Here is a 230,686-nt window from a genome sequence, read left to right as displayed (position 1 = left end):
TGAAATAGTGCGGGTCGATCAACGGCATTGCACGGGGATCTGCGCTTGCGAGCTTCACGGAGCCGACGCTCTTTGGTCGGCTCAGCGTGACGTGCAACGAATAGCCGTGACCGAGATGCTGCTTGCGCGCATGATCGTCGACGATGCCGACTACGAATTCCAGTTCGATATCCGGTGCATCCACTGCGGGATCGGTGCGCAGAAATGCACCGGACTCCGCTGCATTGCTGGTCAACATGCCCGTGCGGCGGTTGCGCCACTCGCCGATCGCAGAAACCGCCTTTGCGACGCCCTTCGCCGAAATACCGAAGGTCTCGTGATTGCGCGGCGAACGATAGATCAGCACCGCCGTGATGTGATCCTGCAAATTGGCGCCGACGCCAGGCATGTCGCGATGAACGGGAAGTCCCAGTTCCCGCAGATGCTCCGCGGGCCCGATGCCGGAGGTCATCAGGATCTGTGGCGAACCATACGCGCCGCCGGAGACGATCACCTCCCGGCGTGCCCTGACGCGACGGACGTCGCCACCGAGCCAGAACTCAACGCCGGTTACGCGTCCCGATTCGACGATCAGCCGCTTGCAGTGCGCCTGCGTGCGCACGTGCAGGTTCGGGCGATCAAGATTCGGGTGAATGAACGCCGCAGCGGCGCTGCAACGCTCGCCCGCCTTCTGGGTGACCTGCGCGGGCCAGCAACCGAAATGCTCTCGGCCGTTATAATCGAGGTTCAGCGGAATCCCGGTCGCCTGGCACGCGTCGAGGAAGACGTCGTTCATGCGGCTCGGGCTGCGCAGGTGCATGACGTTCAGCGGACCACCCTTGCCGTGATAGTGCGCGTCCACGAAGTTTTCGTTGTTCTCCGACTTCCTGAAATACGGAAGAACGTCCTCGTAGCTCCAGCCTTGATTGCCGCTGGCCGCCCAGCCGTCGAAGTCGCTGCGATGCCCGCGCGCGTAGACCATCGCGTTGATCGCGCTGCTGCCTCCAAGCGCCTTGCCACGCGGCTGAAAACCGCGCCGGCCGTTCAGACCCGGCTGCGGCACCGTCTGGTAGTGCCAGCTATGGATGCCGCGGGGAACGCCCGCTGCAAACCCGAGTGGCGCCCGGACCAGCGCCCCTTTCCCGGCGTCGCCCGCCTCGAGCAGGCACACATGAATGGACGGGTCTTCCGAAAGCCGGCTCGCCACTACACAGCCGGCGGAACCGCCGCCGACCACGACATAGTCGAACACTTCCACTTCTGTCTCCTCAGTCTGCGTTAGTCGCCTTTCCGGCGATCTGTCTTCACGGCGTCCGCACGCCGCTCTGCGAGGTCACGGATACCGTCCTGATTGCGATGATGTGTCGAGGAGACGAAAATAACTTATCATTTCCAGACAAGTTTTTTTTCGAGACAATGACATGCCGGAATTCGTCCGGGCAGACGGGCTACTCGAATTCGACGATCTCGTCGATCAGCTTGGCGGCAACGCGGACGCATTGTTGCGCGCGGCGGGATTGGACCCGCAGGAGACGCGCATGTCGGGCCGGTATCTTCCCCACAAGGCCTTTTCGCTCGCACTCGAAGAAGCCGCGCGAACACTTGGCATACCGGACTTCGGTATGCGCCTCGCGCGCAGGCAGACGATCCACGTCATCGGCCCGATGGCGCTCGCCCTCGAAAACGCTGAAACGCTCGACGAAATGCTGCTTCTGGCCGAGCGCTACATCCGCACCCATGATCAGGCGCTATCGCTCAGCCATCGCTTCGTGAGTCAGACCAACGAGTATCTGTGGACCTTCCGGTTGCGCGTGCGCGGAGCGAAGTCGCTGGCGCAGAATTGCGAACTCGTGGCTACGCTGGCATGCGACACGATGTCGAGTCTGACTGGCGGCGCGTGGCGGCCAACCGAAGTCTGGTTCGCGCATGCGCCGCCGGGCGAGCCCTCTTTGCACGCGCAATACTTTTCGTGTCCGGTGACGTTCAACCGCGACATCTGTGGGATCGTGATGCAAGCGGAAGGACTGCGTACGCCGATCAACGGCCGCAACGTCGCGATAGCCGGCCTCGCACGCAGCTATCTGCTCGGCCGTTTCGGCGATGGGAGACCCAGCCTCGCGCGTGAGGTGGAGTGCCTGATCCGGCCGCTCCTGAGCACGGGGCGCTGCAACCAGGAATACGTCGCGGGATTGTTCGCCGTGCACTCGCGCACGTTGCATCGACGCTTGCGACTGGAAGGCACATCGTTCGAAGCAATCGTGGACAATCAGCGCCGCATGTGGGCGGCCGAATTGCTGACCCAAGGCGTGACGATCGGTTATATCTCGGACCTACTCGGTTACGAGTACGCTTCCGCATTCTCGCGCAGTTGCACGCGGTGGTTCGGCCGATCTCCGCGCGCGTATGCGCGGACCAGGAAGATAGGTGAACAACATCCGTTGTCCGGAGTTCTGCAAATATAAACCGTTAACCGTGTCCGCAGACCCATTAATCAGACGACGGCGTCCAGTTCAACCGTTGCCTTCGGACATGTCCGCGGCGCCTCTGCGATGATCTAGGCCGCACCTGCGGGATCCGCAGCCTGCGTAGCGATGGGTGGAGCGCAGCCAGTTGGAGCGCTTCAATCCGGTCTGGCGTCCGTTCGCGGGCCCACTCTCGGATCGCAGCGACCACGCGGCGCGCGATTCCAGAAATCCCTGTGCGTGGCTGGCCGGCGAGCGCTCTCTGCACGTCGATCCGTTCGCTGGGTGCCTGCGATCGGGACGGGGGCCGCTCCATGGTCTGTTGCACTAGCGTCCCGCATTTATCGCAACAGAACCCTTTCGTCCGTCAACGTAGAAAGTGGTGGCGCGCGCATGGACAGGAAGCCGGCCTTCAGAAATCCCCGAGTTCGACGCGGTACTGGCGCCCGTTCCAGAGTGCCAGACGCCCGACGATTGGTCGACCGCGATTATTGCAATACCGCACGAAGACGAAGCGGCCAGCGCCCCGCTGGAGGCGCAGGTAAGGGTGCACGGGTAACGAGTGGGCATAGGCCTCGTCGAGCGCCGCGGCAAAGTCACGCCCGGCGGCGGTATCTGCCCGGTCGCGCCAGCGCGGCGCCTGGATGTCGTCGACCACGCTGTCGTCCACAAACAGGTCCGCGTGGAGCACTAGCACCAGCACACGTTCTCCTGTACCGGGGGCGCTCCCGATCGCGCCGCAGTGCCGCCGCTCGTGACCCCGAAAGGTCACTCCGTAGTGGCGGAACACCTCGTGATACCGGAATTGTTTCATATGCGTCTGCCTCCCCTTGAGCCTTCGTTCACGGCGGGAATGTCCGGCGGCTGAGCCAGCGCAAGCAGAGCAAGAACCCGTAGAATAGGGCACACGGCGGTCACGATGTTCGGCTACTGGCGTGGCACGTGCGGCGGCTCATCGTGTTGGTCCTTGTCTACAGGCTACAACCTCGTCCACATCGATCGGGGCCCGCAGGAAGTGTAGGCTGGGTGTAGCGTTGCTGTCTTCGACGGCACTTCCTCTCCGTTCTGGCTTTCGTCTATCCGGGCGCATCACGCAGATACCTGCATGGAGCGTTCGTAGGTGATCCGCTCGCCATCGTCCGGCAGTATCGCGCTACTCCCGTGGCACCTGTAACAGTTCACGCGCAGCGACGCGCCGCACGTTTTCTCCGGACCGACATCTAGCAAGAACCTCAGCACCTCCGGGCAGTATTACCTCGGCGGCCCCGATAGCGTGCGCGGCAACGAAGGGGGCGCGTAATCCGGCACGCACGGCTATCTGGCCACCATCGAATACTGGCAAGATGCCGCCTTCCAGAACACTCCGGGTCTCTGGCGGTTTTCCGCCTTTGCCTATGCAGTGCAGCAGTACAAGAACCTGCTCGTTCTCGGAACCGACACCGGGCAGTTGAGCAGCGCCGGCGTTGACGTGCAATGGGACGGCACCTCCCAGCTTCTGTCGAGCGTCGGCGTGGCTTTCCCGTTTGGCCGCATGGACGGAAATACTCAGCGCGAACGTCAACACTTCGATGCACTGCTGGTTGAAACTGCGCAAGTCATTCTGGGCCAGACCTTCAATGTGAACAGGCATTGGGCCACGGATAGGGAACGCGCCGCGCGAGGCGGCGCGTCGTCGCCAGGCTCGGCTCGCGCAGCGGCTGAAGGCAGGCAGCGGGCGAAAACATCGTTTTGAGCCGGTCGTTACGCTGCTGGTGACGGCGACGCACGTCAATACGGCGGATTGACCACGACGTACTGGGCCCCCTGCGGCTGATACCAGGTGCTGCCGCATTGCTGATACACCATGCCACCGTAGTTCACCGGCACGCAGTTGGCCGGCACCGAGTGGACGATCGAGCCGACCACCGCCGATGTCACCGCCACGGTGGCCGTGACGGCGGCGGCCGTGGCGATCGGGTGGTAATCGTCATCCCAGCCGCCGTGATGGTAATTGTTGTGCGCGTCCACATTGACATTGCGATTCACGTTGATGTTGCGATTCGCGTTGATGTTATTCACGCTCGTGTTGCGGACGTTGCGTGTGCGTGCGTCGGCGTTCACGTTGTTTAGGGGAGGGCGATTGGCGCGTGCACCGCCGCCGCCTGCGTGCATGCCTCTACCGCCGCCGCCCGGGTGCACGCCACCACCACCGCCTCTAAAGGCGTTCGCGGAGGGCGGCACCGTGAAGGCAATGCAGGCAGCTATCACGACAGGAAGAAGCCGGACCGGATTTCGCATGAGAGTGGTCTTCATGGGCCTACCCCTTGTTCTTGACCGGAACGATGTCGATCTTCTTCGCGCCAGCGGGCGGATGGAATGAGAACGTGGTGTCGTTGAAAGTGGCGTGCGTCGTCCAGTCGATGACCGAAGTGGACTGCGGGCGTGCGTCGTCGTCGCGGCGCGTGATCACGATCTTGCGCGGCAATGGACTTTCCCCGGCCTTGATCCAGATTTGCCAGTCAAGATCCTTCTGGCGGAATGCATAGTGATTGCAGAGGTCCGAGCCGATATAGTCCTGGCCCGCGAACATGGCGGACTCGAACTGGTCGGCAGGCGCATTGGACGTGCCCCAGATGAAAAGATCGGCCAGCGGGAACTCCACGCCATAGTTCTCGTTGAGCTTGTCGATCAATCCTGAGATCGTGCCGTCGAACGCGACGCTCGAGTAGTACTTCTCGCCCGGAGAAAATAGCGTGACCGTTTTACCGTCGAAGATGATCTCGCGCTTGCTGCGTGCGCTCGACATTAGCGCGCGTATGCGGTGCGGCCGGTCGACGTCCACGTCGGCCGTCGCCGTGTGCTGGAGTTTCTGACCGTCTTCCAGCACGCGTTCGCCAGTGAGGTCAGTCGAAACGCTAAAGCGTTTGAGTGACTGGAGGTAAGTCCCCATCTTCTTGAGCGCATCGACGGCCGCGGGGTCGACGGGATTGGCGACGCTGCTTGCCGCGACCGGTGCGGAAGCCTGGGCGAAAGCCAGTGGCGCAACGAGTGTCGCGGCCAACAGGGCCACGCATGTAACCCTTCTCTTCATCGTGTTCTCCCGGCATATGAGCGCGAAGCCGCAGAAACGTGAAAGCATCGTTTTTTGCAGGCGCTTTCACAGTATCGAGCCGCACGCTTGCAGTGCCTAATGTACTGGCCGCGATCGCGAAAGGGAAGGCTTCTGCCCGATATTGCCCAAAAGGGAAATGCGATTGCCCCAAGTCCCGATGTTGCAACTCGCGGAACCGCGCAATGCTTTACTGTAGGTCCGCGAGTCATGCATGCCCGGTGCATGAGGTAGCGATGCGTCCGCCTCGTCCTTCTCCTTCGTGGATCATGCATCGACGTGCCTGATTGCATAGGATTGCAATGTAATCGAACAATTCCAGCGACGCAGGCCCCGACTCCGTAGGGCGTTGCGCGCGCGCCTGTACAAGAATCGACGTGACGGTGAGGCGGGTGTCCGATGAAGGTGATGCGGCAGATGATCGTGATAGTGGAGGACGATGTCGGGTTGCGGCGCGCGCTTGAGCGGCTGCTGCGGTATTCGGGCTTTCGCACGCGATCGTTTCGCAGCGCCGAGGACGCCAATCTGTTCGAATTCGCCTCGATGGCGCGCTGCCTCGTCATCGACGTTCAGCTGCCGGGACTATCGGGGCCAGCGTTCTACGACACGCTGCACGCGCCGCGGCCGCCCGCGGTATTCATGACGGCTTATGACGGCGCACGCCCGCGCGGCGCCGTCGACAGCACCGGTGCGCACGCGTTGCTGACCAAGCCATTTCCTGGCGAAGCGCTGGTCGAGGCAATCTTCAAGGCCACCGCAACGGCGTGACGCATGCAGCCTGCGGCTGCGCTATGCCGATCGTCACCTTGATCCTTGAAGTTCCCAAGACGCGTCGGCCGCCTTGCAATATTGGGGTCCCAGCGTGAATGGCTCGCGCTGCCTTGCACAGTCACGACCCCGTATAAGCACGTTCTGTGGTGCTTGATCGAGGTGCCTTCCGGCGTGCGCGTCGCCCTGAATTCGGCTCGGGCCAGCCGCGTGACTGCTTCAGTGGCTCGTTTCGCCGTCGTCGCTGGTGTTCAGCACGACTCTGACCGCGCTGTTGAGCGCATCGATGTCCTGCTCATCGAGACGGCCGTCGGGTGCGCTCCCAAGAAAGCCGGCGCTCGCAGGCCAGGCGGTGTCGCCACGCACGCCACACCCAGCAGGCCGAGCGCTGCGACGATGCGCTTGCGTAAAATGATTCCGATGGAGTCATGACACAAGATGAACGTCTCCAATGATGCAATACACACCAATACCCGATGGGACGAGCGTGCGTTTGCCTGCCGATTCTCCCGGCGCTGTATCAGGGTTGCCATCGGGGATTTGGGGAAGCCTCATTGACCTTTCGGGCAGTCCATTTTGCCCCGTAAGGCTGCACATCGGGAGTTGTTGCGCCGCGTTGCTCCCGCGAGGCAAGCCACGGAATGTGGACGATGATAAACAGGATTGCAAATCGATCGAACCGTCACGCGGCGCGCTTTCGCGCGCCGCTCGTAGGCGCTGAATAAGTTCCAGCACTATCCGGTGATCGTACGGTTTTGATAGTGCGGGACCGTCTTCGCATAATCGGGCTGCTTTTTCGACGGATCCCGCAATGCTCGCAGCCAGGACCATCCGGGTGCCTGGAAACCGGTCGCGTATCCACGTCGCCAGGGCGAATCCGCTGCGTTCCTCGCTCCCCATGTCCGCAAGCACGATATCGATGGGTGATGCGTTGCCGGTGAGCAGGATTCCGGCCTCCTGGAGGTCCGTCGCCTCAAGAACGAGGTAACCCCATTCGCGCAGGTACGCGGCAAGAGGCGCACGAGCGAGTATGTCTGCGTCAACGATCAGGATATGAGGGGTAGTCACGAATGCGACTCCGGCGGTTGCAGGCCCAGCAGTAAACAGAATAATGTTATCGCGTGCGCCACGCTGTACGTCTTGGCGACAAACAGCGTCGCCAGTGCACTCACGTCAGGTAACGTCTCGCCGGAAGTGAGGATGACCGGAATTCCAGGGTGGTCTCTGGCAATCACTTCAGCGAGTTGCCGACCGTCAAGGGTGCCCGGCATCTGTATATCCGAAAATACGAGGTCAATTTTGCCTCCTTCGCGAACGTAGGTCAGCGCATCGTCGGCGCAATTCGCTTCGATCACGGAAAAACCCGCGGCACGCAATTCTTCGGCAACGCCCGCGCGCACAAGCGCATCATCTTCGGCGATCAGGATGTGAGCAACGCCCGGTTCCTGATGCGGTTGAGGCACCATCTGTTTCCCCCAAAAAGCTGTGCCCGTGGAGACACACAGCAATCGTTGCTCCCGAACGTTTGCGCTCCTGGGCGGCAAAGCCGTTGGAGATGGACGTCCTGGGAAGAAGGAGCATGTCTTTTCGCCGCAACGTTCCCTAGGGTGTGCACGCCTCGCTAGAAGCGGTAACCCAGACCACCCAGGATTACGTCGGTGTCGCGGCTATAGCGTGTGACCACACGGTTCCATGTCGCACGTACAGACCAATGCGGTGTGAAGCGATACGATGCAGAGACCGAGACGAGCCCGGAAAGAATGCCGTCGCCGGTGTCGCGATCCTCGCGGTGAGTTCCGTGGTGGATAGCAGCGTAAAGGCCCACGCCGAAGCCGAGCGTAAGGCTGTCGTCGAAGAACGCGCGGGTAAGCCAGAGTTGTGCGGTTCCGCCGTCGCGCCTTGCCGAAAGTCCGTTGCCTTCATGCAGGTAGCCGATGGTGCCATCAAGCCAGGGCGTGAAGCCGCGCCGGTATTCGACGGCCTCAGCGGCCGATGTCTGCGAGTCGAGACTGTTCAGAATGGTCTCCCCCGCCATCAGCGTGATTTCATTGTTGGTCATATTGTGCGTACGCGATAGCGCGAAATCACGTGGGCCAGGCGTGTCGGGTGCGTCCAGTTGATAGCCGACGCCGAGCATGAGCGCCGTCGTGGAGGGCCCGTGCGAAACCTGTACGCGGTTTAATTGCAGGTTCGCGGTCCAGCGGTACGCCGAATACCATGTCATACGTGCGCTATAGGCAACTCCCCAACCATGTGTGTTCGAGTAATCGAGCCCCTGGTTGGCGGCCTCGGTATCGAAGTAGCGATACGGTCCGACGCCGAGCGCGAATACAAAGCGCCTGCTCGCCAGTGGCAGGCGTGCCCATGCCTGCACACTCTGCCCGTCACGATGATGGCCCGGAATATGTCCTTCATTCAGCCATGAAACGCTGCCGGAAAAATATTCTCCGAAGCCTTCCATGTAATTCATCTCCCACGAGTACGAGTGATTGGAAGCGCCCACAAGCGGACCAGCGAAAATCGCCAACTCCTGCGCGACGGCGCAACTGGGGAATATGAAGAAAGCAGGAGTTGCAAAAAGCAGCCACCAATCTCTGTTCATTGCATTCTTTGACCGGCGAGGACAGGCTGTAAACGGCGTCACAGTTGCGCATCATTGTTGCTGCAAGGTATCTCTGAAAGCGATGAAGCCGGGTACTCAATCCGCGTGACGACGGAAGCACAGCGCAGACAGGACGGTAGCAATCTGCGCTACTGGCATAGCTCGCAGCCATGCCGGATCTTGAATGATGCTCGACGCCCGGTGGGGACGGAGACCGTAAAAACAGGATCCGTGCCCCTCCACACGCCTCGGAATCTGGATTAGATGGACCGTATTCACATCGCGACTGCTGCTCGCGGACGGCACGTCAAATTCGAGGTAACTGCCGAGGAAACCTTAACGGCATCGGGCCACAGGCCTTGAGTCCAATCGTCTCCCGGTTCCATATTGAAGCTACCGGTCTCTATGTCGATCGTGCAGTCGCGAGCGCGACTGCAACGGTACCTGTTGGTTTGATCAACTCGGTCTCGGCGCCCATACGGATCGCAACTGCCACGCCACGCGCCAGAGGATGGAAGACGCCGAAATGTACCTTGAGATTGCGGATGTACATGAGACATCAACAGAAGGCATAACAATGTTGAATCAAGATCCGTACGCGCCGAGTCACGACACGAACTCGTTGAGCTTCTCGCACCATCGATTTTTTGCTTGTCCGGCCATCACCAAGTTTGATGTGTCGGCATGCCAAAAACCTGGCATGCCTTGGCGACTGCGGGATCGTTGTCATTGGCATCCCTGATGCTGCCTTGCAACTCAGACCAAAAATAGTGCTTTTTCAGGTTTGGCGTTATCCAAAAAACGAAATTATCGTGTTGCCCCGCTGCTTTAGCCGTTCTTCACAGAACAATCGCTGACCGAACTGGAAAGGAGGGAGCCGTCCCGAGCCGCCAATGTGCTGACACAACAATTTCTCGAGCCTGTCCATGGACTCGTTGCCTCCCGGATGATCCAGAACGGTCCTTTGTTTATCGTGAAAAGTTTTAGCGATGCTGGGTGGCGAGGGGTATCGGCTCCTCAGTGCCTCATTCAGGCGCGCAGTGTCCGGGCGAGCGTGTCGCTTGGAAGTTCCCCAAAGGCGTTGCGGTACTGGGCGGAAAATCTGGACAGGTGCCGAAATCCCCACTTCGAGGCAATTGCCGAAACGGGGAGGGTCTGCCCAGGCATAATCAGATCTCGCAGTGCTCCGTTCAGCCGCATGTTGATGAACCACCTTCCGGGTGTCGTGCCCACGCAGCGTCTGAATATGAGTTCCAGCGAACGCAGGCTGTAACCACTGCGGCGAGCGATTTCTTCAAGTGGAATACTCGTGTCGCCCCCAATGACAAGGCGCTCGCAGCCCAGTATGAGGTGGTGGTGCCGTTGAGCCGTCGAAAGCCTGTGGGAGCTGTGCGCGGCGCTCGAGTTGGAAAGCGCAGCGACATAGCCGGTCAGCAGGGCTTGAGCGATTCCGGCGGCCAGCTCCGGCCCAGGTCCGCCACCGGGCGCAAGTGAAGCTGCCAGGCCCATTGCATCGTCGGCCAGACAGGTCAAGCTGGCTCGCGTACCCGGAAGAAGTCGTGCCCAGCCAACTGAGTCCACAGGCAAGTCAAGTGGACGCCCGCTGTACGTCTCAGCGGTGTGTTGCAGACGTTCCTCCGGTACCACGAAATTGATCCAGCGAGACGACGCTGAAGCGTGGTAGAGCAGGTCGATACCGGAAGGATAAATCTGGATCTCATCTTCCTCGACGAAGGTCGTGTTTACGCGGGTCGAGCTTCCACCCTGCGCCATCAATCCTATGCAGACTGCATTGCGAGGCATGGTGCCCATCGCGATCATCGGCACGTTATAGCAGCCAGTCTCAAGCCTCAGTTCGTCAAGCAACAGGCGCTGGTGCATCATCGTCGTGCGTTGCGACGATAGCAAACGATGCTCGAATGTTCCACCGTAGACGACATCGAACGCCAGCGCAGGCTCGAAGCCGGAATACACGTGTCGCTGAAAATTTGCGTGCAACGACATGGCAATCGTCCTCGATTTCGTTTTTTGGATAACGCCGGTTTCCCTGCTGCGCTATTTTAGTTTCAAACATGCGAACGAGGCTGATCCATGGTCGAGAGCTACCGGCAGGTAAGGGCACGGATCCGCCGACTCGAGGCCGAGGCTGAAGCGTTGCGTCACAGGGAACTGCGCAACGTTGTCATCGACATGCGTCAGAAGATCCGGGAGTACGGCATTTCTCCGGAGCAACTGTTCGGACCCGATTTATTCGATCTGGTTCAGTATCGCGACCCGGCAACGGGGCAAACATGGAATGGCAGGGGACGACCGCCGAACTGGATCAAGGGCAAGGATCGGGGGCTGTTTCGCGTGGATTGATGGATTATCTTGAGTGGCTTCGACCGGTTCCACGCCCAGAAATATGGAGTTGAGGCGGCATGTGAATCGGCCCATGTTGTGAATGATCAATAGGGGAACAGGATGAGACTTGAATCACGCATCGCCGGGCTTGCGAGGCCCGTCACTCGCGCACCCTTTGCACTTCTGGCTGCAGGCCTGCTGGCGGTAGCCGCCAACGGGCAGGCTCAAACGGATACCCAGCAACCCGCGCGTCCAAACATCGTGCTGATTGTGGCCGACGACGTGGGTTGGGGCGACATCGGCATATATGGTGGCGGCGAGGGACGGGGCATGCCCACGCCGAACCTCGATCGCATGGCCGACGAAGGCATCACGTTTTTCGACTTCTATGGACAGCCCAGTTGTACACCAGGTCGCGCGGCAATCCAGACAGGCCGTAACCCGAACCGCAGCGGCATGACGGCAGTCGCGTTCCAGGGCCAGGGCGGCGGACTACCGCATGGGGAATGGACACTCGCCTCGGTCCTGAAGCTTGCCCACTACAACACGTATTTCACGGGCAAGTGGCATTTGGGCGAAGCGGACTACGCGCTGCCGAACGCACAAGGCTACGATGACATGAAGTATGTCGGCCTCTATCACCTGAACGCCTACACGTACTCCGATCCGAAGTGGTTCCCGGACATGGATGCGCAAACGCGCGCGATGTTTGCAAAGGTTACAAAAGGTATGCTCTCCGGTAAGGCCGGCGAAAAAGCACACGAGGATTTCAAGGTCAACGGTGAGTATGTCGATACGCCACAGCAGGGTGTCGTCGGGATCCCGTTCCTCGACCGTTACATCGAAAAGGCATCCCTCGATGACATTGACGAGGCGGCCAGCAAGGGGCAGCCGTTTTTTCTCAACGTCAACTTCATGAAGATGCATCAACCCAATCTGCCCGATCCGGACTATATCGGCAAGTCGCTGTCGAAGACGAAGTATGGCGACTCGTTCGTTGAACTGGATGCGCGCGTGGGGCACATACTCGACAAGCTACGCGAGAAGGGCCTGGACAAGAACACGCTCGTTGTCTTCACGACCGACAACGGAGCATGGCAGGACGTTTATCCTGATGCGGGCTACACGCCGTTCCGAGGTACGAAGGGCACTGACCGCGAAGGGGGCGCGCGCGTGCCGTGCATCGCCTGGTGGCCCGGCACGATCAAGCCGCATCAGCGTAACTACGACATTCTCGGCGGCCTCGACCTTATGGCGACCTTTGCGAAGCTGGGCGGCGTCGATCTGCCGAAGAATGACCGCGATGGCAAGCCCATCATCTTCGACAGCTACGACATGACCCCAGTGTTATATGGAACGGGCAAGGCTGGTCGTAATACGTGGTTCTACTTCACGGAGGACGAACTCACGCCGGGTGCCGTACGTATCGGCCGCTTCAAGGCCGTGTTCAACCTGCGCGGTGACGCGGGCGAGCCGACCGGCGGTCTCGCGGTGGACTCGAATCTCGGATGGAAGGGCCCGGAAAGTTACGTGGCGACTGTTCCGCAGGTCTTCGACCTGTATCAGGATCCCCAGGAGCGCTACGATATCTTCATGAACAACTTCACGGAACATACGTGGACCATTCCGGCCTTCTCCAGTGCAGTCAAGGACCTGATGAAGACCTACGTCCAGTATCCGCCGCGCAAGGTGCAGAGCGAAGCGTACTCAGGGCCGATCACGCTCAGCCAGTACGAGCGATTCCAGTACGTCCGCGATTCGCTCCAGAAGAACGGCTTCAATATTCCGCTGCCTAGCGGCAACTGAGGATCCGGGTGTTGCCGGCAACCGGCGGCGCCGTCAACGTGGCGTGTGCCGGTTGCCGTATTGGCGTATATCCCCCGTCAAAAGAGGATCGAATCACGATGCGACCCGTCCAGCGCCTTTGCAGCGCGCACATCGTGCGACGGCGCGTAACCGCTCTCGCGGCTTGCGCGTGTCTCGCCCTGTCCGCCTGTGCGAGCCATGAACCGCCGCCGCTCACGACCCAGGCCGCTCAGACCGTCGCCGCCGGGGCGCCGGTAGCCGGGGCGCTGCCGTCCTGGCAGGACGGCGCGGCTCGCGCGGCCATCCTCAAGTTCATCGCCGACGTCACGCAGGATGGCGGCCCGCGGTATGTTCCGCCGGAGGCGCGCATCGCCGTCTTCGATAACGACGGCACGCTCTGGAGCGAGCAGCCAGTGCCGTTTCAGGTCGCGTTCATGATCGATCGACTCAAGGCTGCGGCGCCCCAGCACCCGGAATGGAAACGCAATCCTGCCTTCAAGGCGTTGATGGCGAACGATACGGCGACGCTCGCGAAAAACGAGAAGGCGCTCCTGCAATTGCTCGAAGTGGCCAATAGCGGCATGACCACCGATGAGTACGACGAGTCGATTCGAACGTGGCTCGCGAGCGCGAAACATCCCACGCTCAACCGGCCCTATACGGAACTTGTTTATCAGCCGCAACTGGAACTGCTCGACCTGTTGCGCGCCAATGGTTTTACAGTCTGGATCGTTTCGGGAGGCACGGCTGAATTCATGCGCGTCTGGGCTGGCAAGGTCTACGGTATCGCGCCTGAGCACGTCGTTGGCAGCGAAGAGAAGCTGAAGTATGAGATACGCGACGGCAAAGCCATGCTGGTTCGCGAGCCTGGATTCGACTTCTGGGACGATGGGGCCAACAAGCCTGTGGCGATTTTCCGTGCGATTGGGGAGCGCCCGATCCTTGCATTCGGAAACTCTGATGGCGACCGCCAGATGCTCGAATACGCAACAGGCGGCGCGGGACCGTCGCTCGGACTGCTCCTGCATCACGACGACGCGGCCCGCGAGTTCGACTACGACCGGCACGCGGGGTCGGCGAGTCTCGACAAGGCCTGGGACGAGGCGCGGCAACGCGGGTGGATCGTAGTCAGCATGAAACAGGACTGGAAAACCGTATATCCGGGGCCCGGTAGGCGCGCGCAATAGCGACCAGGGTGCCCTTAGGGATAGCGCTGGGAGCGAAACGGCCTGCTTTGGCACCTGCAACTGGAATCTGAGGATACGAGCGCGATGAGCGAGATCAGGGAAACGGCGGTTGAAGTACCGGTGACTTTCTTCCGCGAACGCCCAGCCGGTACCGAACCGGTTGTGCCGCAACACAAAGGGCGATTTCACGCAATGGCCAAGCCCATCGGCTCTACATGCAACATCGATTGCACGTATTGCTACTACCTCCACAAGGAACACCTGCTCGAGCAGCATCGCGGGCGCCGCATGGGGCCGACGATGCTGGAGCGCTATATTCGCCAGTACATCGAGGCGCAAAACGGCAACGAAGTCATCTTCTCGTGGCAAGGAGGCGAGCCAACCATGCTCGGCCTCGACTTCTTTCGCGATATCGTCGAGATTCAGAAGCGCTATGCGCGACCTGGCCTCCGCATTTCCAACGACCTTCAAACAAACGGCACGCTGCTCGACGACGCCTGGTGCGCCTTCCTCAAGGAAAACGGCTTCCTCGTCGGTCTCAGCATCGACGGCCCGCGTGAGCTGCACGATGCGATGCGCGTGGATCGCAAGGGGCGGCCCACGTTCGACAACGTCATGCGCGGCGTCGCGCTGCTGCGCAAGCACGGCGTGCAGTTCAATACCTTGACGGTCGTGAACCGGTTAAACGCTAAGCGCCCGCTCGACGTCTACCGCTTTCTGCGTAACGAACTGGGCTCGACGTATATCCAGTTCATTCCGTGTGTCGAGCCCAAGGACTTCCATACGGTTGCGCCACAACATTGGCCCGAGGACGCACAGCCGTTACTCGGCACTGCGGCCGCGAAGCCGGGCAACCCGGATTCCGTCGTGACCGACTGGTCGGTTGACCCTGACGACTGGGGATACTTTCTTTCGAGGACCTTCGACGAGTGGCTCAAAAAAGACGCGGGCCGGGTGCTCGTTAACCTGTTCGAGACAGCCGTCGTGCAGACGATGGGGCGACCCGCGCAAACCTGCGTGACAGCCGAATTTTGCGGCAAGGCGCTTGCGATCGAGCACGACGGCGAAGTGTATTCGTGCGATCACTACGTCTACCCGGATTACGCGTTGGGGAATATTCGCGATACGCATATAGGCGAGATGGCGTTCTCGGCGCGCCAGCAGTCGTTCGGTTACGCGAAGCGCGACACATTGCCGGTGTACTGCCGCCAATGCAAGCACCTGAAGGTGTGCTGGGGCGAGTGTCCGAAGAACCGGTTCATCCGCAGCCCGGATGGAGAGCCGGGCCTCAATTACCTGTGTTCCGGTATCCGTCGCTTTCACGATCACGCCGGACCGATGTTCAGGCAGTTGGCCGTACAGTCAGTTTAATCAGTATGTTCGAACATGCCTGATGTCCACTACGTCCCATCCTGTCAACCAGGGAGTATTCATGAGTAAGCCGGCTCGAACGACCGTTTATGTCATTGACGATGACGACGCGTGGCGTAGCGAGCTGAACCCATTCCTGCGCGACTCGGGATATTGCGTTTTCCACTTTGCCACGATGGAACAGGCGTGGCTACAGGCGTTTCATACCGGACGCGGTTGTATTTTTCTGAATGTCGGAGCCGATGAGTGCGTACTCGGACTCGAGTTTCGGCTGGCGCGAATACGGGCGCTCAATGGCCTGCCAGTCGTAGTAACGAGTTCGGGCGGTGACGTAGCGACCGTAGTAAAGGCAATGCGTGCAGGTGCAGTCGATTTCCTGCAGAAGCCCATCGACCCACACATAATGTTGCGCAGCCTGGACGCAGCGCTGAATTCGACCCGGCAAGCCAGTCCACGCGTTGCGCTGGCAAACCTGAATGAGCGTGAACGTATTGTCCTGACCGGAATACTCGCTGGTCAAAAGAACCGGGAGATCGCTCAGCAGCTCGATGTGTCGGAAAGAACAATCAAATACTGCCGAAGTGCGATCAGGTGCAAGCTCAAGGTCGCCTCCCTTGTGGAGCTGTTCCGGTTCGCTGGGAGAGCGGGGGACGTAGGCGAGATGGCGACGGTGATTCCGGTTGTTTCAGAGGTAAATTGCAATCCAAAGTAATTGGACCAGAGTATTACCTGGCAGTCCTGCTAGCGCAGCAGTGAGAGTTTCACGACGGGCCACGCTGCTTCGGGCCGGCAGCGGGCCAAACACTATGGTAAGGTCTGCTGACCATCAGATGGACGGATTGCCGCGCACCATTGCATGTTCGCCCGTTGACGAGGGGTGATGTCATGAATCACGTCTATCGCTTATGCTGGAATCATTCTCTCAGGCAGTGGGTTGTCGCATCGGAGCTCGCGCGCAGGCGTCCGGGCAGGGGCGCCGCTGGCCGGTGCGCCTGCCTGCGCACCGTCACGGCGTACGTGCTCGCATGGACGCCGTTGTTGTGGAGCAGTATCGCATTTGCCGCAGGAGCCCCGAGCGGCGGCCAGATCGTGTCTGGCATCGGCTCCATCAGCCAGGCGGGCGCCGTCACCACTATCCAGCAGGGTAGCCCCACGCTTCAGTTGAGCTGGCAGAGCTTCAATGTCGGCGCCGGCCAGACGGTGAATTTCGTGCAGCCGGGCGCCAGTGCGCTGGCGGTCAACCGTATTTTCGGCAGTACGCCGAGCGCCATCATGGGCCACCTGAACGCCAACGGCCAGGTATGGCTCATCAACCCCAACGGCGTGCTGTTCGGGCCGGCCGCGCGCGTGAATGTCGGCGGCATCGTGGCCTCTACGCTCGACGTGGATCCGAACACCCTCGGCAGCAGTACCCGGCGCTTTAGCGGGAACGGCACGGGCAGCGTTGTCAACCAGGGCACCATCACGGTAGCGGACGGCGGATATGCCGTGCTACTGGGCAACAAGGTGTCCAATCAGGGCGTGATCACCGCACGGCTCGGCACCATCGCGCTCGCGGGCGGCAGCGCCGCCACGCTCACGTTCGACAGCGCGCGGCTCGTCCACGTCCAGGTGGATGCGAGCACGCTCGGCAACCTGGCCGAGAACCACGAACTGCTGGTGGCCGACGGCGGCCAGGTGGTCATGACCGCGGGCGCGAGAGATGCGCTGCTCGCCAGCGCCGTGAACAACACGGGCAAGATTCGCGCGCAGACCGTCGAGGACCACGAGGGCAAGATCGTGCTGCTGGGTGGCATGACGGCCGGGCAGGTCAGCGTAGGCGGCACCCTGGACGCGAGCGCGCCGAACGGCGGAAACGGTGGCTCCATCGAGACCTCTGCAGCCCGGTTCAACCTTGCACCCAATGCGCATATCACGGCGGCCGCGCCGCTCGGGCGGGCCGGCACATGGCTCGTCGACCCGACCGACCTGACCATCGACGCCAACGCTGCCAGCACGATTTCGGGCACGCTGAACGGCGGCACGAACGTCGTCGAGCAGACTACTGCAACGGGCGCGACGGGCGCTGGCGTGCAGTCGCCCGGCGCGGGCGACATCACCGTCGCCTCGGCCATCAGCTGGACGAATGCAGCGGCGAGCCTGACGCTTGATGCGTACAACGCCATCAACGTGAACGCAGGCGTAAGCGGTGCGGGCGGCGTGACCATGCTGGCGCGCGGCGCGAACCTGACGATCGGTGCGGGCGCGTCGATCACGGGCGGCACGGGCGTGACGCTGGCCACAGGCGGCAACTTCGTGAACAACGCGGGCAGCTCGGCGGTCAGCACAGGCACCTCGGCCCCATGGCTGATCTATTCGACCAATCCGGCGAACGACACTGCCGGCGGTCTCACGCCTTCATACATTCAGTACAACGCACCATACGGGACAACGCCGGCGGCTTCCGGCAACGGCTTCCTCTACAGCCTCGCGCCGACGATCACGCTCACAGGCTTGACTGGCAGCGTGACCAAGGTCTACGACGGCACGACCGCCGCGAACCTGACCAGCGCGAATCTGCAGACGACGGGGCTCGTCAATGGCGACGTCATCGCCAGCGCGACCGGCACTTACGCGACCTCCAACGCAGGCACGGGCATCACGGTGAACTCGCCTACGACGTTCGCGGGCGTGGTGGTCACTACGGCGGGCGGCATTCCGGCCTACGGCTACCAGGCGAAGGGCCAGGCTTCGGCCAGCATCGGCACCATCACGCCCGCGCCGCTCACGGCCAGCATCGTCAACGACCCGACCAAGGTGTACGACGGAACCACGTCGGCGTCGCTCGCGGCCAGCAACTACAGCTTCACGGGTTTCGTGCAGGGGCAGGGCGCGAGCGTGAACCAGGCGAGTTCCGTTTCGTACGCGAGCCCCAACGCTGGCACGGGCATCGCCGTCAACGCGACCTTCACGTCGACCAATTTCGTCGCGAGCAGCGGCACGAACCTCGCGAACTACACGCTGCCGACCTCGGCGACCGGCACCGGCACCATCACGCCCGCGCCGTTGAACATCACTGGCCTCATCGCCAACAACAAGGTCTACGACGGCACGCGGGCCGCCGCGCTCAACACCAGCGGCGCGTCGCTGTTCGGCGTGATCAGCACGGACAGCGGGCAGGTCTCGCTGGACTCGAGCGGCGGAGCCGGCACGTTCGCCACGCCCAACGTGGGCAACGGCATTGCCGTGGCGGCAACGGGCTTTACGCTCACGGGCGCCAAGGCCGGCAACTACCAGATCTCGCCGCCGCTCTATCTGGCCGCCAACATCACGCCCAGGACCGTGACGATCACGGGCGTCACGGCCAGCGACAAGGTGTACGACGCCACCACGGCGGCGCCGCTGAATCTCTCCAACGCCACCATTACGGGTCTCGTACCCTCGGATGCCGGCAACGTTTCTCTCTCGACGAACGGGGCCGCCGGCACGTTCAGCCAGTCGAACGTGGGCAACAACCTGACCGTGTCGGTCAACGGCATGACGCTCTCCGGATCGGCGGCGGGCAATTACAACGTGACCGGCATCACCGGGCTCACCGCCAACATCACGCCCGCACCGCTCACGATCAGCTTCCTCGGCTCGCCGACCAAGGTCTACGACGGCAGCGCCAGTGTCCAGCTCAATCAGTCGAACTACACGATCACGGGCTTCGTGGGCGGGCAAAGCGCCACCATCGGCCAGGTGACTGGGGGCTATGCGACGCCCCATGCGGGCACCGACATCCCCGTCAACGCGACGCTCACGGCTTCCGATTTCGTGCCGGCGGCCGGCACGTCGATGTCGAACTACACGTTCCCGACCACCGTCTCCACCACGACGGGCGTCATCACGCCCGCGCCGGTTCAGGTCACCATCATCAACAACCCGACCAAGACCTATGACGGCAACGACACGGCTACGCTCGGGGCCAGCAATTACCAGGTGAGCGGTGCCATCCCCGGCGAGTCCATCACCCTGAATCCCTACCCGGCAACGGGCACCTATGCGTCGTCCAACGTCGGTTACTGGAACGTGAGTGCGAGCATTCCGGCTGGCGACTACCAGGCCGGCGCGAACACGCTGCTCTCCGACTACGCGTTGCCGACCCTCGCGACGGGCATGGGCACGATCGTAAAGCGGCAGATCGGGCCCGGCGAGTTGACGGCGTCGATCACGGACAACCCGACGAAGACCTACGACGGCAACACGACCGCCACCATTCCTGCGGACGGTTTCACATTTAGCGGCTTCGTCGCCGGCCAGGGCGCGACGGTCAACCACACCATCACCGGGCAGTACGCGACGAAGGACGCCGGGCCCCAGCCCGTGACGGCGAGCCTCGCGCAGTCCGACCTCACGCCGAACGCCGGAACCAACCTCAACAACTATTCGTTTCCGGTCGCGGCTTACGGCATGGGCACCATCAATCCGGCCCAGTTGATCGTCACCATCATCGGCAACCCCACCAAGGTCTACAACGGGTCCACGATCGCGCACGTCGACAGCAGCAACTTCCAGATCAACGGCTTCGTGAGCGGCGAGGGTGCCAGCATCGCGCCCACCGCGGAATTCGACTACGGCGAGGCGAACGCGGGCACGCGCATCATCGCCGGCTCGCTGGTGCCGGGCAACTACACGGCCAACAGCGGCACGCTGCTCAGCAACTACCTGCTGCCCACCCGGGCCACGGGCCCTGGCACGATCACGCCCGCGCCGCTGTATGTGCTCAACGCGTTCGCGACCAGCAAGGTCTACGACACGACGACTGCCGACACGCTCAATGTGAGCAACGCGACGCTCTCGGGTCTCGTGCCGTCCGACGCGGGCAACGTCACGCTCAATACGACGACCTCGGGAACGTTCGCGCAGTCCAATGTCGGTAACGGCATTACGGTGACGGCGAACGGCTTCAGCATCTCGGGCAGTGCGGCGGGCAACTACACGCTGCAGCCGGTTACCGGGCTCGCCGCGAACATCACGCCCGCGCCGCTCGTCATCAACGGGGCGGTGGCGAACAACAAGGTGTACGACGCCACCACCAACGCCACGATCAATACCAGCGGCGCGACGCTTTCGGGCGTGCTGGGTACCGACAACGTCACGCTTTCTTCGGGCGGCGCCACGGGCCAGTTCATCACGGCCAACGTGGGCAACAACCTGGCGGTCACGGCAAACGGCTTTACCGTGAGCGGTGCGCAGGCGGCCAATTACACCGTGTCGCAGCCCTCGGGCCTGTTCGCCAACATCACGCCGGCGCCGCTCACGGTCACGATCACCGGCAACCCCATCAAGCAGTACGACGGCACGACGTCGGTGGCGCTCGGCGCGTCCGACTTCTCCATCACGGGCTTTGTCGGCAACCAGAGCGCGACGGTCACGCAGACAGCGTCGAGCGGCTACCACTCGCCCAATGTGGGCACGAACGTCGGGATCAGCGCGACGCTCGAGCCGTCCGATTACACGGCGGCGCTGGGCACGAACCTGTCGAACTACTCCCTGCCGACTCAGGCTACCGGCACGCTCGGCGAGATCACGGCGAAGATCATCAATCTCACCGGTCAGCGTGTTTACGACGCCACGACGGGCGCTGACGCGAGCCTGTTCCTGACGAGCAACGGCGTGATCGACGGCGTCAATGGCGAGACGCTGAGCTTGAGCGGCGCCGGTGTATTGACCACCAAAAACGTGGGCAAGCAGCAGCCGTTCGCGAACTTCGGCACGCTGGCACTCGGCAACGGCAGCAACGGCGGCCTTGCGAGCAATTACACGCTCGTGGGCGGCGTGGACTGGGTGACAATCACGCCGGCAACGCTCACGGTTCTCAATACGGTGGCGGCAAACAAGGTTTATGACGGCAACACCAACGCCACGCTGTCCGGCTCGACCTTGAACGGCGTGCTGGGTGCTGACCAGGTGACGTTGGGCAGCGACACGGTTGGCCAGTTCAACGACAAGAATGTGGGAACGGGCAAGCCCGTCTCCACAAGCATGACCGTCTCGGGCACGGACGCGGGCAATTACACGCTCATTCAGCCCACGGGCATCAAGGCCGACATCACCCCGCTGGGCATCACGGTCACGGCCACGGGTATCGACAAATACTACGACGGCACCAGGAATGCCCAGGTCAATCTCACCAACTCGCCCTTGGTAGCGGGCGATAACCTGACTTTTGACTACTCGGCCAGTTTCTCCCAGGCCAACGTCGGGCAAAATCTGCCGGTGACGGTAACGGGCATTACCGCGACCGGCGCCAATGCCGGCAATTACACACTGCTCAATACGACGGCGGATACCACCGCCAACATCCTGGCCCGCATCATCAATCTGCAGGGCACGCGCGTCTACGATACGACCGCCAACGCGGACTCGAGCGTGTTCGCGCCAGGCGGTACGATCGCCGGCGTCAACGGCGAGACGCTGACCCTGACCGGCACCGGCACGCTGAACGACAAGAACGTGGGCAACCAGAAGGCGCTCGCCGGCTTCGGCACGCTCGCACTCGGCAACGACACCGGCCAGGCCGGCAACTACACGCTGACGGGCGGCACGGACTGGGTGACGGTCACGCCGGCCCAACTGACCGTTGCGGGCACGCTCGCGCATGACAAGCAATACGACGGCAACACCAATGCCGCGTTGACGGGCGCCACGCTGGTGGGCGTGCTCGGTTCGGACAACGTGGTATTGGGCAACGACACGATTGGCCAGTTCGACAACAAGAACGTGGGCACTGATAAGCCGGTGACCACGAGCATGACGGTTTCGGGTACGGATTTCTCGAACTACACGCTCGTGCAGCCGACCGGCCTTACGGCCAGCATTACCGCCTTGCCCATTGTCGTAGTGGATGCCGCGGGTCACGACAAGGTCTATGACGGCACGAGGGCGGCGACGGTCGACCTGAGCAGCCCCAATGTCGTGGCCGGCGACACCGTGACCATTAGCGACACCTCCGCGCTTTTCGCTACGCCCAACGTCGGCACTAACATCGGCATCGCGGTGACAGGCATCAACCTTAGCGGCGCCGACGCCGGAAACTACGTCCTGCAGAACACGACCGCGACCACGAGCGCCAACATCACGCCCTTCGTGATCAACCTGCAGGGCCAGCGTGTCTACGACGCGACGACCAACGCCAACGCGAGCCTGTTCGCACCTGGCGGCACAATTGCCGGCACCAACAACGAGACGCTGACCTTGACCGGCACAGGCGTGCTGAACGACAAGAACGTGGGCAGCCAGAAGCCATTCACGGTCGGCACGCTTGCGCTGGGCGACAGCACTGGCCAGGCCAGCAACTACACGCTCCTGGGTGGCCAGGACTGGGTGACGGTCACACAGGCGCCGCTCAGCGTCGTCGGCACCACGGTGGACACGAAGGTCTACGACGCCAACACGAACGCCACGCTAAGCGGCGCGGCGCTCTCCGGCGTGCTAGGGAGCGATTCCGTGACGCTCGATAATGGCACCACCGGCACGTTCGACAACAAGAACGTGGGCACCGGCAAGACGGTAACCGCGAACATGTCGATCTCGGGCACCGACGCGGCCAATTACGCGTTCACGGGACCCAGCGGCCTCACTGGCACGATCACGCCGCTGGCGATCACGGTGGACGCGACCGCGCAGAACAAGACGTATGACGGCAATGCGACCGCCACGGCGTCGGTCGCCAGCACGGGTGTGCTGTCCGGCGACACCGTGAATTTCGCCCTGGGCACGGCGAACTTCTCCGATCCGAACGTGGGCATCGGCAAGACGGTCATGGTGGACGGCATCACGAAGAGCGGCGCGGATGCAGGCAACTATACGATCAACACGACCGCATCGACCACGGCCGACATTCTGGCCGCCGTGCTGAATCTCACCGGCACGCGCGTGTACGACGGCACCACGGGCGCCGACGCCACACTGTTCGGCACGAACGGTACGCTCACGGGCGTGAATGGCGAAACGCTCACGCTCACGGGCAGTGGCGTGCTGAACAACAAGAACGTGGGCGACCAGAAGCCGTTCACGCCCGGCACGCTCACGCTCGGCAACGGCACCGGACTCGCAAGCAACTACACGTTCGTGGGCGGCACGGACTGGGTGACGGTCACGCCGCTCGGGATCACGGTGGGCGCAACCGCCGCGAACAAGACCTACGACGGCACGACCGCCGCCGCGGCCACGCTCACGCCCACGGGCGTGCTCGCGGGCGACACCGTGAACTTCAGCTCCACCGGCGCGACCTTCGCCCAGAAGGACGTGGGCAACAACATTGCGGTCACGGTGAACGGCATCGCGGCGGCCGGCGCGGATGCGGGCAATTACTCGTTCAACACCTCCGCGACGACCGCGGCGGACATCACGCCCTATACGCTGATCCTGCAAGGCGAGCGCGTGTACGACGGCACCACCGGCGCCGCCGCCACCCTGTTCGGCAACAACGGCGTGCTCACGGGCGTGAACGGCGAGACGCTCACGCTCTCCGGCACCGGCACGCTCGCAGGCAAGAATGTGAACGCCGCGCAGCCGTTCGCTGCGAACGGTTTAGCGGGCTTCTCGCTCACGGGCAACAACGGCGCTTCCCAGGGTAACTACACGCTGGGCACCGGCACAGGCGACTATGTCAACATCACGCCGAAGCTGCTGACGGCCTCGGCCGTGGGCGACAACAAGGTCTACGACGGCACGACGACCGCCACGATCAGCAATTTCACCGTGAACGGCCTCGTGGGGAACGACAACGCGCAGGTGTACTACCAGTCGCCTAATTTCACCCAGGCCAATGTCGGCCAGAACATCCCGATCACGGTGAGTCTCTACGCCACCGGCTCGGACATCAGCAACTACACGTTCGGTAGCAATGTGCTTGTCACGAACGCGAACATCACACCGCGCGTGCTGACTGTCACGGCCAGCGCGCAGAACAAGATCTATGACGCGACCACAGCGGCGACGCTCAACGGCCTGACCGTGAGCGGCCTCGTGGCGGGTGATACGGCCACCTTCACGGGCAGCGGTAACTTCGTGTCGCCTAACGTGGGCAACGGCATCCAGGTGAACGTCGCGGGCATCACGGGCACGGGCAGCGACCTCGGCAACTACACGTGGAACACCACAGCCACCGCGAGCGCGGATATTCTCCCGTACGTGCTCAACCTTACGGGCACCCGCGTCTACGACGGCACGAACCAGGCCGAAGCAAGCCTTTTCGGCAACGGCGGCCAGTTGACGGGCGTCGCCGGTCAGACGCTCACGCTTGCCGGCACGGGCACGCTCTCCACGAAGAACGTGGGACAGCAACAGCCGTTCGAGGCGAACGGCCTCGCAGGCTACACGCTCACGGGTAACAGCGGCGCGCTCGCCGGCAACTACACGCTCGCAGGCGGCGTGGACTGGGTCGCCATCACGCCGCTCGCGGTCAACGTGACCGCAACGGGCGCGAACAAGGTCTACGACGGCTCACGCACGGCTACGGTCGGTCTCGCGAGCAACGGAATCCTGAGCGGCGACAGCGTCAGCTTCAGCGACCAGTCGGCCAGCTTCGCCACACCCAACGCCGGCAACGGTATTCCGATCTCGGTGGCAGCCATCACGGCCAGCGGCGCGGACGCCGGCAACTACACGTTCAATACGACGGCGGGCACGTTCGCCGACATCACGCCGGCCGTCCTTAACCTCACGGGCAGCCGCACGTACGACGCGACCACCGGCGCGGCGGCGGGACTGTTCGGCACGAACGGCGTGCTCCAGGGCGTGAATGGCGAGACGCTGACGCTCTCGGGCACCGGCACGCTCGCCACCAAGAACGTCGGCAAGCAGAATGCGTTCGCAGCGGGCGGGCTCGGCGGCTACACGCTGGTCGGCAATGGCGCGGCGCTTGGCAGCAACTACACGCTGGCAGGTGGTGTGGACTGGGTGACGGTCACGCCCGCGCCGCTCATGGTGGTGGGCACGCGGACGACCAATCGCGCCTATGACGGCACCGTGCTCGATGCGCTCTCGAACGCGCGGCTCTCCGGCGTACTCGGCAGCGACACGGTGACGCTCGGCAACGACAGCGTGGGCTACTTCCACGATCCCGCCGTGGGCTTCAACAAGCCGGTGACCACGGCGATGACTGCGGGCGGCGCCGATGCGGGCAACTATGTGCTCGTGCAGCCGGCGGGCCTGACCGCCGACATCATCGCCCCCGTTTCTCCGGTGCCTGTAGGCACGCTCGCGAACGTCCAGGCGCCGCTCGGGCCCGACGACCCGACGACGCCGTACGGCACCGCCCCCGACACCGCACAGGGGAACTATGCCGGCAACCAGAAGCAGGCAGAGCATCCCAACGAGCGCAATGTGTCGCACGCGGACTTCCATCCCGGGCTGGCGCTCACGGTGCTCAACGGAGGGGTCCGCCTGCCCGCGAACTGAGGTGAACCGGGGTGAACCGAGGCCTCCACGTGAAGGAAAGGACAACGCAGAACAACGCGCGCGTGACAGCGCGACAAGATACCTACCATGATCGAGATTCGCTCGAACCGTTTGCGCAAAACACGAATTGGTCTCGCCATCACGCTTGCCACGGCGGCGCTGGCCGCGCACGGACAGGCGCGCGTGGCGACGCCGAACAGCGGCAGCGGCCAGTTGCTTCAGCAGATGCCGCAGCCTTCGACGCAGCCGCCTTCCTCGAACCTCGATCTGACGATCCAGCAGCCGAAGGAAGCGCCAGCGGACAACACGAAGACCTTCCCGGTCCGCAGGATCGAGATCACAGGCAACACCGAGTTGCCCACCGAACTGCTGCATCAGGTGGTCGCGTCGAGCGAGGGCAGGAACCTCACGCTCGCCGACCTGAACGCGCTCGCCGATACCATCAGCGATGTCTATCACGAGCATGGCTACCCGCTTGCCACTGCCTATGTGCCCGCGCAAACGGTGGAGAGCGGGGTCGTGCGCATCGACGTGGCGGAGGCGCGCTACGGCGCCGTCACGCTGAACAACCAGAGCCAGGTATCGGATCGCGTGCTCAACAACACGCTCGCGGCGCTGCAGTCCGGGCAACCGGTCAGCGAGTTCCAGCTCGAACGCACGTTGCTGCTGATGCAGGACATTCCCGGCGCAGAGGTGAGTTCAACGTTACGGCCCGGGCAGCAGGTGGGCACCTCCGACCTGCTAGTCGACGTGGCGTCCCAGCAGCGCGTCGTCGGAGACGCTGGCGTGGATAACTTCGGCGACCCCTATAGCGGCCGCGTGCGAGGCAGCGGCAACCTGACCATCAACGGGCCTTTCAACCAGGGCGATCTGCTGGATTTCAGCGCGCTTACCACGGGCCCCGGGATGACCTACGGGCGCATGGACTACCGGTATCTGCTCAACGGCCAGGGCACGACGCTCGGGGCTACGATGTCCGCGCTTAACTATCACCTGCGCAACGACCTCTCGGACCTCGATGCTCACGGTTCGGCATTCGTGGCGGGTGTTGTGCTGGCCCAGCCGCTGATCCGCAATACGCGCGGCAATCTGTTCGGCCAGATCGAGTATGACTTTCGCAGGCTCAACGACAACATCGACGTGATCGGCCTCCAGAACGACCGCCATACGAATGGCGTGACCACTACGCTCTCGGGAGACGAGCTGGATTCGAACGGCGTTCTGAATGGGCGCGTGGCGGTGACTTACGGCGTGAAATCCGCGAACAACCTGCAGACCGACATCATCGACCAGCTCGGTGCCAACACGGCGGGCCATTATGTCAAGCTCGCGCTGTCCTTCTCGCGGCTGCAACAGCTCACGAAAAGCGACGCACTTTACTTCGGTTTTTCCGGACAGAACGCGAGCAAGAACCTCGATACCTCCGAGCAGTTCTATCTGGGCGGCCCGGATAGCGTGCGGGGCTACGACGTGGGCGTGCTGTCCGGTTCGAGGGGCTACCTTGCGACGGTCGAATTCCGGCACGACTCGACCTTCCAGAATGTGTCGGGAATCTGGCAGTTCTCCGCGTTCGTGGATACCGGCTGGGTGCAGCAATACAAGAATACGTTCGTTCCCGGGCCCAACACGGGGCAGTTGAGCAGCGCAGGTTTTGGCGTGCAGTGGGACGGCCCCTACAAGCTGCTGGTGAGCGCAAGTGTGGCATTTCCGTTCGGCCGTACTCCGGAAATTCTCAGCGCGAATTCGAATACGTCGGTCCACTGCTGGGTTCAGCTGCGCAAATCTTTCTAGGCGCTTATTCGATAACGGATAAACTCAGCCTTTATTTTCTGACCGTTGTGGGGGCACCGGCTGAGCGGCCGGTGCAAGCGAACACCTGTCAAACCGGCTGGCGTGCCGGTAGACCCGTTCCCGCTCACGAGTCACGAGCAGCCGGCGCTTCATGAGCGATCGGTCTGTACTGCCGATTCCCATGAGAACGATGGATCGTGGCAGTGCGTCTTCGCGTTCTGCCATGCGTTGTCTGATCTCGTCGAGTCCAGCTACGCGCCCAGCGCGAAACGTAACGCCGAATTCATATAGCAGCCCACGTAGCTGATTTATCTGCAAATCGTCCGGAACTTGACGAGTAGCGAGCGCATACGATGAAGCCCTAGCTTCGCTTGCTGGTCTTCTGTCTTGAAGGCAACCGTGCGCATGCAACACAAACTTCAATTCTCTTGCTGCGGTAAAGCGAGCATGCATCGCGCCGCGTCCCAAGGGGCAGACTATGTAACCAGGTTCAGTAGGTGGGCGGCGTCACGGCACTAATGATCTCAGCATCGGAGTCGCCTGCATTGCGGAAACGGTGTGGCTCAGCGCTGTCAAAATAGTATCCGTCGCCACGGCGCAGAACTTTCGTCATATTGCCCACTGTCACCTCTACTTCTCCACTGAGAACGAAGCCGGTTTCCTGAGCACGATGCGAGAATGCTTCGCCAGTGTCAGCGCCGGGCTTGTAGGTTTCCTTGAGCATGAGAATTGCACGGTTCGGGTGATTCATGCCGAGCATCCGGTACGAAATTGAGTCGGTATCACCGATCTCCACCAGATCTGTCTCTGCATAGAACGGCGAGTAAGGCAGCGAGGTCTGGAGACCATCAAAAAATCCCACCAGCGTTGTGCCTAGCGCGTCCAGCATTGCCGAAAGCGTATCGACGGTCGGACTCGTTTTGTCCCGCTCGATCAGCGAGATCGTCGCGTGAGAAACGCCCGAGCGGGTTGCGAGTTCCCGCACCGTGAGCTTCCTGCGTTTGCGCAATTGTTTCAGGTGCGGACCCAGTTGGGGCATACCTACTCTCCTCGTATCAGTCGGTTATTCTACTTCACGTGCCTGTCACGACGAGCCGCTAAATCGGAAGGAGCGCCATTACATGGGCGCTCCTGTGTGGACGAGTGCTACAGCATGCCAGAGAAGCTTGCCATCATCACAACGCGTTGACCTGCTCTCCATTGACAACGTGGGACGTCTTGTCCCGCTTTTGGAGATAAAAACCTGTAACAACGAGAATCGCCGTCAGGAATGCAGTGGATGCAAGTTCGCCCCGGAATCCCGGGAATACGGCCATCGTCAAAAAGACACCAAGAATGAAGATGATCGTCAGAACGGTGAGATAGGGGAAGAACCACATTTTTACTTCGAGTGGCTTGCCGTGCGCGACCAGCTCACGGCGCATAAAGAGTTGTGTAACGGCGATCACAAGATACATCAGGAGCGCGATGGCGCCGCTCGTCGCAAGCAGAAACTCGAACAGCGCTTTGGGCAGCATATAGTTTGCTGCGAGTGCGGCCAGGGCAACGATCGCCGTGCAATAGATGGCGGAGCGAGGAACGCCCTGACTGCTGGTCTTCGACAGCCGAGCCGGCGCGTCGCCGCGCGTTGAGAGCGAATAGACCATACGTGACGCCGTGTAAATTGCCGAATTCAGGCAGCTCACGACGGCCACCAGAACCACGACGCTCATGATTTGAGGCGCGCCCGGGATGTTCATCGCAGTCAGGACAGCCTGGTAGGAACCTTTCGAAAGGCCGGGTGCGTTCCAGGGAACGAGGCAGATCACCACGAACATCGATCCGATATAAAAAAGCGCTAGACGCCAGATAACTGCGCGGATAGCTTTCTTGATATTGCGACGCGGCTCCGCCGATTCGGCTGCTGCGATCGTGACCACTTCCGTACCCTGAAAGCTGAACATCGCTGTTAACAGCGCGGCCACCACAGCAACATATCCCTTGGGAAAGAACCCACCATTTCCCATAAGATTGGACCAACCGTGGGTCGAAGAAAACGGCAGAAATCCCAGGATGGCGAGCGTCCCCAAGAAAATAAACAGAACGATAGACGCGACCTTGATAATCGAGAGGATATATTCCAGTTCGCCGAAATTATTGACGCTCATGCAGTTCGCGGCGATCAACGCGAGCGTGATGCCGAACGCGGTGACGCATCCTGACACGCCGAGCCACGAGCCGAGGATGTTGCCAGCAACGATGGCTTCGATGCTGACAACGAGCACATAGAACCACCAGTACAGCCAGCCTATCGAAAAACCCGCCCAGCGTCCCAGTGCCCGGTCAGCATACGAGGAAAATGAGCCGGTCTCGGGACTGGCGCAGGCCATTTCGCCGAGCATCTGCATGACGACGACCACAATGAGCGCAGCAGCGACGTACGCGATGATGACTGCCGGACCGGCAAGCGCGATTGCAGAAGACGAGCCGACGAACAGGCCAGCGCCGATGACGCCGCCGATTGAAATCATCGTCACCTGGCGGGATTTCAGGCCGCGCCCTAATTGTCCCGCGCCGCTGTGTGGGGTGGTTTTCATATCGTTCAATGATCTCATGTGCGTTGACTGCTCCGGAGTGTCTTACACCGTTTTCCAAGGCGAAACCCCATCGCTTGGTTAATGAAACTATTGTGACCACCGATTTTCTGTTGTGGAGGGCGGATAGGGGCGCCGTGCACCAGAATCGATCTGGTAGAAGGGGGTTGCCCCGCCGCTTGAACTCTCGCGGGTCCGATGCGGTATATCAATGCCTTTGGCATGCACCAAATGCGGGCAAATTAGGGGTCTTCCCTGCGTCGCCGTGGTGTTCAATAAACTATCCAGGCTTCCGCTCTGCTCTTGCGAGCGGTCATTGCGGTCGTTAGGCTCTGTGTGATTGCAATGTCACTCGTCTTCATCCGTGCGCATCGCGTACATAAATTGGGGGGTGAACATATGCTCGCTGCGATTTCCCGGCGGCGACTCGCATTTTCCTATGGAGTAGCTATGAAAAACCTTATTGGAGACGTCTCGAGCGCCGCACGTATCCTGCCCGACCTTAATGGAGAGGCGTTATTTGTCGCCCGAGGAAAGGGGGCATATCTCTGGGACACGAAAGGCAAACGCTACATCGACACGGCTCTGGGCTTCGGTGCAGTCTTGCTGGGGCATGCTCACGACGGGGTCGCTGCACGCGTCGTCGAAGCACTTAACGAAGCCCCGGCGCCTTCGTGGGCGCATGTGCGGGAGCATGCTGCGGCAAGCGAACTCGCGCGGCACACCGGCGATTTGACCAGGGTGATTTTCAACAACTCGGGCAGCGAAGCGGTCCATCTTGCATGTCGTGCTGCTCGCGCGTATACCGGACGCACGAAAATTGCAAAGATGGCTGCAGGCTTTGACGGTTGGTTCGACGAGATTACGCTCGGAAACGTAGCGGGTGCCGATGCCGATTTCGCGGATGGTGCGCGCCCGTCGAGCGAGCGCGTGACCCTGCTTCGTTTCAATGATTTTGAAGATGTCGGGCGACTCTTCGCAGAACACGATGACATCGCGGCGATCATCATGGAACCAATGCTGGCAAACGCCGGCTGCTTGATGGCGGCACCCGGCTACCTGAAGCATGTTGAGGCGGTCGCTCGCCAGCATGATGCATTGCTGATCGCAGATGAAGTATTGATGGGCTTCCGTCTGCATGCCGGCTTGACCAGTCAGCGCGAGGGGCTGCGCCCGGACCTGGCGACTGTCGGCAAGGCGATCGGCTCCGGAGTACCCGTTTCGGCCGTCGTTGGACGTCCGGACGTTCTTGAAGGTTTCGAGCAAGGGCGTGTACTGCGGGGCGGGACCTTCTCTGGCAATCCGATGGCGTGCGCCGCGCTGACCAGCACCCTCGAAGTACTCGATACCGCCGACTATGCGGCGCTAACGATGGCAGGTGAGTCCTTGCGGGCGCATATCGTGACGGCGTTTGCGGAACAGGGTATTGCTGTATCGACGAGTGGATATGGAACGGTCTTTACAATCTGGCCGTGTGCCACGGCACCCGAGACGTATCGCGAAGCACTTGGCGTTGCGTCGAAAGTGTTTTCGACTGAACTGCACCTCGTTCTTCGCGACCTCGGATTGCTTGTGATGCCGTCTCCGTTCGGCCGAATTTACGTATCGTTTGACCATACCGCCGAAGTGGTCGAAGAAATGAAGGTGATTTTCAGCAAAGCTGCCGCGCGAATGAGGTCTGCGAAGTATGCTGAGGCGCTCGCTGTCTAGAGGCTCACAAAGGGTTGCGCAGCAGATGGCCACCGTGAGTAGGTGGCCTACCACACTGCGCCCGACAGCTTCTCGCGAAAAAAGTCGAGAAATGCCTTGATTCGTGGGCTCGTGTGTTTTCTGTCTGCGTGGATAAGAAACACAGGCTCGCGTAACGGCAATTGAAATTCAGTGAGCAAAGGCACAAGTGAGCCGTCGGCGATATCATTACCGATGTGGAAATTGGCAAGCCGCACGATTCCTTCGTCGGCGAGTGCGATATCGCGCAACAGATCACCCTGAGTAAACGACGCCCGACATTTTACCGGTACGGCAACTATCTCATCGTTGTGGCGAAACGACCAGCTATTCCACGGACTGGCGAAGGCGAAATTGAAACAGCGGTGTTTCAGAAGGTCGGATGGTTCGCGCGGCGTGCCGTGGATTTCGAGGTATCGTGGTGATGCACAGACTATCCACTCAGCTTCACCGAGACGATAAGCCACGTGCGACGAGTCGGGCAACACGCCGCTGTGGATCGCTATATCGACGCCTTTTTCAAGTAGGTCTACGTACTGCGCGCCCACCTGAATTTCGACAGAAAGCTCGGGATACTGATCAAGAAAGGCGGGCAGGCGATGGAGGATCTGATGCTTTGCAAAGGTCGCCATGGTGTGAACGCGCAACACACCAGCAACCTGTTGTGGAAGTGACTCGCCGACAGTTTCTGCTGCGGCCATCGCGCGGATCACGTCGCGAGCGGTGTGCTCGTAAGATCGCCCCTCCTCGGTCAGCGTATGTGCGTGCGGGCCGCGATAAAAAAGTCTGACGTTGAGACGCTTTTCCAGGTGCGCGATCGCCTTACTGACGGTCGAGGGCGCAAGGTCGTGATCCCGGGCCGCGGCGGAAAAATTCCCGCTATCGACGGCCCAGACGAAAATCTGGATTTGTGTGTAGAGGTCCATAGTCGACACGCTACACGATCAGCGAAAAAAATTCGAGGTGGGGCAGAGGCCACCTTCAATTGTGCACTCTACATCTTAGCGGATGAACTGCTCGACGTAATTATCCGGCAAGCCCAAGTTCGTGTAGTGCTTGCGAGCCGCCTCAAGCTTAGTGAACACGTCTTCGTATCCGACAGCGACTCCTTGGGGATCGACGTACGTGTAGCCACCGGTCACGTGAAACCAGGTGATCATTTCTTCGACGCCTTCCGGAACGACCAACGTATGTGTCTCTCCAGCCGGCTCGTGAGCGTAGGAGCCTTCCTCCGCGATCCAGTCGTGTTCCAGGTATTGCCAGCGGCCTTTGAGAACGATGGCATGGACTGCGCCCGTGTGACGGTGGCGGGAGAGGACGCCGGCTTTGCGAACCCGGAGCAGATTGACGTAGTAGCCGCCGCTCGTCGAAAGCAGTAGAGGCTTGAAAGAGACGCTTTGCGTGACCGGCACCCAGAGGTCATCGTTTTCGAGCCATTTGTCCAGGACGTTGAGGTGCACGAGATCTGGCGACATATAAGGAACCTGTGGCAATGCATAGGGGATAGCGAGTTCGTCGGGCTTTGGGGTGGACATATTTGAATTCTCCGTGTGGGAACAACCTGCGATTGACGCGGACTGGCGCGCTGCTAGATTCAGGATGCTACGGATTGCGGCCCGGTTCGCCCAGCATCAAGGCGGCACAGGGGGTATTCTGAAATGGATCAGGGCAGTTCGGCCTCAAGCTCAGTAGATCGACAATCGGCCAATGTTCGACGGTCCGCTGTTGGGTGCGTAGGCGACATTTATTCGTCGGTACGGTTGCCCTGTGAATGTCTCTTTGAACCGCCCCGGATTTTGTGGCTCCAACTCTTGAGAGAATGGAGCCATGAACAAGAAGGCGACGAAGTTTTCCCCAGAAGTCCAGGAGCCTGCAGTGCGCCTCGTGCGCGAGCAGCGTAGCGAACGTCCGTCGATGTGGGCGGCGGTCGAATCGATTGCGCCGATGATCGGCTGCACACCGTAGACGCTTCACGAATGGGTCAAGCGCGACCAGGTCGACCACGGTGAGCGCGATGGCGTGACCACAGACGGGTGCGAACGCCTCAAGGCCTTGGAGCGCGAAGTTAAGGAGTTGCGTTGTGCCAACGAGATTCTCAAGGTCGCGAGCGCGTTTTTCCCCCAGGCGGAGCTCGACCGCCGTTTCAAGTCCTGAAGGCCTTCATTGATCAGCATCGCGACGCCTTCGGGGTTGAGCCGATCTGCAGGTCTTGCGGATTGCCCCGTCGGGCTACCGACGTCATGCCGCGCAGCTTCGTGATCCGTCGCGGCGCTCGGTTCGCGCAGGCACGTGGATAACGCGTCTTATCAATCGCCTCGCCCACAAAAATGCGGACAGGTTCATTCTCCCGAGCAGCCCTTCACGAACACGTCCTTGACGGGCGCGAGTTCTGTGATTTCTGCCTTCGCCGCGGGATAACCGCGCAATTGGTCGGTGTCGATTTTTAGAGGCACGGGATTCGATCACAGCACACGTTTGAGGAAGCGTTTGACTGCGGCCTTGTCCCGCGCTTCTGCAGAAGCACATCTAGATCGGTGCCACCGCATTCATCCACGGCCGGGCTCGCCGCGCAGCTTCCCGAACACTTCGTCCAGATGCCATATGCTGCCGCGTTTGCCTCGCACCGCAGACACTTGCGCATCTTCTCGACAAAGATCGACAATGTGCGCAGGAAACCGAATTGCTCATAGAGCCTAGCCCGGACACTGTTGCGCGTAAACATCACCATGTCGCGACCGGTTTTATGCAAAAACGACCATAGTTTGCGGCGACGGTGCAGTCCCGGCGTGCTCAGCGCCATTCACAATCCGATGCTCGATCAGGCACCCGGTGTTGTGCCCAAAAGTCCGCCAGGCAATGCGTTAACGTCTCTGCGCGAGCAGTGGCCGAAGCTAATCCGTTACGTCGAGAACGGGGACTGGCCGATATCAAATAACCATGTGTTATGGTGCTAGCTGCATGACACAGATTGTCGGCGGTAGGCAGGACGACCATCGCGATTGATCAAGGCATCGATTCCCGTTTTGTCTCATGCAATCCATCAACCAGTTCGAATAGCGCGACGGGCTTAACAAAGTGCCGCTCGAATCCAGCGGCATGGGCTCGCTTGATGTCCTCGGATTGACCGTATCCGGTGAGCGCAAAAAGCCGCAATGCGGCATTTTCGGATTGCGCACGCAACGCGAGTGCGAGTTCATAGCCGTCCATACCGGGCAGGCCAATATCAAGCACTCCGACGTGTGGCTTGAACTGCGCCGCGACCGTTAGCGCCTGGGCAGGATCCAGCGCGGTTCTTACTTCAAAGCCGAATTCCTGGAGGAATGCCTCCATCGAATAAAGACCGTCTGCGTTGTCGTCGACCAGCAGGACGCGAACGCCCGGCCGCTCCATCGGTGGGGCCGGGAACGCAGTCGGTGACGCCTGCCTGCTGTCGAGTTGCGCGCGGGTCGCAAGCGGGAGCGTCACCGTGAAAGTGGAGCCTTTGCCCGCACCTTCGCTTTCTGCACTGACGTTCCCGCCATGCAGTTCGACCATGTTCTTCACGAGCGCGAGACCGATGCCGAGACCGCCTCTCGACCTGTCGATGGTCGTCAGGCCCTGCTCGAAGATCCGGAACAGTCTGGGCATCAGTTCGGCGCTGATGCCTGCTCCGTTATCCGAGATCGCGACTGCCACATGTCCGGCTGTCGTATGCGCCCTGACGCGGATCTCGCCCCCCGTATCCGTATATTTCGACGCGTTATTCAGCAGGTTGCTGAACGCCTGGGTGAGCCGGGTGAGATCTCCGTAGATCTGTGCCCCGTCATCTGACAGTGCGACGGTCAGACGCTGGTTGCGCTGCTCAACGAGCGGGCTTGCTGCCTCGATCGCGCGCGTGACCACGGAGCTGATCCGCAGGCATTCCCGCTGCAGTTCGATCTTCCCGCGCGTGATGCGGCTCACGTCCAGCAGATCCTCCACCAGACGCGACAGGTGGGCCACCTGCCGCTCGATGATCTCCAGATAGCGGTCGCCGACATTACCGCGTTCCCGCCGCATCAGCGCCAGTGCGGTGGTGATCGGCGCGAGCGGGTTTCGCAGCTCGTGGCCGAGCATGGCGAGGAATTCGTCTTTCGCGCGGTTGGCTTCCTCGCGCTCGTGCGCCGCCCGGGCCGCCTGGATGCCGGTCGCGGCCTGAGAGGTTGCCGCTCGCAGGAACGCGATCTGGTTGAGTGTCGGGAATGATGGCGACGCAGATCCGAACCATACGCTTCCCTGACCTGAACTGAATCCCATGCTCAGCCGGATCAGCCACATCGAACCTGCGGGTGTCTCGCTCAGGCTGACGCCCGTCCCGATGGGCAACACTTGCCAGCTCTCGATGTTGCTTCGCCAGCTGCTCAGTTCATCGCGCTCGACCTCTCGCCCGCGCAGCCTCAACTGAATCAGTGGCGCCCTGGCGGGCAACAGGGGAACATCGACGTAACAGATATCAAGCGGCACGATCCGCTCAATGGCCTGCGTCATCAATGCGACAACTGCTTTGCCGTCCGCGCCGACCCAAAGTGCAGGGAGCGCCAGCAGGCCCATCAAGTCTCTCAGGGCGTGCTCGGCGCTTTCGCCATTCTCGCCATCGTATCGGTCTCTTTTCATCGGCATGATCGCCTGGGGTCACCGGCGCAGATCGAATGCTCAGATGTCCGCACGCTCTTTGCGCGCCTCAAGTTCCTTGATCATTCCCGACGGCGGAATGAAAAACGGGTTCTCCTGCACGATGCCGTTGATCAGCGTCAGCGGATGGGTGCGGAGCACGTCCATCAGCATGGCACCCGACAGCTTGGCCATGTCATAAACGCAAACCGCGTGTTGACGGTTGCGTTCGATGATCTCGTTGACTTCGGCTTCGTACATGATGAGTTCTGGCGCTCCCGGCGTATCACCGAAGGCCCAGTCCATATTTCCCATGATACGAAGCTGCGAAAACCCTTTCGCGCGCCCCGCGTCGGACAGGCCGTCCACCAGCGCGAGCATCCTGTCCTTGTCGAACCTGCCCTGCTCATCGAGATAGGCTTGCGGCCACGTAAGGACTTCAAGCTGTCCGCAGGCCTCGCACTGGTGCGTGTCGATGCCTGCCTTCTCCAGCCGGGCACGGTGATCGTCCAGATTAGCGGGATCGACGATGTGAAGATTCCTCTCGCCGTTGTCCACGCCCTGCCTGTAATACGGATTGAGCGCGTCGTATTCTTCGTCGCGGCTGTTGAAAAACGCGCATACATGGTAGGCACCGAGCGGCGTGCCGGCGATAGTAGTGGGACTAGTCATGTCATGTTCCTGAATAGAGGCGCTTCGATACAGCGGACTGGGCGCGTCATGCCCGTAGAAGTCGATCGCCTGCGTCTCATACGTGCTACCGGCGGTCATCCACGTTGCCACCTATGGCGGGCGAGGGCGATCGAATTATATCTCTGACGGAGACGTTGCCGCCCTACGGTATGGCGGAAGCCACGACGGTGGAACTCCGCAGCGGAACGGGCGGTAACGTGCCGACGCAGGGAAGCGCGAAAATTCGCCAATGAACCGTGTCTCGCGCTCATCGGATCTGACCAAAATCCTGCCCTCATAGGCGAGCGCGATGCAGCGACACATGTACCAGTCCAGGGCCCGCGCCTGGCGAATTCCTCGGCGTCCGGGAATTGGATCAAAAAGCGCCCGCAACACCCCATTCCACGGCCAGCGGGGCCGATCTCGTTGCGATGACCTGTCTGTATGAGATGAGTATTGCGTGCGCCCGGCCGGCAAACGAATCTGCCAGGTGGCAGGGCAGCGTCCTTGGCGCTGCGGTCGAACTGAGCGCGCCGCGTCCAAGGCTGGCTAGTTCGACCTGCATCGGCTTGGGGGGGTAATACCTCTCGTGCGGCAGCGTATCTGTGGCCCTTGGGAAAGCGTCTGACCGCGCTCCTGCAAGGGCTGAGTTGCGATGGGGAGAGGAGAGCGCACCCAAACGATCGCAAACGTGCCCGACCGCGCCGGCATCACGCCGACGCACACTTGTCGGTGAAGTAGCAGCGTCGTGCGAACCCTATGCTGATCCGCAGTCACCGTTGAGGTCCCGAAGGCGCATGATCTGTTTACCGACGCCGGAACGGTGTTCCCACCAAATTGGGATGTGCGTCCAGCGTCTTCCGCCACCGAGCATGGGAGATCCGGACATGAAGATATGCCGGGCTACCAAATCCACCCGCACACCACAGTTTTGGTCAATGCGGCATGCAACCGTCATCGCGACCCTGCGCCGTATGCAGTTCGGCCGCAAGTCGGAGAAGCTCGATCGCCAGATCGAGCAGCTTGAACTGCGGCTCGAAGACCTGCAGCCCGACGAGGGTGCTGCGTATGATGGGCCCGTCAATACGACGGCCCGTATGCAAAACTGGGTGCTCGCTTTCACCGCGCAGGGCCCCCGGAATTGCGCTCATCGACGTTTTTTCGCCTTCTCATGCGGGTCAGATTGCTCGCAACCGTCGTCAGCTTGAAATGCTGGGTCGACGCCCCGGATGCCAAGATAAACCGTCTGCCGGATCCTACCGACGGTTTTACCCCAGCCGAAATGTTCTTCGATTCGTTTGCGGATGATCTGGCTGATCCGGTAATCCGCGTGCCGCGAAGTGCGGCCGTCAATTGCGCTGCCGCCCCAACGCATATCGTTGCGCGCGACATGCGGTGTCACGTTGCGAGCGCGGCAATCGTTCACGAAGACGAAGTCGCGGGTATCGTACGCCTTGTCGGCACCCACTGTCTTCGCATGAGCGCCTGGCACGCGATCGAGCAACTGCAACGCGCTCGCGCGCTCGGCGAAACCATCTGCGTGACTAACCACGGCGCCGACCACCAGCCCCGAACGACTTTCCATCAGGATGTGCCCGTGGTAGCACAGGATGGCCGGGCTCTCGTGGCTCTTCTTGGACAATCGCGTCTCCGGATCAGTAGTCGACTCGTGCGTGGCATTGCTACGTCGCTCGCCTTTCCAGTCAGTGTCGCGTTGCGGCCGCCGCCGCCTGGCGGACCATCGTCCGGGCCGTCCTTGCGGCGGAAGCTCTTGTGACTAGCCCACGCCAGAATCAGCGTGCCGTCCACCGAGAAATGGTCTCTCGAGAGCAAGCCCCGCTTGTCCGCCAGGCTCATGACTTCCGTAAAGAACGCTTCCACGACTTCATGCTCCAGCAGCCGGTCGCGGTTCTTCGAGAACACCGAGTGGTCCCACACGGTGTCCTCAATCGCCAGCCCGACAAACCAGCGGAACAGCAGGTTGTAGCGCATCTGTTCCATCAGCATGCGCTCGCTGCGCACCGAGTAGAGCACCTGCAACAGCAGCGCACGCATCAGTTTCCGGGCGCAACCGAAGCCCGGCCGGTGTCCGCGTAGATGGCACTGAACAGCCCATTGAGCCGTTTCAACGCATCATTCATCAGCAACCGGATCGGTCTGCAGGGACGAAGTCCTCCAGCTTGACCGTCGTGAACAGGGGCTCCTGCATCTCATCCATTCCGCGTATCGCATCTGCCGCCAAAGATCATGAACACGATATCCATAACGCTCGCCCCGCAAACCCCGTTTACACGGGATCCAAATTCAACAGCCTGCTAGGGGCTGGCCACCAAACGCCCGGCTACCTCAACCGGCCCCAACGCATCCTGCCCGTGTTCGGCCCCGTCGGTCCACGGACGAAGGCCGCACTACGCCAACTACCCGATGTGCTCGCGGTGAACGATCAGTCGCCACGGCTAGTCCAATGTCCAACTGATCCGCCGGCCCGGTGCTCATTGTCGTTACTTGGCCCAGGGGGTGACGGTATCGAACGAGATCTGATGCTACAGCTTCGTCACGTCCTGGCAGGTGCGACAAGCAGCACGGGCGCCAAGAATTGGACGCAAATGGACTTGCAAACGTGCGGATGGATCTCGTTTTAGCTCTGAGGCCGCAGGATCTTGTCCTCCGCTTGGAGACCAGGGACGCAGGCTTATTTGCTGCGCCGGGACCGCTGGTGTGAGCGGTCGGTCGCCTCATCCACACGCGAATTGTCGGTGGCAGCCTTCACGCGCCTCTTAACCGTATTCGGCGCATTCTTGGTCGAGCGACGAGACTTTTTGAGCTTCCGTTCGACTTCAGCGAGGAGTTCGCTGGGCGAGCATTTCAAAGCAGCAGCCAGCGCAAACAGCATAGTCAGAGTTGGCTGGTGTTGGCCAAGTTCCAGCATGCTGACGTAATTGCGCCGTATATCCGCTTCAAAGGCGAACTGCTCTTGTGTTAGCTCGGCGCGGATACGGCGTTCGCGCAGGACCGCCCCAAAGACTTCGGCCAACTCCAAATTTTTCTCCCAGTGAAATGGGAGCACTCTCCAGTTGGGGCTATAATTTGTCTTCCCAGTACACTAGGAATTAAGTGTGAAGTATCTGGCTGAAACCTATGTGCAGTCTGGGTTTTGTGGTTTTTTGGTGGTGATCTGTTCGCGGGAGGATGCTTGATCCTCTTGGGGGAGATTGGCGCGGTATAGGGCGGCTAGTTGATAGAGAAAGCAAAGAGGTAGTTGGCTGTATGTTTGTGACGAGTGAAATTAACCGGGTGCCTCCGTTGAACGTGCCTTTCGGCGGGTTGCCGGGCAGGGGGGTATGGTCAGCGGTCCAGCAACTGCTCCCGCGGGACGTCCTGATTCTCAGGGTGTCGCGGGCGCGTTCGCGGGCCGTCCCGACAATCGTGATGCTCGACCTGCCCGAGACGGCTGCGACGCTTGAGCAGTTCATCGAAGGGGCGGTCGTCCTGCGCGACGCGGCCATACTGAGCACGAGGCTCGCGCGGGAGGTCGAACAGTGGACGCTCGAGCCGCTTTGTGAGATCAGGGTGGGGGTGACCGAGTACGAGCATCGCGGGACAGGCAAACAGTTGCTCACGGTAACCCGGTTCACAACGGCAGCGGGGCGCACGTTATCGGTGCCGTACGCCCTCGCGGCAAAGCCCGCGCGCGGCAGGCGGCTCTGGCGCGCGAAGGCGCCGCCCGCAGCCCGTTGCTGACTCTGACCTGCAGTGGAGGCGCATCCAGGCAGGCCGGGCATGACCATTGAGGAGCCGGACATGTGGCCGCAACGGCGGGGCGGCATCGTGCTGTACCTCGATTTCGACGGTGTGCTTCATCCGAAGGATGTCTGGCGACGGCCGGGTTATGGTCCCTATGTCGCCACCCCACCAGGACATGTGGTGTTCGAACACGCGGCGCTGCTCGCGCGCTGCCTCGAACCGTACCCTGAGCTGCGCATCGTGCTGTCCACGAGCTGGGTGCGGGTGTTCCGCAGTGTGCGCACGACGGCCCGGCGTCTGCCGCAGGACCTGCGCCAGCGCGTGATTGGCGCGACCTTCCACGGCCGGATGGATCCGGTGTGGTTCCGGTCCGTGCCGCGTGGCGTGCAGGTCTGGGGCGACGTGTGCCGGCGACGGCCTGCAGCGTGGCTCGCGCTCGACGACGATGATGTGGGCTGGCCGGCAGTGTGCCGGGGGCACCTGGTGCATACCGACCCCGTGCTCGGCATCAGCGATCCGGCGGTCCTCGCGCAACTGGAGGCGCGGCTTGCCGCGATGCATCGTCCTGAAGGGGGCTTCCCGTGATAATCCGCCGCTTATCGCGGGAAGCGCGCAGCCGTTACGGCCGGCGCGGCGTTGGGCGGGACTGGCTGAGCCGGTACAGACGACACGCGATGAAGAGCGTCAGGCGGCCACCGTGCGGCTTCCCGGGCACGTGAGCGTACTCGAGGACCGCTCCGGCGTCGGCCCGCGCGTCCACGGGGCGCCGGGCGGCAGCCAGCCAAACGCGCGGCACCCGATCCGGACCCGGACGACGACGGTGGGCGACGAAGAATCCAGCAGGCGGCGTGAATGGCCAGTCGCGCACGCGGCAACGTGCGGGTGGCCGAGGCCGTTTCAATCAGGCAGGAGCGAACCGATGCTGAATGTCGAACGGACCGGTCGCCGGGATGGAGCGGTGTGTCCCGGTAACGCGCGAAGGTGCGCACGTCCATGACCGATCCCCGCTTTCATGGTGCCCTGGTGCATCCGATCCCGACCGGGGCGGATGGCGGTCAGGACCGCCACTATTTCATCGACACCGAGTTCACCGATTTCCAGTGCTGCCAGCTGATCAGCGTCGCCGTCGTGGGCGAGAACGGTGACGAGTTCTACGGTGAACGGACCGACTTCGATCCGGCACTGTGCAGTGACTTCGTGCGCGCAGTGGTGCTGCCGCAACTGGGTCAGTTCGGGGGGCGCGCGATGCCGTTTGACCGGCTGCGCGACGAATTACGCCGCTGGCTCGCAGGCATACCGGGCGACGCCGGGCCGGTGCTCTGCTACGACTACGAGACGGACCTGAACCTGTTCCGGTTCCTGCTGGGCGGTGCGCTGCCGCGCGGCTGGCGGCTCAAGAACATCGCGGGCCGGCGCGACCGGGAGCGGCGCGCCGCCTACTACGCCCGCCATGGCGGCGAGCACCATGCGCTGCATGATGCGCGGGCCAACGCGTGCGCCTGCACCGGGTGAGTACGACGAGGCCGGAATATCCGTTCGCGGTGCTCCGACCATGCAGAGACTTCCTTTCGTAAAGAAAACAGACGACATGGATGAGATCGGGAGGACCGGGACGCGCGCATGGATTCCACGGTCCGATGCGCAGCGGCTCGCGCAGCGCCTGCGCGACCGCCGCAGGGCACTGGGATTGACGCAGGTCGAACTGGCGGCCTGGGTGGGTGTGGCGCACCCGACCTATGTGCACTGGGAGAACGGAAGGGTGCCCGACACCATTGACGCGGGCATCGTGGAAACGCTGGAGGCCGCGCTGCAGATACCGGAAGGCTGGCTCCTCAGTCAGGACGCGCCGCCGTTGCCCGATCCAGTCGTCATTGCCGGTGATGCGTCAGTGTGCACGGCGGCAGGAGCGGAAGCACTGCCCGTGCGAATTCCCGTCGTCCGCTGCGAGCAGATCGGGCCGCACGCTGCGCAACTCCGGAGGGCGCTCGGACTCCCGGTCGCGGAAGTGGCGCGGGTCTGCGGTGTGTCCCGGCCTACGCTGTTGCGGTGGGAGCGCGGAGCGTTCCCGAAGGCGCTCACCGGGCAACAGCTTCGCGCCTGGGAACGCGCGCTCCGTCTTGCGCCGGGACAACTGCTGGAATCACCAGAAGGAGCGGCGAATGCTTCGAATCACGGTTGAGCTGCTGCCCGGCGGGCGGGAAAGCGGAAAGGGTGTCATCGCGACGGCGGATATCGCGCGTGTGCGTAACGGTGCGCTCGCCGATTACGCAGTGGTCCTGGACGATGCGGTACTCGGTGAGGTCGGAGAGCGGACGATCGTGCGCGGTTATCCGAGGTGGCCGGGTAGCGTGTGGGATCTCGTTGCGCGCGGTCTTGCTGCCGTACTGAACCAGAGCCGCGAAGCGTTGCCGCCGCGGCCAGCACAGCCAAAGGTCACGTGCGCGTGAACGACGCGGGCTTCCGCTATGTGCGTCTGGACGAAATTCCCGAGCCGGCCAGAACATTCTTCGATCAGAAGCTCTCCGGGTCCGGCATCCCCGATCACGGCTGTGCTTACGCGCACGACCGGTACGACTTTCTTGGTGGTCAACGCTGATGGCAGGGAGCAGTGGATCTGAACGCTGTAATCATAAGCTCAAGTCGAATGCCGAAATATGCACGAGAGAGCGCCGTTTTTGTCACTGACGATGCCCGGCGAATCATGCGATGAGCGAAGCGCATGGTTCAGTGCAGCCTCGCGTTTCGCGGTGTGGCCTCTCGCCATGGAATTGAAGGGGTAGCTGCTTCTGAAATAGAGGGGGCGGAGAAAGAGAACGATGCGTGAAGAACTATCGAACATCCTGCGGGAAAGATATCCGCTCATCTTCGCCGTCGGTCCGGTAGCCACCGACACGGCAGACGGCATGCCAACGGTGTTCTCCCTATGGGGATTCGGGTGCGGGGACGGCTGGTTCGATCTGATCGATGTGTTGTGCGCGAGACTGCAACTCGCTACCAGGCACGGCGCACCGCAGGTCGTCGCATCGCAGGTCAAGGAAAAGTTCGGGACGTTGCGCTTCAGTGCCTCCGGCGCTGACGCGCGACAGCGAGCCATGATTGAACTGGCCGAAATGATGAGCGGCCGGCTGTGCGAACAATGCGGCAACCCCGGGCAGACGATCAGCGCGGGCTGGATGCGAACGCGATGCACAGACCACTCGACGAACAGCTGGCTGGGACCTTCAGCTTGTGAGGGTTCCGGTAAGAAAGTTCATCGCAGCATCGGTCGGACCGGCAACATTACGATCGATCCATCATCGGAGGCCGTCGCGGCGGTCATCAACGGAACGGAATGGTTGACGGCGGAAACTGTCGGCAGGCGACACGACCCGGAAGCGACCGATCTGTTGGCCGTGACGAACCAGTGGCAAAAGGAATCCAGGATTTTTGCCGTTGAACTGGCGGGTCAGCCCCTGTACCCCGCCTACCTCTTCGACGAAACCGGCAACCCGATCCCCGAAGTCGCAGAGATTCTGGGCGTTTTTGCAGGCTACAGCCCGTTCCGGATTGCAGCCTGGTTTGAGTCGACCTGCGGCATGCTGCATGGCAAGCGTCCTCGCGAGGTTCTGACTTCGGACGCCAAGGCGGCCGTGGCGGCTGCAAAAGATCATGTCGTGGGCCCGGTGCATGGATAGCGCCGCGTATGACGGCCTGCGTCGCCATTCGCGCGTCTGCTGAACCTGTCTTTCGACCTAATGCGAGGGGTGCGGCAGGTCGCAAACTGGAACGGTCATTCGTGCGGTGACTCGGCTGGCAAGTTGTCGGCCATTGCGGTCATTCGGCCGATCGCCGGCCAAAGGTCGCTATCGATTGCTCCGCGGGCGTTGGATGGACTGTTAGTTCCAGTGACAGCTTTACGCCCTGCCAAAGGACGGCACCCGAACCGCAACTGCCGGTCGCACTGTCTAGGGTTCAACGGCACTTAACTGAGTATAGCGGCCAGTCGCGGGCGAATCCCCGGCAAGGTCCTCGGCCTGCCCGGACGCCCGTTGGTCCGATTTAAGGCACCTGGCCATTGTTCCAGTCACTGCATCAAAGCCACCAACCCCCGTTGCAGAAGCGGGTTTCTTGCCGCTGCTTTTGAACTTCGCTGATGGAAATGCCCGCATACAGGCTAACTCGCATGCCACAGGCCGGAGGCGAGTTACAACAAGTGATTACTTGCTCACCGCAATGCCGGGGAAGGCAAGACCGAACTCCGCTCTCCGACGCAGCAGTGTGGCACAGCATTGCTCAATGCTTTCACGGACAATGGGGGTCCACTTTGTGCATGAGGTCTCGATTCTGCACCATGTTACCGATTTAGCTGTGATTGGCAGCGCGACTTTATAGTTACCGAGGCTGGCGATATTGAGTGGCGACCGGATTGGCTGAACCGTCTGTTGTCGATCAGCAGCCGATTCTTTGTGCTGAGTGCAATCGTTCAAAATCGGCTCCCATCAAGGCGTTCGGCTTAAGAACTCAATGGACTCTGGCGACAGCAACGCGGCGGTCGATGATGTCGAGTCCTCGCGGCGGCTCTGCACACTATCCGTATAGACTCGAGCTCGGCTCGTATGCAATATGCCTCGCAGCCGTTGTTCGGGACTGACCGACACGTATTCCGGGTCAACGACAAGGATCAGCGCTGCAGGCTTTTGCGAAACGCCGATCATCCAGCCAGTTTCCACGTTCAAGGGCGAAATGAGCACCTGATATGAGCGCTTCATCGACGGACGTACCGGTGCGAGGCCGTGGGAGGAGGGCGGGTGCCGCCCGATAGTGTGAAACTGACGGAAAAGAAACTGGCTGAAGCGCGTTCTGTTTCCGAAGCTAGTCGCCAGATCAATACTGGCGCAGTTGCTGCTCGAAGACATCATGGGTGGTTTTCCATGAGCAATCCGAACCAGATCGCACTGTCCCCGTCGCGTTATTCTGCGAAGATATTCGGCCGGTGGAATCTGTGCACGATGCCAGCTTGCGGCGTCGCGATAATTTCATTGAGGAGTTCGACTGCGGCCAGTCCGAACTGCCTCGGCCCGAGGTCCATCGCCAGAATCTTCGCGTTGCCCAGCTCTCCGACCGGATCACCGGCCAGCGATGCGAGATGAAAGCCTGGCTCGCCCCGATTGGCGACTGGTTGCCCTAGTTCCTGCAGCATCGGGAGCGCGCGTGCGGCGACGCCTTGCAGGCCGACCACGAGTGAGTCGATGTGGTTTTCCTGCACCAGATGTGCGATGGCCCGAAACAGGTCCCGGTCGTCGTGATCCGTCGCCAGCGTCGCCATATGCGGCTCAATGTCCTGGCGAGCGCACCTGGTCTCGAACGCGCAATGCGCGTCCATTGCCCAGCCAGGCCCGTGGCGCAAGTCCATACCAATGAATCCGGGACGTTTTGCCCCGCTGGCGAGAAGTCTGTCGAGCAGGAAATCAACGGTTTCCCGATGGTCGATTTCGATCATCGCGATCGGAAGGTTCGGGCTGAGCGCGCGGGAACTGCGACCGGCGAAGACGATCGGTAAGGATGCGTCCAGCATGTGCTGGACGACCGGGTCGTCATCCATCGCGTCGATGACTAGCGCGCCATCGACGCGAAAACGCCTGGCCTCACTCGCGTGCAACGTCAGGTCGCTTCCCGCGGCCGCCGCGCCGGCTACCGCGCCGAATGCGAAGTGCATGTAGAACGACAGCGCGCGCGCATAGGCTGGAATGTACAGGCCCAACGCGCCCATGCTGCGGCGGCGCAGCGAGCGAGCGGCATTGTTTGACACATAGCCCATCGAGTGAGCCGCGTCGGTCACGCGCTTGCGCGTCTCTTCCGACACGCGACCGGAACCGATCAACGCATCCGAAACGGTCGTTTTCGACAAACCGAGCGCACGGGCCAGATCGAGGATGGTTGTTGCTGCCATGGAAAACCCTACCTGAAATTCAACGGAAAATTACGTCCGATAGCTTGACATGCAATATCGGTGACTGCATGATTTCCACAGTGCCGGAACGTTCCGGCACGCGGTTTCTGAGAGATTTTAACCTGAAATTATTATTTAATTGACCTCGGAGTTCCCATGTATCCATCCTCGACTCGCTCGCCAGACAAGTGGCCGAGATTGGTCATCGCCATTCTTGTCGCGACCGATTTCATCGTGAGCTTGACGCCGCAACTGCATTGGGCGGCTGGCAACGGCACGCCCTCAGCCTCGATCGGTTACTTCCTCGGCACGTGCGTTTTCATCACGATGAGTCTGGGGGTGATGATGACCATTGATCCAGACAAGAGGGACAGCCAATGAATGCGGTGATAGGTTACGGCGGCATCGCCGTCTTCTTTCTGGTCGTAATCGGCATCCTCGAATTTACAAAGAAGCAGAGTTCGGGCTTCAGTGAATACGCGACGGCCGGGCGATCGTTCGGATCCTGGTTCAGCACGATGGCGTTCCTGAACACCTGGTTACCGGGAACCATGTTCATTTCGTTCGCGGGGTTCGCCGCGGAGTTTGGTGTGATCAGCTTCTATTCGGTGATCTACTCGCTGCTCGCCGTCGTGCTGATGTTCTTTCTGGCCCGGCCGGTCTACGAATGGGGCAAGCGGCACGATCTTCGTACCCAGGCCGATCTGCTCGGGCTGCGTTACAACTCGCGGGCGGTCCGCGTCATCGCGGCGATCATCGGTATCGGCGCGTCGTTTCCGTGGGTCATTCTCGGGATGCAGTCGCTTGCGCTTGTTTTCAAGTACCTGTCGTTTGGTCACTTCAGCGAAACCACTGCCGTGCTGGTCGGCATTGTCGTGATCGGGTTGCGCCAGATCTGGACAGCCCGCTTCGGGATGCGCGGCGTGATCATCAGCGACATGGTGCAGGGTATCGTCGCCTACATGGTCGGCACCGTCATTATTCTCGGGCTTCTCACGTGGCTGTTCACCAACGGCCACGGCTTCGACAGGCTGCCGGCCAGCCGCTTTTCGCTGCCTGGGCCCGGCAGCGCGCTCGGCCCGCTTTATGTGATGTCGCTGACGCTGACCGGCGTGCTGGGCGGGTGGTGCTGGCCGGACATCTTTGTTCGCCTTTTCACGGCAAACGGTACGGCAACGATCAAGCGTTCGGCCGTGATGGCGGCCCCGCTGCTGTTGATCTTCAGTTCCGCGCTGATGCTGCTGGGGGTCGTCGCGGCGTCCGTGCCGGGAGTCGAGAAGGCGCCGGACAATGTCTGGTTCATCACCGCAGGTATCGGTGGCGTCGGGCTGGTGACGCTCGCGGGCATCTGCGTCGTCGCGGCGACGATGGGTAACATCGGCGCGAACCTGCAGGCACTGGGCACGCAGACCGCAAACGACATCGTTGGCGCGGCGATGGACGTGCGAATCACCGACGCACGCATCGGGCGTATCGCGGTGGTCGTTTTGACGATATTGGCGACGGTTGGCGCGTTCGCGACGATGAGTCTCACGTCCGGTCTGATCACGCTGGCCTTCATCTCGTATCAGGCAATTTCCCAACTCGCTCCGACGCTCCTGCTCGGCATCTTCTGGAAGCGCGGCACCGCGGCGGCGGCCGTTGCCGGGATGGTGAGCGGTATCGCGAGCGCCACGGTCCTGCAGGTGTTCTATCCGATTTCGATTCCGTGGTTCGGCGGAGCGACTGCAGGCGTGGTCGGACTGCTGATTAATACGGCGGCATATTTCGTCGTGACGTACGCGTTGCCAATGAAGGCCGCCGAGCGACAGCGCGTGGAACGGTTGTTCAGCCATCGGGGCTCGCAGGAAGCGGGGGATTTGGTCGATTACCCGCACGAGATTGCCGCAAAGGTTTCACGTGGTAGCTAACTGAACAAGAAGGAAAGACTCATGAAACAGACTCTCTCACCAGGACATCGAAAAGTCTCCATCGCTGCCAGCCAGTTCTCATGCTCCTGGGACCTGGAAAGCAATCTCGAGGCGGCCGAACGTGTGGTGCGCGCGGCCGCAGAATCCGGCGCGCAGATCATTGTGCTGCAGGAATTGTTCGAAACGCCGTATTTTTGTCAAACCATAAATCAGGAGTACTTTACGCTTGCGACGCCAATAGAAGAGAATCCGGCAATCGCGCTGTGCCGCAAGCTGGCGAAGGAGCTCGATGTCGTGATTCCGGTCAGCACTTTCGAGCGCCGTCACCAGAAGTATTTCAACAGCATGACAATCATCGATGCCGGCGGCGAGCTGCTTGGTACCTACCGGAAAACGCACATTCCTGATGGGCCGGGTTACTCCGAGAAGTTCTATTTCAACCCGGGTGACACCGGCTTCAGGGCTTGGACGACCCGCTATGCGACGGTGGGTGTCGGCATCTGCTGGGATCAATGGTTTCCCGAGTCTGCACGGTCGATGGCACTGCAAGGGGCGGAGATCCTGCTGTTTCCGACCGCAATCGGCTCGAGTCCGACCGATTCGGCGGCCTCTTCCGCTATCGTGCCGGGCGATTTGCAGAACACCGAATTGCGGCATCGCCACTGGCGAAATGTGCAGTGCGGGCATGCGGCCGCCAACATGATGCCGCTAGTGGCCTCGAATCGAATCGGCGTTGAACGGCAGGGTACGAGCGGCATCGAGTTCTTCGGGCAGTCCTTCATCGCCAATCAGCGTGGTGAAGTCGTGCAGGAGCTGAGCGCCGATAGCGAAGGTTTCGCGGTGCAGGAATTCGATCTGGAAGTGCTCCGGATGCAACGGGCGTCGTGGGGCCTGTTCCGGGATCGTCGGCCAGGGAAGTACGACGAGCTGACTGCCTGACTGACTGAACAGATCGCGTCTTGGCATCTGCTCGTGATCATGGGGGGCAAAGCGATAGGGTGCGATCAATTTGATGCGTGGGGAAGCTGTTTCTTGCTTTGGCTAGCTGAGTTGGTATTGCTCGGCCGGGTGGTCGAGCAGTCCACCCTGGCCGCGATTAATCGGCTGGCGTTCGTCGGAGCTTGCGTCGAATTGCTCTGCCGGCTATCTGGAGTACTTAGTTCCAGAGGTGCGATGGGGGCGCAGAAAGAAAGCATGCCGCTTGGTTATTGCGGGGCGCTATTGCGCGACTCCTCCAAAGAGCACCATGTTCACGCGGATGTTGCGCTCGGACCATGAATCGAAATGTCGTAGCAGTAGAAATCCAATTTGAGAAATGGAGAAGTGGTATGAATCGAGTGGTTGCGGATCTTATTGAATATGGCGCTGGCGCGAAGACAGGACATGTCAAACCTGTATGCACTACGGACGAATATCGTGCACTGGATGCCGCGCATCACATCCATCCGTTCACGGATATGGAGTCGCTCAACTTTAAGGGCAGTCGCGTTATTACCAAGGCGAACGGTGTCTATCTCACGGATTCAGATGGCAACCGGATCATCGACGGAATGGCGGGGCTGTGGTGCGTAAACGTCGGATACGGTCGACAGGAACTGATCGAAGCCGCTTACCGGCAGCTGCAGGTGCTGCCGTACTACAACACGTTCTTCCAGTCGACGCATCCACCGGTGATAGAGCTGTCGGCGTTGCTGGCGGAACTGGTGCCGGGCGACTTTAGTCACTTCTTCTATTGCAACAGCGGTTCCGAAGGCAACGACACGGTGATGCGTATTGTCCAGCAGTATTGGATTGCGCTTGGCAAGCGAACAAAGAAGTATGTGATTTCTCGCAAGAATGCGTATCACGGCTCGACCATCGCAGGTGCGACGCTCGGCGGAATGACAGGAATGCACAGCCAGATGCTGTCGCGCGTCGAGTACGTCGAATATATTGGCCAGCCTTGTTATTTCGGCGAGGCGCAGAGGGGCACGACGCCGGAGGAGTTCGGGTTGTTGCGCGCCCGCGAGCTGGAGGCGAAGATCCTGGAACTGGGTGCGGAGAACGTCGGCGCGTTCATCGGCGAGCCTTTCCAGGGGGCAGGCGGCGTCATTGTGCCGCCGTCGACATATTGGCCGGAAATAGAGCGAATCTGCCGCAAATACGACGTGCTGCTGGTCGCCGACGAAGTGATCGGCGGCTTTGGCCGAACCGGGGAATGGTTCGCGCATGAGCATTTCGGCTTCGCGCCCGATCTGATCACGATGGCGAAGGGTCTCACGAGCGGCTACGTTCCCATGGGAGCGGTCGGTGTGCATTCGCGCGTCGCAAAGGTGCTCGCGAAGGGAGGCGACTTCGCACACGGTGTCACGTATTCGGGCCATCCGGTTGCGGCAGCGGTCGCTCTGGCGAACCTCAAGCTGCTGCGCGACGATCGGATCGTCGAGAATGTGAAAACTGACACGGGCCCCTACTTTCAGCGGAAGCTGCGGGACGCGTTCACGAATCATCCGCTCGTTGGCGAGGTTGCAGGCGTCGGTTTGGTCGCTGGCATTCAGATCGCGGATGCTGCGCACGGCAAGGCGCTCGACAACGGGACGGAGGTGGCGATCGCCTGCCGCGACTTCTCGTACCATCACAACCTTATCATGCGGCCGACCGGAGACCGAATGACGCTATCACCGCCGCTCGTAGTCACGCACGATGAGATCGACGAGATCGTCACGAAGGCGAAGACGGCCATCGATGACGCCGCGCGCCAGTTCGGATTTGCATGACCTGGGCGACAGGCCTGCCCGCCGCGTGGCGTGCGAGTACACGTTGCGTGGCGGAGTACCCATCCACATCCTTGTGTGAGGTTGCGACTCAACGGTTGTCGTAGGCGAACTGCGCCCTCGGTTGACCGCAATGACGCGGATTGACCTGCATGGCGCCGAAGCGGAAAGCGCATCCTCGCCACGAAAAATGCCTGCGCGGCGAATAGATACAGACCCTCGACCTGGCGGCCCTGCAATGCGGGCAGCGTCGCACAGGCAAAACGCGTTGATCGATTCGTGACACGGCGCTCCCACGATAGTGATGAGCTGTTTAACCGAACTGAAGCGGAAGAAAACCCTATGAACACTTCGATCCAAGCCGCCCATCTGCCTGCCATTTCCATCGACGGCGACAGGCTATGGCAGTCGCTTATGGAACTGGCGCGCATCGGAGCCACGCCAAAGGGCGGCAACTGCCGTTTGGCCCTCACCGCTCTGGACGGCGAGGGAAGGGACCTCGTCGTTGGCTGGATGAAGGACGCGGGCCTCGACGTCCGCGTCGACCAGCTTGGCAATATCTTCGGCCGGCGCGCCGGCCGCGATCCCGCGCGCGCAGCCGTCATCACCGGCAGCCATATTGATACGCAGCCCACCGGTGGCAAGTTCGACGGTTGCTACGGCGTCATGGCCGGTCTCGAGATCATGCGCACGCTCAACGAACATGGGGTGCAGACGGAGGCGCCCCTGGAGCTAGCGATATGGACCAACGAGGAAGGCTCGCGCTTCCTGCCTGTGATGATGGGCTCGGGCGTCTTTACTGGGCGCTTCACGCTGGAAGCCGCGCTTGATGCGCGTGACACTGCCGGCCTGAGCGTGCATGACGAACTCAAGGCGATCGGCTATGCCGGTGCCGAGCCGGTGGGCGGCCGGCCTGTCGACGCGTACTTCGAAGCGCACATTGAGCAGGGGCCGGTTCTGGAGTTCGAGAACCGGGTGGTGGGCGCGGTGACCGGCTCGCTCGGTGTCCGCTGGTATGACGTGACTGTGACGGGTATGGAAATGCACGCTGGCCCGACGCCAATGCCGGTGCGCAAAGACGCGTTGCAGGCCGCCGCCGAAGTGGTGCTGGGCGTGATCCGTATCGCGAACGCGAATGCTCCCTACGGCCGCGGCACGGTGGGCGTACTCAACGTGTACCCGGCCTCACGCAATGTTGTGCCGGGCCGGGTCGACTTCACCGTGGATCTGCGCCATATCGACGCGTCGACACTGGATGCGATGGATGGCCGCTTGCGGGAGTCCTGTGAGGACGTCGCGGTACGTCTGGGCGTGCAGATAGAACTGCGACTCGCCCAGTACAACAAGCCCACACCTTTTGATCCAGCGCTCGTCGAATTGGTCCGTCAGGGCGCCGCGCGGCGCGGCCTACCCGTCATGGATATCGTGACTGGCGCAGGCCACGACGCGGTCAACATGGCGATGGTCTACCCAACCGCGATGGTGTTCGTACCATGCAAGGACGGCGTCAGCCACAACGAGACAGAAGACGCCCTACCCGCACATCTTGAGGCCGGCTGCAACGTGCTGCTCGACGCGATGCTCGCGCGGGCAGGCGTGACATTCTGCCCTCGCTCATCCACAGACCCACGAGACCAACATGTCCCTGCACAACCTTGACTATTGGCGCAGCCGTGCCGCCGTGCTGCGCTTTGACGGCAACGCCTTCATCGACGGGGACTATGCCGCAGCGGCCGACGGCGCCACCTTTCCGAGCGTCAGTCCCATCGACGGCCGCAAGCTGGCCGATGTCGCCGCCTGCGGCGCGGCCGACGTCGATCGAGCAGTGGCGGCCGCACGCGATGCCTTTGACAGCCGCGTCTGGTCCGGCCTTGCACCACGCGAACGCAAGCAGCGTCTGCTGCGACTAGCCGCGCTGATTGAGCAGCACGCCGAGGAACTCGCGCTCATCGAGGCCCTGGACATGGGCAAACCGGTGCGCGATGCCCTGCACTTCGACGTGCCAGAAACCGCGCGCTGCTATGCGTGGTACGGCGAGGCGCTGGACAAACGCTACGACGAGATCGCGCCCACGGGTGACGGCGTGCTGGCGACAATCACGCGCGAACCGCTTGGTGTGGTGGCCGCCGTCGTCCCCTGGAATTTTCCGCTGATGATGGCCGCGTGGAAAGTCGCGCCAGCGCTCGCGGTGGGCAACAGCGTGGTGCTTAAGCCTGCCGAACAGTCCTCGCTCAGCTCACTGCGGCTCGCCGCGCTTGCGCACGAGGCGGGCATCCCACCAGGCGTGTTCAACGTGGTGCCTGGCCTCGGTGCGGTTACCGGACAGGCGCTCGGTCTGCATCCGAATGTGGACTGCATCGCCTTCACCGGCTCCACGGCGACCGGCAAGCGCTTCATGCGCTATTCGGCTGATTCCAACCTCAAGCGAGTTTGGCTCGAATGCGGCGGCAAGTCGCCCCACATAGTATTCGACGACTGCCCGGATCTGGACCGTGCTGCGCTCGTCGCCGCCCAGGCTATCTTCGTCAACCAAGGCGAAGTCTGCATCGCCGGCTCGCGCCTGTACGTGCAAGAGGGCATTTACGACGCCTTTATGGACAAGCTCGTTGAGCACGCGCGCGCAATGGCGCCCGGCGATCCGCTCGACCCTGACGCACCTATCGGCGCCATTGTCGACGAGCGCCAGATGGAATCGGTGCTACGGTGCGTCGAGACGGGGGTGAGAGAAGGCGCTACGCTGCGCACTGGCGGGCGCCGCGTCCGCATTGCGAGCGGCGGATACTACATCGAGCCCACCGTGTTCGACTGCGCTTCACAGGACCTGTCCATTGTGAGAGAGGAGATCTTCGGGCCGGTTCTCGCGGTACAGTGCTTTTCCACCGAGGACCAGGCGATCAGATTCGCCAACGACTCGATCTACGGCCTTGGCGCCGGCCTTTGGACTCGTAGCATCGGGCGAGCTCACCGCCTGGCGCGCAGGCTGCGTGCAGGGTTGGTCTGGGTAAACTGCTATGCCGACGGCGACATCACCGTGCCGTTTGGCGGGTTCAAGCAGTCTGGCTTCGGTCGCGACAAGTCACTGCATGCGCTCGACAAGTACAGCGATCTGAAAACCACGTGGACCGACCTGCGCGACTGAGTCGGCCGATGAAAGGCTTGAGTATCCGCCCTATGACCGCTGGTTCCCTGCGCACCACCTCTGCCGGCGGTGAGCAGGGGAGGCGCTATGAGGGAGCACAAGCCCATGGTCGGTGATGCGCCTCCAATTAATAGCAAAGTCTCGGTGGCTGTCGCCGGACTTCGCGGACGGTGGTCTCGTGGACCCCGCTGGACGTCTAGCGCCGGGCCGTGACTTTTTGCTTAGCGAGCCTCACGCGCGGCGAAAGGTAGGTGGCATCGTCCGGGCAGTGTGAGATTGGACGTCCGATCTGTAATGTCGAGATTCGTATGTCGAACATCTCGGTGAGTGCGCCGGCGCTGCGGTATCCGGCGCCAATGTCAATGTCCCTTATATGCGAATGGGTCATATCGACCCATCTCGGTCATAGATCTCGCATGGATAGCTCCGGCCGTTTGCGATGCGACAACGGCCCTTCACAGGGTTGAACTGCGCATTGCTTGTGAGGCCACGGGCCCAAGCGGATTTATCAGCGCTGCGCGGCTAGTTTCTTTTTAGCAAGACCTTCCTACAATTAGAGAAACCAGCGTTCACGCCGTACGCCAGGCGTTAAAACTGCTTCAGAAAATTCAGGTAGAAGCGCGGCGACCTCCCGCTATGCCCGTTCACAACCTCCGCCGCGACCGGGCGCGTAAGCGGAAACGCGATCTCCGGCGAGACATAGGTGCGCTTCGCAACGTTCAGGTGGACCCCGGCGCCCGCAGAAGCGAGGCTTTGCGAACGCACATAGTACGGCTGGATATTCCAGACCTTGCCGATATCCCAATAGGCGTAATACTGCGCCGGCACGGCACGATCGCCGATCTTGTGAACGCGGTTGTACTGCAGTTCGACCTTGCCTGCCACGCCGCTATCGCCTGCGATTTCCGAGGGATCGTAGCCGCGGCCGAAAAAATTGCCGCCCACACCGAACTGTTCGGGCGCAAGCAACGGCTTGCCGAACGATGTCTGGCCGGTGGCGGCCAGATAGAGACCGAGGCCAGGCGTGATCCAGCTCAGATCCTGCATTCGCTGGGCGTCCAGTTGCAGCTTCGTGAAGTCGGTGCGTCCGCCCTGCCGCGATGGGTTGATCGTGTTGCCGGTACTGGCGCCAAGGCCGTCCAGTCCCTGGCTTACTTCGCCTTTGATCAGGTTGCGCCCGCCGCGCGGGTCGGTGAAGTCATAGCTCGCGCCAACTCGAAGCGCGCGAATACGGTCGTTGGAAGACGGCGGCAGCGAAGGATCATCCAGATAGACCGAGCGCCCGTTGAACGCAGTGAGCGCGCCCGTGAACTTGACTGTCTGCTCGCGCGAGCGCACCGGCGCCCATGTAAGACGTGCCGCGAAATTGTCGCCCTGACTGTTCGCGTTCAGGTAAGACGGCAAGTCCGCATGTCCGTCACTGTGTTGGGCGAGCAGGCTGAGCGCGACCCCGTCACTCCCGAGCGGCACTTCATATTGCCCCTCGTAGAAGCTCATTTTCCGGCCGTCGAGCGACATCCCGCCACGCACGGAGAGCCGGTCGCCGAGACCGGTCGGATCGTTCAGTCCCACGCCCGCATACCATTGCCACGGACCGTAGTAACGACTCGAACGGTTGTCCAGGCCGAAGAAGCCGTCCCAGCGACGGAATTCGTTGTTGAGCACCGCATCCGTGCCCGCTTCGTTTTTGGACGGCACGAGCGTCGCGCGCACCTGGTTGCCCGGCAGATCGTTCATCAGCATCAGATTGCGCTCGAGCGTTTCGGCGCTCAGCGGCTGCTCCTGCATGAGTTTTTCTGCATAGCCGTGCATTGCACGGCTCTCATGACCCTGCACGTCGACACGGTTGAGCTTGCCTTCGACTACCTCGATGACGAGTTCGCCGTTTTCGAGCGACTGCGCGGGCACGAGCGTGCGCACGAGCAGATAGCCGTCGGCGCGATAGCGTGCCGTGATCTGCTGCGCAACGGCGTTCACGTCGGCGAGTGTCACCGGCCGGTTCTCGATAGTCTCTAGCAACGGGCGGAAGGTCCCGACGCCGTAGCGCGTCATGCCTGTCACCGTCACCCGGCGCACCGTGAAGGAGACAGCGCTGTCCTGCGACGCTTGCCTGTTTGCTTCGACTGGCGACACGACGGCTGGCTCGACCGTTTCCCCTTTCAGCGTGCCCTGTACCGCATTCTGCGGTTCGCGTACGCCGTCCGTACCGGGCAACTGGTCCCGGCCCGGGGCGAGCGTGGAGGGCGGCGGAACGTGTTGAGCCAGTTCGACAAGCGATGTGAAAGGCGCCGTCGTTTGTGCCGAAGTGCCCGCGGGGGTGAAGGCGGCGAGCGTGGCCGCGCAGATCAGCGTCATCGCAAGCGCCGGCACGCGTGCAGCATGGAGCGGCTTCATGGTTGTTCTCCTCGTGGTGAGCCAGCGTGGCCGGCGCCGAAGGGTTGGCCTGATTTGCCGGGATGGTTGTGCTCCCTTGTCTGTGGGTTGCGCTCGCGCGGAATCACGGTGCGGTCCCAGTCGCCAATCTGGTATTGGCTGCCGCGTACGAGTTGATTGCTCCAGGCGTCGGGGCTGCCCGAGCCCGTGACGGCAACCGGCGTCTTCGGATACGCGCGCGGTTTGCAGATGAGCTGCACGTAATACGTCCGCGCGACGGCCGGGCTCGCCGTGTAGTTCGTCCCGACCGACGAGGGCGACTCGAACGCATTGCAGATCCAGGTGTCGGGCCTTGACTGTTGAGGTGCCTCCCCGGTGAGCGGCATCGGCGTGCTTGCCTGTCCGTCGATCATGGGTGCGGGCGGCGCCGGCTGCGGCTCGGTGGGTGACTGTGCGGGCGGATCAGGAGGGGGCACAGCGGGAGGCGTGACCGGCGGCGCCGCAGGCTCGTCGGGCGGCATGACCGGCGGCACCGCACCCTCGTCGGGAGGCGTGACCGGTGGTGCCACAGGCTCGTCAGGAGGCGTAACCGGCGGGGGCTGCACGGGAGGCGGCTCGACAGGTGCGGCCGTCACGGTCAGCGTGCCGAGTGTGAGCGTGTTCCGGTAGCGGGCCGCCTGAAAGTCGCCAGTGCGCAGCGTCCCATCGATCGCGTACTGGCCGGGCGGCGCCTGCTCGCCCGGAACGGGCTGGTAGTCGACGCTCGTTTCGAACCGGTTCTGGTTCAGGAGGCTGTCGACGAACAGATCGACGGCATGGACGTCCGCGCTTTCGCCGCTGGCGCCTTCCTGCCTATGCGTGAATGCCGGGTTCGGCGTGCCTTCCGGGCGGGTCACGTCGTCGATCCTGTAGTCCAGGCTGGCGATCTTGCCGTTCAGCGTGACCGTACCTGAAGTCGAGTTGAACAGGTATGCGCTGCCGGACTCCCGCTGTCCCGAGCCGCCGCTCCACGCGGCGTCGTCGAAGAGGTAGCCGATCTCCGCCTGGACGCTGCTGGTCTTTTCTCCGAGGGACAAGAGGAGCTGCTGAGATGCGCCGGCGTTCTTGTCGAACTGGAGTTCGTCGGCGTTGGCCGCGCCGCCGATGCCGAATGAATCGACACCCCAGCCCGCGTCCGTATTGCTCAGAACCGGATTGCCCGCGCCATCGACCCCGACGATTTCCTTCGCGACGACCGCCTTGCCGTTGTACGCATCGACGCGAAAGTCGGCCGGCGCGCCCGCGGCTGCGCCGTTCTTCGTTGCACGCGCTAGCGTCGGCGAGTTCGAGTCAGCGATCAGTTTCCACGAGGTGCCGCCGTCGCTGGACTGGAACGTGAGGCTACGAACCACGTAGTCGGAACTGTCGTCCTCGCCATAGGCGCCAAGCGGTGCGCCATTGTTGTCGACATACGGGCCCGCTTCGAACAGGATGACGTCGAAGACTTCGCCGCCGCTCGACAATGTCACGTTGGAGTACTGATTCAGGCTTCTCGATGCGGCGGCGAAATGCGACGTGCCGACGTAGTCGAGATCGCGCGCGCTGACGCCCGAAAGCGTTTCCGTCGCGGACATCGGCGAGCGCACGGTGCCGAGGTTGACGGTGCCGGTCGCTGCGCTCTGAACATAGGCGAAGTCGCCGTTGGTCGCCTGGCCGGCGAGGGTGCCCGCATAGTTCAGCGGGCTTTCCATGCGCACGCTGCCGCCGCTCAGCGCAACCTTGTCGCCGATCACGGCAGTATTCGCGTCCTGCCAGAGCGTGGCGCTCAGCGACGCGTCTAGCCAGACCGTGCCCGTGCCGACGTCGATGATGGCGCGGTTCAACATCGCGTCGTTGCTGTTCTGACCGGGCTGGGCGTTGTCGATCAGATGGATGTCGCCGGTAGACTGCACATACAGATTGCCGTCCTTCAGGACGATGGGCGCGCGGATATAGACCGCGCCGCTCGTGTTGTGATGCTCTCCGCTGCTGCCGATTGCACTGAGATCCGAACCAGCGGGGAACACGTCGCCCATCGAAAGCAGTGCAAGCGTGTGCTTGTTGCCGTTCGCGTCGGTGCCGACATCTGTCGCAACGATCGCGCTGTTCACGTTGATTTCCTTCGTCGCGACGATGATCACGTCGCCGGTTTTCAGCGCATCGGCGATCGTGCTTGCGTCAACGTTCAGGACTCCCGCGATTTGTGCGAGCGCATTCGGGTCGTTCAGAATCGCTTCGACGCTCGGGTCTGCTCCTGAGCCGACGATATTGACCGTTTCCGGGTCAAGCAGCCACGTGCCCGCACGCGTACCGCCTTGCGTGTTCACGCGGGCGCCGCCTGTCACGGAGAGCTGCCTGCCCGAGGTTTCGACCGTGCCCCCGCGTTCGATGCCGATCGCCATGGCCTGGCCCGCGAAGATGGTGTGTCCGTCGGACCACACCACGATTACGCCGCCGTCGCGCGCGCCGTTGGCCGCGAGCTGCGCGCCTGCCGCAACGGTCGTCGCATGGGCCGCGGGCTCGGCGCCGGTGCCCTGGAAGCCGCCCCCTACCTGGACCTGGCCGCCGTTACCCTGGGTGCCGCTCGCGTCGAGCTTGGCCGTGCTGCCCAGCGTCACGCGGTCTCCGAACACCTTGATCGTGCCGCCTTCGGTTCCGGTCGCAGATAGCTCGCCGGTCACATTCGTTTGTGCCGCATTGCCGAGCACGATCACGCCGCCTTTCGACGTCACGGAATCGGCCGCAACCTTGCCGCCCAGATTGATGACGGAGTCCAGATGATCGGCCGCGCGCGTCGCACTCATCGCGACCACGCCGCCGCCCACATCGATGTACCCGGTATTCGTGACGCCGCCTTTCACTGCCGGGTCGAAGTCGCCGCCTGCACCTTGCCGCGGGCCGACGGCGATGTTGACGAGCCCGTCGCCCGTGAAATCGAGCGTCGCCTGCGGGCCTGTTGCGAGCAGCACGCTGCCTTCGCGCGCGCGCACGACGCCATGGTTCTCCGCCTCGGCGCCGAGCAGCGCGACGCTGCCGCGTCCGGCGGCGACAATCGTGCCGTCGTTGCGGACGATGCCTTGCTGGCGTGCGTTTAATGTTCCGGTGCCGGCGAACTGCCTGGCCTCCTCGTCGCTGATCCGGCCAGCGGAGGCGAGCAGGGCGTTGGTGCTGACATGCGCACCTGGCGCGAACCAGATGCCATTCGGGTTGAGCAGGACGACCTGTCCGTTGGAATTCAGGACGCCGAATATCTGTGAGGCGTCTGGGCCGGTCACGCGATTGAGCGTGACGGAATGGCTGCCGGGCTGGCTGATTGTCACGCTGTTGTCGGGACCGATGCTGAAGCGTTGCCAGTCGATCGCGGTGCGTGCGCCGCTGGTGTCGATCTGCATGGCATTGCCGGATTCATGAATCGCCGCGCTGCCGGAAACCACGCTCGGACCGGACGGCAGGGCATCCTGCGCAAGCGCACCGCCTTGCGCGCACAGTGACGCGAGCGCAACGGCAATGGCGGCGGCGAGCGTTCGAACGCGAGGGCTTGGGGTCTCGCTACGCTTGGTTGACGCGCGGGCGGGGGGGTACGGAATACGCCTGAGTGCGCTCGTGTGCGCTCTGCTGGGAGGGGCAATCATCATTCGTCTCTGGTATTAAAGCCTTGCGGGTCAACGCATTGCGGCGATGCAACCAGTATCGAATCGGGCCCCTGCGGCTGAAATCAGTGGACCACGAAACTGCTGTCAGTAAAGCCTGACATGAGCGACGAATGTTGTAGGATGCGATGACGAACCCGCGAAGGAGAAGTCCGTGCGTCGAGTCGTGATTGCGGAGGACCAGGCAATTGCCCGCGAGGCACTGCGCGTCGTGCTCGAACGCGAAGGCTACGACGTCGCGGGCGAAGCAGCAGAAGGGCTGGAGGCCATGCGGTTGCTTCGTACGCACCGGCCTGATCTGCTGGTACTGGGGTTGCGTCTGCGGAGGCTGAACGGTATCGAGGTGATCCGCCGGGCGCATCGCGCATTTCCGACACTGAGGATGCTTGTGCTCAGCGAAATCGATAACGCGATGAGCATATCGGAATGCGAGAAAGCGGGCGCCTCGGGCTTCGTGAGCAAGACGGGCGATTTTGCGGAGTTCGTTCTCGCGCTCAAGGCAATCGAGCGTGGCCGCCGCTGGTTTCCCGCCGATGAAACCCGCCACGTAGAGAGCGGCTGCGCCGACGCTCAGGACACGAGTCCGATTGGCGTGCTGTCACAACGCGAATTGAGCGTGCTTCGTTATCTCGCAGAGGGATTCCGGATTCGCGACATCGCGAGCGAAATGGCGCTCAATGAGCGCACCATCAGCACCTACAAGGCGCGCCTGCTGCGCAAGCTGAACGTGCATTCTGTGGTCGGACTCGTCGATATTGCACGGCGTTTCCGGCTCGCTTCCCAGGCGGAGCTGCCGCCTGGCGGCGTGTCCGACGCTACCGGAGACATCCCCGCGCCGAGCCCTTATCCCGAGATCCATGCGTTGCTCGACACGTTACCGTTTGGCGTCTCGGTGCGCACGCTCGATGGGCACGTCGTGTTCGCAAACCGGCATGTGCACTCAAGGCTGGGTCCTCAGCGGTTCGAAGCGTTTCGGCGAGTCGGCCTGCGCGAGCAGGCCCTGTTGTTCGGTGTCGACGAGCCGACGGCACGCCGCCTTGAAGCGGCCTTCGTGGACGCGACTGCGCGCGCTGTTGCATACCGACTCGACGCGGTCGCGGAGTCCGGTGGCGAGTTGTCGATTGGCGTCCATTGGGGTGCGCCGCTTGCCGACGCGAACGGCACAGTCACCCTGATGATCGGCGGCAACTTTAACGTGAACGGGGCGGAGCGGCTCATGATCGGGCTGCACGAAGCCATGGCGGAGGCGCTGTCGGCCAGCGAGGCGCGCGCCGCATTGCTCGATACCCGCGGCGGCGACGTAAGCGCGCCGTTGGACGAGGCCATTGCACTTCTGGGCGAAGCCTCTGCCCGGCGCGGGGCAGCAACGAACGACCCGATCGCGCAGGCCCATGCCCGGTTGCAGCTTGCGGCGCTGCGTTTCGATCACCTGCGTTTGCTTGCGACGGCGAATGAAACCGCCCACGCGTGGGAAGCGCACCGCTGCGATCTGCGCCAGGTGACGCGCCATGTCGTGAGGCGTTCGCAGGAAGGCATGGCGATGCTGAACGTGCGGTTTCTGACGAACTTCTCTGGGCGCGGCAGCGGCGCTGTTTGGCTCGACAGCGCACGGTACGCGCGACTGCTTGCAGCGTTGCTATATCGCGCGGCAGTCAAGGACAGCACAGGCGAAATTCCTGTCGCGCTTCAAGCGACGCTGCGTGGTGGCGGGCTCGTCGACATCGAACTGCGCATCGGTCCGGACAGGGCCCCACGCAAGGAAGCTCGTCGTCGGCAAACCGAAGGGGATGCGCGTGCCGAGCAGATCGAACTGGTGCTGTGCCGGAAGATGGCACAGGCGCTGCGTGGCGAACTGGAAACTGGCGGAGGGCGCGGTGCCGCTGCTGTCGTCCTGAAGCTGTCGCTGCCGCGCGGCAGCGAGATTGCCTGATCTCGGTCCTCACACCTGGGGACGAACTTGTAGTGATTCCCGTACAACCGGTTCAGGCACCCCTGATAGCGGCCTGAACGTTCGCGCGCCAACATGTAGTTATCGGCGCTCGCCTTGTTTTCCGCGCAAATCCGCGCCGCGAACGCTCACGCGGCGTGAAGCCGGCTAAACCGGTGTTCAGGCGCACGGCGACCAGGAACCCGGGTGGCACGTGCGGCGTTCTCATTGACCCCGGCATACACGGCGTACCGGGACAGTCCGGGACGTCTGCCCCCGCCTTTATTTTGTTAGGAGAACGATCATGAAAATCAGGCGCATCGTGGCAGTTGTCGCGCTGTCGGCTCTGGCGGTAGCTCCCGCGTTCGCGGGCCAAACACTGTCCGAGATGGCACAAGGCATCGTCGCGAACACGGAGCCCGTACGCGCGCGCGGCGTCGTCGCCAGCGTGGACTACGCGCAAAACCGGATGACGGTCATCGGGCCAGAGGGCAACGCACTCGTCGCACCGATTGCGGTCAACGGCCGCCTGTCGCATCTGCCTGTCGTGGGCGACACCGTGGCGGTGGCGTTCAGCGACGCGATGCTGGTGAGTGCCGAAGCTCCGAGGGCGAGCGGCGACGGTATTCGTACGCGTATCGACACCCAGGTGGCAGTGCCGACGCCGATGGGCTACAGCACGGCGTCCCAGGTAGAGCTCGTCGCGACGGTGCAGCACGTTGACCGCATCACCCGCGCGGTAACGCTGCGCGGTGCGCGCGAGACCATCACCGTCAAGGCGGGTCAGGGGGTGGACCTGGAACGACTCAAGGCCGGCGAGGAGATTCACGCGGTGCTGGTCGACGCCTTCGCGATTAGTCTCGCGTCCGAATAGCGTAGCCAACCGCCCACTGGCCAAAAGTGACGACGATGTGCTCGTATCGAGGCGAGCGTCGCCGCGCTCTAGAGGACACTGCCATGTATAAGGGAACCTTGGCTCTGCCGCAACGAAACGCGTTAGTCGCCGCCATAACGGCAGCAACAACGTTGACCGAACCGGCTTGCGAGCTGACTGCTGCGATCACGGCTATTACCAGCGCTGCGATTGGAGCCGTGCAGCAGTATGAGAATGACACAGCAGCGGAACGCCAGGCAGTCTTAAAGGAAGTCGCAGTTCACAGCGCCAGGGTGGCGCTCTACACGTGGTGTCTCGCCAGGGCGGTCGAATTGGACGGAAGGCGCGTCGCAGACCGTGACGTCTCTGCCGAACTGCTGGCCGTGGCATCGCTCTTTCATGACATAGGGAAGGTGGCTGTCCCGGCCAGCCTGCTCGCCAAGCCCGGCCGGCTCACGCCGGAAGAGCTTCTGCGCGTGCAGACCCATACGCTGCTCGGCGCAAGGATGATCGACGGCTTGGCGGGGAGCGTTGCCGATCCGCTGCGGCGCCTGATCGCGAAGGTCTGCGAGTGTCATCACGAAAGATGGGACGGCAGTGGCTATCCGTGCGCACGTTCGGGCCGCCGGATACCCTATGGCGCACGGCTGGTGGCGATATGCGACACGTACGACGCGATTGTCCACGATCGCGTGTACGCGAAATCCCGGTCTCACGCTACCGCTATGCGAATTCTTTCCGAAGGCCGGGCCGTATTGTTCGATCCGGACGTGGTCGACGTAATGCTGTCTATCGGGTCCGACTTTCTGGCTTTGGAGCGGCAAATTCGGTAAAACGACGCTCCACCGATGATGCTTGCGCATCGGGCAGCAGCCGACCCGATGATGGTCCGTTCCGCCTTCGCTGATACTGGGTGCACTGGCAGCGCGCTGCCAGTGCCGGCGGAACATGCACCCGCGGGCTACGAATAAGTCGACACAAACGCGTAGCGGCTGGCTTGAGCGAGCGGACAAGCCGCTCGTCTACCTGGTCAGATGCGCGACGTATCCGCCGCACTGGCGCAGCGGATATTCCCTGCTATTTGCACCCTTGAGCCTCGTAGGCTGCGGTCGTCGTATAGGTGATGGTCGGCAGGTAGGGGCCGATGACGGAGTTCTCGTCGCCAGGCGTCTTCGTGTTCTGGATCGCGTTGGCAAAATCCGTGGCCGGCAACATGTTCCGCATGAGCAGCAAGCCGTCGTCCGGATGACCCGCGCCGTCGCCCGCATCGGACCAGGTGAGGAAACCGCGGCCGCACGCGGCCGTTGCGTTCGACGGCCGGTCTGCCACACGGCTAACGACTATCGTGTAGTTTCCGTTCGAGTCCACCGGTACCTGTTCGTCGTAAAGGCAAGACGTTGCCTTCTGGGTGTAAAACTCGTTGGTACACATAGACCAGTAGCGCAACTGCCCACTTGCCATCCTTGCCGCGTTCTTGAAGGTCTTTGGCGTGACGGGCATGCGTCCCCGGATCACGACCACCGGGCCGAACGCTCTGCTGATTTGCGCGCCGACGTAGGCATTGTCCAGATTCGCGAAGAAGCCTACCTGTCGCGCCGGCGTGCCGCCGCAAATGCCAGTGAAGGTGCAGTTCAGTAGGTACTGTGTGTTATAGGAAGCTGCCCATACGGCCGGGTTCAATGCCGGGAACCCGACAGGCTTGCCAGACTGGTCACGCAGCGCTGCGTAGACCGCGGAACCCAACACGGGTGGCTGGATAGGTGCTGCCGAGGCGGACAGCTCCGTGCAGGCTTGCGAGCCGGTGAGCAACGAGCCATCTGCGCGCTGGACCTGCAGATCGGGCAGGCCGATTCCGCCAGTCACATCGGCGCCGCTATCAGGCGCATAAATGCGGAAAACCATGGAGATCGGCTGTCCATGGCTGCTATTTGCATAAAGCGTATTGGGTGCCGCCGTACCCGACGCTGCCGTCGGCACGATTTCCAGGGTGTAGTTTCGATTCTCCACGTAGCGGTTGGCACCCACTGCATAGGGGTTGGTGGATCCTGCGTCGGCCGCGATCTGTTCGTCGTGAATCGCTGTAGCCGGACTGTTGTCCGGAGCGTAGGTGTTGAAGGACATGTAGCGTGCGTAAGCGTACTGGCCTTTCAGGAAGACACGATCGCCCGTGGGCACCGTGAATACGGCTGACCAGTAAGTCGCACCTCCGTCAGGATATGCAACATTGATTTCGTGGGGGCCCGTGCCGAACGGGCCCTGCATCAGGCAGGTACTTAGCGGATGCGCGGCCGCGAAGCTGGCTGGAAGCCGCACCTCGGGGTCGTAGGAACCGCCGCATGCGGCAAGCATCACTGCCGATGCGGTCATGGAAAAAATTAGGAAAACTGATTGAAATGTTCTCAACACGAGGTCTCCGCTTTTGTGGATTGGTTTAGGGAACTATGCGTGTTTCAGACTACGTCTTCGGGTTTGACGTAAAGCGAATTCCGCCTTCGATGTAATCGAGCAGGTAGTGGTCGATCCGCTTGATGCTCTTTGTTTCCAGCGGCCAGTACGCTTCCAGTCCCATGTCTGCGACGACATTGATTGCGGTGTTGAAGGCGAAAAGGGTCTTGACGCCTGCTGCTTCCCGTCCGTTCTCCGGCAGAGCGCGGTACACGAGCTCATTGACGCGAAGCGCCACGCTGCGCCATTCACGGGCGACGACCTCTTTGCCTCTTGGCCCTGAACCTCCAATCATGCGCGCGATAAACTGCAGTCGCTCCATGCCGCTTTTCGATACCGCGATTCGCGTGATCGGTCGTACGATCGCTTGCACGACTTCAGACAGCGGCAACGGGTCGGCATCACTGGACTCAGCCCCGTCGAGCAGGCCCTCCACCCCCTCACGGATTTCGCTTAACGTCAAAGTCAGCGCCGCCTCCATCAACCCCCACATGTCACCGAAGTGTTGATACACCGCGTTCTGGCTCGAAACGCCCGCTTCCTTGTTGAGCATGCGGACAGAAACGCCCTCGACGCCGTGACGGGCGAACAGGGGGATGGCCGTGGCAATCAGGCGGTCCTTCGTTGCGGTGCCAGGCACGTGCTCCATGGTCGACACACTCCGTTTGAATCGGGGGCTAGTACAAATGTACTAAGTACGATCGTACTCGAGATCGGCGCGCCCCGGCTTTAGGTGTTTTCCCAGATTGGCAGCTCATGACTGGCCCAGTGATCCCGCGGCAAAGACATCCCGATCCCGGCGTTTGAAGTAGTCATTGGACGGGAGAACGGTCGAGCAAGGGGTTGCGACGCGTCGCGTCGTGATTGCGGGGGACCAGTCGTTCGCCCGCGAAGCTCTGCGGCTGGTGCTGGAGCGCGCAGGCTACGATGTCGTGGGCGAGGCAAGTGATGGCGTGGGAGCCATGCAATTGTTGCGCGAGCAACGTCCTGACCTGCTGGTTCTCGCGCCGCACCTGAGGATCCTCAAAGGCCTCGAGGTGATCCGCGGTTCGCGTCGCGCCTTCCCCTCGGTCAAGGCGCTCGTTCTGAGCGAGGTTGCGAACGCGTCAACGTGCCGGGCACACATAAAGACGGCATTGACCGAGCTATCGCGCGTGAAGTTGGCCGGTCGCCCGCGAGCGGGCGGAGAAGACCACCGCGTCGGGCATTAGCCTTATGTCTCTTGCCCTAATCAGAGAGGCCGTTTGAATGACCACGCTCCATGATGGCGAGTGGCAGAAACTGGCCGAAGCACGGCGTTCAGTCGGCAACCCATTTCGAATATCTGTCTCCAGTCGGCGGTACCCCAACGTGGCGCAGCACTTCCCGGCGATTTCTCTGGCAATTCATGCGGACGCCGCCTGCGACCGGCCATAGCGCCGGGGCGAACAGCCCATGACGCGCTTGAATGCGGTGTTGAAAGCATTCTCCGATTCGTAGCCCAACGATGTCGCAGTCTCGGCCATTGACGCTTGACCGAGCGTGAGCCTCTCAGCAGCAAGCACCATGCGCCAACGGGTCAGGTAGGCAATGGGCGTCATCCCCACCTTCTCACGAAACTGCTGTGCGAAAACGGACCGCGACATGCCGGCGAGGCGAGCTAGCGCTTCGAGGGTCCAGCGGCGCCCCGGTTCGCCGTGCATCGCACCCAGCGCCACGCTCAGGTGCGGATCGGCCAACGCGAAGAACCATCCCACGCCAGCAGGTTTTTGCGTCGACAGATAGATGCGCAGCGCCTGCAACAACATCAACTGGGCGAGGTGGTTCGCTGCCAGTGACGCGCCCGCCTGTTGGCCCCGAGCCTCCGCCATCATCCGTTCAATCAGCCAGCGCAGCACGGCCTGCTCGCCAGCGCCCTCGATGTAGATAAGCGTCGGAAGCGAGTCCAGTAACGCTCCCGCCCGGCGTGCATCGACATCGAATCGGCTGCCAGTGAGAAACACCTCGCCACCGCCCTGATGCACGACGATCCCGCCGTAGTGCGCGCCAGCGAATACGTCGCGCGCGGACAGCGCTGTGACATCGGGATCGCTGGCAAGCACAAAACCGTGGCCGCCCGGCAAGACAAAGCAATCGCCTGCGTGCAAACGTATCCGGTCAGCGACGCCATCTACCATCAGCCAGCATTCGCCTCGCATGAGCGCATAGCATTTGATCCGGCCAGCGTGGCCGGCAAAGCGCACTGACCACGTGCCCCCGGCGTCGAAGCCTGCGGTGATGAAGCTTTGGGGCCACAGCAGCGCCAGGACGCTGGACAGAGGATCCATAACACGATCCATACGATGGCGAAGAAAATAGCGACGCTCGAGTATAGATCATCCGATAACGACCACCCATACTGCGCCTCTCCACCTTTCGATGAAGGACCCGCGATGATCGTCGTGACCACTCCGACAGGCCAGATCGGCCAGGAAGTCGTACGCATTCTGCTCGACGCGAACCGGTCGGTCCGCGTGATTGCCCGGGATCCAGACATGCTGCCGAGGCCCATGCTCGATCGCGTGAACGTCATCCAGGGCTCGCACGGTGACAGCGCCATCGTCGAGCGGGCGCTGACGGACGCAGACACGCTGTTCTGGGTGGCCCCGCCCGACATGAAGCAAACTCCGGAGCAGGCCTACGTCGAATTCACCCGGCCGGCCGCCGACGTGATCCGGCGACTTGGCGGCAAGCGTGTCGTCAGTGTTACCGGCATTGGCCGCGGGACAGCCTGGGCGGACAGGGCGGGCCTCGTGACTGCATCGATGAAGATGGACGACCTGTTGGCATCGAGCGCGGCTGCGTTCCGCGCGCTCGCCATGCCGTCCTTCATGGAGAATTTCACGCGCCAGGCCGGTGTCGTGAAGGACCAGGGCGTCATGACGGGCACGATGGATCCGGATAGAAAGGTGCCGTGGACGTCGACGCGTGACCTCGCTGCGGTGGCAGCGCAGCTGCTTCGCGATGGCGCATGGACCGGCAACGACGAGCTTTCAGTGCTTGGCCCTGACGTGCTGTCATTGGCTGAGATCGCACTGCTCATGTCCGAGGCCGCCGGCCGCGACGTTCGCTATCAACAGATTCCCTTCGACACGCTCAAGGCCCAGTTCCTTAAGCGCGGCGCTAGCGAGTCGTTCGCGCAAGGCTACGTCGACATGTACCGGGCGAAGAACGAAGGGATGGACAACACTGCGGTAACGAGACGTGCCGAACACACGCCGACGGGATTTCGCGAATGGTGCAATCTGATTCTTCAACCCATGCTGCTCAACTGAATACGATGCCGCCGCATCGAGGCGGCGGAGTGAGGCCGGGCAATAGACGCGGCCCGGGTCGATGGATTCCCTGGATTGTCGGCTATTTACGAAGCCGCCGCTAAAGTCGGGAAATGGCCGATGGCGGAAAACCGATGCTCACCGATGATTGGGCGCCAGCCGAGCTGCCGCTCAACTTCCGCAGCCGACCCACAAGAGATGGCCGTCGCGCGACGAAGCGGCCATTCGAAATGGACAGCCATTAAGGCATCTGCTATGGAACTGTACGCGGAGTTTCGTCGGCGTGAGGTCGCGGAAGGTCGGGTTCAGCCGTGTTACGAGCAGCGTCGCCGTCGTTGTCCGCGTTCATCTAAACGGGCGGCGTTGCCTTGCCGCGACTGACGGTCTAATGTGACGCGATTCCTGATAGTTCACCAGCGTGCCCGTCTGTTGGGCGTCAGTGCGTCCGTGTGCTTTAGATCGTCATCAGAAACCTATAATAACCCTTGAGATTCGGGACGCCTACAGCCACAAGCCTACCAGGATTGCTCATGAATGATAAAGCAGCAAGCGCGACAGACCGTTTCCGGGCCGAGGTGCGCGCCCGGTTTGGCGTTCTGCCGAATTTCTTCTGCACTGCGGCGAGCTCCCCAGGGTTGATCGAGGAGTTATGGGGCTTCGCCAAATCGGCATACCTTAACAGCCCACTGCCGTCGCTTTTCAAAGAACGACTGTTTGTCCAACTGTCACGATTCTGTGAGATTCGCTATTGCATCATTCGTCACGTGGGTTTTCTGGTCGGCGAGGGACGCCCGGCCGGCGACGGCTCTGTGGGACCGCAGACCGTTGAGCAGGCGATTGCACTGCTGCGCAGACCCCTGCCCGACTCCACGCAGCTGAATCGGTCGCTTGCGCGACTGGAAAGCCTCAAATCTCCCGTGAGCCTTCCCGAGGGGGAGAACGAACTTGAGGCCGCGTTGTTTGATGCCCTCACAATACTTTTTATCGCCCCGCGTGGCGCGGATCGTGCCCGCTCAGCGGTGCTGCACGCCGTTGGGGAGCGAACTTTCGAACTCCTGGTCGCTTTCCTCGCCTTCATCCGCACGGCCCACTATTGGACTGAAACGCATCCTGCGCTGGAAATTGAGAGCGATATGAGGGCTTTGATGCAAAGTCATCCCGATCTCGCAGGCCTGTTGCTGAGCCCCCATGACTCTGACTGGGCCAATTCAACCAAGGCCCTGCGCCGCGCACTTGAGGAACTCCGGACCACCTCTGGAGCCCTTCAGGTGAGCGAGGAGCGTTACCGGATGCTCGTGACGACCACCCACGATATTTTGTATCGAATGAACCCGGACTGGAGTGGGATGTGGACGCTGGATGGACGAAATCAGCTCGCCGATACGACCGCATTCGATACAAACTGGGTTAGGCGGTATATCCCCGAGGATGAACGGGAGCGCGTGACTGCGGCTATACAGCAGGCGGTGGCGGGGGAACGTCCGTTCGAACTCGAACATCGGGTGCTGCGCGCCGATGGTTCACGGGGTTGGGTGCTTTCCCGTGCGATTCCAGTCATGGATGATCAGGGTGCTGTCATCGAATGGTTTGGCACCGCGATCGATCTCACGGCGAGAAAGACGGCCGAGGAAGCGCTGTCCATCGTGGACCGGCGCAAGGACGAGTTCCTGGCCACGCTCGCCCATGAGCTCCGGAATCCCTTGGCGCCACTACGAAATGGATTACAGATCGCGCGGCTTCATGGATCGCCCGGTGCACCCATCGTGAGAACGATCGACATGATGGAGCGTCAAGTCAACATGTTGGCGCACCTGGTCGATGACCTCCTTGATGTCAGCCGAATCACCTCGGGCAAGATTACGCTTCGGCGTGAAAACGTAAATTTGCGCACCGTACTAGCCGCAAGCGCTGAGGCCTCGCGCTCGATCATCGACGCCCATGGGCATTTGTTACTAATCTGCCCGTCCGATGAGGAAATGACGGTAAACGGCGATTTTGATCGGCTCACGCAAGTGTTTTCAAATCTTCTGTCGAACGCAGCCAAGTACACCAGGGACGGTGGAACGATCGACCTTCGCCAGCGCCGCGAAGGCGACGACGCGGTCGTCAGCGTTACAGATTCCGGCATTGGGATCCCTGCAGAATCGTTGTCCTCTATTTTTGATATGTTTTCCCAGGTTCGTTCGCACCAAAACCACGCTGCCGGTGGACTGGGGATTGGATTATCGCTGGTTCGGCAGCTCGTTGAGATGCATGGGGGGGCAGTGAGTGCTTCGAGCCCCGGACTCAATGCCGGAAGCACGTTTTCCGTTCGTTTGCCCTTGAGCATCTGCGCCGAGGAGCCAGCGACCGCTTCTGCTCAGGCATACGCGAAGCCCAATGGCAAACCTGCGCGGCGAATTCTGATCGTCGACGATAATCAGGACGCGGCAAGCTCGCTGACGGAGTTACTGGAGCAATGGGGGCACACGGTGGCGACCGCTTTCAATGGAGAGGATGGCTTACGGAAGGCCGCAAACTTCCGACCCGATGTCGCGTTACTGGATCTCGGCATGCCGGGGATGGATGGCTTTGAAGCCGCCTCCCGGCTTCGCGCGCTGCCCGGCGGCGCTCAGATGAAGCTGATCGCTGTCACGGGATGGGGCCAGGAACATGACCGCGAGCGTACGCGCGCGGCAGGATTCGATCGTCATCTTCTAAAACCTATCGATTTCGCGGCGCTGGAACTGCTGCTTGCGCAATGCTGAATGCTGCTCTCGCAGCGCGTGCGGCGCGACATGCTCGAGTTTCCTGAAGTGACGCGCTCGGCCACCGGTATCGCCAATGACTATCACGCGAATATCGCTCGTAACGTCCCCATCGTCGCGACACCGCCATCCATAGAAAAACGCGGTGTGGCAAACGGAAGTTGCACCAAGGCCATCGCCTGGCGCGTCGTTCGATTCGCTGTTGATCATTTCCTATCAACAGATGTATGCGATGTGTCGATTGTGGCGAATTAAAGGGCCGCCGTCGAACGCCCGCAACTGGCCGGGTAGTGCCCGATGCGTTTCGGCTCAGTGGGACCTGCGACGGACCTTCAGATTCCCACAGTCGAATGTCCGAAGCCGAAACTTGTGCGGGTTTTTGCCGTATACAACGTGTCGTCGTAGCATTTCGCTGTTCAAGTAGATTCCTCCTCGCTCATGCAGACGATTCTTATTGTGGATGACGATCCCGCGATCATCGTTGCATGGAAGCGCATATTGCGCCTGGAGAACTTCGAGGTCGCGAGCGCTGGAGACGCTGAAGCGGGGCTGGCAGCCGCGAACGTTCTACACCCGGGCCTGATTGTTACAGATTGGCATATGCCAGGAATGGACGGTATTGAATTTTGTCGTCAACTCAAACGTAATCCGAAGCTGGCTAAAATCCCGATCATCCTGGCCAGTGCAGGCGAGGAACCAGCCTTGAGCGAAGCTCTGTGGGATGCGTTTTGGCAGAAACCCGTATCCGCAGACGTCATGCTCATGACGGTAGAGCGGCTCGCACCGAAGCGCCGCTAGCGGAATTCGCCGCCCCGGAAACAGTCATCCCTGCTCAATCTTCCCGGCATGACCGGTGGCTGCGCCATCAGGGTTGAACCTCGACAGGGTTCGATTCAGTCCTGGTGGCGTCAATGACGGAAAGCAACAGCATCCGTGCAGGTTCAGTGGAGAGTGACGCTGAGCACCAGCAACACCGCCGGCCGACGGTAGTCGGGTCGCCGGGCGCGAGCAGCCCGGATGCTGGCTGCTGGCAGGACATCGCGCGCGGAGCGACTGCGCTGGATTTGAGTCCAGCAACAGCACGGCGTTATCAGAGCGTTTTCTCGGCGGGCGGTGCAGATGCGCTGACGGAACTGGGCGACGTGGGGCCCCGGCCGCGTCTTACCGCCGATGGGCTCGCGCGGCTGATCGAGGCAATCAGGCAGTCACCGCACAAGGTAGGCCTCGTGGCAGAGTGCTGGACGAATCTTCTGGTGCAGCGCTACATCGAGCGGGAACTCCAGATTTCCGTAAGCGCTCGATCTGTACCGTTGCCTCGTTCCGCATAGAGCATGCAATCATCAGCGGCATCGGGAACAAGCGACTGACAGCGTCGATCCAAAAAAGTACCGCGAAGAATCGGCACCGTGTCTCAGGCAGTGGAATTGCCAGTCAGGTTTGTCGACCAAACCGAGCCATAAAGGCTAAGCTCAACCGACGCGGAATACCCATTCCAGTGCGGCATTCTGCGCGTGCATTAAAAATTCCTTTGCGTCAATCACCCGGCATGCTGAATGTTCCATTGCTTCAGACGATACTTCCTTGCCTCGATGCACGGGGGGGCACGGTACAAACTCGACGCCTTCGGGCAACTCGTCGAGAATCTTCCTGGTGATCTGGTAATCAATCAGTTCAGCCGGATCTCCATTCTCGGGCCAGCAATCGGTGATGACGATGTTCGAACCTTCGACTGCCTTGATGTCCGAACTACAGGAGAAGCGAGGGACTGCTTCCGCACTTCGGTGATCGTGCCAGTTCGCGGGGTAAATCTGCACAACCTCGATCGGCAGCACTGCCGCCGCCTCAATCCACGATCCCAGAATATTCGACTTTGGCGATATTACCGCGACCTTGATGCCGTCAATGACTCGATTTTTGTGAAAGTAGAAAGCCAGATCCCCCAAGGTCTCACAGGGATGGTTCTGTCTCGTCCGGGCATTGATAACCGGACCGTCAAACACATCGGAAAGAGTCCGCAAGACTGACAATTCAGGTGCCCGGGTGATGATCGCGTCGAACCAATTTCCGAGGTAAGCGGCAAGATCGCGCAGATCCTCACGGGTATCCCAGCGCAAAGGCGGCTGCACGCTGATTCCGCCCATTGCCTGAATGCCGAGATCGAAGGCAGCAGTATTTCTCCATCCGGTGTCGTTGACTACGAGCGCGAGCCGTTTCCCCGACAAGCTCTGTGGCATGCGTCGCCCGCGCCAAAGCTGTGCCATCTCCGTCGCGCGTGCGAGGATCCACATTAAGTCATCCGCTCCAACGTCGGTCAACTCAACAATACTGCGGGAATTTGGGCTCATATATTCGATCGCTGCCGAGGAGATGCTCGATGATATATGAGACAGGGCACCGGTACTTCGTAATCTCTCGATCGGGTATCGTCGCGATGGATGTTGACGTACGTGAGGCTCGGCTGCTAGCGGATGGGATCGATGTGTCCGGAGGCCGGCAACAGAGGCGCAACATTCCAAGGTAACAGTTCATCGACCCGGTTCACCGGGTGATCGGCGATACGTTCGATGACGTAATGCAGGTAGGCTTCGGGATCAATTCCATTCAGGCGCGCCGAACCAATCAAACTGTACATCGCTGCTGCACGTTCGCCGCCTGAGTCTGCGCCGGCAAATAAAAAATTCCGTCTCCCAATTGCCGCGCCCCGCAACGCCCGCTCGGCGATCAGGTTGTCGATCTCCGCCCGACCATCGCTGCAGTAGTAGACCAGTGCAGGCCAGCGATTCAACGAGTACTGGATCGCTTTGGTGGTGTCCGATTTCGCGGATTGTGTGAGCAGCGTCGCCTCGAACCACCGCTTCATGTCATCAAGCAGCGGAACGGCTTGTGCCTGGCGGATGCGGCGTCGTTCTTCGGGCGGCTTGCCTCGAATCTGCTCTTCGATGCGATAGAGTGCGCCGATACGCCTCAATGCTTCGTCGGTGATCGGTGATGGCCGGACGGCGTGCAGATCATGCAGCTTTCGACGTGCATGCGCCATACATGCTGCCTCCCGAATCTGACCGCCCGCATAGAGGTCCGCATAGCCGGCGAACGCGTCTGCCTGTAGCACGCCCTTGAAGTTAGCAAGATGCCGCTGCGGATGTTCGCCGCGACGATCCGGTGTATACGCAAACCAGACCGCAGGAGCCTCGGTGGAGCCACTGGACCGGTCATCGCGTACATACACCCAGAGCCGGCCGGTCTTCGTCCTGCCATTGCCCGGCGCGAGTACCGGCAGCGGCGTGTCATCACCGTGAACCTTGGCGCCACCAAGCGCGTGGCGGCGCACCGCGTCGACCAGCGGGTTGAGCAACCATGTCATGCCGCCTAGCCAGTGGCCCATGGTGCCCGGTTCAATCTCGACGCCATCGCGCGCGTACATGACAGACTGTCGGTAGAACGGGATGTGGTACGCGAACTTCGATGTCGCGATATGTGCGAGCAGTGCCGGCCCTGGAAGGCCACGATCGATTGGCCGGCTCGGCGCTGCGGCCTGCACGATGCAGTCGCAGCACGAACAGGCGAACTTGGGACGACGATGATGGATGACACGGAAGTGTGCGCGCACGTATTCGAGCTGCTCGGATACGTCTTCGCCCAGTGGTTTGAGCGTGCCACCGCATCCTGGGCAGTGTTCATCAAGGGGCAGATGTACGCGCTCTTCCTGCTCAAGGTGACCGGGCAATGACTTGCGACAGGGACTCTCGCGACGTTGCTGCACCTTCTTAGCGTTAGCCTGGGCGGCCACACCTTCGTCGGTCTGCAGGTCCTCAAGCCGCAACTCAAGCTGCTCGATCTGACGCTCCAGCTTCTCGGACTTACGCCCGAATTGCATGCGGCGTAGCTTTGCGATCGTCAGCTTCAGATGTTCAATCTCGATCGCGCGAGAGCTGAGCTGATCCTGCAATTCTGCGACCCGCTGGGCGTTTGCATGGGCCGACGCAGCATGCGCGCGCACCAGCGCCTTCAGCGCATCAATGTCGTCGGGCAGGTCGGTGGCGATCAGGTCCATTGCTGCAGTTTACGACCATCTTCTGCACGCGGATCAGCGGGTAACAGACGTTTACAAAGCGCTGCGCGGGCGAGCCGCGTCGACCGGCTCGCGCCAGTCAAACCCTTCGAGCAGAAGGGCGAGTTGCGCCGTGGTCAGCGCCACAACGCCGGAGTCGGCACGAGGCCATGCAAAACGTCCCTTCTCAAGACGCTTCGCAAGGAGACATAGGCCGCCGTCGCTCCAGTACAACGCCTTCAGAAGATCACCGCGCCTGCCCCTGAAGATAAAAACGTGGCCCCCGAATGGGTCACGTTCCAGAACAGTCTGCACCTTCGCAGCAAGGCCGTTGAAGCCAGCGCGCATGTCGGTGACGCCGGCCGCGATCCAGATCCGCGTGTTTGTGGGCAGGCCTATCATCGGAGGATCCGCTCGAGGACCAGGCGCAATATTGTCGCGTCGGGCACGCCCTCTATCCGAAGTGACGTATTGCCATGCTGAAGCTGAATGCTGCCGTTTGCAGCCACGGCAGGTGCAGGCGTGTGCGGCGCATCCGGCGCCTGAGCTGTCTTCCGGTCGGACTGTACATCGACAACGACAGGCAACATGGTCTGCGTCTCCGCCTCTTCTACCAGCAAACCCTGAGCGTACAGTTTGCGCCACGCCCACACCTGGTTGGCGTTGATGTTGTTCTCGCGGGCGATTCGGGCGACTGCGGCACCGGGTTCAAAGGTCTGCTCGACGACCGATCGCTTCCAATCCAATGGATGTCGTCGGTTCTGACGCTTGGCAGGTAACTCGACTGTCTGAGACACCGTGTTCATTCCTCGCTGTTTGTGGACACTGTCAGTCATTCGTGTCCGTCCCAGCCGATGATTGCATCTTCTACGCAAGGCGGGGAACGGTACAGATCAGATGCTTACAGATTTCCTATTCCTACTCCCACATCAATCGTCTGATCCGCGATCATGGCCTTCAACACTGGATACGCCAGGCTTGAGTCCCAACGTAAGCCCGCCCCATGCAGTTGATGGTAGCCGTCCCTCTGCGGTCGCTCGGCCGGTTGAATCGGCGGATGTGCAGCCGTCAAGCGGTTCCCGCTCTCCACCGTCAGCCGAAACCGGATTGAGCGCGTAGCTCGTCGGTCGGGTTCTCAGACTATTACAGCCATTCCAACGACAGCATTCCGTGCCCTCCTAACGACCGATGGTGGCCGACCGGAGCCCGCCGACCGAGCGCGAGGATGATCTCCGGTGAGCGTGCGATGCCCAAAGGCGATGTTCGTTGTGCGCGATAGCGGTCATCCGAAATAGTGCATCATTGAGCCTTTCATTCAGCGATGAGCGACCGCGGTAAACCCATGAAATGTGATTGCCACGATCAGCCTGCGATACGCCGGATTGACGGCACTTTGCCTTCCCTGTTTCCCGGCTTCCAGCACGTGGATGCTGGTTCCTGGAGAGCGCTTCTTCGATGCCCAGTATGCGAACAGCTATGGGCTGCCGATGAGTGGGAAAAATACCAGATTCAGCTTGCGGTAAAGGTCGCAGATTCGGAAGGCTGGAGCGCTTCAGACGAGGCTCTGCGTAAGGAGTATCTTGCTCAGTCGCGTGGAGAAAATACAGCGGCGAAATGCATGTGGAGCGGCTGCAAGAAGAATCAGTTGAATGGTAGTGCGTACTGCGTCGACCATCTCTACGCCAGTGGCGCGAGAGCCTGACGGCTCATGCGCTAGCACTTCGCTGCCACCATCGCTCCGATCCGGGTGTCGATGTAATGCTCCAGCCAGTTTCTCGGGTCGTCGAGATAGGCGTATTCGAGGTCTGGATAATTGGTCACATATTTTCGGCTCAGAGGGTTCTTTAACCATACATTCACGTTTGGCATTGGCCAACCACTGCTGACCTCGACCATCACGTTACCGATAGAAAGCTCGGCGTCGAGTATCTCTCGAAGAGGGCCGCTGAGACGCGGCAAGATAACCGAAAGGTCATAGTCGTGGATCATAGGCGTCCGGAGGCCTGGGCGTTGAACCAGGGCATATTGTCGACGATCGATGCAGCTTCGTCGACTGACCGGTCATGGCCGCACTGCGTCGGACCGGAGCACCTACCGCGCGAGCGGTTTCGTTCGGCGTGGTACGCGGACCGAAACGCGGTCCCGCAAGATTATCTCCCGCCGAGCCTGGAACGTTCCGTTGGGCTGGTGGAAGACAATCGTCGCTACAACTCCACCATCGTCGCGAACAAACGCCACGCGGTAGCCTGGCAACTCGCGAATCGCGAAGACGCTTTCACGATAGGGATCGAGGCGATAGGTCGGCTGGCCAGTTGGCGAAAGCGTGAGTTCACCGTCAGCGTTGATCGCCACCACCAGCAGGTGGGCGCCTCCACGGTAAGTGCCCACACACGCCTGGCGGAACGCCGCATCGAGCGAATCACCCGACGCAACTCGGCAAAACACAATGTCTGCGACATTGGGCTCGAGTGGGACCAGGAGGCGATCGATGCGCCCCTCTCGGTCGTAGAGGAATGTCGCGACAAGGCCATCCGGCCACAGGGTTCCCGGCTGATCGTCGAATTCGAACGCATCGTAGTGACGATGGATCAAGGCGCCCGACATGCCGCGATAGCGAAGCGCCAACGCCTCGGCCACAGCCTCGATCGTCACGCGACCGTACGCCGGATGGGTGTAGTCGCCAACGTATTCACCTAAGGGCCGGCTCGGCGCATCGGTCCGCCGGGTCGCGCGCTGTGCTGCGACGTCGGCTGGCCGTTGCGCCACATAAGCACGGCGCGCCTCGCGGAAACGCTCAAACCACGGAATCGCATCCTTGCCGACCACGTGGTCGAGGATCGCGTTCGTGATGATATCGGCTGCCGGCGAGCCGCCTCGGTTCATCAGCACCGTGACGCCGAGGCCTCGCCCAGGCACGAGTGACATCAGCGTGCTCCAGCCGATCCAGCCTCCAGAATGGCTGATGATTCGCTCACCGCGATAGAGATGGGTCGCGAGGCCAAGCCCGTAATGGCTTTCTCCAATTTCTGAGAATTGCGACTTTCCAGTGTAGACGCGCGGTTTGTAGAGGTCCTCTAAGCGTGCCTCTGAGATGAGCGTTGCGCCATCGACTTTGCCGTCGGCGAGGTAGAGGCGCATGTAACGCGCCATATCAGACGCAGAAACATTGATGCCACCTGCTGGCGTGTTGGCGATCGGCCACAGCCGCGCTCGTTGACGCACAAATTCGCCTGGTCTCTCGTGATCATGCAGGATGTAGGGCCGCGCGCTGTCGGGGGTACTCGTCAGGTCCGCGTCCGAAAAGCCGACGTTGACCATTCCAAGCGGATTCATGATCCGTGTCCGCGTGAAGTCCTCCCACGGCTGGCCAGAGATCCGTTCGGTGACCATGCCGGCCGCGGCATAGCCGAGGTTGCAGTATTGCCAGGCCGCGCGAATGTCTTTGCTTGGCTCGAGGTACCGTAGCGCGGCGAGCATCTCGGCGCGCGAGATGTCGGCCGGCATCCAGATCCAGTCGTGTCGTGGCAGTCCGGTGTGGTGAGAGAGGAGATCGATGATCGTGACGCGCTCCGTCGCGACCGCATCGTGCAAACGAAACTCAGGCAGATAGTCGCGCACTGGCATGTTCCAGTCGAGCCGCCCCTCGTCAACCAGCATCGCCAGACCCAATGCCGTGAAGGACTTGGTGACCGAACAAAGGATGAACTGAGTATCTCCCGTAACGGGCAGTACGGTCTCCACATCCCGCGCGCCATAGGCCGCAACCCAGTCTTCTTCACCGTCCCGCGTGACTGTAATCGCCAGGCCGGGGATCTCCCATTCTTCCATTACTTTGCGGACGATGGTGTCGATATATTCGGGAACGGTGTTTGTCATGCGACTGATCCCCTTCCTTTCTGGCGATAGCGAAAGAATGCACTTAAGCGCGGCGCATTTACAGCGCACGAGGCGAGACTCAACTGACTTCTTCGATTGTCGACGATCCACGTACCCACGTCGAACGTCGCCTACTGGCCGATCGCGAGCGCTCGCCGACCTCGCCGTTGCTGTCGTTCAAACCATTCCCGGACGCCAGCGGCAGCTTACCCGCTCCTATGAGAAGAGCGGGAGTTGCTTGTTGCTTGTTTTCCGCGTCGGAGCCGCAGGCGTCATAGACCTTCGAGGCCAAGTCACCCGACGTTTCCTTCGGCGAATCAGAAGGTCCGCTGTACAGGCAAAGCCAACATAACTCCAGTTGATGATCGAGTGGCAGGAGCGGGACCGTGAAGACCCATTCGATGGCGGGGAGCTGGACCTCGCCGACGCCGGTTCGTGAATGTCGGCAATGGAGCGTGCAGCTACCCTATAGCCCCCGATCACCGATGGTCGGCTATGGCCGATTTGTGTGCATAGCTCCTTCGTTAAGTTGCGGAGTACTGCGGCCGGTGCAGCAGCCGGTTTCCCCGCTCGCGCATGGGCAGACTGTGGTCGACTCCTCGGCTACGAGGGCTTCAGACAACGGCGTTATCACGCAGGATGCCCGACGCCGAACGGGGCAGGGCGCCCGGTCGAGGTTGACGTGGCCCCTGTCGCAACCTCGAGGGGGCAAAGCGAGGCAGGTTTCCCGTGAGAAGGGGCGTTATCGTGGCTTCCCTCATTTCAAAGACCTTCCGTTGCCATTTCCGGCGCGGCCGCTGAAGCACTTCGCCATGTGCTTCTCCCATTTAGCGCGTTCGAACTCGATAAATTCGGCCAAGCTTGACATGGGGGAGTCGAAACGCTGCAGTAGCCCGTGCGCGCGGCGAGTCTTGCGATCAAACTGAAGCAGGATGATTCTCGTTTCTGGGGAACCGTGCGCTTTCGGAGGGCGAACGTTGGGTGGCAGCACCACTGTCATGGCATACGCAGCTGGAAACACCCGTGCAAGGAGTTCGGGCCACATTAGTACCCGGTAAGTGGGTGCAAGCCCGAGCCGCAGCCGCTCGACCGCACCGTCGCGATCCCTCATGGCTGCTTCAAGCAAGCGAAACCATGGATCCTCAAACTCGGCGAGAAAGGATTCGGGAGGTCGCTCTCCTGACCGAATGAGGCGCGCGGCCTTGATCCAGAAGCGTTTTCTGTACGCGCGAGCTTCCTCGGATTGCCCCGGCAAAACGAGTGTGATCTCGACATTCTCCATATCCCTAGCCGGCCTTATCGGCGAATCGCTTCTTAGCACGACGGAGGGTTCGAGTAAGGTGAGCATTGCCACGTAAGGCTCGAAGATATAGCGGAAAACCGGCTCGGCGTCGTAGAGCGGGCGATGCAATACCGCGATACGAGACGCAAGGACGGCGAGCTCCTCTTGAGTCCCATTCCGTAGCTGAGCCAGCCGGAATTCAGCCCATGCACGAACATATCTGTCCAGCGATCCGGCGTTCGCACCGGACGGCATCGCGTCGAGGGCATGCTGTATCTCATCCAGTGTCAATTGCGCTTCGACGAGTTCCCACAGAGGAAGATTCAGCCAGACTTTCGCGCCTTGGGCGCCGGGGTATCGGTCGACCTCATCGACGAGATCGTAGCCATATTTGCCGCGTGCGCCGGGGATCGGCGCACGTAAACCACGCAGATACTGATAGAAAATTTTGCTGCTGGGCGTTGCAGTGCACGGATTACCGTTCGCATACGTAGCCGGACGAAAGAAAATACTGGCCTTCGACGCCGTCATTCCTGTTCCCAACAACGCGGCGCACGCCCATGCCATGCCTCTGAGGCCGCTCATGCGACGCGCCAGCGGCACCTTGCATCGCTCCTGCACGTCGGCCCTAGGTGGCCAAAGTAGTCCGAGCCAGCGCCCATCGCCTAGGGAATCGTGTCCAAACGTACCAGCGTCTCGCTTCATGCTCCCGAATACACCAGTTTGTTTACCCAGAAAAATGGGCTCAATTTACGCTTTACCCAGCTTCTTCAGCAAGGATCCAACGTTCGGAGCCGCACGCTGGCAGGGCGGAAGCGCATGCTCGAGCGCCTAGCGCAACAGCCGGTCTTTGCCTTCGGGCAAACGGCAGGCTTCGGCAACCAGAAGCTGACGAATACCTGATGAGAAAATTTCAAAATCGAAAGGAAGCCCTTTCGTCAGAGGAGGAATTTATGAACGAGCCCTGAAGGAGACAGGCTGCAAAAAGGAAAAGGCCTCCCGGGCGGCAACCCGGCAGGCCTTTATTGAACCGCATCGAACTGAACTGATGTGTCGACGGGTTCATCCTACTCAGCCTATTCCCCCGTGTCAACCGAATGGCGACCTCGCTCCGCGGGGTCGAGGTTCGTGCACGTCCCGATACATTGCCTTCTCGCATGCGAGCGCAGCGAGGACGGAGTAGCCGCATTCGGACATGTAGACCAGCCGATTAAACGTCGGTGACAGACCTATACGTTTGGCGCTTCCGTTCGACCATGCTGATGTCAGCAGCGGGCTCCGGTGATGCTCGGCCGAAGTCAGCCGATTCCGTGTAAGGAAGAGACATGCTTTCAATCAACGAATTTGAAAAATACGCCGCAAAACGCGGCTTGTCCGGGCAAGCATTGACTTTCATCGAAGACATTCGCGGACGCCCCGCCGACATGTCCGTTGATGGGCGCCAGCGCGATAACTCAATTGTGTACGTGACATCCAAGAAAATGCAGGGGCGACAGATAAAGACGCGGAGCCGCTCCTTGCATGCGAGCGCTGTGAAGTGGCATGAGTTTAATCAGTCAGTGCTCGAGTACCACACGAACGTGCATACGTTCGATCTCGCTAGTTGCGACGAGAACGGTCGGGTTCGCAACCGGCAGTCACACACGGTCCAGTTGCTGGTACTCGGTGACGAGGCTGAGCTTGAAGACTGGCGGGAGGAACGCGATCTCGTTGAAGCGGAAAAGCGGGATGCAGAGCGCTTCGTCAAGATGACTCGCTATCACCTTGACGGAGGCGGCCGCTGGCACGATCGTGTGCTTGAGGAAAAGTGCGCAGAGCTGGGAATAGCTTACCGGCTGCGTACCAGTCGAGACATTCCCCGCGTCTTTATTGAAAACATGCGGATACTGGATGATTTTCACGACACACGGAATCCGTTGCTGTCGTCCGATACTGAAGAGCGTCTCCGTGAAATGGTGGACCGCGAACCTGTACGGTATGTCGATGTGCTTGACAAGGAAGGCCTTAGTGCCGACGTACTTCTCTCCGCGATCGCTACCGGGATAGTTTATGTCGACCTGTCCTGTATTCCGGTCCGGGATTTCGAACATCTGATGCTCTTCCGTGATGAGGGAATGAGCAAGGCATATACGTGCATGTCCGAGAGCCTCCTGCCTCAGGAGTCGTTGCCCCTGCCTGGGATCGGAAATCTGAAGCTGGGGATGATTGTGCACTTTAACGATCAGCAGTGGGAAATCATTCACGAACGTCTGGATGATCAGCCGGAGGTCCTGTTCCGGACGAAGGAAGGGCGTCAGATGGTAAAGCCGCGACACGAGGCTCTGCAGCTTGTTCTGGCGCAGGCAGACCAGAATGAGCGGCGCGACATTCTCGATGCCGAAAAACGGCGCTCATTGGGCAATCTGACTTCGGACGCTCTAAAGAAAGCCGCCGCCAAGTACTCAGCTATCAGGGATGGAACGGCGAAGCTTTCCAAATCGACGCTTTGGCGAGCCAAACAGGCAATCCAAAAGTCAGCCTCCATAACCGATGCAATCCTTGCGCTTGCACCACGAGATGCGGATAAGGGGTCGCGCATTCCCCGTCTTCCTCCTGCCGTGGAAGCTTTGGCGAAAGAATTTATCGAGAAGGAATATAACGCGCCAAATGCATCTAGCGCCCAGCAGATATTTAATAAGTATAGCTTAGCCTGTGCAGAGCGGGGATTGTGTCCGATGTCGTACGTCACATTTCTCGTTCGTGTCAAGGAACATCGCTCTATTCGCGACCGCCACGGAAAGCGTGTCGCGTATCGTGATTCCGACATTCCCTTGATACTCGATATAAGGGAACCCATCCATGGACTGTTTCCGCATGAAGTTGTCTATATTGATCATACGCAGCCCAATTTAATGACGGCAGGTACGCACGGTGAAGATTGGGGAAAGGTGTGGTTATCGGCGGCAGTGGATGCACACGTTCCTATCCCCCGGGCTTCCTATGTCAGCTATGACCCACCATCGGCATGGTCCGCCCTCATGGTGTTACGCGACTATGTTCGGCGATGGCACCGCCTACCACGTGTTGTCGTCGTCGACGGCGGGAAGGAGTTTCGTTCTCACGCTTTCCAGCTGTTTTGCAAGATATTTGGCATTGAAATACGTTACCGCGGACCTGGTCGACCGCGCGGCGGCGCGCTAGTCGAACGAATGTTCGGTGTTACAGAGCAGGAGTTCTTCACGGGACTTGAAGGAAGCTCGCTGCAACTGAAGGACGCCCGCATGACGACCAAGTCCGTTTCGCCGAATCAGTTCAGAAAGTGGACCTTTCCGGCCCTGTGCCGAGCGCTTGATCATTATTTGTTTCAAGTGCGCCCCTTGGACGTGCACCCTCGACTTGGCATATCGCCACGAGAATTTGAAGAGGCGAGAATTCAGCAGACGGGGTTGAGGAAGCACATGTCGATCGAGTTCGATGAAAACCTGCTGCTTCTGACATGCCCAGCCCCCCCACAGTCGCAACATCGTGTATATCCGCATCGAGGGATCTGGGAAAGTGGTCGGTACTACTGGCACAGCAGCTTCTCGACGCTCGGCAAGAGAAAACTTGAAGTCAGGATCGAGCCGTGGTTGGCGCAAATCATCTATGTATATACCGGCTCTCGTTGGGAGGTCGCGACGGCCCGGGACGTGGAGCCGCTTAGGGGGCGTACACGATATGAACTCAATCAGGCCATCCGGGAGAAGGAGCGATTTGCCCGGCTGCAGGCCGCAAGAGAGCGCCGCAAGCCTGAGCGTACCGCCCGTCTTGTTGAATCGCGTGAACCGCTCAACTTCGACGAGACGATCGCGGCAAAGCAACGGGTCATGAGCGACTACTATCGGTCGCTTGGTCTTTCAGTGGCGAAATATGAAGCAATGCCATTGTTGGATGCCCCTTACGACCAACGCCGGCCATCGACGGATCATTCATCTACAGAATCTCAGGAAAACATGGCTATCGAATCCGGCGCCGCGAATCGGGTAGCGCCGAAGGTCGCCTGCGAAACGCTTGACGTCCCACAGTACATCGGAGATATCGATGACGAAACCGCAATGCTCTAATCACGTTCGTCGACTATCAATCGAAGAACGCCTCTACTACGGACGCTTGTCGCGGGATCAGGCCGTGACACTTTCTCCCGAAGAGAAAAGACGGTACTTCTACTCGCTCCAGGTGAAGCACAAGAAACTCCTGAGACTGGAGAAGGAGATAACCCGTTATATCAGCGGCAACACCGATACAACAATTTTAACCCTGATCGGTCCACCTGGAGCAGGGAAGTCGTCGTTCATCGAGAATGTCCTCGCTAATCGTCTCAAAGGTACTGAGATTGGCCAGATCCCGTTTATCACCGTGCCGACGCCAGCGCACGGCAGCAACAAAATTCCATGGAGCGAGATGTACAGAAAGATACTGCTCGCCGGAGGTGAACCGCTAGTGAACAACAAGCGTGTGACCGAAGTGACAACCGATAAGGTAAGAGTGAGGAGCAACTCAATGGGTAGCCTGTCGGCTTTGCGAGATGCGGTAACGAGTATGTTGATTCATCGCAAGACGATGATTCTGGCGCTCGATGAGGTTCTGCATATGTTGCGGTTCGGTAATCACCCTGCGTTGATGGATACTTTCAAGAGTTTGGCCGATGAAACATCATGTCAGATACTACTGATCGGGTCCTATGATCTATTCGATCTTGCGACGACCTATGGCCAGGTAGCCCGCCGCGAAGAGATATTCTATCTCGGGCGGTACGGTAGCAACTTTGATGAAAAGGGAAAACCCGACAAAGAAGCGAACGAAATGGACGTCGGGGAATATAGGACTATCATCGGAAAATTGCAGGATAAGTGGCCGCTCGAAGATGTCCCGCAGTTCTCGGCGCTGGCGTCAGATCTTATGGACATGACCCTTGGAATCGTCGGTTTGCTTAAGGAATTTATGACGCAATGCCTTGTACTGCAGATCGAGAATGGTGGGAAATGGAACAATGATTTTGTTCGTCGCGCCATGAAGAAACCATACGTGCTGAAAAAAATACGAAAAGAGGTGGAGAACGGGGAAAAGAATATGCGAGACGAAGGTTTCTTCGATGATACGGCTCCGTCGTTCGCCGGAGCTATTCATTCGATCCGGCGTGCGGCATGAAGACACGTTCTTATCCAAGTTCAGCTTCTGAGGAATCCACGCAAGAAGGCCACACGATTCAGGGCGGCTCTTCGGAAACCGCGTTGTACTCGCTGGAGCCCGAGGCTATCGGGACGGCACAATGTGAGTCCGCGGTAAGCTACCTTTGTCGACTGGCGTATGCGCATCACGTCCCGGTCGACTTGCTTGTAAACCAGGTCCTTGCGAGATTTTTCGGCGATGATTTCTCTATCTGGCGCCACTTCTCGACGTGGAAAAAGAGCGCCGCAATAAACATATTTACACACCAAAGAACGCCACAACTGCTCTCCGCGTTGAGGGCCGCGACGGGCAGGGTGGAACTGGATCAACTGTCGTTGTCTACGCTCGGTGACGTCCTCGACCTACGTGGCTCGTCATCAGAGATTCCACATCACTGCCCGCTGTGTCACAGCAAGGATGTTGATGTGCAGCGAACTTATCGTCCGCTGCTTTGGGATCTGAAACTGGTTCGAGTCTGTCCCGATCACAAGGTGGCTTTGGTGCCTTCGGTGTGTGGAGCACCACAATCTCGTCGATTGTCGCTGTGGGGCCGCCCGCACGTGCCCGGTGCCTGTTCGACGTGCGGAAGCATCGGCTATGGTTGCACTGTGGCGCCGGATGTGCCTGTCAATGAGCCCGACGTTTGGGTTGCCCAGGAATTAGGGCTCGTCGTGGCCCATGTGACTGCGGGCGAGCGTTTTATGGCAAATGACGTGGTCAAGAGCGTCCTTCAGCTCGCATCCCTGATCGGGGATGGTCGTCCCTATCGGGCAGCGCCTGTTTGCGGAATCAGTAAGGCTCGGCTTTTTGACTGGATCAATGGCAGAAAGCTCGTGCGCCTTTCTCCTCTCGTCGCCTTGTGCGCAGCTGCAGGGGTAGGTCTGCTCGAGGCGCTGCGAGGCGAAATTGTGCAGAGTGAGCGTCGCGTTGACTACAAATATTCTCCCGTTCGCGGAGGGGCACATGCTGCCTCGCCTTCAAAGCGGAGTGAGGCAATGCGCAGAGCCGCTCGTGACGTCACATGTCCGTCTTTGACTCGTGTTGCAGATTCCCTCGGGTTGAGTACCAAGTACCTCTCCCAGTGTTTTCCAGTTGAGTCTCGGGAAGTCGTGCGCCGTTATCGCGACGCCAAACGTATCCAGACGGAACGACGGCAGTTGGAAGCTGACGAGTTGATCGCAAGACTGGCGACAGAACTGCAGACAGAGGGGCTGAGACTCACGAAGCGAAACGTCTGGCTACGTGCAAGAGTTATGGTGACGAGTCAGTCGCGATTTGAGAGGGCGTGGATAGAATTTCACGGAGCTGGCATTGCAGGCGGAGCCATCGAACAACATGAAGAAGAGCAATCGAGATGACAAAAAACAATAATGAACTATTGAATATGGCGTACGCGACAACGTCGTTATATTCTTTGACTCCGAAGGGCGTCGGCACACAGGATTGCGAAAGCATTCTCAGTTTCATGGCTAGATTGGCGGCAGCGCACAATGTATCGCTAAATTCCTTATGTGAATTTGTGCGTACGCAGACGCCGGACGCAGATTGGTTATCTTGGAGGAACCCGGTTGTTAATCTTTCCCTCCGGGTGCCGGACGCGTTCATCGAAACCGTCATTCGATTGACCGGAAATTCGTCACTCCAACTATGTTCGCTTGATAGGATTAGAGACCTTGTACACTTGCACAAGTCGAAGAATTTCCGGATCCAGCGGCATTGTCCGATATGCGTGCAGCAGGCGCCGTACCCTGGTGGCTGGAATCGCCTTCTTTGGACGATCGGCGTAGTAGAGGCTTGCCCCGAACATGGGGTTGCTCTTTCAGTTTCAAAATGCGGCGCTGACCGCAAGGAATGGGTTTATCAAGGTGATCGTTCTTACCTACCGGGCGTCTGTCGGAGTTGCCGCAAGAACGCCTTCGGTTGTATCCGCGCTGAAGGGAAGAAGGCTTCGGCCCAACAGATGTGGGTGGCTCGCCAAGTAGGAGAATTGATTGCGGCTGTTTCTGAAGGGAAAGAGTTCAGCGTAGAACATTTGCGCACTGGAATCAATCGAATTATTCAAAGTCGATGGCCAAATATCAACCAGGCAGCGAAATCACTTGGGCTGGCATTCACGACCCTTTCCCTAGCTGCGACAGGCAATGCGGCCGTGAGCTTAAGACTGCTTCTCTCGCTGTGCTCTGCGGTTGATATAAGACTGGTAGATCTTCTGCGAGGTAAGCGCACGAAACTTGGGAGTCAAAATGCGATCGTGTTCACGAGGTATTTCAGATCTCAGAAACAGCTGCGGGATGAAAAAGATTTGCGACGAGCAATCCGCCGCATAATGGATCGAGAGCCCGACATCCGGATAGGGCAACTTGCTGACCGCGTTGGCGTACAAACCAGCGTCTTTTACCGGAAGCTTCCTGATGTAGTTCAGCAAATACAAGCCCGTCGTCTGGAGCGGGTGGCGCGTGATCGCTGGAGAAGCCTTCTGAGCTTCGCGCGGAAGTTGCGCGCTGCCAAACGCCAGCTAGACGAAGCGGGGTGCCAATTTACCACTGTAAGCGTCTTTCGGTGTGTTAAGGTTGTGCCGCGATCAGACGCCGAAATCCGCTTGTTCCATTTTGTGCGAAGATCTTGCTGGCAGATGTGAGAGGATCATCAACAAGAGGATGAAATAAAGCTTTTCCTGAAAATCTAAAGCATTTTTTGAAGAAATTTTCGTTAAAGCGGAAGCTGGAATTTGCTTCCAGCTTCCGCTTTATTTGTTACGGGAAACCGCTGGTTATTGCTTAACCTGTCAATCTCGCACGCAGCGAAATCCCGCATAAACATACTGATAACGTGGCTGAAACCAGTTGCGGAACGTCGGCCGCAACATGCATTGCGCGGTGCGCGGCGAGCCGCCTTTCATTGCGTAGTGCTGACCATCGAAGAAGTTCGCCGAATAGCCTTCGTAGAACGGAAATGCCTTGAACCCCGGCAGCGGGCCGAAGAGCGTGGAAGTCCATTCCCAGCCGTTGCCGTACAGGCCTTCCACGCCCCAGGTGCTGGCGCTGTCCGGCGTGGCGTCGACGGCCACCGGGTTCCAGTCGCGGAAGTCGAAGTTGTCGGTGCGGCCCGGCAGCGCGCCGTGCGCGGCGCGCTGCCACTGCGCCTCGCTTGGCAGGGCCTTGCCGCGCCAGCGCGCAAACGCGCTGGCTTCGGCATGGCTCACGTACACGGGCCACGCAAGCGGCAAGGAGATGTCCTCGAACATCGTGCGTAATTGCCAGCCTTCGGGGCCGCGCGACCAGAACACAGGGTGTTCTACCTGCGCGGCTTCTTTCCAGGCCCAGTCCGCATCGTTCCAGAGTTCGCGCCTGCGGTAGCCGCCATCTTCGATGAATTCGAGAAACGCGCCGTTCGTCACCATATAGCGATCGATCTCGAATGCGGGTACATCGACCTGCTGCTCGCCGAACTCGTTGTCCCAGCCAAACAATCCACGCTCGGCGGTCATGCCGAGTTCCGTGCGGCCCTCGGGCACGTGCACCATGCCGCCCTCGACCGTATGACGCGGGTGGGCGCGCGCGAGCGCTGCGGTGGGCGCTTGCTTCTGCTCGAACGGCAACTGGTGGAGCATGTAAGCGAGCGTTTCGACATGCATGAGCCGATGTTCGATCGCGACGTTCAACAACTGCCCGGGCGTGTCGTGGTTCGACGCGTCGGGCGGCAGGTCGAGCTTCGAGAGCTGCGCGTCGATGCGGCTGCGGGCGTCGCGTCCGTACGCGAGGACTTCGCTCAGGCCGGGCCAGTCGGCGGCCGTATCGGTCGGCAGGCCGCCATCGACGGGATCGATGCCGAAAGCGAACAACTGATCCAGGCGCGCGTCGGCGGAGGGCACGTCGAACAGGCGCTTGTCGAAGAGGTTCCGGTCGAATGCTTCCAGATGACCGATATAGAACACGATGCGGTGGCGCTCGCGAATGGGCCGTTCGTACAGAAACTCGGGCTTGACGACGTCGAAGAGCGCGTCGCTCGCGGTGCGCGCCGCTTCAAGGCGCGCGGCGAGCGTGGGGGGATGCGGGAGATGCATTTCGGCGATTCTCCTTGCGAGGGCGTAGAACGAGACTCTAACCCTGCGCAGGAGTTGTGCCAACCGGGTGGCTGCGCCGTTGAGGCGCAGGGCGGGCAACCAGCTTAGGCCGCCCGCCCGGGCTTTGCCGCGAATTACAGGTGCCGCAGACCTTCGAGGTCGATGATACGGATCAGCTTGCCCTGCGCGTCGATCAGGCCGCGCTTTTGAAATCTCGACAGGGTGCGGCTCACCGTTTCGAGCGTCATGCCGAGATAGCTGCCCATGTCCTCGCGCGTCATGCGCAGGTTGAACTCCGCATGCGAATAGCCGCGCTGGCCGTTGCGTTCGGAAACGTCAAGCAAAAAGGCGGCCACGCGTTCGTCCGCGGAGAGCGAGCCGAGCACCATCATTTGCGACGATTCGCGGATGAGCTGCTCGCTCATCAGGCGGTGCAGCCGGTCTTGCATGGCGCCCGCTTCGCGGCACAAATGCTTGAGCGCCGAATAGGGAATGATGCAGACCGAGCTGTCTTCGAGCGCCACGGCGCTGCACGTGTGAAAGCTGGTGCTGATGCCGTCGAGACCAAGCGGGTCGCCCGCCAGGCGCAGCCCGGTGACCTGCTCGCGGCCGTCGCGGTGCGCCATGACCGTCTTGAGCGAGCCCGAGCGCGCGACATAGAGATTGTCGAACGGGTCGCCGGCGCGGTACACGGCTTCGCCGCGACGCACGCTGCGCGCGGAGCAGATCAATGCTTCGAGTTTCGGCAGGTCGTCGAGCGTGAGGCCCTGGGGCATGCACAGGTGCCGCATGGCGCACACCGAACAGCGCGTGGACGTGCGCGGCGCCGTCACGGGCGTGCGATTGCTGCGACGCACGGTGGTATGAGAAACGACGTTAGGGTTCAGCATCGACAATGCTCCTTTGATCTCTGTCCAGGCATTGTCTACCGGGGTCAAATCTCAAATTGGTGGCAAAGTGACGCGCTTTTGAGATGATTAGTGTTGAGCCTTGTCAGAAGGCGCTTGCGCTCTGTCTGACGGAGCGCAAGCAACTTTCCAATAACGTGTAAAGCAGTGTGTCTTTAATGAGATTACTGCCCGGCATTTCCGGCGGCTGACGGAATGAGGAGAACCGGCAGGGTGGACTGCCGCACGCAGCGTTCGGCCACGCTGCCAAGAATGAGACGCTGGAAGCCGCGGCGGCCGTGCGTGCCCATCACGATCAGATCGGCGCCCGAGGTTTTCGCGGCGTCGAGCACGAGCGTCGGGACGTCGTCAAGCGACGAGGCCTCGCCCGTGATCATGGCGCCTTGCACGCCTCGCTCGTTCATCGCCTTGTTCATTTCCTCGGCCAGCTCGTTGCCCTGCGCGATCATCTGGTTGCGCAGGATCGACGGGTCGTAGCCCGGCGCGTCGAAATACATGGGCGTGTTTTCGACCACGTAATACGGCTGCAGGGTCGAGCCCATTGCCTTCGCCAGGTCGAGCGCGGCTTCGAAGGCGCGGCGCGAGGTGGCGCTGCCGTCGACAGCGACAAGGATGCGTTTATACATAAGACCTCCTCTTGAGTGGGATCGGGAATCGCGCGGCCCGGGCGAGGCTGCGCCGGGGCGGGCGCGGCGTAACTGGCGAGAAGCTTAATGGATCGCCAGTAAAGATGCAGTCGGACTGTATGAAAGATGGAAGGAGCGGGACGGAAGATCAAGCGGGCTGCGGCTGAATACCGCGTGGCCGGCGGGGCTCGCCGGCAATTTCATTCTGTTGCGCGCGCACCGGCATACCGCTATCGTTGCCTCTTTTTCGCCTCGCGCCGTTTTCCCCTCCTGTGAAACCTTCCTCCGCCAACCTGCCGTTTCGCGACGCGCTGCTGGCCATGCTCGGCATCGGCCTCGTCAACATGCTGGTCGCACTCGATCAAACCGTCGTCAGCACCGCTTTGCCCTCGATCGTCGCCGAACTGCACGGCTTCGAGTTCTACGCGTGGATCGCGAGCGCTTACCTGCTGGCCTCGGTCGTTACGGTGCCCGTGTTCGGCCGGCTCGGCGATTACTTCGGCCGCAAGCGTTTCGTGATTGCCGCGGTGATCGTGTTCACGGTGGCCTCCGTGCTGTGCGGGCTGGCGACCGGCATGCGTTTTCTCGCCGTGGCGCGCGCGCTGCAGGGCGTGGGCGGCGGGATGATGGTGGGCACCGCGTTCGCCTCGATTCCCGATCTCTTTCCCGACCCGCGCGCGCGGGTGCGCTGGCAAGTCGTCATGGCGGCCGCTTATGGCATCGGCACGGCGGCGGGGCCTTCGCTGGGCGGCTGGCTCAGCGAGCATTTTGGCTGGCGCTCGACCTTTCTCGTCAATCTGCCGGTGGGCGCGCTTGCGCTGTATTTCATCTGGGCGCATCTGCCGCGCTACCAGCCCGCGCGTACCGGCGAAGTGCGCATCGACTGGACGGGGGCCGCGCTCGTCGCGCTGGTGCTGGGCGCTTTCCAGACCTTGATCGAGGCGGTGCCGAGGAGCGGCCTGACGACCGGCAACGCCGTGCTGGCGGCGGTGGTACTTGCCGGCGCGGCGCTGTTGCTCGCGTGCGAGCGCCGCGCAACGCATCCAATCATCCCGCTCGACCTGTTTCGCGACCCGCAGCTCGTCACGTTGTTTACGCTCTCGACGCTTTCGGGCTTCGTGATGTTCTCACTGATCTTTTTCGCGCCGCTGCTGCTGCAGGGCGGTTTCGGGCTGTCGCCCCAGGAGGCGGGCCTGCTTGCCACGCCGATCGCCGCGTGTATCGCGCTGGGCAGCCTGATCAATACACGCATCGTGATCCGGCTGCGCAAGCCCACGACGATCCTGACGGCCGGTTTCAGTTTGCTGGTCGCGGCCTCCGCCGGTCTCGCCTTCGCGTCCCGGAACACGGCGCACCTCTGGCTCGAACTGGCGATGTCGGCGGTGGGTGTTGGGCTGGGCTTCATTCTGAACAATCTGAATATATTCGGCCAGGAGATTGCCGGGCGGGAGCGTTTCGGCATCACGACCGCGTTGCTGCAATCCACGCGCATGGTGGGCGGCATGCTCGGTACCAGCGTCGTGGCGACCATCGTCAATCATCGCTATGCGGCCGGCGTGGGGGATGCGCTCGCGGTGATCGGCGCGCCGCTGCAGCAGCGCTGGCAACCGCAGCTTGCCGATCCGCGCGTGCTGATCGACCCGTCGCTGCGCGAGGGCCTCGTCTCGCAGATGAAGGCGGCGGGGCTCGACGGCCCCGCGCTGATCGATGCCGTGCGCCACGTGCTCGTGGACGCGATCCATCTGGGAATTGGCCTGACCGGCTGCGCCGCGCTCGCGGCGGCGCTGTGCGTCGGGCGGATCTCCCACATCCGCTTTAGCCGCAGCGCCTCGGCGGCTTCGAAAGCGGACGAGGCTGCAGACGACGAGGTGAAGGCCGGTCAAGGCTGATCGCGCCCGGCGCGAGGCAGTGGCGCGGGAATAGACCCGTTCACATCCTGGTTGTCAGACAAAAATGACTCGTTCGGCGCTCCCGTTCGCCTTACGCGGCATGAGCCATCTCCCCGAATAGCGCGCGGTGCGTCTGTTCACTCATCGCGATTTCGAGCGCGACCGCGTTCTCCACGCCGATACGCATCGGCGCGCCGAGCCGCTTCAGTTCGATGCCCGTGCGGCGCAGCAGGCGCTCCATCGGCGTCGTCGTGACCGTCACGTAACTGTTGATGCCCGCGCGGTCGGCGAACGAGACGACCGCGCGCATCGCGCTCATGGTCAAGTCGGCGAAACCGAATGCCTGATCGTTGCCCGATTCGATGGCGAAGCGGCTCAGTTCCCAGATGTTGCGGCCTGTAGGCGCGGCATTGCCTTGCAGCAGTTGCGGGAAGGTGTCGCGCAGCATGTTGGGGCCTTCGGTGGGCATCAGGCGCCAGCAGCCGCGCACGTGGCCCGCGCCGTCCTGAATCAGCATGTAATGGGGCCCGAGCGCGTCGTAGCCGTCGATTTCCATCCCCGCGATGGTGGGGATGTCCCAGCCCATGCGGTCGCGGAACACCCGCGCGCGCAGGCGGTACATCTCGTTGATGTCTTCGTTGTCGAAATCCTGCCTGAGTCCGATCCGTATTGCGGCTTGCATGACAACTCTCCAATTGGTGTGGATTTGTGTAGAAGCGCGGCAGTACGGTTGGAAAGCTATGCGTTATGAATATAAAAAAACACCTATCTAGATAGGTAGGTGCGCAGATAGGGCCTCTTAAGGAGAATCACTTCCGCGGCAGTCACTCATCAGGCATATCTGACAGCGAGAGTCATCATGGAACTTATGGGCAATCAATGGCACTCGGGTGCGACCACGATGTCGTCCCCCGGCGACCTGTCTTCGGTCGTCGACCGCGTCCTGATCATTGCGTATCGGAAGAAGAAGAAAGAAAGCCAGCGCCGCTTCTGGGCGCGTTTCGGCGTGACGCAGTCGCGCGGCAGCCGGTTCGAATCGGGCGCGGAAATTCCGCCGCCGGTGTCGATCCTGCTCGGGCTGTATTTCAACAAGACGATTTCGGACGGCGACCTCGGCCGTGCCGAGCGCGTGTTGCGCGGCGACGCACCGATGGTGCTCAGCCCGGGTCAATAAGACCCATCTGCGTCGCGATCACGGCTGCCGCTCGCCGTGAGTTCACGCCGAACTTCCCGCGAATGTTCTTCATGTGGAAGTTCACGACGGCTTCAGAGCAATTCAGGATGTGAGAAATTTCCCAGGTGGACTTGCCGAGCGCAGTCCACTTGAGGCATTCCTTTTCCCGCGGCGTAAGCTTGGGAATCAGCGACTGGACGTGATCGTTCAGGTGCCGCTGGCTGGTGTCCAGCACGAGATCGCGCAGCAGCACGAGATTCGGCAACGCGCGATTCACGTCTTCCCAGAAGTTGTCCGTCGGATTCGCATCGTTGACGAAGCACAGCATGCCGATTTCCTGGCGCGGGCCATGAATCGGCAGGGTGATGCCCGCGCGCAGTCCGTAGGAGCGGGCTTCTTCATACATCGATTGTTGCTGCTCGGTCGCGAAAAGCTCCGGCGACCAGATGAGCGGCGCCGAACGCGTCGTGCAGTGCGACACGGTGGGGTCGAAGTAGGCCATACCGTGGTCGTTGTACGTCTGCCGCCAGGCGGCCGAGTAGTTCGTGCGGATAAACGCGTCCTCGAGCCTCATGCCCGGGCGTGGCAGGATAGCCAGCATGAGCTGGCTGAATCCCCACGAACTGGCGAGCTTCGCCACCGCGTCGAACCACGCTGCCTCTTCGGGCGCGTCGAGCACCGGCGACATCTGCTCAATAAAATGTAGAGGCACGTTCAACACTCTCCATCAGCGCTGGGCGAGATCGCGGGGCAAGCCTCGCATACTCGCTCCTCGCTTCTTATGATGTAAGAATTTATCACTAAATTCCTGTCAGATCCGCCTTGGTCCGCAATCCTTGCGCGTTGCGGCGGCATTTCTGTCAGATTTCGGTGACAGCGGAGAGTATTTCTGCGTTTGCTGAGTAGCGGGTCGGAGGGCGGTGCGGACGTGCATTGCGGCAGGGCGGAAATAAAGTCGGGCGGAATTTCGGAAAGAGAAAAACAGGCAATTCGCCGGAATAATACCGGCGATTTACCATTTTCATTTATTTTCAGGCTTTCTTGTTTCCGCTTTTAACCGCGCTCGACTAAATGGCATCTGAATCCGCCAGGCCGGCGTGAGTGGCCGGATAGCGCGAAAGGTTCGCCGTGCCGCGGTGCCGTATACGGCGAACCTCCGGATCAAGACTTGCGCAGCAACTCGATAATGCGCGTGGGCCGCAGATGATTGAGCGCGAAGTGCAGGCGGCCCGGGCTGCGCCGGGCGCCAGGTTCGCGCGCGGCATTGCGCTGCCCGTCCACGTCGCCGGGCTCTTCGGGCTCGCTCATGCCGAGGTCGACGACTTCGTATCCGGATTCCAGCGCAATCGGCAGCCGGTGCACGTCCTTGCGGCTGTCGAAGCCCGCGAGGCCGTCACTCGCTTCCGGCACGCTGTTCACGAGCGTCGCGTTGCTGGTCGTCACTTCGTCGGGGCTGATGCAGCCTTCGCCCGCGAGGCGAGCGGCTTCGCGGTTCTTGCCGTCGGTGTCGACCGAGCTGTCGTGCGTGCGGTCGTTGTGGAGTTCGGCGCTGCGCGGCCGCGATGTCGACGCGCTCACGTCTTCCGCATTCGCTTTTTGCATGTCGTCGGGACGATTCATGATCCTTCCTCCTTCGAAGAGCGGGGTGCCTGCATTCATCAGGCCATGCCGCAAGCGCCGTACCGCAGCTACGCGCGCACCGGGAGACGGGCCGCGAGGGAGCCGAAAAGCGGGGCGAAAAGCAAGCCGTTCGCCAGGAGAACGCCTCCAGCGATGTTGCATTTTTTTCGTTGGTTTGGGCTTTTTCCCAGGAGTATGATCCTCTTTCAACGAGTTGGCGCGCTTTCGATTAATGGGCCGGGCGAGGGTCCATGCTGTGGCTTTGCCGCACGATCTTGAATGCACGCGCCAAATAAAATGGACGAGGCAGTGAGGGGCGGGTGACACACATGCACTTCGACGCTGCATTTACGCATCGTGGCTATTTGCTGAACTGCGCGCCGGCGCGCGCCGGCGACGGCACGTATCAGCCGTATGTGGTGATTTCGCGCTCGAGCGACGGCGAACTCGTTGCCAACCGATTTTTTCCCGCCGAATTGCGCTTTTCCGACGAGGCCGCCGCCATCGCCCATGCGCGCGACTGGGCCGTGCGCTGGATCGACGCGAGCACCGTCACCCTTTGAACGCGCGCGCCCCGCACATGTAGCCGGCCTGCTGGACGCTTCGGCGAACTCCTGCAAAAAGCGGTAATCTCTGGGGTCGATACACTCGCTCCCGCACGGATCTCGCGTCCGCTGCCGCATCAACATGTCCAAAGCTGCTTCCCCCGACTGGGGCCTTGAACAGATCGTCGCCGATCTGCGTGCGTCGCGTGAAGAACGGCATCGCACGCGCCATCCGCTCGGTATCCGCGAATTGCCGTCGCGCGAGGCGGTCGTCAATATCGTGGCCGGGCTGCGCGCCGCGCTCTTTCCCACGCATTACGGCGCGCCCGACCTGACCGACGAGAGCATCGATTACTACGTGGGCCATACGCTCGACAGCACCTTGCGGCTGCTGGCGGAGCAGATTCGCCGCGCGTTGCGCTTCCTGCCGGAAAGCTCGCAGGCGAGCGACGACGCGTTGCGCATGCGCGCATTCGAAGTCGCGCGCGAGTTCGGGCGGCAACTGCCCGATATTCGCGCGCTGCTCGTGAGCGACATTCAGGCGGCGTTCACGGGCGACCCGGCGGCACAGCACATCACCGAAATCCTGCTGTGCTATCCGGGCGTGTGGGCCATGACGCATCACCGGCTCGCGCATGCGTTGCACCGCCTCGGCGTGCCGCTGCTTGCTCGCTTCATCAACGAGATCGCGCATTCGGCAACGGGCATCGACATTCACCCGGGCGCGCAGATCGGTTCGAGCTTCTTCATCGATCACGGCACGGGCGTCGTGATCGGCGAGACGGCGATCATCGGCGAGCGCGTGCGCGTCTATCAGGCCGTCACGCTCGGTGCGAAGAGCTTCGCGGCCGACCTCGACGGGACGCTCGTGAAGGGCAATGCGCGCCATCCGATCGTCGAGGACGACGTGGTGATCTACGCGGGCGCGACGATTCTTGGCCGCGTGACGATCGGGCGCGGATCGGTGATCGGCGGGAACGTGTGGCTCACGCATAGCGTGCCGCCGGGCAGCAGCGTGCGCCAGGGCAAGATTCGCGAGATCGAGCGGGGCGACGAAAGCCCGCTGAAGTGAGGCGCGGAACGGGACACCCTGTCCCGTTCCTTGTTTGCGCGCGGTTTTTCAGGTATTCGCGACGCTCATCGAAACGGGATTGCCGACGATGGCGAGAAACTCGCGGCGCGTGGAAGGATCGGAGCGGAACGTGCCGAGCATGCGCGACGTGACCATTTCCACGCCCGCCTTGTGCACGCCGCGCGTGGACATGCACTGATGCGCCGCTTCGAGTATCACGCCCACGCCTTTGGGCTGCAGGATTTCATTGAGCGTGTCGGCGATCTGCGCGGTCATTTTCTCCTGAATCTGCAGACGCTTCGCGAATGCGTCGACGAGACGCGCGAGTTTCGAGATGCCCACCACGCGATGCTCGGGGAGATACGCCACGTGCGCGCGCCCGATGATGGGCACCATGTGATGCTCGCAGTAGCTCTCGAAGCGGATGTCCTTTAGCACGATCATTTCGTCGTAGCCGTCCACCTCGGAGAAGGTGCGCGACAGAATCTCGCGCGGATCGACCTGATAGCCCGCGAAGAATTCCTCATAGGCGCGCGTGACGCGCGCGGGCGTGTCGATCAGCCCTTCGCGAGCGGGATCGTCCCCGGCCCAGCGCAACAGCACGCGCACGGCGTCTTCGGCCTCGGCGCGTGACGGACGCCCGATGGTTGAGTTCGTTGCGCGCTGCGTCGCGCCTTCGGTCGCGCCTTCAGTCGCTTTCCCGGGCTTTTTTTCTTCGCTCATGCATGGACTCCTGTCATGTGAAAGCACGCCGCTTTGACGCACTCCACGAGCGCACATTGTTTCATGTTTTTTCGCGCCCGGCGCGGAGGGTCATTGGGGCCTCATTTGGGCCATTCGTCCATGGCGTCGTTGAACAGTTCCGCCACGACGCTTCGAAGCCACTCGCCGCGCGGCGCGTTGTGATACTTGCGATGCCAGTGCTGCTTGAGATCGAAGCGCGGCAAGGGCAGCGGCGGCTCGACGAGCGTGATCGACGCATGCTCGGAGACATAGGCGAAGCCGATGGCATGCGGCACGGTCGCGATGAGATCGGAGCGCGTGAGTATGAACGGCAGGCTCATGAAATGAGGCGTTTCGAGCACGGCGCGGCGGCGCATGCGCCTTTTCTCCAGATACTGTTCCAGCACTTCCTGGCTGCGTCCCTCGGCGCGCACGACGGCGTGGCCCATGGCGAGAAACTGCTGGATCGTCATGGCTTTGCCCGCGAGCGGATGGGCGCTGCGCATCATGCAGATGAACCGGTGCGTGAAGAGGCGCTGCTGAAAAAAGTTATTGCCGCCGAGATCGGGAAAATAGCCGACGGCGAGATCGATGTCGCCCGATTCGAGACCGCGCTCGACCTGGCCTGGCGGCAAAGACACCGAACGCAGGTTCGCGTTGGGCGCGCGCTCGGCGAACACCTGCAACAGGCGCGGCAAAAACACGATCTCGCCGACATCGGAAAGCGCGATGGAGAACGTGTGGGTGCTCGTGGCGGGATCGAAGTCCTGCGCCTGCAGCATGCCTTTCTCGATGCGCACGAGCGCGTCGCGCGCGGCGGGAATGAGTCCGAGCGCGCGCGGCGTGGGCTCCATGCCGCGCGAGGTGCGTACAAAGAGCGGATCGCCGAAATACTCGCGCAGCTTGCCGAGCGCCGTGCTCACGCGCGGCTGGCTTACGCCGAGGCGCTCGGCGGCGCGGCTCACGTTGCGCGTTTCCTCCATGGCCACGAGAAAAGGGATGAGATTCAGGTCGAGGTCGTGCATGAGGCGAGGGCGCGGCATTATGTCGAAACCGGATAAAGACTAGTCGATAAATCAGAATTGCGGATATTGGGGTATGTGCCCACGGCCGCGCCCGGCTTGAACGAGCGGCGCCATCGGCTAGGTCGCAAACATGAAATAAATTGCTGTACATCCACTCGCGGACCCACCCGTGGGCATACCCGCCTTGACAAGCGCTTGAATACACTCCGATAATGCGCTGGACGTTCGCTAAACGAATCAGTGTTCGTATATAGAACTTTTTGCGATCAAGTGACGTGGACCTTCCGCGATGCGCATCGCTTTCAGGAACAGGCATGATCAACAAGATTTTCGACTCGCTTCAAGCCGCCGTGGCCGATGTGAATGACGGCGCCACGGTCATGATCGGCGGCTTCGGCACGGCCGGTATGCCCGCCGAACTGATCGACGCGCTCATCGAGCAGGGCGCGCGCGACCTCACCATCGTCAACAACAACGCGGGCAACGGCGACACCGGCCTGGCCGCCCTGCTCAAGGCGAAGCGCGTGCGCAAGATCATCTGCTCGTTCCCGCGCCAGACCGACTCGTATGTGTTCGACGCGCTCTATCGCGCCGGCGAAATCGAACTCGAACTCGTGCCGCAGGGCAATCTGGCCGAGCGTATCCGCGCGGCGGGCGCCGGCATCGGAGGCTTTTTCACGCCCACGGGCTACGGCACGAAGCTGGCCGAAGGCAAGGAAACGCGTCTGATCGACGGCCGCCACTATGTGCTCGAAGCGCCGCTGCACGCCGACTTCGCGCTCGTCAAGGCGTACAAGGGCGATCGCTGGGGCAACCTCGTGTATCGCAAGACGGCGCGCAACTTCGGCCCGATCATGGCGAGCGCCGCGAAGGTCGCCATCGCGCAGGTTTCGGAAGTCGTCGAACTCGGTCAGCTCGATCCGGAAAACATCGTGACGCCCGGCATTTTCGTGCAACGCGTCGTGGAAGTGCCGCAAGCGGCCCATCAAGCCCATACGCAACAAAGCGGCCAGGCAGCCTGAAGGAACGGAGAGAGCCCATGAAACGACTGAATCGCGATGAAATGGCCAAGCGCGTGGCCGCGGACATTCCCGAAGGCGCGTATGTGAACCTCGGCATCGGCGTGCCGACGCTGGTGGCCAACCACCTCGATCCGAGCAAGGAAATCTTCCTGCACAGCGAGAACGGTCTGCTGGGCATGGGCCCGGCGCCCGCGCCCGGCGAGGAAGACGACGAACTCATCAACGCGGGCAAGCAGCACGTCACGCTGCTCACCGGCGGCGCCTTCTTCCACCACGCCGACTCGTTCGCCATGATGCGCGGCGGCCATCTCGACTACTGCGTGCTCGGCGCGTTCCAGGTGTCGGTCAACGGCGATCTCGCGAACTGGCACACGGGCGCGCCCGACGCGATCCCGGCCGTGGGCGGCGCGATGGACCTCGCACTCGGCGCGAAGCAGGTGTTCGTGATGATGGAACTGCTCACGAAGCAGGGCGAAAGCAAGCTCGTGAGCGAGTGCTCGTACCCGGTGACGGGCGTGGGCTGCGTCGGCCGCATCTATACGGACCTCGCCGCGTTCGACGTCACGCCCGAAGGCCTTGCCGTGCGCGAGATCTATTCGGACATCGATTTCGACGCGCTGCAAAAGCTCGCCGGCGTGCCGCTGATCGACGCGACGCAAAACCGTCGCGCGGCGTAAACTGTTTGCCGACGTGCGCATCGTTCGCACGATGCATGGCGCGGCAACCGTCGGCATTCGTCGACGGTTGCCGCGTCCGTTTCGTTTCATCTGTCCTGTCTGAACGCCTGCATTTTTCTACGCGCTGCCTTCCATGATTGAACGCCTCACGAGCCTGATCTGCGGGACCGAGCCGATGAATGCGGTCTGGTCTCCCGACGCCACGCTGCAACGCATGCTCGACGTCGAAGCGGCGCTTGCGCGAGCCTGCGCCGCGCACGGCGTGATTCCGCAGTCGGCGGTGGCGGCTATCGCCGGCGCCTGCGCGGCGGATCAGCTCGACGCGCAGGCGCTCGCACGCGACGCCGCGCTGGGCGGCAATCTGGCGATTCCGCTCGTCAAGCAGCTCACGGCGCGCGTGAAGTCCGCCGACCCGGAGGCCGCCAAGTACGTGCATTGGGGCGCGACGAGCCAGGACATCATCGATACGGCCACGGTGCTGCAGTTGCGCGATGCGCTCGCGCTCGTCGAACGGGGTATCGACGCGCTCTGCGCGACATTGGCGGACCTCGCGCGCACGCATCGCGCGACGCCCGCCGTGGGCCGCACGTGGCTCCAGCAAGCGCTGCCCATCACGCTCGGATTGAAGTTCGCGCAATGGCTCGACGCCATGCAGCGCCATCGCGAACGCCTCGCCGTGCTGCGCGAGCGCGCGCTCGTGCTGCAGTTCGGCGGCGCGGCGGGCACGCTCGCCAGCCTGCGCGACGCCGCGCCGAAGGTGAGCGCCGCGCTTGCACAGGAACTCGGTCTCGCGTCGCCTGCGTTGCCGTGGCACACGCAGCGCGACCGCATTGCCGAAGCCGCATCGTTCTTCGGCATGCTCATCGGCACGCTTGGCAAGATCGCGCGCGACATCTCCCTGCAGATGCAGACCGAAATCGGCGAGTTGGGCGAGCCGGCGGCGGCGGGCAAGGGCGGTTCCTCGACCATGCCGCACAAACGCAACCCCGTGGGTTGCGCAGCAGTCCTGACGGCTGCCGCGCGCGCGCCGGGCCTCGTCGCGACAGTGTTCGCCGGCATGGTTCAGGAACACGAGCGCGCGCTCGGCGGCTGGCAAGCAGAGTGGGATGCGCTGCCCGATCTCGCGCGCCTCGCCGGCGGCGCGCTCGCGCAGATCGAACAGATTACGGCTGGACTCGAAGTGCGGCCCGAGCGCCTCGCGGCGAATCTCGACATTACGCACGGCCTCATTCTCGGCGAAGCCGTGATGCTCGCGCTCGGCGACCGGATCGGACGTCTGGACGCGCATCATCTCGTTGAGCACGCATCGAAATCGGCGGTGCAAAGCGGCCGCACGCTGTACGAAGTCCTCGCGGCGGATTCCGCCGTGACCCAACACCTGGACGAAGCGCGCCTGAAGGCGCTGCTCGATCCCGCCAGTTACGTGGGACAGGCGCACGCTTTCGTCGACGCCGTGCTCGCGTCGTACGAAGCGAGTGCAAAACATCAACGCACGTCCCATTGATCGAAAAAGACACACGAGGAGTAACACGCATGCCTTACGCAGCCGTCAACGACACGCATCTGTTCTACCGCATCGACGGTGCGGAGAACCGCTCGGCGCCTTGGGTGGTTCTGTCCAATTCGCTCGGTAGCGACGTGTCGATGTGGACGCCGCAAATCGTCGAATTCACGAAGCACTTTCGCGTGCTGCGCTACGACACGCGCGGCCACGGCCACTCGGCGGCGCCGCAGGGTCCGTACACCATCGAGCAACTGACCGGCGACGTGATCGGCCTGATGGACCAGCTCAGCATTGAGCGCGCGCATTTCGTGGGCGTGTCGATGGGCGGCCTGACCGGCGTCGGCCTCGGTGCACGTTACGCCAACCGCATCGATCGCCTCGTGCTGTGCAATACGGCTGCGAAGATCGGCTCGCCGGAGGTGTGGGTGCCGCGCGCCGCGAAGGCTCGCGAAGAAGGTATGCGCGCGCTCGCCGAAGCGGTATTGCCGCGCTGGTATACGCCCGAATTCATCGCGCACAATGCACTGGTGATGTCGCAGGTGCGCGACGTGTTCGTGCATACCGACAAGGACGGCTATGCTTCGAACTGCGAAGCAATCAACGCCGCCGACCTGCGCGGCGACGCGCCCTCGATCAAGGCGCGCACGCTCGTGATCTCGGGTACGCACGATCTGGCCGCGACGCCCGCGCAAGGCCGCGAACTGGCCGAGGCGGTGCCGGGCGCGCGTTATGTCGAACTGAATGCCGCGCACATCTCGAACGTAGAGCGGGCGGACGAGTACAACAAGACCGTGGTCGATTTCCTGCTGGAGGCGTGATGAACGACGAAGATCGCTACGAAGCGGGCATGAAGGTGCGCCGCGCGGTGCTGGGCGACGCGCACGTCGATCGTTCGCTCGCCAATCGCACGGAAGTGACCGAGGAATTCCAGAACTTCATCTCGCGTTACGCGTGGGGCGAGATCTGGACGCGCGACGGCCTGCCGCGGCACACGCGCAGTCTGCTGACGATCGCAATGATGGTCGCGCTCAATCGCAGCGAGGAACTCGCGCTCCACCTGCGCGCCGCGCGCAACAACGGCGTGACGCGCGACGAAATCAAGGAAGTGCTGCTGCAAGCGGCGGTGTATTGCGGCGTGCCGGCGGCGAACTCGGCGTTCCATCTCGCCGACCGCGTCTTTCGCGAGCAGGACGGCGAGCAGGCCTGATCGCGCGCTCACGCAACGCGGGGCAAGCGTCCCCGCGTTCAGCCGAACACCGGCGCTTTGGCGCCGCGCATAGTCAAGAGTCCTATTCTTCCGGCTGCACGTCGGCCACGTAACGGCGCAGGCAGGCGAGCAGCGCGGCTTCCTCGGCGCGGCTGGCGGCGTCGCTGGCCGACCCCGCGTCGCGCTCCTCGCCGAACATGACGGCGGGCGCGGGAATCGTATCGACCGCGCGGCCGTCGCGGAACACACGGATCTGGTGCGTGGCTTCCATATATTCGGCGATCCAGTGGATGCCTTCGATATGCGTGCCGATGCGGACTGGCATCTTCATGAGATTCCCTCCTGGCGCCGCGCACGCAGACAGATGCGCGCTCGCCGCAATCACGTTTGCCATGGCGGATACGGCAACGATACGCCTATGGCGCATCTCGTGCTTGAACCCCGCGCTTGGTTGGGTCAACTCGTGGCTCAACGCGTGGCTGAATTTCGCGGCTGAAAAAAGAAAAGGCGGCCCGAACCCGGGCCGCCCGTGCGGCGCATGACCGAATGAAAGGAGGCGTGGGTAAGGGCGCGCGCCTTTACTGCACCGTGGCGAGCACGTCGCGCACCGTACCGAACAGGCGTGCGATTTCCTCCTCGGTCACGATGAGCGGCGGCGAGAACGCAAGAATGTCGCCCGTGAAGCGGATCAGCACGCCCGCCTCGAAGCACTTCACGAAAACTTCGTAGGCGCGCGCGCCCGGCGCGCCGTCGCGCGAATCGAGTTCGATGCCGGCAACGAGGCCGAGGTTGCGCACGTCCTTCACGTGTTTCTCGCCGCGCAGCGCGTGCGCCGCGGCCTCGAACTTCGGCGCAAGCGCTGCGGCGCGCTCGAACAGGCCCTCGCGGCGATACAGGTCCTGCGTCGCGATCGCGGCGGCGGCGGCGAGCGGGTGCGCCGAATACGTGTAGCCGTGGAACAGTTCGATGGCGCCCTGCGCGCCGGCGTTCACGATCGTGTCGTGAACCGTGCGGCTCGCGGCCACGCCGCCCATCGGCACGGCGGCGTTGTTGATCGCCTTGGCCATGGTGATGATGTCGGGCGTAACGCCGAAATATTCGCTGGCCGTGGCCTTGCCGAGCCGGCCGAAGCCCGTGATGACCTCGTCGAAAATCAGCAGGATGCCGTGCTTCGTGCAGATTTCGCGCAGACGCTGGAGATAGCCTTGCGGCGGAACCAGCACGCCGGTCGAGCCCGCCACGGGTTCGACGATCACGGCGGCGATGGTCGATGCGTCGTGCAGCGCGACGATGCGTTCGAGGTCGTCGGCGAGATGCGCGCCCCAGCCCGGCTGACCCTTCGAGAACGCGTTGTGTTCGAGGTCGTGCGTGTGCGGCAGATGATCGACGGCGGGCAGCAACTGGCCCGAAAACGTCTTGCGATTCGGCGCGATGCCGCCCACGGAGATGCCGCCGAAGCCCACGCCGTGATAGCCGCGCTCGCGCCCGATCAGTTTGGTGCGCTGGCCTTCGCCGCGTGCGCGATGGTAGGCGAGCGCGATCTTCAGCGCGGTATCGACCGATTCAGAGCCGGAATTCGTGAAGAACACGCGGTCGAGGCCCGCCGGCATGATCTCCGCGATTCTCCGGGCCGCTTCGAACGCGAGCGGGTGGCCCATCTGAAACGTGGGGGCGAAGTCGAGCGTGCCGGCTTGCTGGGCGATCGCCGCGACGATTTCCTCGCGCGCGTGGCCCGCGTTCACACACCAGAGGCCCGCGCAGCCGTCGAGCACTTCGCGGCCGTCGGTCGTGCGGTAGTACATGCCCTTGGCCGATTCGAGCAGGCGCGGCGCGGCCTTGAAATGGCGGTTGGCGGTGAAGGGCATCCAGAACGACGAGAGATCGTCGATGACGGGGCGCGAAGTCATGCGTGCTTCTCCTCAGGTGGGTTTGGCTCAACTGTAGCGCCGGGGCTTGGACGGCGGCATAGACAGTCTCTATACTGACCTGCAAACCGTGCTGGACAATTCTCGCCAACTGTATTGGTCAGCGCCCGAATCGTTCGGGTTTTCCCTCGCACTATACGCCTGCTTTTCCCATGATCGAACTCGAACTGGAGCGCGGCCGCGGCGCAGCGACTACGCTTGTCGAGCAGCTCGTACAGGGCTTCACGCGCGCCATCGAAGCGCAAACGCTACGCGCCGGCGCGCTGCTGCCCTCGGTGCGGCAGCTCGCTCAAACGCACGAACTCTCGACCTATACAGTGACCGAGGCGTACAACCGTCTCGTGTCGATGGGCTTCGTCGTCGCGCGGCGCGGTTCGGGCTACCGCGTGGCGCCCCGCAACGAGTCGGCGCGGGTGAGCGCAGCGGGCTGGCAGCCGCCCACGCTCACGGCCACGTGGCTGCTCTCGGACGTATTCGCCGATCATTCGGTGCCGATCAAGGCGGGCTGCGGCTGGGTGCCGGGCGAGTGGATCAACGAAAGCGGCCTGCAACACGCGCTGCGCGCCATGAGCCGGGTGCCGGCCGTGCGTCTTGGCGACTACGGGCACCCATACGGCTACGCGCCGCTGCGCGAGCGCATCGCGGCGCAACTGGACCGCCTGGGGCTGCCTGTCGAGGTGTCGAACGTGTTGCTCACGCAGGGCGCGACGCAGGGACTCGATCTCATCGTGCGTACGCTGCTGCGCCCGGGCGATAGCGTGCTCGTGGAAGATCCCGGTTACTGCAACCTGCTGCAGATCCTCAAGCTCGCGGGCCTCGTGGTGCATGGCGTGCCGCGCACGCCGGCCGGGCTCGACATCGAGGCGCTGGAGCGCCAGGTCGCCGCGCAACGGCCCAAGGCCATCTTCGTGAACACGACACTGCAGAATCCCACCGGCGCGACGTTTGCGATGTCCAACGCGTTCCGCTTGCTGCAGATCGCCGAGCGCCAGCGCATGTGGGTCGTCGAGGACGATGTGAGCCGCGAACTTGCGCCGCCCGGCGCGCCGCTGCTCGCCGCGATGGAGGGCTTGCAGCGCGTGCTGTACGTGAGCGGGTTTTCGAAGACGGTCACGCCTTCGCTGCGTTGCGGCTATGTGGTCGCCGAGCGCGACGTGCTGCGAGAACTGGCGCGCGCGAAGATGGCGGTGGGGCTCACCTCGTCGGCGACCATCGAGCGTATGGTCGATAAAGTGCTGCTCGAAGGACGCCACGCGCGCCATGTCGAGCTGGTGAACGAGCGCCTGAAGGCCGCGCATGCGTGCGTGGAGGAACGGCTGGACGCGCTGGGGCTGGAGATATTCCACCGGCCGCGCGCGGGTCTTTTCTTGTGGGCGCGTCTTGCGATCGAACCTGAACGGGCCGGCGCGATCGCTACGGCTGCGCTGCGCGACGGCATCTGGCTCGCACCCGGCTCGTATTTCCGGCCCGACGACGAACCGGGCGCATGGTTTCGATTCAACGCGCCGTATTCGATGGACGACGCGCTGTGGCGGTTCATCGAGCGGGCGCGCTAGGGCGTCGCGCCTAGAACAAGCTCTGCTGCCCCGACATCAACGTATCGAAATCCTCGCGCAGGAAAGGCAGAATCGCGTCCGCAACCGGCTGTAGCTGGCGGCTCACATAGAACGCGTAATCGAGCGGCGAACTCAGCGTTTCGAGCGGCTCGGGGCCAGCGGTCGTCATCACGTAGCTGATCCAGCCGCCGTTCTGATACTGGAGCGGGCGGCCTTTCGCGCGATTGAATTCGTCCGCGACGCGTGCGGCCCTTACGTGCGGCGGCACGTTGCGCTGATATTCGACGAGCGGTCGGCGCAAGCGCTTGCGGTAGACGAGTTGATCGTCCAGCTCGCCATTGAGCGTGCGGCGCACGTAGTCGCGTATGTAGTCGACATAGGGCTCGCGCTGGAAAATGCGCCGATACAACTCGCGCTGGAATTCCTGCGCGAGGGGCGTCCAGTCGGTGCGAACGGTTTCGAGGCCCTTGAACACGATTTCCTCGCGGCCGTCCTTTGCGAGCGATAGACCCGCGTAGCGCTTTTTGCTGCCTTCTTCCGCGCCGCGTACCGTAGGCATGAGAAAGCGCGAGTAATGGCGTTCGAACTGCAATTCCAGGGCGCTTCGGAGACCGAAACGTTCCTGCAGTTCGCGCTGCCACCATGCATTGACGTGCTCGACGAGTTGCTTGCCGGTTCGCGTGGCGTCGGCCTCGCTGTGCGCGTGCTTGAGCCAGACGAAAGTCGAATCGGTATCGCCGTAGATCACGTCGTAGCCTTGCGACTCGATGAGTTGACGCGTTCTGCGCATGATCTCGTGCCCGCGCACCGTGATCGAGGAGGCGAGGCGTGGGTCGAAGAAACGACAGCCGGTCGAACCGAGCACGCCGTAGAATGCGTTCATGATGATCTTGAGCGCCTGCGAAAGCGGCGCATTGTGCTGCCGCTTCGCATTCTCGCGGCCCTCCCACACCTGGCGCACGATTTCCGGCAGACAATGCTTCTCGCGCGAAAAGCGCGCACCCAGGAAGCCGGGCACGGAGGCTTCGTCGCCGGGGTCGCTCAAGCCTTCGATGAGCCCCACCGGATCGATCAGAAACGTACGGATGATCGAGGGGTAAAGGCTCTTGTAGTCGAGCACGAGCACCGAGTCGTAAATGCCGGGGCGCGAGTCCATGACGAAACCGCCGGGGCTGTTTTCGCCCACCACGTCGCCGAGATTCGGCGCGACGTAGCCGAGCCGGTGCATCTTCGGCAAATACAGATGTGTGAACGCCGCGACCGAGCCGCCGCTGCGATCCACGGGAAGCCCCGTTACGGACGCGCGTTCGAGCAGAAAGGCCATCAGTTCGGTCTTCTCGAACACGCGCGTAACCAGTTCGCAGTCCTTGAGGTTGTACTTCGCGAGTGCGGGCTTGTCCTCGTCGAAGCGGCGCTGGATTTCGTCCATGCGCTGATACGGATTGTCGATCGATTTACCCTCGCCGAGCAGCGTCTGCGCGACGTATTCGAGGCTGAACGACGGAAAGCTCCACGTAGCCGAGCGCAGCGCCTCAATGCCGTCGATGATGAGACGGCCCGCAGCGCCCGCGAAGAAATGATTCGCTCGCATACCGTGCTCGCGCCACTCCATGACCTCGCCGCCGCGCCCCAGCCGCAACGGCACGCCGGTTTGCCGGGCGTGCGCGTGCAACACGCGCAAATCGAACTGCACGAGATTCCAGCCGATGATCGCGTCGGGATCGTGCCTTGCCATCCATGCGTTGAGGCATTCGAGCATCTGCGCGCGGCTTTCGCAGTATTCGAAGTCGAAATCGACCTGGCTCGCGTCGCCGTTTGCGGGGCCGAGCATGTAGACCTGGCGTTGTCCGCAGCCTTCGAGCGCGATGGAATACAGTTCGCCCTGCGCGCTCGTTTCGATGTCGAGCGACACGAGTTTCAGGCGCGGGCGATAGCCGTTGGCGGGTTTCATCTCGCCGTCGAGCAACACGCCGCTTCCGTTCGAGCCAGCGGCATCGCCGCGAAACAGCACGGGCGCGGTGATGAACCGCTCCATCATGTAGCGCTCCGGCGGCTGGATATCGGCTTCGTAGACGTCCACACCAGCTTTGAGAAGGCGCTTCGCATGCCCCGCCAGGGCGCGATATTGCGGCGTATAGAGCCCAAGCACCGGGCGGCGCTGGAAATCCTGCAGCGCGAGCGCGCGCAGTTCGGTACGTGCGTCGCCCTTTAGCGCAGCGCGGGCCGCGGCCTCCTGGGCGGCCGGCACGAATGCGACAGAGGGCTGCGGACGCAGGCGCAACTGGCGCGGCCCCGCCTCGGTCGCGAGCCAGAAGTCGACCTCGGTGTGTTCGCCCGTATCGCGCCAATGGCGGGTGAGAATAAACCCCGCTTCAAACTCAGACAAAGTGTGACTCCGCCGCCCATGTTTCCCGGTTGCGATTGTAGCGGTTGAGCCGGCGTTTGAAGCGCAGACGCCTTAGCGCTGAAGCAGATGCGCGAACATCGGGTACAGCGAAACGATCAGCGAAAGCGCCATGGCGACGTTGAACAGGCGCAGCCGCCGCGGACTCGACAGAAAACGCCGCATGCTGGTGCCGAACGCGGCCCAGATGCAGATGCAGGGCAGGCCGATCACATAGAACAGCACGGCCATCGCCATCGTATTGGTGCCGAAGTTCGCGGAAAGGCGGATCGTGGTGGCGGCCGTGAGTACCATCATCCACGCCTTGGGATTGACCCACTGGAACGCGATGGCTTCATGAAAGCGCATGGGCCGGTGCTCGCCGCTTTTTACCTTCAAGTCGCCCGAGGTGCCGATTTTCCACGCGAGATACAGCAGATACGCAATGCTCGCGACTTCCAGCACGACGTAGAGCGACGGAATGTGCCGGAACAACTGACCCAGCCCGAAACCCACCGAAAGCATGAGCACGACCACGCCCGCGCTGATGCCGAGAATGTGCGGCACCGTGCGGCGAAAACCGAAGTTGACGCCAGAGGCGAGCAACATGGTGTTATTGGGGCCGGGCGTAATGGTCGTGACCACGACGAAGAGCATGCCGGCGGGCAGCGCGCTGAGCATTTCGGGCAGCATGATACGAGGGGCTCCGCAAAGAGAAAACAGATTCGACAGGAATCAGTTTATCGACAGCGCGCGGTACAGTACCGGTACAGTTATCGGGACGCTGAACGGTACGGATCGGGTGCGTTGGCGAAGCCCGCCCGGACGTCTTCGAATTTCGTCGCGAAAGAATCCGCTATGCTCATTTCGCGTCGGATAGTTCGACTACGGCATCCTTCGCGGCGTAACGTTAGCGAACGTGTACCTGCGCGTTCGGTCGATGGCGAGACAGCTGATTGCGAGGGCACGAATGAGCGGTCAGGATGCCTTTTCGAATGCAAATGGAAATGCGGGGGCGGCCATGCAGCGAGCCGCGCGCGGTAGTCGTTTCGCATGCGTCGTGCTTCTCGCCGCGGCCGTGCTGGCGGCGTGCGGAAAGCCCGCGCCCACCGAGCAGACGCGCGAACCGCGCATGGTCGAACTGGTTCGCGTGGGCACGAGCGCCGCGAGCGAATTGCGCGTGTTCTCGGGGCAGGTCGAAACGACCAACGTTTCCGCCATCGCTTTCGAAGTGCCGGGACGTGTCGTGCAGATCGCGGTGCTCGACGGCGCGCGCGTACGGCAAGGCCAACTGCTCGCCCGCGTGGACGACGAGCCTTACCGGCTCCAGGTGCAACGCGCCGACGCGCAATACAATCAACTGGCCGACGATCTCAAGCGCAAGTCCGCGCTGCGCGACGAAAACATTCTTTCCGGCGCGGCCTACGATCAGTTGAAAACCGGTGTTGAGATGGCGCGCGCGCAGCGCGATCTTGCGCGTCGCGATCTGCGCAATACGCAGCTTGTGGCGCCGTTCGACGGTCGCATCGCGCGCCGTACCATCGAAACGCAGCAGGTGGTGCAGGCAGGCGCGCCCGTCTTCACGCTCGAAGCGACTTCGCGCCTGGAAGTGGGCGTGGCGCTGCCGCAGAACGTCGCCGAATCGCTGCCGTTCGGCAGCGCGCTCAAGGCTCAGGCGTGGCCGCCCGATCGGCCCTCGACGATCTTTCCCCTCGTTTATCGCGAGCATTCCACGGTTTCTACGCCTGCGGGCAGCGTTTATCGATTGCTGTTTTCGCTGGCGCGGCCCGAACAACTCACGCTGCTGCCCGGCATGGCATTGCGCGTGAGCATCGACGTGCCGGCCGCGGCCGCCGCGCAGTCGTCGCTGACCGTGCCCGTGAACGCGTTGACGGTCGCCGCGGACGGCAGCCGCGCGGTCTGGAAATATGACGCGCAAACGCATCGCGTGCAGCGCACCGCCGTCGAACTGCATGCGATCCAGCAGAACGACGCCGTGGTGAGCGGCGCATTGCGCGAGGGCGATCAGGTGGTGGCCGCCGGATCGCAGTTCGTGTCCGAGGGCGAGGAAGTTCGCCCACTGGAAGCGAACCCATGAATCTGGCGCGAGCGTTAATCGAAAAGCCGCTGATTGCCTGGACCATTGCGCTGGTGTCGCTGATCGGCGGCATCATCGCGTACATCGACATCGGGCGGCTGGAAGATCCGAAGTTCACGATCAAGACCGCCGTGGTGGTGACGCTGTATCCGGGCGCGAGCGCGAGGCAGGTGGAAAGCGAAGTCACCGACCGCATAGAAAGCGCCGTTCAGCAACTGGAGCAGGTGGATTTCATTCGCTCGCGTTCGATGGCGGGTTACTCGGAAGTCCGCGTGCAGATTCGCGACCAGTACGCATCGAATGTGTTGCAGCAGATCTGGGAGCAGTTGCGCCGCCAGGTGAGCGACGTCACGCCGCGCCTGCCGCCGGGAGCAGGGCCGCCTATCGTGTTCGACCGTTTCGGCGACGTGTACGGCATGTTCTACGCCATCACGGGAAAGGGTTATTCGCAGTCCCAATTGTTCGACTACGCGCGCGACCTGCGCAAGGAATTGCTGACGATTCCGGACGTGGCCGATATCGTGATCGCCGGCAATCAGCAGCAGCAGGTCAGCGTCACGGCCGACCAGTCCTTGCTGGTCGCGAACAATCTCTCCTCGGACGACATCGCGCAGGCGCTAGGCGTGCAGAACGAAATCCGCAGCGCGGGGCGCGAGCGCGTGGGCGATCAACTCATGCGGCTCTCGCCCACGGGTACGCTCGACACGCTCGCAGCGGTTCGCGCATTGCCCATCGGCACAACGCCAGGCGAATTACTGCTGGGCGACGTGGCGCGCGTTCATTTCGGCTATGCGAGCATACCGACACAGGCCGTCCGGTATAACGGTCAGGATGCCTTGACGATCGGCATTAGCGCGCGCTCGGGTGTGAACGTCGTGAAGGTCGGCGAGGAAGTGAAGGCGAAGATGCAGGCGCTCGAACGTTCGAGGCCGCTCGGCATCGAACTTCATGTGCTTTACGATCAGCCGGACGCCGTCGATGCGGCGGTGCGCGGCTTCGTATTCGACGTCATGCTTTCCGTCGCCATCGTGACGGTTGCGCTCGGCATCGGGCTCGGATGGCGCGCCGGTGTCGTGCTCGGCATCGAACTGTTCCTCTCGATCCTCGGCACGCTGTTCGTGATGTACGCAGCGGGCATCGAGTTGCAACGCATTTCGTTAGGCGCGCTGATCATCGTCATGGGCATGCTTACCGACAATTCCATCGTCGTTTGCGAAGGCATGCTCGTGCGCGTGCAGAAAGGCCTTTCGCACGTCGAGGCCGCCGCGCAGGTGCTCAAGCAGGGGCAGTGGCTGCTGCTTGCTTCCACGGTGGTGGGCATACTCGCGTTTTCCGGCATCGGTATGTCGCCCGACGCGGTGGGCGAGTTCTGCCGGTCGCTCTTTGCGGTCGCGTCGATTTCGCTCCTGCTCAGTTGGGTCATCGCCATCGCGCTTACGCCCTTGCTTGGCTACTATTTTTTTCGCAAGGCGCAAGGCGAGCAAAAGGACCCGTTCGAAACGCCGCTCTATCGCCGCTACGGGCTGCTGCTCGGCTGGGTCGAGCGCCGGCGCGTTTGGGTGATCGCCTCGATGGTGGTGGTGTTCGCGGTGTGCGTGTGGGGCTTCCGGTTCGTCGAACAGAGTTTCTTTCCTGCGTCCACCAATCCGATTTTCTACGTGGATATGCGTTTGCCGCGCGGCGCCGATATTCGCACGGTCATGGAGCGCACGAGAGGTCCGGAAAAACTGTTGCTCGCGCAACCAGGCGTGGTGAATGTCGGCACCTATATTGGCGGCGGGGCGACGCGTTTCATTCTGGTCTACGACCCGGAGACCCAGGATCCCTCGTATGCGCAGTTCATCGTGACGGTGGACGACGCCTCGCGCATCGACGACATGATTCCGAAGCTCGATACCGACCTGCGCAAGCGTTTTCCCGACGTGAGCTGGTCGGTCACGCGGCCCAACTTCGGTCCTTCCAGCGGGCTGCCGATCCAGGCGCGCTTTCTCGGCCCCGATCCCGCCGTATTGCGCGCGTTGGGCGCAAAGGCGGAAGCCGTGCTTCACAAGGACGCCGGCCTGCAATCGATACGCAACGACTGGGAAAACCCCGTGAACGTAGTGCGGCCTGTGTTCGACGACACGCGCGCCCGCGCGCTCGGCGTGACACGCCGGCAACTCAACGACACGCTTGCGTACGCAACCGAAGGTCTGCGCGTAGGCATCTTCCGCGACAACGACCTGCTGCTGCCCATCGTGCTCAACGAGCCGCCCAGCGAGAGCGGCATGGAGCGCGTGGCCGGCATGCAGATTTTCAGCCTCGGCCAACGGCGCTACGTTCCCGTGGCCGACGTGCTGACGGGTATGACGTACGGCACCGAGGACGGGTTGATCTCGCGGCGCGACCGTATCCGCACGCTCACCGTATCTGCGGGCACGCTCTACGGCGAAAACAGCGTGGCGGCGTTCGATCGCATTCGCGCGCCGATCGAGGCGATCCCGTTGCCGCCCGGTTACCAGCTCGAATGGGGCGGCGAGTACGAGTCGTCGAACCAGGCGAAGGCCAGTCTTTTCCGGCAATTGCCGATTGGCTTCGCGGGCATGCTGCTGCTCGTTCTCTTCATGTTCGGGCGGCTCAAGCCCGCGTTGATCGTGCTGCTCGTCGTGCCGATGTCGATCTGCGGCGTGACGATCGGGCTGCTGCTCTTTCGCGGCGCGTTCGGCTTCATGTCGCTGCTCGGCCTGCTTAGTCTGATTGGCATGCTGATCAAGAACGGCGTGGTGCTCGTGGATGAAATCGATCTGCAGATCGCCTCGGGCGTTCCGCGCATGCGCGCCGTGATCGACGGTTCGAAGAGCCGCCTGCGGCCGGTCGCGCTCGCGGCGGGCACGACGATACTCGGCATGGTGCCGCTGCTGTGGGACCCGTTCTTCAAGGACATGGCGATCACGATGATGGCGGGCCTTGCGTTCGCGACCGTGCTGACCATGGCGGCGGTGCCCGCGCTGTACGTGCAGTTTTTCTCGATCCGCAGCGACGAGACCGAGAACGGCGCAACCGGAGCCCATCATGAAACGCGATGATGTTCCGTACCGGCGGGTGGCTTCGGATTGCCTGCGACGTATCGCACCCGTTGTGCTTGCGATGCTTGCGGGATGCACCGGCCCGCTGAAACTGGATCGTCCGCCCGACCTGCCGGCACAATATCAGCAGAACGAAGCAGTTGCTTCGAATGCGCAATCGCTGGATGACGCCCAGCTCGCACGCTGGTGGCTGCAGTACGACGACCCAGCGCTCAACACGCTGATTCAACGCGCGCTGGAGCACAACTACGATCTCGCGCTCGCGGCCACGCGTGTCGACGACGCGCGCTCGAATATCCTCGCGGCGCGCTCGGCGTTGCTGCCGACCGTAGGCGTAGGTGTCGAGGCCGCGAAATACCACGGCGGCGAAACGCAGCTCGAATTTGCGGAGTTCCTCGGCATCAGCGATCTCGATGCGCAGTTCTGGCGCGTAGGCCTGCAAACACAGTGGGAAATCGACGTATTCGGGCGCGGCCGCGCGAGACTCGCCGCCGCGCGCGCGCTGACGCTTGCCGCGGCGGGCGACGAGCAGGCCGCGCGGCTCGCCGTGGTCGCCACCGTGGCCGACGCATACATGACATACCGCGGACTGATCGAGCAGCGCCGCTTCATTGAGCAAAGCCGCGCGATTGCGGAGGACTTCGTCGTGATCGCGCAGCACAGCTTCGCTGCGGGTGTGGTGTTGAGCACCGATATCGACGCGGCGCGCGCGGCGCTGGCGCAGGTGCAGGCGCGCGAGCAGGAGGTCGACAGCGCGATCGTGGCGGCGCGTCTTTCCATCGAGCAGATCTGCGCGGCGAGACCCGGCGAACTAAGGGACGTGCTCGACGAAACCACAGGACTGCCCAATGCGCTGCCCGCCATCGCGCCGGGTCAGCCGGTCGATTTGCTCGAACGACGTCCGGACCTGATCGCCGCGCGCGATCGCCTGTTCGCGAGCATTCGCCAGGCGGACGTGGCGCGCCTGAACTACTGGCCGACATTCTCGCTGAGCGCCGTGCTCGCCCGCAACGGCTGGGAAATAGCGGGGAAGTCGCTCGGGCCGAGCACGTTATGGTTGTTCGGCGTCGCGGCGATGATGCCGCTCATCGACTTTGGCGCGCGCGAGTCGCGCGTGCAGGCAACGGACGCCCAGGCGCGCGCCGCGGAAATCGCTTATGAACGCGCGGCGAGCGGCGCGCTTTTCGACGTCGAGCAGGCGCTCACGCGGCTATCGCGCCAGGCGCAACTCCAGGCGGCGCGCAATGACGAAGTGGCGCAGCGCCGCACGCTGCTGGGCAAAGCGCAAACGCAGTTGCGCGTGGGCGAGTTGGGGCGCATGGACGTCGACCGCGCGCAACTCGCACTCGCGGACAGCGAGGCAGCGCTCGTGCGCGAGCGCGTTGGCGAATTGAGCGCGCAAATCGCGCTCTTCAGGGCAATGGGCGGCGGTTGGGAAAGAACGGGTGCGCCGCTGGAATTCTCGCCTTCGTTGAGCGCGCTGTGGTGAGGCGTGCGTCAACCCGGCTGGCGTCCGTCTTCCCAGCGCGGGTCCGCTGTGATCTGCACCGTGAGCCGGTTTTCGAGCGGATTCGTGCCGAGCGTTTCCCAGATGCGTTCGCGCAACCGGTCCTGCGAAGCGAGATCGCTTAACGCGGACGTTGCGCTCACCAGCACATTGATTTCGACAAAATTACGCCGGCCCGCCTGGATGACATGCGTGTGATGGCGCAGAATGCCAAGCTCGTGTTCGAGTTTCGAAAGCGCCTTCTCGATCTCCGAACGAGGATTGTTCTCTTCGGGGCTCATGTGCAGCAATTCCGCAAAGCTGGTGCGCACGATTTTCACGGGCACGGAGAGAAATATCAGCGAAAGCCCCGCGGTCATTGCACTGTCGATATAGCGCGCCCATAGATAGTGAAGGTGTTCGGGCAAGATCGAATACACGAAAAAGCCGAGCAGCGTGGCCAGGCTGAACGAGAGTTTCATGATCCATTTCCAGCCGTCGGTTTTGAGCAGCTTGGAATTGATCTGCGCGGCCGCGTGCTTCTTGTAGACCACCATGACAAAGCAGATCACGCAACTCGCGATGCTGATCAGCATGACGCCGTACGCATTGACAACGTGACCGCCCGAACGTATCCCTTCGATCCCGTTCACGAAGCCATACACGCAAACCAGCAGCATCATGAGTCCGTTGATGCCGTTCACGAGCGGCTCGAGAAACCAGTACCCATACTCGAAACGGTGAGTCGCGGGCCGGCTGACGGCCGTGGCCGCGAGCAATCCGAGCACGGAACTCACGAGGTTGAGCAGATAGAAAATAGCGGTCAGCAGCAGCGTGTCGGACTGCACGAAGAAGCCATAGCCGACGTTGGCCGCGAAACCGAGGCACACGACGTAAATGGAAACCTTCATCGTGCGCTGCTCGACGGCTGCTAGCTGTGCCTTGCGGAGCGCATAGCTGATAGGCATGGTTCCTCGCTAACAATGGATTCGCGCAGGCGCAATGGCGCACGGCTAACGCCAGGCCGACACGCTCAGCTCGAAAATCGCCACGAGTGCGCCGCCCACCACCACGATAAAGGCGCACCATTCGCGGCGGGAAAAAAACGCCTGGCCGCGCTCGCGCCGCGCCCACATGTAGAGCAGGCTGCCCGGTCCATACAGGAGCGCGGACATGACGAGCAGTTCCACCCCGCAAGCGTATAGCAGGAACAGGGTGTAAATCGTGGCGACGATCGCGGTGGCATAGCTTTGCGTGCGTTTTCGCGCGCTCATTGCCGATTGCGGGAGCGCGCGAACGGCCTTGAGCCCGAAGGTCGCCACGAAAAAGTACGGGATGAGCGCCATGGCGCTCGTGAGGCGCAGCATGAGCGAAAACGCGTCGGTGGACCAGTACGTGCTGATGACGAAGGCTTGCACCACGCTGCTCGTTAGCCAGATCGCGGCGGTGGGGAGTTGCCGCGCGTTGCGGCGCGCGAAGATGGCCGGCATGGCGTCCGCTTTCGCGCTTGCGTACAGTACTTCCGCGCAGATTAGCGACCACGCGAGATAGGCGCCGAGCACGGAGACGATGAGCGCGCCGCCAATGAACACGACGCCCGGCGAGCCGACCACGGCGCCCAGCACCGAGGCCATGGAGGGCTGCCGCATGGCCGCGATATCCGCGCGCATGAGATGCGCGTAAGGCAGTAATGTGACGAGCACGAGCAGCAAGAGCACGAACGCGAACCCGAGTATCGTGGCGGCGCCCACGTCCGAGCGCTTTTTCGCGTAGCGCGAATACACGCTCGCCCCTTCAATGCCGAGAAACACGAATACCGTGACGACCATGGTGCCTTTGACCTGCGTGGCAAGTCCCACGGTGCTTTCCGCGAGGTTGTTCGTGAATGGCTCCGCGCTCGCATAGACACTCAAAATACCGATAAAAACAAAAATGGGCAGAATCTTGACGACAGTGAGAATCGCATTGATGAGCGTGGCCTGCTGAATGCCGCGCAAAAGCATCCAGTGAAATGCCCATATACCGACTGAGGAAACCGCAATGGCAATTGGCGTATTGCCGTTTCCGAATGCCGGCACGAATGCACCGAGCGTGGATTTGATCAGCACCCAATAGGAGACATTCCCGAAACAACCGGCCATCCAGTAGCCGAACGCGGAGAGAAAGCCGGCGTAGTCGCCAAAGCCGTCGCGTGCGTACGCAAAGATGCCGGAGTCGAGGTCGGGGCGGATTTCCGCGAGAAGCTGGAATACACGGGCTAGCAAGTACATGCCGCCTCCCGCAATGCACCATGAAATGACGGCGGCAGCCGGTCCGGCTTCGAGAGCGAAGTTGCGCGGCAGCGAATAGATGCCCGCGCCGACCATGGAGCCCACGACCATGGCTGTGAGTACCGGCAGCGACAACTTCTGGTCATCCGTCGATTTCATGTTCGAGCCTTTTTTGATCGTTGACCGGTGGAAATTCGAACGCGGGAAATCGTGGATAAAAAATGCACGCAACATTGAATGACTGCACTATTCTCGAACGAATGCCACGTTGAATACATCATGTGCGAATCGTATTCCATAATGTTCGTCAGGTGTCCGGAGGATGGACGGCAAAAGGCTAATCGCCGGGCACGCCTGGGTTAAATGTTTGCTAATGACCGATGCACAATCGTTAGCAAACAGGCCGAATGTCCTGGCGAATCCGCAATGCACCACATCAGGGGGAATGTCATGCGTTATCTCGCTGCAACACTCGTTGGTTCCGTGGCCGCGTCGCTCGCGCTTTCCGGTTGCGAGGCGCCGACTTCGGGTTCCACCTTCACGCCCGCGCAGGCGCAGCAGGTGATGGTGGTCGAACTCGGCGCGGTCGAATCCGTGCGGCCCGTCACCATCCAGCCGGGGCCATCTGGCATTGGCGCAATAACGGGCGGCGCGCTTGGCGGCATCGCGGCAGGCAGCAATATCGGGCGCGGCACGGGCTCCGTTGCGGCCGGCATCGGCGGCGCCGTGCTGGGCGGCGCGGCAGGCAATGCCGTGGAGCAGCGCGTTACGCAGCGTGCGGGCCTTGAAATTGTCGTGCGTCTGGATTCGGGGCAACTGATGTCGGTGGTTCAGGACGCGGATCAGCAATTCGTTCCGGGCGACCGCGTGCGTGTGCTGCTCGGCAACAATTCGGTGCGTGTCACCCGATGAGGTATATGCAGGCGTGGTTGGTCTCTCGATAAAGCGAAGTTCCAGACAAAGCGAGGAAACCGATGGCCGATACCGAACAGAAAATGAGTCGCGTGCAGTTGACCGCGATGGTAGTCGGGGGCATGGTGGGCGCCGGGATCTTTTCTCTGCCGCGAACCTTCGCCAATGCAACGGGGCCGGTCGGCGCGGCCATTGCGTGGGTCGTGGCGGGCGTGGGCATGTACACGCTCGCACGCGTATTTCAGGCGCTCGCGGAGCGCAAGCCCAATCTCGACGCCGGTGTGTTCATGTACGCCAAGGAGGGATTCGGCGATTACCCCGGCTTTCTCTCCGCGTTCGGTTACTGGATCGGTAGTTGCATCGGCAACGTTTCGTACTGGGTGCTGATCAAGTCCACGCTGGGCGCGTTTTTTCCCGTATTCGGCGACGGCAATACGGTCACGGCCATCCTCGTCGCTTCGGTCGGCATCTGGCTGTTTCACTTTCTCATTCTTCGCGGCGTGAAGCAGGCCGCCTTCATCAATACCATTGTGACGTTCGCCAAGGTCATTCCGATTTTGGTGTTCATCGTCATCCTGCTGTTCGTTTTCAGGTACGGCACCTTCCACTTGAATATCCAGTCCGCGGCGCAGGAGGGCGGCCTTATCCAGCAGGTTCGCGCGACGATGCTCGTAACGGTGTTCGTGTTCATCGGCATCGAGGGCGCGAGCGTGTATTCGCGCTATGCGAAGGAGCGCGCGGACGTGGGGCGCGCAACGATCATCGGCTTCGCGGGCGTGACGGCGCTCATGGTGCTCGTATCGATGCTGCCTTTCGCCGTGCTGCCGCGAGGCGAGGTCGCGGGCATGCGCCAGCCTTCGATGGCGGCCGTGCTCGAAAGCGTGGTCGGTCCGTGGGGCGGCATTTTCGTGAGCGTCGGTCTGATCGTGTCGGTGCTCGGCGCGTATCTGGCATGGTCGCTGATCTGCGCCGAGGTGATGTTCGCGGCGGCGCGCAACCGGGACATGCCGGCGGTGTTCGCGCGCGAAAACGCCAACAACGTGCCGGCCAATGCGCTGTGGATCACCAACATCGTCGTGCAGCTTCTGGTGGCGAGCACGTATTTCTCGCGCGATGCGTTTTCGCTGATGCTCAATCTCACGAGTTCGATGTCGCTGATTCCGTATCTTTTCGTCGCGGCGTATGGGTTCATGGTTTCGAAGCGCGGCGAGAGCTACGAGGTGCGGCCCGAAGAGCGCCAGCGCGATCTCGTGCTGGCCGCGATCGCCGTGATCTATACGTTGTTCATGATTATTGCCGGTGGCGTCAAGTTCATCCTGCTATCGGCAATCCTTTACGCGCCCGGCACGCTGCTGTATTTCATTGCGCGGCGCGAGCGCAAGCTGAAGGTTTTCCAGCGCACGAGCGACTGGGTCATTTTCATCGTGGCGGCCGTAGCGGCGATTGCAGGCGTCGTTGCGCTGGTCACGGGCTCCATGGCGGTCTAACGGGAACGAGCGGAGATCGATATGTCCAAGGCGAAGGGCAGTGAGAAAAGTGAAAAGGGCGACAAGGCGGGGAAGGCAGAAAAGGCCGCGAAGGGCGGCAACGCCAGAGGAAAGGAAAGCGCGTTTGGCGTGTACTCGGAAGTCGGTCAACTGCGCAAGGTAATGGTGTGCGCGCCCGGCATGGCGCATTCGCGCCTCACGCCGAGCAATTGCGACGACCTGCTGTTCGACGACGTGCTTTGGGTCGACAACGCGAAGCGCGACCATTTCGATTTCGTGACCAAGATGCGCGACCGCGGCGTAGAGGTCGTGGAAATGCACAACCTGCTCGCCGAAACCGTTGCGGTGCCCGAAGGCAAGAAGTGGATTCTCGACAACCAGATCGTGCCCAACCAGGTGGGACTGGGCTTCATCGACGAACTGCGCAGCTATCTGGAAGGACTCGAAGATCGTAAGCTCGCCGAAACATTGCTGGGCGGCCTCTCGATCCACGACTTTCCCGAATCGCACGGCGGCGCGGCGCTCAAGGTGGTGCGCGAGGCGGCCGGGTCCACCGAATATCTGCTGCCGCCGCTGCCGAACACGCTGTACACGCGCGACACCACCTGCTGGATTTACGGCGGCGTGACGCTCAATCCGCTGTACTGGCCCGCGCGCCACGAGGAAACGATTCTTGCGGCGGCGATCTACCGCTTTCATCCGGACTTTGCGGGCAAGGTCAACGTGTGGTGGGGCGACCCCACGCAGGACCACGGCATGGCGACGCTCGAAGGCGGCGATGTCATGCCTATCGGGAACAAGACGGTGCTGATCGGCATGAGCGAGCGCACGTCGCGCCAGGCGATCAGCCAGCTTGCGGCCACGCTGTTCCAGAAAGGCGCGGCGGAGCAGGTGATCGTGGCCGCGATGCCGAAGATTCGCGCGGCGATGCATCTGGATACCGTATTCACGTTTGCGGATCGCGACTGCGTGCTGATCGCGCCGGATTTTCTCGCGCGCACGCGCACGTTCACGTATCGGCCCAGCGATCATCCGGCGGGTGTGGAACTGCATCAGGAGAAAAAGTCCTTCGTCGAGGTGGTGAGCGCGGCGCTTGGCATCAAGAAGATGCGCGTGGTCGAGGCGGGCGGCAACGATTACCAGCGCGAACGCACGCAGTGGGACAGCGGCGCGAATCTCGTTTGCGCTTCGCCGGGCGTGGTGTTCGCCTATGACCGCAACACCTATACGAATACGTTGCTGCGCAAGGCGGGAATCGAGGTCGTGAGCATCGTGGGCGCGGAACTGGGTCGCGGGCGCGGCGGCGGCCATTGCATGACGTGTCCGATCATTCGCGATGCGGTGGACTTCTAGCGTCGAGTGACGGGGAGATCGTTGCGGGCGCAAGTAATCGGGGCCGTGCGCACCGCAATAGTGCCGGATCAAGAGGGATGCGAGGGGATGCGATGCCGGGGCTTTCAAAGCTTACGGGCATGCGGACTGCTGCTTCGTACTGTGGGGTGCGCCATGCGTATCTCGCTCCCATCGCAACCACTTGATCCCCGATCATGGACGATTTCTTCAACCGCCTTTTTCATCTCCAACCCTCGTTGCTCGCCACGATGACGCACGACGTCATGAATGTGATCGTCGCCGTGCTCATAGTGGTTATCGGCTGGTGGGTTTCCAATCGCGTCGCGAAGGTGTTCGCGAGCATGCTGATGCGCTCGCACGCCGATCCGACACTCGCGCCGATGCTCGCGGGCATGGCGGCGTGGGCCGTGCGCGTGATCGCGCTCGTCGCCGCGCTGAGCGAAGTGGGCATCGCCACGGCTAGCGTGCTCGCCGCGCTCGGTGCCGCCGGCCTCGCTATCGGCCTTGCGCTGCAGGGCACGCTGCAAAACATCGCTGCCGGCATCATGCTGCTGATGTTGCGTCCGTTTCGCGCGGGCGATGTGATCGAAGGCAGCGGCGCGGCGGCCGGCATCGTGTGCGAAGTGGGCCTCTTCACGACGCGCATTGAACGCGGCGACGGCAATGTCGTATTCGTGCCGAACAGCCAGATCTGGAGCAATCCCGTCATCAACTACAGCAGCGGCGGCACGCAGCGCATCGACGTCACGGTCGATCTCGCGCGACGCGACCAGGTGGACGCCGCCATCGGCAAGCTCAAGGAAGTGGTGTCCGCCGAGCCGCGTGTGCAAAGCGGCTCGACGCTCGCGCCGACTGTCGCCGTAGAGAGCTACCCGTCGGGCGGCGGCGCGCGCTTGCGAGTGCGCGCATGGGTGCGCAAGGCCGATGCGCAATACGCCGTGGACGACATACGCGGGCACGCGCGCGAAGCGCTCGCGACAGCGGGGCTCGCGGTGGCGGGCAGTGCGCGCATGACGGGCGCCAACGCGGCGCTCACGCAGCCCTAACGCAGCACTAGCGCGCGTCGAACGTCAGCACAACTTAAAGCACGTTGAGCATGGCGAGCGCGCTTTCCTGCAGATGCGGCAAGACGCGCTGTAAAGCGGCTTCGGCACTTTCTTCGCCCATCGGCATGTTGGTGCTGAGCGCGGCGATTACTTCGCCGTTGCGATTCCTGAGCGGCACGGCAATACCGCGCACGCCCACCTGCAACTGTTGCTCGATGAGCGCGTAGCCATCCACGCGCGCCCGCACGATCTTCTCGCGCAGGCGCGCGCCGCTCGTGATGGTATGCGGCGTGAAGGGCGTTAGTTCGACCGTATCGAGCCACGCGGATACCGCGTGCTGGTCGGCCTCGTGCGCGAGCAGCACGACGCCTGGCGAGATGAGCGGCGCGGGCACGCGCGCGCCGAGCACGAAGCCCGTGGTCATCACGCGCGACACGCCATTGCGCGCGATCACGACGAGGTCCCGGCCGTCCAGTACGCTCACATACGCCGATTCGTTGAGCGTCGCGCTCAGTTGCTGCAGATACGGCTGCACGGTGCGCGGCAGGCGCGCCGAATCGAAGTAGGACCAGCCCACGCGCAGCACGCGCGGCGTGAGGCCGTAGAGACGGCCGTCCGTGTACACATAGCCCAGCGATTCGAGCGTGAGCAGGTAGCGGCGCGCGGCGGTGCGCGAGAGTCCCGTGCGCTCGGCCGCCTGGGTGGGCGTCATGCGCGCGTGCTCGCTGTCGAAGGCTTCGAGAATCGCGAGGCCTTTTTCGAGCCCGGCGATCCAGTCACGCCGGTCCAGTGGCGGCTTCTTCATCGGCTGGCTGCCAACGATCGGCGCGTGGTCACTCCGGCTTCATGCGTGCGGCCACGATCAGCGAGATCAGGCAGCCGATCGCCAGATACGCGGCGACGAGGTGCCACGAACCGCCTCCCACGCCCACCAGCGCCACGGCGATGAACGGCGTGAAGCCGCCGCCCACCACGCTCGCGAACTGGTAGCCCACGCCTGCGCCGCTGTAGCGGTACTCCGCGCCGAACAGCTCGGTGAAGAGCGGCTGCTGCACGCTCACGACCATGTCGTGGGCGATGTTCGCGAGCATCACGGAGAAGATCACGATCCAGACCGTGGCGCGCGCTTCGAGGGCGAGGAAAAACGGCACGGCGCTCACGAGGCCGATGAACGCGCCGATCAGGTAGATGCGGCGCAGCCCGAGACGGTCCGCGAGCCACGCGAAGCAGGGGATCGTGATGCAACTGAGCGCGCCCACGAAAAGGCCGATGCCGAGAAAGAGATCGCGCGAAAGACCGAGGTTGCTCGTCGAATAGCTCAGCGCGAAGGCGGTCACGATATACATCGTGAAGAGTTCGGCAAGGCGCAGCGCGACGATGTAGAGGAAGGCCTTCGGGTGGCGCGTGAGCGCTTCGAGCACGGGCATCTTGAGCTTGCGATGACCGTGCTCGACTTTCTCGACGAACTCGCGCGACTCGTCCATGCTCGAACGCACCCACAGGCCCACGAGCACGAGCACGATGCTGAAGAGAAACGGCAGGCGCCAGCCCCACGAACGGAACGCCGCTTCGCCGAGCAGGTGGCTCAGGAGCGCGACGAGCCCCGTGGCGAGCACGAGGCCCACGCCGTAGCCCACCTGCACGCCGCTGCTATAGAACGCCTTCTTGCCGCGCGGCGCGCTTTCCACGGCCATGAGCGCGGCGCCGCCCCATTCGCCGCCCACGGCGAAGCCTTGCAGCGCGCGCATCGTGACGAGCAGCACGGGCGCCCACCAGCCGATGGTCGCGAAGGTCGGCAGCAGGCCGATGGCCACGGTGGAGAGGCCCATCATCATGACGGTCAGGACGAGCATGCGCTTGCGGCCGAGCCGGTCGCCGAAGTGGCCGAACACGACGCCGCCCAGCGGCCGGAACAGAAAGCCCACGCCGAAGGTGGCGAACGCGGCGAGCGTGCCCATGGTCCTGCCGACCTGCGGGAAGAACGCCACATTGAACACGAGCGCGGCGACAATGCCGTAGAGCAGGAAGTCGTACCAGTCGACGACCGCGCCGACAAAGCTGCCGAGCGCCGCCTTGCGGGCCTGGCTGCGCGAGGGCGCGAGAGTGGGGGCGTCGGGCGAGCCAGTGGTGTCGAGGCTTGGGGTCATGAGTTGTCTCCAGACTTTTGCGCATGTGCCATGCTGCGGTAGTCGCGCTTTGCGTCAAACGTGAGTCGCAGCATAGGGCGGCCCACGCTATCCGGCAATGTGAGGCGAGGCCGTTTTGCGCGATTATCGCCCAAGCGCGTGCGATGATCGAACGCTTTGCGGGTTTGCACCGAGTTGGCGCGCGGACTGCGCGGGTGCGGCGGTCTTCGTCGAAATGAACGAACTGGTTAAAATCGGCTGAATTCTCGCGCTCTCGAAGTTTGCAGCGAAGTTTCCGTTTCAGTGCTTGCGTCAGGAGCCTATTGCATGTCCAGCCCGTCTAATCCTTCGCCGCAGGCGGACAATCCGCTCGGCATGGCCGGTCTCGAGTTCATAGAATTCGCTGCGCCCGCGCCGGCCGACCTTGGCCGCCGCTTCGAACAGTTCGGCTTCAAGGCAATCGCGCGCCACGTGAGCAAGGCGGTCACGCTTTATCGCCAGGGCGAGATGAATTTCCTGCTCAACGCCGAACCCGACTCGTTCGCCGCGCGCTACGCGCAGGAATACGGCATGGGCATTTGCGCGATCGGCGTGCGGGTCGGCAATGCGAAGCGTGCGTTCAAGCACGCCATTTCGCTGGGCGCGTGGGCGTTCGAAGGCGAGCGCCTGGGACCGGCGGAACTGCATATTCCCGCGATCCAGGGCATTGGCGATTCGCACCTCTATTTCATCGACCGTTGGCGCGGACGCGGCGGCCAGCGCGGCGGCGTGGGCGACATTTCGATCTTCGACATCGACTTCCGGCCCATCGACATCGCCACGGCGCATACGGATCTCGATCACGGCGGCACCGGCCTCACGCGCGTCGATCACCTCACGCAGACGGTGGGAGCGGGGCGCATTGCGGAATGGCTCGACTTCTATCGCGATCTGCTGCATTTTCGCGAGATCCACGAGATCAACGCGAACTGGCATGTGCCCGAGGAGTCGCGCGTGATGGTTTCGCCCGACGGCGAACTGCGCATTCCCGTGTACGAGGAGGGCACGCGGCGCACGCAGCTATTGCACGACTATCTGCCCGAACATCCCGGCGAGGGGGTGCAGCACATCGCGCTGGCAAGCAATGACATTCTCGCAAGCGTCGATGCGCTCAAGGCCAACGGCGTGGAGTTCGTCGAGCCGCCGCCCGCTTACTACGACACCGTGGATGCGCGGTTGCAGGGCCACGGCGTGGACCTGGAGGCGTTGCGCAGGCGTCATGTGCTGATCGACGGCGAAATGGGCGAAGACGGCGTGCCGCGGCTTCTTTTCCAGACGTTTGTGAAGCGCCACCCCGGCGAGATCTTTTTCGAAGTCGTGCAGCGCAGCGGCCACCACGGCTTCGGCGAGGGCAATCTCGACGTGCTCGCGCGGGCGCGCGGGGCGGCCGCGAAGCCGGGCTAACGGCGCAATCTGCAACGTTAGCTACTCTAACGTTACCTGGCGGCGCCAGCAGCCGTTTTGCGCGTGCGCGCCGTGCGCGCCGTGCGGGGCATGGCCGCGGCGGCGCGCGGCGAGACCATCGTGCGGCAGCGATGGCGCATCTCCTTGCTGAATTCGGTGCACACCTGGGTCATCAGGTCGGTGGACCGGTACACCATGAACACGTGGAAGTCCGGCAGTTCGTCGCGAATGGGCAGCGTGTGCAGTGCGCCGCGCCGAAGGACGAGCGGTCCGTTCATGCCGTAGAACACGAAATCCGACCACATGCTGATCACGTCCGTGCAGGTCGCGAGTTGCAGACCGAGCAGGTTCGACGCGCTAAGCACGATGCGCCTCGGCATGTCCAGGCGATTCAGGCGCATGAGGCTCGCGAGCGGGCTGCCGGGATCGTCCAGCGGGTCGAGCGTGAGCCAGTCGGCGTCGAGCAGATCGCGCAGGCGCGTGGTGCGCGCCAGCGGATGGCCGGGGCGCGCGGCGAGCACCATGCCCGCGGAGAAAAGCGGCTCCCACTGGAACGCGCTCGTGCCGGGGCCGCTGTTCGTCGAGATCAGTGCGAGGTCGAGGCGGCCTTCGCGCAACCCTTCGAGTATCTGCTGCGGGCGCATTTCATAGGCGTTCACATCCACGCCCGGAAAGCGCGCGCGAAACGCTGCGATCGACTCGGGCAGCGGCCCGCTCGACGCCACGGCGGTAAAGCCGATGTTCAATTGCGCTTCGGCATGACCGCGCATGCCTTCGATGTCCTCCAGCGCGTGGCGCAATTCCTGTTCGACCACGCTCGCGCGCTTTGCGAGCGCGCGCCCGTAATTGGTGAGGCTCACGCCGCGTACGGAGCGCGACATGAGCGTCACGCCCAGTTCGCGCTCCAGTTCCGCGATGGCCTTGGAAAGCGCCGGCTGCGAGATGTGCAGGCTGCGCGACGCCTCGTGCATGCTGCCGTGCTGCGCGAGCGCAAGCAGGACGCGCAACTGGTGCAGTTTCATCTGGGGGTGCTCCAACGTTCTCCGATGGAAGGAGATTCTAAACGTTGCGCAGCGCTACGTAAGGGGCGGACGCCCGGTGTTATCCCGACACCTTGCCGACCAGATGAAAACGCGAAGACGGATGCCAAAGCTCGACAGCCGTCGCAACGGCGCGGCCGACCCACGTACGCCGCCACATCAGCAGGCAGGGCTCGCCGATATTCATCGAAAGATGGCGCCGTATGTCCGCGTCGGGCTTTTGCGCGTAGATCCGGAACTCCGCGCGTTGAACCGGCGCGAGCCTCATCATGTAGTGGTTCGGCGTTTCGAGCGTGAAGTCCTGCTCCAGATAACCCGGAAACACATGCGGATTCACATAGCGGTCCTCGTACAGGATCGCTTCGTTGTCCTCATAGTGGACGATACGCGAATGGAACACGCAACCGCCGCCGAGTTCGAGCGCGGCCATCGCCTGATCGTTCGAGCTGGCTTCCAGCGTCAGCACCCGCGCGCTGTGCCGGTGACCGCGCGCGGCGATTTCGTCGGCGATGTTGCGAACCTCGAGCACGGTCGATTCGACGTCGCGCGACGCGACGAACGTACCCGCGCCCTGAACGCGCCGGAGCACATGCTCGGCCGACAGTTCGCGCAGCGCGCGCGACACCGTCATGCGCGCGACGCCGAATTCCTTCACAAGCTCCGTTTCGGACGGAATGGCTTCACCCGGCTTCCAGGTCCCGTCCGTGATTCGATCGACCACGTAACGCTTGATCTGCTCATACGCGGGAGCGACCTTGTGCGCTGTCGCGCAACGCGTCGAATTGTCGATGAAGGAAGTGGGCGCGTTCATGGCTGACCTCGCTCAAACGCAGAGCGTGCCGTGAACCGCGTCGCGCACGACCGCAGGCATGTCCAGCCCCGATTCCCGCGAGAGGCTCTTCGCGCACCCGTCCGCCGGGTCGGGAAGCGGCGCGGGGGCGCCGTCGGCGACAAGTCGAAATGTGAAAGTCATGTCGTCCGAGAGCGGGCGGTCGTCGCGATAGGTCGGCAGCGCGGCGCGCACGCTGGCGTAAAGCGCGTCCGTGTAGGGCGCGCGCGCCGCGGCGAGCGGTTGCAGATCGTAGGCTTGCGCGGCCGCGAGCAGTTCGATGCCGAGAATGCGGTTGCTGTTCTCGATCACCGCGAGCGCCTTCAGCGCGGCCGGCGTCGCATGGCACAGGTGATCTTCCTGTAGCCCCGATGTCACGCCGCCGTCGAGACTCGCGGGAGCGGCCTCGCGGCGGTTCTGCGCGACGAGCGACGCGGCCGTGTACTGCGCAATCATGAATCCCGAGCGCGTGCCGCAGGCGTGCGCAAGGAACGCCGGCAGGCCGCTCACGAGCGGGTTCACCAAACGGTCGAGACGGCGCTCGGCCATTGCCGCGACCTGTGCGATGGCGGTGGCGAGGCCGTCCATGGCGAGCGCGATCGAGGCGCCGACCGCGTGCGCCTGCGAATACACCCGGGGCGATTCCGGCGTGCCGGCGACGATCGGATTGTCGGTCACCGAGGCCAGTTCGCGGTTCACGACTTCGGCCGTTGCGGCGAGCGTGTCGCGCGCGGCGCCATGCACGTGCGGAATCGTGCGTACGCTGAGCGGATCTTGCGTGCGCCGCCCGAGCGACGCTTCGAGCAGCAAGCTGCCCGCGAGCGCCGCGCGCAGGCGCTCGCCCACGCGGACAAGGCCCGGCGACACGCGAAACGCCAGCGAACGGGTGTCGAACGCGGCGATCTGGCCGCCGAGATTCTCGAAGCTCATGGCGGCAACGACGTCCGCCCAATCGAGCAAGCGCTCGGCGCGCCGCAGCGCGAGCGCGGCCAGGCCGGTCACGCACGGCGTGCCGTTCACGAGGCTCAATCCCTCTTTCGCTTCGAGCGAAAGCGGCTGTAGTCCGAGCCGCTGCAGCGCTTGCGCGCCGCTCAGGCGCTCGCCGTTCCAGCGCGCGTGTCCCGCGCCCACGCAAACGAGCGCGATATGCGCCATATGGCTCAGATAGCCGACGGAACCGAATGCGGGCACCTCGGGCAGACAATTGGCCTCCAGCAGCGCGGCGAGCCGCTCGACGACTTCGATTCGCACGCCCGAATGTCCATGCGCGAAGTTGTTGATCGCCGCCGCCATGATCGCGCGCGTTTCCTCGGCAGCCAGCGGCTCGCCCACGCCAACCGCGTGGCTCATGAGGATGTTGTGCGAGAGATCGTGCTGTTCGTCCTGCGAGACGACCACGTCGCACAAGGCGCCGACGCCCGTGTTCACGCCATACGCGCGGATGCTGCGCGCAACGATCTGTTCGACGAGCACGCGGGCGCTGCGAATGTTCGCCTGCGCATCGGCGCCGAGCAGCAGAGACTCGCCTGCGGCAACGGCGGCGATTGCGCGCCAGTCGAGCGGATTCTGGGTACGTACGATTGTCATAAGAGAGCTTGTGCGTCGCGTGGGTTCAGTGAGCGTTGCGGTCCTGGTGACTCGATACGAACTGGCGGAAGCGTTCCGACTTCAATTCGCCGAACACCTCGTCAGGCGTGCCGTCCGAATCCACCTGCCCCTGATGCAGGAACATCACGCGGTTCGAAACGTGACGCGCGAAGCCCATTTCGTGCGTGACGACGAGCATCGTGCGGCCTTCGGCGGCGAGCGTGCGCATCACGCGCAGCACTTCGCCGACCAGCTCGGGGTCGAGCGCCGACGTCGGCTCGTCGAACAGCATCACCTTGGGATGCATGGCGAGCGCGCGCGCGATCGCGACGCGTTGCTGCTGGCCGCCCGACAGATGGGCCGGATAGTGGCCGCGCTTGTCCGCAAGACCGACCTTGGCGAGCAGCGCTTCGGCTTCTTCCACCGATTCGGCGCGGCTGCGCTTGAGCACGCGCATGGGCCCTTCGATCAGGTTTTCCAGCACGGTCATGTGCGACCACAAATTGAAGTTCTGAAACACCATGCCAAGCTGCGAGCGCACGCGGTCGACCTGGCGGCGGTCGTCCGGTTGCAGCTTGCCGTCGCGGCGGCGCTTCATCTTCAGCGCTTCGCCTGCGAGCGCGACCGAACCGTCGTCAGGCGTCTCGAGCAGGTTCAGGCAGCGCAGGAACGTGCTCTTGCCCGAGCCGCTCGCGCCGAGAATCGAAATCACGTCGCCCTCGTGAGCGTCGAGGGAAATGCCCTTCAGGACGTGATGGTCACCGAACGATTTGTGGATGTTGCGCACCGACAGCGCAATGGGTGCAGAGGTATTCATCATTCTCTCCAGATAGGGCTGCGGGTCACGACGCGGCGCGGCGAGCTTTTAGCGGCGCGGCGGCCCTGGGTACGGCGGGCGGCGCCGCACGCAGGTGGCGCGACAGCCGTTGCTCGACGAAGCCGATCAAACGCACGACGACGAAATTCAGGAACAGGTAGATCAGCGCGGCGCACGCAAACACCTCGGTGGTTCGATAGGTTTGCTGAATGATCTGCTGCGCGACGCCCGTTACTTCCCACACGGTGACGAGGCTCGCCAGTGCCGTCGACTTGACGAGCAGCACGGCTTCCGTCGAATACGCGGGCAGGCACTGGCGCAGCGCGATCGGGCCGATCACACGGCGCAGCAGGGCGAAGCCGGAGAGGCCGATCGAGTAACCGGCCTCGATTTGTCCGACGGGCACCGCCATGAGGCCGCCGCGGATGATCTCGGCCGTGTAACCCGCCGTGCACAGCGCAAGCGAAAGGACCGCGCAGACATAAGGCTCGCGCAACACGGGCCACAGGAAGCTTTCGCGAATCACGCCGAACTGCCCGAGGCCGTAGTAGACGAGAAACATCTGGACGAGCAGCGGGGAGCCGCGAAATACGAGGATGTACGCGCGCGCAAAACGATTCGGCAGCCAGTGCGGCGAGACGCGCATCGTGACGATCACGAGCGAGAGCAGGCCGCCCAGCACGAGCGACGCGAAGAAAAGACCGAGCGTGGTCGGCACGGCGCCGACGAGCTGGCGCAACGTGTCGAGCAGGAACGCGAAATCGATGGTCATGATTGGGCGCTCCCTGTTTAGTTGCGCGCGAAGTTACGCTTGAACGAGCGGCCGACGATGGCTTCGGCACGACCGAAAACACGGTTCGACACGCCCGTCATGGCGAGATAGAGCAGGCCGCCAACGACGAAGAAGAAGAAGTACTGATGCGTCGATCCGGCCGCGATCTGGCTTGCGCGCAGCAGCTCGGCGAGCCCGGTGACGGAAATCAGTGCGGAGTCCTTAAGGCTCAGTTGCCAGACGTTGCCGATGCCGGGCAGGGCGTAACGCAGCACCTGCGGGATCAAAATGCGGCGGAACATCGTCAGCGTCGGCATGCCGATGGCGCGAGCGGCTTCGAGTTCGCCTCGCGTCACCGCGAGCACGGCTGAGCGATAAACCTCGGCCTGATAGGCGCCGGAAATCATGCCGACCGCGAACGCCCCGACGACGAAGGGAGGCACGCCCACGAAGCCGTCGGCGCCGAACCACTGGCCGACGGTGGTGACCAGCGAGGAGCCGCCGAAATAGAACAGATAGATGACGAGCAACTCGGGCACGCCGCGAAAGACGGTGGTGTAGCAGTCGCCGAAAACTCGCAGCACGCGCAGGCGGGAGAGTTTCGCGGCGGCAATGAGCGCACCGAACACCGCGCCGATTGCCAGAGCGGCAAGCGTGAGCACGACGGTCATCAACGCGCCGAGGAGCAGCACGCTACCCCAGCCGTCCGGCCCGAGGCCGAGTGTGTTGAACAGCGATAACAGAGACATGGCTTGGATCCACGCGGTCGGGGAGCGAAGGCGCGCGCCAGAAGCGGCGCGCGTACGGCCTGGTGCAGCAGCGTTTATGGCGTCACGTCGGTCTTGAACCACTTCAGGGCGAGTTTCTTCACGGTGCCGTCGGCAAGCGCCGCCGTGATCGCGGTGTCGAACTTCGCCTTCAGGTCGGCGTCCTGCTTGCGGAACGCGAGGCCTTCGCCGGGTCCCCAGACCGGACCGGAGATCATCGTGCCGGCGATCACCACGGGCGACTTGTCGGCATTGGCGGTGTAATAGGTCACGTCGTCGAAAGTGGCGTCGATGCGGCCGTTCGAGAGATCGAGGTCGCGTTCCGGCGCGGTCTTGTACACGCGCACCGATGCGACGTCCTTGAAGTTCGCGTTGATGAAGCCCGTATAGACAGTGCCCGACTGGATGCCGATGGTCTTGCCTTTCAGCGCTTTTCGCATCGATTCGACGGCGGGTGCGTTGCTGCGCGAGTCGGCGTCGAGCTTCAAGGGCGCCGTGTTCGGGCCGCCCTTCGGCAGAACCTTCGGATCGGACACGGCGAACGTTGCAGGCGTCGCCGCATAGGGCTTCGAGAACGCGATGATCTTCTCGCGCTCGGGCGTGATCGAGATCGCATCCATCAGGACATCGAACTTTCCGGCCTGCAGACCCGGAATCATGCCGTCCCAGTCCTGGGCAACGAGCTTGCACTGGATCTGTGCACGCGCGCACAGGTTTTCGACCAGTTCGGGTTCGAAGCCGCTGAGCTTGCCGCCAGGCAAAGTGAGGTTCCAGGGCGCATAGCTTCCGTCGAGCGCGATCGTCACGCTTTTCCATTCCTTCGCGCCGGCGCTGCCGCTTCCGAGCAGCGTGACGCCGAGTGCCGCGCCAATCAGCGCTTTTGCCAGCCGGGTGTACTTCGCCTGCATGACCATGCTCCTTTGTCGGTGGGTACCGTAGTTCCTGGGTACGTTTGCATTCGTGTAACTTGCATAGACAAGCATGGCGAGAAATGAATTTGCGCGCAAGGGAATTTCATAAAACACGGCTCACGGAAAACCCTGTAAGCCGAGGTGAAACGGGCGCTGTCTCTTGACTCTCACGGAGAGACATCGCGCGGCTCACGCTGCGTCCTACCGTATTCAGATTCAATGCGTAGGAATTTGTCTAGTCATGTGAGAGTGCGCAGCCGCGCCAGCCCGCGATTGCCGATGCGTTTCGCGTCGATTCCATCTGGTTATCAAGATGAAAATTTGTGACTTCTTTCAAAAATGAAGCCGGCCTGAATATCGTTCGGCCGGTTTCCATTCCCATCGCTTCACCCGCTCGCGGAGATCCGCCATGAATGACGCAACGCTCAGCGCCACCGCTCCGATCGCGCCGCCCGCGGCCACTCGTCAGAGCCAGTTCCGCCTTATCGCCGCGTGTTCGATCGGCAATGCGCTCGAAATGTACGACTTCACGGTCTACAGTTTTTTCGCGCTCCTCATCGGCCAGCTTTTCTTCCCCTCGGACAGCCCATACGGCTCGCTGCTGCTCGCCGTGGCGACGTTCGGCATCGGCTTCGTCATGCGGCCGCTCGGCGGCCTTGTGATCGGCAGCTATGCCGACCGGCGCGGACGCAAGGCCGCGATGACGCTGACCATCGCGCTCATGGTGGCGGGCACGCTGTGCATTTCGCTCGCACCCACCTACGCGCAGGCCGGCGTGCTGGGCTCGCTCGTGATACTGGCGGGGCGTCTTCTGCAGGGCTTTTCGCTCGGCGGCGAAATCGGCGCGTCCACGGCCATGCTGATGGAATCGGGCGAAGTGGGGCAGCGCGGCTTTCGCGTGAGCTGGCAAATGGGCAGCCAGGGCATTGCGGCGCTCATCGGCGCGCTCACGGGCACGGTGCTCTACGCCACGCTCTCGCCGCAGGCGCTGGGGAGCTGGGGCTGGCGTCTGCCGTTCCTGGGCGGTCTGCTGATCGCGCCGGTGGGCCTCTATATCCGCTCGAAACTCGACGAAACGCACGAGGCCGAACCCGACGCACCGGGCCCGCTCGGCGCGCTCATGCGCGAGCACGGCGCGAAAGTGGGTCTCGGCATCCTCTCGATCACGGCGGGCACGGTGGGCATGTATCTCGTGGTGTTCTTCATGCCGACCTACATGATCCGCGTGCTCAGGATGCCGCCGTCGCTTGCGCTGCTTTCGGGCTGTGCCACGGGCTTCACGATGCTCGTGGCTTCGCTCGTCTCGGGCAAGCTCACCGACCGTCTCGTGCGCCGCAAGCGGCTCGTCCTGTGCGCGCTGGTCTTCAACATCGTCGTGATCGTGCCCGCGTTCTGGCTGATGACGCGCATGCCGAGCGTGCCGCTCGTGCTCGCGCTCTCGGTCGTGATCACCGCCGCCGCGAATCTCGCCTCCACGCCCATGCTGCTGATACTCATGGAAATGCTCCCCGCCAGCGTGCGCGCCAGCGGTCTTTCGATCATCTACAGCGTGGGCGTGACGGTTTTCGGCGGCAGCTCGCAGTTCATCGTCACGTGGCTGCTCGCGAAGACCGGCAATCCGCTTTCGCCCGCGTTCTACCTCGTCGTTTGCGGGCTCGTTTCGCTGTGCGCCATAGGCGCGATTCGCGAGCGGCGCGTCGGCTGACGATGCGTTGCGCGCGGTCGCAAGCCTTCTCGATCCATCATATGAATAACGGACTCCTCATGAAACGTGAATCGTCGCTCACCCCGTTCCAGTTGCTGCCTACGTTGCTGCCCGAGATCGAAATCGACGCCGAAACTTTCATCGGCATTCGCCGCCAGATTCATTCGCAGCCCGAACTAGGCTTCGAAGTGGGCGCCACGGCCAGGCTCGTCGCCATGCTGCTGGAGAAGTGGGGCTATGAAGTGCATACGGGCATCGGCAGGAGCGGCGTGGTGGGGCAGCTCAAAGCAGGCGACGGCAAGCGGCGCCTGGGCATTCGCGCGGACATGGACGCGCTGCCGATCGTCGAAAACACGGGCCTGCCGTATGCGAGCCAGACACCCGGCAAAATGCACGCGTGCGGCCACGACGGGCACACGGCCATTCTGCTTGCCGCCGCGAAGACGCTTGCCGAGCGCCGCGATTTCAACGGCACGCTCAACCTGATCTTTCAGCCCGACGAGGAAAACCTGTGCGGCGCGAAGGCGATGATCGAAGACGGTCTCTTCGAACGCTTTCCCTGCGATGCGGTCTACGCGCTGCACAACATGCCGGGCGTGCCGGCCGGGACGTTCCGCGTGCTGCCGGGTTCCGTGAGTCTTTCGTCGGATGTGGCCGACGTGACGCTCAAGGGCGTGGGCGGCCACGGCGCGATGCCGCATCGCGTGAAGGACCCCATCGTGGCCGCGGCGGCACTCGTGACGGCGCTGCAAACCATCGTCGCGCGCAACGTGCCGCCCGACGAATCCGCAGTGGTGTCCGTGGGCTACATTCGCGGCGGCGCGACCCACAACGTGATTCCGGAGACGGTCACGCTCGGTCTGAACATCCGCGCGGCGCGCGCCGAAACGCGTGCGCTCGTGGAAGCGCGCGTGCGTGAGATCGTGACGCTCACGGCACAGGCACACGGCGTGCAGGCGCAGATCGATTACCGGCAACTCACGCCGCCGATGGTCAACACGCCCGAAGAGACCGCGCTTGCGCAGCAGGTGTGCGCGGATCTGGTGGGAGAAGACAACGTTGTTATGCAGGCGCCTAAGGGCTTGAACGGCAGCGAGGACTTCGCGTGGATGCTCAATGCCGTGCCCGGTTGCTACCTGCTGCTCGGCAACGGCGAAGGGGATTTCGGCGGCTGCATGGTGCACAACCCCGGCTATGACTTCAACGACCAGGTGCTGCCGCTTGGCGCGGCGTGCTGGGTGCGGCTCGCGCAGCGGTTCCTCGTGGCGTGACCGTGTGCAGTGGCGATGCGCAATTGGTTAGTCGTTCGAATCATCTGCATGGGCGGTTAGCAATTCGGGCGTCAAGCCCAGCCGCTCGCGCAGATCGACCCAGCCGCGCGCCGTGATCTGCACCGCGCGTGACTTAGGCGCGCGCCGCATCCAGCCGCGCTCGCACAGCAGCGTCAACCAGGCCACGCCGAGCGGACCCGCCAGGTGATGTTCGCGCTCGGTCCAGTCCAGACATTGACGCGCAATGCCATGACGCCCCGGCTTGAGCGCGGCGACGTCGAGACCGAGTTCGCCAAACCAGGCGGCGCCCGCGGGTGTTACCACGAAGCGCTTGTCGGTCTCGGCGGTGATGAGTCCTGCCTCCGTGAGGCGGCCCGTTAGCGCCACGCCGACCTGGCCCGCGAGATGGTCGTAGCAGCAGCGCGCGAAACGCAGGCTCTGCGCCTCTCGCCCAAGCGGTTTGCGGCGCGCGGGCGCGCGGGCGCCGACCGTCGCGAGGTTTTCGAGCAGGATGGCGATCTGCGCATCCGCGAGCCGGTAGTAGCGGTGGCGGCCTTCCTTTTCCAAGGCGAGCAGCCCGCCGTCCAGCAATTTCGCCAGATGGCTGCTCGCGGTTTGCGCGGTCACGCCGGCCGCGTAGGCCAGTTCGCCGGCGGGCAGTGCGCGGCCGTCGGCGAGCGCCATCAGCATCGCCGCGCGCGCGGGGTCGGCGATCAGAAAGGCCGTGGCGGACACCCTCGGCTGCATTTTCATGCGTTTCTCCAGGACATACGCGTAGCGTAGCGCGCGAGCGGGCTCGCATGCTTCGATACGCATCGAAACATGGCTGTCTCCTTGCGCCCGATACTCGGCTCACGGCCAGCGCCCGACGCGCGCCGGCGCATCAGGGGATGCCTATGCAGACGCACGAAATTCACAACACGCGAGTCAGCGCACAGCAACGCCGTGTGCTTTGGGCCACGAGCATCAGCTACGTCGTGGTGATCCTCGACACCTCGATCGTCAATGTCGCGCTGGAGCGCATCGAGGCGAGTCTCGCAGGCGGCGTGGCCGGCCTGCAATGGGTCGTGAACGCCTATACGCTCACGTTCGCGAGCCTGCTGCTTTCGGGCGGCACGCTCGGCGACCGGCTCGGCGCGCGCCCGGTCTATATGGCCGGGCTCGCGGTCTTTACCGCCGCCTCGGCGATGTGCGGCGCGGCGCCGAGCCTCGCGTTGCTCACGCTCGGGCGCGTGCTGCAAGGCGTGGGCGCCGCGCTGCTCATGCCCGCATCGATGGCGCTCATCAACGGCGCGTGCGCCAACGCGCGCGAGCGCGCCGCCGCCTTCGGCGTGTGGGCCGAGCTAGGCGGTGTCGCGATGGCGGCGGGCCCGTTGCTGGGCGGCTTGCTGATCGGGCTCGCCGGCTGGCGCAGTATCTTTCTTCTCAATGTGCCGGTGTGCCTCGCCGGCATCGCCATGGCGACGCGCGTGGCGCCGCAGCCGCGTTCGGGCGCGCCGCGCCGGCTCGATCTCGCGGGGCAGGCCGCGGCCATCGCGGCGCTGGCGCTGCTCAATGCCGCCATTATCGAGGCGCCTGCGCACGGCTGGCATGCGCCGCTCGTCGCGGGCGCTCTCGCGCTGGCGTGGGCGGCGGCGATTGCATTCGTCGCGCTCGAAACGTATCGCGCGCAGCCGATGTTGCCGCCCGGCTTTTTCCGCGATCCCGTGTTCAGCGCGGCCGTGCTGGTCTCGATGATTTCGGCGTTCACGTTCTACGGTCTGCTATTCGGGCTCAGCCTGTACTGGCAACAGGAGCGCGGCTTCGCGCCGTTGCGCGCGGGCCTCGCTTTCCTGCCGCTCACCGTGGTTGTGCCGCTCGGCAGTCTGCTTTCGCGGCGCGCGGTGGCGTGGCTCGGACCGCGCGCGCTCGTCGCGCTTGCGTGCCTGCTTGCGGCAGCGGGCTATCTCGGCGCGGCGGCATGCGCGACGACGGCGCGCTACGACTGGCTCGCTTTGCCGTTGCCGGCCATCGGTTTTGCCGCCAGCCTCATCACGCCCGCGGCGACCGCCGCACTGATGGCGAGCGTCGATCAGGGCCGCGCGGGCATCGCGGCCGGCGTGCTCAACGCGGCCCGGCAGACGGGCGCTGCGCTCGGCGTGGCCGTGGCGGGCGCCATGATCGCGGGGCGCGCGTCGATCGGCGCGGGCATGCGTGTGAATCTGCTGGTCGCCGCCGCGCTCTCGGCGGCCGCGGCTTGGGGATGGTGGCGCGCGTGGCCCCGGCACGCGGCGGCGTCGCACGACGAAACGAAGGCGCGCGCCGTGGATCGTCCGCCGCGAATTCTGGGATAAAGTGCCCCTGCATGCATCGCGCATTCGCGCGGGCCATGTGCCACAGGAGGAGTTCGTCATGGCCGAATACGGGCAACATCCCTCGTCCGTGCTGTCGCTCAGGAGCGCCCACGACTTCGACACGACGATCGCGCGCGTGAAGACCGCGCTCGCCAAGGCGGGCGCGAACGTATTCGCCGACGTCGACCAGCGCGAAGCCGCCGAAACGGCCGGGCTCAGCCTGCGCCGCACGCGCCTGATCCTGTTCGGCAATCCGAAGGCGGGCACGCCCGTCATGGCCGCCAACCCGCACGCCGCGGTGGAATTGCCGCTGCGCATGGTGATCTGGGAAGACGACGAAGGGCACACGCGGCTCGACTACCGCGACGTTTCGCAGACGCTTGGCCCCCTCTACGGCATCGACGCCGAAGTGCTCGCGCCGTTGCAGCGCGTGGTCGGTCTGCTGCAGGTTGCGGTGCAATAGGCAGGTAGACGGCGAGCACCCGGGCGCCCATCTTCGGCGGACGCTTAAAAATTGACAGTCGCGCCGCGCTTCGCTTAACGTAGGCGGCTTGCGACTTCACCCGGCAAGCGGGCGAAGCGCGTTGCCCGCCGCTGCCTCAATCCGCCGATGACTTTCCGCGCTGAACACCCCGACGATCCGCCGCGCGATCGCGCCCGTGCGTCCGATTCGACTTCCGCTTCTTCGTCCACGGCATCGCCCGGGTCGGCCGCCGTTTCGGGCGCGAAACCCGCACTACCCGAAAACCCGCGCGATGCCGCGTTCGAGCAGCACTGGCGGCGCAATCTGGCCGTGTGCGTGGTGGGCTCGTTCACGACGCTCGTCGCCATGACGCTGATGCTGCCGTTCCTGCCACTTTACGTCGAGGAACTGGGCGTGCGCGGCCACGCGGCCATCGTGCAGTGGTCGGGTATCGCCTACAGCGCGACGTTCTTCACCGCCGCGCTCGTCGCGCCGGTGTGGGGGCGTCTCGGCGACCGCTACGGCCGCAAGCCCATGCTCGTGCGCGCGAGCCTCGGCATGGCGATCACGATGTCGCTCATCGGCATGTCGCGCAATATCTGGCAGCTCGTCGCGCTGCGCCTGCTCGCGGGTTTCGCGGGCGGCTATTCGTCCGGCTCGACCATCCTCGTCGCCACGCAAACGCCGCGTCACCGTTCGGCGTGGGCGCTCGGCGTGCTGTCGTCGGGCATCATGGCCGGCAATCTCATCGGGCCGCTCGTGGGCGGCTTGCTGCCGCCGCTCATCGGCCTGCGCGCCACGTTCTGGGTTGCGGGCGCAACGATCTTCGCGGCTTTCGTCGCGACCTGCGTGTTCGTGAAGGAAGCGCCGCGGCCCGCGCGCGCGTCGCATCACGCCGCGCACAAGGGCGGCTGGTCGGCGCTGCCCGACAAGCGCCCGATCGCCGCCATGCTCGTGACCGGCATGCTGCTGATGCTCGCCAACATGTCGATCGAACCCATCATCACCGTGTACGTGGCGACGCTCGTGCACGACCCCGCGCGCGTGACCTTCGTCGCGGGCCTTGCGATGTCGGCGGCGGCGCTCGGCAGCATCGTCGCGGCCTCGCGCCTGGGACGCGTAGCGGACCGCGTGGGGCACGCGAAGGTGATCGTCGGCGCGCTTGCGGTCTCGGCGGTGCTGCTCGTGCCGCAGGCGTTCGTCACGGCGGGCTGGCAGCTCGTCGCGCTGCGCTTTCTCATGGGCGTGTCGCTCGCGGCGCTGCTGCCGTGCATCGCGACGGTCATTCGACACAACGCGCCGGACCACGCCGCGGGCAGCGTGCTCGGCTATTCGGTCTCGGCGCAATTCGCGGGGCAGGTGGTCGGGCCGCTGATCGGCGGCTTCGTCGGCGGGCATCTGGGCATGCGCGCCGTGTTTCTCGGCACGAGCCTGCTGATGCTGGCGGGCGCGGTGTTTGCGTGGCGCGCGGTGGGCTTCGCCCGGCGCGCGTAAAGCGGCTATAAGGCCGCGGGCCGCGGGCCGCGCGCAGGCGGGCAAACGTGAGGCGAGGGCGGCGAGGCTGCGCGCCGCCGCCCCGGGTTCATCGGCGCTCGATCAGAGCCCCGGCTCAGCGAACAAAGTCAGCGACTAAAGTCAGTGGCCAAAAAACACGTCGCACTGGGCGCGCGGCCAGCACATCTTGCCCGCGCGCTGGCCCGACGCGCCGCGCGTATCGGGCGTGCCGCCGTACGACATGTCGGTGCTCGCCTGAGCCGAAGCGTTGGCGTCGTCGATCATCGTCTGATGCGAGCGCTCCTGCGGAAGGGACTCGTCCTTCGCGTGCGCCGTGCCGGGCGCAACGGCTGCCACGGCGGCCACGCATGTGGCGATCAATGCCAGGCGTAATGTCATATCAACCTCCTTTCTCGAGTTCGTGAGTGCGCCTTCGCGGCAATGACGAAGTCACTGCGGGATAACGGCGGAGTAACTCCGCGGCGAAGGTGCGCGCGAGCGAGAGGCTTGGTCCCGGCCGCACACTCATCTGGAAAGTCGGGATGCCTGCGCGCAACGCACGGCTGCCGAACGTCTTAGCTCACTACTCACGAAAGAAGCGCGCCCGCGCATTCGGGGGCGGCACAGCGCGGCGCGACGCAAGAAGAAGGGGCGAGCGGGCGCGCAGAGAACATCCGCGCTGTACTTTCAGTTATAGCTCGCGCCGCATGGAGTGCAACAAGCCGAATCCGGGGCCGGCGCGGCGCAGATCGAGGGCCGCATCCCGACCCCGCGCCCGCCGCCGCTCGCGCGATTCTTTCGGTTTTGAAATTCGCTGAAAGTATTCGGAAATTAAACGGTCGCCGTGTAGTCATGTTGCGATGTTGTAATGCGCTCGCCCTGATGTAAGGCGCATTGGGGCCCGTTCGCAGGACGGATGGGCTCCCCCTGAAGGCGTGGCGGCAGGGCGCACTCGTGCGCGCCGCGTCCGAAGGACTTCAAAGCAACTCAAACAATCGACCGGAGCCTCACAATGCTGTATCGCCGAGCATTACTTGCCCTGCCTTGCGCGGGCCTCGCTGCCGCTTTATTCGCATGCGGCAGCAGCAGCAATTCGAATTCGGGGACGCCCGCCACCGCGGCCGCGTCGGCACAAGACTCGTTGACGACGGCCACGCCGATCAAGCACCTCGTCGTGATCTACGGCGAGAACGTTTCGTTCGATCACTACTTCGGCACCTACCCGAGCGCCGCGAACCCGAGCGGCGAGCCGTCCTTCACGGCCGCGGCGGGCACGCCGGCAGTCAACGGCCTCACCGCCGCGCTGATCAACGCGAACGGCAACGCGAACGCGACGCTCAACGGCGCGGACGCTTCGGGGCCGTTTCGCCTCGACCGCACGCAGGCCGCCACGGCCGACCAGAACCACGCCTACACGGCGGAGCAGCAAGCCGGCGACAACGGCGCGCTCGACCTGTTCCCGAAGTACACGGGTAAGGGCACGAGCGGCGGCGCGGGCGCCTTCGGCACGAAGGGCCAGGTGATGGGCTTCTACGACGGCAACACCGTCACGGCGATGTGGAACTACGCGCAGAAGTTCGCCATGAGCGACAACGCATGGACCACGACCTACGGTCCCTCGACGCCGGGCGCGCTCGAAGTCGTGTCGGGCCAGACTAACGGCCTCGAACTCGTGAACACGTCGAAGCAGCCTTCGACGGTTGCCGCGCCGACGTATTACATCGAAGACGGCGCAGGCGGCCTCACGATGATGGGCGACGTGGACCCGGGCTACGACCTGTGCTCGAGCAAGACCGATCAGGGCATGATCAACGCGCAGAACATCGGCGACCTGCTAAACGCGCAGAAGATCACGTGGGGCGGCTTCATGGGCGGCTTTAACCTGCAGACGGTCAACCCGAACGGCACGACGGGCTGCCTGCGCAGCACGGTCGCGACGGCCGTGAACGCGGCGACTGCCGACTACAGCCCGCACCACAACTGGTTCCAGTACTTCAAGTCGACGGCGAACCCGCAGCACTTGCGCCCGAGCGCGACGGCGGCCATTGGCGCGACGCTCGAAGCGGACGGCAAGACGCTCGACCCGGCGAACCACCAGTACGACACGGACGACTTCTTCGCGGCCGTGAAGGCAGGCAATTTCCCGTCGGTGAGCTTCCTCAAGGCGCCGGCTGCCCAGGACGCGCACGCGGGTTATTCGGACCCGCTCGACGAGCAACAGTTCGTGACCAAGGTCGTGAACTTCCTGATGCAGCAGCCCGACTGGAAGAACACCGCCGTCGTCGTGACCTATGACGATTCGGACGGCTGGTACGACCACCAGTACATGGCGCCGGTGCATTCGTCGATGAACGCCGCCGACCAGCTCAACGGCAACGGCGTGTGCGGCACGGGCACGCAGCCGACGGGTGTCGCCGGTGCGCCGGTCAATGGCCGTTGCGGCCCGGGCACGCGTATTCCGTTCGTCGTGATCTCGCCGTGGGCGAAAGCCAATTACGTCGACCACACGTTCATCGATCAAGCGTCGGTCGTGCGCTTCATCGAAGACAACTGGCTCGGCGGCGCGCGTCTTGGCGGCGGTTCGTTCGACGCTGCCGCGGGCGACATGCGCGCGATGTTCAACTTTAGCGGTATGGGCAATTTGCCGGTGTTGTACCTCGACGGCACGCTCGGCACGCAGCTAAGTGCCGCGCCGTCGATCTGACCGGCTTACGGCGCGAGTCTGACCGTCGGCACGCGTGCATCGCGCGCGCGCCTGGGCGGCCGGCCTCGCGCCGTTCTCACGCCGTGTGGCTTTCGCCGCGTTGCGCGCCAGCTTCGACGTTTGCTGGGTGAAACGCGGCGTTCGGCTTTTCCTTCTCGTGGTATTACGCAAAGAAAGATCGAATCATGTCCGAGCTTTCCACTTCGCCTGGCCCCTCATCAGCCAGACCGCGCAGCGCGTCGAGCCCCACGCGGCTCGTGCTGCGCGCCGCCGCCGCCGCGATCGCGGCCGGCGCACTGGGTTTCGGCGCCTACGCCCTGGCGTTTCCGGCCAACGTGCCCGATGCCTTGGGCGAGGCCGTCGAGAACCTGACCGGCGCGAATGCCCACCCTGTGGTGCTGCAGCGCCCGCCAGTCGCGCCGCTTTCGGCCATGGCGCAGCTCGGCAAGCAGCTTTTCTTCGATCCGGCGCTTTCGGGCTCCGGTCAGCAGTCCTGTGCTTCGTGCCATAGCCCCGGCCATTCCTACGGCCCCCCGGATGGGCACGACGTGCAGTTGGGCGGCCTCGCGATGAACCAGCAGGGTTATCGGCCGCCGCCTTCGCTCATGTATCTGTACCGCCAGCCGAATTTTAGCATCGGGCCCGATCAGGGCGAAAACGACGACGCGCCCACGGTCGCCCAGCAGGCCACGGCCGCCGCCGACGTCGTGAAGTCACAGAAGGTGGCGGGCGGCGCATCGACCTCGGTGGAGATGGTGCCGCAGGGCGGACTCTTCTGGGACGGACGCGCCGACACGCTGCAGCAGCAGGCCTACGGCCCGCTGCTCAACCCGGTGGAAATGGCGAACGCGAACATCGAACAGGTGGCGGCGAAGCTCGAAAAAGCGCCGTACGCGAAGCACTTCAAGGAACTGTTCGGAGACCGGATCTTCAGCGACCCGAAGCTTTCCGTGGCCGAGGCGATGTTCGCGATCTCGCGCTATCAGGTGGAGGATCAGTCGTTCCATCCGTATAACAGCAAGTACGACCGCTGGCTCGAAGGCCATGCGCGCCTCACGCAAGCCGAACTGCGCGGCCTGCGCCTCTTCAACGACCCGAACAAGGCGAACTGCGCGGGCTGCCACCTCTCGAAGCCCGGCAAGGACGGCCTGCCGCCGATGTTCACGGACTATCAGTACGAGGCGCTGGGCGTGCCGCGCAACCACAAGCTCGCGCAGAACAAGGACCCGCACTTCTTCGATATGGGCGTATGCGGCCCGTTCCGCGCGGACTTCAAGGACCAGACGCAATACTGCGGCATGTTCCTCACGCCCACGCTGCGCAACTCGGCCACGCGCACGGTGTTTTTCCACAACGGCGTGTATCACAATCTCGACGACGTGATGGCGTTCTACAACGATCGCAATACGGACCCGGGCAAGTTCTATCCGCACGGCGCCGACGGCAAGATCGACAAGTACGACGATATCCCGCCGCAGTTCCAGAAGAACGTGGATGTGACCGATGCGCCGTTCGACCGCAAGTTCGGCGACAAGCCCGCGATGACGCAAAGCGATATTCAGGACATCATCGCGTTCCTCAAGACGCTCAACGACGATCCCGTCACGTCGAAGCAGTGAGCGGGGCGGGGCAACCCGTCGCCGTGAAGTCGAAGGGGCGTGTCCGGCCTGAACCCGGACACGCCCCTTTTGCGCCTGTGAGCCTCAAACGAGCTTCGCGTTGAGCGTGATCTTCGCGTTGTTGGCGAAGAGCTTCGACACCGGGCAGTTCTCCTTGGCGCCCTTTGAAAGCTCGTCGAACTTCGCCTGATCGATGCCCGGAATCTTCGCGCTCATGTCGAGCTGGCAACTCGTGATGGCGAAGCCTTCGCCCACCTTGTCGAGCGTGACGGTCGCCTTCGTCTCGATGCTCTCGGCCGTGAAGCCCGCCTGGGTGAGAAACAGCGAGAACGCCATCGTGAAGCAGCCCGCGTGCGCCGCGCCGATCAACTCCTCGGGATTGGTGCCGGGACCGCCTTCGAAGCGCGAGGCGAAGCCATAGGGCGCCTCCTTGAGCACGCCGGTTTGCGTCGAGATCGTGCCTTGTCCGTCCTTGATGCCGCCGTGCCATTTTGCCGATGCCGTCTTTTGCATGATGTCGCTCCGCGAGTTTGGGTAACGAGTTTGGGTGAGGACGTGCAGGGCGCGCAATTTGCGTACCGCCGCATGCGCCGCGGGGTCGGGATCAGGGCTTCGGCGGCGTTTCGCCCGCGTACCAGGCAGCGGCCGCGTCGATCTCCTCGGGCGTCATGTTGCGCGCGATGTTGCGCATCTGTTCGGAAATGTCGTTGTGACGCGTGCCGTTCGCGAACGCGAGCAGTTGCGCCTTCGTGTAGGCGGCGGGCAAACCGTCGAGCCACGGACTGCCGATCTTGCTGTCCACGCCGCCATGGCACGACGCGCAGGCGGGAATATTGCGCAGCGGCGCGCCGTGCGCCACGATATCGGGCGCGCCGCCGTGCAGGTGCGCGATCGGCTGCAGCGAGGCGTAATATGCCGCGAGGTCGCGCATGTCCTCGTCGGACAAATCGCGTGCCATGGGCGACATCACCGCGTTCTGACGCGCGCCCGTCTGGAAGTCGTGCAGTTCCTTGAAGACGACGATGGCGAACTGTCCCGCCAGATTCGGCGAATTGGCCATGCTGATGCCGCGCGGTCCGTGGCACATCGTGCAGCGCAGGGCGAGCGTCGCGCCGCGGCCAATCGAAAGCGCGGTCGCGCCGTCGAGCATGTGCGGCGTGAGTTCGACCTGGCTTAGCCGGTAGCCCGGCGGTACCGCCGATTCGACCGGATGCCACTCGCGCGGCACGCCGGCGGCGCTGCAGATGGCCGTCCAGATGCCCTGAAAATACGGATCGCTCTTGGCGGAAGGCAGCCAGATGAAGCCGATCAGCACGGAGACGACGAACACGACGATCGTCGCGCCCACGCCCGTGCGAAACCACACGTTGCGAAACGAGAACAGGCGTTCGTCGCTCATCGCTGCGCTCCAATCGGGATCGCGGGCACGGCCGATTCGGGCGTGGCCAGCAGTTGCGCGATGGGGTAGCCGTAGTTGGTGATCGTGAGGGCGACCATCAGCACGATCCACAGCCCGAAGCTGTTGAGCGCCACGGGCAGCGTGGCCGACTCGTGCACCGGCTTGCTGAAGCGATATTCCTCGGGCGCGGCCGCCTCGCTGCGATGCCCCTGAAGCAGCACGATGAAGAACAGCACCGCCGAAATCACGAGTATCAGACCGCCAAAGGCGGAGAGCACGACGAGCGCGCCCTGGCCCGCGAGCGCGGGGTCGCTGTAATCGTAGTAGGCCATGCGCCGCGGCATGCCCATGAGGCCGACCAGATGCCACGGAAAGGTCGTCACGATCATGCCGACGAACCACAGCCACAACTGCCAGCGCATGAGGCGCCAGTTGTTGAGCGCGCGGCCCGTGATCTGCGGCCACAGGTCGTAGGCGATGGCGAAGTACATGATGACGATCGCGCCGCCGTAGATCAGGTGGAAGTGGCCCGTGATCCACTGCGTGTTGTGCACGGACTGGTCGAGCTGATAGCTCATGTTGATGAGGCCGCCCGCGCCGCCGAAGCCGAGCATGACGAACGAGAACGCCACGGCCAGCATTTGCGGGTTCTGCCAGGGCAGTTTCGCGATCCAGCCGAACGCTCCCGTGCCGCCGCGCAGCCGCCCGGCGATTTCGACCGACGCGCAGATCGTGAACACGGTCAGCAACGTGGGCACCGAAACCAGCGCTGTGAACACCGACTGCACGAACTTGAAGCCCGAGCCCACCTGCGGATCGGTGAAGAGGTGGTGCAGGCCGATAGGCATGGCCACCACGAGGAACAGGATGAAGGAGATGCGCGCCATCACGTCGCTGTAGAGCCGCCCGCCGATCGCGCGCGGAATGATCGTGTAGTACGCGATATACGCGGGCATGAGCCAGAAGTAGACGATGGCGTGCAGCGTCCACGAGAAGAACACGCGCGCGAGGCCCGCGTCGATGGTCGTGCGCCAGCCGAAGGCCACGGGCAGGATCTGGAACAGCACTTCAATGGCCGCGCCCACGGCGGTCCAGCCCCAGAGGTACGCGCCCGCCGTGGTCGCGAACATGGCGAGCGGCAATGGTTTGCCGGGGTTCTCGCGCTTCCATTTCGAGGTGTTCACGCTCATCAGCGCGACCCACACCCACGAGCCCACGACCACGAGCACGACGCCCAGGTAATAGAACACGTTGCCGATCATCGGCGGATAGAACGTATAGAGCACGGAAGCGAGGCCGAGCGCGACGGGCACCGAGGCCGTGACGGAGCCGAGCGCGAGCAGGACGAAGCCGGCCCATGCCCACCTCACGCCCACGAGCGGGCGCTTGAGCGCGAGTTCGCTAACCGCGTAACCGAAGCCCATGGCGATGAGCGTGGGAAACACGTAGCCCATCACGGTGCCATGCTCCGTGACCGAGCGGTAGTAAAGCTCGGGGTCGCCCAGCCACGGGTGCAGCGGGCTGCGCACGAACATCTGCCACGCGCCGAGCAGCAGCGCCACGCCGAACACGATGAACGCGAGCCAGAAGTGGGCAAGTACGAGTCGCTTGTTATTTAACACAGCTAAATCTCCGCGCTGAATTGCCTGCCTGATTCGCCATCTGCATGAAAGCATCCTTGTCGATGACTTTCACGTGGGCCCACATGCCCTGGTGGCCCGTGCCGCAGTATTCGTGGCACGGCATGAGGTGGTCGGAGGGTTTGTCGAAGCTCGTACGGAACGTCGAGATGTAGCCCGGCTCGACCATCGAGTTCAGGTTGGTGTCCGTGACGAGAAAGCCGTGCACGACGTCGGCGCTCGTCGCGCGGAACGTAATGGGCGTGTTCGCCGGCACGAGAATGCATTGCGGCGTGAACGAGTATTGCTGCGCAAGAATGCGCACGGTGACGGAGCCGTCGGTTTCCACGGCGCTGCCGAGGTTCGATTCGACAAATTCGCCGGACATGTGCAGCGTTTCCGGATTGACCAGTTCCACGCGTGAAGGCGGCATCATGGCCCAATGCAGGCCCGTGAACACCACCACGGCCACGAGCAGGGCGACGAACGCCACCATGAGCGCGGCCCAGCGGCGCTCGACGCGCGCGGCGACTTCGGCACTGGCATGGTTATCGAGCGGATTCGACATGAGGCCGGCCTTTTCTTGTCTGTCTGGTCTATTGGATGACGCCGCGCGGCAGGAACACGACGAAGTAGAAGATGAACCAGATCGCGGCCACGATTAACGTGGCGATGCCCGCGACCGCGAGCGCGCCGCCCGGGCCGTCGGCGACGATCTCGTCGACCTGCTCGTGTTGCGGGCGCTCGCCTGGCTGTTCGGGTGCGGGAGTTTCGATCATCGCGGCCTCCCTCAGAAAAGTGGCGCGGAACGCAGCGCGTTGACTTCGTGTTCGGAAACCGGCGTGCCGTGATTGCCCCACGCCGTGCGGATATACGTGACCACGGCCGCCACTTCCTCGTCGGAAAGCGACTGCGCGAACGGCGGCATGCCATAGGGCATGGGGTTCTTGCGCGTGCCCGGCGCGTAGCCGCCGTTGAGCACCATGCGGATGGGGTTCACGGCCGAGTTCATCTGGATCGACTGGTTGTTGGCGAGCGGCGGGAAATGCGGCAGCTTGCCCTGGCCTTCGGTCGCGTGGCACACCGCGCACTGCGACTCGTAGATCTTCTTGCCGAGCGGCACGAGGCGCGCCGCTTCCTCCGTCACGAAGGTGCTCCTGGGCGACGTGTCGACTTCGTTGTTGTGGCCCGGCAGCGACTTCAGATACACGGCCACGGCGCGCACGTCGTCTTCGCTGAGGTACTGGAAGCTGTCGTACACCACTTCGGCCATCGGTCCGTACACGGCGCCGCGTTTCGAAACGCCCGCGTGCAGCAGATCGACGATGTCCTCGATGCTCCAGTCGCCGAGGCCGGCTTCCTTGTTCGAGGTGAGCGAAGGCGCGTACCAGTTCTGCACGGGGATCAGGCCGCCCTGGAACTCCTTCGAAGCCGAGTTGCCGCCGAGCGCGTTGATGGCAGTGTGGCACATCGTGCAGTGGCCGAGCCCCTGCACGAGATACGCGCCGCGATTCCATTCGGCGGACTGCGCCGGGTCGGGCTTGAACTCGCCCTGGCGGAAGAACAGCGTGCGCCAACCGAGCAGCAGCGCACGCTTGTTATACGGGAAGCGCAGATCGTGCGGCCGGTTCTCCTTGTGCACGGGCGGCGTGGAGAGCAGGTACGCGAAGATGGCGTCCGAGTCCGCGCGCGTGACCTTCGTGTACGACGCGAACGGCATGGCCGGATAGAGCAGCGTGCCGTCGCGCGATTTGCCCTCGTGCAGCATGCGGTAGAACTGGTCGGCGGTCCACGCGCCGATGCCGAATGTCTTGTCCGACGAGATGTTCGGCGTATAGAGCGTGCCGAACGGCGTTTCCATTGGACGGCCGCCGCCGAACATCTGTTCGGACGGCACCGTGTGGCACGCAATGCAGTCGCCCGCGCGCGCGAGATATTCGCCGCGCGCGATCAGTTCGGCGTTGCCCGACACCGGTTTCGCGTTGGCCGCGGCTGCCGCGGCGGCGGCGCTGGCCGCATTGGCGGCGTTCGCGCTGGGCGCGGCCGTTTGCGCGAGCGCGACTGCGGCGCCCATGCAGAGCGTGGCGGCCGCGAGCGAGCGGCAAAGCGAAGCGGGGAGAAGGGATCGAAGTCTGTGCACGTCGAGGCCCCGGCTAGTGAGGAACGCTGCCGCACGCGAGCGGCAGCGGCGCGGCTGCCGCGGGCGCCGGATCAGCAGGCGCGGGTTGCGACGCGAGCCAGGCCGCGATCGCGGTGATGTCGCGGTCGGCGAGACGGGTGGCGATGTCGTGCATGCAATCGGGCGCGGCGCCGCGGCGCGTGCCGTAGCGGAACGCGCCGAGCTGCGCGCTGATGTAGTTCGGATGCAGCCCGACAAGACCCGGAATGGCGGGCTGCATGCCCGTGAGCGAGGCGCCGTGGCAGAGCGCGCAGGCGGGCACGTTGCGCTTGCTGTCGCCGTTCAGGACGAGCGACTTGCCGAGCGCGAGCGTGGCGGCGTCGACGGTGGGTTGCGCAGGCGGCGGGTAGGGCGGGTGCTGCTGCGAGAAGAATTCCGCGAGCTGCTTGAGATAGGCGTCGGGCAGATACGCCAGCAGGTAGTTCATGGGCGGATAGCTGCGGCCGCCGTCGCGGAATGCGACGAGCTGGTTGAACAGATAGGCCGCGGGCTTGCCAGCGAGACGCGGGAAGTAGTCGTTGTCGGTGCCTTCGCCGTGCGCGCCGTGGCAGGCCGCGCAACCCATGACGCGGGCCTGCATCGTGTCAGGCGCGGGCTCGGCGGGCGGCGCCGCGAATAGCGGCGCACAGGGCAGCGCGAACGCGAGGATGAGGAGGACGATGCGGTTTCTCAATGATTCCCTCGGTACGGAATGTGACTACACAAACGCGTTGCGATTCGATATCAGTTGAGGCGTCGTCCGTGGGGATTGTCGTTTTCCATGACGGCCGGGCGCGCACCTTTTGATGGAGATTATCGGAGAACGCCGACTTGTGCAGCCCGGATGCGCAAAAAAATCCGCGGCATTTCTTGCTGTCGTCGATGTTCGCAAACACAACGATATGTGCTTTCCATCGCGCATCGGGTTCGGCGAATTGCATCGGAATGCGAAATAAAATGAAGCGCTTTTAATACGTGATTTCGTGCGGCGCGCGGATCTCCGTGGATGGCGTTACTCGTGCAGTCATCCGATGTCCCCGGCCTGTTGCGTGCGGGCTTTTCCCGCGGTTATACGACAACGTATAATGGAACGACATACGCCTATTCGAGCCAAGGAGATCCACATGGCGGAGTCGCTTGCCGCGCCCATCGCCGCGCGTAGCCGCAATCTCGCCGAGCAGGTCGTCAACTTCATCCGCGAGCAGATCGCCGCGCGCGCGCTCAAGCCCGGCGACAAGCTGCCCACCGAAAGCAATCTCATGACGCAACTGGGCGTGAGCCGCACGGTGGTGCGTGAGGCCATTTCGCGTCTGCAGGCCATGTCGGTGATCGAAACGCGTCACGGCATCGGCAGCTTCGTGCTGGAGCCGCGCCGCGAGCCGCTCGATCTCGACGTCGTGCCGGCCAGCACGCTGGACGACGTGCTTTCCGTGCTCGAGTTGCGCATCAGCCTCGAAACGGAGGCCGCGGGTCTCGCCGCGCAGCGCGCGAGCGAGCGCGACCTGGCCGGCATGCGCGCCGCGCTCGACACGCTCGACGTCGTCATTCGCACGGGCGGCGACAGTTCGGGCGCCGACCTCGAATTCCACGTCTCGGTGGCGCGCGCCACGGGCAACCGTTATTTCGTCGATATCCTCACGCAGATGGGCGCGGCGTTGATCCCGCGCCGTCGCGTCGATTCGGCGGGCATTGCGCATCGCGATCCGCAGGCTTATGCCGAGCTGGTGAACCGCGAGCACGAAAGCATTTTCGACGCTATCGCGCGGCACGATCCCGAAGGCGCGCGCGCGGCGATGCGCATGCATCTGTCGAGCAGCCGCGAGCGGTTGAGGCGCGCGGCGGCGGAGGGGGAAAGGGCGTAGCGCGTTCGAACCTCCTACGCACGCGGAAAAACAGCGGCCAGGGCCGCTGTTTTCATTTGGATCACCGAGAGAAGGCGACTACCCGCGCACAAGCTCCCCATTCCTGCGCCGCCACAGATCGAGCGGATTCGCATCCGCGAGCGCCTGCGGCAGCAACTCCGCCGGGAAGTCCTGATAACACACGGGCCGCAGGAAGCGCTCCATCGCGCTCGTGCCCACCGAGGTCGCGCGGCTATCGGAAGTGGCCGGGAACGGGCCGCCATGCACCATCGCGTGCGTGACTTCCACGCCGGTCGGGAAGCCGTTCACGAGCAGGCGTCCCGCCTTGCGCTCGAGTATCGGCACGAGTCGCATGGCAGCGGGTATGTCGGTGCGGTCCATCTGGATCGTCGCCGTGAGCTGGCCGGCGAAATGCTCGGCCACGGCGAGCAGTTCCGTCTCGTCCTTGCAGCGCACGAGCGTCGAGGCCGGGCCGAACACTTCGTCTTCGAGGGCGGGCTGCGCGAGGAAGGTTTGCGCGTCGGTCACGAAGAGGGCGGCGAACGCCTGGTTCGGCCCGCTCGCGCCCTGGCCTTGGGCGAGCGCGCTCACGCCCGGGGTTTGCGCAAGTCGCCGCGCGCCTTCTTCATACGCCGCATGAATGCCCGAAGTGAGCATGGTCTGCGCGGGCTTGACGCCCAGCGCCTGCGCCGCGGCCTGCGCGAACGCATCGAGCGCCGGGCCTTCGATGCCGATCGCCAGACCTGGATTCGTGCAGAACTGGCCCGCGCCCAATACGAGCGAATCGACGAAACCCTGCGCGATGGCCGCGCCGCGCGCCGCGAGCGCCTCGGGCAACAAAAACACGGGATTGATGCTGCTCATTTCCGCGTAGACAGGAATGGGCTCGGGCCGATTCGCGGCGATGCGCACGAGCGCCATGCCGCCCGCGCGCGAGCCCGTGAACCCCACGGCCTTGATCGCCGGATGCGCAACGAGCGCTTCGCCCACGGTGCGCCCGGCGCCGACGATGAGCGAGAACACGCCTTCGGGCAGCCCCATCTCCTGCACCGCTTGCTGGATCACGCGGCCCACCATCTCCGATGTGCCGAGGTGCGCGCCGTGCGCCTTGACGATCACCGGGCAGCCCGCCGCGAGCGCCGCCGCCGTGTCGCCGCCCGCCACCGAAAACGCGAGCGGGAAGTTGCTGGCGCCGAACACCGCGACAGGACCGAGCGCGATTTTCTGCAGACGCAGATCGGCGCGCGGCAGCGGCTTACGCTCGGGCAGGGCGGCGTCGAGCGTGGGCGTCAGCCACAGGCCCTGGCGCACTTCCTGCGCGAACAGCTTCAGTTGACCGACGGTGCGGCCACGCTCGCCTTCGAGGCGCGCTTTCGGCAGGCCGGTTTCCGCGTGGGCGCGCTCGGTGAGCGCGTCGCCCAGCGCGGCGATGCCGTCGGCGATGCGTTCCAGAAACGCCGCGCGCACCGCGAGGGGCAGCGTGCGGTAGGCGTCGAACGCCGCGGCGGCGAGCTTGCAGGCGGCGTCGACGTCGGCGGCCGTGCCGCTGCCGAAGGCCGGCGCGGGGATCGCCTCGCCCGTGGCGGGATTGAGTGCCGCGAGCGGCTTTTCCGAGCCGCGCACCGCGCGGCCTCCAATAAGCATGTCGCCAGTGATTTGCATGTCGTCTCCGAGTAAGAGTGCCGCGAGCTAAGTCATCGTACAACTATCATACGCCAGTTAGCCTGCGAATGAACGCAACGGTGCGTCATTTGTGGATGAGAAACGCCGCCGCCCACGCCAATCAAGCCTTTTCGGGTATGATTTCCGTTCCGGAGCAGGGTAAACACGACGTTGGCTCCCGTGAGGCACAAGTCTAGAATGTCATCAGACAACGTACCACGCATCACCCAATCCGCGCGCCCTCTACGCGCCAGAAGGAGACAGCCCCGATGTCCGCCCCTGCCCACCGTCACGAACATCTGCTGGAGTCGGCTAGTGCCAAGGTCCTGCGGCACGTGCTCCCGCTTTTCCTCATCATGTTCATCGCGAACTATATCGACCGCGTGAACGTCGGCTTCGCAGGCGCGCACATGAAGGCCGATATCGGGCTTTCGGCGGCGGCGTATGGGTTCGGCGCGGGGCTCTTCTTCGTGGGCTATGCGATCTTCGAGGTGCCGTCCAACATCCTCATGCAGAAGTATGGCGCGCGCGCATGGCTTACGCGCATCATGGGTACCTGGGGCCTCGTGGCGGGCGCCATGGCGTTCGTGCACAGCGACACCTCGTTCTACGTGCTGCGGTTTCTGCTCGGCGTGGCCGAAGCGGGCTTCTTTCCCGGCGTGATCTATTACTTCGCGCAGTGGCTGCCGCAGAAGGAGCGCGGCAAGGCGGCGGCTGTGTTTCTCGCGGGCTCGGCGTTCGCCTCCGTGCTCTCGGGGCCGATCACGGGCGCGCTGCTTTCCGTGCGCGGCCTGGGTCTCGCGGGCTGGCAGTGGATGTTCCTGATCGAAGGCGGCTTTTCCATCGTGCTGTGCGGCGTGAGCTGGGTATTCCTCAAGTCGCGCATTCGCGACGCGCACTGGCTCACGAGCGACGAGCAGGGCGCGCTCGAAACGTATCTCGCGCGCGAGCAGGCCGAGCGCGAAGCCGCCACTGGCGCGCACGTGTCCGTGCTGCGCCTGCTGAGAGACCCGCAGATCGTGCTGTTCTGCTTCCTCTATTTCGCCATCCAGCTCACCATTTACGCGGCCACGTTCTGGCTGCCCACGATCATCCGCAAGATGGGCGGCCTGAGCGACTTCCAGGTCGGCCTCTACAACGCTATTCCGTGGATGATCGCCATCGTCGCGATGTACGGCTTCGCGCTGCTCTCGGCGAAGTACCGCTTCCAGCAGGCGTGGCTCGCCGTCGCGCTCGTGATCGCGGCCTGCGGCCTGTTCGCTTCGACTTCGTCGGACCCGGTGTTTTCGTTCGTGGCGATCTGCTTTTCGGCCATCGGCTTCAAGGCGGCTTCGTCGCTGTTCTGGCCCATGCCGCAGGGCTATCTCGACACCCGCGTGGCCGCCGGCGTGATCGCGCTCATCAATTCGCTCGGCAACCTGGGCGGCTTCTTCGCGCCCGCCACTTTCGGCTATCTTCAGCAGCATACGGGCTCGATTACGGGCGGCCTGTACGGCCTGGGCGTGACGTCGCTCATCGCCGCGGCCGCCGCGTTCCTCGCCCGCAACAAGCCGTCGCGCCGCGCCTTTGCCGACGATGCGGTGCGCAGCGGCGCGCATTGAACCCGGGCGCCACTTTCAATCGAGAAGGAAATACACACCATGAATCAGCCGAACCCCGAGTGCTTCTTCGTCTACGTCGCGAATTCGAAAGACGGGGACATTGGCGTGTTCCATCTCGACGCGCGTAATGGCGCGCTCACGCCGCAAGCGCGCGTGGCGGCGCAGGACAACGTCATGCCGATGGCGCTCTCGCCCGATCGCCGCCGCCTGTACGCGGCCACGCGCGGCGCCGACAAGCGCATCAACGACTACGCCATCGATGCGCAAACCGGCAACCTCGCGCCCAACGTGCAGACGCCCATCGAATCGAGCCTCGCGTATCTGTGCGCGGAGCCGCTGGGGCGTTTTTTGCTGGGCGCTTCGTACGGCGAGCACCGCGTGAGCCTGTATGGCGCGGGCGATCTTGAGAGCGGGAAGGGCGCGCCGCTGCAAGTCGTGAGCGACGTGAAGCATGCGCATGCCGTCATCGTTTCCGCCGATGGGCGCTTCGCATATGCGTCGTCGCTTGGCAGCGACCACGTGTTCGCGTTCGCGCTCGAAGACGAAGGGCGCCTCGTCGAGATCGGCACGGTCGATCTCGGCGCGGGCTTCGGTCCGCGCCATCTGCGCTTTTCGCCGGGCGGCGACGTGCTGTACGTGCTGAGCGAATTCCGCGCGACAGTGGCGGCTTTCGCGCGCGACGCCGCCACGGGCAAGCTCGCGCCGCTGCACGTTTCGCCGCGCGCCGCCGCCCTCGCGCATCTGAATGACGGTTTCGCGCGCCCGAGCCCCACGGACCCCGTGCAGCCGGACCCGGCCGTGCTCGCGAAGAACATCTGGGCCGCCGACATCCACGTTTCGCCCGATGGCCGCTTCGTCTACGTGTCCGAGCGTACGACGAGCCAGATTCTCGCGCTGCGCGTCGCTCAGGATGGCGCGCTCGAATACGCGGGCGCAACCGCGACGGAAACGCAGCCGCGCGGCTTTCGCATCGACCCGACGGGCCGTTTTCTCGTGGCATGCGGAGAAAAATCGCAACACGTCTCGGTCTATTCCGTCGATGCAAACAGCGGCGCGCTCACGCCCCTCTCGCGCAGCGAGGGCGGCAACGGCGCGAACTGGGTGGAGATCGTCGCCGCCGGCGCTTAACCGGTTCAACAAAACGTTTCGATCGTCAGGGCGCAGCGCGCCGCACTTTTACAGGTAATACCTTCATGTCCACACAAACCGTTCAACCGAACGCCACCCCCGTTGTGACCGAGCTGCGCGTCGTGCCCGTGGCGGGCCGCGACAGCATGCTGCTGAACCTCTCCGGCGCGCACGGTCCGTTCTTCACGCGCAACGTCGTGCTGCTGCGCGACAGCGCGGGCAACACCGGCATCGGCGAAGTGCCCGGCGGCGAGGCGATCCGCAAGACGCTCGAAGACGCGCGCGCGTTCGTGGCGGGCCAGTCCATCGGCAACATGCAGTCGGTGCTCAATACCGTGCGCAAGCAGTTCGCCGACCGCGACTCGGGCGGCCGCGGCCTGCAGACCTTCGACCTGCGCACCACGATTCACGCGGTCACGGCGCTCGAAGCCGCGCTGCTCGATTTGCTCGGCCAGCATTTGAACGTGCCCGTTGCCGCGCTGCTGGGCGAAGGCCAGCAGCGCAGCGAAGTGGAAATGCTCGGCTATCTGTTCTTCATCGGCGATCGCAACAAGACCGATCTCGCGTACGCGAGCGGCGCCGATGGCCGCGACGACTGGGAGCGCCTGCGCACCGAAGAAGCGATGACGCCGGAAGCGGTCGTGCGTCTGGCGGAAGCCGCGCAAGCGCGCTACGGCTTCAACGACTTCAAGCTCAAGGGTGGCGTGCTGGCGGGCGACGCGGAAATGGAAGCGGTCACGGCGCTGGCCGAGCGCTTTCCCGAGGCGCGCGTGACACTCGACCCGAACGGCGCATGGTCGCTGGCCGAGGCCATCCGGCTGTGCCGCGACAAGCACGGCGTGCTCGCCTACGCGGAAGACCCTTGCGGCGCGGAAAACGGCTACTCGGGCCGCGAAGTGATGGCCGAGTTCCGGCGCGCCACGGGCCTGCCCACGGCCACCAACATGATCGCGACCGACTGGCGGCAAATGGGCCACGCCATCCAGTTGCAATCGGTGGACATTCCGCTCGCCGATCCGCACTTCTGGACCATGCAGGGTTCGGTGCGCGTCGCGCAAATGTGCAACGACTGGGGCCTCACGTGGGGCTCGCATTCGAACAACCACTTCGACATTTCGCTCGCCATGTTCACGCACGCGGCCGCGGCCGCGCCAGGCAAGATCACCGCGATCGACACGCACTGGATCTGGCAGGACGGCCAGCGCCTCACGCGCGAGCCGCTGCAGATCGTGGGCGGCAAGGTGCAGGTGCCGCAGAAGCCGGGCCTCGGCATCGAGATCGACATGGACGAACTGGAAAAGGCCCACGCGCTCTACCAGGAACACGGCCTCGGCGCGCGCGACGACGCGATCGCCATGCAATACCTCGTTCCCGACTGGAAATTCGACAACAAGCGCCCGTGCCTCGTGCGCTGAACGCCGTCTTCAACCGAACACTTTTACTGACTTCGCTACAGGATCAAGACCATGACCACGCCGCAAGAACTCAAGCAAATCGTCTCCGAAGGCCTGCTTTCGTTCCCTGTGACCGACTTCGACGCGCAAGGCAACTTCCGCGCGAGCACGTACGCCGAGCGCCTCGAATGGCTGGCCCCCTACGGCGCGAGCGCGCTGTTCGCGGCGGGCGGCACGGGCGAATTCTTCTCGCTCACGAAGAGCGAGTACTCGCAGGTCATCAAGACGGCCACCGAAACCTGCAAGGGCAAGGTGCCGATTCTCGCGGGCGCGGGCGGCGCGACGCGTGTGGCCATCGAATATGCGCAGGAAGCCGAGCGCAACGGCGCGCAAGGCATTCTGCTGATGCCGCATTACCTCACGGAAGCCTCGCAGGAAGGCATTGCCGCGCACGTGGAGCAGGTTTGCAAGGCCGTGCCGAAGATGGGCGTGATCGTCTATAACCGCGCCAATTCGAAGCTCAACGCCGACATGCTCGAACAACTCGCGGACCGCTGCGAGAACCTGATCGGCTTCAAGGACGGCGTGGGCGAGATCGAGGCGATGGTGACGATTCGCCGGCGTCTGGGCGAGCGCTTCTCGTACCTGGGCGGCCTGCCCACGGCCGAAGTCTACGCCGCGGCGTACAAGGCGCTGGGCGTGCCGGTGTATTCGTCGGCGGTGTTCAACTTCATTCCGAAGACGGCGATGCAGTTCTATCGCGCGATCGCCGCCGACGATCACGCCACCGTCGGCAAGCTCATCGACGAATTCTTCCTGCCGTATCTGAAGATCCGCAATCGCCGCGCGGGCTATGCGGTGAGCATTGTGAAGGCGGGCGCGAAACTCGTGGGCCGCGACGCGGGCCCCGTGCGCGCGCCGCTCACCGATCTTGCGGAAGAGGAAGTGGCGCAGCTCGACGTGCTGATCAAGAAGCTCGGCGCGCAGTAACGCGCGCGGCGGGTCAGGCGTCGCCGAACAGGTCCAGGTTGGCGCGCTCGCGCTTTTTGCCTGCGTTGCCTGCCGTCTTGCGCGCGCGGCGCGGCCTGCCGAATACCTCGTCGGGCGTGAAGCCGAATTCGGCGATTGCCGCGCGCACGCTGGCCAGCGCCTCGTGCGCCGCTTCGGCGCGCGCCGCTTCGATACGCTCGTCGAGTTCGCGTTTCTGGGCGAGCAATTCGCGGTAAGTAGCCATCGATTAATTCTGTCGAGTGAAAACGAGCCGCTGATTTTACGCGCTGCGCGGGCTTCGCGTGGGTTTTAAACCGCACACGCAGTATCAAAGATACGCGGCGAGCAACGCGACCACGACGCCCGACAGTCCCATCAGCAAGGCCGCCAGCCACAGCGACCCGCGCGCGGGCGCGCGCACCGAGGCGGGCAAACGCTTTTTGCCGCTGATCATCGGGCCGATCAGATTGTGGCCTTTCACGAGCGCATAGACGGCAATCGCGCACACGTGCAACACGACCGCCGCCGCGAGCAGATCCCAGCCCCACGCATGCAGGCCGGCGATGGCATTGGCGATTTTCGCGGGCACGATTTCGCTGAGCGGGCCTTCGTCGGCGATGTCGTTGTTGTCGTAGAGACCCGTGAGCGTTTCGAGCAACAGCAGCGCGAGCAGCAGCAGGACCATCCAGCCGCCCGCCGCGTTGTGGCCCACCTGCACGTCGGGCTCGCGCCGCAACAAATGACGCAGATGCTCGACCGCCTTGCGCGGCGACGCCACGAAGCGCGAAAAGCGCGCGGTCTCGCTGCCGAAGCAGCCCCACAAAATGCGAAACAGCACGAGCGCGAGCAGCGTTTCGCCGATGCGCACGTGCGCCTGCATCCAGTTCATGCGCTGCGTGACGTAGGCCGCCGCCACGAGCAAGACGCTCAGCCAGTGGAACAGGCGCGTGGGCAGGTCCCAGACGGGCACGCGTCGCTCAGGCTGGTTGGGGCGGTCGCGGGTTGCAGATGTCGTCGAGTTCATGATCCGTGGCTGGCTGGCGAGCGGATGTGGCGCTCAAGGGCATCATAGTTCAGGAACGTTCGCGCGCCATGTGCGGCGCAAGATATGCCGCTGCGGCTACGTGGCGTCGCTTGGCGACTTCGGCCATACTTGCCGCGTGCCTTACATCCCTTGCAAGCCGATCCCGCAGATGGAAAAAAACCGACTCGAAGCGTTCAGCGATGGCGTGCTCGCCATCATCATCACCATCATGGTGCTGGAACTCAAGGTGCCGCATGGCGACGATCTCGCTGCGCTCGTGCCGCTCTGGCCGGTTTATCTGAGCTACGTGCTGAGTTTCATCTACGTGGGGATTTACTGGAACAACCATCACCACATGCTGCAAGCGGCGCGCCGCGTGAACGGCTCGGTGCTCTGGGGCAATCTGCATCTGCTGTTCTGGCTCTCGCTGCTGCCGTTCACCACGGGCTGGATGGGCGAAAACCACTTCGGGCGCTGGCCGACCGCGCTCTACGGCGTCAACCTGCTGCTCTGCGCGCTGGCCTATGTCGTGCTGCAATTCACGCTTGTGCGCTACCACGGCAGGCAAAGCCCGCTTGCCGTCGCGCTGGGCAACGACGCGAAGGGCAAAATATCGCCGGTGCTGTATCTGGCAGGGTTCGCGCTCGCTGCGCTCGATTATCCGCGTATTGGCGCGATCTTCTACTTCGTCGTGGCGCTGCTCTGGCTCGTGCCCGATCGGCGCATGGAACGTCTCGCCCTCGCTGCCGGCGAAAAGAAGGAAGAGTAAGCAGCAAGGGGCCGGCCCTTGCTGCATCACATCGTCGTTAGCCTGCCAGGTGCTTGCGTTTGGCGAGTTCCTGCGCCTTGGCGTAGTCGGCCTGGATCACGGGCAGACCGGCGGTGGCGGCCTTCTTGAGGCCCGCGTCGCGGCCCGAGGCGATCTCCGCCTGGAATGCCGAAAGCGTTTTCTGCTGACCGGCCAGCGCGATCTGCTCGATATACGTCTTGTCGAAATCCGCGCCGCGCAGATTGTCGATGCTGCCGATCACGGCCGCATCGGGGTCGTTGCGCGGCACGTCCACGCCGCGCGGGCTCGCGGCGCGCATCGAGTCGGACAGCTTCGTATAGTCGGCCACCAGTTTTTCCGCGAAGGCCTTGACTTCCCGATCGGTCGAGCGCGAGTCGGCAATGCGCGCGGCATCGCGCTGCGTGGCGACCGTTTGCGTGCCGTCAGCGATAAAGGCCTGGTCGGCTTCGTGAAGCCGGCTGGCGGAGGCGGAAGCCGCTGCCGTTGCGGTGGGCGCGGCGGTCTGCGCATGGGCGCTCAGCGTAACGGCGCAAAGGCCGGTGGCCGAAGCCGCTATGAGCGAGGCGAGCGAGAGGCGAGTCATGTGAATTCCTTTTTGCGTAGTTGGTATAAACCGACGTGGCGTGGTGCCTTGCTGCTCGACGGTCTGGGGAATTCTATGAACTCGCTTTCCGTTCAGGTGAAACGATTGCTTCGCTTGTGTAACGGTTGGTAAGAGGGCACGCGAAGCAATAACGCGTGTTCCAGCCGCACCAACCCGCGCTCAATTAACGAGCCTCACCGCACCTGGCTGCGCAGCGCCCTTGCGGCGGCGACCATATTGGTGAGCGCGGGAATCACCTCGGCCCACTGGCGCGTCTTCAAACCGCAATCGGGGTTCACCCACAGGCGCTCGGCCGGAATGCGCTCGGCGGCTTTCTGCATCAGTTGCACGATATGCGATTCGGCCGGGATGTTCGGCGAGTGAATGTCGTACACGCCCGGCCCGATTTCGTTCGGATACCTGAAGTTGTCGAATGCGTCGAGCAGTTCCATGTCCGAGCGCGAGGTCTCGATGGTAATGACGTCCGCATCCATGTCGGCGATCGACGCGATGATGTCGTTGAACTCCGAATAACACATGTGCGTGTGGATCTGGGTTTCGTCTTTCACGCCGTTCGCCGTGATGCGGAACGATTCCACGGCCCAGCGCAGATATTCGCCCCACTGGGCGCGGCGCAGCGGCAGACCTTCGCGCAGCGCCGCCTCGTCGATCTGGATCACGCCCACGCCCGCCTTCTCGAGGTCGAGCACTTCTTCGCGAATGGCGAGCGCGAGCTGGTAGCACGAGACCGAACGCGGCTGGTCGTCGCGCACGAACGACCAGTTGAGGATCGTCACCGGGCCCGTGAGCATGCCCTTCATGGGCTTGTTCGTGAGCGACTGCGCGTAGGTGATCCACTCGACTGTCATCGCCTTCGGGCGGCTGATGTCGCCGAACAGAATGGGCGGCTTCACGCAGCGCGAGCCGTACGACTGCACCCAGCCGAACTGGCTGAACGCGTAGCCGTCGAGTTGCTCGCCGAAATACTCCACCATGTCGTTGCGCTCGGCTTCGCCGTGCACGAGCACGTCGAGACCCAGTTGTTCCTGCTCGCGCACACTGCGCTCGATTTCGGCGCGCATGGCGGCCTGGTAGCCCGCGTGGTCGAGTGCACCGCTCTTGAACTGGCTGCGCGCCTGGCGGATTTCCGCCGTCTGCGGGAACGAGCCGATCGTGGTGGTCGGGAAAGCGGGCAGCTTCAGGCGCGCGGCCTGTTTCGCGGCGCGCTCGGCGTAAGCGTGCTGGCGATTGCCGAGTTGCGCGTCGATACGAGCGATCGCGGCCTTCACCGCCGGGTTGTTCACACGCGGCGACTGTCGGCGCGCGGCAACTGCCGCGGCGTTTGCCGCGAGTTCGGCGGCGACCGGGTCGCGGCCAGCGTTCAGCGCCGTGGCGAGCACCTTCACTTCATCGAGCTTTTGCAGTGCGAATGCGAGCCACGAGCGGATTTCGGCGTCGAGCTTTGCTTCGCTCGCGAGATCGACGGGCACGTGCAGCAGCGAGCACGACGGCGCGATCCAGAGACGATCGCCCAGTTGCTTCGCGAGCGGTTCGAGCCATTCGAGCGCGGCGTTCAGGTCCGTCTTCCAGATGTTGCGGCCGTTGATCGCGCCCACCGAAAGCACGCTTTGCGCAGGCAGTTGTTGTGCGGCCAGCGCGACTTCAGCGCGGGCGTTGATCGCATCGATATGCAAACCGTCGACGGGCAGCGAGCACGCGAGGTCGAGATTATCCTGAAGTTGTCCGAAATAGGTGGCCAGCAGAAGCTTGACGCTGCGCTGATCGAATCCTTCGTAGGCCGTAGCAAATGCCGCGCGCCACGCCGGATCGAGTTCGGTCACGAGAATCGGCTCGTCGATCTGCACCCATTCGACGCCCATCACGCGGAAGTAGTCGAGCAGCGCGCGGTATACCGGCATGACGCGCGGCAGCAGCGCGAGCTTGTCCGAGTCGTCCTTGGCCTTGCCGAGCCACAGATACGTGAGCGGCCCGATGATCACCGGCTTGGCCTTCACGCCCAGCTCGCGCGCTTCGCGCAACTGTTCGGAAAGGCGCGAGGTGTCCAGGTTGAATTGCGTATCGGCCGTAAATTCGGGGACGATGTAGTGGTAGTTCGTGTCGAACCACTTCGTCATTTCGCCGGCCGCGACGCCGCCGCAGCACGCGGCGTGATCCTCGGCGCCTGCTGCCGAGCGGCCACGCGCCACGCGGAAGTAGTTGTCGAGCTTGTCGCCGTGAAAGCCCTGCACGCGCTCGGGCAGGTTGCCGAGCGTGAAGCTCATGTCGAGCACCTGGTCGTAGAACGCGAAGTCGCCCGCGGGCACGAGGTCGAGACCCTGCTGGTTTTCCCAGTGGCGCGCGCGTAGTTGCGCGCCGAGCGCCTTCAGTTCGTCGCGCGAAGATTCGCCTTTCCAGTAGCGTTCGAGACCGAATTTGAGTTCGCGTTTTGCGCCGATGCGCGGAAAGCCGAGATTGTGCGTGGTGACCATGTGCGTTGCCGTCCGAAATGAAGGTGCTGAAAACGATCCCGAGTGGCAGCGATAATAGAGGTATCCGACAATGAAGAAAAATGGCATTATTTCATCCATCCATTAGTTTTCTTCATCTGCCGCCGGATTCGGCGCGGGATTGTCTTTTTCCATGCTCGAACGTTTTCATCTAGTGATCGTCCGCGAAGTCGCGCGCCAGGGCTCGCTTACCGCCGCCGCGGAAACGCTTTTCCTCACGCAATCGGCGCTGAGCCACACGGTCAAGAAAATCGAGCAGCAGCTCGGCACGCAAATCTGGGACCGCGAAGGGCGCAGCCTGCGGCTCACGCAGGCCGGGCAATATCTGCTCTCGCTCGCCGACCGGCTCCTGCCGCAGTTCGAACTCGCCGAGGAGCGCATGAAGCAATATGCGGCGGGCGAACGCGGCACGCTGCGCATTGGTATGGAATGCGCGCCGTGCTATCAATGGCTGCTCAAGGTGGTGTCGCCGTATCTGGCGCGCTGGCCCGACGTCGACGTGGACGTGAAGCAGCGGTTTCAGTTTGGCGGTATCGGCGCGTTGATCGGCTATGACATCGACGTGCTGGTCACGCCCGACCCGCTCATTCGGCCAGGACTGCGTTTCGATCCGGTTTTCGACTACGAACAGGTGCTGGTGGTCGCGGATACGCATCGGCTCGCGAACGTGCGCTATGTGAAGCCCGAGCAGCTCATCGACGAAACGCTCATCACGTACCCCGTGGAAACCGACCGGCTCGACATCTACAACCAGTTCTTGCGGCCCGCGAGCATCACGCCGCGTCGTCACAAGACAATCGAAACGACCGACATCATGTTGCAGATGGTCGCGAGCCGTCGCGGCGTGGCTGCGTTGCCCCGATGGCTCGCGGAAGAATACGCCGACCGCATGCCGCTCGCGATCGTGAAGCTCGGCAAGCAGGGCATTGCGAAACAGATCTTTCTCGGCACGCGGGAAGGCGACGCCGTGGTCGATTACCTGAATTCCTTCGTCGAATTCGCGCGCGACCCGATATGGCAGCAGCCGCGCGTGCGAGGCTGACGCCGCGGTTGGCTCAAGCCTGGGAGCGACGCGATCGCGTTAATGCGCGAGCGCCCACATGAGCGACACGGAAAAAGCGCCCACCACAACGGACGCGCAACGCTGGAAAAACGCCGGCCGGATGAACGGCGCACGCCCGTTGCGCGGCGCGGCGCCGATGGCGATCCACGTGAGGCCGATGGGAATCAGCAGGACCGCGAATATCGCCATGGCCTGGAGCCATGCGACGACGCTCGCGAATGCGGCAGGCGGAAAAATCGAGCCGGCGAACAGGATGGCCTTGGGATTGAGCACCGTGGCGCTAAACAGCGTGCGCATGCTAACGACGCCCCTCGCCGACGTTTCGATCGAGTTAGCCGTGAACCAGAGGCGCAGGGCGAGCCACGCGAGATAAAGGCTGCTGGCCACACGCAGCACCTTTGGCAGCCAGCCCAGCGAATGCGACGCGTGGGTGAAGCAAAGCCCCCAAAGCGTAATCGACACCAGATACCCGGCCAGTTCGGCCGCGGTCAGATGCGCGGAGGGCCGCAGCCCCTGCCTCAAGCCGGCGGCGGCGAGCAGGGTGTTGGTCGGCCCCGGCATGAGCAGCACGATCGCGCAGCCCGAGACCATCAGCCCGATGGTGGAAATGGAAAGCATTAAATGGCGATTGGACGAATGAGGCCCCGTATTACCGGAAACCGAGGGTAGGGGACGTCGCAGCCTGCGACAGAACGCTCCCGCGCTGCCCGCATTCTACGGTCTTACGCCGACGCATGCCTGCTTCAGATAAATCTGATTTCGGTAAACCAGGAGTATCAATTTGTCCTGCTTGAAGCGGTTCTCTTTCAGAGAGACGAAGGCATTCGTCGCGGACTTAGTTCATTGATTTCCATGTACTTCTTGATGCATAACAAATATTTTCAAAATATTTCGTGACCCAGCCTAAATAAATCGCGAACTGCGCCGTTAAAGTACGCACGAGAACTTTGCCCAGAGAATTTTGCGGGCCGAGGAAAAATAAACATACGCCGTTCGGGGTAGAGAGCCCGCACGCTGCGGCCGTCGACACCGTCAACCCGTTATGCCCGATTTATCGTGGACCATGCCCATCGCGCGCTGGTCCTTCTGGTCTTCCGCATCGGAAAGCTTGCCTGAGGTTGCGTTCGTCGATCCGATGATGCGCCGCCGCCTGAGCGCGCTTTCGCGCATGGCGCTGAAGGTGGCGGGCGACTGCGTCGATGCGCAAACCAAAGCTCGCGTGGTTTTCGCGTCGCGGCACGGCGAGTTGCGCCGCACGACGGACATTCTGCACGACATCGAAGCAAACAAGCCCGTTTCGCCCAATGCGTTCAGCCTTTCCGTGCTCAACGCGATGACCGGGCTGTTCGGCATCCTGCGGGGCGACCGCTCGCCGGCTACGGCCCTCTCGGCAGGCGCGCAAACGCTGGGCTATGCGCTGCTCGAAGGCCATGCGCTGCACGCGGAAGACCCGGCCAGCCCCGTATTGATCGTCTACGCCGATGAACCCGCCGACGCACGCTATGGAGCGGTCGAGCAGGAAGTCCAGCGCGGCGCGTTCGCGTTGCTGCTCGATGCGAACGAGGCGGCGCAAGGCCGGCTCGCGTGCTCGGTCGCGCAAAACAGGGCAGAAACGGCGGGGCAGGCACGCGAATTCGCTACGCAAAGCGAAGCGCTGCATCACTGCCTGAGCAAGGGCGAGACCGCCGCCTGGCACGACAGCGGCGGCACATGGCATTGGAGCTGGCGTGTCGGCCCGGCTTGACTACGGCTGGCGGCTCTTCGCCACCGGACTGAGCTTCGCGTTGTTCGGCACGTGCGGGCTGCTGTTCTCGGTGATCGTGTTTCCGCTCGCGGTGCTCTGGCCGCATCGCGCGTCGCGACAACGCGCGGTCACGACCGTCATCCACTGGTTTTTCCGCTCGCTCGTGGCTGCGCTGCAACGCGCGGGCGTCATGAAACTCGACGTGGCGGGCGCGAACACGTTGCGCTCGGGCGTACCCGCCATTGTCGTGGCGAATCATCCCACTTACCTCGACGTGGTCGTGCTGCTCGCGCTCACGCCCGCCGCCTGCTGCGTCGTGAAGAACGCGCACTGGCGCAACCCGTGCTTCTGGGGCATCGTGCGCGCAGCCGAATACGTGAGCAACGCCGATCCCGCCGGCTTCGTGCAGGACTGCGCGCGTCAGCTCGCGAATGGCTACAGCATGATCATTTTTCCCGAAGGCTCGCGCAGCCCCGCGCCCAATCGCCTGCACGCGTTCTCGCGCGGCTTCGCCCATACGGCGCTCGAAGCCCGCGCGCCGGTTTTGCCCGTGCTCATGCACTGCGATCCGCCGGCCTTCACCAAGCAGATGCGCTGGTACGACGTCCCGCAGCGCCCTTTCCGCATGACCGTGAACGTGCTCGCGCCCATCGGCGTCCAGCCGCTCGCGCCGCGCGACATGCCCTCCGCACTCGCCGCGCGCAACGTCACGCGCACCATCGAGGCGCAAATCACACAGCACCTGTTTGACTATGGATACTTTAAAACTGGAAATTAAGCGGCTCCTGATCGAGGCGCTCGATCTTGAGCACCTCACGCCCGCCGATATCGACGACGATGCGCCGCTCTTCGACACCGACGGCGTAGGGCTCGACTCGATCGACGCGCTGGAGATCGGCATCGTGCTGCGCCAGCACTATCACCTGACCATCAACGCCGACGACGAAAACGTGCGCGGCTACTTCCGGTCGATCAACACGCTCGCGGCGCTCGTCGCGAGCCACGCAAACGAAGAAGCACACGCAGACGCAGACGAGGCGCTGCAAGCCACTGCAGGGAAGGGGGATTGAATCATGAGCGAAGCTGAAATTCTCGACCGTATCCGCGAGATCTTTCACGAAAACTTCGATATCGATCCGGCGCGCGTGACGCCGGAGGCGCACCTGTTCGAGGAACTGGATCTGGACAGCATCGACGCCGTCGATCTGGCCATCAAGCTCCAGGAAATGACGGGCCGCCGCATCAAGCCGGAAGAATTCAAGCAGGTGCGCACCGTGGGCGACGTGATCGCCGCGGTCGAGTCGCTGCTCGTGACCCAGGCTTGAGGCCATTCGTGACGGTTCTTCGCTCGGCTGAACCTGCCGGTGCAGGCGAAAGCGGCATGGCGGAAGGTCGTGCACGCAGCAAATGGCGGCTGATTGCCAGCGTCGCCTACCCGGTCGTGATCCTGTGCGCGTGGCGCTGGGATTCGCCGCGCATCGTGGGCCTGTTGCTGCTCGTGCTGCTCTGGATGCAGCGCGTGGCCGGCACGGGCGCGCTCGCCGCAACGCTGCGCAAGCTCACGCCCGTCGACTGGGCCGTGGCCGTCATGCTCAATGTGGCCTCGGTGGCCATTGTCCTCACCGATAGCGAGCGGCTCATGCGCCTGTATCCGGCGCTCGTGAATCTCGGGCTGCTCGTCGCGTTCGGCGCGACCCTCGTGAAGGGCCCGTCGATGATCGAAAAATTCGCACGACTGACTTATGCCGATCCGCCCGCGCATATCGTGCGTTATACGCGCCGTGTCACGCAGCTCTGGTGTGTTTTCTTTGCCGTGAACAGCGTGTTTTCCGCGTGGACGGCGCTCGCGTGGACGGCTCGCGCCTGGTCGCTCTATAACGGCGCCATCGCCTATGGACTCATCGGCGCGCTGCTCGCAGGCGAGTTTATCTGGCGCAAATGGATCATGCTGCCGCGTGCTGCGCGACGGGAGGCGGCGTGATCGCATTGCACGAGCTTCTCGCGGCGCGGCGCCGCGAGCCGCATGGCGCGGTTTGCGTCGATGGCGCGCACGTGACGGATTTCGCCACGTTCCGTACGCATGCGCTGGGCATTGCCGCGCATATGCGAACGCGGCCTGGCCTGCGCTTCGCGCTGTGGAGCGATGACCCGTATGAGTTCGCCTGCGCTTTATTCGGACTCCTTGCTGCTGGAAAAGTACCGGTGATTCCGGCGAACGCGACGCCCGGCTATCTCGCCGAACTGAGCGACGCGTACGACGCGGTGCTCGACGAAACCGAACTTGCCGCGTGGTGTACCGATCGCGCTGTGGTTCAGCCCGTCGAATCCAGCATGGCGGCGATCGACGCGAACGCCGTGCTCACGCTCTTCACCTCAGGCAGCAGCGGCACGCCGAAGCCCGTCCACAAGACGCTCGCGCAGTTCGATGCGGAAGTGCATACGCTCGAAGCCGCCTGGGGCGCGCTTCTGGGCGACGCAGCCGTACTCGCGAGCGTGCCGCATCACCACATTTACGGTTTGCTGTTCCGCGTGTTCTGGCCGCTTGCCGCGGCGCGTCCATTCGCCCGCGCGACCTGCGCCGATCCTGCGCAACTCCAGGCACGAATCACCGAGTGTTCCGCGCAATGCGGCGCAACGGTCGTCGTCTCGACGCCCGCGCAGCTTTCGCGCTGGCCCGATCTGCCGGGCTTCGAAACGCTCGATCCGCAGCCGCGCGCGTTCTTCTCGTCGGGCGGTCCGCTTCCGCTCGATACAGCGAAGCAGTACGCCGCCACGTTCGGCGGCGCGCCGCTGGAGATCTACGGCAGCACGGAAACGGGCGGCATCGCCTGGCGCAGACAGAACGAGGCGCAAGCGTGGACGCCCATGCCGGGCATCGCCGTGCGCGCGGGCGCCGCGGATGAGGGCGGCGCGCTCGAAGTGCGTTCGCCGCATCTTGGCCACGACGGCTGGCATCGCACCGACGACAAGGCCGCGTTCGACGAGCAAGGCCGCTTCGTGCTGCAAGGGCGTCTGGACCGCGTGGTCAAGCTCGACGGCAAGCGCGTGTCGCTCAGCGAGATGGAGAGCAAACTGCTGCTGCATGCCGGCGTGGCCGAAGTGCGGACCGTGCTGCTCGAAGGCGGTTCGCGCGAGCGCATTGGCGCGCTCGTCGTGCTCACCGCGCAAGGCTGCGAAGCGCTTCGCCGCGATGGCCGTGTGCAGTTCCTGAAAGCGCTACGCCGCCACCTCGCCGCCTGGTTCGACGCGGTCGTGCTGCCGCGCCACTGGCGCATTCACCGCGCGCTTCCCGTCGATTCGCGCGGCAAGATTCAGGCGCGAACCGTCGCCCGCGCGTTCGCGGCAAGCGTTGAAGGGTTCGAATTGCTCGCCGAATGGGACGACGCAGAAGGGCGCGCATTCGAATTGCGCGTGCCGCACACGCTCGCTCATTTCGCGGGCCACTTTCCCGGCCTGCCGATTCTGCCAGGCGTCGTGCAGGTAGACTGGGCGATGCGGTTCGCGCGCGAGTGGGTGCCCGCCGTGCGCGCGCTCGCTTCGGTCGATCAACTGAAATTCACCATGCCAGTGGCGCCGGGCGCGCTGCTCAAGCTCGTGCTCAAACACGATGCCGCGCGCCGCCGCGTGACGTTCGCGTGGCGTGCCGGCGAGCGCGACTGCGCGAGCGGCGCCTTCGTGTACAGGGAGCCCGCATGAGCCTCGCGGCCTGTATCGTCATTCCGATCTACAACCACAAGGACGCCATCGGCGGCACCGTGGCGAACCTGATCGTCCACGGCCTGCCGCTCATCGTCGTGGACGACGGCAGCGACGAGGCCACCCAGCAGGTGCTGGCGGACCTCGCGCGCCGTTACGCGGGCAAGCTCACGCTGCGCCGCCTGGCGGCGAACGGCGGCAAGGGCGCGGCGGTGATGGCGGGGCTGCGCGCGGCGCGCGACGCGGGCTACACGCACGCGCTCCAGATCGACGCCGACGGCCAGCACGACGCCGCCGACGTGCCGCGCTTTCTCGCCGCCGCGCAGGCGAACCCGCGCGCGGTCGCGATCGGGCAGCCCGTGTACGACGAGAGCGTGCCGAAGTCGCGCCTCTACGGGCGCTATCTGACCCACGTGTGGGTCTGGATCGAAACGCTCTCGTTCACGATCCGCGATTCGATGTGCGGCTTCCGGCTCTATCCGCTCGACCTCGCATGCGCGCTGATCGACAGCGTGAAGCTGCCCGAGCGCATGGACTTCGACATCGAGATTCTGGTGCGCCTGCACTGGCGGCGCGCGGCGTTCGTCTCCATTCCGACCGCCGTCACCTATGCGGCCGATGGCGTTTCGCACTTCGACGTGCTGTGGGATAACGTGCGCATCAGCCGCAGCCATACGCGGCTCGTTGCGGGCATGCTCGCGCGCCTGCCGCTGCTGCTCGCGCACAAGGTGCTGCCGCGTCGCGCCGATGCGGGCGATGGCGACAACCCCTGGTGGCGCACGGCCGAGCGCGGCAGCCGGCTCGGCATGGCCTTGCTCGCCTGGAGCTGCGGCCTGTTCGGGCGGCGTTTCACGGCGCTCTGGCTGCACCCCATCGTCGCTTATTTCCTGCTCACGGGCCGTCCCGCGCGCGACGCCTCGCGGCGCTATTTCGACAGGTTGCGGCAGTGCTCGCCCGAACGCGAGACGCCGCGCCCCGGCTGGCTCACGGCCTACCGCCACATGCTCTCGTTCGCGCAATCGGGCTTCGACAAGCTGGCCGCGTGGACGGGCCGCGTCGATCAGACCGACGTGGAGATCGACGACCCGCGCGCGCTCGACCAATTGCTCGCGAGCGGGCGCGGCGCGCTCGTGATCGGCTCGCACCACGGCAACCTGGAAATGGCGCGGGCCCTTGCCGTGCGCGGCGCACAAACGAAGGTGACGGCCATCGTCTACACGGAGCACGCGAAGCGCTTCAACAGCGTGCTGGCCTCCGCGCATCGCGATTTCGCGCAGCATCTCGTGCCGGTGAGCGACTTCGGCCCGCAAACGGCGCTGATGATGCAGGAGCGCATCGAGCGCGGCGAATTGCTCGTGATCGTCGGCGACCGCACGCCCGCGCGCGAAACCGGACGCACCACCGAGGCGCAATTTCTCGGCGAGACAGCCGCATTCGCCCAGGGGCCCTATGTGTTGGCGCATGCGCTCGCATGCCCCGTCTATCTGCTGTTTTGTCTGAAAGAGCGCGCGGGCTACCGGCTTTACTTCGAGCCGTTTGCCGAGCGCATCGATCTGCCGCGGCGTGGCCGCGCCGAGCATATTGCGGCGTGGGCGCAGCGCTTTGCGTCGCGCCTCGAACACTATTGCCGCAAGGCGCCTTACCAATGGTTCAACTTCTACGATTTCTGGGCGCGCCCCAGTGGGGATGCGAATGGCCGAAACTGACCTGAAAGATGCCGAAGTCAAAACGCATGCCGTGGTGTTCGGCGGCCGCCATCTGACCATCGAGGACGTCGTGGCGGTCGCGCGCGACGGCGCCGCCGTGCGCCTGAACGACGACCCGGCCTGGCGCGCCCGCATCGCGCGCGGCGCCGACTTCCTGCGCCGCCATCTCGAAGCCGGCGCGACCGTGTACGGCGTGAATACGGGCTACGGCGACGCGTGCGTCGTAGACGTGCCGATGGCGCTCGTCGAGGCGCTGCCGTTGCAACTCACGCGCTATCACGGCTGCGGCATGGGCGAGTATCTGGACGACGCCTCGGCGCTCGCCGTGATCGCCGCGCGCCTGAATTCGCTGGCCTTCGGGCTCTCGGGCGTGCGCCCGGTGCTGCTCGAACGCCTCGCCGATCTCATCAATCATCGCGTGCTGCCGCGTATTCCCGCCGAAGGGTCGGTCGGCGCAAGCGGCGACCTCACGCCGCTTTCGTATGTCGCGGCGGCGCTGGTCGGCGAGCGCGGGGTGCAGTTTCGCGGCGCGGCGTGCGAAGCTCGCGACGCCTGGCTCGCGCTGGGCCGCGAACCGCTCACGCTCGCGCCCAAGGAAGGCCTCGCGCTGATGAACGGCACGGCGGTCATGACGGGCCTCGCGTGTCTCGCCTTCACGCGCGCGGCGCAACTCGCGCGTCTGGGCGCGCGACTCACGGCGCTCGCGACGGTGGCGCTCGACGGTCGCGCCGCGCATTTCGACGCGTTCATCTTCGAGGCCAAGCCGCACGCCGGGCAGGCCGAGGCGGCCGCCTGGATTCGCGCCGATCTGGCCGGGCGCCCGGACACGCCGGGGCACCGTTTGCAGGACCGCTATTCGATCCGCTGCGCGCCGCACGTGATCGGCGTGGCGAACGACGCGCTCGCGTGGATGCGCCGCGACATCGAGAACGAACTGAACAGCGCGAACGACAACCCGCTGATCGACCCCGACGGCGAGCGCGTGCTGCACGGCGGCAACTTCTACGGCGGCCATATCGCGTTCGCCATGGACGGCCTGAAGACCGCCGTGGCGAATCTTGCGGACCTGATGGACCGGCAACTTGCCTTGCTTGTCGACGACAAGTTCAACAACGGTCTGCCGCGCAATCTCACGGGCGCGACGCGTGAGCGCGCGCCGGTCAATCACGGTTTCAAGGCCGTGCAGATCTCGTCGTCGGCGTGGACGGCGGAGGCGCTCAAGCACACGATGCCCGCGAGCGTGTTCTCGCGTTCGACGGAAGCGCACAACCAGGACAAGGTGAGCATGGGCACGATCGCGGCGCGCGACTGTCTGCGCGTGCTGCAGCTCACCGAGCAGGTCGCGGCGGCGCACGCGCTAGCCACGGTGCAGGCCGCGCGCCTGCGCATGCGCGAAAACGGCGCGACGGTGATCCCCGCGCCGCTGGCCGCGTTCATGCACGACGTGGCCGCTACGTCGCCATTCGTCGACGAGGACCGCGCGCTCGAACATGAACTGCGCGCCATGACGGCGCGCATCGCAGCGGGCGACTTCGCGCACGCGCAGCAGGAGCAGAGACCATGAGCGGATCGAGCAAGGTTGCGCCTGCGTTGAGCGCGAGTGCGAACGTGGAAGTGCCGTTCCATGACGTGGACGCGATGAACGTCTGCTGGCACGGTCACTACCTGAAGTATTTCGAATTCGGTCGCGCGGCGCTCTTGCGCAAGTTCGATTACGACTATCGCGAGATGCAGGCGTCGGGCTATGTGTGGCCCGTCGTCGAAGCGCATCTGAAGTATGTGCGGCCCGCCGTATATGGCCAGCGGCTGGAGGTGTGCGCGCATCTGCTCGAATACGAAAACCGCCTGAAAATAGGCTACGAAATCTACGACTGCGATTCGCGCACGCGGCTTACGAAGGGCTACACCATCCAGGTGGCCGTGAATGCCGCCACGCAGGAGTTGCAGTTCGTTTCGCCGCCCGTCGTGCGCGAAAAGCTGGAGCGCGCATGGGCGCGTTGACACGATGCGCGGCGGTAGCCGCACTGATTGCGCTTCAGTCTGCGTGGATTCCCGCCTATGCCGCAACGACGCCTGCGAACGTGAGCGCCAGCGACGCCGCACTGGTTTCGCAAATCGCGTCGCGTCTCGCACGCGCGAATGGCGTGCGTTCGCATTTCACGCAAACGCAGACGCTTGCCGCCATGAAAGCGCCGCTCGTGAGCACGGGCTCGCTGCTGTTCTATCGCGAGCGCGGCGTGATCTGGCAAGTCGAAACGCCGTACAGGAAAACGTGGATCATGCGCGATAGCGGCATCACCGTGATCGATGCGGCCGGCCAGCGCAGCAGGAACGGCGGTGCGCAAGGCGCGCGCGGCGCGGCTGAGATCGCGAAGATGATGCGCGCGATGCTTGGCGGCGACCTGAGCGGGCTGTACTCGCAATTCGATGTCGAAGCCCACGGTACGCCTTCGCAATGGCAGATGCGCCTCGTGCCGCGCCAGCCGCAGATAGCGCAGGCGCTGCGCGGCATCGGGATGGAGGGCGGCGATTTTCTGCGCAGCCTGCGCATCACGTTCGCTAACGGCGACGTCACGCAGTACGACTTCAGCGGCAGTACGCCGGTGTCCGAACTGGCGCCCGCCGATCAAACGCTTTTCGGAACGCCGTAGTGAGCGCCGCCGAGCTTCGCACCGGTACGCCGTCTTGGCGGCAGTGGGCGCTACGCGCTGCGTGGCTGTTGCTGGCGCTCGCGGCGACCCTGTACTGCGCCTGGCGCTTTGCGGGACCGACGCCCTTGCAGACGAACCTGCTCGCGCTGTTGCCCGCGACCGAGGCCGACCCCGTAGCCGAAGAGGCCGTGGATCAACTCGCGAGCGCGCTCGGCAACCGCGCCGTGCTGCTCCTGTCGAGCCGCGACGCGGCGCACGCAAAGGCAGCGGCGGCGCAACTGGGCACGGCGCTGGGCGCGAGTCACGCATTTGCATCGGTGACGGCGCAAGTGCCTCCGTTCGACGTTGGCCGCATCACGCGTTTCTATCTGCCGTATCGCTTCGGACTGCTCACGGCCGAAGATCGTGCGATAGCCGGCGGAAGCGCCGAAACGCTGCGCAACGCGCTAGCGGAGCGTCTCTACGGGCTGCCGGGCGCGGGTCTCGCAACCTCGCTCGCCGACGATCCCTTCGGCTGGCTTCAGCACTGGCTCGCGGCGCTGCCGCTCGCGGCATCGAATCTGACCATCGAGGACGGGTTCCTCGTGGCGCACCGTGGTAACACGACGAGCGTGCTCGTTATCGGCACGCTGCCGGGCTCGGCCTACGAGTCAGACGTCCAGCGCGGCGTGCTGCGCGCCATCGCGCAGGGCGAAACCGCGCTCAGGGCGTCGTGGCCCGATGTCACCGTCGCGCGCACGGGCGCCGTGTTCTATGCCGAATCCGCGCGCCGCGCCTCGGAACGCGACGTCCACGTGATCGGCATCGTCTCGGCGGTGGGCATCGCGCTGCTCATGCTGTGGATTTTCCGCTCGCCAAGGCTCATTCTGCTGGGCTTCGTTTCCACCGCGCTCGGCATCGTGTGCGCGCTCGCCGCCACCCTGCTCGTGTTCGGCAAGCTGCATCTGCTCACGCTCGTGTTCGGCGCGAGCCTGATCGGCGAGGCGGTCGATTACTCGATTCAGTACTTCGTCGTTTATCTGGGCGCGCGGCACGGCTGGGATTCGCGGCGCGGCGCGCGCGAAGTGTTGCCCGCGCTCACGGTGGCGCTCAGCACGAGCCTGCTGGGCTATGCCATCCTGACGTTCGCGCCGTTTCCGGCGCTCAGGCAAATCGCGTGCTTCGCGATCGTCGGCATTTTCACGGCCTTCGCTTCCGTCATCTGGCTGCTGCCGAGTCTCATGACACAGCCCGCGCGCCGCAGTCCCCAAACGCTCTTCGCGGTAGCCGCGGCTTCGCTCGCGAAATGGCAAGCGCAGATCGGCGGCCGGCGCGCGTGGGGCGTCGCGCTCGCGCTGTTGGTCGCCGCCGTGCCGGGCTGGCTGCAACTGCGCAGCGACGACGACATTCATCTGCTGATCCAGCGCGACCCGGCGCTCGTCGCGCAAGAGCGCGTGGTGTCGGGCGCGGTTGGGGCCGACAACAGCGCGCAGTTCTTCGTCGTGCGGGGCGCATCGCCCGAGGCCGTTCTGGAGCGCACCGAAGCGCTGACGGCGCGGCTCGGCGCGCTCACGGGCGCGTCCGCGTTGAGCGGCTGGCAATCGGTGACGTCGTTCGTGCCGTCCGAAGCGCGTCAGCGGGCCGATCGCGCTTTGCTCGGCGCGCATGTGTTCGCCGATCCCGCCGCGTTGCGCGCGATGCTGGGCGCAGCGGGCTTTCGTGACGAGGTGGCGCAAACATGGCTCGATGCGTGGGCGCACTCGGGCGCTGCCGTGCTGCGCGTGGACGACTGGCTCGCCGAGCCCTGGGCGCAGCCGTTGCGCCATTTGTGGCTCGGGCGTTCCGCGAGCACCCCCGGCGCATACGCGGCGATGGTGATTCCGCAGGGCGTGTCAGCTGCCAACGAGCCCGCCCTTTCCAGAGTTGCGCAGGCGTTGCCCGGCGTGAGTTTCGTCGACAAGGCGGCGAGCGTGTCGAGGCTCTTCGGCGTCTACCGCCAGGACGGCGCGATCTGGCTGGCGGGCGCGCTCACGCTCGTGCTCGCGCTGCTGATGTACCGCTACGGCTGGCGCGGGGCCATCGCGGTCGCGCTGCCGGTGTGGCTCGCCATTGGCGTGACGCTCGCGGCTTTCGGCTACGCGCACGTGCGCATCACTCTCTTCAACATGCTGGCGCTGATGCTCGTGCTCGGCGTGGGCGCGAACTATGCCGTTTTCCTGCGCGAAGGCGCAATGCGCGCGGCCACCGATCGCGGCGCGGTATGGACCGGCGTGCTGCTCTCGGCCGCGACCACGTTGCTCTCGTTCGGCATGCTCAGCATGAGTTCGATGCCCGCGCTCAAGAGCTTCGGCGCCACGCTGTCGCTCGGCATCATGGTGTCCGTCATGCTCGCGCCGATCGGCATGCCCACGGGCATGCCCACAACCGAACGGAAAAAGACGTAATGGCGCTCCCTGTCTATTTGCATGCACCCGGCATGGTCAACGCGCTAGGCGGCGACGTGGCGTCGATTGCCGGCGCGCTCGCGCGCAACGAAGCGCCCGGCATGGGGCCGATCGCAACGCGCACCGGCACCGCGTTCGCGGGCAGCGTGACGACGCCGCTCGACATCGCACCGCCCGCAGCGCTTGCGCACTACGACTGCCGCAACAACCGGCTTCTGCTCTGCGCGCTGGCGCAAATCCGGCCTGCCATCGAAGCGGCGCGTGAGCGCTTCGGCGCGGGCCGCATCGGCGTCGTGCTGGGCACGAGCACATCGGGCATCGGCGCGGCCGAAATGACGTTCACGCAACCCGCGTCACAACAGGCAGCTTCGACGTTCGACTATCGTCAGATGGAAATCGGCACGGCCGCGCCGTTCGCCGCCGCCGCGCTTGACCTGCGCGGACCCGCATACACGATCTCCACCGCATGCACGTCGAGCGCCAAGGCGTTCGCCGCCGCGCGCCGCCTGCTGCGCGCGAACCTGTGCGATGCCGTCGTCGTGGGCGGCGTCGATTCGCTTTGCGAACTCACGCTGCAAGGCTTCGCGTCCCTCGAATCGACGAGCCCCGTGCGAACCAACCCGATGAGCGCGCAGCGTCGCGGCATCAACATCGGCGAAGGCGCGGCGGTGTTTCTGATGAGCCGCGAGGAAGGGCCGGTGATGCTCGCGGGCGCGGGCGAGTCGAGCGACGCCCATCATATTTCGGCGCCCGACCCGGAAGGCGCGGGCGGCGAACTCGCATTGCGCGCGGCGCTTGGCGACGCGGGCATTGGCGCGTCGGCGATCGGCTACGTCAACCTGCACGCGACGGCCACGATCAAGAACGACCAGATGGAAGCGCATTTGATGGCGCGCGTGTTTCCCGACGGAGTGCCCGTGAGCGGCACGAAGCCGCTCACGGGCCATACGCTCGGCGCGGCAGGCGCGAGCGAACTGGCGCTCGCGTGGCTCGCGCTCGCTCGCGACGACGTCGCGCTGCCGCGCCACGTGTGGGACGGAGAAGCGGACCGGGCGCTGCCCGCGCTCGACCTCGTTCAGGACATACGGCATTTGCCGCGCAACGGCGTGCGTCAATACGTGATGAGCAATTCGTTCGCGTTCGGCGGCAGCAACGTTTCACTCATCCTCTCACGGTGATCGAGACCATGAATTCTTCGCTTTCAACAGCGACGCACGCGTTCCCGCCGATCGAAGCCATCATCCCGCACCGCGGCACGATGCTGCTGCTCGATTCGGTCGCTGCATGCGGCGACCAGTCGCTCACGGCGCTGGCGAACGTGCGCGCCGATGCGTGGTACGCCGACGAGCAGGGTGCGATGCCCGCGTGGATCGGCATCGAACTGATGGCGCAGGCAATCGCCGCGCACGTGGGCCTGCTGTCCATGCGCGACGGCAAGCCCGCGCGCCCAGGCGTGCTGCTTGGCACCCGACGCTATGAAACAGCGCAAGATGCGTTCGCAAGCGGCGCGCCGCTCCACGTAACGGTCAACGAACTGCTGCGCAGCGAAGAAGGCCACGGCGCGTACGGCTGCGCCATCAATCAGGACGACAAACTATTGGCGCAGGCCACCGTGAAGGTGTATCAGCCGCGCGATTTTCAGACTTTCATCGAGGAGAATTCCAGATCATGAGCCGGCGTGTTCTCGTCACCGGCGCGAGCCGCGGCATCGGTCGCGCGGTCGCCTACCATCTCGCCGCGGACGGCTTCGCCGTGACCGTGCATTGCCGCACGGGCCGCAACGAAGCCGAGGCCGTCACGGCAGGCATCGTCGCGCAGGGCGGCACGGCCAGTGTGCTGCAGTTCGACGTGCGCGACCGCGCCGCATGCCGCGCGGCGCTCGAAGAGGACGTGGCGGCGCACGGCGCGTACTACGGCATCGTTTGCTGCGCGGGCGTGACGCGTGACGCCGCCTTTCCCGCACTGACCGACGAGGACTGGGACATCGTGCTCGAAACGGGCCTCGATGCGTTCTACAACGTCGTGCATCCGCTCGTCATGCCGATGGTGCGTGCGCGCAAGGGCGGCCGCATCGTGACGGTGGCTTCGGTGTCGGGCGTGACGGGCAATCGCGGCCAGGTGAACTACAGCGCCGCGAAGGCCGGGCTGATCGGCGCGACGAAAGCGCTCGCGGTGGAACTGGCTACGCGCAACATCACCGTGAACAGCGTCGCGCCGGGGCTCGTGGATACGGGCATGCTCGACGACGTTCCGCTGGAGCACGCGCTCAAGGCCGTGCCGATGAACCGCGTGGGGCAGCCCGCCGAAGTCGCGGCCGTGGTGGGCTTCCTGATGTCCGACGCGGCGTCTTATGTCACGCGCCAGGTCATCGGCGTAAACGGCGGGATGGTCTGATGAAGCGCGTCGTCATTACCGGCATGGGCGGCGTGACCGCACTCGGCGATCAGTGGGCGCAGGTGGAAGCCGCGCTCAGGGGTGGCGTGAACGCCGTCAAGCGCGTGCACGACTGGGACTATATCGAGGCGCTGCATACGCGCCTGGCATGCCCGCTGCCAGCGTTCAACACTCCTGACCATTATCCGCGCAAGAAAACGCGCTCGATGGGTCCGGTTTCGCTCTACGCCGTGCGCGCGAGCGAACACGCGCTGGCCGACGCCGGCCTGCTCGACGATCCGTCGATCAAGGACGGCCGCATGGGCGTGGCGTACGGATCGTCGGCCGGTTCGGTCGAGCCGGTGCGCGCGTTCGGCAAGATGCTCGAAACGGGCTCGATGAGCGACGTGACGTCGAACAGCTACGTGCAGATGATGCCGCACACCACGGCTGTGAACGTGAGCCTCTTCTGGGACCTCAAGGGGCGCATCGTGCCGACGTCGTGCGCGTGTGCTTCGGGCAGCCAGGCAATCGGCTACGCGTACGAGATGATCGCGAACGGCAAGCAAACGCTGATGCTCGCGGGCGGCGCGGAGGAACTTTCGGGGCCGGGCGTAGCCGTGTTCGACATGCTCTACGCCACGAGCACGCGCAACGACGAGCCGCAACTCACGCCGCGCCCGTTCGACGCCGCGCGCGACGGGCTCGTGGTGGGCGAGGGCGCGGCGACGCTCGTGCTGGAAGAATACGAGCACGCCGTGGCGCGCGGCGCGCGCATTCATGCGGAAGTGGTGGGCTTCGGCTGTAACTCGGACGGCGCGCATATCACGCAGCCCACGGCGGCGACGATGGCGGTTGCGATGCGCCAGGCGCTGGCCGACGCGCAGTTGTCCCCCGCAGCGATTGCCTATGTGAATGCGCACGGTACATCGACGGATCGCGGCGACGTTGCCGAAAGCCAGGCCACGGCGCAGACCTTCGGCGAGCGCGTGCCGATCAGTTCGCTCAAGAGCTACATCGGCCACACGCTAGGGGCCTGTGGCGCGATCGAGGCCTGGTGGACGATCGAAATGATGAAGCGCAACGAGTACGCGCCCACGCTCAACCTGACCCACGTCGATCCGGCCTGTGCGCCGCTCGACTACATCATGGGCGAGCCGCGCGCCATAGACGCCGAATATGTGATGAGCAACAACTTCGCGTTTGGCGGCGTGAATACGTCGCTGATCTTCCGGTGTGTGCGCTGAGCCGTTGAACATGCGCACATCGTTATCAGCGAGCGGCTTGCGGCGCGTCGTCGTGACGGGCATGGGCATCGTCTCGTGCCTCGGCAATACGCTGGAAAGCGTCGCTGCGCGGCTGCGCGACGGGCACGACGGCATCACGCGCGTTCAGGCGTGGCGCGATCGCGGCTTCGCGAGCCAGGTGGCGGCCGTGGCTTCGCTGGAGGGCGAAGCGCCGTTCGAGCGCAAGGCCGAACGCTTCATGGGCGACACCGCGCGCTTCGCGTGCCACGCCGCGCGCAGCGCCATCGCCGATGCGCACCTCGACGCGCATACGCTGCGCACGCCACGCGCCGGCGCGGTGGTGGGCTCGGGCGTCGGCACGATGTCCGCTTACGACGCGGCCATGGAAAGCGCCAACGCGCGCGGTATCGACCGTGTGCCGCCCTACACCGTGCCGCAGGCGATGAGCAGCACGACATCGGCGAATCTTGCGCACGTATTCGGTATGGAGGGCGTGACCTATTCGCCTTCGTCGGCGTGTACGACTTCCGCGCTCGCCATAGGCCAGGCCATGCAACTGATCCAGACGGGACGCCAGGACATCGTGCTCGCGGGCGGCGCCGAAGGGTTGCACGACAACATGACGTTGATGTTCGACGCGATGGGCGCGCTCTCGCGCGGCTTCAACGACACGCCGCAGCGTGCTTCGAGGCCGTACGACGCGCAGCGCGACGGTTTCGTGATCGGCTCGGGCGCGGGGATTCTGGTGCTCGAATCGCTCGCGCATGCGCAGGCGCGCAACGCGCGCATCTACGCGGAGCTAATCGGCTACGGTCATGGCACCGATGGCGCGCATATGGTCGCGCCGCAGGCGGGCGGCATTGCGCGCGCCATGCGCGAGGCGCTCGCGGAGGCCGGCAGCCGTCCCGACTATATCAACACGCATGCGCCTTCGACGCCTTCGGGCGATATCGAGGAATTGCTGGCGCTGCGCGACGTGTTTGGCGGCGACGTGCCCGCGTTTTCGTCGACGAAGGCGCTCAGCGGCCATCCGCTCGGCGCATGCGGCGCGCACGAAGCGATCTACACCCTGCTGATGATGCGCGAGCGCTGGATGGCGGGCGCCGTGGGCATCGAGACGCTCGATGCCGCGGCTGCCGGCATGCCGCTCGTGCGCGAAACGCGTGAAGCGCGCATCGATACGGCGATGTCGGTTTCGTTCGGGTTCGGCGGCAGTTGCGCGAGCCTGGTATTGCGCGCCTGGAATGCAGTCTGAATTTCGGGCAACCCTGAAAATAGTAAGGATTCCAATGAAAAAAACTAGTCTCTCGTTGAGCATGGCCGCTATCGTCGGCCTGACGTTGGCCGGTTGCGGATCGCAGCGCCTTACGCTGCCGATCCAGCCCGCAGCGTCCCTTTCGACCGCCAAAGCCGCATCCAGCGCCGATCCCGCCGCGAAGATCCCCGTGTATTTCGGCACGCAGCCGCATCCGGAAGTGGCGCGCCGCGTGGGTGACGCCTCGCATTCCGTGCGCGTCGCCCGCGCGACCGACGGCGCCGAGGCCACCTGCAACAAGGCGCTCGCCGCCGCGCTCGACAAGCTGCGCGCCGACGCCCAGAACAAGGGCGCCAACGCCGTCATCAACGTAAGCACGCGCTTTCACGGCACCGAAACCGGATCGGCCACCGACTTCACCTGCGGCGTGAGCCCGAGCGCGGCGGCCATTGCCGTCACGGGCGATCTCGTCGTGCTGCAAGCCCATTGAACCAACGGAGAAATACAATGAAGAAACTGTGGATGTTCGCCGCGCTGTGCGCGGCCTTCGCGACGTCGCACGCCTACGCACGCAATACGGTCGATACCTACGCCGTGGACGCGGCGCTCAAGAGCGAGCCCGGCAAGGTGAGCGACGACGTTGCGCTGTACTTCGCGGGCCAGCCGCATCCGGCCGTGGCGAAGACGTTGGGCCAGTTCTCCACGAACAAGAAGACGAATGCGTTCGGCAAGAGCGACGAAGCGGCCTGCCAGCACGTGTTTCTTTCGGCCGTGGCCGAATTGCAGGAACGCGCGCGCAAGGAAGGCGGCAACGCCGTCATCAACATCAAGAGCAATTACAAGAACGAACTGCGCGAGAGCGCCACGGAATTTACGTGCGGCGCGGGCGCAATGGTCGCCGGCGTGGCGCTCGTAGGCGACGTGGTGACGCTCAAGGGCGGCAAGTAAGCCGCAGCAGGCGGCGGCGCGCGACCCGGCTCACGCCGCCTTGACGGCGGCGACGTTGACCAGCGTTTCGCGCCGCTTGCCGGGCTTGGGATGATGCAGGCCGATTCGTTCGAACAGACCGAAGTCGGCCGCGCGGCTCCACCATAGATAGGGCAGCGAAACATTGCGCTCCGAAAAGCGGAAGCCGGCCGCGCGGATCATGTCGAGGTAGCCGCTGGCGCTCTTTTGCACGTGCATGGGATGGCGGAACAGCAGACGGATCACCCACGAGCGGATATAGGCTTCGGTGGATTCGGCGAACAGCAGCACGCCGCCCGGTTTGAGCACGCGGTGGAACTCCGCGAGCGCGCGTTCCTGTTCGACCAGATGATGGAAAGTCTGGTGACAGAAAACAATGTCCGCGCTGGCCGTGGGCAGCGGCAGACTCGCGCAGTCGCCGTGCAGCAGCTCGAATGCGGTTTGGGGCCGCAATGTGTCCTGGCAGGTGCGCGCGGCGCGCGCCGCGAGTTCCAGCGAAGCCTCGTGGTAGTCGATCCCAACGATGCGGCGCGGGCGGAAAGCCTCGGCCAGCAGACGGAACGACTTGCCCTGGCCGCAGCCCACGTCGACGATTTCGGGTGCCTCGGGCAAACGCACGTCCACGAGCCGCTTGAGGTCGTTGATCGCCACGCGCAGCACATGATGCTCCCACGTATGGGTGCGCAGAAACCAGATGCCGAAGGCCGTCTCCGGCACGAACGGCACGTAATTTGATTCGGAAACCGACATATTTTTTATCCGTCGCGAATGCGGTCGTGAAACGAGAACCGGCATTGTAAATGCAAGGGCACGGCCAAGGGTGTCAGAATCACGGTTTCGCGCGCTGCTGCGCGCTTGCATTGGGTATACAACGCGTAACAAGACGTGACAGACGTAAAGAAGGCATAGGACTATGGAAAAGAGCACTGAAGAAGCAGGTATGAACCCATCCGCACGACGCGAAGACGTCGACGTGGCGATCATCGGCGCGGGGCCCTCGGGCGCGGTGGCGGCCGCCTTGTTGCGCCAGGCCGGGCGTTCGGTGCTCGTGCTGGAGCGCCAGCATTTTCCGCGCTTTTCGATTGGCGAAAGTCTCCTGCCGCAAAGCATGGAATATCTCGAAGAAGCCGGCATGCTGCAGGCGGTGGTGGAGGCCGGCTTTCAATACAAGAACGGTGCGCATTTCGTATGGCGCGATCAGGCCACGGCTTACGACTTTCGTGACAAGCATTCGGCGGGCTGGGGCACGACGTACCAGGTGGAGCGCGCGAAATTCGACCAGGTGCTGATCGACTGCGCCGCGCAGCAGGGCGCCGAGGTGCGCTTCGGTCATACCGTGGCCGCCATGCGCACGGGCGACGCGCCGGTGCTGGAAGTCGTCGACGAAAACCAGGCGCGCTATGAAGTGCACGCGCGTTTCGTGCTGGATGCGAGCGGCTTTGGCCGCGTTCTGCCGCGCCTTCTGAATCTCGAAGCGCCGACCGGTTTGCCCACACGCGCCGCGATCTTCAGTCACGTGCGCGACGGCTTGACGCTGGACGCCTTCGATCGCAACAAGATTTGCATTGCCACGCACCCCGAGCGCCGCGACGTGTGGTTCTGGATGATCCCGCTCGCGGGCGGCCGCTCGTCGGTGGGCTGTGTCGCCGACGCTGCCTTCCTCGACGTGCCGCAAGCAGAACGCGAGGCGCGGCTGCGCGCACTCATTCGCGAGGAACCGACGCTGAACCGACTGATCGGCGACGCGCCGTTTCTCATGCCCGTGAATCACATCGGCGGCTATTCCGCCAACGTCGAACGATTGCATGGGCCCGGTTATGCGTTGCTCGGCAATGCGGGTGAGTTTCTCGATCCGGTGTTTTCTTCGGGCGTCACCATTGCACTACGTTCCGCGCACCTGGCCGTGAAGGCGCTGGAACGCTCGCTCGGCGGCGCGGCCGTGGACTGGCAGGCCGAATACGACGTGCCGCTGCGCAAGGGTATCGATACGTTCCGCGCGTTCGTCGAGCGCTGGTACTCCGGCGAGCTGCAGGACATCATTTATTATCCGCGCCAGACGCCCCTGATCCGCCGGATGATTAGCTCCGTGCTGGCAGGCTACGCATGGGATGAAAGCAACCCTTACGTGGCGGAACCGGTGCGCAGGCTCAACGTGCTGCACGAGGCGTGCAAGCGGTCCATGTAATCGCGGCGCAGGGACGTATGGGCGCCGAAAACTAACTCCGCCAGGCCTCGCCCTCGGGGAAAGTATGTTTCTCGAGCGAGTCCGGCTTCATTTCGATGCTATAGCCGGGCTTGCCGGGCGGCATATACCGGCCATTACGTATCACGACGGGATCGACGAAATGCTCGTGCAAATGATCGACATACTCGAGCACCCGGTTCTCCAGCGAGGCCGAAACGCACAGATAGTCGAACAGCGAAATATGCTGCACGTACTCGCACAGTCCCACGCCGCCCGCATGCGGGCATACCGGAACGCCGAATTTCGCGGCCATCAACAGCACGACAATCACTTCGTTCAGTCCACCTAAGCGGCAGGCATCTACCTGACAAAAATCGATCGCCTGGGCTTGCAACAACTGCTTGAACATCACGCGATTGTGGCAATGTTCGCCCGTCGCGACGCCAATTTTCCCCAGGCGCCGGCGAATCTCGGCATGGCCGAGAATATCGTCGGGACTGGTCGGCTCTTCGATCCACCACGGGTCGAACTCCGCCAGGCGCCGCATGTTCGCCACCGCTTCGTCCACGTCCCATACCTGGTTGGCATCCATCATCAGCTTCAGGTTTTCGCCGATTTCCTCGCGCAGAATGCGGGCGCGCCGCACGTCTTCGTCCAGATTGCCGCCCACTTTCTGCTTGAAGTGCGTCCAGCCCAGCGCAACGCCTTCGCGCGCGAGGCGGCGGATCTTGTCGTCGTCGTAGCCTAGCCAGCCGGCCGACGTCGTATAGGCGGGATAACCTTGCGCGAGCATTTCCGCTTCGCGCTCGCCCTTTGTTTTCGCGTGACGGTGCAGTATGGCGAGCGCTTCGTATGGCGTAATCGCATCGGTCACGTAGCGAAAATCCAGGCAGCGCACGAGTTCCTCGGGGCTCATGTCGGCGAGCAGTTTCCATACAGGCTTGCCGACCGATTTGGCCCACAGGTCCCACACGGCGTTGACGACCGCTGCGGTAGCGAGATGAATCGCGCCTTTGTCCGGGCCGATCCAGCGTAATTGGCTGTCCGAAGTAAATGCACGCCAGAACGCGCCCATGTCCGCCGTAATGTCTTCGAGCCGCTTGCCGACGATGAGAGGCGCCAGCGCATTGACGGCCGTCACGCAAATTTCATTGCCGCGGCCGATGGTGAATGTGAGACCGTGACCCGTGAATTTGTCTGGGGAATCGGTTTCGAGCGTGACGTAGGTCGCGGAATAATCCGGCGCGGCGTTCATGGCGTCGGAGCCGTCGAGCGAACGCGATGTGGGAAAGCGGATATCGCGAACGGACAGATTGGTGATCGTGGTCATTCGAACTCCCTCGGGAAGGGAAGGCTTCGGGTAGGGAAAACCAGGCGTTTGCACGCGTTGACAACGCTGAATCTGCTACCTAGCATGCTAGCATGTCTTCTCAAAATCAAGCCCGCCGTGAACTCTTCATCCGAAGTGGCGAGTGTCGCCGGCAATCCTTATGTCGCACTGCAAAAGATCAAGGGCGGTGAGCGCGGGAGCCTGACCGATGCGGTAGAGCAGGCGTTGCGAGAGGCGATCGTCACGCTCGCGCTGGAACCCGGAATGATGATCGACAAGATGGCGGTCTGCGAACGCATGGGCGTGTCGCGCTTTCCGGTTTCCGCCGCGCTGGCGAAGCTTGCGCACGCGGGTCTCGTCGAAGTTTTGCCGCAGCGCGGCACGCGGGTAAAGCCAATTGCGCTCGACGATATTCGCCAGCATCTGTTCATTCGTAGCGCGCTCGAAGTCGAAACGGTACGCGGTGTCGCGCGCATGAAGCAGAGCGCCACAGTCGACGCGTTGGCCGCGAATCTCGAAGAGCAGCGCAAGGTCGCCGGTAATGGTCAGCGTCTCGTGTTTCATGAGCTTGATCTTGCGTTTCATGAAATCCTGCTCGATGCAGTGAATTTGCCGCGCGTAAAAGAAATTGTCGCGGTGTCGCGCAACGCGCTGGATCGCGCAAGGCAATTGTTGGCGAGTCCTGAGCGTCTTGCGCACACGCTCGACGAACACGAACGCATTTTCGAAGCCATTCGCGCCGGCCGCGCCGACGCGGCGGCAAAAGCGATGCACGATCATCTCGATCAGGTGATCGAGGAATTGCACCGGTCCGCGAAAGAGCGGCCCGATCTTTTTGCACCTTGAGCAACCAGTTTTACGTCAAGCAACGACCCTACTTCAACCACCTTCGTGCCGCGCCGCAAGCAGCGCCGCGCACGCAATCAAGGGGCTCCGGTAATGTGTCTGGCTTTTCTTTGCGGATTTGCGCCATGACGCCGCTCATTTCCGTCAACAAGCTCAGCAAGAGTTTTCCCGGCGTGAGGGCGCTTCACGAGGTGCAATTCGAACTCATGGCGGGCGAGGTGCACGCGCTGATGGGCGAGAACGGCGCAGGCAAATCGACGTTAATGAAGATTCTCGCGGGCGTGTATACGCGCGACTCGGGCGACATTCTCCATGACGGCCAGCCCGTGGCGTTCGCGAGTCCGCGCGAGGCCCAGGACGCGGGCGTCGGCATCATTCATCAGGAACTCCAACTGATGAATCATCTGACCGTCGCGCAAAACATGTTCATCGGCCGCGAGCCGCGCGGACGCCTCGGGCTCTTTCTCGACGACGACAAACTCAATGCACAGGCGCGCGCCATTCTCTCGCGCATGCACGTGCCGCTCGACCCGCGCACCGTGGTCGGTTCGCTCACGGTCGCGAGCCAGCAGATGGTCGAGATTGCCAAGGCGCTGTCGTACGATTCGCGCGTGCTCATCATGGACGAGCCGACTTCCGCGCTCAACGACGCGGAAATCGCCGAGCTTTTCCGCATCATTCGCCAGTTGAAAGAGCGGGGCGTAGGGATCGTCTATATCTCGCACAAGATGGACGAACTCAAGCAGATTGCAGATCGCGTGACCGTGTTGCGCGACGGCGAATACGTGGCCACCGTCGCCGCCGCCGATACGAGCGTGCAGGCCATTATCGGCATGATGGTTGGCAGAACGCTCGCCGACGTCGCGCCGTATCAGGCTCCCGCGCATCTGGGCGAAATCGCGCTCGAAGTGAAGCACCTGAACGCCGGTCCGCTCGTGCGCGACGTGAGCTTCACGTTGCGCAAAGGCGAAATACTGGGCTTTGCGGGGCTCATGGGCGCGGGCCGCACCGAAGTCGCGCGCGCCGTGTTCGGCGCAGACCCGGTCGAATCCGGCGAGATCTTCGTGAAGGGCGCGAAAGCCTCGATCAAGAAGCCGAGCGACGCCGTTGCGCACAGCATCGGCTATCTCTCCGAGGACCGCAAGCGCTTCGGACTCGCAACCGGCATGGATGTCGAATCGAATATCGTGATGTCCAATCTCGGCAAATTCCTTTCGCTGAATCTGTTTTTGCGCCGTATGCAGATACGCAGGAGGGCGGCGCATTTCATCAGTCTGCTCGCCATTCGCACGCCTTCGGCCACGCAGCCGGTGCGGCTGCTCTCGGGCGGCAACCAGCAGAAGATCGTCATCGCGAAGTGGCTGGAGCGCGACTGTGACGTGCTTTTCTTCGACGAACCCACACGCGGTATCGACGTTGGCGCAAAAAGCGAGATCTACAAGCTGTTGCGCGCGCTTGCGGAACAAGGCAAGGCGATCGTGATGATCTCGTCGGAACTTCCGGAAATCCTGCGCATGAGCGACCGGATCGTAGTGATGTGCGAAGGCCGTGTTACTGGCGAACTTTCCGCCAGTGAGGCGACCCAGGAGCGCATCATGCATCTCGCGACCCAGCGCGAAACCTTGCAAGCAGCATGAGCCTCAAGAGGTCGAATCCATGACTATGCAATCGGACACTGCGGCGCTGGCCGACCAGAAACGGTCGCCCGGATTAAGGGCGCGCATTTTCTCGCCCACTGCGCTACAGAAAATGCTCGCGTTCGCGACCCTCATCCTGCTGCTGATCTTTTTCAGCTTTGCCTCGCCTGCATTCATGCAGATGGACAACATCCTCGGCATCCTTCAGGCCACCGCCGTAAACGGCGTGCTTGCCATTGCCAGCACGTTCGTCATCATCACAGGCGGCATAGATTTGTCCGTCGGCACGTTGATGACATTTACGGCCGTGATTTGCGGCGTATTTCTAACCTACTGGCACTTGCCGATGTGGATCGGCGTGCTTGCCGCCATCGGCACCGGCGCGGTATGCGGAACCGTTTCGGGCACGCTCACGGCGAAGATGAAGATCCCGCCGTTCATCGCCACGCTAGGCATGATGCTGCTGCTCAAAGGGCTTTCGCTTGTCGTTTCGTCCGACAAGCCCATTTATTTCACCGACACCGAAAACTTCTACATGATTTCGCAGGACTCGCTGATCGGCTATTTTTTGCCCAGCGTGCCCATACCGAATGCCGTGCTGATTCTGTTCGTGCTCGCCATTGCGAGTTCGATCACGCTCAACCGCACGGCGCTCGGCCGCTATACGTTCGCGCTCGGCAGCAACGAGGAGGCCGTGCGTCTTTCGGGCGTGAATGTCGATCGCTGGAAGATTGCGATTTATGGCCTGGGCGGCGCGATATGCGGTATTGCAGGACTCCTGATCGCTTCGCGCCTGAATTCGGCGCAACCGGCGCTCGGCCAGGGTTACGAGCTGGAAGCCATCGCGGCGGTCGTGATCGGCGGCACGTCGCTGAGCGGCGGTTCGGGCACGATACTCGGCACCATCATCGGCGCGTTCATCATGAGCGTGCTGACCAACGGTCTGCGCATCATGTCGGTCGCGCAGGAATGGCAGATCGTGGTGACGGGGCTCATCATCATCCTCGCGGTTTATGCGGATATCTTGCGGCGCAAGAAGAGTTGAAAGAGGTCTATGGCCCACCTTTGGAGGAGAAATGTCATGTTGAAAAGAAAACTGATCACTGCCGTAATCGGAGCCGGCGCGCTCATGGGCGCGTCGAGCATGACGTATGCCGAGGAACCCTACATTCCGATCATTTCGAAGGGCTTCCAGCATCAGTTCTGGCAAGCCGTGAAATCCGGCGCGGAGCAGTCGGCGAAGGCGAACAACGTCAGGATCACGTTCGAAGGCCCCGAAACCGAGGCCATGGTCGACAAGCAGATCGACATGCTTTCCGCCGCGCTCGCCAAGAAACCGCAAGCGCTCGGTATTGCCGCGCTCGACAGCAAGGCCGCCATTCCGCTGCTCAAACGCGCGCAGGCCAGCAAGATTCCTGTGATCGCATTCGACTCGGGTGTCGACAGCGATATTCCGCTCACGACCTGCGCCACCGACAATCTCGCCGCCGCCGGCCTCGCCGCCGACAAGATGGCGGAGATGATCGGCAATTCCGGCGAAGTGGGCGTCATTGTGCATGACCAGACGAGCCGCACGGGTATCGACCGGCGCGACGGTTTCCTCAACCAGATGAAAACGAAGCATCCCGGCATCAAGATCGTTTCCGTGCAGTATGGCGCGGGCGACCACCTGAAATCGGCGGAAATCGCCAAGGCCATGATTCAAGCGAATCCGAATCTCAAGGGCATTTTCGGCGCCAATGAAGGCTCGGCGGAGGGTGCTGCGATTGGCGTAAAGGAGTCGGGCAAGAAGCTGGTGCTGATCGGTTTCGACTCGGGCAAGGAGCAGAAGGAGGCCATCATGTCCGGCCTTATGGCGGGCGCGATTACGCAGAACCCGGTGGGCATCGGCAAGTGCGTCGTCGATTCGGCGGCGAAGGCGTTGAAGGGCGAAACGCTGCCGAGGAAAATCGACACGGGCTTCTACTGGTACGACAAAACCAATATGAACGATCCGAAGATCGCTGCGGTGCTTTACGACTGATGTGCGTGGACGACGCGCAGTTTTAAAGAGGCTGGAATAAAAGACGGAGACCGGATTCGACATCTGGTCTCCTTTTTTTATGCGTAATTTTCTGTCTGCGTTACGGATTAGCGCCGGTTAAAAGAGACCGCGCCCGGCGAGATTCGCGTAAAGCGCGCGCACACCGAATGTCCACGGTTCGATTTCGGTGCAAAGGCGCACGGTGTTGACGATGGCGCCGAGGGGCGGCGCGCTGATCGTGACGCGATCGCCGAGGTGGTGCGTGAAGCCGCCGCCGGGCGCGTCGCGGTCCTTGATCGGTGAGAACATCGTGCCGAGGAACAGCATGAAGCCATCGGGGTACTGATGATGGCGCCCCCAGGCCTGCGAAACGAGATCGAGCGGGTCGCGGCTGATTTCCCGCATGTGGCTCACGCCTTCGAGCAGGAAGTCGTCGTCCGCGCCTTCCACGCGAAGCGAAACGCTCGCGGCGCGCACCGAGTCGAGCGTGAACGCTTCGTCGAATAAACGAATGAATGGGCCGATTGCGCACGAGCCGTTGTTGTCCTTGCATTTGCCGAGTAACAGCGCGGAGCGGCCTTCGATGTCGCGCAGATTGACGTCGTTGCCGAGCGTCGCCCCGACCACTTCGCCGTGACTGTTCACCGCGAGTACGATCTCGGGTTCGGGGTTATTCCACGCAGAGGCCGGATGCAAGCCGATTTCGGCGCCGAAACCGACCGAGGACATGGCTTGGGACTTGGAAAACACTTCGGCGTCCGGGCCGATGCCGACTTCCATGTATTGCGACCACGCGCCACGGCGCTGAAGTTCTTCCTTCAACTTGCTCGCAGCTTCGGAACCGGGCCTGACTTTCGAAAGATCGGTGCCGATGAGCTTCGTGATTTCAGCGCGCACGTCCTGCGCTTTTGCCGGATCGCCCCCGGCCTGTTCTTCGATCACGCGTTCCAGAAGACTTACCGCGAAAGTCACGCCGCAAGCCTTGATGGGTTGCAGGTCGCACGGCGCGAGCAGTGAAGGGCGGTCTGCGGGGCGATCGCCCGCGAGGCTGTGTTCGATCAGCGCTTCGGCCGTGCCGAGCGGCTCGCCCGGTGTATGCCGCACGACATCGAGCAGATCCTCGTACTCGAACAAGTCGGCTGTGGTGGGCGCAACCTGCGAAATGTCGAAGACCATGCCGCCGCGCACCACGACGACGCACGGCCCGTCGCCTTCTGGCGTGGGCCGCCAGACGCGGCCGACGAGCAACGCGTTATCGAGGTCATGGGGGAGACAAGCGGATGTTGAGGACATGGCGGGCGTTCCGGAGTGAGAGTTGCGACACGCATCGTAGGGCGGATGAGCGCGTGCGTCCAAAGGAGCGTCACATTTTCCAACAGGCTGGACGCGCGAGCGGTTGCCATCGTGGTGGCTGGCCCTAACCAATATACGGATAACTAACTAATCGACTTGATGCGCCGGCGGCAACGCGGTTATCTGCGGTGGGAATTAGAAACGCAGGATTTGATGGTTTTCAGGCTGACGAACGGCTTATAAGATCGGCTTCTTCCCTTATTCATCACCGATTTCACGTCGAGGCAGCCGAGCATGAACGCACGCCGCAATTTCATTCGAATCGCAGCCGGGACCGCCGCGCTCGCCGCTTTGCCGGCGCTCAGTTCGGGGACCGCGCGCGCGGCCAGCACGTCGCGTACGCTGCGCGTAGGGAATCAGAAAGGTTATCTGAGCCTGCTGAAGGGGCGTGGCACGCTCGAAAAGCGTCTTGCTCCGCTTGGCGTCTCGGTCACGTGGACTGAGTTCGACGCGGGCCCGGTGCAACTCGAAGCGCTCAATGTCGGTTCGATCGACTTTGGCGACGTGGGAGAGGCGCCTCCCATTTTCGCGCAGGCCGCCGGTGCACCGCTCGCCTATGTGGCGGCCACGGTGCCGCGCCCGCAGGCGGAAGCGGTGCTCGTGCCTCACGCTTCGGCCATTCGCAGCGTGGCCGATCTCAAAGGCAAGGCGATCGCACTCAATCGCGGCAGCAACGTCCACTATTTCCTCGTCAAGCTGCTGCAAGCGCACAACATTCAATATGGCGACGTGAAAGTCGTGTTCCTCGCGCCCGCCGACGCACGCGCCGCGTTCGAGCGCGGCGCCATCGACGCCTGGGTGATCTGGGACCCGTTTCTCGCCGCTGCGCAAAAAACCCTCGACGCCCGTATTCTCGCCGATGCAACCGGCGTGGTCGGCAATCGTGCCTACTATTTCTCTTCGCTCAGTTATGCGAAACAGAATCCCGATGTCGTCAAGATCCTTATCGAAGAACTGAGCCAGATCGATCAGTGGGGGCAAGCCAATCGGGCTGCGCTCGCCACTCAGCTCGCGCAGTTATGGGGCCTGCCCAATGACGTGGTTAGCGAGGCGATTGGACGCGTGCAATTCGGCACGGGCCCGATCACGAAGGCCATCCTTGCCGAGCAGCAGCAGATCGCCAATACGTTCTTCGACCTCAAGCTGATTCCGAAACGCGTAAACGTGCTGGAAGCGGCGGCGCCGGGAATCGTTTAGCACTACAAGGAAAATCCGATGTCCGCTCTTATGACTCCACTTCCAGCCGGTTTGTCGTTGCAGGACGCACTCGACAATTTGCCGTCGCTCGCGAATAAAATCGGCAAGGAAGCAGCGGCGCGCGAAGGGCGCCGCGAATTGCCTTTCGAGGGTTTCGACGCGTTCCGGCGCTCGGGACTAGGGCGCCTCAGGTTGCCGGTGGAATGGGGCGGTCTGGGCGGCTCGCTGGTGGACGAATTCGACGTAATCGCGACGCTTGCCGCGGCCGACAGCAATCTCGCGCACGCGCTGCGCCTTCATTACGACCAGACCGAAGTACTGCTGCTCTCGGCGCGCACGCCGTTCAACGATTTGCAGATCCAGCGCGTGATTGACGGCGCGATCTTCGGCGGCGCCTCGACGGAACTCGGTACGTCGCGTCCGGGCGAACACACCACGGCGCTCAGGCGCGATGGCGAGCACTACCGGCTCGACGGCCGCAAATACTATTCGACCGGCACGGCCTTTTCCGACTACGCGCGGCTGAGCGTGCTGAACGACGCGGGCCAGCCCGTAGTGGCGATTGTGCCGGTGCACCGCGAAGGGTTCACGGTGCTCGACGACTGGGACGGCATGGGGCAGCGCATGACGGCGAGCGGCAGTCTCGTGTTCGAGAATCTGCTCGTGCATGCGGACGAGATCGCGGAACGCGGCCTCGCCACGCTCGCGGGCCGTCACACGGGCGCGCTGCGTCAGTTGCACCTCGTGGCGGTGGCGGCGGGCATCGTGCGCAACGTGGTGACGGATGCGAAGCGTTATGTGCTGGAACACGGGCGGCCCGTACTGCACAGCACGGCGCCTTCCGCGCGCGAGGACGCCTTCATTCAGCAGATCGTCGGCACGCTTTCGGCGCATAGCCACGCGATCGATGGCCTCGTGCGCGAGAACGCCCGTACGCTCGATCGATCGGCGCAAGCGATCCGCGCGGGTGCGCCCGAGGCCGATGCACTCGTGCTGGACGGCGCATTGGCAACGGCGCGCACGCAGTACGTGGTGAGCAAACTGGCGCTCGAAGCGGCCGAGCGTTTGTTCGAAGCGGGCGGCGCTTCGGCCACTTCGCGCGCGCACAATTTCGACCGGCATTGGCGCAATCTGCGCACGATCTTCAGTCACAACCCGTTGCTGCACAAGGCGCGCGTGGTAGGCGATTACGTCTTGAATGGCGTGACGACACACCTCACCGAAGGCCGCGTGTTCTGAAGTTGCCACGAGTCCGCCGCGTGACGCGCGCGGGTTCGTGCCGCCGGCGTGCGGCACGCTTGTGGCAACCCGCTTGTGGCAACCATACGGCACCCATACGGCACACCCGTCAGCGAGATTTCTCTTCAGGTGCTTCAATGAGCGTTGCGCCGCCTTTGCCGGTTGGCGTCCGATCCATTGCTCATTCAGGCCCCTATGACGAATCCCACCGAAATCAAGGCCCTTGTATTCGACGTCTTCGGCACAGTCGTGGACTGGCGAAGCGGTGTCGCGAGGGAAGCGACCGCTTTTCTGCGGCGTCACTCCCCAAATCTCGACGCGTTCGCTTTCGCCGACGCCTGGCGTCGCGAGTATTCGCCTTCCATGGAGGAAATCCGCAGCGGGCGGCGGCCCTATGTGCGCCTCGACATCCTGCATCGCGAGAATCTCCTGAAGGTGCTGGAACGTAGCGGCATTACCGGAGCGACGGACGCCGAAATCGACGAACTCACTCTGGCGTGGCATCGTCTCGATCCCTGGCCCGATGCCGTCGGCGCGCTGGGCCGCCTGAAACGCCGCTTCATCATTGCCCCTTTGTCCAACGGAAATATCCGGCTCATGGTGGATATCGCGAAGCGCGCCGGTTTGCCGTGGGACGCCATTCTCGGCGCCGAAGTGGTCCGCGCCTATAAGCCTTCGCCGCAGGTGTACACCGAAACGGTGGACATTCTGGGTCTCGCGCCAGCCGAACTGTGCCTCGTCGCGGCGCATAATGGCGACCTCGCGGCCGCGCGCCGGCTCGGTCTTTCAACCGCCTTTGTCCTGCGGCCGACCGAGCACGGTCCCCAACAGACGACGGATCTGAAAGCGGAACAGGCGTGGGATTTCGTTGTGAACGATTTAAACGAGCTTGCGAATCGACTCGATGCCCCGATAGATTGAGGCCTGTCTGCTGTTCCCCGACACCATCGGGCAAAGTGATGGTTGCGCCGAAACGCACGTCGGCGCAAGACACGTTGGAAAGGGCTTTGCGCGGATCGCGCCCGGATGGCATGACACCTGCATAAGGTGCTGCAAGTCGCTCCGGGCGTGACGACGCACTCCCTCCGTGCGCGTTGTCGTGCCGATCTTCTGCACAATGACGCCGGGACGGGAAATTGAGCGAAGCGAAGCGGCTTGTTTGTGCAGACAAGAATGCTTGTCGCACTCCACATGGCAATCGCTAGAGGTAGCTCATCATGAAATCCCCCGATCAAACATTCGTTATCCTTATCATTGCCTGCGCTCCCGCGCTCGCGTTCGGGCAATCGAACGTGACCGTGACGCCTGAGCAGGTCCGCGCGGAACTCGTGCAACTGGAACAGGCGGGCTACCGCCCAGGCGACGGCGACAACACCCGCTATCCCGCCGACATTCAGGCCGCCGAAGCACGCGCGGCGGCACAGAATGGCAGCGCCAGTTACGGCGGCATGACGGGCGGGGCGTCAGCGTCGGGCGCGCCGGCGGGCGGAGACAGCATGAAGCCGATTTACTTCGGTCAGTGAGCCATTGCGTTGACGAAGCCCTTCCTCCGAATGGCAGGGCTTTGTTTGGGTTCGCCTACGCACTCGCACTGCCGGAGACGGGCCCCGCCGTACGGCGGCCTCGCGCCCGCGCGAGCACGGCTCGACGCACAGGCGTGTCGTAGTAACGGTTGGTGGCCCAGGCGAGCAGCACAGCGCCCGGAATCAGCAGCAGGGCGGTGATGCCGCCAGGATGGGGAAGCCCGTGGATGCGATACAGGGTCTCCTGCAGGAGAATCTCCAACGGCACGTGCATCGCGTAGATGCCATAGGAGACCATGCCGGAGAAGGCGCAGAGCCCGAGGAACCGCCTGGGCGGTTCCACACGCGTTATCACCCATACCAGCGCGGGCGGAACGACGAGCGCGAGAAACAGATCGGACGCGTGTCGATGCGCCACGGGCCATGAAAAGGCGAGCAAGGCGACTACGGCCACGAGCACGCCGACCGTCGCGAGATGATTGCGCGATTGTCCAGGGCCGCGGTGGCGGTATAGCAGAAGGCCTGCGGCGAACGCATAGCCCACGCGCGCGAAGCCCTGATAGAACGACGACCACAATACGCCGCTGTTGAGGGTGGACGTGTACGACGCGATACCGAGCGCGACACCCGACGCGCCCATAATGAGCAAGAGCGTCCGGGTGTTCAGAAACCGGAACAGCAGCCCATAGCCAAGGCTCGCCACCAGCTCGAAGAATAACGACCACGCGGGAAAATCCAGTGGATAGCTTAGGTCATAAGTCGTTAGCGCTGGGTAGAAGATGGGCAATGCCACACGGCTTGGCAGCATGAGCACGCTTGCCGGCAGCGCCGAAGCCATTTCGGCCCAGTAGTAGGTGGGTAAGCGCACCATCAAGGCGACGACGCCAAGCGCGAGACCGGCGAGGTAGAGCGGGTACAGGCGCACCAGTCGCTGCAGGATGTACTGGTGGATCTTCAAGGATCCCGAAGCAATCTTCCTGTCGTAAGCACTGCCAATGACAAAGCCGCTCATCGCGAAGAACAGATCGACCGCGAGATAAGCGCGATTCAGAAGCGACACATGATACATCGAAGGAAAATGCTGAACGAGGACAAACAGTGCACCTAAGCCGCGTAAACCATCTAATGTGGCGTATCTCGCGTTCGTATTCGTATTCTCCATGTTCCCCGCCGTGACGTTTTTTGGTAGCCGCGATTTGCAAAAATAGAGGGCGACGAAGCGAAGGTTGGTGCGTTAATTAACATAGCGGGCGATTTCGCATACAAGAAATGCCCTGTGTGGTGCGGGACCGCGCATTGCGCACCGGCGGCACGCGTTTCGCACGACTGCGCGCCTTGGCGTCGTACATGGCCCGATCCGCCGTTTTGACCAGATCGGATGCGCGCTCACCCGGCTGTAGCACCGCCACGCCAAGGCTCGCACGCACGCTGTAGTCGCGGCCCTGCACGTCGAAGGGCGCCTCCAGGGCAGCCGTGATGCAGGAAGCAATCTGCGATGCGGCGTCGCGTGCGCGATCGTCTTCGACGATGACGAGGAATTCGTCGCCGCCCAGCCGTCCTATCCGCGCCCGGCCCTGTGTTGCGTCGGTCAGGCGCCGGGCGATTTCGGCAAGGATCGCGTCGCCCAGATGGTGTCCGTACGTGTCGTTGAGTTCCTTGAACCGGTCGAGGTCCACGAAGATGACGGCAACGCGGCCCGCCGCGCGGCGTGCCACGACGACCGCTTCGAGCAGTTCCATGATGCGGGCGCGATTCGACAGGCCCGTGAGAGCGTCCGTGTGCGCGAGCTGCCGCAACGCTTCCTTGCCCCTAAGCAGTTCGAGGATCAGCGCGGTGATCCACGTCGACAGTCCCACGAGAATTACCGAAATAACGGTCGCCATAGTCAGATAAACGCGGCGCATTCTCCGGTAATCGTCGAGGGCTTGCTCGACTGACAGCCCGGCCACGACCGTCAATCCATACTGCTTTATCTCGCGCGTGGCGACGATGCGCTCGACATGGTCGATCGGATCGGTGAACCGGTCGACGGTTGTGCGCACACGGAGGTAGTCGCGGGGCGGCGCGTCGCCGGTGCGGCTCGGCGCATCGCCCGCGCGGCGCGAAAGCATGAAGCCGCGGCGGCTCAACACGGCGATCATGCCGTGCTCGCCGGGAGCGGCGCTTTTGGAGAAGCCGTCCGTGAGCCACACCGGGTTTTCCGACACGACCACGACGCCGCCGAAGCTGCCGTCCGTGCGATTGATGCGGCGTGTCGCCTGGACCGACATCTGATGCGAAATCCGGCCGACGACCGGTTGGCTGAGATAGAGCCCGACATCGGCGTGCTCGCGATGCATGCGGAAATGCTCGCGATCGCTCAGATTAATTTCGCCGGAAAACGGAATGGTCGATACGATCACGCGTCCGTCCGCGCCCACGACCGTCACCTGCAACGCGGTGTCGGCAGTAACCAGCCCGTAAGACTGATATTTCGCGAGATCGAAAGTGGTGGGCGCGCGCTCGTATCCGAACTTGATGAGCAGCGCGATCTCGTCGACGTCGTGGATCGTTTTGAGCGTGTGCGTTTGCAGCGCGCTCGCCTCGGTTGCCGCCGCGATGCGCGCGTCGTTGAGCGCGGCGTCTTTTTCGACGCGCAGCCTTTCGAGGATGGTGATCCATAGCACCGCCAGGATCAACACGGTCAGCGCGGGCAGCACAATGAGAGCCCAACGCGGCGCGTCGCCTCGGTCGGTGCCGACGGGGCGGCTGCGCCCGCGAATTGTCTGCAGTCTGCTCACGTCCTGCCCCGTTTCTTGCGCGAGCCTTACTGGCTGCGGGCTGACGCCTTTGCGCGTCAACATGACCTTGATGGAAGGTGGGGTGCGGCCCCTAGTTTCGCTGCACCGTTATAACGGCAATGGCGCGCGGAAGTTGATGGCCGTTGCGAAACAATATCGTTGGAATAATCGCGAAGTCGTCACACAGCTTGCGTAACGTAAGGCGCGGCGAATCCTTCGACGCGTTTTCGGATATAGGGGAAACCCCTGGTCATCAAGAACCGGTGGCATCGATTTAACAAAGTTAGAATGAAGACTCTAGATTGTTCGGTGAGGCGTCGCGGGTTGCGGGCGCTGGCGCGCGGATGATCGGCCGCAGTGGCAGCGGCCACGCCTGTTGGTGAGCACCTGGAGCCAATTCGTGAGCATTCCTCAAGATTTATTATTTGCCACAACCGCAGCCTTTATCGCTGTGCGTCCCTGGAATCGGGTCGTTGCGTTGTCGCCATTCGCTTATCGCTTCGTCACGCCGCCCAGCAGCGTGCTCGTATGCAACAGCGCGAGCCAGGATAGGGCGTCCGTGCCTCCCATACGGCGAAATCCGCCGCGTTAACTTCACCCGCTGTCCTGTGCGCTGTTGCGCACCGGATCGCCACCGAATACCGATCTCCTCTCAACTTGCCACGTTGCTTCGCTCGCTGAAGTGACGGCGCTGCTCGTCCGTTGCGACGATGCAGGGGAAGGGAATTGCGTACTACAACGATGTGGACACAACGAACAGGGATTCAATCGTGAGCAGCGAATTTGCGGAACGGGATCTTGCGCATATCAGGAACGTACTCGTCCATCTCGAGCATTCGGCCGACAGCATTCGCGCGAAGGAGAAAGGAACCGTGGTCAGCCTGAGCTACTGGCGGAAGCGGCTGGAGGGAATTCTCGCAATGCCTTTGCTCCCCATACACGCTGAAAAGCAGGCAAAGGATCTACTGGCTCGCCTCGACAGACTGGAAACGCCATCGTCCTGTGTCGTGGCCGGCGGCCATTTTCGATAAGGGCCTGGACCGCACCACGTGAAGCACTCAAAAAGCGGACAACGATCAGGAGACGAAACGATGGGACAACGCAGCGAGGACGTGCTATTGGCTATGCTAAATATCGATGCCGGGATCAAAGCGCGTCTCGAACGCCTTGCGGAGATGGAGCGTGGAGCGGGTGATTGCCTCGCGCCATGGCTCGACGAAGCGCGAAGCGTTTTGCGGATGGACCTCGCCACATTGAGAGCACGCCGCGAAGAACAATTTCTCGCGTTGAATGGACTCACGCGTGGGCTCGCGCGCGGCGCGTAGGGCGTCGGCGGGGCAACAACAAACCCGGCAGGCACGTGCCCTGCTGTGCGCTGAGCGCTGCGAGCGAGAGTGCATCCTGCCGCGGCCCTGTCAGCTTCAATCCGCCTGCGCCGGCGCCGGGAATACCGGCGCAACTCTCACTCACACGCTACGCCGCGTTGACGCAGTGCTCCTCCACCCAGCCCATCGCGCGCTCGCGGGCAAACGCCAGCGCTTCGTTTTCGTCGATGAAATTGTCATCGAGACACAAGTCATGGATATCGTCGTCGAATGACCCGTCCGATGACGGGACGAAAATTCTCGCATTTGCCACGATTCTGCCGTCATCGATGCTTGCGCTCATGCTGATCAGGCAAGACTGGAAAGTGAATTGCATGGCTGGCTCCGTTTGCTTGTCGCGGGATGAAAGCCGCCCCGCAAATCCCGTGCCGTGGAATGGCGTGAGGCTGTCCCTTCTAAAAGCCCGATATACGTGATCAAGGGGCGATCCAGGCAGGGGCCCAGTCATCGTTGCGACGCACATACAGCGCACGCTGGGGACCGTCTGCTGCCGAAAGGTCTAACCAGTCCAAGCGGGCAGGGCGCACCTCCACGACGCAGAAATGCTTGAGACCTTCATCGGGATTGGGAGCATCGCGCGTTTCGTCGAGCGCGTCGCCCGCGTGGGCCATGGGCGTGCCCGGCGGGAGATGCGTGCGGTAGGCAATAAGGTCGTGGTCGGGACTGGACCTCCACGCATCCAGCCGCGCTTGCCCGTGGCGAAGAATCCGGGTTTCGCCAAACACGCGCAGTTGCAGGTTGCGAGCGGGATCGACGCCGACAAGCGCGATGCGCGGTTCGCGGCTGAGTTCGGCGATCTTCGGCGAGCGCAGGTCGGTGTGGAAAGTGAGCCTGTTCTCCGTTTCACTAGCGCCTCGAAGCAGTACGGTGCGCACGTTCGGCGAGCCGTCGAGGCCGATTGTCGCCGCCTGCATCACCTTGAAAGGCTGATCATCTTCGCGTACCGCAGCAGCGAGGCAATCCCAGATTCGGGCATAAATCTGTTCGAGCGTCATCGAGTTCATTGCTGGCGAGCCGCCTGTAAAAAAGAAGGAGGGGAGCGAAAGCGAAGCGCACGCTCGATGCCCGCAAGCGGCGCCACGACGCTCGGGAACACCACCTGCTTGGGCGGATTGTGCATTTCCGCACCTGTTCACACTTCTTTCGATGAAAGCCGGCCTGAGCCTACGTTTTCGACGCGAGCACACCAACCGAAGCGAACTCCCGGCGCACGCCTGGGCGGCCGACATCGGGCCGGGCCTCGGCACGATCGCCACCGACAACGATCCGGGCGGCATCCTGACGTATTCACTGGCCGGCGCGCAATACGGTTTCGATCTGCTCTGGGTGTGCGTGCTTTCGTATCCTTCGATGGTGGCGCTCCAGTTGGTTGCGACGCGCGTCGCCGCTGTGACCGGGAAAGGCCTCACCGAGAACATGCGCGAGCACTACGCGCGCTGGATCTTCCTGATCGCCGTGGCCCGCTTTCTGGGCGCCAATACCGTGAACATGGCCGCCGACATACTCGCCATGGGAGAAGCGGCCCGCCTGATGTTCCGCGGGCCGGTCGCGCCGTTCATGATCCTGTTTGCTGCCGTGTCGATCGCGCTTCAATGGTGGGTGGCTTATGCGCGCTACGCGAACGTGCTCAAATGGCTCGCGCTTTCGCTGTTCGCCTATGCCGGCGTGATGTTCGCGACTGACGTGCCGTGGCGTGACGTGGCTTGGCATGCCCTGGTGCCCGGCTTCACGTGGTCCGAAGACTACTTCGGGATGTTGCTTGCGGTGCTTGGCACGACCGTCAGCCCGTATCTGCTGTTTTCGCAGGCCGAGCAGGAAGTTGAAGAGCGCGGGGGCGAGGGCCGCGAACGCCATGGGGAAGATCCGGCACAGCTAAAGAAGATGCGGCGCGATACGTTGGTGCGCACGCTGCTTTCCAACGCGTGCGGCGCGCTCATCCTCATCGCGGCCGCCATCACGCTCCACGCCACGCACCAGCCGGTCGGCAACGCGCAGACCGCTGCTCTGGCGATCGCGCCGGTCGCGCATGGATACGCGTCGCCCGTACTCGGCCTCGCGCTGCTCGGCACCGCGCTACTGGCGTTGCCGCCGCTCGCGGGCTCGGCGGCACACGCTGCGGCCAGTTCGTTCGGCTGGCCGCAGGGTGAGCAACGAGACCGCCGGATCGCCGGCGTTCTTGTCGCGCTCATGGTGACGAGCACGGCAATCGCGTTGCTGTTTCATGCGTGCGGTGTCGATCCAGTCAAGGCCTGCTATTGGAGCGCGCTGGCTAACGGCATGACCATCGCGCCGGTGCTCATCCTGCTTTTGTTGCTGAGCCGGCGCCGCGAGGCCGTGGGCGAAATGAAGACGCACGGGTTCACGCGCGCGCTATGCTGGCTGGCGACGCTCGCCACGGGCGCGGCGTTGGCCGTGCATAGTGTTCTGGAGTTTATGTGAGGGGGTTGGGTGACGTGGGGGGTTGATTGCACGTTTATGTTTAATTTTACATAATGCAAATTATCGAACTTTTGCTTGTTGCGGCTTTTTTGAAATGTCCGGTTTCGAGGTGCGGCGGACATTAAAAATGGCGTTGACATAGGTGTCGCGTCCGCCGCAGCGCAGCATCGCGATGACCCATCGGGACATTCCCAATGTCTCCATATCCCATTGTTTTTAAACAATAAATTCCGGCCACAGGAGCGCCACGCCGCTTTTGTGACAAACAATGTCGGCTTGAGATTAGCTGTGCCTGCGTGCTGCGCTCTATCTTTTCGTCAGCAGCACCCCAAACACAATCATGGCTCTCAAGAGCCCAGGAGACATAGTGGAAACGGTTGCCTTCATCTGGGACAACCTGGCGAGCATCGCCAGGATGACCGGCGAGCACATCGAGATCGTAGGCGTCGGCGTCGGGCTCGCGATCATCACGGGCGTCCCGCTCGGCATCGCGATCACCGCCAACGACCGGCTCGCGAAGATCGTGCTGTATGTCGGCGCGATCATCATGACCATTCCCTCAGTCGCGCTCTTCGGCCTCATGATTCCGATCCTCTCCGTAATCGGCCAGGGCATCGGCTTTCTGCCGACGGTCATCGCCCTCTTCCTCTACTCGCAGTTGCCGATCGTGCGTAACACCTACACCGCGATCACCAACATCGACCCGGCCTTGCGCGAAGCCGCGCGCGGCATGGGCATGACGACCCGCGAACGCCTGCGCAAAGTCGAAATTCCGATCGCACTGCCAATCATCATGGCCGGCGTGCGCATGGCGGTGGTCATCAACGTCGGCATCGCGGCGATTGCCGCGTATATCGGCGCGGGCGGTCTCGGCAAGCTCATCAGCCGTGGTATTTCGCAGTCCGATCCACGTCAGCTCATTGCGGGCGCGATCCTCGTGAGCGTGCTCGCCATCGCCGCCGATATCGGTCTCTCACGCGTGCAGCGCTGGCTCACGCCGAAGGGACTTCGCACGCCTTCGCGCGCAGCGAATTTCGCGCTGCGCCTCTCCGCCATGACTGGCTCCCGCAAACAAACCGGACACGCGCAATAGATCATGATCAAGCTCTCCAACCTTACCAAGCGATATGACGGCGCGGCGAGCGCGGTCGTCGACGGCATCAACATGGAAGTGGGCGCGGGCGAGATCTGCGTGCTGCTCGGCGCATCGGGATGCGGCAAGACCACGACCCTCAAGATGATCAATCGGCTCGTGCGCCCGACGTCCGGCAAGATCTATCTCGAAGGGCGCGACACGGACGAGTTCGAAGTGGTCGAATTGCGCCGCCACATCGGTTATGTGATCCAGCAGATCGGGCTTTTTCCCAACATGACGGTCGAGGAAAATATCGCCGTGGTGCCGACCCTGCTCGGCTGGGACAAAACGAAGGCGCGCCGCCGTGCGGCCGAACTGCTCGAGATCGTCGCGCTCGATCCCGCCATCTATCTCACGCGCTATCCAAAGGATTTGTCGGGCGGTCAGGCGCAACGCGTGGGCGTGGCGCGCGCGCTCGCCGCCGATCCCCCGGTCATGCTGATGGACGAGCCGTTCGGCGCCATCGACCCGATCAATCGCGAACTGATTCAGGACGAATTCCTGCGCATTCAGAAGCAGGTCAAGAAGACGATCATGTTCGTGAGCCACGACATCGACGAAGCGGTGAAGATGGCCGACAAGATCGCGATCTTCCGCAACGGCCATCTCGAACAGTTCGATTCGCCCGACACCATTCTCGCGCGGCCGGCGACGCCGTTCGTCGCGGGATTCGTCGGCACGGACCGCGCGCTAAAGCGCCTGCGCCTGTTGCGCGCCCGCGATGCGGTCACGGCGCGCGATTGCCTCGTCCACGTCGGCGACGACAGCACCCGCGCCAAAGCGATGATGGACAAGCACGGTGTCGAGCAGATCGTGCTCGTCGATGCCGCCGACAGGCCCCACGGCTATCTCACCGCCGAGCGTCTGCTGAAAGTGGAAGGCCCGATCGCGGCATCGCACGCGCTTCCGGTGCAAGCCACCGCGAACCAGGAGGACGATCTGCGCACCGTCGTCTCGACCATGTTCGCGAGCGGCGCGGCATGCATGCCCACCGTCGACGAGGCGGGCCGCTTCGTCGGCTATGTGAGGCAGGAACGCATCGTCGAAATGTTGAAGCTGGGCGCGGGAGAATACGCATGAAACGCCTTTCGTCGTGCCCTTTGCCGTACCTTTTGTTGCCCGCACTGCTAGCACTGAGCGCGCAGGCCCACGCGGATAGCTGGTGGGAAAGCGTCAACCAGTATCGCGGCGATATTGTCTACCAGAGCCTGCAGATGATGACGATGGTCGCTATCGCAGGCGTGCTCGCGCTCGTCGTCGCAATTCCGGCCGGCGTCTATCTGAGCCGGCCCTCGCAGAAGCGCGGTGCGAGCGTCGTCATGCAATCGCTCAATGCGGGACAGGCCGTGCCGAAGCTTGCGCTGCTCGCACTCGCAATGAGCGTGATGGGCATCGGCGCCGTGCCCGCGATCTTCGGCTTGTGGGTCGCGGCGCTGTTGCCGATCGCACTGAACACCTACGAAGGACTGCGCGCCGTGCCGCCCGCGTTGATCGAAGCGGCAACCGGCATGGGCATGACGCCCGCGCAGATTCTGTGGCGCATCGAACTCCCCAACGCGTTGTACGTGATTTTCGCGGGCATTCGCACGGCGCTGGCGATTACGGTGGGCACGGCCCCACTCGCGTTCCTGATCGGCGGCGGCGGGCTTGGCGAGTTGATCTTCACCGGCATCGACGTGAACGACTTCGGCATGCTGATCGCGGGCGCCGTGCCCACCGCGCTGCTCGCCATTCTGACCGATGGATTCATTGGCCAGATGCAGCGCCTGCTCGTGTCGCGCGGCGTGAATCCGCAAACCTGATTTTCCACCAGGATTCGCAACCATGAGAGAGACCATGAAAAAGCTATTTTCGGCATCGTTCGGCATCCTTATTTCTTTGCTTCTGTGCGGTTCCGCGAGCGCGGCGTCGGTGGTCGTGGGCGGCAAGAACTTCACGGAGCAGCAGTTGATGGCCGAGATGACCACGCTTTATCTCGAAGCCAAGGGCTTCACCGTAACGAAGAAGGACGGCATGGGCAGCGCCGTGCTGCGTCAGGCGCAGGAGAATGGACAGGTCGACATCTACTGGGAATACACGGGCACGTCGCTCATTACCTACAACAAGATCAACGAGCGCCTTTCGCCTGAAGACACCTATAAGAAGGTCAAGGAACTCGATGCAGCCAAAGGACTCGTGTGGCTGAATCCGTCCAGGGCGAACAACACGTATGCGTTCGCCATGAACCAGGACGAAGCGAAGAAGCTGGGCATCGTCACGATGAGCGATCTCGCGAAGGCGGTCAAGGGCGGCAAGGAACTCACGTTCGGGTGCAACTCGGAATTCTATGCACGTCCCGACGGGCTGCGTCCGCTGGAGAAAGCATACGGCTTCGGGTTCAGCCAGAGCGACGTGAAGCGCATGGATACCGGCCTCGTGTATCAGGCGCTGAAGGACCGCCAGGTGGATGTCGCGCTCGTCTTCGCAACCGATGGCCGTGTGCCCGCCTTCAACTTCGTTCTGCTGAAAGACGACAAAGGCTACTTCCCCGCTTACGCGCTTACGCCGGTGATCCGCAAGGCGACGCTCGACGCCAACCCGACGCTCGGGCCCCTGCTCAACGCGCTCTCGGCGAGGCTCGATGCGCCCACGATGGCCCGTCTGAACGCGAGCGTCGATGTGCAGAGGAAATCGTTCTCCGATGTCGCGAAGCAATTCCTCAAAGAGTCCGGGCTGATCTGACCGATGCTCCTGCAAATACCGCATAACCGGGGAATAACCTCATGACCGTAATCAAGGTGGCAGCCGCGCAAACCGAGACGGCTTACGGTGACACGCAGGCGAATCTCGATCGGCATCTCGATCATATTGCCGATGCGAAGAGGCGCGGCGTGCGTCTACTCGTCTTTCCGGAGTTGTCGCTGCATGGCCACAGCGGCGGCAAGGACGCGCTGCGTCTCGCGATGACGCGCGACGACGCCGCGATACGCCAGATCGCCGAAGCCAGCGCGAACCTGCAGGTGTCGTTCGGCTTTATCGAGGAAGCGCCAGGCGGCCAGTTCTATAACAGCCAGGCAACGGTCGCGAACGGCAAGCTGCTTCACGTGCATCGCAAGACCATGCTGGCGACGTACGGCAAGCTGCGCGACGGTCTTTATTTCGCTGCGGGCCCGAAGCCGGAAAGCTACGCGATCGACCACGAATGGCGCATTGCGACGCCCATCTGCAACGACGTCTGGAATCCCGCCGTGGTGCACGGACTCGCGTGCGACGGCGTCACGCTGCTCGCCGTGCCGATCAGCTCGGCGCGCGAGGCGGTCGGCGACGGCTTCGAGAACCCCGCGGGCTGGGACCTCAACCTGCGCTTCTACGCCCTCACCTACGGCGTGGGCATCGTGATGGCGAATCGCGTTGGTACTGAAGGAATGCTGACCTTCTGGGGCGGCTCGCGCATTCTCGACCCCTTCGGCAACACCGTGGCGCGGGCTGAAAACGAAGAAGAATGCCTCGTCGTGGGCGAACTCGACTACGAAGCGGTCCGCCGCGCGCGCTTCCTTCTGCCCACTGTGCGCGACGCGCGCATTTACGCACAACGTACCTGAACCAAGACAACGGATAACCATGCGCGATTTTCTACTTGATGATGCGGACCGTGCCTTCCGTGCCGAAGTCCGTGAGTTCCTGCAACGCGAGCTTTTGCCGCGAAGTTCCGATATCGAAGACCGGCAGGATTGGGACGCGGTCAGGCACGTGGTCCGCGCACTCGGCGCGGCGGGCTATCTGAAGCTGATGTTCCCGGACCTATATCGAGGCACGCTCGAACATCCCGGCCTCACGCACGCGACGATCCTCTCCGAGGAAGCCTCGTACATCAACTACGCGTTCGAGACGACCATCGCGACAGCGCTCTCCTGTGCGTATCCGCTGCATCGTCATGCGGGCGCGCGGCTGCGGGACGCCTATCTCGCGCCGATTCTCGAAGGCGCGGCCATCGGGGCGATCTGCGTGACCGAACCGAATGTCGGCAGCGACTCGGCGGGCATGGAAACGCGCATCGAATTCGACGAGGCGCGCAACGAGTGGGTCATCAACGGCTTCAAGCGCTATATCTCGAATGCGTCCGTCGCAGATGTTTATATCGTCTATGGATTGACCCGCGAGGGCATGACGGCGGTCGCGGTCCCGAAGAACGCACCAGGAATCAGTTTCCCGCGCAACTATACGTTCATGGGCCGGCGCGGCTGCATTGTCGGCGAAGTGAAATTCGACAATTGCCGCGTGAGCGCCGATCATCTGCTCGGCGAAAATGGCGGCGGTTCGCGCATCATGCGCGGCATGTTCAACTTCGAGCGCGCGATTCTCGGCGGCTCAGGGCTCGGCGTCGCGCGCAGCGCATTCGATATCGCCACGGCGCACGCGCAAACACGCAAGTCCTTCGGTCAAGCGCTCGGCTGCAAGCAGCTTATCTGGGACAAGATCGCGCAGATGAGCTGGCACATCGACGCATCGGAACTCATCACCTATCGTGCGACGAAGATGTACGACGCGGGCGTCGACGGAAAAACGCTGGTGAAGGAAGCCGCGATGGCCAAGCTCGTCGCCACCGAAACCGCCAACTATTGCGCCGACCAAACGGTTCAGATTCTCGGCGGCGACGGCCTCACCAAGGAATACGGCCGCGCCGAACAGATCTATCGCGACGCGCGTGCCCTGACCATCGTCGGCGGCACATCGGAAGTCGCCAAATACCTGATTGCCGGCCGCGATCTTCCCGGTATCCGGATCACTCTCTAGAGAGCAAGCTCATGCTCACGATAACATCGCTTTTCGAAAATACGGTCGCAAGGTATCCCGAGCGTCGCGCGCTGACCTGCGGCGCCGTTTCCCTCACGTATGCGCAATGGAGCACGCGCGTGCGCCGTTTCGCACAGGCGCTCTTCGATCTCGGCGTACGCCGGATGGATCGCGTCGCGATTCTGCAGAAGACATCCGATGCGACGCCGACCGCCTATATGGCGTGCCAGTTGCTCGGCGCTATCGCGGTACCGATGAACTTTCGCCTCTCCGCGAACGAAGCCGCGTTCATTCTGCGCGATTCGGGCGCGCGAACCCTGGTCTATGACGATTCGCTGCTGCCCGTCGTTGCGAAAATCGAGCCGCAGTTGCCGGATTTGCGCGCGTACGTGTGCGTGAATAACGGCGCCGCGATGCCTTCGCATCATCACGCATTCGAAGCGCTGATCGAACGCACCGGGCACCTCGACGCCCCGCTGCCCCGGCTCGGACCCGACGATATTTCCGCGCTCGTCTACACGTCCGGCACGACCGGCCGCCCGAAAGGCGCCATTCATACGCACGGCAACGATGTGTCCATCGCGACCAACTGCGTCATGGAGTACAGCCTCGGCAGCACCGACGCCGCCTTGCATATCGCGCCGCTTTATCACGTGGGCGGCATGCAGGCGTATTTCATCCCGCACATGATGGTCGGCGCGCACAACGTGATACTGCCGCGCTACGAACCGCTCGCGACGCTACAGGCGATTGCGCGGTACGGCATCACCACGCTTTTCGCGGTGCCCACGCAAATTCAGGACATGCTGTTTCATCCGGATTTCGCATCGATCGACACGGGCAGCCTGCGCATGATCACGACGGGGGGCGCCGCGATTCCGGCGAGAACGATGCAGCGCGTGATCGACGAGTTCTGCCCGAATATTTTCAACGGCTACGGCATGACCGAAGCGAGCCTCACGCTCCTGCTGCATCCGCGCGATGCGCTCACGTATCTCGGTTCGTGCGGCAAGCCCACGCTCATCAGTACCTGCCGCGTGATCCGCAACGATCCGCAGCGCCTGGTCGCGCCGAATGAAACCGTTGCGCAAGGCGAAGTCGGTCAGTTGATCGTCAAGGGACCGCAGCTTGCCTCGGGCTACTGGAACAACCCGTCCGAAACCGACAAGAAGTTCAAGTCGGGCTGGCTCTATACGGGCGATCTTTTCAGCGTGGACGAAGCCGGCTATTTCCATTTCCAGGGCCGCGCCGACGACATGATCGTGTCGGGTGGCGAAAACATCTATCCGCGCGAAGTCGAAGAGGTGCTGTATCACTGCCCCGGCGTGCAGGAAGCCGCCGTGATCGGCGTGCCCGACGAAAAATGGGGGCAAGCGGTGACGGCGTTCATCGTACGCAGCGTCTCGACGCTGACCGCAGACGACGTGATCGCCTTCTGCAAGTCCGGCGACGATCTTGCGCCATACAAGCGCCCCAGGAAAATCTTTTTCGTCGAGAAGCTGCCGCTCAATCCGAGCGGCAAGGTGCTGCGTCACGAACTCGCCGGTCCCGTTTATCAAAGCCTGCTTTCAGGAACCCCGCAATGAGCGACCCCGTACTCTACCAACAGGACGGCCACGTCGTCACGATGACGCTGAACCGTCCCGAAACGCGCAATGCCATTACCGAACAGGAAGTCGTCGATGCGATCGTCGGCTGTCTCGAGCGCGCGCAAGGCGATCTGGCCGTGCGCGCAATCGTGCTGACGGGCAGCGGCCCCGCGTTCTCTTCGGGCGGCAATATCAAGCACATGCGCGACGAAACCGGTACGTTCTCCGGCAACGCGGCGCAGATCCGCGAGAACTATCGACGCGGTATCCAGCGCATTCCGCGCGCCTTTCACGAACTCGATGTGCCGGTCATCGCGGCTGTCAATGGCCCGGCACACGGCGCAGGTTGCGATCTCGCGCTGATGTGCGATGTTCGCATCGCGGGCGAAAGTGCCTTGTTTGCAGAGAGTTTCGCGAAAGTCGGCATCATTCCCGGCGATGGCGGCGCGTGGCTGCTACCGCGCGCGGTCGGCCTGTCGCGCGCAAACGAGATGATCTTCACAGGCCGCGCGATCGACGCGAAACGCGCGCAAGAATGGGGACTCGTATCGCGCGTGGTGCCCGATGCTCAACTGATGGAAGCGGCGCTCACGCTCGCCCGCGAGATTGCGGGCAACGCGCCCGATATCCTGCGTATGTCCAAGCGCCTCGTGCGCGAGGGCCAGCGCATGGACCTGCCGAGCCTGCTGGAGATGTCGGCGGCGTTTCAGGGCATCGCCCACCGCACCGCGGACCATCGCGAGGCGATTGCCGCGACCTTCGAGCGTCGTGCACCCGTCTATACCGGAGCGTGAGGGATGGGCACCTGCGCCGTCGCGTTCATTCACGAATTGACATTCGACGCGCTGCCCGGGCGCGTTATCGAACAGGCGAAGCTATGCGTGCTCGATCTGCTCGGCGTCGCGCTGGCAGGACGAGGGACGGCGTTGTCGCGCATCGCGCACGATCACGCAGCGGAGTGCTTCGCAGCCGGCAAGCTCCGCTCGCGCATGCTGTTCGACGGCCGTGTCGTGAGTCCCGTCGGCGCGGGACTCGCGGGCGCGATGACCATCGATAGCTGCGACGGTCACGATGGCCACGCCCAAACCAAAGGGCATGTCGGCGTAACAGTGCTGCCCGCGCTGCTCGCGCTCGCCGACGCCCTGCCCGGCATGAGCGGCCGCGAGTTTCTCGCCTGCGTCGTGCTCGGTTACGAGTTTGGCACGCGCGCGGGCATTGCGCTGCACGCGAGCGCCTGCGATTATCATACGTCGGGCGCGTGGAACGCCCTGGCCGCAGCGGCGCTCGCCGCGCGCGTACTGCCGCTCGACAGGCCGCAGACGCGCGAAGCGCTCGGCATAGCGGAATATCATGGGCCCCGCAGTCAAATGATGCGCTGCATCGATCACCCCACGATGGTTAAGGACGGTTCCGGCTGGGGCTGCATGGCGGGGCTGAGCGCGGCCTTGCTGGCGCAGCGCGGCTTCACGGGGGCGCCTGCCGTCACCGTCGAACAGGAAGAAAGCCGCAGCATCTGGAGCGATCTCGGCGAACAGTGGCGCATCATGGAGCAATATTTTAAACCGCAGCCCGTCTGCCGATGGGCGCACCCCGCTATCGACGCGGCAATCGCGCTCAAATCGGAACACGGCTTTACGAGCGAGCAGATTCGCGCGGTGAAGATCCGCACATTTCATCATGCGACGCGACTCGCGCACGCCGCGCCCGAGACGACGGAGCAGGCGCAATACAGCCTGCTGTTTCCGGTGGCCGTGGCGTTGAAACATGGCGCGGTGCGCTTCGACGCCTTGCACGGCGCGGCATTGCGCGACGAAACCGTTTTGCGTCTGAGCCACCTGATCGACACCGAAGATTGCGCGGCATACACGTCGCGCTTTCCGAACGAGCGCATCGCGCAGATGCGCATCGAACTTCATGACGGACGCCGCTTCGATTCCGGTCCCACGCGCGCGCTGGGCGATCCCGATCTGCCGTTCGGGGCCGAAGCCATCCGCGCGAAGTTTCGCCGCTTTGCCGAAGCCGCGCGCGGCACAAACGCGGCGCATGAACTCGAAAGCACTATCGACACGCTCGACGCGAAAGACGCAACCGCGGCGCCGCTGCTCGCGCGCGTGCTGACGAGCCACAACTGAACCGTGAACGCAAACAATCGCCCGTCGATCACACACCCTGCCAGGGCAGCGCGTACACGCGCGGATACGACCGCCCTCCCCGATCGGCATGAGGCCGTCACGCCGCAACGCATGGGCTTCTTCCTCGTTCCACATTTCTCGATGATGGCCCTTAGCTCCGCCACGGAACCCTTGCGCGCGGCCAATCGCGTGAGCGGCAGGGAACTGTATAGCTGGCATCTGATCAGCGCAGACGGGGAACCGGTGTCGTCGAGTTCGGGCTTCGCGCTGTTGCCAGACTTTGCGATCACGTCGCCGCCACAACTGAGTCACGTATTCGTCGTCGCGAGCATCGGGGTATCGAACTATCGCAATGCGCAGGTTTTCGAGTTTTTGCGCCGTTATGCCGCGAACGGATCGACACTCGGCGGCATCAGCCTGGGCACGATGATCCTTGCGCGCGCGGGCCTGCTCGACAAGCGTCGTTGCACGATTCACTGGGAAGCGCTCAGGGAACTCGCCGACGAATTTCCTTCCATCGAGGTGAGTCGCGATCTCTATTGCATCGAAGGCGACCGCATGACGTGCAGCGGCGGCACCGCGGCCATCGACATGATGCTGGACCTCATCGCGCGCCAGCACGGGCATCAACTCGCGGCGGAAGTGGCCGACCAGTTCATACACACGCGCATGCGCACCGCGCAGGAAAGCCAGAAGATGGCGATTCAGTGGCGCTATGGCGTCGAGGACAGACGCATCGTTCATGCGGTGACGCTGATGGAACAGAACATCGAGCGGCCTGTTCCGATCAAGACAATCGCGTCGCTCGCGGGTATTTCGCCGCGTACGTTCGAGCGCATGTGGATCAAGCACTTCAAGGTACGGCCATCGGCGTTCTATCTTGAGTTGCGGCTCAAGGCGGCGCAAAAACTGATACGCGAGTCGTCGCTCTCGCTGCTCGACGTCGCGATGCAATCCGGCTTCGCGAGCGCGTCGCATCTCGGACGCTGCTACAAGCAATTTTTTTCGAAAACGCCAGGGCAGGATCGGGCGACGAGCGAGCGGCCAGACACTCACGGGTTTCGCCGATGAACAGAAAAAAGCTGCCTGCCGCCGGCCAGGCCAAGGCAGTCAAGGGAGCGGACGCGAACAATGAGTACCAACTGCTGCGCGACCGGATCGCTTCGCTGGAACTGCTGCCCGGCGAGGACATCGACGAGCAGGCGCTGGTGGAGGAACTCGGGATTTCCGGGCCGCCGCTCAGGACCGTGATGATCCGGCTCGCGGCCGAAGGGCTGATCTCGCTTTTGCCCGGCCGCGGCGCGTGGGTCGCGTCGATGGACATTCCGCAGTTGCAGGAGCATCTGGAGGCGTTCGAACTGGCCCACCGCGCCACGCTGCGGCTTGCCGCGCAAAGACGTTCCGGGACCGATCTGAAGCACATCGAGGATCGCGTTGCCGCATTCGAGCAGGCGTACGCGAACGACGACGTGAACGGCATGATCGACGGCCGCCGGGACCTGCATCTCGCAATCGGCAATGCGTGCGGCAATCGCGTGCTTGCCGGAATTTACGCGAAGCTGCTGGAAGAAAATCTTCGCGTTGCTCGTCTCGCGATGAGCCACGGGTCATTCCCCAGCGCGCAAGCCAGGCATTCGCATCTGAACGGCATACTGCGGGAACACCGCGAATTTCTCGACGCAATCAGGAAAGAGGACGCGGATCGCGCCGAGAATCTTGCGTGCTCGCATATCGGCCGGGTGCGCAAAAGGGTGGCCGAATATGTCTCGCAGCGTGCGGTGGCCGGGGTCTCGATCAGTTCCCGGTCAACGCGCGCGCTCAATGGATTGCTCGGCGACGAGCCCTTTACCGAACGTTTTCAAAAATAGCGGCAATGCCCTGACCACCACCAATGCACATCGTGACAAGCGCGTAGCGGCCGCCAATGCGCTTGAGTTCGTGCAGCGCCTTCACGGCAATCAGTGCGCCCGTCGCGCCAATGGGATGCCCGAGCGAAATGCCTGAACCGTTCGGGTTCACCTTCTCAGGGTCGAGCCCAAGTTCCTGCGTAACCGCGCATGCCTGCGCGGCGAACGCCTCGTTCGACTCGATCACGTCGAGGTCGGCGACGGACAATCCCGCGCGCTGCAACGCAAGACGCGTAGCCGGCACCGGACCAATGCCCATGTAGAGCGGATCGACGCCCGCGTGCGCATATGCCACGAGTTTCGCCATCGGCGCGAGGCCGCGCGCCTCGGCCGCTTCGCGCGACATCAGCAGGACGGCTGCGGCTGCGTCGTTGATGCCTGACGCATTGCCCGCCGTGACCGTACCGTTCTCTTTCGCAAAGACGGGCTTGAGTTTCGCGAAGTCGTCGATCGTTGCATCATGGCGCAGATGTTCGTCGGTGTCGAAGACGGTCTCGCGCCCTTTCACCGTGCGCTTGACTGGCACGATCTGGCTTGCGAACCGGCCTTCGGCAATCGCCCGCGCGGCGCGGCGATGCGATTCGAGCGCGAGATTATCCTGGCGCTCGCGCGTAATGCCGTAACGGCCCGCGACGTTTTCGGCCGTGACTCCCATCGGCACCGTGTGGAAAGGATCGTTGAGCGCGCCCAGCATCATGTCGACGAGGCGCGCGTCGCCCATGCGTGCGCCGAAGCGCGCCTCGGTCGTGATGTACGGCGCGCGGCTCATGTTCTCGGCGCCAGCGCCGATCGCGACTTCCGCATCGCCGAGCAGAATGGTTTGCGCGGCGGACACGATCGCCTGGAGGCCCGAACCGCACAGCCGGTTGACGTTGAACGCAGACGTCGATTCGGGAATACCGGCGTTGATGGCGGCGACGCGAGAAAGGTAAAAATCGCGCGGCTCGGTAGCGATGACGTTGCCGAACACCACGTGCCCTACGTCCTTTGCCTCGACGTGGCTGCGCGCAAGCAGTTCGCGAACGACAATTGCACCGAGTTCGGTTGGCGGCACATCCTTCAGGCTGCCGCCGAATTTGCCGATTGCGGTTCGCACACCGCCCACCACCACGACTTCCCTGCTCATATGGATTCCTCAATGATCTGTTTGCTTCCCGCGAGGCAGTGGCGCACGGTATGGCTACGCCGGCCGGATCTGTTTCCAGGCACGCAGGGCACGTCATGCGCATCGTAGCGCCAACGGGAGCCGGACAGACTGATGAATCAGGCCGACATACTGACAAAACTGGCCATGTTTTGCCATCCACGGCGGCCAGCGCGAATTTTCATAGAAACGTCAGCCTGCCGTTCTGGATGTCGTACATCGAGCCCGCTATCTTCACGTTTCCCTTGTTCTCCAGATCGGACAGAATCGGGCTTCCGCTGCGGATGGCGGCCATCGCCCCCTGAACATTCGAGCGCGCCACCGCATCGACAAACTCCTCGTTCTTACTGGTTCGTTCTCCGGAATATTGGGTCGCCGTAATCGCGGGCTGGATCTTCTGGAGCAGTCCCGTCAAATTTCCCAACTGGACGTTGTCGATGGCACCCTTTATCGCGCCGCATGCGGTATGGCCCATCACCAGAATCACTTTTGCGCCGGCGACGGCACAAGCGAACTCCATACTCCCGAGAATGTCCTGGTTAGCGATGTTTCCCGCTATACGCGCATTGAACGTGTCGCCGATGCCCATATCCAGAATGATCTCGGCCGGCGCGCGCGAGTCGATGCAACTGAGAACGATGGCTGCGGGGTACTGGCCGCTAGCGCTCGCCCTCTTCTGCGCGAGAAAGTCCTGCTTTTTCATCTTGCCGGTGCGAAACCGCTCGTTGCCGGCCTTCATCATTTCGATGATCTGATCGGGCGTCAGCGCATTGCGCTGCGACTCGGACAACGCCGCGGCCTGCACGTCGCCGGCGGCGAACTGCGCGCCCGCCACGAGCGTCGCCACGCTTATGCCGGCCTTGATCCATCGGCGCCTTGCGCCATCGGCCGGGTCGTCGGGAACGTCAATCGCCGTGTTTGCAGACATGGGGAACTCCTTTATGGACGGAGGTCGGGAGGGAAACGGGAAGCCGGGTGGTCAAAGTATAGGCGGCGCGTTAAATCGTGATATCTGGATGCGCCGCCTTCGCATTGACTTCGATTTCAATCGCATCCATAAAGATAATCCTTCTTATCACAAGGCATGTACTTTTAAGTTAAACTCCATCGCATGAAAACGCGCCCCATCCCGCTGCCTGCTCCCGCTCCCGGTGAACCGCCCGGCTTCCCCGATGCCGACGAACTCGCCATGCTGCGCGCGTGGTATGCGGGCCTCGCCGTGCGGGCAGCCGTGGAGCGCTACTTGCCGTCGGCGCTCGGCGATGGCAAGTCGGCGCGCGGCGTGCTCGGCCGTATCCGGCGCAGGTTGACCGCCATCGCGCGCGCCGCACATCGCGACGATCTGGCGGCGCTGCTCGACCATCCGGTGGATGAGCGTGAGCGGCATGCGAAGGCTGTCGCGCAAGCCGTCGAGACCCTGCGCACCGCCCGCGCTCCCGAACCCCAGATCGCCGACGACATCGCGCAATGGTTCGCGCCGCGCGCCGTGCGAGCGCTGTACGCGCACCGCATCAGCACGCTCGCGGACCTTACCGTGCGTATCCCGCGCCGCCGCCAATGGTGGAAGGCGGTGCCCGGTCTCGGCATGGCAAGCGCGCGCGCCATCGAAGCGTTCTTTGCGGCGTGGCCCGCGCTCACGGACAAGGCCCGGGCGCTCATCGTGGCGAGCCAGCGCGGCGACATTGCACCATGGGAGTTCCTGAAGCTGCCGCACGAAGTCGATGGCTCCGAAGGCGCGTTCCGCGCGCCACGCGCGACCTGCACGCTCGATGCATCGAACGACTACGAAGCCGTGCAGACCTGGCTCGCGCTGCACGAATCGCCCGCCACGCAGCGCACTTACAAGAAGGAAGCCGAACGCCTGATTCTCTGGGCCATCGTCGAGCGCAGCCGCGCGCTCTCGTCGCTCACGACCGAAGACGCCATCGCCTACCGCGCGTTCCTGCGTCATCCCTCCCCGCGCGGGCGCTGGGTCGGTCCCGTACGGGCACGCACCTCGCCGGACTGGCGGCCGTTTAACGGCAGCCTTTCGGCGCGCTCGGTCGCGCATGCACTGTCGATACTCGGCGCGCTGTTCCGCTGGCTGATCGAGCAGCGCTACGTGCTCGCCAATCCGTTTTCCGGCGTGAAAGTGCGCGGCGCGAGCGGCGCGCAGGTGCTCGACACCTCGCACGCATTCAGCGAGGGCGAATGGACGCTCGCGCGCACCATCGCGGACGGCCTGGAGTGGTCGTACGGATGGTCGGCGCCCGCGGCACAGCGGCTGCGTTTCCTGCTGGATTTCGGCTATGCGACGGGCTTGCGAGCGAGCGAACTCGTCGGGGCGACGCTAGGTCACGTGGAAACCGATGCGCGCGGCGATCACTGGCTGCGCGTCACGGGCAAGGGAAACAAGCTGGCGCGCGTCGCGTTGCCGCCGCTTGCGTGGGAGGCGCTCGCGCGTTATCTGGCTGAGCGCGGCCTGCCCGTCGTGTCCGTGCGATGGAATCCGGCGATTCCGGTGATCGGCAGTCTCGAGGCCGATAGCGACGCCACGATCAGCAGCGCCCGTTTGTGGGGCGTGCTCCGGCGCTTCTTCCTGCTGGCCGCCAAAGCGATCGAGGCCGATCATCCGCCGCTTGCGGAAAAGCTTCGCCGCGCGAGCCCGCACTGGATGCGCCACACGCACGCCACGCACGCGCTCGGGCGCGGCGCGGAACTTACCACGGTGCGCGACAACCTGCGGCACGCTTCGGTTTCCACCACGTCGATCTACCTGCACAGCGACGAGGTCAAACGTGCACGGCAAATCGCGGATGCGTTTGCCAAGCCGTAAAGCACGCTCGATTTCGCGATGCCGTCAAGCCGCACACCAGACCGGTCGCATTGAACAGGTCGGCCGCGCGGCATTCCAGCGGCTTGATCAGCGCGAGTGCAGTTCTGTCGAAAAACGCAGCTATATCGTCGCTAATACCCGTTTGCGACAGGGCTGCGCTCTTTCGGTAAGGTCGCCGAATGCAGGTCAATGCCGCTATAGTTCATGATGACCTCCTTCTGGTTAAAGCTGTTTCGGCAAACTCACTTTAACCCCACCGCCCGGCAGCGCGGCGGCAGGAGGTCCGCTAGATGATTTTCAATCCCGAAACCAGGCGTCTAACGGTTCGCGCGACAATCGACGATCAACGACGGAGTACCCATGCGACGCATCCTTGCCATAGGCGGTGGCGGCTTCATGATGGAGGACTCACCATCGCCAATCGACAGACATATCGCTCGCCTCACAGGAAAGGTGCGCCCGCGTGTCTGTTATTTGGCCACGCCCAGCGGAGACCTGCCCGCGCACCTCGACAAGTTCCACGCCGCCTTCGGCAGTATGGGTTGTGAAACGTCTCATCTTGCATTCTTTCGGCAACCCGACTCGAGGTCGATTCCTGTCTCCGACTTCCGCTCAAAGCTGCTTGAGCAGGATGCCATTTATGTAGGTGGCGGGAATACCAAATCCGCACTTGCCGTCTGGCGCGAGTGGGGCCTTGATACGGCTCTGCGAGAGGCGTGGGAGAGTGGCGTGCTGCTCGCGGGCATGAGTGCAGGCGCAATGTGCTGGTTCGAGGCCGGCCTCACGGATTCGTTCTGGGGCTCGGCTCATCGTCCGCTCGATTGCCTGGGATTACTGCCGGGTGGCTGCGCTGTTCACTACAGCGGTGATCCAAAGAGACGCGAGACGGTCCATGCCGCACAGCTAGCCTGCACAATCCCACCTTCGATTGCCATTGATGACTTTGCGGCCGCCGTGTATTCGGGCACTTCTCTCGACCGAGTGCTTTCTTGGCGAAAAGGATCGACCGCGTATCAGACTTATCGCGAAGGCGACACCGTGATTGAAACAGCGTTACCGGCCGAACCAATTTGCCAGTAAGGCCAACGATTCCGAGTCAGTTTGGCGAAATCCTAAGCACCGGTCAGGCTCGGTCGCTGTCTGCAGTGTCGGGCGAGGGTCAGCCGCTTCGAGAGGCTCGCGCTTGACTTTCAATTTTGAAACGGGTCCGCTCGTCCAATGAAAATATCGTCATCGCTCGAACATGCCATTCGCCCCGCAACGACCGGCGACGCCAAAGGAATAGCCACCGTTCACGTAGACACGTGGCGAGAAGCTTACAAGGACATCGTGCCACGCGAATACCTCGCTGCTCTCGATGTGGTCACCGGGGCCGAGAGGTGGCTGAAAACGTTGACGTCTGGAACGCCACACGTGCTCGTCGCGGTAGAGAACGGCACGGTAGTCGGGTGGATTGCATTCGGCCCATCCCGCGATAATAACCTTGAATCGCGCTGCGCCGAGATTGAAGCGATTTACGTGGCACCGCCCTTCTGGAAGCGTGGCATCGGGACAGCGTTAATGAGCGCAGCTTCAGAAAATCTCTACGCCAAGGGCTATTCGGCAGTCACGCTATGGGTGCTGAAAGACAACGAGTCGGCGCAGTCCTTCTATGTTCAACGCGGATTTCAGATCGACGGCTCGGCAAAGGTCATCGAAATTGGTGGCGCCTGGCTGACGGAAGTGCGGCTCAAAGGGAGCGTCGTTGTATGACGGCGAGACGGTCCCAGGCGACTAACTGTTATTGAGAAGACTTATCGGCAACGGGTAGCGATCCGGTCTCAACATCGGAAACTTTTGCCCCATTGCTTCCCGCTACCTGGAGAATTCGCCGTGCGCATTTACCTTTCTTCATTCGATGTAGGGGCCAGGCCAGATCATCTTGTGCAGTTGGTCGGCGGGGAAATGCGAGCCGCTATCATCGTCAACGCGCTTGACCATCGTGAAGAAGCGCGAACGAAGTGGTTGCAGAGTCAGGAGACAAAACTGCGGGAGTTGGGGTTCGCTGTGCAAGAACTGGATCTCCGGCGGTTCTTCGGGGCCCATGATCGATTGAGGGATGCACTACGGCAGTTCGACGTGGTATGGGTCAATGGTGGCAACGCATTCATACTTCGGAGAGCAATGAAGCAAAGCGGATTCGATGTCGTGATCGCCGATTTATTGAAGCGTGACAGGATTGCATATTCAGGATTTAGCGCGGCGACGGTTATCGCTTCAAGCACGCTCCGTGCACTTGACCGCGTTAGCGATCCTGCTCAAATTCCACCGGGATACGATCCAGCAGTTGTGTGGGATGGACTTGGACTATTACCCTTTTCAGTCGTTGTGCACTTTGAATCGGCTCACCCTGAGTCTGCCGCTGTCAACGACGAGGTCGAATTCTACAAGCGTCACAACATTCCGTACCAAACGTTGAGGGACGGCGAGGCACTCGTGGTGTGTGGTATGCGAAGTGAGATCGTTGGCTAACGACACATAACTCATCGCGAATGGCTGCTATCGGTGGCCCTGTTTGTCCCTTGTGGGTCGGGGGCATGCCATTTGCATTGAGCGTCTGCGCATGCCGATCGCTGCACCGGTCGTCGGGCGCTAGCCGACCATGAGCGGTCGTTGGAAAGTGCTCCTGGATCGGCGACAATCGGACATTCTGGAAAGCCATACTTTCAACCGCGCTGATCCGGAGACACATCGAACCAGTTCGCCACATCATGACCGCAAAAAGAAGCCTGGCGCTCATTCTGGCATGCGTGTTTGCCTCTTCTCAGCACGGCCACGCGCAATGTACCGACCTGGTCGCCAGCCTTGACGACGGCCAGTTGATGCAGTCGCGGATTGCGCTGGTCGACCGCGCCACGCCAAACGAGCAGATCCGCATCCTCGCCTACATCTTCGAAATCGATGAGACCGGCGGCTTGCTGTTGCGTCATCTGGTCGGGGCGGCGCGCCGAGGCGTGCCGGTCAAGCTGCTGATCGACGGCATCGGCCCCGAACCGCACTACCCGTTCGAGGACGAACTCATCGTCGCCCTGCACGAAGTGGCTCCCGGCATTGAACTCCGAATCTTCCATCCACGATCCGATCTCGTCGAGATTTCGCATCGCATGCACGACAAGCTGTTCCTGGTTGGCGACACGGCCGTGATCGGCAGTACCTCGATCTGGGATGCGAGCTTCCGCAACTGGCTCAGCGAGCGCGATCTGATGGTATCGGGCGACGCCAGCCAGGATGCCTCCTCCCTGCACGCCATGTACCAGCATTTCGCCCTGTTCTGGAATAGCCCGGAAGTGGCGCGCCCCGAGCCGGAAAAATTCCTCAAAGTCGCAAGTCCTTATCGCGCCTCGCAGGCTTATGCAACGCTGGACCCGGCGCGCATCCATTATTGGCGCGAATGGCTGCTGGCTCCGCTCGACGCCGCAGCCCCGGCGACAGACCTGGCCGCTGCCGATACACCCGCTGCCTCGGATACACCCGATGATCCCGCCGCTCTACCCGCTCCGGGGGCCGATTTTGATCCCGCCTGGATGCCGATCGCCTGCGATCGCCTGCGCTATGTCCACGACTGGCCCGACAAGCGCTCGCCAGGCACGTTGCAGGACATGCTGCAAGCATTCGATACGGCGCAGCACGAGATCCTGATCATCAACCCCTATCTGATCCTGGTGCCGGAACTGCGCGAGGCGCTTGAGCGCAAGCGGCGCGAAGGTGTCCACGTGGTCCTGGTGAGCGCGTCGCTCGCGAGCATCACGCAGGAATTCCCCGCGGTCGGGCGTGCCTATGCCGACGATCTGCCCGGCCTGGTGAATGCGGGGATCGAGGTGCGCGAGTATTCCGACCGGGACAACCGCATGATGCACGCCAAACTGGTCCTCATCGACGGCCATCAATATTATCTCGGCAGTTTCAATTTCGATTCGCTGTCGGCCCGCTTGAATACCGAAAATGGCCTGTGGATAGATATCCCTGAGGACGGGCTCGATCCCTTGCAAGACAGCGTGGCGTACTTCCTGCGCAACTCAAGTTCGGTGAGCGACGCCAATGGCCGCCTTCTGGTGGATCCCGATGCGCGCTGCCGGGCCGCTGGCTGCGGCGGCGCCTGGCGGTGGGTGACGATGCTATTCAGGAACTTCCTCTGAGCGCGGCGTGCCCTGTCGCTAAACGAGGTGGCCAGTTCGGGGCGCCGTCCGCACTGTGTCGCGCAGTAGTCGGACAGGAACGGTCGCTCATACAGAGGCTCGCAGGCCAATCGAGCGTCTGCTTCTTGATCAGCACTGGTCGATCGGCAAAAGCGGGAATCTCTCTACTGCTATTTCACGCCGCATAGCCGCGCTCACAGGAAGTGCGCAACAAATATCCCGCATGCCTGCCGCGAAGGTACATAGCCGGATTCGATTCAGCCGTCAGCGGGCGTATCGCAGCGCCTCGACAACCAGGGCAAACGCAGGCGATGGTTGCCGACGACTCGCATAGTAAAGGTGATACCCCGGCACCGGCGGGCACCAATCTTCCAGCATGCTGACAAGACGGCCGGTGGCAACATGGGGTTCCGCGAGATCGTACGGCACGTAGGCAAGGCCGAACCCCGCTATCGCAGCCTCGAGCATTTGAGGCGTTGTGTTGCAGATGAATTGACCGTGGACATTCACGTGCAGCAGGTCGCGCCTCCTTGCGAACTCCCAGGCGTACAGGCCACCCCGCGTCGGCAGCCGAAGATTGATGCAGCGATGGGCGGCGAGATCACGCGGATGGACCGGACGCCCATACTCCGCCAGATAGTCCGGCGAACCCACCACTGCCATTCTGAAGTCTGGGCCGATACGCACGGCAATCATGTCCTGCGCGATGAGGTCGCCGCTGCGCACGCCGGCGTCGAATCGCTCGGCGACGATGTCGACCATGCCGTAATTGATGTTGATTTCGACCGAGATGTCCGGATAGCCGCGTAGCAACTCTTTGAGCTTCGGCCAGAGGATCGTGTCCGCCGCGTGATCGTGCGCCGAGATCCGGATCAGCCCCGCAGGCTTGTCCCGCAGTGCGCTCATCGCGTCCAGTTCAGTATCGATCCCCTCGTAGTACGGCCCAACGCTTGCCAGCAGTCGCTCACCCGCTTCAGTGGGTGAAACGCCGCGCGTCGTCCGGGTCAGTAAGCGAAGCCCCAGCTTCTCCTCCAGGCCGCGCATCGAATGGCTCAGGGCGGACTGCGATACGCCGAGCTGCGCAGCGGCGCGCGTGAAGCTCCGCTCGCGGGCAATGACGAGAAAGGCCCGCAGCACATTGAGGTCAATGTTCTGCATTATGAATCCTGCTCATATCGGTTTGCGAAGTCTAGCAGCTACCGCAGGGACTGAGCGAACAGTAAAGTTCAGTCAACCGTCACGTGGTGCATACGGCAGCCACGGGTAGACCTCTGAACAGGAGCAGCAAGATGGAAATCGAACTCAAGCGTTGCGGGAGCGTTGCATCGGTCAAGGGACCCGCCGACTGGTTCACGGGTACCGTCCGTATCGACGGGTTGTTTCAGCCCAATGACGTGACTCGCGCATCGGGCGGCAGCGTGACGTTCGAGCCGGGCGCGCGTACGGCCTGGCACGCGCACCCGCGCGGCCAGACCCTGATCGTAACCGCCGGTAGTGGCTACGTGCAGCGCTGGGGCGGGCCGCTTGAGGCCATCCGGCCCGGCGACGTGGTATGGATCCCGGCGGGCGTTAAGCACTGGCACGGCGCATCGCCCGAAACCTTTATGACGCACATTGCCATCCAGGAGTCGCTTGATGGCAAGGTGGTCGACTGGCTCGAACACGTGGCCGACGAGCAATATCCGGGATCGGTCGCCGCAAGCTAAAAGGGAGGCATCGATGCCGCACGTCATTGTGAAAATGTGGCCCGGCAAATCGGAACAGCAAAAGCAGCAGCTTTCCGATGGCATCACGGAAGTGGTGACCAGCGTCCTCGGCTATGGTAAGGAGTCCGTCTCAGTTGGCATCGAGGTCGTGCAGCCCTCGTCCTGGATCCGTGACGTCTATGACCCCGACATTCGCGACAAGTTGGGCACGCTGTACCAGAAACCGGGCTACGATCCATCGCAGCTCTGAGCGCTCGAATCAGGTAGCCGAAACGGCAACCTTCGCAAGCTCAGTGCTGGAAAAACTTCATGTCGAAGAGTGGGACCGCATGATCGATGTGAACATCAAGGGTGTGCTGTACGGCGTCGCCGCGGCACTCCCGCAGATAATCCGGCAAAAGAGCGGGCACATCATCAATGTGTCATCGGTAGCGGGCCACGCGGTCGGGCCGGGCGGTACGGTGTATGCGGCGACGAAGCACGCTATGCGCGTCATTTCCGAAGGTCTGCGTCAGGAGGGCGGCGAGCATATGCGGTCGCGGGTCGCCGGCCCAGACAAGGCCCACCTTGAACTTACCCGAAGGCAAACGAGTCTTCCAGAGCGCGCGCAGTTCGGCTGGCGCAGCCAAATAAGGGAGTTTTCGAAGGAATTGTCCGCAGCGCCGTACCGAACCGCAGCGGCAGACTCATGATCTGGCGCCGGAATTCGTGCTCGTCGACGCGAGAGATCTCCGTACATACGGCTCACAGAGCAAAACGATCGAACGGCCCTCAAGCGATTCACCTCCCCCTCGGGACGCATGCCGCGACGGAAGCTTCTCTGCATCGGAGAATACGGCGGTATGTCTAGCTTCATGAAGGCATGTTCGAACGAGTTGCATTTGACAACACTCAACTTACATCAAGACGCCGGCTACAACCACGCAATCGCTGATAAACTCCCCCCGCTCCAAGGGTGTTACTCCTCTGCGAGGTCTTCCTGAATCCATTTTTTTGACGTCACCATCGTCGCGGCTACAGAGCGCACCGATGCGTCTGCTGCGGTCCAGTCCTGGACTTTCCGTCAGCATAAATTGCGAAGCCACCGCCCCTCTTTGTTGCCCAGTCGCGTCACGAGATCATTCCCACGGATAGCCCATCGGGCGACCACGCCGCTGAGCTATCAGGCGTACAGTCAGTCTACCTGTTGGCGCTTGGACGCTTCGTTGAAACCGAATTCGCGCTGGTCGCTGACGACACGAGTAACGCTATGGGCCCGCCGGAACAACAAATTGATGAAACGCGCGGGGTTATAAATCGTGAGGCGTATTCGAACAATTTTGAGAAGGATGTCACGCTGCTTCCCGCCCCGATCGCTGAAGCAGTTCAGCTTAACTTGGCCGGCGCGAACTGTTACGGGGCCGGAAAGAAGACCGAGGCTGTAGCATACTGGGAACGTGCTATCTCCAGCGATCCGGGTTATGCGCAGGCCTATAGCAATCTCGGGACAGTGCTATGCGAGCTTGGGCGCGTGCCCGAAGGCGAGTCTGCGCTGCGCTTTTCGCTAAAGATCCGTCCTGACCTACCCGAGGCCAACAATAGTCTGGCAAACGTGCTTCGCAAGCGCGGAGAGTTGCGTGAAGCGGAACAACGATATCGCCGTGCGTTGTCTGAGCGCCCGCAATGGGCAGTGGCCAGCCAGAATCTGGGTGGCTTGCTGCATGAGCTACGTCGGTTCCCGGAGGCGGAAGCTGCGTATCGCGTTGCGCTGAACAGCCAGCCGGAGTCGTGGGATGCACATTATGGGCTGGGCTTGCTGCTGCAGGATCAGGGGCGCCGGTCAGAAGCCGAAGCAGTATTTATTCAAGTCGTGGCTCTCAACCCAGGTCGCGCCGAAGCATATGCAGCTTTGGGACGACTGCTTTTCACCTGCTCGCGGTTCGATGAGGCGGAAATCGTCGCGCGAAAAGCGACCAGCTTGAACCCGGAATCCTCGGATGCGTTCCTCGTTTTGGGTTCGATACTGGAGGCACAAAGCGCCGGCAACTACATTGAGGCGCTGGACGCCTATAAGAGAGCCGTCGAACTCGATCCCGACAATCTGGTGGCACACTCGAACCTCGCCTATGGCCTTAACTTTGTTTGCGAGGACGGCCACGAAATCCTGGCCGAATGTAAGCGTTTCTCATCCCACTTTGAAAAACCCTATCTTGCCAACACACGCAGCTACGAAAACGACCGATCTACCATCCGGAGATTGCGGATCGGCTATGTTTCCGCGGATTTCAAACATCACTGCCAGTCGTTTTTCACTATTCCCCTTTTCAAGAATCACGACACAGATTCCTTCGAGCTTTACTGCTATTCAAGCGTTCGTTCGCCAGATGATTTCACTTTCCATCTATCAAAGCTCGCCAATGTCTGGCGAAACGTCGCCGGCTTGAGCGACGACGCTCTCGCGGAACAGATCAGGCGCGATGAAATTGATGTTCTTGTCGATCTTACGATGCATATGAGCGATGGCCGCCCGCTTCTGTTCGCCCGCAAACCCGCACCTGTACAGGTGGCGTGGCTTGCGTACCCCGGTACGACGGGTAGCAGCGCCATTGATTATCGCCTTACGGACCCCTGGCTCGATCCGTTTGATAAGTCCGATGCTGATGAGCGTTATAGTGAGCGGTCGTATCGCCTGCCGCATACATTCTGGTGTTACGAACCGTTAGTATCCGCACTTGAAGTGGGGACGTTGCCCGCAGACACTTATGGATCAGTCACCTTTGGATGTCTGAATAGCGCGCGAAAACTCACCGACCGGACTTTGGGCTTGTGGGCGAACGTCCTCCGGCGCGTTCCGGACTCGAAGATGATTGTCCTGCTCGAACAGGGACGCCCAAGGGAACAGGCGAGTGAGAAATTCCGGCGATTTGGGGTGGATCCGTCCAGGCTGATTTTTGTCGGCAAGCAGTCTCGAAGGGCTTACCTTGAAACCTATCGCAGGATTGACATTGCGCTCGACACATTTCCCTACAACGGCCATACAACAAGCCTTGATAGCTTCTGGATGGGCGTGCCGGTGGTGACCATTATTGGTCGTACGCCAGTGAGCCGCGGAGGGTATTCGTTACTTGCCAGTCTGGGACTACTCGAACTCTCCTCGTCAGACGACAGCGGCTTCGTTGAGATTGCCGTGCTGTTAGCGAACGACCTACCGCGGTTGAGGAACTTGCGCCTCGGCTTACGTCAGCGCATGGAGCGGTCGCCGTTGATGGACGGTGCCGGATTCGCCCGTGGCATTGAACAGGCGTACCGGCAGATGTGGGAAGCGTGGTGTGCGGCTAACTGAATCGTTACCTCGCTGGATTCGTTCCATAATGGCGACGCATTCATGAGGCTTTCCCTGGCGCTTACCTCGAGGCAGAGGAGCAAGCTCCTCTGCCGGCGTTTAACGAGGCTCTGTCCTTACGCCTGTAAGCCCACCTTAAGCGCAGCCGAACCCTGCATCGAGTTGTACGCGACGGTCATGCCAATCTGGTTGCCATTGCCGATCATCGTGCCCGTACCGGACACGGTGTTTTCCTGTATCTGGCTTGTCGGTAACTCTCAGGACGGCGTAGGCCGTCTTGAAGCACTAGCGATTCAACCGCATCCGGCGGCTGGGCGCACATGACTTCCCAAAGGTTGCGACGATGCCGATATGTTGGTCAACGTCACCGCGACTATGATCCCTGAGGATGTACGTCCACGTCTCTTTCGCGTGGTTTTCGTCCTCATCGCTTTGCTTGTTGAAGCACATGTCGCGATCCTGAGCGATCGTCAAAGAGAAGTGTGAGCGCTCGTAGCAGCCGTCAGATCGCCAGATTCAGTTGTGCAATAGAACGGATGTCGGACGCATATTCATACGTTCCCAGATGCCTGATGTTAAACCAGGCGCAACCGTGCACTTTCCCGCCAATCGCCCGCCATCGTTCGCAGAAGGAAAAATCCTCGCCCAATAAAAATCCATCAGGCGACGTCATTTCGTTAAACAATCCGGGCACTGACTCAACGCCATTGAGATAATTCGCACCACCATTCGGCGCCTTGCACAAGAGGCTGGGGTACGCGTCAATCATCCGGTGAAAAACACTTCTACGAATCAACGTTAGCCCCATCCCCGTTGAAGCGATCGGAAATGGTTCATCAATTGGCATACGAATTTCTGCCTGCAGCGGCTTAAAGGTCTCAAACTTCCCTGCAATCAGGGGCAAAATTTCCGCCGGCAAGTTTGGGCAGGAACGCGCAGCTTCCGCGACTCTGCTCCAGTTCACGTCTTTCGTAGGATATAGTGCTGCCATGACATCGTGGTCGTAGCTTAACATTCGCAGTACGTCGGCTGCGTCAAATGCAATATCTGCGTCAACAAACAGTAGATGGGTCGCCAGTTCGTCCTGCAGAAATGCATGGCAAAGTAAATTTCTCGCCCTGGATATAAGGCTGTTGTTTTTCATAAACCGAAAAACGAATTGCCGACCGGTTTGTGATAAAGCATGCTGAAGCTCCAGCAAAGAGCAAGCATAGGATCCGTAGCACTGGTCGTTATATATTGGCGAAACGACAAAGACCCGCTCAATGTCCGGCGTGGCGGAGGACACAGCCATCGGCTACCTCAGGTATTTTCATAAAGTGAACCCGATTTTATTATCCTTGCCTTCGCTCAAAAAGATAAACGAACTAACATTGACATCCGTCATTGTCTACATGAATGCTTTCAAGCGCTCTCGCCTTTTCGCGACCCCGTTAGGGTACGGCGCAATTCCGTGCACACCTTGTCGGTCCGCCGCAGATAGCTGGAGGTGGAGGAGATCCTCCACCAGACGACAACTATTTAGGATCTATCGGGCGCCATTGCGTGGTATCAGTGATGCACGGAGTAAAATAAATTCTCCGATGCGGCTGCCTGCGCTGTGAGCGTCGACGAAATGCCAGCGGACCCACTGGAGTATGATGCCATCGACGAAACCAGTTGACTGACCTGACCGTCCGTTGATCCAGGGGTATCGCCGACGCTCGATCTGACGTTTGCTATGGTTACGGTATTTCCGTTACTGAATCCCAGCGTAACGACACCGTTTTGAATACTAAAGGTTGCCGCTGAAAACCAGATTGCGCCCGAAGCATCCTCTTCGACCAACATGTTGCCCGATGCATCCTGTATCAATTCCGCGCCATTGTCTGCGTTAAACGCGATCGAATTATTCGACCCATCAACCGTAACCGTACTATTCGCGCCACTCAGGTTGAGCGCATTGTTACTACCGTCAAGAGTCAGAGACGCCGTTTGATCGACAGTAATCTGGTTGCCGCTACCATTGACCTGACCTGAAAATGCCACCATTTCAATCGTGTCGTTGTCCGCATTGACAGTTTTGCTCTGA

The 230,686-nt window shown here is 62.8% G+C and carries 200 protein-coding genes, 6 pseudogenes and 1 other annotated feature (1 of these 207 cut by a window edge); of the genes and pseudogenes, 123 read left to right on the top strand and 83 right to left on the bottom strand.

The genetic code is table 11. The features are described from left to right. Positions 1-1,216, bottom strand: partial view of a GMC family oxidoreductase gene (locus U5768_RS24030; RefSeq protein WP_322032901.1) — the 5' portion only. Its footprint begins 365 nt before the window's first position; only the first 1,216 of its 1,581 coding nucleotides appear in the window; its start codon is at positions 1,214-1,216; the stop codon falls past the left edge of the window. A gap of 184 nt (positions 1,217-1,400) precedes the next feature. Here U5768_RS24030 and U5768_RS24025 point away from each other — a divergent pair, with 184 nt between their 5' ends. Continuing rightward, on the top strand, positions 1,401-2,441 hold the full coding sequence (locus tag U5768_RS24025; protein ID WP_322032885.1) for an AraC family transcriptional regulator: 1,041 nt from the start codon (positions 1,401-1,403) through the stop codon (positions 2,439-2,441). A gap of 412 nt (positions 2,442-2,853) precedes the next feature. On the opposite strand, the gene U5768_RS24020 is transcribed toward U5768_RS24025, so the two are convergent. Then, positions 2,854-3,144 carry a hypothetical protein gene (locus U5768_RS24020; protein ID WP_322032884.1) on the bottom strand — a complete coding sequence of 97 codons (291 nt, stop codon included), beginning with the start codon at positions 3,142-3,144 and terminating at the stop codon, positions 2,854-2,856. A gap of 696 nt (positions 3,145-3,840) precedes the next feature. On the opposite strand from U5768_RS24020, the gene U5768_RS24015 reads away from it, so the two are divergent. After that, positions 3,841-4,173: a hypothetical protein gene (locus U5768_RS24015; protein WP_322032883.1), complete on the top strand. Its 333-nt coding sequence runs from the start codon at positions 3,841-3,843 to the stop codon at positions 4,171-4,173. A gap of 35 nt (positions 4,174-4,208) precedes the next feature. Here U5768_RS24015 and U5768_RS32010 read toward each other — a convergent pair whose 3' ends face one another. Together U5768_RS32010 and U5768_RS24005 are read right to left on the bottom strand one after the other, a co-directional pair. After that, on the bottom strand, positions 4,209-4,499 hold the full coding sequence (locus U5768_RS32010; protein WP_415913963.1) for a hypothetical protein: 291 nt from the start codon (positions 4,497-4,499) through the stop codon (positions 4,209-4,211). Between the two features lie 238 nt (positions 4,500-4,737). Next, positions 4,738-5,511: a DUF2092 domain-containing protein gene (locus tag U5768_RS24005; protein ID WP_322032881.1), complete on the bottom strand. Its 774-nt coding sequence runs from the start codon at positions 5,509-5,511 to the stop codon at positions 4,738-4,740. Positions 5,512-5,946: 435 nt separating this feature from the next. Between U5768_RS24005 and U5768_RS24000 the strand changes: the two genes are divergently transcribed. Then, positions 5,947-6,297: a response regulator gene (locus U5768_RS24000; protein WP_322032880.1), complete on the top strand. Its 351-nt coding sequence runs from the start codon at positions 5,947-5,949 to the stop codon at positions 6,295-6,297. A gap of 426 nt (positions 6,298-6,723) precedes the next feature. On the opposite strand, the gene U5768_RS23995 is transcribed toward U5768_RS24000, so the two are convergent. From U5768_RS23995 to U5768_RS23980, 4 genes are all read right to left on the bottom strand, one after another. After that, entirely contained in the window at positions 6,724-7,365 is a 642-nt protein-coding gene (locus tag U5768_RS23995; RefSeq protein ID WP_322032879.1) for a response regulator, read from the bottom strand. Next, on the bottom strand, positions 7,362-7,763 hold the full coding sequence (locus tag U5768_RS23990; RefSeq protein WP_322032878.1) for a response regulator: 402 nt from the start codon (positions 7,761-7,763) through the stop codon (positions 7,362-7,364). Before U5768_RS23990 ends, U5768_RS23995 begins: the two co-directional genes overlap by 4 nt. 155 nt (positions 7,764-7,918) lie before the next feature. After that, positions 7,919-8,899, bottom strand: coding sequence for a hypothetical protein (locus U5768_RS23985; RefSeq protein WP_322032877.1), 981 nt, complete (start codon positions 8,897-8,899; stop codon positions 7,919-7,921). 1,029 nt (positions 8,900-9,928) lie between these two features. Then, positions 9,929-10,903 carry a helix-turn-helix transcriptional regulator gene (locus U5768_RS23980; RefSeq protein ID WP_322032876.1) on the bottom strand — a complete coding sequence of 325 codons (975 nt, stop codon included), beginning with the start codon at positions 10,901-10,903 and terminating at the stop codon, positions 9,929-9,931. A gap of 87 nt (positions 10,904-10,990) precedes the next feature. On the opposite strand from U5768_RS23980, the gene U5768_RS23975 reads away from it, so the two are divergent. The 7 genes from U5768_RS23975 to U5768_RS23945 all read left to right on the top strand — a co-directional run bounded on the left by U5768_RS23975 (position 10,991) and on the right by U5768_RS23945 (position 27,825). Then, on the top strand, positions 10,991-11,260 hold the full coding sequence (locus U5768_RS23975; protein WP_322032875.1) for an H-NS histone family protein: 270 nt from the start codon (positions 10,991-10,993) through the stop codon (positions 11,258-11,260). A gap of 102 nt (positions 11,261-11,362) precedes the next feature. Next, the gene (locus U5768_RS23970; protein WP_322032874.1) at positions 11,363-13,048 is read left to right on the top strand and encodes an arylsulfatase; all 1,686 of its coding nucleotides are present in this window, start codon (positions 11,363-11,365) and stop codon (positions 13,046-13,048) included. A 98-nt stretch (positions 13,049-13,146) separates the two neighbouring features. Beyond that, complete coding sequence (locus U5768_RS23965; RefSeq protein WP_322032873.1) at positions 13,147-14,235, top strand: HAD family hydrolase; 1,089 nt, start codon at positions 13,147-13,149, stop codon at positions 14,233-14,235. 192 nt (positions 14,236-14,427) lie between these two features. Next, positions 14,428-15,606: an anaerobic sulfatase maturase gene (locus U5768_RS23960; RefSeq protein WP_322032872.1), complete on the top strand. Its 1,179-nt coding sequence runs from the start codon at positions 14,428-14,430 to the stop codon at positions 15,604-15,606. A gap of 61 nt (positions 15,607-15,667) precedes the next feature. Next, positions 15,668-16,318, top strand: coding sequence for a response regulator transcription factor (locus U5768_RS23955; protein WP_322032871.1), 651 nt, complete (start codon positions 15,668-15,670; stop codon positions 16,316-16,318). Positions 16,319-16,491: 173 nt separating this feature from the next. After that, the gene (locus U5768_RS23950; protein ID WP_415913962.1) at positions 16,492-26,034 is read left to right on the top strand and encodes a YDG domain-containing protein; all 9,543 of its coding nucleotides are present in this window, start codon (positions 16,492-16,494) and stop codon (positions 26,032-26,034) included. Between the two features lie 87 nt (positions 26,035-26,121). Beyond that, entirely contained in the window at positions 26,122-27,825 is a 1,704-nt protein-coding gene (locus U5768_RS23945) for a ShlB/FhaC/HecB family hemolysin secretion/activation protein (protein ID WP_322032869.1), read from the top strand. Positions 27,826-28,100: 275 nt separating this feature from the next. Here the strand turns inward: U5768_RS23945 and U5768_RS23940 are convergent. The 3 genes and pseudogenes from U5768_RS23940 to U5768_RS23930 form a co-directional block, all read right to left on the bottom strand. Continuing rightward, positions 28,101-28,232, bottom strand: a pseudogene (locus U5768_RS23940) (IS110 family transposase); the annotation flags it as partial. Positions 28,233-28,315: 83 nt separating this feature from the next. Next, positions 28,316-28,864: a cupin domain-containing protein gene (locus U5768_RS23935; RefSeq protein WP_322032868.1), complete on the bottom strand. Its 549-nt coding sequence runs from the start codon at positions 28,862-28,864 to the stop codon at positions 28,316-28,318. Between the two features lie 136 nt (positions 28,865-29,000). Next, on the bottom strand, positions 29,001-30,419 hold the full coding sequence (locus tag U5768_RS23930; protein WP_322032867.1) for an amino acid permease: 1,419 nt from the start codon (positions 30,417-30,419) through the stop codon (positions 29,001-29,003). A 429-nt stretch (positions 30,420-30,848) separates the two neighbouring features. Between U5768_RS23930 and U5768_RS23925 the strand changes: the two genes are divergently transcribed. Further along, complete coding sequence (locus U5768_RS23925; protein ID WP_322032866.1) at positions 30,849-32,108, top strand: aspartate aminotransferase family protein; 1,260 nt, start codon at positions 30,849-30,851, stop codon at positions 32,106-32,108. Positions 32,109-32,155: 47 nt separating this feature from the next. On the opposite strand, the gene U5768_RS23920 is transcribed toward U5768_RS23925, so the two are convergent. Next, positions 32,156-33,052, bottom strand: coding sequence for a LysR family transcriptional regulator (locus tag U5768_RS23920; RefSeq protein ID WP_322032865.1), 897 nt, complete (start codon positions 33,050-33,052; stop codon positions 32,156-32,158). 75 nt (positions 33,053-33,127) lie between these two features. Then, positions 33,128-33,661, bottom strand: coding sequence for a 2,4'-dihydroxyacetophenone dioxygenase family protein (locus tag U5768_RS23915; protein WP_322032864.1), 534 nt, complete (start codon positions 33,659-33,661; stop codon positions 33,128-33,130). A 292-nt stretch (positions 33,662-33,953) separates the two neighbouring features. Here U5768_RS23915 and U5768_RS23910 point away from each other — a divergent pair. Continuing rightward, positions 33,954-34,410 (top strand): annotated as a pseudogene (locus U5768_RS23910) (transposase); the annotation flags it as partial. Further along, positions 34,235-34,350, top strand: a sequence feature (AL1L pseudoknot). It overlaps the preceding pseudogene by 116 nt. Before the next feature lie 64 nt (positions 34,411-34,474). Here U5768_RS23910 and U5768_RS32005 read toward each other — a convergent pair. Beyond that, positions 34,475-34,762 (bottom strand): annotated as a pseudogene (locus U5768_RS32005) (DDE-type integrase/transposase/recombinase); the annotation flags it as partial. A gap of 90 nt (positions 34,763-34,852) precedes the next feature. On the opposite strand from U5768_RS32005, the gene U5768_RS23905 reads away from it, so the two are divergent. After that, on the top strand, positions 34,853-35,080 hold the full coding sequence (locus tag U5768_RS23905; RefSeq protein ID WP_415913965.1) for an IS66 family transposase: 228 nt from the start codon (positions 34,853-34,855) through the stop codon (positions 35,078-35,080). Positions 35,081-35,129: 49 nt separating this feature from the next. On the opposite strand, the gene U5768_RS23900 is transcribed toward U5768_RS23905, so the two are convergent. Together U5768_RS23900 and U5768_RS23895 are read right to left on the bottom strand one after the other, a co-directional pair. Further along, the gene (locus U5768_RS23900) at positions 35,130-36,758 is read right to left on the bottom strand and encodes an ATP-binding protein (protein ID WP_322032863.1); all 1,629 of its coding nucleotides are present in this window, start codon (positions 36,756-36,758) and stop codon (positions 35,130-35,132) included. A 39-nt stretch (positions 36,759-36,797) separates the two neighbouring features. Beyond that, complete coding sequence (locus U5768_RS23895; protein ID WP_322032862.1) at positions 36,798-37,526, bottom strand: MEDS domain-containing protein; 729 nt, start codon at positions 37,524-37,526, stop codon at positions 36,798-36,800. A 743-nt stretch (positions 37,527-38,269) separates the two neighbouring features. On the opposite strand from U5768_RS23895, the pseudogene U5768_RS32000 reads away from it, so the two are divergent. Further along, positions 38,270-38,494, top strand: a pseudogene (locus tag U5768_RS32000) (transposase domain-containing protein); the annotation flags it as partial. A 52-nt stretch (positions 38,495-38,546) separates the two neighbouring features. Here the strand turns inward: U5768_RS32000 and U5768_RS23885 are convergent. Then, a pseudogene (locus tag U5768_RS23885) lies at positions 38,547-39,645 on the bottom strand (IS5 family transposase). Positions 39,646-40,119: 474 nt separating this feature from the next. Beyond that, positions 40,120-40,467: a helix-turn-helix domain-containing protein gene (locus U5768_RS23880; RefSeq protein ID WP_322032861.1), complete on the bottom strand. Its 348-nt coding sequence runs from the start codon at positions 40,465-40,467 to the stop codon at positions 40,120-40,122. Positions 40,468-40,856: 389 nt separating this feature from the next. On the opposite strand from U5768_RS23880, the gene U5768_RS23875 reads away from it, so the two are divergent. From U5768_RS23875 to U5768_RS23845, 7 genes are all read left to right on the top strand, one after another. Then, positions 40,857-41,168 carry a hypothetical protein gene (locus tag U5768_RS23875; protein WP_322032860.1) on the top strand — a complete coding sequence of 104 codons (312 nt, stop codon included), beginning with the start codon at positions 40,857-40,859 and terminating at the stop codon, positions 41,166-41,168. A gap of 39 nt (positions 41,169-41,207) precedes the next feature. After that, positions 41,208-41,756: an HAD domain-containing protein gene (locus U5768_RS23870; RefSeq protein ID WP_322032859.1), complete on the top strand. Its 549-nt coding sequence runs from the start codon at positions 41,208-41,210 to the stop codon at positions 41,754-41,756. A 408-nt stretch (positions 41,757-42,164) separates the two neighbouring features. Next, on the top strand, positions 42,165-42,683 hold the full coding sequence (locus tag U5768_RS23865; protein WP_322032858.1) for a 3'-5' exoribonuclease: 519 nt from the start codon (positions 42,165-42,167) through the stop codon (positions 42,681-42,683). A 76-nt stretch (positions 42,684-42,759) separates the two neighbouring features. Continuing rightward, positions 42,760-43,350 carry a helix-turn-helix transcriptional regulator gene (locus tag U5768_RS23860; protein WP_322032857.1) on the top strand — a complete coding sequence of 197 codons (591 nt, stop codon included), beginning with the start codon at positions 42,760-42,762 and terminating at the stop codon, positions 43,348-43,350. Continuing rightward, a complete protein-coding gene (locus tag U5768_RS23855) occupies positions 43,331-43,618 on the top strand; it encodes a hypothetical protein (protein ID WP_322032856.1) in 288 nt (95 codons plus the stop codon). The genes U5768_RS23860 and U5768_RS23855 overlap by 20 nt, the downstream gene beginning before the upstream one ends. After that, positions 43,615-43,767, top strand: a complete 153-nt coding sequence (locus tag U5768_RS23850) for a hypothetical protein (RefSeq protein ID WP_322032855.1) — start codon at positions 43,615-43,617, stop codon at positions 43,765-43,767. The genes U5768_RS23855 and U5768_RS23850 overlap by 4 nt, the downstream gene beginning before the upstream one ends. Positions 43,768-43,987: 220 nt before the next feature. After that, on the top strand, positions 43,988-44,845 hold the full coding sequence (locus U5768_RS23845; protein WP_322032854.1) for a hypothetical protein: 858 nt from the start codon (positions 43,988-43,990) through the stop codon (positions 44,843-44,845). A gap of 804 nt (positions 44,846-45,649) precedes the next feature. Here U5768_RS23845 and U5768_RS23840 read toward each other — a convergent pair. Together U5768_RS23840 and U5768_RS23835 are read right to left on the bottom strand one after the other, a co-directional pair. Further along, complete coding sequence (locus tag U5768_RS23840) at positions 45,650-46,069, bottom strand: hypothetical protein (protein WP_322032853.1); 420 nt, start codon at positions 46,067-46,069, stop codon at positions 45,650-45,652. A 50-nt stretch (positions 46,070-46,119) separates the two neighbouring features. After that, positions 46,120-47,100: a LacI family DNA-binding transcriptional regulator gene (locus U5768_RS23835; RefSeq protein ID WP_322032852.1), complete on the bottom strand. Its 981-nt coding sequence runs from the start codon at positions 47,098-47,100 to the stop codon at positions 46,120-46,122. Positions 47,101-47,256: 156 nt separating this feature from the next. Between U5768_RS23835 and U5768_RS23830 the strand changes: the two genes are divergently transcribed. The 6 genes from U5768_RS23830 (at position 47,257) to U5768_RS23805 (ending at position 54,902) form a co-directional block, all read left to right on the top strand. Further along, entirely contained in the window at positions 47,257-47,481 is a 225-nt protein-coding gene (locus U5768_RS23830; RefSeq protein ID WP_322032851.1) for a hypothetical protein, read from the top strand. Next, positions 47,478-49,010 (top strand): sodium:solute symporter family protein, encoded by a 1,533-nt coding sequence (locus tag U5768_RS23825; RefSeq protein WP_322032850.1) that lies wholly within the window; start codon positions 47,478-47,480, stop codon positions 49,008-49,010. The genes U5768_RS23830 and U5768_RS23825 overlap by 4 nt, the downstream gene beginning before the upstream one ends. Before the next feature lie 21 nt (positions 49,011-49,031). Continuing rightward, the gene (locus tag U5768_RS23820) at positions 49,032-49,949 is read left to right on the top strand and encodes a nitrilase-related carbon-nitrogen hydrolase (protein ID WP_322032849.1); all 918 of its coding nucleotides are present in this window, start codon (positions 49,032-49,034) and stop codon (positions 49,947-49,949) included. A 389-nt stretch (positions 49,950-50,338) separates the two neighbouring features. Beyond that, positions 50,339-51,766 carry an aspartate aminotransferase family protein gene (locus tag U5768_RS23815; protein ID WP_322032848.1) on the top strand — a complete coding sequence of 476 codons (1,428 nt, stop codon included), beginning with the start codon at positions 50,339-50,341 and terminating at the stop codon, positions 51,764-51,766. Between the two features lie 339 nt (positions 51,767-52,105). Beyond that, positions 52,106-53,422, top strand: a complete 1,317-nt coding sequence (locus tag U5768_RS23810; protein ID WP_322032847.1) for a Zn-dependent hydrolase — start codon at positions 52,106-52,108, stop codon at positions 53,420-53,422. Then, positions 53,403-54,902: an aldehyde dehydrogenase gene (locus tag U5768_RS23805; protein WP_322032846.1), complete on the top strand. Its 1,500-nt coding sequence runs from the start codon at positions 53,403-53,405 to the stop codon at positions 54,900-54,902. The genes U5768_RS23810 and U5768_RS23805 overlap by 20 nt, the downstream gene beginning before the upstream one ends. A 588-nt stretch (positions 54,903-55,490) precedes the next feature. Here the strand turns inward: U5768_RS23805 and U5768_RS23800 are convergent. Continuing rightward, a complete protein-coding gene (locus U5768_RS23800; RefSeq protein ID WP_322032845.1) occupies positions 55,491-57,296 on the bottom strand; it encodes a ShlB/FhaC/HecB family hemolysin secretion/activation protein in 1,806 nt (601 codons plus the stop codon). After that, the gene (locus U5768_RS23795; RefSeq protein WP_322032900.1) at positions 57,293-60,925 is read right to left on the bottom strand and encodes a filamentous hemagglutinin N-terminal domain-containing protein; all 3,633 of its coding nucleotides are present in this window, start codon (positions 60,923-60,925) and stop codon (positions 57,293-57,295) included. The genes U5768_RS23800 and U5768_RS23795 overlap by 4 nt, the downstream gene beginning before the upstream one ends. Positions 60,926-61,097: 172 nt before the next feature. Between U5768_RS23795 and U5768_RS23790 the strand changes: the two genes are divergently transcribed. The 3 genes from U5768_RS23790 to U5768_RS23780 all read left to right on the top strand — a co-directional run bounded on the left by U5768_RS23790 (position 61,098) and on the right by U5768_RS23780 (position 64,577). Further along, the gene (locus U5768_RS23790) at positions 61,098-62,873 is read left to right on the top strand and encodes a response regulator transcription factor (protein WP_322032844.1); all 1,776 of its coding nucleotides are present in this window, start codon (positions 61,098-61,100) and stop codon (positions 62,871-62,873) included. A gap of 301 nt (positions 62,874-63,174) precedes the next feature. Further along, positions 63,175-63,744, top strand: a complete 570-nt coding sequence (locus tag U5768_RS23785; protein WP_322032843.1) for a hypothetical protein — start codon at positions 63,175-63,177, stop codon at positions 63,742-63,744. 83 nt (positions 63,745-63,827) lie between these two features. Beyond that, entirely contained in the window at positions 63,828-64,577 is a 750-nt protein-coding gene (locus tag U5768_RS23780) for an HD-GYP domain-containing protein (RefSeq protein ID WP_322032842.1), read from the top strand. Between the two features lie 244 nt (positions 64,578-64,821). Here U5768_RS23780 and U5768_RS23775 read toward each other — a convergent pair whose 3' ends face one another. Both U5768_RS23775 and U5768_RS23770 read right to left on the bottom strand, forming a co-directional pair. Then, positions 64,822-66,150 (bottom strand): hypothetical protein, encoded by a 1,329-nt coding sequence (locus U5768_RS23775; RefSeq protein ID WP_322032841.1) that lies wholly within the window; start codon positions 66,148-66,150, stop codon positions 64,822-64,824. Positions 66,151-66,199: 49 nt separating this feature from the next. Continuing rightward, on the bottom strand, positions 66,200-66,838 hold the full coding sequence (locus U5768_RS23770) for a TetR/AcrR family transcriptional regulator (protein ID WP_322032840.1): 639 nt from the start codon (positions 66,836-66,838) through the stop codon (positions 66,200-66,202). Positions 66,839-67,004: 166 nt separating this feature from the next. On the opposite strand from U5768_RS23770, the gene U5768_RS23765 reads away from it, so the two are divergent. Continuing rightward, positions 67,005-67,400, top strand: a complete 396-nt coding sequence (locus U5768_RS23765) for a response regulator transcription factor (protein ID WP_322032839.1) — start codon at positions 67,005-67,007, stop codon at positions 67,398-67,400. Between the two features lie 174 nt (positions 67,401-67,574). Here U5768_RS23765 and U5768_RS23760 read toward each other — a convergent pair whose 3' ends face one another. Next, complete coding sequence (locus U5768_RS23760; protein WP_322032838.1) at positions 67,575-68,495, bottom strand: AraC family transcriptional regulator; 921 nt, start codon at positions 68,493-68,495, stop codon at positions 67,575-67,577. Between the two features lie 105 nt (positions 68,496-68,600). On the opposite strand from U5768_RS23760, the gene U5768_RS23755 reads away from it, so the two are divergent. The 5 genes from U5768_RS23755 (at position 68,601) to U5768_RS23735 (ending at position 73,557) form a co-directional block, all read left to right on the top strand. Continuing rightward, positions 68,601-69,482 (top strand): NAD(P)H-binding protein, encoded by an 882-nt coding sequence (locus U5768_RS23755; protein ID WP_322032837.1) that lies wholly within the window; start codon positions 68,601-68,603, stop codon positions 69,480-69,482. Between the two features lie 530 nt (positions 69,483-70,012). Further along, positions 70,013-72,229: an ATP-binding protein gene (locus tag U5768_RS23750; RefSeq protein ID WP_322032836.1), complete on the top strand. Its 2,217-nt coding sequence runs from the start codon at positions 70,013-70,015 to the stop codon at positions 72,227-72,229. Beyond that, entirely contained in the window at positions 72,230-72,484 is a 255-nt protein-coding gene (locus tag U5768_RS23745; protein ID WP_322032835.1) for a hypothetical protein, read from the top strand. A gap of 183 nt (positions 72,485-72,667) precedes the next feature. Then, the gene (locus U5768_RS23740) at positions 72,668-73,027 is read left to right on the top strand and encodes a response regulator (protein WP_322032834.1); all 360 of its coding nucleotides are present in this window, start codon (positions 72,668-72,670) and stop codon (positions 73,025-73,027) included. Between the two features lie 113 nt (positions 73,028-73,140). Then, entirely contained in the window at positions 73,141-73,557 is a 417-nt protein-coding gene (locus U5768_RS23735) for a helix-turn-helix domain-containing protein (protein WP_322032833.1), read from the top strand. A gap of 141 nt (positions 73,558-73,698) precedes the next feature. Here U5768_RS23735 and U5768_RS23730 read toward each other — a convergent pair whose 3' ends face one another. The 7 genes from U5768_RS23730 to U5768_RS23700 all read right to left on the bottom strand — a co-directional run bounded on the left by U5768_RS23730 (position 73,699) and on the right by U5768_RS23700 (position 82,020). Then, a complete protein-coding gene (locus U5768_RS23730) occupies positions 73,699-74,574 on the bottom strand; it encodes a hypothetical protein (RefSeq protein WP_322032832.1) in 876 nt (291 codons plus the stop codon). A gap of 116 nt (positions 74,575-74,690) precedes the next feature. After that, positions 74,691-76,280 (bottom strand): IS66 family transposase, encoded by a 1,590-nt coding sequence (gene tnpC / locus U5768_RS23725; RefSeq protein WP_322032831.1) that lies wholly within the window; start codon positions 76,278-76,280, stop codon positions 74,691-74,693. A 51-nt stretch (positions 76,281-76,331) separates the two neighbouring features. Then, entirely contained in the window at positions 76,332-76,679 is a 348-nt protein-coding gene (gene tnpB, locus U5768_RS23720) for an IS66 family insertion sequence element accessory protein TnpB (RefSeq protein WP_322032830.1), read from the bottom strand. Further along, a complete protein-coding gene (tnpA, locus tag U5768_RS23715; RefSeq protein WP_322032829.1) occupies positions 76,676-77,074 on the bottom strand; it encodes an IS66-like element accessory protein TnpA in 399 nt (132 codons plus the stop codon). The genes tnpB and tnpA overlap by 4 nt, the downstream gene beginning before the upstream one ends. A gap of 916 nt (positions 77,075-77,990) precedes the next feature. Continuing rightward, entirely contained in the window at positions 77,991-78,266 is a 276-nt protein-coding gene (locus U5768_RS23710) for a hypothetical protein (RefSeq protein WP_322032828.1), read from the bottom strand. Positions 78,267-78,368: 102 nt separating this feature from the next. Next, positions 78,369-80,153 carry a serine hydrolase gene (locus U5768_RS23705; protein ID WP_322032827.1) on the bottom strand — a complete coding sequence of 595 codons (1,785 nt, stop codon included), beginning with the start codon at positions 80,151-80,153 and terminating at the stop codon, positions 78,369-78,371. A 757-nt stretch (positions 80,154-80,910) separates the two neighbouring features. Then, positions 80,911-82,020, bottom strand: coding sequence for a hypothetical protein (locus tag U5768_RS23700; RefSeq protein WP_322032826.1), 1,110 nt, complete (start codon positions 82,018-82,020; stop codon positions 80,911-80,913). Positions 82,021-82,110: 90 nt separating this feature from the next. On the opposite strand from U5768_RS23700, the gene U5768_RS23695 reads away from it, so the two are divergent. The 5 genes from U5768_RS23695 (at position 82,111) to U5768_RS23675 (ending at position 89,260) form a co-directional block, all read left to right on the top strand. Beyond that, positions 82,111-82,338 (top strand): hypothetical protein, encoded by a 228-nt coding sequence (locus tag U5768_RS23695; protein ID WP_322032825.1) that lies wholly within the window; start codon positions 82,111-82,113, stop codon positions 82,336-82,338. A gap of 422 nt (positions 82,339-82,760) precedes the next feature. Continuing rightward, positions 82,761-85,517 carry a transposase family protein gene (locus U5768_RS23690; RefSeq protein ID WP_322032824.1) on the top strand — a complete coding sequence of 919 codons (2,757 nt, stop codon included), beginning with the start codon at positions 82,761-82,763 and terminating at the stop codon, positions 85,515-85,517. Beyond that, on the top strand, positions 85,495-86,601 hold the full coding sequence (locus U5768_RS23685; RefSeq protein WP_322032823.1) for an ATP-binding protein: 1,107 nt from the start codon (positions 85,495-85,497) through the stop codon (positions 86,599-86,601). The genes U5768_RS23690 and U5768_RS23685 overlap by 23 nt, the downstream gene beginning before the upstream one ends. After that, entirely contained in the window at positions 86,598-87,980 is a 1,383-nt protein-coding gene (locus tag U5768_RS23680; RefSeq protein ID WP_322032822.1) for a TniQ family protein, read from the top strand. Before U5768_RS23685 ends, U5768_RS23680 begins: the two co-directional genes overlap by 4 nt. After that, positions 87,977-89,260, top strand: a complete 1,284-nt coding sequence (locus tag U5768_RS23675) for a TniQ family protein (protein WP_322032821.1) — start codon at positions 87,977-87,979, stop codon at positions 89,258-89,260. Before U5768_RS23680 ends, U5768_RS23675 begins: the two co-directional genes overlap by 4 nt. A 147-nt stretch (positions 89,261-89,407) precedes the next feature. On the opposite strand, the gene U5768_RS23670 is transcribed toward U5768_RS23675, so the two are convergent. The 3 genes from U5768_RS23670 to U5768_RS23660 all read right to left on the bottom strand — a co-directional run bounded on the left by U5768_RS23670 (position 89,408) and on the right by U5768_RS23660 (position 92,219). Beyond that, complete coding sequence (locus U5768_RS23670; RefSeq protein ID WP_322032820.1) at positions 89,408-90,685, bottom strand: SUMF1/EgtB/PvdO family nonheme iron enzyme; 1,278 nt, start codon at positions 90,683-90,685, stop codon at positions 89,408-89,410. A 134-nt stretch (positions 90,686-90,819) separates the two neighbouring features. Further along, positions 90,820-91,575, bottom strand: a complete 756-nt coding sequence (locus tag U5768_RS23665; protein ID WP_322032819.1) for a helix-turn-helix domain-containing protein — start codon at positions 91,573-91,575, stop codon at positions 90,820-90,822. A 182-nt stretch (positions 91,576-91,757) separates the two neighbouring features. Beyond that, positions 91,758-92,219: a universal stress protein gene (locus tag U5768_RS23660; protein WP_322032818.1), complete on the bottom strand. Its 462-nt coding sequence runs from the start codon at positions 92,217-92,219 to the stop codon at positions 91,758-91,760. Between the two features lie 320 nt (positions 92,220-92,539). On the opposite strand from U5768_RS23660, the gene U5768_RS23655 reads away from it, so the two are divergent. Continuing rightward, entirely contained in the window at positions 92,540-94,108 is a 1,569-nt protein-coding gene (locus tag U5768_RS23655) for an MFS transporter (RefSeq protein ID WP_322032899.1), read from the top strand. 91 nt (positions 94,109-94,199) lie between these two features. On the opposite strand, the gene U5768_RS23650 is transcribed toward U5768_RS23655, so the two are convergent. Beyond that, positions 94,200-94,790, bottom strand: a complete 591-nt coding sequence (locus tag U5768_RS23650; protein WP_322032817.1) for an acyl-homoserine-lactone synthase — start codon at positions 94,788-94,790, stop codon at positions 94,200-94,202. Positions 94,791-94,967: 177 nt separating this feature from the next. Here U5768_RS23650 and U5768_RS23645 point away from each other — a divergent pair, with 177 nt between their 5' ends. After that, on the top strand, positions 94,968-95,282 hold the full coding sequence (locus tag U5768_RS23645; RefSeq protein WP_415913961.1) for an XRE family transcriptional regulator: 315 nt from the start codon (positions 94,968-94,970) through the stop codon (positions 95,280-95,282). Here U5768_RS23645 and U5768_RS23640 read toward each other — a convergent pair. Both U5768_RS23640 and U5768_RS23635 read right to left on the bottom strand, forming a co-directional pair. After that, positions 95,266-95,970: a LuxR family transcriptional regulator gene (locus U5768_RS23640; protein ID WP_322032897.1), complete on the bottom strand. Its 705-nt coding sequence runs from the start codon at positions 95,968-95,970 to the stop codon at positions 95,266-95,268. The genes U5768_RS23645 and U5768_RS23640 overlap by 17 nt on opposite strands. A 473-nt stretch (positions 95,971-96,443) precedes the next feature. Then, complete coding sequence (locus U5768_RS23635; RefSeq protein WP_322032896.1) at positions 96,444-96,884, bottom strand: DUF3005 domain-containing protein; 441 nt, start codon at positions 96,882-96,884, stop codon at positions 96,444-96,446. Between the two features lie 347 nt (positions 96,885-97,231). On the opposite strand from U5768_RS23635, the gene U5768_RS23630 reads away from it, so the two are divergent. Beyond that, positions 97,232-97,465 carry a hypothetical protein gene (locus U5768_RS23630; protein ID WP_028206369.1) on the top strand — a complete coding sequence of 78 codons (234 nt, stop codon included), beginning with the start codon at positions 97,232-97,234 and terminating at the stop codon, positions 97,463-97,465. A 124-nt stretch (positions 97,466-97,589) separates the two neighbouring features. Then, positions 97,590-98,519, top strand: coding sequence for a serine O-acetyltransferase EpsC (gene epsC / locus U5768_RS23625; RefSeq protein WP_322032816.1), 930 nt, complete (start codon positions 97,590-97,592; stop codon positions 98,517-98,519). Between the two features lie 48 nt (positions 98,520-98,567). Here epsC and folE read toward each other — a convergent pair whose 3' ends face one another. Together folE and U5768_RS23615 are read right to left on the bottom strand one after the other, a co-directional pair. After that, positions 98,568-99,242, bottom strand: coding sequence for a GTP cyclohydrolase I FolE (gene folE, locus U5768_RS23620; RefSeq protein WP_322032815.1), 675 nt, complete (start codon positions 99,240-99,242; stop codon positions 98,568-98,570). A gap of 101 nt (positions 99,243-99,343) precedes the next feature. Beyond that, positions 99,344-100,267: a LysR family transcriptional regulator gene (locus tag U5768_RS23615; RefSeq protein ID WP_322032895.1), complete on the bottom strand. Its 924-nt coding sequence runs from the start codon at positions 100,265-100,267 to the stop codon at positions 99,344-99,346. 314 nt (positions 100,268-100,581) lie between these two features. On the opposite strand from U5768_RS23615, the gene U5768_RS23610 reads away from it, so the two are divergent. From U5768_RS23610 to pcaC, 5 genes are all read left to right on the top strand, one after another. Next, a complete protein-coding gene (locus U5768_RS23610) occupies positions 100,582-101,289 on the top strand; it encodes a 3-oxoacid CoA-transferase subunit A (protein WP_322032814.1) in 708 nt (235 codons plus the stop codon). A 17-nt stretch (positions 101,290-101,306) separates the two neighbouring features. Continuing rightward, entirely contained in the window at positions 101,307-101,966 is a 660-nt protein-coding gene (locus tag U5768_RS23605) for a 3-oxoacid CoA-transferase subunit B (protein ID WP_042260188.1), read from the top strand. Between the two features lie 133 nt (positions 101,967-102,099). Continuing rightward, complete coding sequence (locus tag U5768_RS23600) at positions 102,100-103,470, top strand: 3-carboxy-cis,cis-muconate cycloisomerase (RefSeq protein WP_322032813.1); 1,371 nt, start codon at positions 102,100-102,102, stop codon at positions 103,468-103,470. A gap of 29 nt (positions 103,471-103,499) precedes the next feature. Further along, on the top strand, positions 103,500-104,288 hold the full coding sequence (pcaD, locus tag U5768_RS23595; RefSeq protein WP_322032812.1) for a 3-oxoadipate enol-lactonase: 789 nt from the start codon (positions 103,500-103,502) through the stop codon (positions 104,286-104,288). After that, on the top strand, positions 104,288-104,677 hold the full coding sequence (gene pcaC / locus U5768_RS23590) for a 4-carboxymuconolactone decarboxylase (protein ID WP_322032811.1): 390 nt from the start codon (positions 104,288-104,290) through the stop codon (positions 104,675-104,677). Before pcaD ends, pcaC begins: the two co-directional genes overlap by 1 nt. 82 nt (positions 104,678-104,759) lie before the next feature. Here pcaC and U5768_RS23585 read toward each other — a convergent pair whose 3' ends face one another. Both U5768_RS23585 and U5768_RS23580 read right to left on the bottom strand, forming a co-directional pair. Continuing rightward, positions 104,760-105,008: a hypothetical protein gene (locus U5768_RS23585; protein ID WP_322032810.1), complete on the bottom strand. Its 249-nt coding sequence runs from the start codon at positions 105,006-105,008 to the stop codon at positions 104,760-104,762. Positions 105,009-105,255: 247 nt separating this feature from the next. Beyond that, a complete protein-coding gene (locus U5768_RS23580; protein ID WP_322032809.1) occupies positions 105,256-106,584 on the bottom strand; it encodes an aspartate aminotransferase family protein in 1,329 nt (442 codons plus the stop codon). Positions 106,585-106,754: 170 nt separating this feature from the next. Here U5768_RS23580 and U5768_RS23575 point away from each other — a divergent pair, with 170 nt between their 5' ends. Further along, positions 106,755-108,158 carry a PLP-dependent aminotransferase family protein gene (locus U5768_RS23575; RefSeq protein ID WP_322032808.1) on the top strand — a complete coding sequence of 468 codons (1,404 nt, stop codon included), beginning with the start codon at positions 106,755-106,757 and terminating at the stop codon, positions 108,156-108,158. A 10-nt stretch (positions 108,159-108,168) separates the two neighbouring features. On the opposite strand, the gene U5768_RS23570 is transcribed toward U5768_RS23575, so the two are convergent. Together U5768_RS23570 and U5768_RS23565 are read right to left on the bottom strand one after the other, a co-directional pair. Continuing rightward, positions 108,169-110,544, bottom strand: a complete 2,376-nt coding sequence (locus U5768_RS23570) for a DNA polymerase II (protein WP_322032807.1) — start codon at positions 110,542-110,544, stop codon at positions 108,169-108,171. A 72-nt stretch (positions 110,545-110,616) separates the two neighbouring features. After that, on the bottom strand, positions 110,617-111,234 hold the full coding sequence (locus U5768_RS23565; RefSeq protein ID WP_322032806.1) for a LysE family translocator: 618 nt from the start codon (positions 111,232-111,234) through the stop codon (positions 110,617-110,619). A gap of 367 nt (positions 111,235-111,601) precedes the next feature. Here U5768_RS23565 and U5768_RS23560 point away from each other — a divergent pair, with 367 nt between their 5' ends. From U5768_RS23560 to U5768_RS23550, 3 genes are read left to right on the top strand one after another with little or no spacing between them, the layout of a single operon-like run. Beyond that, entirely contained in the window at positions 111,602-112,639 is a 1,038-nt protein-coding gene (locus U5768_RS23560; RefSeq protein WP_322032805.1) for an efflux RND transporter periplasmic adaptor subunit, read from the top strand. Continuing rightward, entirely contained in the window at positions 112,636-115,704 is a 3,069-nt protein-coding gene (locus U5768_RS23555) for an efflux RND transporter permease subunit (RefSeq protein WP_322032804.1), read from the top strand. The genes U5768_RS23560 and U5768_RS23555 overlap by 4 nt, the downstream gene beginning before the upstream one ends. Beyond that, positions 115,691-117,193 (top strand): efflux transporter outer membrane subunit, encoded by a 1,503-nt coding sequence (locus tag U5768_RS23550; protein ID WP_322032803.1) that lies wholly within the window; start codon positions 115,691-115,693, stop codon positions 117,191-117,193. The genes U5768_RS23555 and U5768_RS23550 overlap by 14 nt, the downstream gene beginning before the upstream one ends. An 8-nt stretch (positions 117,194-117,201) precedes the next feature. Here the strand turns inward: U5768_RS23550 and U5768_RS23545 are convergent, their stop codons facing one another. After that, positions 117,202-118,158: a cation diffusion facilitator family transporter gene (locus U5768_RS23545; protein WP_322032802.1), complete on the bottom strand. Its 957-nt coding sequence runs from the start codon at positions 118,156-118,158 to the stop codon at positions 117,202-117,204. Between the two features lie 45 nt (positions 118,159-118,203). Then, positions 118,204-119,619 carry a basic amino acid/polyamine antiporter gene (locus U5768_RS23540; RefSeq protein ID WP_322032801.1) on the bottom strand — a complete coding sequence of 472 codons (1,416 nt, stop codon included), beginning with the start codon at positions 119,617-119,619 and terminating at the stop codon, positions 118,204-118,206. Between the two features lie 291 nt (positions 119,620-119,910). Between U5768_RS23540 and U5768_RS23535 the strand changes: the two genes are divergently transcribed. From U5768_RS23535 to U5768_RS23520, 4 genes are all read left to right on the top strand, one after another. Further along, positions 119,911-120,372, top strand: a complete 462-nt coding sequence (locus U5768_RS23535; protein ID WP_322032800.1) for a hypothetical protein — start codon at positions 119,911-119,913, stop codon at positions 120,370-120,372. Positions 120,373-120,434: 62 nt separating this feature from the next. Next, positions 120,435-121,859 (top strand): basic amino acid/polyamine antiporter, encoded by a 1,425-nt coding sequence (locus tag U5768_RS23530; protein WP_322032799.1) that lies wholly within the window; start codon positions 120,435-120,437, stop codon positions 121,857-121,859. A gap of 162 nt (positions 121,860-122,021) precedes the next feature. Continuing rightward, positions 122,022-123,212 (top strand): arginine deiminase, encoded by a 1,191-nt coding sequence (locus tag U5768_RS23525; protein ID WP_415913964.1) that lies wholly within the window; start codon positions 122,022-122,024, stop codon positions 123,210-123,212. 194 nt (positions 123,213-123,406) lie between these two features. After that, positions 123,407-124,258, top strand: a complete 852-nt coding sequence (locus tag U5768_RS23520; protein WP_322032797.1) for a mechanosensitive ion channel family protein — start codon at positions 123,407-123,409, stop codon at positions 124,256-124,258. Between the two features lie 34 nt (positions 124,259-124,292). On the opposite strand, the gene U5768_RS23515 is transcribed toward U5768_RS23520, so the two are convergent. Together U5768_RS23515 and shiA are read right to left on the bottom strand one after the other, a co-directional pair. Continuing rightward, positions 124,293-125,063, bottom strand: a complete 771-nt coding sequence (locus U5768_RS23515) for an IclR family transcriptional regulator domain-containing protein (RefSeq protein WP_322032796.1) — start codon at positions 125,061-125,063, stop codon at positions 124,293-124,295. A gap of 28 nt (positions 125,064-125,091) precedes the next feature. Continuing rightward, entirely contained in the window at positions 125,092-126,405 is a 1,314-nt protein-coding gene (gene shiA, locus U5768_RS23510; RefSeq protein ID WP_322032795.1) for a shikimate transporter, read from the bottom strand. Positions 126,406-126,711: 306 nt separating this feature from the next. Between shiA and U5768_RS23505 the strand changes: the two genes are divergently transcribed. Then, positions 126,712-127,827: a 4-hydroxyphenylpyruvate dioxygenase family protein gene (locus U5768_RS23505; RefSeq protein WP_322032794.1), complete on the top strand. Its 1,116-nt coding sequence runs from the start codon at positions 126,712-126,714 to the stop codon at positions 127,825-127,827. Between the two features lie 32 nt (positions 127,828-127,859). Here U5768_RS23505 and U5768_RS23500 read toward each other — a convergent pair whose 3' ends face one another. From U5768_RS23500 to U5768_RS23470, 7 genes are all read right to left on the bottom strand, one after another. Continuing rightward, entirely contained in the window at positions 127,860-128,849 is a 990-nt protein-coding gene (locus U5768_RS23500) for a LysR family transcriptional regulator (RefSeq protein WP_322032793.1), read from the bottom strand. A gap of 79 nt (positions 128,850-128,928) precedes the next feature. After that, positions 128,929-129,678, bottom strand: a complete 750-nt coding sequence (gene hutC / locus U5768_RS23495; RefSeq protein ID WP_322032792.1) for a histidine utilization repressor — start codon at positions 129,676-129,678, stop codon at positions 128,929-128,931. A 12-nt stretch (positions 129,679-129,690) separates the two neighbouring features. Next, complete coding sequence (locus U5768_RS23490; RefSeq protein WP_322032791.1) at positions 129,691-131,283, bottom strand: histidine ammonia-lyase; 1,593 nt, start codon at positions 131,281-131,283, stop codon at positions 129,691-129,693. 25 nt (positions 131,284-131,308) lie between these two features. Next, positions 131,309-132,100: an ABC transporter ATP-binding protein gene (locus U5768_RS23485; RefSeq protein WP_322032790.1), complete on the bottom strand. Its 792-nt coding sequence runs from the start codon at positions 132,098-132,100 to the stop codon at positions 131,309-131,311. 25 nt (positions 132,101-132,125) lie between these two features. Beyond that, the gene (locus U5768_RS23480; RefSeq protein WP_322032789.1) at positions 132,126-132,872 is read right to left on the bottom strand and encodes an ABC transporter permease subunit; all 747 of its coding nucleotides are present in this window, start codon (positions 132,870-132,872) and stop codon (positions 132,126-132,128) included. Between the two features lie 17 nt (positions 132,873-132,889). Next, positions 132,890-133,621 carry an ABC transporter permease subunit gene (locus U5768_RS23475; RefSeq protein WP_322032788.1) on the bottom strand — a complete coding sequence of 244 codons (732 nt, stop codon included), beginning with the start codon at positions 133,619-133,621 and terminating at the stop codon, positions 132,890-132,892. 74 nt (positions 133,622-133,695) lie between these two features. Beyond that, positions 133,696-134,547 carry a transporter substrate-binding domain-containing protein gene (locus tag U5768_RS23470; RefSeq protein ID WP_322032787.1) on the bottom strand — a complete coding sequence of 284 codons (852 nt, stop codon included), beginning with the start codon at positions 134,545-134,547 and terminating at the stop codon, positions 133,696-133,698. A 412-nt stretch (positions 134,548-134,959) separates the two neighbouring features. Here U5768_RS23470 and U5768_RS23465 point away from each other — a divergent pair, with 412 nt between their 5' ends. Both U5768_RS23465 and U5768_RS23460 read left to right on the top strand, forming a co-directional pair. Further along, on the top strand, positions 134,960-136,255 hold the full coding sequence (locus U5768_RS23465; RefSeq protein WP_322032786.1) for an MFS transporter: 1,296 nt from the start codon (positions 134,960-134,962) through the stop codon (positions 136,253-136,255). A 59-nt stretch (positions 136,256-136,314) separates the two neighbouring features. Continuing rightward, entirely contained in the window at positions 136,315-137,526 is a 1,212-nt protein-coding gene (locus U5768_RS23460) for a M20 aminoacylase family protein (protein WP_322032785.1), read from the top strand. Between the two features lie 27 nt (positions 137,527-137,553). Here U5768_RS23460 and U5768_RS23455 read toward each other — a convergent pair whose 3' ends face one another. Then, complete coding sequence (locus U5768_RS23455; protein WP_322032784.1) at positions 137,554-138,279, bottom strand: helix-turn-helix domain-containing protein; 726 nt, start codon at positions 138,277-138,279, stop codon at positions 137,554-137,556. Positions 138,280-138,422: 143 nt separating this feature from the next. Between U5768_RS23455 and U5768_RS23450 the strand changes: the two genes are divergently transcribed. The 3 genes from U5768_RS23450 (at position 138,423) to U5768_RS23440 (ending at position 141,816) form a co-directional block, all read left to right on the top strand. Then, positions 138,423-139,859: an MFS transporter gene (locus U5768_RS23450; RefSeq protein ID WP_322032783.1), complete on the top strand. Its 1,437-nt coding sequence runs from the start codon at positions 138,423-138,425 to the stop codon at positions 139,857-139,859. A 58-nt stretch (positions 139,860-139,917) separates the two neighbouring features. Then, positions 139,918-140,322: a DUF302 domain-containing protein gene (locus U5768_RS23445; RefSeq protein ID WP_322032782.1), complete on the top strand. Its 405-nt coding sequence runs from the start codon at positions 139,918-139,920 to the stop codon at positions 140,320-140,322. Positions 140,323-140,469: 147 nt separating this feature from the next. Beyond that, positions 140,470-141,816 (top strand): multidrug efflux MFS transporter, encoded by a 1,347-nt coding sequence (locus tag U5768_RS23440; protein WP_322032781.1) that lies wholly within the window; start codon positions 140,470-140,472, stop codon positions 141,814-141,816. Between the two features lie 141 nt (positions 141,817-141,957). On the opposite strand, the gene U5768_RS23435 is transcribed toward U5768_RS23440, so the two are convergent. Further along, positions 141,958-142,215, bottom strand: coding sequence for a hypothetical protein (locus U5768_RS23435; RefSeq protein ID WP_322032780.1), 258 nt, complete (start codon positions 142,213-142,215; stop codon positions 141,958-141,960). 616 nt (positions 142,216-142,831) lie between these two features. Between U5768_RS23435 and U5768_RS23430 the strand changes: the two genes are divergently transcribed. Both U5768_RS23430 and U5768_RS23425 read left to right on the top strand, forming a co-directional pair. Further along, the gene (locus U5768_RS23430) at positions 142,832-144,520 is read left to right on the top strand and encodes an alkaline phosphatase family protein (protein ID WP_322032894.1); all 1,689 of its coding nucleotides are present in this window, start codon (positions 142,832-142,834) and stop codon (positions 144,518-144,520) included. A gap of 185 nt (positions 144,521-144,705) precedes the next feature. Beyond that, positions 144,706-146,139: a cytochrome-c peroxidase gene (locus U5768_RS23425; protein WP_322032779.1), complete on the top strand. Its 1,434-nt coding sequence runs from the start codon at positions 144,706-144,708 to the stop codon at positions 146,137-146,139. Positions 146,140-146,223: 84 nt separating this feature from the next. On the opposite strand, the gene U5768_RS23420 is transcribed toward U5768_RS23425, so the two are convergent. The 7 genes from U5768_RS23420 to U5768_RS23390 all read right to left on the bottom strand — a co-directional run bounded on the left by U5768_RS23420 (position 146,224) and on the right by U5768_RS23390 (position 151,916). Continuing rightward, positions 146,224-146,652 (bottom strand): OsmC family protein, encoded by a 429-nt coding sequence (locus tag U5768_RS23420; protein WP_322032778.1) that lies wholly within the window; start codon positions 146,650-146,652, stop codon positions 146,224-146,226. A 91-nt stretch (positions 146,653-146,743) separates the two neighbouring features. Further along, on the bottom strand, positions 146,744-147,538 hold the full coding sequence (locus tag U5768_RS23415) for a c-type cytochrome (protein WP_322032777.1): 795 nt from the start codon (positions 147,536-147,538) through the stop codon (positions 146,744-146,746). Further along, positions 147,535-149,160, bottom strand: a complete 1,626-nt coding sequence (locus tag U5768_RS23410) for a cbb3-type cytochrome c oxidase subunit I (protein WP_322032776.1) — start codon at positions 149,158-149,160, stop codon at positions 147,535-147,537. Before U5768_RS23410 ends, U5768_RS23415 begins: the two co-directional genes overlap by 4 nt. After that, on the bottom strand, positions 149,150-149,725 hold the full coding sequence (locus U5768_RS23405; protein WP_322032775.1) for a cytochrome C oxidase subunit II: 576 nt from the start codon (positions 149,723-149,725) through the stop codon (positions 149,150-149,152). Before U5768_RS23405 ends, U5768_RS23410 begins: the two co-directional genes overlap by 11 nt. A 28-nt stretch (positions 149,726-149,753) precedes the next feature. Further along, entirely contained in the window at positions 149,754-149,936 is a 183-nt protein-coding gene (locus U5768_RS23400; protein ID WP_322032774.1) for a hypothetical protein, read from the bottom strand. Between the two features lie 11 nt (positions 149,937-149,947). Beyond that, complete coding sequence (locus U5768_RS23395; protein WP_322032893.1) at positions 149,948-151,231, bottom strand: cytochrome c; 1,284 nt, start codon at positions 151,229-151,231, stop codon at positions 149,948-149,950. A 79-nt stretch (positions 151,232-151,310) separates the two neighbouring features. Continuing rightward, positions 151,311-151,916: a c-type cytochrome gene (locus tag U5768_RS23390; protein WP_322032892.1), complete on the bottom strand. Its 606-nt coding sequence runs from the start codon at positions 151,914-151,916 to the stop codon at positions 151,311-151,313. Between the two features lie 523 nt (positions 151,917-152,439). On the opposite strand from U5768_RS23390, the gene U5768_RS23385 reads away from it, so the two are divergent. Then, positions 152,440-153,177, top strand: coding sequence for a FadR/GntR family transcriptional regulator (locus U5768_RS23385; protein ID WP_322032773.1), 738 nt, complete (start codon positions 152,440-152,442; stop codon positions 153,175-153,177). Between the two features lie 78 nt (positions 153,178-153,255). Here the strand turns inward: U5768_RS23385 and U5768_RS23380 are convergent, their stop codons facing one another. After that, complete coding sequence (locus U5768_RS23380; RefSeq protein WP_322032772.1) at positions 153,256-154,839, bottom strand: aldehyde dehydrogenase (NADP(+)); 1,584 nt, start codon at positions 154,837-154,839, stop codon at positions 153,256-153,258. Positions 154,840-155,108: 269 nt separating this feature from the next. Between U5768_RS23380 and U5768_RS23375 the strand changes: the two genes are divergently transcribed. From U5768_RS23375 to kdgD, 4 genes are all read left to right on the top strand, one after another. Continuing rightward, positions 155,109-156,440 (top strand): MFS transporter, encoded by a 1,332-nt coding sequence (locus U5768_RS23375; protein ID WP_322032771.1) that lies wholly within the window; start codon positions 155,109-155,111, stop codon positions 156,438-156,440. 39 nt (positions 156,441-156,479) lie between these two features. Further along, positions 156,480-157,568, top strand: a complete 1,089-nt coding sequence (locus U5768_RS23370; RefSeq protein ID WP_322032770.1) for a lactonase family protein — start codon at positions 156,480-156,482, stop codon at positions 157,566-157,568. A gap of 65 nt (positions 157,569-157,633) precedes the next feature. Beyond that, on the top strand, positions 157,634-158,983 hold the full coding sequence (gudD, locus tag U5768_RS23365) for a glucarate dehydratase (protein WP_322032769.1): 1,350 nt from the start codon (positions 157,634-157,636) through the stop codon (positions 158,981-158,983). Positions 158,984-159,034: 51 nt separating this feature from the next. Next, on the top strand, positions 159,035-159,952 hold the full coding sequence (gene kdgD / locus U5768_RS23360; protein WP_322032768.1) for a 5-dehydro-4-deoxyglucarate dehydratase: 918 nt from the start codon (positions 159,035-159,037) through the stop codon (positions 159,950-159,952). 13 nt (positions 159,953-159,965) lie between these two features. On the opposite strand, the gene U5768_RS23355 is transcribed toward kdgD, so the two are convergent. After that, positions 159,966-160,196: an H-NS family nucleoid-associated regulatory protein gene (locus U5768_RS23355; RefSeq protein ID WP_322032767.1), complete on the bottom strand. Its 231-nt coding sequence runs from the start codon at positions 160,194-160,196 to the stop codon at positions 159,966-159,968. Positions 160,197-160,280: 84 nt separating this feature from the next. Then, a complete protein-coding gene (locus tag U5768_RS23350) occupies positions 160,281-160,976 on the bottom strand; it encodes a cytochrome b/b6 domain-containing protein (protein ID WP_322032766.1) in 696 nt (231 codons plus the stop codon). A 169-nt stretch (positions 160,977-161,145) separates the two neighbouring features. Between U5768_RS23350 and U5768_RS23345 the strand changes: the two genes are divergently transcribed. Then, entirely contained in the window at positions 161,146-161,745 is a 600-nt protein-coding gene (locus U5768_RS23345; protein WP_322032765.1) for a TMEM175 family protein, read from the top strand. Between the two features lie 37 nt (positions 161,746-161,782). Here the strand turns inward: U5768_RS23345 and U5768_RS23340 are convergent, their stop codons facing one another. Together U5768_RS23340 and metE are read right to left on the bottom strand one after the other, a co-directional pair. Further along, positions 161,783-162,349 carry a DUF4142 domain-containing protein gene (locus U5768_RS23340; protein ID WP_322032764.1) on the bottom strand — a complete coding sequence of 189 codons (567 nt, stop codon included), beginning with the start codon at positions 162,347-162,349 and terminating at the stop codon, positions 161,783-161,785. Positions 162,350-162,543: 194 nt separating this feature from the next. Next, on the bottom strand, positions 162,544-164,838 hold the full coding sequence (metE, locus tag U5768_RS23335; RefSeq protein ID WP_322032763.1) for a 5-methyltetrahydropteroyltriglutamate--homocysteine S-methyltransferase: 2,295 nt from the start codon (positions 164,836-164,838) through the stop codon (positions 162,544-162,546). A 151-nt stretch (positions 164,839-164,989) separates the two neighbouring features. On the opposite strand from metE, the gene U5768_RS23330 reads away from it, so the two are divergent. Then, positions 164,990-165,898, top strand: coding sequence for a LysR family transcriptional regulator (locus U5768_RS23330; RefSeq protein WP_322032762.1), 909 nt, complete (start codon positions 164,990-164,992; stop codon positions 165,896-165,898). A 39-nt stretch (positions 165,899-165,937) separates the two neighbouring features. Here the strand turns inward: U5768_RS23330 and U5768_RS23325 are convergent, their stop codons facing one another. Beyond that, complete coding sequence (locus U5768_RS23325) at positions 165,938-166,537, bottom strand: LysE family translocator (RefSeq protein WP_322032761.1); 600 nt, start codon at positions 166,535-166,537, stop codon at positions 165,938-165,940. Between the two features lie 424 nt (positions 166,538-166,961). Here U5768_RS23325 and U5768_RS23320 point away from each other — a divergent pair, with 424 nt between their 5' ends. From U5768_RS23320 to U5768_RS23235, 18 genes are read left to right on the top strand one after another with little or no spacing between them, the layout of a single operon-like run. Further along, on the top strand, positions 166,962-167,663 hold the full coding sequence (locus U5768_RS23320; RefSeq protein WP_322032760.1) for a beta-ketoacyl synthase chain length factor: 702 nt from the start codon (positions 166,962-166,964) through the stop codon (positions 167,661-167,663). Continuing rightward, a complete protein-coding gene (locus tag U5768_RS23315; protein WP_322032759.1) occupies positions 167,647-168,441 on the top strand; it encodes a lysophospholipid acyltransferase family protein in 795 nt (264 codons plus the stop codon). Before U5768_RS23320 ends, U5768_RS23315 begins: the two co-directional genes overlap by 17 nt. Continuing rightward, on the top strand, positions 168,416-168,733 hold the full coding sequence (locus U5768_RS23310) for a phosphopantetheine-binding protein (protein ID WP_322032758.1): 318 nt from the start codon (positions 168,416-168,418) through the stop codon (positions 168,731-168,733). The genes U5768_RS23315 and U5768_RS23310 overlap by 26 nt, the downstream gene beginning before the upstream one ends. Before the next feature lie 3 nt (positions 168,734-168,736). Further along, positions 168,737-168,988, top strand: a complete 252-nt coding sequence (locus U5768_RS23305) for an acyl carrier protein (RefSeq protein ID WP_158759959.1) — start codon at positions 168,737-168,739, stop codon at positions 168,986-168,988. A 56-nt stretch (positions 168,989-169,044) separates the two neighbouring features. After that, positions 169,045-169,644, top strand: a complete 600-nt coding sequence (locus U5768_RS23300; protein WP_322032757.1) for a hypothetical protein — start codon at positions 169,045-169,047, stop codon at positions 169,642-169,644. Further along, positions 169,641-171,359, top strand: coding sequence for an AMP-binding protein (locus U5768_RS23295; protein ID WP_322032756.1), 1,719 nt, complete (start codon positions 169,641-169,643; stop codon positions 171,357-171,359). Before U5768_RS23300 ends, U5768_RS23295 begins: the two co-directional genes overlap by 4 nt. Then, on the top strand, positions 171,356-173,065 hold the full coding sequence (locus U5768_RS23290) for a glycosyltransferase family 2 protein (RefSeq protein WP_322032755.1): 1,710 nt from the start codon (positions 171,356-171,358) through the stop codon (positions 173,063-173,065). The genes U5768_RS23295 and U5768_RS23290 overlap by 4 nt, the downstream gene beginning before the upstream one ends. Then, complete coding sequence (locus U5768_RS23285; protein WP_322032754.1) at positions 173,052-174,629, top strand: aromatic amino acid ammonia-lyase; 1,578 nt, start codon at positions 173,052-173,054, stop codon at positions 174,627-174,629. Before U5768_RS23290 ends, U5768_RS23285 begins: the two co-directional genes overlap by 14 nt. Next, positions 174,626-175,066: a thioesterase family protein gene (locus tag U5768_RS23280; RefSeq protein WP_322032753.1), complete on the top strand. Its 441-nt coding sequence runs from the start codon at positions 174,626-174,628 to the stop codon at positions 175,064-175,066. The genes U5768_RS23285 and U5768_RS23280 overlap by 4 nt, the downstream gene beginning before the upstream one ends. Continuing rightward, a complete protein-coding gene (locus U5768_RS23275; RefSeq protein ID WP_322032752.1) occupies positions 175,054-175,716 on the top strand; it encodes an outer membrane lipoprotein carrier protein LolA in 663 nt (220 codons plus the stop codon). The genes U5768_RS23280 and U5768_RS23275 overlap by 13 nt, the downstream gene beginning before the upstream one ends. Further along, positions 175,716-178,139 carry an MMPL family transporter gene (locus tag U5768_RS23270; protein ID WP_322032751.1) on the top strand — a complete coding sequence of 808 codons (2,424 nt, stop codon included), beginning with the start codon at positions 175,716-175,718 and terminating at the stop codon, positions 178,137-178,139. Before U5768_RS23275 ends, U5768_RS23270 begins: the two co-directional genes overlap by 1 nt. Continuing rightward, the gene (locus U5768_RS23265) at positions 178,139-179,317 is read left to right on the top strand and encodes a beta-ketoacyl-[acyl-carrier-protein] synthase family protein (protein ID WP_322032750.1); all 1,179 of its coding nucleotides are present in this window, start codon (positions 178,139-178,141) and stop codon (positions 179,315-179,317) included. Before U5768_RS23270 ends, U5768_RS23265 begins: the two co-directional genes overlap by 1 nt. 8 nt (positions 179,318-179,325) lie before the next feature. Then, complete coding sequence (locus U5768_RS23260) at positions 179,326-179,811, top strand: hotdog family protein (RefSeq protein ID WP_322032749.1); 486 nt, start codon at positions 179,326-179,328, stop codon at positions 179,809-179,811. After that, positions 179,808-180,533: a 3-ketoacyl-ACP reductase FabG2 gene (locus U5768_RS23255; protein ID WP_322032748.1), complete on the top strand. Its 726-nt coding sequence runs from the start codon at positions 179,808-179,810 to the stop codon at positions 180,531-180,533. Before U5768_RS23260 ends, U5768_RS23255 begins: the two co-directional genes overlap by 4 nt. After that, the gene (locus tag U5768_RS23250) at positions 180,533-181,759 is read left to right on the top strand and encodes a beta-ketoacyl-ACP synthase (protein ID WP_322032747.1); all 1,227 of its coding nucleotides are present in this window, start codon (positions 180,533-180,535) and stop codon (positions 181,757-181,759) included. Before U5768_RS23255 ends, U5768_RS23250 begins: the two co-directional genes overlap by 1 nt. Positions 181,760-181,769: 10 nt before the next feature. Continuing rightward, the gene (locus U5768_RS23245) at positions 181,770-183,014 is read left to right on the top strand and encodes a beta-ketoacyl synthase N-terminal-like domain-containing protein (protein ID WP_322032746.1); all 1,245 of its coding nucleotides are present in this window, start codon (positions 181,770-181,772) and stop codon (positions 183,012-183,014) included. Between the two features lie 34 nt (positions 183,015-183,048). Continuing rightward, on the top strand, positions 183,049-183,504 hold the full coding sequence (locus tag U5768_RS23240) for a signal peptidase (RefSeq protein WP_322032745.1): 456 nt from the start codon (positions 183,049-183,051) through the stop codon (positions 183,502-183,504). A 17-nt stretch (positions 183,505-183,521) separates the two neighbouring features. Further along, the gene (locus tag U5768_RS23235) at positions 183,522-183,962 is read left to right on the top strand and encodes an excinuclease ABC subunit A (RefSeq protein ID WP_322032744.1); all 441 of its coding nucleotides are present in this window, start codon (positions 183,522-183,524) and stop codon (positions 183,960-183,962) included. Between the two features lie 30 nt (positions 183,963-183,992). Here the strand turns inward: U5768_RS23235 and U5768_RS23230 are convergent, their stop codons facing one another. Further along, entirely contained in the window at positions 183,993-184,730 is a 738-nt protein-coding gene (locus U5768_RS23230; RefSeq protein WP_322032743.1) for a class I SAM-dependent methyltransferase, read from the bottom strand. Positions 184,731-184,920: 190 nt separating this feature from the next. Between U5768_RS23230 and U5768_RS23225 the strand changes: the two genes are divergently transcribed. Continuing rightward, positions 184,921-186,165, top strand: a complete 1,245-nt coding sequence (locus U5768_RS23225) for an NAD(P)/FAD-dependent oxidoreductase (RefSeq protein WP_322032742.1) — start codon at positions 184,921-184,923, stop codon at positions 186,163-186,165. Between the two features lie 31 nt (positions 186,166-186,196). Here the strand turns inward: U5768_RS23225 and U5768_RS23220 are convergent, their stop codons facing one another. Continuing rightward, positions 186,197-187,495, bottom strand: coding sequence for an L-fuconate dehydratase (locus U5768_RS23220; RefSeq protein WP_322032741.1), 1,299 nt, complete (start codon positions 187,493-187,495; stop codon positions 186,197-186,199). 84 nt (positions 187,496-187,579) lie between these two features. Between U5768_RS23220 and U5768_RS23215 the strand changes: the two genes are divergently transcribed. The 4 genes from U5768_RS23215 to U5768_RS23200 all read left to right on the top strand — a co-directional run bounded on the left by U5768_RS23215 (position 187,580) and on the right by U5768_RS23200 (position 192,001). Beyond that, positions 187,580-188,341 (top strand): GntR family transcriptional regulator, encoded by a 762-nt coding sequence (locus U5768_RS23215; protein ID WP_322032740.1) that lies wholly within the window; start codon positions 187,580-187,582, stop codon positions 188,339-188,341. 125 nt (positions 188,342-188,466) lie between these two features. Continuing rightward, positions 188,467-189,978, top strand: coding sequence for a sugar ABC transporter ATP-binding protein (locus U5768_RS23210; protein WP_322032739.1), 1,512 nt, complete (start codon positions 188,467-188,469; stop codon positions 189,976-189,978). Positions 189,979-189,997: 19 nt separating this feature from the next. Further along, positions 189,998-191,023, top strand: coding sequence for an ABC transporter permease (locus tag U5768_RS23205; protein WP_322032738.1), 1,026 nt, complete (start codon positions 189,998-190,000; stop codon positions 191,021-191,023). A gap of 36 nt (positions 191,024-191,059) precedes the next feature. Next, positions 191,060-192,001, top strand: a complete 942-nt coding sequence (locus tag U5768_RS23200) for an ABC transporter substrate-binding protein (protein ID WP_322032737.1) — start codon at positions 191,060-191,062, stop codon at positions 191,999-192,001. A 117-nt stretch (positions 192,002-192,118) separates the two neighbouring features. Here the strand turns inward: U5768_RS23200 and U5768_RS23195 are convergent, their stop codons facing one another. Continuing rightward, the gene (locus U5768_RS23195) at positions 192,119-193,294 is read right to left on the bottom strand and encodes a fumarylacetoacetate hydrolase family protein (RefSeq protein WP_322032736.1); all 1,176 of its coding nucleotides are present in this window, start codon (positions 193,292-193,294) and stop codon (positions 192,119-192,121) included. Between the two features lie 294 nt (positions 193,295-193,588). On the opposite strand from U5768_RS23195, the gene U5768_RS23190 reads away from it, so the two are divergent. The 4 genes from U5768_RS23190 (at position 193,589) to U5768_RS23175 (ending at position 197,313) form a co-directional block, all read left to right on the top strand. Next, entirely contained in the window at positions 193,589-194,551 is a 963-nt protein-coding gene (locus U5768_RS23190; RefSeq protein WP_322032735.1) for a sulfonate ABC transporter substrate-binding protein, read from the top strand. Positions 194,552-194,569: 18 nt separating this feature from the next. After that, positions 194,570-195,790, top strand: coding sequence for an acyl-CoA dehydrogenase family protein (locus U5768_RS23185; protein ID WP_322032734.1), 1,221 nt, complete (start codon positions 194,570-194,572; stop codon positions 195,788-195,790). 195 nt (positions 195,791-195,985) lie between these two features. Continuing rightward, positions 195,986-196,711, top strand: coding sequence for a haloacid dehalogenase type II (locus tag U5768_RS23180; RefSeq protein ID WP_322032733.1), 726 nt, complete (start codon positions 195,986-195,988; stop codon positions 196,709-196,711). Positions 196,712-197,007: 296 nt separating this feature from the next. Continuing rightward, entirely contained in the window at positions 197,008-197,313 is a 306-nt protein-coding gene (locus U5768_RS23175) for a DUF4148 domain-containing protein (protein ID WP_322032732.1), read from the top strand. Positions 197,314-197,368: 55 nt separating this feature from the next. On the opposite strand, the gene U5768_RS23170 is transcribed toward U5768_RS23175, so the two are convergent. After that, positions 197,369-198,475: an acyltransferase gene (locus U5768_RS23170; RefSeq protein WP_322032731.1), complete on the bottom strand. Its 1,107-nt coding sequence runs from the start codon at positions 198,473-198,475 to the stop codon at positions 197,369-197,371. 76 nt (positions 198,476-198,551) lie between these two features. Further along, a complete protein-coding gene (locus U5768_RS23165; protein WP_322032730.1) occupies positions 198,552-200,093 on the bottom strand; it encodes a diguanylate cyclase domain-containing protein in 1,542 nt (513 codons plus the stop codon). A gap of 770 nt (positions 200,094-200,863) precedes the next feature. On the opposite strand from U5768_RS23165, the gene U5768_RS23160 reads away from it, so the two are divergent. Continuing rightward, the gene (locus tag U5768_RS23160) at positions 200,864-201,124 is read left to right on the top strand and encodes a hypothetical protein (protein ID WP_322032729.1); all 261 of its coding nucleotides are present in this window, start codon (positions 200,864-200,866) and stop codon (positions 201,122-201,124) included. Positions 201,125-201,184: 60 nt separating this feature from the next. Then, positions 201,185-201,418, top strand: coding sequence for a hypothetical protein (locus U5768_RS23155; RefSeq protein ID WP_322032728.1), 234 nt, complete (start codon positions 201,185-201,187; stop codon positions 201,416-201,418). A gap of 148 nt (positions 201,419-201,566) precedes the next feature. On the opposite strand, the gene U5768_RS23150 is transcribed toward U5768_RS23155, so the two are convergent. Further along, on the bottom strand, positions 201,567-201,794 hold the full coding sequence (locus tag U5768_RS23150; protein ID WP_322032727.1) for a hypothetical protein: 228 nt from the start codon (positions 201,792-201,794) through the stop codon (positions 201,567-201,569). A 100-nt stretch (positions 201,795-201,894) separates the two neighbouring features. Further along, positions 201,895-202,482 carry a pyridoxamine 5'-phosphate oxidase family protein gene (locus U5768_RS23145; protein ID WP_322032726.1) on the bottom strand — a complete coding sequence of 196 codons (588 nt, stop codon included), beginning with the start codon at positions 202,480-202,482 and terminating at the stop codon, positions 201,895-201,897. A 142-nt stretch (positions 202,483-202,624) separates the two neighbouring features. On the opposite strand from U5768_RS23145, the gene U5768_RS23140 reads away from it, so the two are divergent. Further along, positions 202,625-203,917, top strand: coding sequence for an NRAMP family divalent metal transporter (locus U5768_RS23140; RefSeq protein WP_322032725.1), 1,293 nt, complete (start codon positions 202,625-202,627; stop codon positions 203,915-203,917). 60 nt (positions 203,918-203,977) lie between these two features. Here U5768_RS23140 and U5768_RS23135 read toward each other — a convergent pair whose 3' ends face one another. Further along, positions 203,978-204,106: a hypothetical protein gene (locus U5768_RS23135; protein WP_322032724.1), complete on the bottom strand. Its 129-nt coding sequence runs from the start codon at positions 204,104-204,106 to the stop codon at positions 203,978-203,980. A 178-nt stretch (positions 204,107-204,284) separates the two neighbouring features. Here U5768_RS23135 and U5768_RS23130 point away from each other — a divergent pair, with 178 nt between their 5' ends. The 11 genes from U5768_RS23130 (at position 204,285) to U5768_RS23080 (ending at position 215,414) form a co-directional block, all read left to right on the top strand. Further along, a complete protein-coding gene (locus tag U5768_RS23130) occupies positions 204,285-205,010 on the top strand; it encodes an ABC transporter permease (RefSeq protein ID WP_322032723.1) in 726 nt (241 codons plus the stop codon). A gap of 3 nt (positions 205,011-205,013) precedes the next feature. Beyond that, entirely contained in the window at positions 205,014-206,132 is a 1,119-nt protein-coding gene (locus U5768_RS23125) for an ABC transporter ATP-binding protein (protein ID WP_322032722.1), read from the top strand. Further along, positions 206,129-206,854, top strand: a complete 726-nt coding sequence (locus tag U5768_RS23120; RefSeq protein WP_322032721.1) for an ABC transporter permease — start codon at positions 206,129-206,131, stop codon at positions 206,852-206,854. The genes U5768_RS23125 and U5768_RS23120 overlap by 4 nt, the downstream gene beginning before the upstream one ends. A 34-nt stretch (positions 206,855-206,888) precedes the next feature. Continuing rightward, positions 206,889-207,773, top strand: coding sequence for a glycine betaine ABC transporter substrate-binding protein (locus U5768_RS23115; RefSeq protein ID WP_322032720.1), 885 nt, complete (start codon positions 206,889-206,891; stop codon positions 207,771-207,773). Positions 207,774-207,814: 41 nt separating this feature from the next. Beyond that, positions 207,815-208,633: a nitrilase-related carbon-nitrogen hydrolase gene (locus U5768_RS23110; protein WP_322032719.1), complete on the top strand. Its 819-nt coding sequence runs from the start codon at positions 207,815-207,817 to the stop codon at positions 208,631-208,633. A 19-nt stretch (positions 208,634-208,652) separates the two neighbouring features. Then, complete coding sequence (locus tag U5768_RS23105; RefSeq protein ID WP_322032718.1) at positions 208,653-209,825, top strand: acyl-CoA dehydrogenase family protein; 1,173 nt, start codon at positions 208,653-208,655, stop codon at positions 209,823-209,825. Between the two features lie 11 nt (positions 209,826-209,836). After that, entirely contained in the window at positions 209,837-211,411 is a 1,575-nt protein-coding gene (locus tag U5768_RS23100) for a class I adenylate-forming enzyme family protein (RefSeq protein ID WP_322032717.1), read from the top strand. Continuing rightward, on the top strand, positions 211,408-212,208 hold the full coding sequence (locus tag U5768_RS23095; protein ID WP_322032716.1) for a crotonase/enoyl-CoA hydratase family protein: 801 nt from the start codon (positions 211,408-211,410) through the stop codon (positions 212,206-212,208). The genes U5768_RS23100 and U5768_RS23095 overlap by 4 nt, the downstream gene beginning before the upstream one ends. 3 nt (positions 212,209-212,211) lie before the next feature. Continuing rightward, the gene (locus tag U5768_RS23090; protein WP_322032715.1) at positions 212,212-213,546 is read left to right on the top strand and encodes an MmgE/PrpD family protein; all 1,335 of its coding nucleotides are present in this window, start codon (positions 212,212-212,214) and stop codon (positions 213,544-213,546) included. 141 nt (positions 213,547-213,687) lie between these two features. Then, positions 213,688-214,617: a GlxA family transcriptional regulator gene (locus U5768_RS23085; protein ID WP_322032714.1), complete on the top strand. Its 930-nt coding sequence runs from the start codon at positions 213,688-213,690 to the stop codon at positions 214,615-214,617. Beyond that, positions 214,614-215,414 (top strand): GntR family transcriptional regulator, encoded by an 801-nt coding sequence (locus U5768_RS23080; protein ID WP_322032713.1) that lies wholly within the window; start codon positions 214,614-214,616, stop codon positions 215,412-215,414. The genes U5768_RS23085 and U5768_RS23080 overlap by 4 nt, the downstream gene beginning before the upstream one ends. Here U5768_RS23080 and bktB read toward each other — a convergent pair. Further along, positions 215,392-216,579 carry a beta-ketothiolase BktB gene (bktB, locus tag U5768_RS23075; RefSeq protein ID WP_322032712.1) on the bottom strand — a complete coding sequence of 396 codons (1,188 nt, stop codon included), beginning with the start codon at positions 216,577-216,579 and terminating at the stop codon, positions 215,392-215,394. The two genes, U5768_RS23080 and bktB, sit on opposite strands and share 23 nt — an antisense overlap. A gap of 199 nt (positions 216,580-216,778) precedes the next feature. Beyond that, entirely contained in the window at positions 216,779-217,525 is a 747-nt protein-coding gene (locus tag U5768_RS23070; RefSeq protein WP_322032711.1) for a carbonic anhydrase family protein, read from the bottom strand. A gap of 183 nt (positions 217,526-217,708) precedes the next feature. Here U5768_RS23070 and U5768_RS23065 point away from each other — a divergent pair, with 183 nt between their 5' ends. From U5768_RS23065 to U5768_RS23045, 5 genes are all read left to right on the top strand, one after another. Then, positions 217,709-219,412 carry a site-specific integrase gene (locus U5768_RS23065; RefSeq protein WP_322032710.1) on the top strand — a complete coding sequence of 568 codons (1,704 nt, stop codon included), beginning with the start codon at positions 217,709-217,711 and terminating at the stop codon, positions 219,410-219,412. Positions 219,413-219,772: 360 nt separating this feature from the next. Beyond that, positions 219,773-220,492: a peptidase E gene (locus U5768_RS23060; protein WP_322032709.1), complete on the top strand. Its 720-nt coding sequence runs from the start codon at positions 219,773-219,775 to the stop codon at positions 220,490-220,492. Between the two features lie 138 nt (positions 220,493-220,630). Continuing rightward, positions 220,631-221,164: a GNAT family N-acetyltransferase gene (locus U5768_RS23055; RefSeq protein ID WP_322032708.1), complete on the top strand. Its 534-nt coding sequence runs from the start codon at positions 220,631-220,633 to the stop codon at positions 221,162-221,164. A gap of 120 nt (positions 221,165-221,284) precedes the next feature. Next, positions 221,285-221,923, top strand: a complete 639-nt coding sequence (locus U5768_RS23050; RefSeq protein WP_322032707.1) for a Type 1 glutamine amidotransferase-like domain-containing protein — start codon at positions 221,285-221,287, stop codon at positions 221,921-221,923. A 239-nt stretch (positions 221,924-222,162) separates the two neighbouring features. Further along, a complete protein-coding gene (locus U5768_RS23045; protein WP_322032706.1) occupies positions 222,163-223,587 on the top strand; it encodes a phosphatidylserine/phosphatidylglycerophosphate/cardiolipin synthase family protein in 1,425 nt (474 codons plus the stop codon). Between the two features lie 264 nt (positions 223,588-223,851). Here U5768_RS23045 and U5768_RS23040 read toward each other — a convergent pair whose 3' ends face one another. After that, positions 223,852-224,745: a LysR family transcriptional regulator gene (locus U5768_RS23040; protein WP_322032705.1), complete on the bottom strand. Its 894-nt coding sequence runs from the start codon at positions 224,743-224,745 to the stop codon at positions 223,852-223,854. A 137-nt stretch (positions 224,746-224,882) separates the two neighbouring features. Between U5768_RS23040 and U5768_RS23035 the strand changes: the two genes are divergently transcribed. From U5768_RS23035 to U5768_RS23020, 4 genes and pseudogenes are all read left to right on the top strand, one after another. Next, on the top strand, positions 224,883-225,293 hold the full coding sequence (locus tag U5768_RS23035) for a cupin domain-containing protein (protein WP_322032891.1): 411 nt from the start codon (positions 224,883-224,885) through the stop codon (positions 225,291-225,293). 13 nt (positions 225,294-225,306) lie between these two features. Continuing rightward, positions 225,307-225,543: a tautomerase family protein gene (locus U5768_RS23030; protein WP_322032704.1), complete on the top strand. Its 237-nt coding sequence runs from the start codon at positions 225,307-225,309 to the stop codon at positions 225,541-225,543. Between the two features lie 37 nt (positions 225,544-225,580). Next, positions 225,581-225,985 (top strand): annotated as a pseudogene (locus tag U5768_RS23025) (SDR family oxidoreductase); the annotation flags it as partial. Positions 225,986-226,542: 557 nt separating this feature from the next. Continuing rightward, entirely contained in the window at positions 226,543-228,615 is a 2,073-nt protein-coding gene (locus U5768_RS23020) for a tetratricopeptide repeat protein (RefSeq protein ID WP_322032703.1), read from the top strand. Positions 228,616-229,117: 502 nt separating this feature from the next. On the opposite strand, the gene U5768_RS23015 is transcribed toward U5768_RS23020, so the two are convergent. Next, positions 229,118-229,909, bottom strand: a complete 792-nt coding sequence (locus U5768_RS23015) for a hypothetical protein (protein ID WP_322032702.1) — start codon at positions 229,907-229,909, stop codon at positions 229,118-229,120. A gap of 257 nt (positions 229,910-230,166) precedes the next feature. Continuing rightward, positions 230,167-230,686: hypothetical protein (locus tag U5768_RS23010; RefSeq protein WP_322032701.1), on the bottom strand; the 520-nt coding region annotated here is incomplete at its 5' end.

The sequence above is a fragment of the Paraburkholderia sp. J76 genome (genome assembly GCF_905220295.1).
Lineage (GTDB): Bacteria > Pseudomonadota > Gammaproteobacteria > Burkholderiales > Burkholderiaceae > Paraburkholderia.
The sequence above is the reverse complement of the archived record's forward strand: the minus strand, read 5'-3'. Positions and strand labels throughout refer to the sequence as shown.

What these genes read in the sequence shown, in the direction of transcription:
- U5768_RS23780 (WP_322032842.1), top strand. Translation starts at nt 63,828, where the DNA reads ATGTATAAGGGAACCTTGGCTCTGCCGCAACGAAACGCGTTAGTCGCC.
- U5768_RS23730 (WP_322032832.1), bottom strand. Translation starts at nt 74,574, where the DNA reads ATGAGCCCAAATTCCCGCAGTATTGTTGAGTTGACCGACGTTGGAGCG.
- U5768_RS23545 (WP_322032802.1), bottom strand. Translation starts at nt 118,158, where the DNA reads ATGCCTATCAGCTATGCGCTCCGCAAGGCACAGCTAGCAGCCGTCGAG.
- U5768_RS23610 (WP_322032814.1), top strand. Translation starts at nt 100,582, where the DNA reads ATGATCAACAAGATTTTCGACTCGCTTCAAGCCGCCGTGGCCGATGTG.
- U5768_RS23670 (WP_322032820.1), bottom strand. Translation starts at nt 90,685, where the DNA reads ATGCATCTCCCGCATCCCCCCACGCTCGCCGCGCGCCTTGAAGCGGCG.
- U5768_RS23240 (WP_322032745.1), top strand. Translation starts at nt 183,049, where the DNA reads ATGAAAAAAACTAGTCTCTCGTTGAGCATGGCCGCTATCGTCGGCCTG.
- U5768_RS23955 (WP_322032871.1), top strand. Translation starts at nt 15,668, where the DNA reads ATGAGTAAGCCGGCTCGAACGACCGTTTATGTCATTGACGATGACGAC.
- U5768_RS23205 (WP_322032738.1), top strand. Translation starts at nt 189,998, where the DNA reads ATGACTATGCAATCGGACACTGCGGCGCTGGCCGACCAGAAACGGTCG.
- U5768_RS23325 (WP_322032761.1), bottom strand. Translation starts at nt 166,537, where the DNA reads ATGCTTTCCATTTCCACCATCGGGCTGATGGTCTCGGGCTGCGCGATC.
- U5768_RS23195 (WP_322032736.1), bottom strand. Translation starts at nt 193,294, where the DNA reads ATGTCCTCAACATCCGCTTGTCTCCCCCATGACCTCGATAACGCGTTG.
- U5768_RS23020 (WP_322032703.1), top strand. Translation starts at nt 226,543, where the DNA reads ATGGGCCCGCCGGAACAACAAATTGATGAAACGCGCGGGGTTATAAAT.
- U5768_RS23770 (WP_322032840.1), bottom strand. Translation starts at nt 66,838, where the DNA reads ATGGAGCACGTGCCTGGCACCGCAACGAAGGACCGCCTGATTGCCACG.
- U5768_RS23040 (WP_322032705.1), bottom strand. Translation starts at nt 224,745, where the DNA reads ATGCAGAACATTGACCTCAATGTGCTGCGGGCCTTTCTCGTCATTGCC.
- U5768_RS23525 (WP_415913964.1), top strand. Translation starts at nt 122,022, where the DNA reads ATGGTGTGCGCGCCCGGCATGGCGCATTCGCGCCTCACGCCGAGCAAT.
- U5768_RS23735 (WP_322032833.1), top strand. Translation starts at nt 73,141, where the DNA reads ATGACGGAAAGCAACAGCATCCGTGCAGGTTCAGTGGAGAGTGACGCT.
- U5768_RS23190 (WP_322032735.1), top strand. Translation starts at nt 193,589, where the DNA reads ATGAACGCACGCCGCAATTTCATTCGAATCGCAGCCGGGACCGCCGCG.
- U5768_RS23405 (WP_322032775.1), bottom strand. Translation starts at nt 149,725, where the DNA reads ATGTCGAATCCGCTCGATAACCATGCCAGTGCCGAAGTCGCCGCGCGC.
- U5768_RS23255 (WP_322032748.1), top strand. Translation starts at nt 179,808, where the DNA reads ATGAGCCGGCGTGTTCTCGTCACCGGCGCGAGCCGCGGCATCGGTCGC.
- U5768_RS23420 (WP_322032778.1), bottom strand. Translation starts at nt 146,652, where the DNA reads ATGCAAAAGACGGCATCGGCAAAATGGCACGGCGGCATCAAGGACGGA.
- U5768_RS23655 (WP_322032899.1), top strand. Translation starts at nt 92,540, where the DNA reads ATGCTCGGCATCGGCCTCGTCAACATGCTGGTCGCACTCGATCAAACC.
- U5768_RS23925 (WP_322032866.1), top strand. Translation starts at nt 30,849, where the DNA reads ATGAAAAACCTTATTGGAGACGTCTCGAGCGCCGCACGTATCCTGCCC.
- U5768_RS23900 (WP_322032863.1), bottom strand. Translation starts at nt 36,758, where the DNA reads ATGAAAAGAGACCGATACGATGGCGAGAATGGCGAAAGCGCCGAGCAC.
- U5768_RS23870 (WP_322032859.1), top strand. Translation starts at nt 41,208, where the DNA reads ATGACCATTGAGGAGCCGGACATGTGGCCGCAACGGCGGGGCGGCATC.
- U5768_RS23170 (WP_322032731.1), bottom strand. Translation starts at nt 198,475, where the DNA reads ATGGAGAATACGAATACGAACGCGAGATACGCCACATTAGATGGTTTA.
- U5768_RS23975 (WP_322032875.1), top strand. Translation starts at nt 10,991, where the DNA reads ATGGTCGAGAGCTACCGGCAGGTAAGGGCACGGATCCGCCGACTCGAG.
- U5768_RS23855 (WP_322032856.1), top strand. Translation starts at nt 43,331, where the DNA reads ATGCTTCGAATCACGGTTGAGCTGCTGCCCGGCGGGCGGGAAAGCGGA.
- U5768_RS23370 (WP_322032770.1), top strand. Translation starts at nt 156,480, where the DNA reads ATGAATCAGCCGAACCCCGAGTGCTTCTTCGTCTACGTCGCGAATTCG.
- U5768_RS23535 (WP_322032800.1), top strand. Translation starts at nt 119,911, where the DNA reads ATGCGTTATCTCGCTGCAACACTCGTTGGTTCCGTGGCCGCGTCGCTC.
- U5768_RS23115 (WP_322032720.1), top strand. Translation starts at nt 206,889, where the DNA reads ATGAAAAAGCTATTTTCGGCATCGTTCGGCATCCTTATTTCTTTGCTT.
- U5768_RS23680 (WP_322032822.1), top strand. Translation starts at nt 86,598, where the DNA reads ATGAAGACACGTTCTTATCCAAGTTCAGCTTCTGAGGAATCCACGCAA.
- U5768_RS23505 (WP_322032794.1), top strand. Translation starts at nt 126,712, where the DNA reads ATGTCCAGCCCGTCTAATCCTTCGCCGCAGGCGGACAATCCGCTCGGC.
- U5768_RS23500 (WP_322032793.1), bottom strand. Translation starts at nt 128,849, where the DNA reads ATGAAACTGCACCAGTTGCGCGTCCTGCTTGCGCTCGCGCAGCACGGC.
- U5768_RS23440 (WP_322032781.1), top strand. Translation starts at nt 140,470, where the DNA reads ATGACTTTCCGCGCTGAACACCCCGACGATCCGCCGCGCGATCGCGCC.
- U5768_RS23895 (WP_322032862.1), bottom strand. Translation starts at nt 37,526, where the DNA reads ATGACCGCCGGTAGCACGTATGAGACGCAGGCGATCGACTTCTACGGG.
- U5768_RS23480 (WP_322032789.1), bottom strand. Translation starts at nt 132,872, where the DNA reads ATGACCATCGATTTCGCGTTCCTGCTCGACACGTTGCGCCAGCTCGTC.
- U5768_RS23755 (WP_322032837.1), top strand. Translation starts at nt 68,601, where the DNA reads ATGATCGTCGTGACCACTCCGACAGGCCAGATCGGCCAGGAAGTCGTA.
- U5768_RS23235 (WP_322032744.1), top strand. Translation starts at nt 183,522, where the DNA reads ATGAAGAAACTGTGGATGTTCGCCGCGCTGTGCGCGGCCTTCGCGACG.
- U5768_RS23140 (WP_322032725.1), top strand. Translation starts at nt 202,625, where the DNA reads ATGAAAGCCGGCCTGAGCCTACGTTTTCGACGCGAGCACACCAACCGA.
- U5768_RS23740 (WP_322032834.1), top strand. Translation starts at nt 72,668, where the DNA reads ATGCAGACGATTCTTATTGTGGATGACGATCCCGCGATCATCGTTGCA.
- U5768_RS23285 (WP_322032754.1), top strand. Translation starts at nt 173,052, where the DNA reads ATGGCCGAAACTGACCTGAAAGATGCCGAAGTCAAAACGCATGCCGTG.
- U5768_RS23200 (WP_322032737.1), top strand. Translation starts at nt 191,060, where the DNA reads ATGTTGAAAAGAAAACTGATCACTGCCGTAATCGGAGCCGGCGCGCTC.
- U5768_RS23275 (WP_322032752.1), top strand. Translation starts at nt 175,054, where the DNA reads ATGGGCGCGTTGACACGATGCGCGGCGGTAGCCGCACTGATTGCGCTT.
- U5768_RS23090 (WP_322032715.1), top strand. Translation starts at nt 212,212, where the DNA reads ATGGGCACCTGCGCCGTCGCGTTCATTCACGAATTGACATTCGACGCG.
- U5768_RS23665 (WP_322032819.1), bottom strand. Translation starts at nt 91,575, where the DNA reads ATGCTGAACCCTAACGTCGTTTCTCATACCACCGTGCGTCGCAGCAAT.
- U5768_RS23155 (WP_322032728.1), top strand. Translation starts at nt 201,185, where the DNA reads ATGGGACAACGCAGCGAGGACGTGCTATTGGCTATGCTAAATATCGAT.
- U5768_RS23705 (WP_322032827.1), bottom strand. Translation starts at nt 80,153, where the DNA reads ATGACAAACACCGTTCCCGAATATATCGACACCATCGTCCGCAAAGTA.
- U5768_RS23650 (WP_322032817.1), bottom strand. Translation starts at nt 94,790, where the DNA reads ATGCAAGCCGCAATACGGATCGGACTCAGGCAGGATTTCGACAACGAA.
- U5768_RS24005 (WP_322032881.1), bottom strand. Translation starts at nt 5,511, where the DNA reads ATGAAGAGAAGGGTTACATGCGTGGCCCTGTTGGCCGCGACACTCGTT.
- U5768_RS23530 (WP_322032799.1), top strand. Translation starts at nt 120,435, where the DNA reads ATGGCCGATACCGAACAGAAAATGAGTCGCGTGCAGTTGACCGCGATG.
- U5768_RS23085 (WP_322032714.1), top strand. Translation starts at nt 213,688, where the DNA reads ATGATGGCCCTTAGCTCCGCCACGGAACCCTTGCGCGCGGCCAATCGC.
- U5768_RS23185 (WP_322032734.1), top strand. Translation starts at nt 194,570, where the DNA reads ATGTCCGCTCTTATGACTCCACTTCCAGCCGGTTTGTCGTTGCAGGAC.
- U5768_RS23835 (WP_322032852.1), bottom strand. Translation starts at nt 47,100, where the DNA reads ATGGCAGCAACAACCATCCTCGATCTGGCCCGTGCGCTCGGTTTGTCG.
- U5768_RS23640 (WP_322032897.1), bottom strand. Translation starts at nt 95,970, where the DNA reads ATGTCGCCGGTGCTCGACGCGCCCGAAGAGGCAGCGTGGTTCGACGCG.
- U5768_RS23330 (WP_322032762.1), top strand. Translation starts at nt 164,990, where the DNA reads ATGCTCGAACGTTTTCATCTAGTGATCGTCCGCGAAGTCGCGCGCCAG.
- U5768_RS23920 (WP_322032865.1), bottom strand. Translation starts at nt 33,052, where the DNA reads ATGGACCTCTACACACAAATCCAGATTTTCGTCTGGGCCGTCGATAGC.
- U5768_RS23630 (WP_028206369.1), top strand. Translation starts at nt 97,232, where the DNA reads ATGCACTTCGACGCTGCATTTACGCATCGTGGCTATTTGCTGAACTGC.
- U5768_RS23915 (WP_322032864.1), bottom strand. Translation starts at nt 33,661, where the DNA reads ATGTCCACCCCAAAGCCCGACGAACTCGCTATCCCCTATGCATTGCCA.
- U5768_RS23970 (WP_322032874.1), top strand. Translation starts at nt 11,363, where the DNA reads ATGAGACTTGAATCACGCATCGCCGGGCTTGCGAGGCCCGTCACTCGC.
- U5768_RS23215 (WP_322032740.1), top strand. Translation starts at nt 187,580, where the DNA reads ATGCTAGCATGTCTTCTCAAAATCAAGCCCGCCGTGAACTCTTCATCC.
- U5768_RS23555 (WP_322032804.1), top strand. Translation starts at nt 112,636, where the DNA reads ATGAATCTGGCGCGAGCGTTAATCGAAAAGCCGCTGATTGCCTGGACC.
- U5768_RS23065 (WP_322032710.1), top strand. Translation starts at nt 217,709, where the DNA reads ATGAAAACGCGCCCCATCCCGCTGCCTGCTCCCGCTCCCGGTGAACCG.
- U5768_RS23345 (WP_322032765.1), top strand. Translation starts at nt 161,146, where the DNA reads ATGGAAAAAAACCGACTCGAAGCGTTCAGCGATGGCGTGCTCGCCATC.
- U5768_RS23960 (WP_322032872.1), top strand. Translation starts at nt 14,428, where the DNA reads ATGGCCAAGCCCATCGGCTCTACATGCAACATCGATTGCACGTATTGC.
- U5768_RS24000 (WP_322032880.1), top strand. Translation starts at nt 5,947, where the DNA reads ATGATCGTGATAGTGGAGGACGATGTCGGGTTGCGGCGCGCGCTTGAG.
- U5768_RS23245 (WP_322032746.1), top strand. Translation starts at nt 181,770, where the DNA reads ATGCGCACATCGTTATCAGCGAGCGGCTTGCGGCGCGTCGTCGTGACG.
- tnpB (WP_322032830.1), bottom strand. Translation starts at nt 76,679, where the DNA reads ATGATAGGCCTGCCCACAAACACGCGGATCTGGATCGCGGCCGGCGTC.
- U5768_RS23070 (WP_322032711.1), bottom strand. Translation starts at nt 217,525, where the DNA reads ATGTCTGCAAACACGGCGATTGACGTTCCCGACGACCCGGCCGATGGC.
- U5768_RS23385 (WP_322032773.1), top strand. Translation starts at nt 152,440, where the DNA reads ATGGCGGAGTCGCTTGCCGCGCCCATCGCCGCGCGTAGCCGCAATCTC.
- gudD (WP_322032769.1), top strand. Translation starts at nt 157,634, where the DNA reads ATGTCCACACAAACCGTTCAACCGAACGCCACCCCCGTTGTGACCGAG.
- U5768_RS23390 (WP_322032892.1), bottom strand. Translation starts at nt 151,916, where the DNA reads ATGCAGGCCCGCGTCATGGGTTGCGCGGCCTGCCACGGCGCGCACGGC.
- U5768_RS23375 (WP_322032771.1), top strand. Translation starts at nt 155,109, where the DNA reads ATGTCCGCCCCTGCCCACCGTCACGAACATCTGCTGGAGTCGGCTAGT.
- U5768_RS23580 (WP_322032809.1), bottom strand. Translation starts at nt 106,584, where the DNA reads ATGACTTCGCGCCCCGTCATCGACGATCTCTCGTCGTTCTGGATGCCC.
- pcaC (WP_322032811.1), top strand. Translation starts at nt 104,288, where the DNA reads ATGAACGACGAAGATCGCTACGAAGCGGGCATGAAGGTGCGCCGCGCG.
- U5768_RS23800 (WP_322032845.1), bottom strand. Translation starts at nt 57,296, where the DNA reads ATGAAGCCGCTCCATGCTGCACGCGTGCCGGCGCTTGCGATGACGCTG.
- U5768_RS23290 (WP_322032755.1), top strand. Translation starts at nt 171,356, where the DNA reads ATGAGCCTCGCGGCCTGTATCGTCATTCCGATCTACAACCACAAGGAC.
- U5768_RS23540 (WP_322032801.1), bottom strand. Translation starts at nt 119,619, where the DNA reads ATGAAATCGACGGATGACCAGAAGTTGTCGCTGCCGGTACTCACAGCC.
- U5768_RS23280 (WP_322032753.1), top strand. Translation starts at nt 174,626, where the DNA reads ATGAGCGGATCGAGCAAGGTTGCGCCTGCGTTGAGCGCGAGTGCGAAC.
- U5768_RS23125 (WP_322032722.1), top strand. Translation starts at nt 205,014, where the DNA reads ATGATCAAGCTCTCCAACCTTACCAAGCGATATGACGGCGCGGCGAGC.
- pcaD (WP_322032812.1), top strand. Translation starts at nt 103,500, where the DNA reads ATGCCTTACGCAGCCGTCAACGACACGCATCTGTTCTACCGCATCGAC.
- U5768_RS23395 (WP_322032893.1), bottom strand. Translation starts at nt 151,231, where the DNA reads ATGGGCGCCGCAGTCGCGCTCGCGCAAACGGCCGCGCCCAGCGCGAAC.
- U5768_RS23260 (WP_322032749.1), top strand. Translation starts at nt 179,326, where the DNA reads ATGAATTCTTCGCTTTCAACAGCGACGCACGCGTTCCCGCCGATCGAA.
- U5768_RS23220 (WP_322032741.1), bottom strand. Translation starts at nt 187,495, where the DNA reads ATGACCACGATCACCAATCTGTCCGTTCGCGATATCCGCTTTCCCACA.
- hutC (WP_322032792.1), bottom strand. Translation starts at nt 129,678, where the DNA reads ATGAACGCGCCCACTTCCTTCATCGACAATTCGACGCGTTGCGCGACA.
- U5768_RS23485 (WP_322032790.1), bottom strand. Translation starts at nt 132,100, where the DNA reads ATGAATACCTCTGCACCCATTGCGCTGTCGGTGCGCAACATCCACAAA.
- U5768_RS23460 (WP_322032785.1), top strand. Translation starts at nt 136,315, where the DNA reads ATGAAACGTGAATCGTCGCTCACCCCGTTCCAGTTGCTGCCTACGTTG.
- U5768_RS23470 (WP_322032787.1), bottom strand. Translation starts at nt 134,547, where the DNA reads ATGCAGGCGAAGTACACCCGGCTGGCAAAAGCGCTGATTGGCGCGGCA.
- U5768_RS23565 (WP_322032806.1), bottom strand. Translation starts at nt 111,234, where the DNA reads ATGCTGCCCGAAATGCTCAGCGCGCTGCCCGCCGGCATGCTCTTCGTC.
- U5768_RS23615 (WP_322032895.1), bottom strand. Translation starts at nt 100,267, where the DNA reads ATGCACGACCTCGACCTGAATCTCATCCCTTTTCTCGTGGCCATGGAG.
- U5768_RS23710 (WP_322032828.1), bottom strand. Translation starts at nt 78,266, where the DNA reads ATGATCCACGACTATGACCTTTCGGTTATCTTGCCGCGTCTCAGCGGC.
- U5768_RS23840 (WP_322032853.1), bottom strand. Translation starts at nt 46,069, where the DNA reads ATGATGTCTTCGAGCAGCAACTGCGCCAGTATTGATCTGGCGACTAGC.
- U5768_RS23015 (WP_322032702.1), bottom strand. Translation starts at nt 229,909, where the DNA reads ATGGCTGTGTCCTCCGCCACGCCGGACATTGAGCGGGTCTTTGTCGTT.
- U5768_RS24025 (WP_322032885.1), top strand. Translation starts at nt 1,401, where the DNA reads ATGCCGGAATTCGTCCGGGCAGACGGGCTACTCGAATTCGACGATCTC.
- U5768_RS23150 (WP_322032727.1), bottom strand. Translation starts at nt 201,794, where the DNA reads ATGCAATTCACTTTCCAGTCTTGCCTGATCAGCATGAGCGCAAGCATC.
- U5768_RS23180 (WP_322032733.1), top strand. Translation starts at nt 195,986, where the DNA reads ATGACGAATCCCACCGAAATCAAGGCCCTTGTATTCGACGTCTTCGGC.
- epsC (WP_322032816.1), top strand. Translation starts at nt 97,590, where the DNA reads ATGTCCAAAGCTGCTTCCCCCGACTGGGGCCTTGAACAGATCGTCGCC.
- U5768_RS23760 (WP_322032838.1), bottom strand. Translation starts at nt 68,495, where the DNA reads ATGGATCCTCTGTCCAGCGTCCTGGCGCTGCTGTGGCCCCAAAGCTTC.
- U5768_RS23660 (WP_322032818.1), bottom strand. Translation starts at nt 92,219, where the DNA reads ATGTATAAACGCATCCTTGTCGCTGTCGACGGCAGCGCCACCTCGCGC.
- U5768_RS23080 (WP_322032713.1), top strand. Translation starts at nt 214,614, where the DNA reads ATGAACAGAAAAAAGCTGCCTGCCGCCGGCCAGGCCAAGGCAGTCAAG.
- U5768_RS23750 (WP_322032836.1), top strand. Translation starts at nt 70,013, where the DNA reads ATGAATGATAAAGCAGCAAGCGCGACAGACCGTTTCCGGGCCGAGGTG.
- U5768_RS23805 (WP_322032846.1), top strand. Translation starts at nt 53,403, where the DNA reads ATGTCCCTGCACAACCTTGACTATTGGCGCAGCCGTGCCGCCGTGCTG.
- U5768_RS23350 (WP_322032766.1), bottom strand. Translation starts at nt 160,976, where the DNA reads ATGAACTCGACGACATCTGCAACCCGCGACCGCCCCAACCAGCCTGAG.
- U5768_RS23320 (WP_322032760.1), top strand. Translation starts at nt 166,962, where the DNA reads ATGCCCGATTTATCGTGGACCATGCCCATCGCGCGCTGGTCCTTCTGG.
- U5768_RS23815 (WP_322032848.1), top strand. Translation starts at nt 50,339, where the DNA reads ATGAATCGAGTGGTTGCGGATCTTATTGAATATGGCGCTGGCGCGAAG.
- U5768_RS23700 (WP_322032826.1), bottom strand. Translation starts at nt 82,020, where the DNA reads ATGAGCGGCCTCAGAGGCATGGCATGGGCGTGCGCCGCGTTGTTGGGA.
- U5768_RS23250 (WP_322032747.1), top strand. Translation starts at nt 180,533, where the DNA reads ATGAAGCGCGTCGTCATTACCGGCATGGGCGGCGTGACCGCACTCGGC.
- U5768_RS23475 (WP_322032788.1), bottom strand. Translation starts at nt 133,621, where the DNA reads ATGTCTCTGTTATCGCTGTTCAACACACTCGGCCTCGGGCCGGACGGC.
- U5768_RS23095 (WP_322032716.1), top strand. Translation starts at nt 211,408, where the DNA reads ATGAGCGACCCCGTACTCTACCAACAGGACGGCCACGTCGTCACGATG.
- U5768_RS23945 (WP_322032869.1), top strand. Translation starts at nt 26,122, where the DNA reads ATGATCGAGATTCGCTCGAACCGTTTGCGCAAAACACGAATTGGTCTC.
- U5768_RS23930 (WP_322032867.1), bottom strand. Translation starts at nt 30,419, where the DNA reads ATGAGATCATTGAACGATATGAAAACCACCCCACACAGCGGCGCGGGA.
- U5768_RS23340 (WP_322032764.1), bottom strand. Translation starts at nt 162,349, where the DNA reads ATGACTCGCCTCTCGCTCGCCTCGCTCATAGCGGCTTCGGCCACCGGC.
- U5768_RS23690 (WP_322032824.1), top strand. Translation starts at nt 82,761, where the DNA reads ATGCTTTCAATCAACGAATTTGAAAAATACGCCGCAAAACGCGGCTTG.
- U5768_RS23105 (WP_322032718.1), top strand. Translation starts at nt 208,653, where the DNA reads ATGCGCGATTTTCTACTTGATGATGCGGACCGTGCCTTCCGTGCCGAA.
- U5768_RS23550 (WP_322032803.1), top strand. Translation starts at nt 115,691, where the DNA reads ATGAAACGCGATGATGTTCCGTACCGGCGGGTGGCTTCGGATTGCCTG.
- U5768_RS23175 (WP_322032732.1), top strand. Translation starts at nt 197,008, where the DNA reads ATGAAATCCCCCGATCAAACATTCGTTATCCTTATCATTGCCTGCGCT.
- U5768_RS23210 (WP_322032739.1), top strand. Translation starts at nt 188,467, where the DNA reads ATGACGCCGCTCATTTCCGTCAACAAGCTCAGCAAGAGTTTTCCCGGC.
- U5768_RS23830 (WP_322032851.1), top strand. Translation starts at nt 47,257, where the DNA reads ATGTATCCATCCTCGACTCGCTCGCCAGACAAGTGGCCGAGATTGGTC.
- bktB (WP_322032712.1), bottom strand. Translation starts at nt 216,579, where the DNA reads ATGAGCAGGGAAGTCGTGGTGGTGGGCGGTGTGCGAACCGCAATCGGC.
- U5768_RS23135 (WP_322032724.1), bottom strand. Translation starts at nt 204,106, where the DNA reads ATGTCCCGATGGGTCATCGCGATGCTGCGCTGCGGCGGACGCGACACC.
- metE (WP_322032763.1), bottom strand. Translation starts at nt 164,838, where the DNA reads ATGGTCACCACGCACAATCTCGGCTTTCCGCGCATCGGCGCAAAACGC.
- U5768_RS23380 (WP_322032772.1), bottom strand. Translation starts at nt 154,839, where the DNA reads ATGCAAATCACTGGCGACATGCTTATTGGAGGCCGCGCGGTGCGCGGC.
- U5768_RS23515 (WP_322032796.1), bottom strand. Translation starts at nt 125,063, where the DNA reads ATGAAGAAGCCGCCACTGGACCGGCGTGACTGGATCGCCGGGCTCGAA.
- U5768_RS23055 (WP_322032708.1), top strand. Translation starts at nt 220,631, where the DNA reads ATGAAAATATCGTCATCGCTCGAACATGCCATTCGCCCCGCAACGACC.
- U5768_RS23950 (WP_415913962.1), top strand. Translation starts at nt 16,492, where the DNA reads ATGAATCACGTCTATCGCTTATGCTGGAATCATTCTCTCAGGCAGTGG.
- shiA (WP_322032795.1), bottom strand. Translation starts at nt 126,405, where the DNA reads ATGACCCCAAGCCTCGACACCACTGGCTCGCCCGACGCCCCCACTCTC.
- U5768_RS23585 (WP_322032810.1), bottom strand. Translation starts at nt 105,008, where the DNA reads ATGAAGATGCCAGTCCGCATCGGCACGCATATCGAAGGCATCCACTGG.
- U5768_RS23645 (WP_415913961.1), top strand. Translation starts at nt 94,968, where the DNA reads ATGGAACTTATGGGCAATCAATGGCACTCGGGTGCGACCACGATGTCG.
- U5768_RS23425 (WP_322032779.1), top strand. Translation starts at nt 144,706, where the DNA reads ATGTCCGAGCTTTCCACTTCGCCTGGCCCCTCATCAGCCAGACCGCGC.
- U5768_RS23225 (WP_322032742.1), top strand. Translation starts at nt 184,921, where the DNA reads ATGAACCCATCCGCACGACGCGAAGACGTCGACGTGGCGATCATCGGC.
- U5768_RS23110 (WP_322032719.1), top strand. Translation starts at nt 207,815, where the DNA reads ATGACCGTAATCAAGGTGGCAGCCGCGCAAACCGAGACGGCTTACGGT.
- U5768_RS23820 (WP_322032849.1), top strand. Translation starts at nt 49,032, where the DNA reads ATGAAACAGACTCTCTCACCAGGACATCGAAAAGTCTCCATCGCTGCC.
- U5768_RS23230 (WP_322032743.1), bottom strand. Translation starts at nt 184,730, where the DNA reads ATGTCGGTTTCCGAATCAAATTACGTGCCGTTCGTGCCGGAGACGGCC.
- folE (WP_322032815.1), bottom strand. Translation starts at nt 99,242, where the DNA reads ATGAGCGAAGAAAAAAAGCCCGGGAAAGCGACTGAAGGCGCGACCGAA.
- U5768_RS23600 (WP_322032813.1), top strand. Translation starts at nt 102,100, where the DNA reads ATGATTGAACGCCTCACGAGCCTGATCTGCGGGACCGAGCCGATGAAT.
- U5768_RS23445 (WP_322032782.1), top strand. Translation starts at nt 139,918, where the DNA reads ATGGCCGAATACGGGCAACATCCCTCGTCCGTGCTGTCGCTCAGGAGC.
- U5768_RS23785 (WP_322032843.1), top strand. Translation starts at nt 63,175, where the DNA reads ATGAAAATCAGGCGCATCGTGGCAGTTGTCGCGCTGTCGGCTCTGGCG.
- U5768_RS23300 (WP_322032757.1), top strand. Translation starts at nt 169,045, where the DNA reads ATGGCGGAAGGTCGTGCACGCAGCAAATGGCGGCTGATTGCCAGCGTC.
- U5768_RS23030 (WP_322032704.1), top strand. Translation starts at nt 225,307, where the DNA reads ATGCCGCACGTCATTGTGAAAATGTGGCCCGGCAAATCGGAACAGCAA.
- U5768_RS23860 (WP_322032857.1), top strand. Translation starts at nt 42,760, where the DNA reads ATGGATGAGATCGGGAGGACCGGGACGCGCGCATGGATTCCACGGTCC.
- U5768_RS23795 (WP_322032900.1), bottom strand. Translation starts at nt 60,925, where the DNA reads ATGATTGCCCCTCCCAGCAGAGCGCACACGAGCGCACTCAGGCGTATT.
- U5768_RS23145 (WP_322032726.1), bottom strand. Translation starts at nt 202,482, where the DNA reads ATGAACTCGATGACGCTCGAACAGATTTATGCCCGAATCTGGGATTGC.
- U5768_RS23450 (WP_322032783.1), top strand. Translation starts at nt 138,423, where the DNA reads ATGCAGACGCACGAAATTCACAACACGCGAGTCAGCGCACAGCAACGC.
- tnpC (WP_322032831.1), bottom strand. Translation starts at nt 76,280, where the DNA reads ATGGACCTGATCGCCACCGACCTGCCCGACGACATTGATGCGCTGAAG.
- U5768_RS23520 (WP_322032797.1), top strand. Translation starts at nt 123,407, where the DNA reads ATGGACGATTTCTTCAACCGCCTTTTTCATCTCCAACCCTCGTTGCTC.
- U5768_RS23100 (WP_322032717.1), top strand. Translation starts at nt 209,837, where the DNA reads ATGCTCACGATAACATCGCTTTTCGAAAATACGGTCGCAAGGTATCCC.
- U5768_RS23400 (WP_322032774.1), bottom strand. Translation starts at nt 149,936, where the DNA reads ATGATCGAAACTCCCGCACCCGAACAGCCAGGCGAGCGCCCGCAACAC.
- U5768_RS23490 (WP_322032791.1), bottom strand. Translation starts at nt 131,283, where the DNA reads ATGACAATCGTACGTACCCAGAATCCGCTCGACTGGCGCGCAATCGCC.
- U5768_RS23605 (WP_042260188.1), top strand. Translation starts at nt 101,307, where the DNA reads ATGAAACGACTGAATCGCGATGAAATGGCCAAGCGCGTGGCCGCGGAC.
- U5768_RS23980 (WP_322032876.1), bottom strand. Translation starts at nt 10,903, where the DNA reads ATGTCGTTGCACGCAAATTTTCAGCGACACGTGTATTCCGGCTTCGAG.
- U5768_RS23415 (WP_322032777.1), bottom strand. Translation starts at nt 147,538, where the DNA reads ATGAGCGACGAACGCCTGTTCTCGTTTCGCAACGTGTGGTTTCGCACG.
- U5768_RS23985 (WP_322032877.1), bottom strand. Translation starts at nt 8,899, where the DNA reads ATGAACAGAGATTGGTGGCTGCTTTTTGCAACTCCTGCTTTCTTCATA.
- U5768_RS23935 (WP_322032868.1), bottom strand. Translation starts at nt 28,864, where the DNA reads ATGCCCCAACTGGGTCCGCACCTGAAACAATTGCGCAAACGCAGGAAG.
- U5768_RS23965 (WP_322032873.1), top strand. Translation starts at nt 13,147, where the DNA reads ATGCGACCCGTCCAGCGCCTTTGCAGCGCGCACATCGTGCGACGGCGC.
- U5768_RS23310 (WP_322032758.1), top strand. Translation starts at nt 168,416, where the DNA reads ATGGATACTTTAAAACTGGAAATTAAGCGGCTCCTGATCGAGGCGCTC.
- U5768_RS23355 (WP_322032767.1), bottom strand. Translation starts at nt 160,196, where the DNA reads ATGGCTACTTACCGCGAATTGCTCGCCCAGAAACGCGAACTCGACGAG.
- U5768_RS23685 (WP_322032823.1), top strand. Translation starts at nt 85,495, where the DNA reads ATGACGAAACCGCAATGCTCTAATCACGTTCGTCGACTATCAATCGAA.
- U5768_RS23865 (WP_322032858.1), top strand. Translation starts at nt 42,165, where the DNA reads ATGACCGATCCCCGCTTTCATGGTGCCCTGGTGCATCCGATCCCGACC.
- U5768_RS23845 (WP_322032854.1), top strand. Translation starts at nt 43,988, where the DNA reads ATGCGTGAAGAACTATCGAACATCCTGCGGGAAAGATATCCGCTCATC.
- U5768_RS23675 (WP_322032821.1), top strand. Translation starts at nt 87,977, where the DNA reads ATGACAAAAAACAATAATGAACTATTGAATATGGCGTACGCGACAACG.
- U5768_RS23045 (WP_322032706.1), top strand. Translation starts at nt 222,163, where the DNA reads ATGACCGCAAAAAGAAGCCTGGCGCTCATTCTGGCATGCGTGTTTGCC.
- U5768_RS23060 (WP_322032709.1), top strand. Translation starts at nt 219,773, where the DNA reads ATGCGACGCATCCTTGCCATAGGCGGTGGCGGCTTCATGATGGAGGAC.
- U5768_RS23990 (WP_322032878.1), bottom strand. Translation starts at nt 7,763, where the DNA reads ATGGTGCCTCAACCGCATCAGGAACCGGGCGTTGCTCACATCCTGATC.
- U5768_RS23455 (WP_322032784.1), bottom strand. Translation starts at nt 138,279, where the DNA reads ATGAAAATGCAGCCGAGGGTGTCCGCCACGGCCTTTCTGATCGCCGAC.
- U5768_RS23120 (WP_322032721.1), top strand. Translation starts at nt 206,129, where the DNA reads ATGAAACGCCTTTCGTCGTGCCCTTTGCCGTACCTTTTGTTGCCCGCA.
- U5768_RS23575 (WP_322032808.1), top strand. Translation starts at nt 106,755, where the DNA reads ATGATCGAACTCGAACTGGAGCGCGGCCGCGGCGCAGCGACTACGCTT.
- U5768_RS23465 (WP_322032786.1), top strand. Translation starts at nt 134,960, where the DNA reads ATGAATGACGCAACGCTCAGCGCCACCGCTCCGATCGCGCCGCCCGCG.
- U5768_RS23635 (WP_322032896.1), bottom strand. Translation starts at nt 96,884, where the DNA reads ATGCAAAAAGCGAATGCGGAAGACGTGAGCGCGTCGACATCGCGGCCG.
- U5768_RS23810 (WP_322032847.1), top strand. Translation starts at nt 52,106, where the DNA reads ATGAACACTTCGATCCAAGCCGCCCATCTGCCTGCCATTTCCATCGAC.
- U5768_RS23875 (WP_322032860.1), top strand. Translation starts at nt 40,857, where the DNA reads ATGCTCGACCTGCCCGAGACGGCTGCGACGCTTGAGCAGTTCATCGAA.
- U5768_RS23265 (WP_322032750.1), top strand. Translation starts at nt 178,139, where the DNA reads ATGGCGCTCCCTGTCTATTTGCATGCACCCGGCATGGTCAACGCGCTA.
- U5768_RS23435 (WP_322032780.1), bottom strand. Translation starts at nt 142,215, where the DNA reads ATGACATTACGCCTGGCATTGATCGCCACATGCGTGGCCGCCGTGGCA.
- U5768_RS23905 (WP_415913965.1), top strand. Translation starts at nt 34,853, where the DNA reads ATGTCGCGACCGGTTTTATGCAAAAACGACCATAGTTTGCGGCGACGG.
- kdgD (WP_322032768.1), top strand. Translation starts at nt 159,035, where the DNA reads ATGACCACGCCGCAAGAACTCAAGCAAATCGTCTCCGAAGGCCTGCTT.
- U5768_RS23745 (WP_322032835.1), top strand. Translation starts at nt 72,230, where the DNA reads ATGCTGCTCTCGCAGCGCGTGCGGCGCGACATGCTCGAGTTTCCTGAA.
- U5768_RS23305 (WP_158759959.1), top strand. Translation starts at nt 168,737, where the DNA reads ATGAGCGAAGCTGAAATTCTCGACCGTATCCGCGAGATCTTTCACGAA.
- U5768_RS23825 (WP_322032850.1), top strand. Translation starts at nt 47,478, where the DNA reads ATGAATGCGGTGATAGGTTACGGCGGCATCGCCGTCTTCTTTCTGGTC.